General features: G+C 69.4%; 210 protein-coding genes, 4 tRNA genes, 1 other RNA gene and 1 pseudogene (1 of these 216 cut by a window edge). 73 read left to right on the forward strand and 143 right to left on the reverse strand.

What is annotated here, in order from left to right; genetic code table 11:
• Nucleotides 1-10: 10 nt before the first annotated feature.
• The 4 genes from rnpB to QRN27_RS00020 form a co-directional block, all read right to left on the reverse strand.
• Nucleotides 11-377: RNase P RNA component class A (gene rnpB, locus QRN27_RS00005), an RNA gene on the reverse strand.
• Nucleotides 378-449: 72 nt separating this feature from the next.
• The gene (locus QRN27_RS00010; RefSeq protein ID WP_285040134.1) at nt 450-1,187 is read right to left on the reverse strand and encodes a zinc ribbon domain-containing protein; all 738 of its coding nucleotides are present in this window, start codon (nt 1,185-1,187) and stop codon (nt 450-452) included.
• A gap of 23 nt (nt 1,188-1,210) precedes the next feature.
• Nucleotides 1,211-2,050 (reverse strand): Nif3-like dinuclear metal center hexameric protein, encoded by an 840-nt coding sequence (locus QRN27_RS00015; RefSeq protein WP_285040136.1) that lies wholly within the window; start codon nt 2,048-2,050, stop codon nt 1,211-1,213.
• 50 nt (nt 2,051-2,100) lie between these two features.
• Nucleotides 2,101-2,718 (reverse strand): LysE/ArgO family amino acid transporter, encoded by a 618-nt coding sequence (locus tag QRN27_RS00020; RefSeq protein ID WP_285040137.1) that lies wholly within the window; start codon nt 2,716-2,718, stop codon nt 2,101-2,103.
• Nucleotides 2,719-2,786: 68 nt separating this feature from the next.
• Here QRN27_RS00020 and QRN27_RS00025 point away from each other — a divergent pair, with 68 nt between their 5' ends.
• The 3 genes from QRN27_RS00025 to QRN27_RS00035 all read left to right on the forward strand — a co-directional run bounded on the left by QRN27_RS00025 (nt 2,787) and on the right by QRN27_RS00035 (nt 4,400).
• A complete protein-coding gene (locus tag QRN27_RS00025) occupies nt 2,787-3,686 on the forward strand; it encodes a LysR family transcriptional regulator ArgP (RefSeq protein ID WP_285040138.1) in 900 nt (299 codons plus the stop codon).
• Between the two features lie 63 nt (nt 3,687-3,749).
• A complete protein-coding gene (locus QRN27_RS00030) occupies nt 3,750-4,169 on the forward strand; it encodes an organic hydroperoxide resistance protein (protein ID WP_285040139.1) in 420 nt (139 codons plus the stop codon).
• Between the two features lie 81 nt (nt 4,170-4,250).
• Entirely contained in the window at nt 4,251-4,400 is a 150-nt protein-coding gene (locus QRN27_RS00035; protein WP_285040140.1) for a hypothetical protein, read from the forward strand.
• A gap of 46 nt (nt 4,401-4,446) precedes the next feature.
• Here the strand turns inward: QRN27_RS00035 and QRN27_RS00040 are convergent, their stop codons facing one another.
• The 3 genes from QRN27_RS00040 to QRN27_RS00050 form a co-directional block, all read right to left on the reverse strand.
• A complete protein-coding gene (locus QRN27_RS00040; RefSeq protein ID WP_285040141.1) occupies nt 4,447-4,686 on the reverse strand; it encodes a hypothetical protein in 240 nt (79 codons plus the stop codon).
• A gap of 148 nt (nt 4,687-4,834) precedes the next feature.
• Nucleotides 4,835-5,761, reverse strand: coding sequence for an aldose 1-epimerase family protein (locus QRN27_RS00045; RefSeq protein WP_285040143.1), 927 nt, complete (start codon nt 5,759-5,761; stop codon nt 4,835-4,837).
• Nucleotides 5,762-5,770: 9 nt separating this feature from the next.
• A complete protein-coding gene (locus tag QRN27_RS00050) occupies nt 5,771-7,069 on the reverse strand; it encodes a kynureninase (protein WP_285040144.1) in 1,299 nt (432 codons plus the stop codon).
• Between the two features lie 71 nt (nt 7,070-7,140).
• On the opposite strand from QRN27_RS00050, the gene QRN27_RS00055 reads away from it, so the two are divergent.
• Together QRN27_RS00055 and QRN27_RS00060 are read left to right on the forward strand one after the other, a co-directional pair.
• Nucleotides 7,141-7,785: an FMN-dependent NADH-azoreductase gene (locus tag QRN27_RS00055; protein ID WP_285040145.1), complete on the forward strand. Its 645-nt coding sequence runs from the start codon at nt 7,141-7,143 to the stop codon at nt 7,783-7,785.
• Nucleotides 7,786-7,875: 90 nt separating this feature from the next.
• Nucleotides 7,876-9,450: a molybdopterin-dependent oxidoreductase gene (locus tag QRN27_RS00060; RefSeq protein WP_285040147.1), complete on the forward strand. Its 1,575-nt coding sequence runs from the start codon at nt 7,876-7,878 to the stop codon at nt 9,448-9,450.
• 228 nt (nt 9,451-9,678) lie between these two features.
• On the opposite strand, the pseudogene QRN27_RS00065 reads toward QRN27_RS00060, so the two are convergent.
• From QRN27_RS00065 to arfB, 6 genes and pseudogenes are all read right to left on the reverse strand, one after another.
• Nucleotides 9,679-10,233, reverse strand: a pseudogene (locus tag QRN27_RS00065) (SGNH/GDSL hydrolase family protein); the annotation flags it as partial.
• A gap of 64 nt (nt 10,234-10,297) precedes the next feature.
• Complete coding sequence (locus tag QRN27_RS00070; RefSeq protein ID WP_285040149.1) at nt 10,298-11,341, reverse strand: LLM class flavin-dependent oxidoreductase; 1,044 nt, start codon at nt 11,339-11,341, stop codon at nt 10,298-10,300.
• A 49-nt stretch (nt 11,342-11,390) separates the two neighbouring features.
• On the reverse strand, nt 11,391-11,741 hold the full coding sequence (locus tag QRN27_RS00075) for a hypothetical protein (RefSeq protein WP_285040150.1): 351 nt from the start codon (nt 11,739-11,741) through the stop codon (nt 11,391-11,393).
• A gap of 176 nt (nt 11,742-11,917) precedes the next feature.
• Nucleotides 11,918-12,577, reverse strand: a complete 660-nt coding sequence (locus tag QRN27_RS00080; RefSeq protein ID WP_285040152.1) for a ThuA domain-containing protein — start codon at nt 12,575-12,577, stop codon at nt 11,918-11,920.
• A gap of 49 nt (nt 12,578-12,626) precedes the next feature.
• On the reverse strand, nt 12,627-13,589 hold the full coding sequence (locus tag QRN27_RS00085; protein WP_285040153.1) for an NAD-dependent epimerase/dehydratase family protein: 963 nt from the start codon (nt 13,587-13,589) through the stop codon (nt 12,627-12,629).
• Nucleotides 13,590-13,696: 107 nt separating this feature from the next.
• Nucleotides 13,697-14,119, reverse strand: a complete 423-nt coding sequence (gene arfB, locus QRN27_RS00090; RefSeq protein ID WP_056006046.1) for an alternative ribosome rescue aminoacyl-tRNA hydrolase ArfB — start codon at nt 14,117-14,119, stop codon at nt 13,697-13,699.
• A gap of 78 nt (nt 14,120-14,197) precedes the next feature.
• On the opposite strand from arfB, the gene QRN27_RS00095 reads away from it, so the two are divergent.
• A complete protein-coding gene (locus tag QRN27_RS00095; RefSeq protein WP_285040156.1) occupies nt 14,198-15,205 on the forward strand; it encodes a diacylglycerol/lipid kinase family protein in 1,008 nt (335 codons plus the stop codon).
• A 21-nt stretch (nt 15,206-15,226) separates the two neighbouring features.
• Here the strand turns inward: QRN27_RS00095 and QRN27_RS00100 are convergent, their stop codons facing one another.
• From QRN27_RS00100 to QRN27_RS00130, 7 genes are all read right to left on the reverse strand, one after another.
• Nucleotides 15,227-15,934, reverse strand: coding sequence for a cyclodeaminase/cyclohydrolase family protein (locus QRN27_RS00100; protein ID WP_285040158.1), 708 nt, complete (start codon nt 15,932-15,934; stop codon nt 15,227-15,229).
• A 66-nt stretch (nt 15,935-16,000) separates the two neighbouring features.
• Entirely contained in the window at nt 16,001-17,014 is a 1,014-nt protein-coding gene (locus tag QRN27_RS00105) for a LacI family DNA-binding transcriptional regulator (protein WP_056006055.1), read from the reverse strand.
• A 43-nt stretch (nt 17,015-17,057) separates the two neighbouring features.
• Nucleotides 17,058-19,310 carry a beta-L-arabinofuranosidase domain-containing protein gene (locus tag QRN27_RS00110; protein ID WP_285040160.1) on the reverse strand — a complete coding sequence of 751 codons (2,253 nt, stop codon included), beginning with the start codon at nt 19,308-19,310 and terminating at the stop codon, nt 17,058-17,060.
• A 3-nt stretch (nt 19,311-19,313) separates the two neighbouring features.
• Nucleotides 19,314-21,713 carry a beta-glucosidase family protein gene (locus QRN27_RS00115; RefSeq protein WP_285040162.1) on the reverse strand — a complete coding sequence of 800 codons (2,400 nt, stop codon included), beginning with the start codon at nt 21,711-21,713 and terminating at the stop codon, nt 19,314-19,316.
• A complete protein-coding gene (locus tag QRN27_RS00120; RefSeq protein WP_285040163.1) occupies nt 21,710-22,603 on the reverse strand; it encodes a carbohydrate ABC transporter permease in 894 nt (297 codons plus the stop codon). Before QRN27_RS00120 ends, QRN27_RS00115 begins: the two co-directional genes overlap by 4 nt.
• Nucleotides 22,603-23,562: a carbohydrate ABC transporter permease gene (locus tag QRN27_RS00125; RefSeq protein ID WP_285040164.1), complete on the reverse strand. Its 960-nt coding sequence runs from the start codon at nt 23,560-23,562 to the stop codon at nt 22,603-22,605. The genes QRN27_RS00120 and QRN27_RS00125 overlap by 1 nt, the downstream gene beginning before the upstream one ends.
• Before the next feature lie 80 nt (nt 23,563-23,642).
• Nucleotides 23,643-24,902, reverse strand: a complete 1,260-nt coding sequence (locus tag QRN27_RS00130; RefSeq protein WP_285040166.1) for an ABC transporter substrate-binding protein — start codon at nt 24,900-24,902, stop codon at nt 23,643-23,645.
• Between the two features lie 258 nt (nt 24,903-25,160).
• Here QRN27_RS00130 and QRN27_RS00135 point away from each other — a divergent pair, with 258 nt between their 5' ends.
• The 5 genes from QRN27_RS00135 to QRN27_RS00155 are packed head-to-tail and all read left to right on the forward strand — an operon-like array spanning nt 25,161 to nt 33,673.
• The gene (locus QRN27_RS00135; protein ID WP_285040167.1) at nt 25,161-26,159 is read left to right on the forward strand and encodes a LacI family DNA-binding transcriptional regulator; all 999 of its coding nucleotides are present in this window, start codon (nt 25,161-25,163) and stop codon (nt 26,157-26,159) included.
• Nucleotides 26,160-26,212: 53 nt separating this feature from the next.
• Entirely contained in the window at nt 26,213-28,423 is a 2,211-nt protein-coding gene (locus QRN27_RS00140; protein WP_285040169.1) for an alpha-galactosidase, read from the forward strand.
• Nucleotides 28,424-28,455: 32 nt separating this feature from the next.
• Nucleotides 28,456-29,988: an alpha-N-arabinofuranosidase gene (locus QRN27_RS00145; RefSeq protein ID WP_285040171.1), complete on the forward strand. Its 1,533-nt coding sequence runs from the start codon at nt 28,456-28,458 to the stop codon at nt 29,986-29,988.
• Nucleotides 29,985-31,283 (forward strand): glycoside hydrolase family 27 protein, encoded by a 1,299-nt coding sequence (locus QRN27_RS00150; protein ID WP_285040173.1) that lies wholly within the window; start codon nt 29,985-29,987, stop codon nt 31,281-31,283. The genes QRN27_RS00145 and QRN27_RS00150 overlap by 4 nt, the downstream gene beginning before the upstream one ends.
• Entirely contained in the window at nt 31,283-33,673 is a 2,391-nt protein-coding gene (locus QRN27_RS00155) for a glycosyl hydrolase family 95 catalytic domain-containing protein (RefSeq protein WP_285040175.1), read from the forward strand. The genes QRN27_RS00150 and QRN27_RS00155 overlap by 1 nt, the downstream gene beginning before the upstream one ends.
• A gap of 20 nt (nt 33,674-33,693) precedes the next feature.
• Here the strand turns inward: QRN27_RS00155 and trxA are convergent, their stop codons facing one another.
• On the reverse strand, nt 33,694-34,071 hold the full coding sequence (gene trxA, locus QRN27_RS00160) for a thioredoxin (RefSeq protein ID WP_056777642.1): 378 nt from the start codon (nt 34,069-34,071) through the stop codon (nt 33,694-33,696).
• 93 nt (nt 34,072-34,164) lie between these two features.
• The gene (locus tag QRN27_RS00165; protein WP_285040177.1) at nt 34,165-35,043 is read right to left on the reverse strand and encodes a DUF2510 domain-containing protein; all 879 of its coding nucleotides are present in this window, start codon (nt 35,041-35,043) and stop codon (nt 34,165-34,167) included.
• A 142-nt stretch (nt 35,044-35,185) separates the two neighbouring features.
• Between QRN27_RS00165 and QRN27_RS00170 the strand changes: the two genes are divergently transcribed.
• Nucleotides 35,186-35,560 (forward strand): hypothetical protein, encoded by a 375-nt coding sequence (locus QRN27_RS00170; protein ID WP_285040178.1) that lies wholly within the window; start codon nt 35,186-35,188, stop codon nt 35,558-35,560.
• Nucleotides 35,561-35,583: 23 nt separating this feature from the next.
• On the opposite strand, the gene QRN27_RS00175 is transcribed toward QRN27_RS00170, so the two are convergent.
• The gene (locus tag QRN27_RS00175; RefSeq protein WP_285040180.1) at nt 35,584-36,114 is read right to left on the reverse strand and encodes a hypothetical protein; all 531 of its coding nucleotides are present in this window, start codon (nt 36,112-36,114) and stop codon (nt 35,584-35,586) included.
• A 133-nt stretch (nt 36,115-36,247) separates the two neighbouring features.
• On the opposite strand from QRN27_RS00175, the gene QRN27_RS00180 reads away from it, so the two are divergent.
• The 9 genes from QRN27_RS00180 to QRN27_RS00220 all read left to right on the forward strand — a co-directional run bounded on the left by QRN27_RS00180 (nt 36,248) and on the right by QRN27_RS00220 (nt 47,455).
• Complete coding sequence (locus QRN27_RS00180) at nt 36,248-37,090, forward strand: helix-turn-helix transcriptional regulator (RefSeq protein ID WP_285040182.1); 843 nt, start codon at nt 36,248-36,250, stop codon at nt 37,088-37,090.
• Nucleotides 37,091-37,253: 163 nt separating this feature from the next.
• Entirely contained in the window at nt 37,254-38,315 is a 1,062-nt protein-coding gene (locus tag QRN27_RS00185; protein WP_285040183.1) for an ABC transporter substrate-binding protein, read from the forward strand.
• Between the two features lie 8 nt (nt 38,316-38,323).
• Nucleotides 38,324-39,421: a FecCD family ABC transporter permease gene (locus QRN27_RS00190; RefSeq protein ID WP_285040185.1), complete on the forward strand. Its 1,098-nt coding sequence runs from the start codon at nt 38,324-38,326 to the stop codon at nt 39,419-39,421.
• The gene (locus tag QRN27_RS00195; protein WP_285040186.1) at nt 39,418-40,464 is read left to right on the forward strand and encodes a FecCD family ABC transporter permease; all 1,047 of its coding nucleotides are present in this window, start codon (nt 39,418-39,420) and stop codon (nt 40,462-40,464) included. Before QRN27_RS00190 ends, QRN27_RS00195 begins: the two co-directional genes overlap by 4 nt.
• Before the next feature lie 10 nt (nt 40,465-40,474).
• Entirely contained in the window at nt 40,475-41,263 is a 789-nt protein-coding gene (locus QRN27_RS00200) for an ABC transporter ATP-binding protein (RefSeq protein WP_285040187.1), read from the forward strand.
• The gene (locus QRN27_RS00205) at nt 41,260-42,897 is read left to right on the forward strand and encodes an ABC transporter transmembrane domain-containing protein (RefSeq protein ID WP_285040188.1); all 1,638 of its coding nucleotides are present in this window, start codon (nt 41,260-41,262) and stop codon (nt 42,895-42,897) included. The genes QRN27_RS00200 and QRN27_RS00205 overlap by 4 nt, the downstream gene beginning before the upstream one ends.
• Nucleotides 42,890-44,722: an ABC transporter ATP-binding protein gene (locus tag QRN27_RS00210; protein ID WP_285040189.1), complete on the forward strand. Its 1,833-nt coding sequence runs from the start codon at nt 42,890-42,892 to the stop codon at nt 44,720-44,722. The genes QRN27_RS00205 and QRN27_RS00210 overlap by 8 nt, the downstream gene beginning before the upstream one ends.
• Nucleotides 44,719-45,609: a siderophore-interacting protein gene (locus QRN27_RS00215; RefSeq protein WP_285040191.1), complete on the forward strand. Its 891-nt coding sequence runs from the start codon at nt 44,719-44,721 to the stop codon at nt 45,607-45,609. The genes QRN27_RS00210 and QRN27_RS00215 overlap by 4 nt, the downstream gene beginning before the upstream one ends.
• 145 nt (nt 45,610-45,754) lie before the next feature.
• A complete protein-coding gene (locus QRN27_RS00220) occupies nt 45,755-47,455 on the forward strand; it encodes a sensor histidine kinase (protein ID WP_285040192.1) in 1,701 nt (566 codons plus the stop codon).
• A 6-nt stretch (nt 47,456-47,461) separates the two neighbouring features.
• Here QRN27_RS00220 and QRN27_RS00225 read toward each other — a convergent pair whose 3' ends face one another.
• The 5 genes from QRN27_RS00225 to QRN27_RS00245 all read right to left on the reverse strand — a co-directional run bounded on the left by QRN27_RS00225 (nt 47,462) and on the right by QRN27_RS00245 (nt 52,703).
• The gene (locus QRN27_RS00225) at nt 47,462-47,743 is read right to left on the reverse strand and encodes an ArsR/SmtB family transcription factor (protein WP_056006115.1); all 282 of its coding nucleotides are present in this window, start codon (nt 47,741-47,743) and stop codon (nt 47,462-47,464) included.
• 110 nt (nt 47,744-47,853) lie between these two features.
• Entirely contained in the window at nt 47,854-49,533 is a 1,680-nt protein-coding gene (locus QRN27_RS00230) for a glycoside hydrolase family 13 protein (RefSeq protein WP_285040194.1), read from the reverse strand.
• Between the two features lie 70 nt (nt 49,534-49,603).
• Nucleotides 49,604-50,497: a carbohydrate ABC transporter permease gene (locus tag QRN27_RS00235; protein ID WP_056006121.1), complete on the reverse strand. Its 894-nt coding sequence runs from the start codon at nt 50,495-50,497 to the stop codon at nt 49,604-49,606.
• Nucleotides 50,497-51,408: a carbohydrate ABC transporter permease gene (locus tag QRN27_RS00240; RefSeq protein WP_056006124.1), complete on the reverse strand. Its 912-nt coding sequence runs from the start codon at nt 51,406-51,408 to the stop codon at nt 50,497-50,499. Before QRN27_RS00240 ends, QRN27_RS00235 begins: the two co-directional genes overlap by 1 nt.
• On the reverse strand, nt 51,405-52,703 hold the full coding sequence (locus QRN27_RS00245; protein ID WP_285040196.1) for an ABC transporter substrate-binding protein: 1,299 nt from the start codon (nt 52,701-52,703) through the stop codon (nt 51,405-51,407). The genes QRN27_RS00240 and QRN27_RS00245 overlap by 4 nt, the downstream gene beginning before the upstream one ends.
• Nucleotides 52,704-52,914: 211 nt before the next feature.
• On the opposite strand from QRN27_RS00245, the gene QRN27_RS00250 reads away from it, so the two are divergent.
• Complete coding sequence (locus QRN27_RS00250; protein ID WP_285040198.1) at nt 52,915-54,114, forward strand: ROK family protein; 1,200 nt, start codon at nt 52,915-52,917, stop codon at nt 54,112-54,114.
• A 100-nt stretch (nt 54,115-54,214) separates the two neighbouring features.
• Here the strand turns inward: QRN27_RS00250 and QRN27_RS00255 are convergent, their stop codons facing one another.
• The 5 genes from QRN27_RS00255 to QRN27_RS00275 all read right to left on the reverse strand — a co-directional run bounded on the left by QRN27_RS00255 (nt 54,215) and on the right by QRN27_RS00275 (nt 62,706).
• On the reverse strand, nt 54,215-57,841 hold the full coding sequence (locus QRN27_RS00255) for a family 43 glycosylhydrolase (protein WP_285040200.1): 3,627 nt from the start codon (nt 57,839-57,841) through the stop codon (nt 54,215-54,217).
• Between the two features lie 81 nt (nt 57,842-57,922).
• Nucleotides 57,923-58,966: an ABC transporter permease gene (locus QRN27_RS00260; RefSeq protein WP_285040202.1), complete on the reverse strand. Its 1,044-nt coding sequence runs from the start codon at nt 58,964-58,966 to the stop codon at nt 57,923-57,925.
• Entirely contained in the window at nt 58,963-60,066 is a 1,104-nt protein-coding gene (locus tag QRN27_RS00265) for an ABC transporter permease (RefSeq protein WP_502929453.1), read from the reverse strand. Before QRN27_RS00265 ends, QRN27_RS00260 begins: the two co-directional genes overlap by 4 nt.
• Complete coding sequence (locus tag QRN27_RS00270) at nt 60,063-61,589, reverse strand: sugar ABC transporter ATP-binding protein (protein ID WP_194669906.1); 1,527 nt, start codon at nt 61,587-61,589, stop codon at nt 60,063-60,065. Before QRN27_RS00270 ends, QRN27_RS00265 begins: the two co-directional genes overlap by 4 nt.
• Before the next feature lie 118 nt (nt 61,590-61,707).
• Nucleotides 61,708-62,706: an ABC transporter substrate-binding protein gene (locus QRN27_RS00275; protein WP_056777685.1), complete on the reverse strand. Its 999-nt coding sequence runs from the start codon at nt 62,704-62,706 to the stop codon at nt 61,708-61,710.
• Nucleotides 62,707-62,970: 264 nt separating this feature from the next.
• On the opposite strand from QRN27_RS00275, the gene QRN27_RS00280 reads away from it, so the two are divergent.
• Together QRN27_RS00280 and QRN27_RS00285 are read left to right on the forward strand one after the other, a co-directional pair.
• Nucleotides 62,971-64,551 (forward strand): sugar ABC transporter ATP-binding protein, encoded by a 1,581-nt coding sequence (locus tag QRN27_RS00280; RefSeq protein ID WP_285040204.1) that lies wholly within the window; start codon nt 62,971-62,973, stop codon nt 64,549-64,551.
• On the forward strand, nt 64,544-65,590 hold the full coding sequence (locus tag QRN27_RS00285; RefSeq protein WP_285040205.1) for a LacI family DNA-binding transcriptional regulator: 1,047 nt from the start codon (nt 64,544-64,546) through the stop codon (nt 65,588-65,590). The genes QRN27_RS00280 and QRN27_RS00285 overlap by 8 nt, the downstream gene beginning before the upstream one ends.
• A gap of 18 nt (nt 65,591-65,608) precedes the next feature.
• On the opposite strand, the gene QRN27_RS00290 is transcribed toward QRN27_RS00285, so the two are convergent.
• The 6 genes from QRN27_RS00290 to QRN27_RS00315 form a co-directional block, all read right to left on the reverse strand.
• The gene (locus QRN27_RS00290) at nt 65,609-67,156 is read right to left on the reverse strand and encodes a GMC family oxidoreductase (RefSeq protein WP_285040207.1); all 1,548 of its coding nucleotides are present in this window, start codon (nt 67,154-67,156) and stop codon (nt 65,609-65,611) included.
• Nucleotides 67,153-68,544 (reverse strand): alpha/beta fold hydrolase, encoded by a 1,392-nt coding sequence (locus QRN27_RS00295; protein WP_285040208.1) that lies wholly within the window; start codon nt 68,542-68,544, stop codon nt 67,153-67,155. The genes QRN27_RS00290 and QRN27_RS00295 overlap by 4 nt, the downstream gene beginning before the upstream one ends.
• Complete coding sequence (locus QRN27_RS00300) at nt 68,541-69,440, reverse strand: SDR family oxidoreductase (protein ID WP_285040210.1); 900 nt, start codon at nt 69,438-69,440, stop codon at nt 68,541-68,543. Before QRN27_RS00300 ends, QRN27_RS00295 begins: the two co-directional genes overlap by 4 nt.
• Nucleotides 69,441-69,540: 100 nt before the next feature.
• Nucleotides 69,541-70,842 (reverse strand): glycosyltransferase family 2 protein, encoded by a 1,302-nt coding sequence (locus QRN27_RS00305; RefSeq protein ID WP_285040212.1) that lies wholly within the window; start codon nt 70,840-70,842, stop codon nt 69,541-69,543.
• Entirely contained in the window at nt 70,839-71,810 is a 972-nt protein-coding gene (locus QRN27_RS00310; protein ID WP_285040213.1) for a hypothetical protein, read from the reverse strand. Before QRN27_RS00310 ends, QRN27_RS00305 begins: the two co-directional genes overlap by 4 nt.
• The gene (locus tag QRN27_RS00315; RefSeq protein WP_285040214.1) at nt 71,810-72,739 is read right to left on the reverse strand and encodes a WcbI family polysaccharide biosynthesis putative acetyltransferase; all 930 of its coding nucleotides are present in this window, start codon (nt 72,737-72,739) and stop codon (nt 71,810-71,812) included. The genes QRN27_RS00310 and QRN27_RS00315 overlap by 1 nt, the downstream gene beginning before the upstream one ends.
• A gap of 226 nt (nt 72,740-72,965) precedes the next feature.
• On the opposite strand from QRN27_RS00315, the gene QRN27_RS00320 reads away from it, so the two are divergent.
• Nucleotides 72,966-73,262, forward strand: a complete 297-nt coding sequence (locus QRN27_RS00320; RefSeq protein ID WP_056006156.1) for a hypothetical protein — start codon at nt 72,966-72,968, stop codon at nt 73,260-73,262.
• A 109-nt stretch (nt 73,263-73,371) separates the two neighbouring features.
• On the opposite strand, the gene QRN27_RS00325 is transcribed toward QRN27_RS00320, so the two are convergent.
• The 5 genes from QRN27_RS00325 to QRN27_RS00345 form a co-directional block, all read right to left on the reverse strand.
• Nucleotides 73,372-75,192, reverse strand: coding sequence for a sensor histidine kinase (locus QRN27_RS00325; protein WP_285040215.1), 1,821 nt, complete (start codon nt 75,190-75,192; stop codon nt 73,372-73,374).
• A gap of 71 nt (nt 75,193-75,263) precedes the next feature.
• Nucleotides 75,264-76,451, reverse strand: coding sequence for an ABC transporter permease (locus tag QRN27_RS00330; RefSeq protein ID WP_285040216.1), 1,188 nt, complete (start codon nt 76,449-76,451; stop codon nt 75,264-75,266).
• Nucleotides 76,444-77,151, reverse strand: coding sequence for an ABC transporter ATP-binding protein (locus QRN27_RS00335; RefSeq protein WP_285040217.1), 708 nt, complete (start codon nt 77,149-77,151; stop codon nt 76,444-76,446). The genes QRN27_RS00330 and QRN27_RS00335 overlap by 8 nt, the downstream gene beginning before the upstream one ends.
• A complete protein-coding gene (locus QRN27_RS00340; protein WP_285040218.1) occupies nt 77,148-78,191 on the reverse strand; it encodes a peptidoglycan-binding protein in 1,044 nt (347 codons plus the stop codon). Before QRN27_RS00340 ends, QRN27_RS00335 begins: the two co-directional genes overlap by 4 nt.
• Complete coding sequence (locus QRN27_RS00345) at nt 78,188-78,802, reverse strand: hypothetical protein (RefSeq protein WP_285040219.1); 615 nt, start codon at nt 78,800-78,802, stop codon at nt 78,188-78,190. Before QRN27_RS00345 ends, QRN27_RS00340 begins: the two co-directional genes overlap by 4 nt.
• A 115-nt stretch (nt 78,803-78,917) precedes the next feature.
• On the opposite strand from QRN27_RS00345, the gene QRN27_RS00350 reads away from it, so the two are divergent.
• Complete coding sequence (locus QRN27_RS00350; RefSeq protein WP_285040220.1) at nt 78,918-79,601, forward strand: response regulator transcription factor; 684 nt, start codon at nt 78,918-78,920, stop codon at nt 79,599-79,601.
• A gap of 40 nt (nt 79,602-79,641) precedes the next feature.
• On the opposite strand, the gene QRN27_RS00355 is transcribed toward QRN27_RS00350, so the two are convergent.
• Nucleotides 79,642-80,070, reverse strand: coding sequence for a MarR family winged helix-turn-helix transcriptional regulator (locus QRN27_RS00355; protein WP_285040221.1), 429 nt, complete (start codon nt 80,068-80,070; stop codon nt 79,642-79,644).
• 95 nt (nt 80,071-80,165) lie between these two features.
• Here QRN27_RS00355 and QRN27_RS00360 point away from each other — a divergent pair, with 95 nt between their 5' ends.
• Nucleotides 80,166-81,083 (forward strand): SDR family NAD(P)-dependent oxidoreductase, encoded by a 918-nt coding sequence (locus QRN27_RS00360; protein ID WP_285040222.1) that lies wholly within the window; start codon nt 80,166-80,168, stop codon nt 81,081-81,083.
• A 140-nt stretch (nt 81,084-81,223) separates the two neighbouring features.
• On the opposite strand, the gene QRN27_RS00365 is transcribed toward QRN27_RS00360, so the two are convergent.
• The 4 genes from QRN27_RS00365 to QRN27_RS00380 form a co-directional block, all read right to left on the reverse strand.
• Nucleotides 81,224-82,189, reverse strand: coding sequence for a hypothetical protein (locus tag QRN27_RS00365; RefSeq protein WP_285040224.1), 966 nt, complete (start codon nt 82,187-82,189; stop codon nt 81,224-81,226).
• Nucleotides 82,190-82,318: 129 nt separating this feature from the next.
• Complete coding sequence (locus tag QRN27_RS00370) at nt 82,319-82,891, reverse strand: hypothetical protein (RefSeq protein ID WP_285040225.1); 573 nt, start codon at nt 82,889-82,891, stop codon at nt 82,319-82,321.
• Between the two features lie 11 nt (nt 82,892-82,902).
• Nucleotides 82,903-84,855: a primary-amine oxidase gene (locus QRN27_RS00375; protein WP_285040227.1), complete on the reverse strand. Its 1,953-nt coding sequence runs from the start codon at nt 84,853-84,855 to the stop codon at nt 82,903-82,905.
• A gap of 26 nt (nt 84,856-84,881) precedes the next feature.
• Complete coding sequence (locus QRN27_RS00380; RefSeq protein ID WP_285040228.1) at nt 84,882-86,372, reverse strand: APC family permease; 1,491 nt, start codon at nt 86,370-86,372, stop codon at nt 84,882-84,884.
• 149 nt (nt 86,373-86,521) lie between these two features.
• On the opposite strand from QRN27_RS00380, the gene QRN27_RS00385 reads away from it, so the two are divergent.
• The gene (locus tag QRN27_RS00385; protein WP_285040229.1) at nt 86,522-87,112 is read left to right on the forward strand and encodes a TetR/AcrR family transcriptional regulator; all 591 of its coding nucleotides are present in this window, start codon (nt 86,522-86,524) and stop codon (nt 87,110-87,112) included.
• Between the two features lie 49 nt (nt 87,113-87,161).
• On the opposite strand, the gene QRN27_RS00390 is transcribed toward QRN27_RS00385, so the two are convergent.
• The 5 genes from QRN27_RS00390 to QRN27_RS00410 form a co-directional block, all read right to left on the reverse strand.
• Nucleotides 87,162-88,034, reverse strand: a complete 873-nt coding sequence (locus QRN27_RS00390; RefSeq protein ID WP_285040231.1) for a MerR family transcriptional regulator — start codon at nt 88,032-88,034, stop codon at nt 87,162-87,164.
• Between the two features lie 111 nt (nt 88,035-88,145).
• A complete protein-coding gene (locus QRN27_RS00395; RefSeq protein ID WP_285040232.1) occupies nt 88,146-89,012 on the reverse strand; it encodes a putative endonuclease domain-containing protein in 867 nt (288 codons plus the stop codon).
• 83 nt (nt 89,013-89,095) lie between these two features.
• Complete coding sequence (locus tag QRN27_RS00400) at nt 89,096-90,076, reverse strand: ABC transporter substrate-binding protein (protein ID WP_285040233.1); 981 nt, start codon at nt 90,074-90,076, stop codon at nt 89,096-89,098.
• On the reverse strand, nt 90,073-90,900 hold the full coding sequence (locus QRN27_RS00405) for an ABC transporter ATP-binding protein (protein WP_285040235.1): 828 nt from the start codon (nt 90,898-90,900) through the stop codon (nt 90,073-90,075). Before QRN27_RS00405 ends, QRN27_RS00400 begins: the two co-directional genes overlap by 4 nt.
• Nucleotides 90,900-91,973 (reverse strand): FecCD family ABC transporter permease, encoded by a 1,074-nt coding sequence (locus QRN27_RS00410; protein ID WP_285040236.1) that lies wholly within the window; start codon nt 91,971-91,973, stop codon nt 90,900-90,902. Before QRN27_RS00410 ends, QRN27_RS00405 begins: the two co-directional genes overlap by 1 nt.
• Nucleotides 91,974-92,161: 188 nt before the next feature.
• Between QRN27_RS00410 and QRN27_RS00415 the strand changes: the two genes are divergently transcribed.
• Complete coding sequence (locus QRN27_RS00415; protein WP_285040237.1) at nt 92,162-93,403, forward strand: MFS transporter; 1,242 nt, start codon at nt 92,162-92,164, stop codon at nt 93,401-93,403.
• On the opposite strand, the gene QRN27_RS00420 is transcribed toward QRN27_RS00415, so the two are convergent.
• Nucleotides 93,393-93,935, reverse strand: a complete 543-nt coding sequence (locus QRN27_RS00420) for a GNAT family N-acetyltransferase (protein ID WP_285040239.1) — start codon at nt 93,933-93,935, stop codon at nt 93,393-93,395. The two genes, QRN27_RS00415 and QRN27_RS00420, sit on opposite strands and share 11 nt — an antisense overlap.
• Nucleotides 93,936-94,081: 146 nt before the next feature.
• Between QRN27_RS00420 and QRN27_RS00425 the strand changes: the two genes are divergently transcribed.
• Together QRN27_RS00425 and QRN27_RS00430 are read left to right on the forward strand one after the other, a co-directional pair.
• A complete protein-coding gene (locus QRN27_RS00425; protein WP_285040240.1) occupies nt 94,082-95,011 on the forward strand; it encodes a hypothetical protein in 930 nt (309 codons plus the stop codon).
• 105 nt (nt 95,012-95,116) lie between these two features.
• Nucleotides 95,117-96,034: a hypothetical protein gene (locus QRN27_RS00430; protein WP_285040242.1), complete on the forward strand. Its 918-nt coding sequence runs from the start codon at nt 95,117-95,119 to the stop codon at nt 96,032-96,034.
• On the opposite strand, the gene QRN27_RS00435 is transcribed toward QRN27_RS00430, so the two are convergent.
• Together QRN27_RS00435 and QRN27_RS00440 are read right to left on the reverse strand one after the other, a co-directional pair.
• Entirely contained in the window at nt 96,015-96,752 is a 738-nt protein-coding gene (locus QRN27_RS00435) for a hypothetical protein (RefSeq protein WP_285040243.1), read from the reverse strand. The two genes, QRN27_RS00430 and QRN27_RS00435, sit on opposite strands and share 20 nt — an antisense overlap.
• A 28-nt stretch (nt 96,753-96,780) precedes the next feature.
• A complete protein-coding gene (locus tag QRN27_RS00440; protein WP_285040244.1) occupies nt 96,781-97,134 on the reverse strand; it encodes a hypothetical protein in 354 nt (117 codons plus the stop codon).
• Nucleotides 97,135-97,393: 259 nt separating this feature from the next.
• Here QRN27_RS00440 and QRN27_RS00445 point away from each other — a divergent pair, with 259 nt between their 5' ends.
• On the forward strand, nt 97,394-97,666 hold the full coding sequence (locus QRN27_RS00445) for a hypothetical protein (RefSeq protein ID WP_285040245.1): 273 nt from the start codon (nt 97,394-97,396) through the stop codon (nt 97,664-97,666).
• A gap of 49 nt (nt 97,667-97,715) precedes the next feature.
• Here the strand turns inward: QRN27_RS00445 and QRN27_RS00450 are convergent, their stop codons facing one another.
• Nucleotides 97,716-98,291: a hypothetical protein gene (locus tag QRN27_RS00450; protein WP_285040246.1), complete on the reverse strand. Its 576-nt coding sequence runs from the start codon at nt 98,289-98,291 to the stop codon at nt 97,716-97,718.
• A 103-nt stretch (nt 98,292-98,394) separates the two neighbouring features.
• On the opposite strand from QRN27_RS00450, the gene QRN27_RS00455 reads away from it, so the two are divergent.
• Nucleotides 98,395-98,964: a hypothetical protein gene (locus QRN27_RS00455; RefSeq protein WP_285040247.1), complete on the forward strand. Its 570-nt coding sequence runs from the start codon at nt 98,395-98,397 to the stop codon at nt 98,962-98,964.
• A 32-nt stretch (nt 98,965-98,996) separates the two neighbouring features.
• Here the strand turns inward: QRN27_RS00455 and QRN27_RS00460 are convergent, their stop codons facing one another.
• Entirely contained in the window at nt 98,997-99,659 is a 663-nt protein-coding gene (locus tag QRN27_RS00460) for an FMN-dependent NADH-azoreductase (protein WP_285040249.1), read from the reverse strand.
• 143 nt (nt 99,660-99,802) lie between these two features.
• Between QRN27_RS00460 and QRN27_RS00465 the strand changes: the two genes are divergently transcribed.
• Genes QRN27_RS00465 through QRN27_RS00475 form a run of 3 tightly spaced genes read left to right on the forward strand, consistent with a single transcriptional unit; the run spans nt 99,803 to nt 101,463 of the window.
• Nucleotides 99,803-100,177: a winged helix-turn-helix transcriptional regulator gene (locus tag QRN27_RS00465; RefSeq protein WP_285040250.1), complete on the forward strand. Its 375-nt coding sequence runs from the start codon at nt 99,803-99,805 to the stop codon at nt 100,175-100,177.
• Nucleotides 100,178-100,237: 60 nt separating this feature from the next.
• Nucleotides 100,238-100,657: a hypothetical protein gene (locus tag QRN27_RS00470; protein WP_285040252.1), complete on the forward strand. Its 420-nt coding sequence runs from the start codon at nt 100,238-100,240 to the stop codon at nt 100,655-100,657.
• A 47-nt stretch (nt 100,658-100,704) separates the two neighbouring features.
• A complete protein-coding gene (locus QRN27_RS00475; protein ID WP_285040725.1) occupies nt 100,705-101,463 on the forward strand; it encodes a GntR family transcriptional regulator in 759 nt (252 codons plus the stop codon).
• Here the strand turns inward: QRN27_RS00475 and QRN27_RS00480 are convergent.
• The 7 genes from QRN27_RS00480 to QRN27_RS00510 all read right to left on the reverse strand — a co-directional run bounded on the left by QRN27_RS00480 (nt 101,460) and on the right by QRN27_RS00510 (nt 109,154).
• A complete protein-coding gene (locus QRN27_RS00480) occupies nt 101,460-102,641 on the reverse strand; it encodes a zinc-binding dehydrogenase (protein ID WP_285040254.1) in 1,182 nt (393 codons plus the stop codon). The genes QRN27_RS00475 and QRN27_RS00480 overlap by 4 nt on opposite strands.
• A complete protein-coding gene (locus tag QRN27_RS00485; protein WP_285040256.1) occupies nt 102,638-103,360 on the reverse strand; it encodes a phosphonatase-like hydrolase in 723 nt (240 codons plus the stop codon). The genes QRN27_RS00480 and QRN27_RS00485 overlap by 4 nt, the downstream gene beginning before the upstream one ends.
• Complete coding sequence (locus QRN27_RS00490; RefSeq protein WP_285040257.1) at nt 103,357-104,550, reverse strand: TIGR03364 family FAD-dependent oxidoreductase; 1,194 nt, start codon at nt 104,548-104,550, stop codon at nt 103,357-103,359. The genes QRN27_RS00485 and QRN27_RS00490 overlap by 4 nt, the downstream gene beginning before the upstream one ends.
• Entirely contained in the window at nt 104,547-106,304 is a 1,758-nt protein-coding gene (locus QRN27_RS00495) for a PhnE/PtxC family ABC transporter permease (protein ID WP_285040259.1), read from the reverse strand. The genes QRN27_RS00490 and QRN27_RS00495 overlap by 4 nt, the downstream gene beginning before the upstream one ends.
• Nucleotides 106,301-107,137 (reverse strand): phosphonate ABC transporter ATP-binding protein, encoded by an 837-nt coding sequence (phnC, locus tag QRN27_RS00500; protein ID WP_285040261.1) that lies wholly within the window; start codon nt 107,135-107,137, stop codon nt 106,301-106,303. The genes QRN27_RS00495 and phnC overlap by 4 nt, the downstream gene beginning before the upstream one ends.
• Nucleotides 107,138-107,192: 55 nt before the next feature.
• A complete protein-coding gene (locus QRN27_RS00505) occupies nt 107,193-108,134 on the reverse strand; it encodes a phosphate/phosphite/phosphonate ABC transporter substrate-binding protein (protein ID WP_285040263.1) in 942 nt (313 codons plus the stop codon).
• Between the two features lie 114 nt (nt 108,135-108,248).
• A complete protein-coding gene (locus QRN27_RS00510) occupies nt 108,249-109,154 on the reverse strand; it encodes an EamA family transporter (protein ID WP_285040265.1) in 906 nt (301 codons plus the stop codon).
• Nucleotides 109,155-109,421: 267 nt separating this feature from the next.
• Here QRN27_RS00510 and QRN27_RS00515 point away from each other — a divergent pair, with 267 nt between their 5' ends.
• Complete coding sequence (locus QRN27_RS00515) at nt 109,422-110,228, forward strand: alpha/beta fold hydrolase (protein WP_285040266.1); 807 nt, start codon at nt 109,422-109,424, stop codon at nt 110,226-110,228.
• 57 nt (nt 110,229-110,285) lie between these two features.
• Complete coding sequence (locus tag QRN27_RS00520) at nt 110,286-110,915, forward strand: maleylpyruvate isomerase family mycothiol-dependent enzyme (RefSeq protein ID WP_285040267.1); 630 nt, start codon at nt 110,286-110,288, stop codon at nt 110,913-110,915.
• 12 nt (nt 110,916-110,927) lie between these two features.
• On the opposite strand, the gene QRN27_RS00525 is transcribed toward QRN27_RS00520, so the two are convergent.
• Nucleotides 110,928-111,347 (reverse strand): VOC family protein, encoded by a 420-nt coding sequence (locus QRN27_RS00525; RefSeq protein ID WP_285040269.1) that lies wholly within the window; start codon nt 111,345-111,347, stop codon nt 110,928-110,930.
• 102 nt (nt 111,348-111,449) lie between these two features.
• Here QRN27_RS00525 and QRN27_RS00530 point away from each other — a divergent pair, with 102 nt between their 5' ends.
• Nucleotides 111,450-112,409, forward strand: coding sequence for a helix-turn-helix transcriptional regulator (locus QRN27_RS00530; RefSeq protein WP_285040271.1), 960 nt, complete (start codon nt 111,450-111,452; stop codon nt 112,407-112,409).
• 73 nt (nt 112,410-112,482) lie between these two features.
• Here QRN27_RS00530 and QRN27_RS00535 read toward each other — a convergent pair whose 3' ends face one another.
• Both QRN27_RS00535 and QRN27_RS00540 read right to left on the reverse strand, forming a co-directional pair.
• Nucleotides 112,483-112,893, reverse strand: a complete 411-nt coding sequence (locus QRN27_RS00535; protein WP_285040273.1) for a hypothetical protein — start codon at nt 112,891-112,893, stop codon at nt 112,483-112,485.
• 48 nt (nt 112,894-112,941) lie between these two features.
• Nucleotides 112,942-113,454, reverse strand: coding sequence for a PaaI family thioesterase (locus QRN27_RS00540; protein ID WP_285040275.1), 513 nt, complete (start codon nt 113,452-113,454; stop codon nt 112,942-112,944).
• Nucleotides 113,455-113,531: 77 nt separating this feature from the next.
• Here QRN27_RS00540 and QRN27_RS00545 point away from each other — a divergent pair, with 77 nt between their 5' ends.
• Nucleotides 113,532-114,323 carry an NAD-dependent epimerase/dehydratase family protein gene (locus tag QRN27_RS00545; protein ID WP_285040277.1) on the forward strand — a complete coding sequence of 264 codons (792 nt, stop codon included), beginning with the start codon at nt 113,532-113,534 and terminating at the stop codon, nt 114,321-114,323.
• A 21-nt stretch (nt 114,324-114,344) separates the two neighbouring features.
• Here the strand turns inward: QRN27_RS00545 and QRN27_RS00550 are convergent, their stop codons facing one another.
• Nucleotides 114,345-114,941 carry a GNAT family N-acetyltransferase gene (locus QRN27_RS00550; RefSeq protein ID WP_285040279.1) on the reverse strand — a complete coding sequence of 199 codons (597 nt, stop codon included), beginning with the start codon at nt 114,939-114,941 and terminating at the stop codon, nt 114,345-114,347.
• Between the two features lie 214 nt (nt 114,942-115,155).
• Between QRN27_RS00550 and QRN27_RS00555 the strand changes: the two genes are divergently transcribed.
• A complete protein-coding gene (locus QRN27_RS00555; RefSeq protein ID WP_285040280.1) occupies nt 115,156-116,046 on the forward strand; it encodes an alpha/beta hydrolase in 891 nt (296 codons plus the stop codon).
• A 73-nt stretch (nt 116,047-116,119) separates the two neighbouring features.
• On the opposite strand, the gene QRN27_RS00560 is transcribed toward QRN27_RS00555, so the two are convergent.
• From QRN27_RS00560 to QRN27_RS00585, 6 genes are all read right to left on the reverse strand, one after another.
• Nucleotides 116,120-116,812, reverse strand: coding sequence for a response regulator transcription factor (locus QRN27_RS00560; RefSeq protein WP_285040281.1), 693 nt, complete (start codon nt 116,810-116,812; stop codon nt 116,120-116,122).
• Nucleotides 116,809-118,026, reverse strand: a complete 1,218-nt coding sequence (locus tag QRN27_RS00565; protein ID WP_285040283.1) for a sensor histidine kinase — start codon at nt 118,024-118,026, stop codon at nt 116,809-116,811. The genes QRN27_RS00560 and QRN27_RS00565 overlap by 4 nt, the downstream gene beginning before the upstream one ends.
• Before the next feature lie 64 nt (nt 118,027-118,090).
• Nucleotides 118,091-118,915, reverse strand: a complete 825-nt coding sequence (locus tag QRN27_RS00570; protein ID WP_285040285.1) for an ABC transporter permease — start codon at nt 118,913-118,915, stop codon at nt 118,091-118,093.
• 28 nt (nt 118,916-118,943) lie between these two features.
• Complete coding sequence (locus QRN27_RS00575; protein WP_285040286.1) at nt 118,944-119,846, reverse strand: ATP-binding cassette domain-containing protein; 903 nt, start codon at nt 119,844-119,846, stop codon at nt 118,944-118,946.
• A 97-nt stretch (nt 119,847-119,943) separates the two neighbouring features.
• Entirely contained in the window at nt 119,944-121,311 is a 1,368-nt protein-coding gene (locus QRN27_RS00580) for an FtsX-like permease family protein (protein ID WP_285040288.1), read from the reverse strand.
• A complete protein-coding gene (locus tag QRN27_RS00585) occupies nt 121,308-121,967 on the reverse strand; it encodes an ABC transporter ATP-binding protein (protein ID WP_350224079.1) in 660 nt (219 codons plus the stop codon). Before QRN27_RS00585 ends, QRN27_RS00580 begins: the two co-directional genes overlap by 4 nt.
• 334 nt (nt 121,968-122,301) lie before the next feature.
• Here QRN27_RS00585 and QRN27_RS00590 point away from each other — a divergent pair, with 334 nt between their 5' ends.
• On the forward strand, nt 122,302-122,526 hold the full coding sequence (locus QRN27_RS00590) for a hypothetical protein (RefSeq protein ID WP_056777810.1): 225 nt from the start codon (nt 122,302-122,304) through the stop codon (nt 122,524-122,526).
• Nucleotides 122,527-122,634: 108 nt separating this feature from the next.
• Here QRN27_RS00590 and QRN27_RS00595 read toward each other — a convergent pair whose 3' ends face one another.
• Nucleotides 122,635-123,375: a hypothetical protein gene (locus tag QRN27_RS00595; protein ID WP_285040290.1), complete on the reverse strand. Its 741-nt coding sequence runs from the start codon at nt 123,373-123,375 to the stop codon at nt 122,635-122,637.
• 178 nt (nt 123,376-123,553) lie between these two features.
• On the opposite strand from QRN27_RS00595, the gene QRN27_RS00600 reads away from it, so the two are divergent.
• Entirely contained in the window at nt 123,554-125,293 is a 1,740-nt protein-coding gene (locus tag QRN27_RS00600; RefSeq protein ID WP_285040292.1) for a PHP domain-containing protein, read from the forward strand.
• A gap of 131 nt (nt 125,294-125,424) precedes the next feature.
• Here the strand turns inward: QRN27_RS00600 and QRN27_RS00605 are convergent, their stop codons facing one another.
• Together QRN27_RS00605 and QRN27_RS00610 are read right to left on the reverse strand one after the other, a co-directional pair.
• Complete coding sequence (locus QRN27_RS00605) at nt 125,425-126,396, reverse strand: zinc-binding alcohol dehydrogenase family protein (RefSeq protein WP_285040293.1); 972 nt, start codon at nt 126,394-126,396, stop codon at nt 125,425-125,427.
• An 8-nt stretch (nt 126,397-126,404) separates the two neighbouring features.
• Nucleotides 126,405-126,806: a MarR family winged helix-turn-helix transcriptional regulator gene (locus QRN27_RS00610; protein ID WP_285040294.1), complete on the reverse strand. Its 402-nt coding sequence runs from the start codon at nt 126,804-126,806 to the stop codon at nt 126,405-126,407.
• 160 nt (nt 126,807-126,966) lie between these two features.
• Here QRN27_RS00610 and QRN27_RS00615 point away from each other — a divergent pair, with 160 nt between their 5' ends.
• On the forward strand, nt 126,967-127,389 hold the full coding sequence (locus QRN27_RS00615) for an ester cyclase (protein ID WP_285040296.1): 423 nt from the start codon (nt 126,967-126,969) through the stop codon (nt 127,387-127,389).
• A 115-nt stretch (nt 127,390-127,504) separates the two neighbouring features.
• On the opposite strand, the gene dnaE is transcribed toward QRN27_RS00615, so the two are convergent.
• Nucleotides 127,505-130,792: a DNA polymerase III subunit alpha gene (gene dnaE / locus QRN27_RS00620; RefSeq protein WP_285040298.1), complete on the reverse strand. Its 3,288-nt coding sequence runs from the start codon at nt 130,790-130,792 to the stop codon at nt 127,505-127,507.
• Nucleotides 130,789-131,118: a hypothetical protein gene (locus QRN27_RS00625; protein ID WP_285040299.1), complete on the reverse strand. Its 330-nt coding sequence runs from the start codon at nt 131,116-131,118 to the stop codon at nt 130,789-130,791. The genes dnaE and QRN27_RS00625 overlap by 4 nt, the downstream gene beginning before the upstream one ends.
• A gap of 316 nt (nt 131,119-131,434) precedes the next feature.
• On the opposite strand from QRN27_RS00625, the gene QRN27_RS00630 reads away from it, so the two are divergent.
• The 4 genes from QRN27_RS00630 to QRN27_RS00645 are packed head-to-tail and all read left to right on the forward strand — an operon-like array spanning nt 131,435 to nt 136,172.
• Nucleotides 131,435-132,754: an O-acetylhomoserine aminocarboxypropyltransferase/cysteine synthase family protein gene (locus QRN27_RS00630; RefSeq protein ID WP_285040727.1), complete on the forward strand. Its 1,320-nt coding sequence runs from the start codon at nt 131,435-131,437 to the stop codon at nt 132,752-132,754.
• Nucleotides 132,751-134,061: an LLM class flavin-dependent oxidoreductase gene (locus QRN27_RS00635; protein WP_285040300.1), complete on the forward strand. Its 1,311-nt coding sequence runs from the start codon at nt 132,751-132,753 to the stop codon at nt 134,059-134,061. Before QRN27_RS00630 ends, QRN27_RS00635 begins: the two co-directional genes overlap by 4 nt.
• A gap of 60 nt (nt 134,062-134,121) precedes the next feature.
• Entirely contained in the window at nt 134,122-135,114 is a 993-nt protein-coding gene (locus QRN27_RS00640; protein WP_285040302.1) for a putative oxygenase MesX, read from the forward strand.
• A complete protein-coding gene (locus tag QRN27_RS00645; protein ID WP_285040304.1) occupies nt 135,111-136,172 on the forward strand; it encodes a methionine synthase in 1,062 nt (353 codons plus the stop codon). Before QRN27_RS00640 ends, QRN27_RS00645 begins: the two co-directional genes overlap by 4 nt.
• Nucleotides 136,173-136,370: 198 nt before the next feature.
• On the opposite strand, the gene QRN27_RS00650 is transcribed toward QRN27_RS00645, so the two are convergent.
• Together QRN27_RS00650 and QRN27_RS00655 are read right to left on the reverse strand one after the other, a co-directional pair.
• Nucleotides 136,371-136,446, reverse strand: a tRNA-Val gene (locus tag QRN27_RS00650).
• A 607-nt stretch (nt 136,447-137,053) separates the two neighbouring features.
• On the reverse strand, nt 137,054-137,401 hold the full coding sequence (locus QRN27_RS00655) for a YciI family protein (RefSeq protein WP_285040306.1): 348 nt from the start codon (nt 137,399-137,401) through the stop codon (nt 137,054-137,056).
• Nucleotides 137,402-138,647: 1,246 nt separating this feature from the next.
• Between QRN27_RS00655 and QRN27_RS00660 the strand changes: the two genes are divergently transcribed.
• Together QRN27_RS00660 and QRN27_RS00665 are read left to right on the forward strand one after the other, a co-directional pair.
• Entirely contained in the window at nt 138,648-139,457 is an 810-nt protein-coding gene (locus QRN27_RS00660) for a thymidylate synthase (RefSeq protein WP_285040308.1), read from the forward strand.
• Nucleotides 139,454-139,978, forward strand: coding sequence for a dihydrofolate reductase (locus tag QRN27_RS00665; RefSeq protein ID WP_285040310.1), 525 nt, complete (start codon nt 139,454-139,456; stop codon nt 139,976-139,978). The genes QRN27_RS00660 and QRN27_RS00665 overlap by 4 nt, the downstream gene beginning before the upstream one ends.
• A 39-nt stretch (nt 139,979-140,017) precedes the next feature.
• Here the strand turns inward: QRN27_RS00665 and QRN27_RS00670 are convergent, their stop codons facing one another.
• Nucleotides 140,018-140,488 (reverse strand): peroxiredoxin, encoded by a 471-nt coding sequence (locus tag QRN27_RS00670; RefSeq protein ID WP_056006442.1) that lies wholly within the window; start codon nt 140,486-140,488, stop codon nt 140,018-140,020.
• A gap of 241 nt (nt 140,489-140,729) precedes the next feature.
• On the opposite strand from QRN27_RS00670, the gene aceE reads away from it, so the two are divergent.
• The 6 genes from aceE to QRN27_RS00700 all read left to right on the forward strand — a co-directional run bounded on the left by aceE (nt 140,730) and on the right by QRN27_RS00700 (nt 148,461).
• Nucleotides 140,730-143,456, forward strand: a complete 2,727-nt coding sequence (aceE, locus tag QRN27_RS00675; protein WP_285040312.1) for a pyruvate dehydrogenase (acetyl-transferring), homodimeric type — start codon at nt 140,730-140,732, stop codon at nt 143,454-143,456.
• Nucleotides 143,457-143,472: 16 nt separating this feature from the next.
• On the forward strand, nt 143,473-144,717 hold the full coding sequence (locus tag QRN27_RS00680) for a PucR family transcriptional regulator (RefSeq protein ID WP_200921016.1): 1,245 nt from the start codon (nt 143,473-143,475) through the stop codon (nt 144,715-144,717).
• 109 nt (nt 144,718-144,826) lie between these two features.
• Nucleotides 144,827-145,750: an ACP S-malonyltransferase gene (locus QRN27_RS00685; protein WP_285040314.1), complete on the forward strand. Its 924-nt coding sequence runs from the start codon at nt 144,827-144,829 to the stop codon at nt 145,748-145,750.
• Between the two features lie 19 nt (nt 145,751-145,769).
• Nucleotides 145,770-146,774: a beta-ketoacyl-ACP synthase III gene (locus QRN27_RS00690; RefSeq protein ID WP_285040316.1), complete on the forward strand. Its 1,005-nt coding sequence runs from the start codon at nt 145,770-145,772 to the stop codon at nt 146,772-146,774.
• 59 nt (nt 146,775-146,833) lie between these two features.
• Entirely contained in the window at nt 146,834-147,082 is a 249-nt protein-coding gene (locus QRN27_RS00695) for an acyl carrier protein (RefSeq protein WP_056006457.1), read from the forward strand.
• Between the two features lie 140 nt (nt 147,083-147,222).
• Nucleotides 147,223-148,461, forward strand: coding sequence for a beta-ketoacyl-[acyl-carrier-protein] synthase family protein (locus QRN27_RS00700; RefSeq protein WP_056006459.1), 1,239 nt, complete (start codon nt 147,223-147,225; stop codon nt 148,459-148,461).
• A 186-nt stretch (nt 148,462-148,647) separates the two neighbouring features.
• Here QRN27_RS00700 and QRN27_RS00705 read toward each other — a convergent pair whose 3' ends face one another.
• The gene (locus QRN27_RS00705; protein WP_194669835.1) at nt 148,648-149,151 is read right to left on the reverse strand and encodes a DUF3145 domain-containing protein; all 504 of its coding nucleotides are present in this window, start codon (nt 149,149-149,151) and stop codon (nt 148,648-148,650) included.
• A 215-nt stretch (nt 149,152-149,366) separates the two neighbouring features.
• Here QRN27_RS00705 and QRN27_RS00710 point away from each other — a divergent pair, with 215 nt between their 5' ends.
• Nucleotides 149,367-150,269: an ROK family protein gene (locus QRN27_RS00710; RefSeq protein WP_285040728.1), complete on the forward strand. Its 903-nt coding sequence runs from the start codon at nt 149,367-149,369 to the stop codon at nt 150,267-150,269.
• A gap of 128 nt (nt 150,270-150,397) precedes the next feature.
• Here the strand turns inward: QRN27_RS00710 and QRN27_RS00715 are convergent.
• From QRN27_RS00715 to QRN27_RS00725, 3 genes are all read right to left on the reverse strand, one after another.
• Nucleotides 150,398-150,472 (reverse strand) — tRNA-Ile (locus tag QRN27_RS00715).
• A gap of 40 nt (nt 150,473-150,512) precedes the next feature.
• Entirely contained in the window at nt 150,513-151,793 is a 1,281-nt protein-coding gene (locus QRN27_RS00720) for a glycosyltransferase (protein WP_502929454.1), read from the reverse strand.
• A 121-nt stretch (nt 151,794-151,914) separates the two neighbouring features.
• Nucleotides 151,915-152,895, reverse strand: coding sequence for a DMT family transporter (locus tag QRN27_RS00725; RefSeq protein ID WP_285040319.1), 981 nt, complete (start codon nt 152,893-152,895; stop codon nt 151,915-151,917).
• Between the two features lie 70 nt (nt 152,896-152,965).
• Between QRN27_RS00725 and def the strand changes: the two genes are divergently transcribed.
• A complete protein-coding gene (gene def / locus QRN27_RS00730) occupies nt 152,966-153,532 on the forward strand; it encodes a peptide deformylase (protein ID WP_285040321.1) in 567 nt (188 codons plus the stop codon).
• A 192-nt stretch (nt 153,533-153,724) separates the two neighbouring features.
• Here the strand turns inward: def and QRN27_RS00735 are convergent.
• The 5 genes from QRN27_RS00735 to dusB all read right to left on the reverse strand — a co-directional run bounded on the left by QRN27_RS00735 (nt 153,725) and on the right by dusB (nt 159,226).
• A tRNA-Asn gene (locus QRN27_RS00735) sits at nt 153,725-153,797 on the reverse strand.
• Between the two features lie 93 nt (nt 153,798-153,890).
• On the reverse strand, nt 153,891-154,739 hold the full coding sequence (locus QRN27_RS00740; protein WP_056777873.1) for an ATP-binding cassette domain-containing protein: 849 nt from the start codon (nt 154,737-154,739) through the stop codon (nt 153,891-153,893).
• Nucleotides 154,740-154,841: 102 nt separating this feature from the next.
• A complete protein-coding gene (gene dnaG, locus QRN27_RS00745) occupies nt 154,842-156,704 on the reverse strand; it encodes a DNA primase (RefSeq protein ID WP_285040323.1) in 1,863 nt (620 codons plus the stop codon).
• Between the two features lie 88 nt (nt 156,705-156,792).
• On the reverse strand, nt 156,793-158,040 hold the full coding sequence (locus tag QRN27_RS00750; protein ID WP_285040324.1) for a deoxyguanosinetriphosphate triphosphohydrolase: 1,248 nt from the start codon (nt 158,038-158,040) through the stop codon (nt 156,793-156,795).
• Between the two features lie 25 nt (nt 158,041-158,065).
• Entirely contained in the window at nt 158,066-159,226 is a 1,161-nt protein-coding gene (dusB, locus tag QRN27_RS00755) for a tRNA dihydrouridine synthase DusB (protein WP_285040326.1), read from the reverse strand.
• Between the two features lie 51 nt (nt 159,227-159,277).
• Here dusB and QRN27_RS00760 point away from each other — a divergent pair, with 51 nt between their 5' ends.
• The gene (locus tag QRN27_RS00760) at nt 159,278-159,796 is read left to right on the forward strand and encodes an aminoacyl-tRNA deacylase (RefSeq protein WP_285040328.1); all 519 of its coding nucleotides are present in this window, start codon (nt 159,278-159,280) and stop codon (nt 159,794-159,796) included.
• On the opposite strand, the gene QRN27_RS00765 is transcribed toward QRN27_RS00760, so the two are convergent.
• From QRN27_RS00765 to recO, 4 genes are read right to left on the reverse strand one after another with little or no spacing between them, the layout of a single operon-like run.
• Complete coding sequence (locus QRN27_RS00765) at nt 159,787-159,936, reverse strand: hypothetical protein (RefSeq protein ID WP_285040330.1); 150 nt, start codon at nt 159,934-159,936, stop codon at nt 159,787-159,789. The two genes, QRN27_RS00760 and QRN27_RS00765, sit on opposite strands and share 10 nt — an antisense overlap.
• Entirely contained in the window at nt 159,933-160,613 is a 681-nt protein-coding gene (locus tag QRN27_RS00770) for a DsbA family oxidoreductase (RefSeq protein WP_285040332.1), read from the reverse strand. The genes QRN27_RS00765 and QRN27_RS00770 overlap by 4 nt, the downstream gene beginning before the upstream one ends.
• Before the next feature lie 28 nt (nt 160,614-160,641).
• Complete coding sequence (locus tag QRN27_RS00775) at nt 160,642-161,463, reverse strand: isoprenyl transferase (protein WP_285040334.1); 822 nt, start codon at nt 161,461-161,463, stop codon at nt 160,642-160,644.
• A complete protein-coding gene (gene recO, locus QRN27_RS00780; protein WP_194669825.1) occupies nt 161,460-162,197 on the reverse strand; it encodes a DNA repair protein RecO in 738 nt (245 codons plus the stop codon). The genes QRN27_RS00775 and recO overlap by 4 nt, the downstream gene beginning before the upstream one ends.
• An 83-nt stretch (nt 162,198-162,280) precedes the next feature.
• Here recO and QRN27_RS00785 point away from each other — a divergent pair, with 83 nt between their 5' ends.
• A complete protein-coding gene (locus tag QRN27_RS00785; protein ID WP_056006494.1) occupies nt 162,281-162,949 on the forward strand; it encodes a trimeric intracellular cation channel family protein in 669 nt (222 codons plus the stop codon).
• 7 nt (nt 162,950-162,956) lie between these two features.
• Here QRN27_RS00785 and QRN27_RS00790 read toward each other — a convergent pair whose 3' ends face one another.
• The 14 genes from QRN27_RS00790 to hrcA form a co-directional block, all read right to left on the reverse strand.
• The gene (locus tag QRN27_RS00790) at nt 162,957-164,369 is read right to left on the reverse strand and encodes an ABC transporter permease (RefSeq protein ID WP_285040336.1); all 1,413 of its coding nucleotides are present in this window, start codon (nt 164,367-164,369) and stop codon (nt 162,957-162,959) included.
• The gene (locus QRN27_RS00795) at nt 164,366-165,124 is read right to left on the reverse strand and encodes an ABC transporter ATP-binding protein (RefSeq protein WP_285040339.1); all 759 of its coding nucleotides are present in this window, start codon (nt 165,122-165,124) and stop codon (nt 164,366-164,368) included. The genes QRN27_RS00790 and QRN27_RS00795 overlap by 4 nt, the downstream gene beginning before the upstream one ends.
• 103 nt (nt 165,125-165,227) lie before the next feature.
• The gene (locus tag QRN27_RS00800) at nt 165,228-165,917 is read right to left on the reverse strand and encodes a response regulator (RefSeq protein WP_285040341.1); all 690 of its coding nucleotides are present in this window, start codon (nt 165,915-165,917) and stop codon (nt 165,228-165,230) included.
• The gene (locus tag QRN27_RS00805; RefSeq protein WP_285040343.1) at nt 165,914-167,098 is read right to left on the reverse strand and encodes a sensor histidine kinase; all 1,185 of its coding nucleotides are present in this window, start codon (nt 167,096-167,098) and stop codon (nt 165,914-165,916) included. Before QRN27_RS00805 ends, QRN27_RS00800 begins: the two co-directional genes overlap by 4 nt.
• Before the next feature lie 128 nt (nt 167,099-167,226).
• Nucleotides 167,227-168,987 (reverse strand): 2-isopropylmalate synthase, encoded by a 1,761-nt coding sequence (gene leuA / locus QRN27_RS00810; RefSeq protein ID WP_285040345.1) that lies wholly within the window; start codon nt 168,985-168,987, stop codon nt 167,227-167,229.
• 156 nt (nt 168,988-169,143) lie between these two features.
• The gene (locus QRN27_RS00815) at nt 169,144-170,415 is read right to left on the reverse strand and encodes an alpha/beta hydrolase (protein WP_285040347.1); all 1,272 of its coding nucleotides are present in this window, start codon (nt 170,413-170,415) and stop codon (nt 169,144-169,146) included.
• Nucleotides 170,416-170,542: 127 nt separating this feature from the next.
• The gene (gene era / locus QRN27_RS00820; protein WP_056006509.1) at nt 170,543-171,451 is read right to left on the reverse strand and encodes a GTPase Era; all 909 of its coding nucleotides are present in this window, start codon (nt 171,449-171,451) and stop codon (nt 170,543-170,545) included.
• Nucleotides 171,448-172,752 (reverse strand): hemolysin family protein, encoded by a 1,305-nt coding sequence (locus tag QRN27_RS00825; protein ID WP_285040349.1) that lies wholly within the window; start codon nt 172,750-172,752, stop codon nt 171,448-171,450. The genes era and QRN27_RS00825 overlap by 4 nt, the downstream gene beginning before the upstream one ends.
• The gene (gene ybeY / locus QRN27_RS00830) at nt 172,752-173,219 is read right to left on the reverse strand and encodes an rRNA maturation RNase YbeY (protein WP_056006516.1); all 468 of its coding nucleotides are present in this window, start codon (nt 173,217-173,219) and stop codon (nt 172,752-172,754) included. The genes QRN27_RS00825 and ybeY overlap by 1 nt, the downstream gene beginning before the upstream one ends.
• Nucleotides 173,216-174,229 carry a PhoH family protein gene (locus QRN27_RS00835; protein ID WP_285040730.1) on the reverse strand — a complete coding sequence of 338 codons (1,014 nt, stop codon included), beginning with the start codon at nt 174,227-174,229 and terminating at the stop codon, nt 173,216-173,218. The genes ybeY and QRN27_RS00835 overlap by 4 nt, the downstream gene beginning before the upstream one ends.
• Nucleotides 174,230-174,305: 76 nt before the next feature.
• On the reverse strand, nt 174,306-174,659 hold the full coding sequence (locus tag QRN27_RS00840; RefSeq protein WP_285040351.1) for an HIT domain-containing protein: 354 nt from the start codon (nt 174,657-174,659) through the stop codon (nt 174,306-174,308).
• Nucleotides 174,660-174,709: 50 nt separating this feature from the next.
• Nucleotides 174,710-175,447 (reverse strand): 16S rRNA (uracil(1498)-N(3))-methyltransferase, encoded by a 738-nt coding sequence (locus QRN27_RS00845; protein ID WP_285040353.1) that lies wholly within the window; start codon nt 175,445-175,447, stop codon nt 174,710-174,712.
• A 1-nt stretch (nt 175,448) separates the two neighbouring features.
• A complete protein-coding gene (dnaJ, locus tag QRN27_RS00850) occupies nt 175,449-176,570 on the reverse strand; it encodes a molecular chaperone DnaJ (protein WP_056006528.1) in 1,122 nt (373 codons plus the stop codon).
• Nucleotides 176,571-176,624: 54 nt separating this feature from the next.
• Nucleotides 176,625-177,647: a heat-inducible transcriptional repressor HrcA gene (gene hrcA / locus QRN27_RS00855; RefSeq protein WP_285040355.1), complete on the reverse strand. Its 1,023-nt coding sequence runs from the start codon at nt 177,645-177,647 to the stop codon at nt 176,625-176,627.
• A gap of 215 nt (nt 177,648-177,862) precedes the next feature.
• Between hrcA and QRN27_RS00860 the strand changes: the two genes are divergently transcribed.
• Nucleotides 177,863-178,420 (forward strand): DUF4870 domain-containing protein, encoded by a 558-nt coding sequence (locus QRN27_RS00860; RefSeq protein ID WP_235522547.1) that lies wholly within the window; start codon nt 177,863-177,865, stop codon nt 178,418-178,420.
• A 111-nt stretch (nt 178,421-178,531) separates the two neighbouring features.
• On the opposite strand, the gene hemW is transcribed toward QRN27_RS00860, so the two are convergent.
• Genes hemW through lepA form a run of 3 tightly spaced genes read right to left on the reverse strand, consistent with a single transcriptional unit; the run spans nt 178,532 to nt 182,260 of the window.
• Nucleotides 178,532-179,758 carry a radical SAM family heme chaperone HemW gene (gene hemW, locus QRN27_RS00865; protein ID WP_285040356.1) on the reverse strand — a complete coding sequence of 409 codons (1,227 nt, stop codon included), beginning with the start codon at nt 179,756-179,758 and terminating at the stop codon, nt 178,532-178,534.
• Between the two features lie 10 nt (nt 179,759-179,768).
• The gene (locus QRN27_RS00870; protein WP_285040358.1) at nt 179,769-180,413 is read right to left on the reverse strand and encodes a DUF1990 domain-containing protein; all 645 of its coding nucleotides are present in this window, start codon (nt 180,411-180,413) and stop codon (nt 179,769-179,771) included.
• On the reverse strand, nt 180,410-182,260 hold the full coding sequence (lepA, locus tag QRN27_RS00875; protein ID WP_056006543.1) for a translation elongation factor 4: 1,851 nt from the start codon (nt 182,258-182,260) through the stop codon (nt 180,410-180,412). The genes QRN27_RS00870 and lepA overlap by 4 nt, the downstream gene beginning before the upstream one ends.
• A 219-nt stretch (nt 182,261-182,479) precedes the next feature.
• On the opposite strand from lepA, the gene rpsT reads away from it, so the two are divergent.
• Nucleotides 182,480-182,740 carry a 30S ribosomal protein S20 gene (gene rpsT, locus QRN27_RS00880; RefSeq protein ID WP_056006546.1) on the forward strand — a complete coding sequence of 87 codons (261 nt, stop codon included), beginning with the start codon at nt 182,480-182,482 and terminating at the stop codon, nt 182,738-182,740.
• A gap of 157 nt (nt 182,741-182,897) precedes the next feature.
• Here the strand turns inward: rpsT and holA are convergent, their stop codons facing one another.
• The 9 genes from holA to QRN27_RS00925 form a co-directional block, all read right to left on the reverse strand.
• Nucleotides 182,898-183,953: a DNA polymerase III subunit delta gene (holA, locus tag QRN27_RS00885; protein WP_056006549.1), complete on the reverse strand. Its 1,056-nt coding sequence runs from the start codon at nt 183,951-183,953 to the stop codon at nt 182,898-182,900.
• Nucleotides 183,954-183,978: 25 nt separating this feature from the next.
• Nucleotides 183,979-186,315 (reverse strand): ComEC/Rec2 family competence protein, encoded by a 2,337-nt coding sequence (locus tag QRN27_RS00890; protein ID WP_285040359.1) that lies wholly within the window; start codon nt 186,313-186,315, stop codon nt 183,979-183,981.
• A gap of 112 nt (nt 186,316-186,427) precedes the next feature.
• Complete coding sequence (locus tag QRN27_RS00895) at nt 186,428-187,129, reverse strand: ComEA family DNA-binding protein (RefSeq protein WP_285040361.1); 702 nt, start codon at nt 187,127-187,129, stop codon at nt 186,428-186,430.
• Nucleotides 187,130-187,254: 125 nt separating this feature from the next.
• Nucleotides 187,255-189,816, reverse strand: coding sequence for a leucine--tRNA ligase (gene leuS, locus QRN27_RS00900; RefSeq protein ID WP_285040364.1), 2,562 nt, complete (start codon nt 189,814-189,816; stop codon nt 187,255-187,257).
• Between the two features lie 114 nt (nt 189,817-189,930).
• Nucleotides 189,931-191,292 carry an anthranilate synthase component I family protein gene (locus tag QRN27_RS00905; protein ID WP_285040366.1) on the reverse strand — a complete coding sequence of 454 codons (1,362 nt, stop codon included), beginning with the start codon at nt 191,290-191,292 and terminating at the stop codon, nt 189,931-189,933.
• Complete coding sequence (gene cydC, locus QRN27_RS00910; protein WP_350224080.1) at nt 191,292-192,950, reverse strand: thiol reductant ABC exporter subunit CydC; 1,659 nt, start codon at nt 192,948-192,950, stop codon at nt 191,292-191,294. The genes QRN27_RS00905 and cydC overlap by 1 nt, the downstream gene beginning before the upstream one ends.
• A 4-nt stretch (nt 192,951-192,954) precedes the next feature.
• Nucleotides 192,955-194,661, reverse strand: coding sequence for a thiol reductant ABC exporter subunit CydD (gene cydD / locus QRN27_RS00915; RefSeq protein WP_285040370.1), 1,707 nt, complete (start codon nt 194,659-194,661; stop codon nt 192,955-192,957).
• A 9-nt stretch (nt 194,662-194,670) separates the two neighbouring features.
• Nucleotides 194,671-195,675 carry a cytochrome d ubiquinol oxidase subunit II gene (cydB, locus tag QRN27_RS00920; RefSeq protein ID WP_285040373.1) on the reverse strand — a complete coding sequence of 335 codons (1,005 nt, stop codon included), beginning with the start codon at nt 195,673-195,675 and terminating at the stop codon, nt 194,671-194,673.
• A gap of 9 nt (nt 195,676-195,684) precedes the next feature.
• Complete coding sequence (locus QRN27_RS00925; RefSeq protein ID WP_285040375.1) at nt 195,685-197,106, reverse strand: cytochrome ubiquinol oxidase subunit I; 1,422 nt, start codon at nt 197,104-197,106, stop codon at nt 195,685-195,687.
• Between the two features lie 200 nt (nt 197,107-197,306).
• Here QRN27_RS00925 and QRN27_RS00930 point away from each other — a divergent pair, with 200 nt between their 5' ends.
• From QRN27_RS00930 to QRN27_RS00940, 3 genes are read left to right on the forward strand one after another with little or no spacing between them, the layout of a single operon-like run.
• Nucleotides 197,307-197,987 carry a DedA family protein gene (locus QRN27_RS00930; protein ID WP_194669803.1) on the forward strand — a complete coding sequence of 227 codons (681 nt, stop codon included), beginning with the start codon at nt 197,307-197,309 and terminating at the stop codon, nt 197,985-197,987.
• 52 nt (nt 197,988-198,039) lie between these two features.
• Nucleotides 198,040-199,077 carry an App1 family protein phosphatidate phosphatase gene (locus QRN27_RS00935; RefSeq protein ID WP_056006577.1) on the forward strand — a complete coding sequence of 346 codons (1,038 nt, stop codon included), beginning with the start codon at nt 198,040-198,042 and terminating at the stop codon, nt 199,075-199,077.
• 11 nt (nt 199,078-199,088) lie between these two features.
• Nucleotides 199,089-200,129 carry an FUSC family protein gene (locus QRN27_RS00940; RefSeq protein ID WP_285040378.1) on the forward strand — a complete coding sequence of 347 codons (1,041 nt, stop codon included), beginning with the start codon at nt 199,089-199,091 and terminating at the stop codon, nt 200,127-200,129.
• Between the two features lie 63 nt (nt 200,130-200,192).
• Here QRN27_RS00940 and QRN27_RS00945 read toward each other — a convergent pair whose 3' ends face one another.
• On the reverse strand, nt 200,193-200,747 hold the full coding sequence (locus tag QRN27_RS00945; protein WP_056006583.1) for a YceI family protein: 555 nt from the start codon (nt 200,745-200,747) through the stop codon (nt 200,193-200,195).
• A gap of 105 nt (nt 200,748-200,852) precedes the next feature.
• Nucleotides 200,853-202,025: a glycoside hydrolase family 3 N-terminal domain-containing protein gene (locus QRN27_RS00950; RefSeq protein ID WP_285040380.1), complete on the reverse strand. Its 1,173-nt coding sequence runs from the start codon at nt 202,023-202,025 to the stop codon at nt 200,853-200,855.
• Between the two features lie 116 nt (nt 202,026-202,141).
• Between QRN27_RS00950 and QRN27_RS00955 the strand changes: the two genes are divergently transcribed.
• The gene (locus QRN27_RS00955; protein WP_194669800.1) at nt 202,142-203,311 is read left to right on the forward strand and encodes an aggregation-promoting factor C-terminal-like domain-containing protein; all 1,170 of its coding nucleotides are present in this window, start codon (nt 202,142-202,144) and stop codon (nt 203,309-203,311) included.
• Here the strand turns inward: QRN27_RS00955 and QRN27_RS00960 are convergent.
• On the reverse strand, nt 203,298-204,164 hold the full coding sequence (locus QRN27_RS00960) for a UbiA family prenyltransferase (RefSeq protein ID WP_285040384.1): 867 nt from the start codon (nt 204,162-204,164) through the stop codon (nt 203,298-203,300). The two genes, QRN27_RS00955 and QRN27_RS00960, sit on opposite strands and share 14 nt — an antisense overlap.
• A 47-nt stretch (nt 204,165-204,211) precedes the next feature.
• On the opposite strand from QRN27_RS00960, the gene QRN27_RS00965 reads away from it, so the two are divergent.
• The 3 genes from QRN27_RS00965 to QRN27_RS00975 are packed head-to-tail and all read left to right on the forward strand — an operon-like array spanning nt 204,212 to nt 207,209.
• Nucleotides 204,212-205,339: a type III polyketide synthase gene (locus QRN27_RS00965; protein WP_285040385.1), complete on the forward strand. Its 1,128-nt coding sequence runs from the start codon at nt 204,212-204,214 to the stop codon at nt 205,337-205,339.
• Nucleotides 205,339-206,055: a class I SAM-dependent methyltransferase gene (locus QRN27_RS00970; RefSeq protein WP_285040386.1), complete on the forward strand. Its 717-nt coding sequence runs from the start codon at nt 205,339-205,341 to the stop codon at nt 206,053-206,055. The genes QRN27_RS00965 and QRN27_RS00970 overlap by 1 nt, the downstream gene beginning before the upstream one ends.
• Nucleotides 206,052-207,209: an FAD-dependent oxidoreductase gene (locus tag QRN27_RS00975; protein WP_285040387.1), complete on the forward strand. Its 1,158-nt coding sequence runs from the start codon at nt 206,052-206,054 to the stop codon at nt 207,207-207,209. Before QRN27_RS00970 ends, QRN27_RS00975 begins: the two co-directional genes overlap by 4 nt.
• Nucleotides 207,210-207,254: 45 nt before the next feature.
• Here the strand turns inward: QRN27_RS00975 and QRN27_RS00980 are convergent, their stop codons facing one another.
• Nucleotides 207,255-208,745, reverse strand: a complete 1,491-nt coding sequence (locus tag QRN27_RS00980; protein WP_285040388.1) for a DHA2 family efflux MFS transporter permease subunit — start codon at nt 208,743-208,745, stop codon at nt 207,255-207,257.
• Nucleotides 208,746-208,907: 162 nt separating this feature from the next.
• Here QRN27_RS00980 and QRN27_RS00985 point away from each other — a divergent pair, with 162 nt between their 5' ends.
• Nucleotides 208,908-209,735: an aldo/keto reductase gene (locus QRN27_RS00985; protein ID WP_285040389.1), complete on the forward strand. Its 828-nt coding sequence runs from the start codon at nt 208,908-208,910 to the stop codon at nt 209,733-209,735.
• Nucleotides 209,736-209,805: 70 nt separating this feature from the next.
• Here the strand turns inward: QRN27_RS00985 and QRN27_RS00990 are convergent.
• The 10 genes from QRN27_RS00990 to rplU all read right to left on the reverse strand — a co-directional run bounded on the left by QRN27_RS00990 (nt 209,806) and on the right by rplU (nt 216,919).
• Nucleotides 209,806-209,878, reverse strand: a tRNA-Ala gene (locus QRN27_RS00990).
• A 106-nt stretch (nt 209,879-209,984) separates the two neighbouring features.
• Nucleotides 209,985-210,362: a ribosome silencing factor gene (rsfS, locus tag QRN27_RS00995; RefSeq protein ID WP_056006609.1), complete on the reverse strand. Its 378-nt coding sequence runs from the start codon at nt 210,360-210,362 to the stop codon at nt 209,985-209,987.
• A gap of 55 nt (nt 210,363-210,417) precedes the next feature.
• Nucleotides 210,418-211,392, reverse strand: coding sequence for a hypothetical protein (locus QRN27_RS01000; protein ID WP_285040390.1), 975 nt, complete (start codon nt 211,390-211,392; stop codon nt 210,418-210,420).
• 305 nt (nt 211,393-211,697) lie between these two features.
• Nucleotides 211,698-212,315 (reverse strand): nicotinate-nucleotide adenylyltransferase, encoded by a 618-nt coding sequence (gene nadD, locus QRN27_RS01005; protein ID WP_255353616.1) that lies wholly within the window; start codon nt 212,313-212,315, stop codon nt 211,698-211,700.
• Nucleotides 212,316-212,325: 10 nt separating this feature from the next.
• The gene (locus QRN27_RS01010) at nt 212,326-212,535 is read right to left on the reverse strand and encodes a hypothetical protein (RefSeq protein WP_056006618.1); all 210 of its coding nucleotides are present in this window, start codon (nt 212,533-212,535) and stop codon (nt 212,326-212,328) included.
• 49 nt (nt 212,536-212,584) lie between these two features.
• Entirely contained in the window at nt 212,585-213,853 is a 1,269-nt protein-coding gene (locus QRN27_RS01015; protein ID WP_285040391.1) for a glutamate-5-semialdehyde dehydrogenase, read from the reverse strand.
• Nucleotides 213,854-213,889: 36 nt separating this feature from the next.
• Nucleotides 213,890-214,669, reverse strand: a complete 780-nt coding sequence (gene proB / locus QRN27_RS01020; RefSeq protein WP_285040392.1) for a glutamate 5-kinase — start codon at nt 214,667-214,669, stop codon at nt 213,890-213,892.
• Nucleotides 214,666-216,240, reverse strand: coding sequence for a GTPase ObgE (obgE, locus tag QRN27_RS01025; RefSeq protein ID WP_285040393.1), 1,575 nt, complete (start codon nt 216,238-216,240; stop codon nt 214,666-214,668). Before obgE ends, proB begins: the two co-directional genes overlap by 4 nt.
• A gap of 92 nt (nt 216,241-216,332) precedes the next feature.
• On the reverse strand, nt 216,333-216,590 hold the full coding sequence (gene rpmA, locus QRN27_RS01030; RefSeq protein WP_056006626.1) for a 50S ribosomal protein L27: 258 nt from the start codon (nt 216,588-216,590) through the stop codon (nt 216,333-216,335).
• Nucleotides 216,591-216,610: 20 nt separating this feature from the next.
• The gene (gene rplU / locus QRN27_RS01035) at nt 216,611-216,919 is read right to left on the reverse strand and encodes a 50S ribosomal protein L21 (RefSeq protein ID WP_082455812.1); all 309 of its coding nucleotides are present in this window, start codon (nt 216,917-216,919) and stop codon (nt 216,611-216,613) included.
• Nucleotides 216,920-217,249: 330 nt separating this feature from the next.
• On the opposite strand from rplU, the gene QRN27_RS01040 reads away from it, so the two are divergent.
• Nucleotides 217,250-217,540: a DUF4031 domain-containing protein gene (locus QRN27_RS01040; RefSeq protein ID WP_285040394.1), complete on the forward strand. Its 291-nt coding sequence runs from the start codon at nt 217,250-217,252 to the stop codon at nt 217,538-217,540.
• A gap of 10 nt (nt 217,541-217,550) precedes the next feature.
• Here QRN27_RS01040 and QRN27_RS01045 read toward each other — a convergent pair whose 3' ends face one another.
• The gene (locus QRN27_RS01045; protein WP_285040395.1) at nt 217,551-219,944 is read right to left on the reverse strand and encodes an Rne/Rng family ribonuclease; all 2,394 of its coding nucleotides are present in this window, start codon (nt 219,942-219,944) and stop codon (nt 217,551-217,553) included.
• Between the two features lie 320 nt (nt 219,945-220,264).
• Here QRN27_RS01045 and QRN27_RS01050 point away from each other — a divergent pair, with 320 nt between their 5' ends.
• Nucleotides 220,265-220,864 (forward strand): vitamin K epoxide reductase family protein, encoded by a 600-nt coding sequence (locus tag QRN27_RS01050; protein WP_285040396.1) that lies wholly within the window; start codon nt 220,265-220,267, stop codon nt 220,862-220,864.
• A gap of 75 nt (nt 220,865-220,939) precedes the next feature.
• Here the strand turns inward: QRN27_RS01050 and ndk are convergent, their stop codons facing one another.
• The 5 genes from ndk to QRN27_RS01075 form a co-directional block, all read right to left on the reverse strand.
• A complete protein-coding gene (ndk, locus tag QRN27_RS01055) occupies nt 220,940-221,356 on the reverse strand; it encodes a nucleoside-diphosphate kinase (protein ID WP_056006638.1) in 417 nt (138 codons plus the stop codon).
• 2 nt (nt 221,357-221,358) lie between these two features.
• Entirely contained in the window at nt 221,359-221,733 is a 375-nt protein-coding gene (locus QRN27_RS01060; RefSeq protein ID WP_056006641.1) for a DUF4233 domain-containing protein, read from the reverse strand.
• Nucleotides 221,730-223,109: a bifunctional folylpolyglutamate synthase/dihydrofolate synthase gene (locus tag QRN27_RS01065; RefSeq protein WP_285040397.1), complete on the reverse strand. Its 1,380-nt coding sequence runs from the start codon at nt 223,107-223,109 to the stop codon at nt 221,730-221,732. The genes QRN27_RS01060 and QRN27_RS01065 overlap by 4 nt, the downstream gene beginning before the upstream one ends.
• The gene (ileS, locus tag QRN27_RS01070; RefSeq protein ID WP_285040398.1) at nt 223,102-226,467 is read right to left on the reverse strand and encodes an isoleucine--tRNA ligase; all 3,366 of its coding nucleotides are present in this window, start codon (nt 226,465-226,467) and stop codon (nt 223,102-223,104) included. The genes QRN27_RS01065 and ileS overlap by 8 nt, the downstream gene beginning before the upstream one ends.
• 240 nt (nt 226,468-226,707) lie before the next feature.
• Nucleotides 226,708-227,352: a TetR/AcrR family transcriptional regulator gene (locus tag QRN27_RS01075; protein WP_285040399.1), complete on the reverse strand. Its 645-nt coding sequence runs from the start codon at nt 227,350-227,352 to the stop codon at nt 226,708-226,710.
• A 155-nt stretch (nt 227,353-227,507) separates the two neighbouring features.
• Here QRN27_RS01075 and QRN27_RS01080 point away from each other — a divergent pair, with 155 nt between their 5' ends.
• On the forward strand, nt 227,508-228,280 hold the beginning of the coding sequence (locus tag QRN27_RS01080) for an ABC transporter substrate-binding protein (RefSeq protein WP_502929455.1). Its footprint extends 904 nt past the window's final position; 773 of the gene's 1,677 nt are visible here — the first part of the coding sequence; its start codon is at nt 227,508-227,510; the stop codon falls past the right edge of the window.

Genomic DNA, 228,280 nt, shown 5'->3' on the forward strand with positions numbered 1-228,280 from the left:
GCCGGGGGTGTGAACGGGTCGACCGGTACGCCGGGTTCTGTCCCACGCTCTCGCGTTTGGACGGCCATCTCTCTCGGGACGACGTTGCCGCCGCCCTCTAGCGGTCTACCCGGGAACTTGGCGAGCAGCCTCAGCGTTCCCTGTTGACCTTGCTCCGGACGAGGTTTACCGAGCCGACCGGGTCACCCCGGTCGCTGGTGGGCTCTTACCCCACCGTTTCACCCTGACCGTGGTCGCCCACGGCGGTCTGTTCTCTGTGGCACTGTCTCGCGGGTCACCCCGGGTGGGTGTTACCCACCGCCCTGCTCTGTGGAGCCCGGACGTTCCTCGGCACCGTGACCCGGAGGTCGCGGTGACGCGACCGTCTAGCCGGCCCGTTCACGCAGACGAGTCTACCGGCCCACGGCCGGCACGATGGACCGGCGTGCTGCACGGCCCGACCCGACGGGTCAGATGAGGCCGGACTCGTCCGTCCGTACGACGATCGCGGCGCACTCGGGGCACTGCACGACGTCCTCGGACGGCGCGGCGCGGACGGCCTGCAGGTCGTTCCCGGTGAGGGACATCTTGCAGGCGCCGCAGGTGCCGGCGCGGAAGAGGGCCGCGCCGATGCCTCCGCGGGCACGACGCTGGTCGTAGAGCGCGAGGAGATCGGCGGGGATGCCCGGCGCGAGCGATTCACGGTCGGCGACGAGCCGCGCCCGTTCCGCTTCGAGTTCGACGAGCTGCGCGTCGCGCTTGGCGACGACCTCGTCGAGGAGCTCCTGGAGCCCGGCGCGCTCGGCGTCGACCTGGGCGACGGCTTCATCGGCCGTCTCCACCCGTTCCATGACGTTCAGCTGGATCTCTTCGAGGTTGTTCTGCCGGTTCTGCAAGGAGGCGATCTCGCTCTGCAGGGCCTCGACATCCTTGACGGAGGTGGACGACTGGAGGCGGTCGGCGTCGCGCTTCAGGCGGGCCTCGACGACGGCGACGTCGGACTCGATGCGTCCGAGCTCGGTCTGCGCGTCGTCGCGCACGCCGACGCGCTCCAACCGGCGGAGCCGAACGGTCTCGATCTCGGCCTGCAGCTGCGCGATGCGGGCGACCTCGGGGAGGTTCGACGCACGGTGGGCGGTGCGCTGCACGCCGGTGTCGATGCTCTGCAGGGTGAGCAACGTCTTCTGGTCTGCTGGGCTGGCTTTCACGTCTGTTCCAAACTCTCGACTCATCACCCTACCGGCCGCGTCGACTCCTGGGTGACGACGAAATCCCACGGGTCGGTGCGCTGTCCGCTGACCCGGATGTCGAGCTCCGGGAGCTCCCGTCGCAGCGCGACGGCCGCGACCTCCAGCCAGAGTGACTCGCTCGCCCAGTGCGAGACGTCGATGAGCGCGGGCCCGCCGGCGAGGATCGCCTGCTCTCGGGCCTCGGACGCCGGGTGGTGGCGCAGATCCGCCGTGACGTACAGGTCGGCTCCCCGGACGGTGTCGTGCGAGAGCAGCGAGTCACCCGCTCCCCCGCAGACCGCGATCCGCCGGACCGGCTGGTCGACGTCGCCCGCCACGCGCACTCCGGTCGCCGTCGCCGGGAGCACCTCGGCGAGGAGCCGGGCGATCCGCCCGAGGGTGGTCGGTTCGGCCAGGTCGCCCACGCGGCCGAGGCCGGTCACCCCGTCGGAGGCTGGGACGATCGGGACGGCGTCCAGCAGGCCGAGGCGGCGTGCGAGCACGTCCGAGGTGCCGTCGACCACCACGTCCGCATTCGTGTGGGCGGCGATGAGGGCCGCGTCGCCGCGGATGAGCCGTGCGATGAGCGCACCCTTGTAGCGGTCGCCCGCCACGGTCGTGACACCACGCATGAGCAGGGGGTGGTGCACGAGCAGGAGCCCGCCGGGCTCCTGCAGCAGCTCGTCGACCGTGGCCCCCACGGCGTCGACCGCCAGCAGGACCCGCGCGACCGGCTGGTCCGGGTCGCCGACCACGAGGCCGGGCGCATCCCAGTCCGACGCTCCGGACAGCGGCCACAGCCGCTCGACGACGGCATTGACTTCACGGAGTGTTCTCGTCACCCGGCAAGCCTAGCGACGATGGACGATCAGGCGGCGGTGGGCACCGATGGTCAGTGCCGCACGATCAGCAGGACGGCGAGGGTCACCATCACCACGGCGATGGCGGCGTCGAGCACCCGCCAGGCGATCGGCTTCGCGAAGAGGCCCTTCAGCAGACGGGCGCCGAAGCCGAGTGCGGTGAACCACACCACGCTCCCGAGCACGGCGCCGGCCGCGAACCACCACCTGCCCTGTTCGCCGTGTGTGTTCGCGATCGATCCGAGCAGGAGCACCGTGTCGAGGTACACGTGGGGGTTGAGCCAGGTGAGGGCGATCACCGTGAGCACGGCGGCCCGGAGCGAGGTCTTCGTCCCCGGCCCCTCGGCTGTGAGACCACTCGGTGAGATCGCTCGGCGGGCGGCGAGCAGCCCGTAGGCGACGAGGAAGGCGGCACCGGCCCAGCGGAGGATGTCGAGGACGAGGGGGAAACGCTCGATCACGAACCCGATCCCGCTGACGCCGGCCACGATCAGGACCGCGTCCGACAGGGCGCAGACGAGGACGACCGGGAGGACGTGCTCGCGGCGGATGCCCTGACGGAGCACGAACGCGTTCTGCGCACCGATGGCGACGATCAGCGAGAGGCCGAGCCCGAAACCGGCGAGGACGTCCTGGATGGCGGTGGTCATGAGGCGACCGTAGGACACATCCGAACATGAGACCAGTTCACGTTTCTCATGGACCATGAGAAACTCTGATGATGGACCTCCAGTTCGATCAGCTCCGCGCCTTCCTCGCCGCCGTCGACCGCGGCTCGTTCGACGCGGCGGCCCGCGAGCTCTCAGTGACCCCGTCGGCCGTGAGCCTGCGGATCAAAGCGCTCGAGCAGCACGTCGGCCGGGTCCTGCTCCTCCGGACGCGACCCATCACGACCACCGCATCCGGCGAGACCATCCTCCGCCTCGCGCGGGCGGTGCAGCTCCTCGAACGCGACGCCTCGAGGGAGCTGCACCCGGACGGGTCAGCCGACGGTGCCGCGCCCTCAGCCATCCCGATCGTCGTCAACGCCGACTCGCTCGCCACGTGGCTCCTCCCCGTGCTGGCCGAGCTGGCCGCCACGGAACCGGTCGCCTTCGACCTCTCGCGGGAGGATCAGGACCACTCCACGGCCCTGCTGCGGGACGGGACGGCCATGGCCGCGGTCACCTCGAGCTCGGAAGCCGTCCAAGGCTGTACCGTCCAGGCACTCGGCCGGATGCGGTACCGGCCTATGGCGTCGCCGCGCTTCGCAGCGCGGTGGTTCGCCGATGGAGTGACGGGAGCAGCCCTCGGCGACGCCCCGGTCGTCGTGTTCGATCGGAAGGACGACCTCCAGGACGCCTACCTCCGTCGACGCGGTGTCGACCCGGCCGGTCCGCCCCGACACCACGTCCCGGCGTCGGCGGACTTCGCGACCGCGGTCCTCCTCGGCCTCGGCTGGGGCATGCTTCCCGACGCGCAAGGGGCGGCACCGGCCGCGGCCGGTGATCTCGTGGCCCTCGACGACGACGGCGTGCTCGACGTGCCGCTGTACTGGCAGCAGTGGCGACTGGACTCGCCGCTCCTCCAGACCGTCGCGTCAGCGGTCATCGCCGGTGCTCGCGAAGCACTCCTCTGAACGCCAGCCGAGAGCTCGGGAGCAAGGTGCGCGGACCGGGCGCGACGGTGCCAGGATGGAGCAATGGATATCGCGTACACAGCAGTTGCCCATGCCACCGGAGGCGGACGAGACGGACACGTCCGCAGTGAGGACGACCTCCTCGACTTCGACACCCGGCCCCCCAAGGAACTCGGCGGGAGCGGCGAGGGCACCAACCCAGAACAGCTCTTCGCCGCCGGCTACGCCGCCTGCTTCCTGAGTGCCCTGCACTCCGTCGCACGGAGCTCCAAGCTCGACACGACCGACGCGGCGGTCTCCGCCAGCGTCGGCATCGGGTCGAACGGTGAAGGCGGATTCGGCCTCGCGGTCGAACTCGACGTCTACGTGCCCAACGTCTCGCACGAAGAGGCACAGCAGCTGGCCGACCAGGCGCACCAGGTGTGCCCGTACTCGAACGCCACGCGCGGCAACATCGAGGTCACCGTCTCCATCGTCGACTGACGACGCACCACTCCCGCAAGCCCTGTCGATCGTCGTGCCCGCTAGCTAGGCTGGCGCGCACGACGATCGAGAGGAACACCCGTGTCTGATTTCGGAGCAGTCGAAGGCATTCGCGACGAGGGCGCGGCAGCGATGCTGCCGGGTCTCCCCGATGATGCGGTGGAGGACGAGCAGCTCGAGGACGAGGCACCGGAATCGACGGCTGCAGACGACAGCACAACTGCGGACTGAATCGCTGCCTCCTCGCCGCTCCGGCGGGACGTTCCGCCGTCGATCGTCAGCGCACCATGGCCGCAGCGATCACGCCGATGATGGCGAGCTGCATGACGAGCACGAGCCCAACGGTGAGGAACAGGGTGCTCCAGAGCACGATGTTGCCGAGCAGTAGGCCCACGAAGGCGGCGACGCGACCTCGAGGTCGGTCCACCGGACGCGCCACGGCCACCCGTTCGGCGCGAGCGATCCGCGGCGTGGACATCGTGAACGTGATCGGGTTGGTGTCCAGGTGCGTGGTCATGGATCCAGTGTCCGTCGCGACACCCATGGTCGGCATCGGACGATGAGACGATCATCGCGACCGCGGGGTCATCCTCTGAGCTGACCCGCGTCCGCACCTGGGACCAGCGCACCCTCCCCCGTTCGGCGGTGAGGCGGGCACGCTCCGCTCAGGAGGCTGTGAGACGGATCCCCCACGACAGCGACCATTGCTCCTCAGGTTCCAGCCACCGCAGACCGGTCCCGCTGTTCAACGCGTCCGCCGGAGCCGTCATCGGCTCGACCGCGATCGCCTGCACTGGACCCTCGGACGTCGGGAAATCGCTCGGGGTGTAGACCTGGACGAACCGGAAGTCGTCGTCCGCCCAGAGCTCGACCCCATCGCCGTCCGGCGCGGTGAGCCGATGCCTGACGACTCCGTCGGTCGCGCGGACGTCGCCGAGTCCGACATCGATCGCGAGGTCGCCCACGCGGACGCCGGAACGCAGGTCGTGGTCCGTGCCGTCAACCGGGCGGGTGGCGACCGGGATGCGCTGCTCGTCGGTCTCGAACCAGGAGTCGGCGGCGATCGTGACGGTGAGGTCCGCCGTCGAGACGCCACCGAGCGCGAGATAGGGGTGCGCACCCACCGCGACCGGCGCCGGTCGCGTCGACCGGTTCACGATCGTGTGGGTGACCCGGAGGCCGTCATCGACGAGGGCGTAGGCCACCGAGGTGTCGAGGTGGAACGGATAGCCGTGCTGCGGGAACACCGAAGCCGTCAGCGTGACGCCGCCGTCCGTGCGTTCCCCCTCTCGATAGCCGGTATTGCGGAGCAGGCCGTGCGAAGCGTTCCCCGTGGCAGCCTCGGTGACGTCGAGCTGCTGCGGCTCGCCGTCGAGCGTCCACCTCGCGTCCCGCACCCGGTTCGGCCAGGGCACGAGGATCAGGCCGCAGCCCTTCGGCGCGACGACGTCCTCGCCGAAGGATTGGATGAGGGAGCGCCCGCCGACGGAGAGTTCGCGGAGTCCGGCGGCGAGCTCGGTGACGGTCGCCCGGACCTCCCCGTGTGGACCGAGGTGGCTGAGGCGGTACTGGATTCCGGAGACAGGCGACATGTCGTCAGCCTACGACGACTGCCCTCCACGCGGCGTGGAACCCTCGCGCTCCGTCCACTGCTCGATCGCGGCGGCGATGCGGAGGAGGCCGCGCTCGAGCTCCACGAAGCCGGAGCTCAACGGGGCGAGCCCGATGCGGAGCCCGTCCGGGTGCCGGAAGTCGGGGATGACGCCCACGTCCCACAGCTCCGGGGTGATCTCACGGAACGACGGATGCCCGAGGGTCACATGCCCGCCGCGGCGCTCCGGCTCCCGCGGGGTCATCACCCGGACGCCGAAGGCCGCGAGGTGCTCGTCGACCCACGAGATGGCGAAGGCGGTGAGTGCGAGGGACTTCTCGCGGATGGCCGCAACACCCGCGGTCTCGATGAGCGAGAGGGCGTCCTCGAGGGGCAGCATCCCGACGATCGGCGGGGTGCCGCTGAGGAATCGACGCATTCCCTTCCCCGGCCGGTACGTCTCGGACATCGCGAACACGTCGGAGGCACCCATCCAGCCCTGGACGGGCTGCAGGAGCCGATTCTGATGCCGTTTCGCGACGTAGGCGTACGCCGGAGCGCCGGGACCGCCGCCGAGGTACTTGTAGGAGCATCCGACCGCGAGGTCGACGCCCCAGGCGTCCAGCTCGACCGGGACCGCGCCGGCGGAGTGGCAGAGGTCCCACAGCACGAGGGCACCGGCGTCGTGCGCGACGGCCGTCAACCCCGCGACGTCGAGGAGCGCTCCCGACCGGTAGTCGACCTGGCTCAACACCACGAGGGCCGTCCGTCCGTCGACGACCTCCCGCAGCTGGTCCGCCGTGACGCCGTGGACCGGGTCGGCGTCGATCCACCGCACACGGAGACCGCGCTCGGCCGCGATCCCCTCGACCACGAAGCGATCCGTCGGGAAGTTCCCCACGTCGATGACGATGTCCTCGCGGACCGGTGCCGTCGTCGCGTCGGCGGTGCTCGCGTCGACCGCGGCGCGGATCAGCTTGTACAGGAGCACGGTGGTCGAGTCGGCGACGACGGTCTGACCGCCGGCCGCCCCGAGCACGGTGGCTCCGAGACGGTCGCCCAGGGTCAGCGGCATCGCGAACCACCGGTCGTCCCAGGAGCGGATGAGCCTCGTGCCCCACTCCTCGGTGATGAACGACTGCAGGCGATCCGCCGTGGCCCGGAGCGGCCGCCCCAGCGAGTTCCCGTCGAAGTACGCCGACACCCCGTTCGCGGGCACGAAGGCCGCGAGGTGCTCGGCGAGCGGATCGTCCGCGTCGAGCGCGAGCGCATCCGGACGGGCGGGCGTGACAGGGAGGGTGGCGCTCATGGTGCGACGCTAACCGGCCGCGATGAGTGCCGCAAGGAGGTGCGCACCGCTCGGCTTGCTAGCGTTGCCGCATGCCAACGCTCCTGCACCTCGACTCGTCCGCCGATCTGGCCACCTCCCGCTCCCGCCGCCTGTCGCAAGCGGTGGTCGACGCCTGGCGGGATGCCGATCCCACCGGCGTCGTCGTCCGACGGGACCTGCATCTGGACCCGGTCCCGCACCTCGCGGACGCGAGCCTGCACTGGTCCGCCGCCGATCGCCAGCCCGGCGCGAACCCGCCCGCCGAGGCGGAGGAGCTGCAACGCCTCCTGCTCGACGAGCTCCTTGGCGCCGACATCGTCGTGATCGGGGCACCGCTCTACAACTTCTCGATCCCGTCGTCGCTCAAGGCCTGGATCGACCACATCCACGTCCCCGGCGTGACGTCGGCGGACACCGGTGCCCTCACCGGCAGGCCGGTCGTGATCACCACCAGTCGCGGCATCGCGTACGACGCCGGCACGCCCACGGAAGGGTGGGACCACGAGGTACCGGCGCTCCGCACCCTGTTCGGTGGCGCGCTCGGCATGGACGTCCACGTCATCACGACGAGCCTCACCCTGGCCGACCGCGAGCCCGGCCTCGCCGGACAGCGTGAGCGCAGCGCGCAGGAGCTCGACGAGGCCCTGCGACTGGCGGCCGCGACCGGTACCCGACTGGCCGTCGCGACCGCCTGAACCTGCGATCCGTGCACCCGGCACGGATCGGACCAGCCTGATCCGCCCCGTGCTCCGAACTCCTGTCGAACCACGACCAGGGAGTTGCACATGCGATCGAAGCATCAGACCGGCACCAACCGAACGGGACGACGTCTCGTCGTCCTCGCTGCGGCCCTCGCCGGCATCGTCTCGGCCGCGGTGTTCCTCGCCGTCGCAGAGCTCGCCGCGCTGCTGTTCGCCCGCGGCAGCAGCCCACTGCTGACCGTCGGCTCCTTCGTCATCGACATCGTCCCGCGCTGGGCGAAGGAGTTCGCGATCGAGGCCTTCGGGAGCAACGACAAGATCTTCCTCCTCGTCAGCCTCGGCGTCGCCGTCGTGATCGCGGCAGCGGTCGCCGGGGTCCTCCAACAGGTCCGTCCGCCGCTCGGCGTCGTGATCCTCGTGGCGGCCGGCGTGTTCGCCGGAGCGACGACGGTCACCCGCGCCGGTGCGACGCCGCTCGCCGTGGTCCCGGTGATCCTCGGTCTCGCAGCCGGCGTCACCATCCTGATCCTGCTCGGCCGACGACTGCCGAACCGCCGTGCGGCCGGAGCCGAGGCCCGCGAACGCGACGGGTTCGACCGCCGCGGCTTCTTCCGCGTCGCCGGCATCGCCGCCGCCGGAGCCGTCGTTGTGGGGGTCGGTGCCCGGATCATCAACGTGACGACCTCGTCGATCACCGCGGTCCGTGACGCGCTGAAGCTCCCCACTCCGAAGTCGACCGTGACGATCCCGGACGGCGCCGAAGTGGACGTCGACGGCATCAGCCCGCTCTTCACCCCGAACGACAAGTTCTACCGCGTCGACACCGCGCTCACCGTGCCGACCATCGACCCCGGCACCTGGTCGCTCACGATCGACGGCATGGTCGGCGAGCAGGTCCAGATCTCGTTCGACGAGCTGCTGGCCATGGGGCTCGACGAATACGTCATCACGATGACCTGCGTCTCCAACGAGGTCGGCGGCAGCCTGCTCGGCAACGCGAAGTGGCTCGGCATCCCCGTGCGCGACGTGCTCAAGCGCGCGATGCCGGACTCGAAGGCCGACATGGTCCTCTCGACGAGCGTCGACGGCTTCACCGCCAGCACGCCGCTCGAATCGCTGACCGATCCGAACCTCGACGCGATCCTCGCGGTCGCGATGAACGGCGAACCCCTGCCCCTCGAGCACGGCTTCCCCGTCCGCATGGTCGTGCCAGGGCTGTACGGGTACGTCTCGGCGACCAAGTGGCTCACGAAGCTGACGGTGACCACGTTCGACAAGGACGAGGCCTACTGGACGCCCCGCGGCTACGACGCGAAGGCACCGATCAAGCTCTCCTCGCGCATCGACACCCCTCGCATCGACAAGCAGGTCACGCCGGGTCCAGCGAAGATCGCCGGTGTCGCCTGGGCGCAGACCGTCGGCGTCGCCAAGGTCGAGGTCAGCATCGACAACGGCGACTGGCAGAGCGTGAACCTCTCGACCGCCATCAACGACGACACCTGGGTGCAGTGGTGGATGGACTGGGAGGCGACCGCCGGGACGCACTACGTGGCCGTCCGCGCCACCGACAAGGCCGGGAACCTGCAGATCGAGGAGCAGGCGCCGATCGCGCCGAACGGTTCCTCCGGGTGGCAGCGGACGCTCGTCCGCGTCGGCTGAGCCGACCGGCCCGCGCGGGTCCACCGGCTGGAGCTCCGCGATCTTCGGCTCGCGACCGTCGCCGGAGGACCGCCCGGTCAACCGGCGTCCGATCCACGGCAGGACGTGCTCGCGGTAGTAGGCGGCCGTCCGGCGCTGGCGTGGGCCGGGCGGCGCGGCCGCGACGTCGTCGATGCCCCACTCCTCGGGCACCGGCACCCCGAGGGCCGTGAGCACGTTGCTCGCCACGCGGGCGTGGCCGAGCGCGTTGAGGTGCAGTCGGTCCACGGACCAGTAGCGGAGATCGCCCAGCGGCTCGTCGGCCCAGTTGTCGACGAAGGTGACGCCGTCGCGCGGGTACCGGACGCGGACCGCTCGGGCGAGCTGCTCACCGCGGCGCGCGAGGAGCGAGCCCATCGGGATGTGCGCGGACGGGTTCGCCCCGCTCAGGAGCAGGACGTGCGCTCCCCCGCTGCGCAGCCGCTCGACGGCACCGTCGAGTCGATCGGCGACGCCGTCGATCGACACCCGTGGGCGCATGATGTCGTTCCCGCCGCCGTTGAAGCTGACGAGGTCCGGCCCCATCCCGATGGCCCGATCGAGCTGCTCGTCGAGGATCGGGATGAGCTTGCGGCCACGGATGGCCAGGTTCGCGTAGGCGACGGGTTCGGAGCCCGACCGGGCGAGCCCGATCGCCACGAAATCGGCCCATCCGCGCAACGAGCCGTCGTCGCGGACGTCACCGTACCCCTCACTGAAGCTGTCGCCGATGGCCACGTACCGCTTGAACCCGTGCTGCGTCATACCTGCACCCTACGCGCGACCGGGCGCGGTCTCGGACGGGTCGTCCGGGCCGGACGTCCGCCGCTCAGGCGGGCCTGGTCTCGCCGTCAGCGGCCGGCAGCCAGCCGAGCGCCGGTCCGAGGGCGCCGGCGATGTCGGTGAGCAACTGCGTGTAGTCGTCGGGTTCGAGGGTGAACGGCAACGCGAACGCGACCTCGTCCACCTCCTGGAATCCGGCGTGCTCGTGCAGTCGCTCCGCGATCTCGGCACTCGTCCCCAGCAGGTCCTCGGCGAACAGCATGCGGCGCGGACCGTGCGCGACGCCGACGCGATGCCGCCTCGACTCGACGTAGTCGCGGTACCGGCTGCGTTGCGCGGACGTGGCGGAGTCGGTCGGCATGACGACGAGCCCCTGCGACACCCGGGCCCGCGCGCCGTCGGGATGCCGCTCGCGGAACAGCCTGACCTGCGCGGCCTGGTTCGCGGCGAAGTCGGTCGTGCCGTCCTCCGCGGCGATGACGCTGCTGGTGAGGAGGTTGAAGCCGTGCTCCCCGGCCCAGCCGGCCGAGCGGAGGCTGCCGGCGCCGTACCAGAGCCGCTCGGCGAGCCCGGCCGCGTGCGGCTCGACGCGCGAGGAGTAGTCCTCCTGCCCCTCGCGGCCAGCGGTGTCGCTCACCACGTCACCGCGGATGAAGGACCGCAACCGCAGGACGCGGTCGTACCCGAGGTCCTCCTGCTCGAGGGTGGTGGGATACAGGGCGTCCTTGAACGCGTCGAACCGCATCGGCTCACCCGTGCTGAAGCCTGGCAGCAGGCGTCCGCCGGCCAGCACGTCGACCGTGCCGAGGTCCTCGGCCAGTCGGAAGGGGTTCTCGGCACCGAGTGGGGTCACCGCCGTCCCGAGCGCGATGCGCGTGGTGCGTTGGCTGGCCGCGGCGAGGACGGCGACCGGGGACGAGATGCCGAACTGCAGGTGGCGGTGTCGCAACCAGGCGCTGTCGAACCCGAGGTGCTCACCGAGCTCGATGAGTCGCAGCGTGGACTCGTGCCCGCCCGCCGGATCCTCGGGGTCGAACAGGCCCATCGTGAGGAAGCCGAGTCTGCGGAGCGGTGCTGAGGATCGGGGCATACTCCGACCCTACGACGGCAGCGCGACAGGATGCGCCCTCGGCAGGACGTCAGCTCGGTGCGCCGAGCAGCACGGTGAACATCGCCCCGATGCTGCCGAGGATGAAGAGCATGGTGCCGAGCTGCATGGTGAGCGACTTGTTGCGGGACGCCGTCGGGACGTCCACCTCCAGGATCGGGCATCCGGACCAGCCCAGCAGCCCGATGCTCAAGCCGACGATGACGGAGCAGCACCACCACAGCACGCGGAGCCCCTCGGTGAGGATCGCGGGGCGCCAGCCGGAGGCGAGCAGCAGCCCCAGGGTGATCGCGGTACTCCCGACGGCGACACCGAACCAGACGGTTCCGGTACGCATGATGCGCTCGACGGTGCGCTCGGGTGACATGAGGTCGTGTGACACGTGGTGCGGCTTTCTCGGGGTCCCGGATCCTGACACGGGCCGCGGCCGGTGTTCCCGCTCTCTCGCAGCCCCGAACAGGATCCTAGACCCGCTCGAGCGGCGCGACGCCCTTTCCCCCGGGGCTTGCATCCGGAGCGGTCACCCGACACACGGTGTCCGTCGGGATCCGTTCCGCATCATGCCGACGGGGCCCGCGCCGCCCACCGGGCGAGCGACGCCACCAGGGCGCGATGCTCGGGAGCGGCGTAGGAGCGCTCATCGTGTCCGAGGGCGTCGACGGCGACACGGGCGGATCCGACCTCACGGACCCACACCGCGGGGAACCGGTCGCCGTCCACCTCGTGTTCGGCGACCGTCGTGCTCCGCCCGATCGCCTGCAACCGGAGGTACTGCTCGTCCTCGATCGGCACGTCGGCGACCCGCCCGCCGTCGGGCATCGTGAGCCCGCGGACGACGGAGTGGCCGATCGGCGGATGCCAGGACACCCCGGGCAGCCACATCGCACCGATCGCGGGCGCCCACTCGGGATAGTCGCGGAGCGAGGCGAGCGCCGCGTGCATCGCGAGGACGCCGACGCCTCGCCGGAGCGCCTCGGAGAGTCCCTCGACCGCGGCCTCGGGTGCTCGGCCGGACTCCTCCGACCGCCACGGATCGCCGGCGTTCACGATGAGCAGGTCGACGTCGGCGAGCCGGGTCATCGCGCGGTCGACGTCCTCATGGACCTCGACCGAGAAACCGGCGTCCCGCGCGATCTCCGCGAGGAGCGGACTCGTCCGCGTGTAGGGGTGCCAGGGGTCGCCGTACCGGCCGGTCCCCGAGGCGATCAATGCCTTCACCGCTACTCCGTTCCTCTGACGACGGTCGACGTCGCCGCGGCCTGACGGTTCACGGGCTCGGGACGTCCAGCTCGTCGTTGGCGACGAGCCAGCGGAGCGCGTCCCTGACCGCGTCCGTCGAGGTGTGCTTCGGCGCGTATCCGAGCAAGGAGCGGGCCTTCTCGATCGAGACGCAGTGACTGCGCACCAGGTGCTCCCACGAGGTGTCGGCGTGTTCCCGGCTCGTGGTCGAACGGAACTCCTCCCAGGTGACCGGGGCGAGATCGGCCGAGCGCCCGAACCAGGAGGCCGCCGCCTCGGCGAACCCCCGCACCGTGATCGCCGAAGCCGAGGTGACGTTGAGGTCCTCGCCGGCGACGCGGTCCCGATGCGCCACCGCGAGCTCGAACGCCTGGGCGACGTCGTCGGCGTGCACGTGGTGCAGCATCTCGGCGCCGAGCCCGGGAACTCGCAACGGTTCCCCGGCCGCGAGAATCCGCCAGACGTCGGGGTCGAAGTTGCCCAGGGGGTTCACCGGGGCCCAGCCGGGTCCGACGATGTGCCCGGGATGGAGCGACGTCGTGACCAGGCCGCCGTCGGCGGTCTCCTGCTGGAGCATCCGAGCGATGCGGTCCTTCTCGACGCCGTATTCCCCGAAGGGCGGCGTCCCACCACCCTCGACGATGGGTACGACGGCGCTCGGACCGTACCGCCAGATCGACCCGCAGTGCAACAGATGTCCGACGTGGCCGCGGAGGCCTTCGACGAGCGCCTCGGCGGACGGCAGGGTGAAGCAGACCAGGTCGATCACGACGTCGCAGCCGAGCGCGGCGATCCGTGCCGGGAACGTCCCCGCCTCGTCTTCGGCCTCGCGGTCGACGACGAGGCGCTCGACGTGCTCCCATTCCGTGGCCTCGGCGTAGGGCGCGCGCGTCCCACGGCTGACGCTGACGACCTCGTGGCCGGCCCGGACGAGTCTCGGGACGAGGAACGACCCGATGTGGCCCGTACCCCCGATGACGACGATTCGCATGATGATCCTCCGTTCGCGCACGCCGACGTCCTCGGGGCTGCGCCTGCACGGCAGGTTAGTCGAGTCGCGCGGGTGCCGCAGGCCCTTGCCGCGGAGGGCGACGGACGTCAGTCGTCGGCGGGGCGCCGCCGCTGTTGCTTCGTGGCCGAACGCTGCTGCTTCGCCGCGGTGTGGCGTCGAGCCGACCCACGGGTCGGGCGGGTGGGCCGACGAGGCGCGGCGGACGGCGCGAGCGCCGCGCGCAGGCGTCCGGCCAATGCGTCCAGGGCGAGCTCACGATTGCGCAGCTGGGACCGTTCCTGCGACACCGTCACCGTGATGGTGCCGGCGACGAGCCGGGCACCGAGCTGGGCGAGGAGCCGCTCACGCTGCGCCTCGGAGAGGACGACAGACTCGGCCACACTCCAGGACAACTGGACGCGACTGTCCGAGGTGTTGACGTGCTGCCCTCCGGGCCCCGAAGACCGCGAGAACCGCCACCGGAGTTCGGCGGCGGGGATCGTCAGCTGCGGCGACACCTCGAGGTCCATGGTGCAAGCGTCTCACGGGCCGACGGCACCCCGGCGTCCACGGCGGCTTCCGAGCGTGGGCCTCCTATCCTTGTGGCTGTGAACGATGCACCAGCCGGACCCGGCCCCCGACGGGCCGCCGTCGTCGTCAATCCCTCCAAGGTCGATGTCGCAGCACTCCGCGCCGCCGTCGGGGACGCAGAGGCGGTCCATGGACTGTCCCCCTCGACCTGGCACGACACGAGCGCCGACGACGACGGCCGTGCCGCGGCCGAGGCAGCCATCGCGACCACGCCGTCCGTCATCCTCGTCGCCGGCGGGGACGGGACGCTCCGGGTCGCCGCCGGGGTCGTCGCCTCCACCGGCATCCCCCTTGCGCTCGTGCCGGCGGGGACCGGCAACCTCTTCGCCCGAGCGCTCGGCCTGCCGCTGAACGACCTGCGTCGGTCGGTCGAGATCGCCTGTTCGGGTCGCGATCAGCCCGTCGACGTCGGTCGGGTGCGTCTCGGCCGTTCGGACGGCACGCACGGCGAGGAGGTCTTCCTCGTGATGGCGGGCATCGGACTCGACGCGCACATGGCCGGCCACACCAACGCGTGGCTGAAACGTCGGATCGGCTGGCTGGCCTACTCGGATCCCATCGCGCGGAGCATCTTCGGGAACCGGCAGTTCGACCTGCACTACCGTCTGGACGACCTCCCGGAGGCGACCGCGAGGGCGCACACGATCATCGTCGGCAACTCCGGGACACTCACCGGAGGCGTCCTGCTGCTCCCGGAGGCGGTCGTCGATGACGGCCTCCTCGACGCCGTCATGCTCCGGCCGGGACGCGGCCCGGGATGGACGAACATCGGCTACCGCCTGACCTTCAACCGGATGCTCCACCGCACGAGGTTCGGTCGGCTCGTCGGGCGGTTCTCGCCGAAGGTCCGCGCCATCAGCTACGCCCAGGCGACGTCGATGCGGGTGCGACTGGACGAGCCCCAGGAGATCCAACTGGACGGGGACTCTCACGGCGCCGTGACCTCGGTCGCCCTGACCAACCTCCACCACGCGTTGATCGTCCGCGTGCCGGACGGCGCTCGTCCGCGTCCGCTCGCGGGCTGACCCGCGACCGGGCGCAGCGGGTCACTCCGTCGGTGCCGCGTCGGCGTCGATGGAGGCCGCGAGCCGGTCGATCCGCTCGAGGGCTCGGTCGAACACCGGCACGAGGTCGAACAGTGCCGGCTCTGCCCGGCGGACCTCCTCGAGCGATTCGTGGGCGCTGCGCACCGAACCGAGGTCGAAACTGACGTTCGTGCGCGCACCGGTGATCGCGGCTCGGAGGGCGCCGATCGCGACCGCGACGTCGGCGATCAACGCCGGATTTCCGTGCGTGGCCAGCCAGGCGAGATCGTCTACGGCCTCGACGGCGTGCTCCCCGAGCCGTGCCGAAGCGGCGGCCGCCTCGATCGACGCCGCCCGGATCGCCTCATCGCGCTCCGGACCCCGTGGCCGCCGGAAGGCGCTGCCGAACGCGTGAGAGGCTTCCGCGTCAGCATCGGCCAGGCGGAGGGCGAGAGCTGAACGTGCTTCGGCCCTGGCGCGCAGGGCGGTGATCGTCGCCTCCGGATCGTCGCCTGATTCCGAGGTGCCTCCGCTCGTTCCGCCCGCCGACGCATGCTCCGGCTCCGTGTACCCCGCGACCATCGACGTGAGGCCGGCGGCGATCGACAGCATGAGACCGGACGCGGCACCACCCCCGGGGTTCCCCGTCGCCCGCCCCAAGGCCCGCATCCACTCGGAGACGCTGGAGCGCTCCGTCGACACCTCGTCCTGCTCCGGTGATCCCGTCATGGAGACCATTCTCGCTGCGGTCGAGCACCGGGCGGCAGGGCTTGCGGGGGTGCGTTACGGCCCGGCTCAGCTGGAGGCGCGGACGATGAGCTCCGTCGGGAACTCTGCACGGTCCCCCGGGTCGGCGCCCGGTTCCGCGTCGAGCACGAGCTGCACGGCTCGCGCCGCCATCGCCCGCATGGGCTGCCGGACCGTCGTCATCGGCGGGGGCATGAGCCGCGACTGCGGGAGATCGTCGAACCCGACCACCCGGACGTCGTCGGGGATGCGCAACTGCAGTTCCTCGACCGCTCGATAGACGCCATACGCCATCTCGTCGTTGCAGCTGAAGACGCCGATCGGCAACCCTCCCTGTCGCAGTAACCGACGGACGGAGACGAACGCGCTCTCGGAGGACCAGGGCGAGGAGACCTCCTCGACCGTCGCGCCCTCGGCGAACCGCTCGACCGCGGTGCGGAACCCCGCCTCGCGTGCGCGTCCGAACCGGTACTTCGGTCTCCCGGTGATGATCAGGAACCGCCGGGTCCCGCGACGGGCGAGGTGCCGACCCGCGTCGAAGCCGCCCTGCCAGTCCGTCGAACCGACGCTCGGCAGGCTTCGCGCGGGCTCGGCACGCGGGTCGAGCAACACGACCGGGATGTTCGCCGAAGCGAGGATGTCAAGCTGCGAGACATTGGGGCGGATCAGGCACACGACGACGCCGGCCGAGCCGCGTGCCCGCGCCCGGTTGGGCCAGTCGTCGACCATCGAGTCGCTCTCCGGCGTGAGCACGAGGTCGTAGTCGGCAGCGGCCGCCGCCCGCCGGACGCTCGTGACGACGGTGTTCGCCCAGGGATCGTCCCACTGGCTCATCGCCAGGTCGAGGAGCCGAGGCACGGACCGTGGCCGGCCGCGCCGCTGTGCCGATCGGTCGTACCCGAGTTCGAGCGCGACCGCCAGGATCCGGTCCCGGGTCTCGGGAGCCGCGTGGCGCTTGCCGGACAGCACGCGCGAGACGAGGGACACCGAGAAACCGGACCTCGCAGCGACGTCCGCGAGGGTCACCCCACGATCGTCCTCGTGATCGGGCGTCGTCGTCATGTCCCCATCGTCTCGCACGTGCGGCCCGCGCGCCCGCAGCCGCTCAGGCGTCGCTCGCCGTCAGCACCCTGAGTTCGGTCACCCGCGGGGTCTCCTCCCCAGACGGGGCGACGATGGTGAACCGTCTGACCCCCCAGCCGGCGGTCGTCGGGGGCAACGGAACCTCGATCCAGACCAGGTCTCCGTCGCGTCCGCCCAGTTGTTCCTCAGCGACCCTGCCGTCGATCTCGATCGCGAACCCCCGAGTGTCGTCGTCGGGCAGCCACGAGACCCTGACGACGCGCGCCAGCAGGTGCGGGTCCACGAGGGTGACCGACATCCGGTCCGAGGTGCTGCGCCACCGGACACCGCCCGCCGCTCCTGAGCGGGTCGACCCGCCTCGGAACCCGTGATCGGCCTCCGGTTGCTGCTCGCCCAGCGCGACGCGGTCGACCGTCCGTCCGTCGAGCGTCGCGGCGATCCGGTCCCGATCGGCCAGACGCGCTCGGCGCTCGTCGACGGACCGCTGGTCCGAGCCGGAGGCGACGGGGAAGATCACGGTGTATCGCGCGTCGTGGAGCCCGGCGAACGGCTCCAACCGGATCGGGCCCCGATCCGAGTCGACCAGGAACGAGCCGTCCGCATCGCGCCGGGGCACGGACGACCTCGGGAGGATCGGTGCCGTGGCGAGCGGGGTGAGCGGGCCGACCGCCGTGTGTGCGGCGTGCGGCCGGTCGGCCACGACCATCTCGGCGTCGAGCGCCACCCCGCGAGCGGCGAGCACGGACGGACCCCAGAGCAGTGCCGTCCAGTCGGACCCGTCCGGGAACGGCTCCGACCGTCCGGTCATCCCGAGCTCGAACGAGACGACGTCCCCGTCCTCCCACGCGCGGTCCAGGACGAGGTGCCCGCCGTCGACCGTCGCCTGGATCTCGATGCCGTTCACCCGCACGAGCGGCACCGAGGCGGTCCACCCCGGCACGCGGATGCGCACCGGGAACCGCCTGCCCCGCTCGAGCCGGACCGTCAGTGCCACCAGGCCGTCAGCCGGGAACGCGGTCTCCTGCTCGAGCACGAGGCCGAGCTCCGGGATACGGACGGTCGACGACGCGAAGAGCTCCACCGACACCGTCTCGCCGTCCAGTCGGTAGAGGGACTCGCCGTGTTTCGCATGGCTCTCGAGCCCCGTCCCGACGCAGCACCAGAAGCTGTGCTGCGGCGCCGAGTACACGCGGTAGTGGTCCGGCCGCATCGACGTGAAGTAGACGAGACCGCCGTGTCCGGGATGCTGCGCGGACACGAGGTGGTTGAAGAGGATCCGCTCGATCATGTCGGTGATGTCCGGATCGGCCGAGTCCGCCGACAGCCGCCTCCCCAGCTTGATCAGGTTGTAGCTGTTGCAGGTCTCGGGGCCTTCGCGGTCCTCCGTCATCGGCGTGAAGTCGTCGACGGCGTGGAAGTGCTCACGCACGCTGTTGCCGCCGATCGCCACCGACCGGCGCGTCACAATGGTCTGCCAGGCGAACCGCGCGGCCCGCCCGAGCGTGGGATCACCGTTGCGAGCGGCCAGCGCGGCGAAGCCGACGAACTGCGGGATGCGGGTGTTCGCGTGGAGACCGGTCAGTTCGTCGGAGGAGCGCGACAAGGGCCCGCTGAGGGCGGTTCCGGTGAAGCGTGCGGCCATGGCGAGGTGGCGCGGGTCTCCCGTCAGGTCGAACAGGTCGACGTAGGCCTCGTTCATCCCGCCGATCTCGGTCTCGAGCATCAGCTGGAAGTGCTCCTCGTCGATGTCGGACGCCAGTGCCTCCCACCAGTCCGCCAGACGCACGACGACGTCACGGGCCGTCTCGTTCCCGGTCAAGCGCGCGGCGTCGATGAGGCCCGCGTACAGCTTGTGCAGGTTGTACCAGGGCACCCAGCGGTCGCCGCCGAAGGTCGACGCCGTGATGCCCTCCGCCACCTCCGCCCAGAGTTCTGCACTCCTCGGGATGCCGCCGACGTATCCGGTGCCGAGGTGGGCCTGCGCACGTGAGAGCTCGGCGACGGTGTATGCGAGCCGGGATGCCAGCACCTCGTCGCCGGTCGACGCCACCATGAGGGAGCAGGCCGAGAGGTAGTGGCCCGCGGTGTGGCCATCGAGGCCGCGCCGCTCCCAGTCGTCGTAGGACGGGGCGCGCGTCGGCAGTCCGGCCTCGCGGAGGAACGGAGCGAGGAGCCGGTCCGGTTCGAGGGCGTGGAGATAGGCACGGTCGGCCTCCTGCGCCTGCAGGAGGGGGCCGCCGGTGAGCGTCACCTGAGAGAGAGGGATGAACGGCATGGTTCACCGACCTTCCGTCGGGACGACCGTACGGCCGTCGTCACGATCCCCTGGACCGAGGCGGTGCCAGTCCACCCGGAGGCTGCGTGGGCCGGTGAGGACACGCCGCACACCGGTCACCTCGACCGTTCGGGAGACGGGCCGTTCGCCGGCCGAGGGACCGGCGGACAGCACGGACGTGCCCGGCTCGACGACCCGCCGCCCGTCGACCCCGGTGAACGAGAGCCGGTCGGCGGACACGGTGAACCGCACCGTCGCCGTCGTCCCCGCCGGGAGGTCGATGCGCGCGAAGGCGAGCAGTTCGACGGCGGGCCGGACGACGGAGGCGACGAGGTCCGAGCCGTAGAGCTGGACGACCTCGACGGCGTCCGCGTCTGCGACGTTCTCGACCGTCACGTCCACCAGGAGCTCCCCGTCGACGGCGAGCTCGGGCGCCGCCTCGACTGAGCGGTAACGGACGTCGCCGCCGGTCAAGCCATGACCGAACGGGTAGAGCGGTGTGGGGTCGAGCACGCTGATCCCCCGCGACGCGAGGCCGAGTGGTGGTTGCAGCGACGTGCCCGACATGGCCGGTGACCGCGGGATCTGGACCGGGAGCCGTCCGCTCGGCGCGACGCGTCCGGAGAGGACGCCCGCGACGGCTGCGGCACCCTCCTGGCCGGGGAAGAACGCCTGGACCACCGCATCGGCGGTCCCGTACTCGCCCAGGGCATACGGGCGTCCGGACAACACGACGAGGACGACCGGTGTGCCCGTCGCGAGGACGGCGAGCGCGAGCTCGTGCTGTCCACCAGGGAGCCGGAGGTCCTCGGCGTCGCACCCTTCGCCCGAGGTGCCGTCGCCGAAGAGACCGGCGATGTCGCCCACGGCGAGCACGACGACGTCGGCCTCCGCCGCCGCCCTCACGGCCGCCGGGATGCCTGCGCGGTCGGTGGTGGTGATGCCGCAGCCCTCCTCCGACACGAGGTCGGCGCCCGGGAACTCCGTGCGCACCGCGTCCAGCAGGGTCGGGATCTCGATCCCGAGATCGTGGCCCGGATGCTTCGACAGGACGTGGTTCGGGAAGGCGTAACACCCGACGAGACTGCGGAACTGGTCGGCGGCCGGGCCGATCACGGCGATGCGCGACCGCGCGTCCAGCGGAAGCACGCCGCTGTTCCGGAGGAGCACGATCGACTCCTCGGCGAGACGGGTCGCGATGGCGCGGTTCCGCGGACCGTCGAGATCCGTCGCCGCGGCGTCCTCCGGCACCAGCGGGCCCCCGTCGAGCAGGCCGAGCTCGATCTTCTGCCGCAGATGCCGGAGGACGGCCCGGTCGACGAGCGCTTCGCTGACGGCACCGTCCCGGACCGAGCCGACCAGAGCGGCGCCGAAGCCGACCGTCTCGGGGAGCTCGACGTCGATCCCCGCGGTGAGGGCGAGGACGCCGGCCGCCGCTGCGCCCTCGGCGACCCGGTGCATCGTCGCGAGGAACGGGATCGCCCAGTAGTCGGCGACCACGGTGCCGTCGAAGCCCCACTCGTCGCGCAGGACGCCCGTGAGCAGCTCGACGCTCGCGCCAGCAGGGACGCCGTCGAGGTCGGTGTACGCGTTCATGACGCTCCGGGCGCCGCCGAGCCGGATGGCGGTCTCGAACGGAGGCAGCACGACGTCGACGAGTTCACGACGTCCGATGCTGACCGGGCCGTGGTTCTTCGCCCCGCGCGAGGCGGCGTAGCCCGCGAAGTGCTTGAGGGTCGCGACGACACCCGTACGCTCGAGCCCGCGGACGTACGCGGCGCCGAGCTGGCCGACGAGGTACGGGTCCTCCCCCAGGGTCTCCTCGACCCGGCCCCAGCGGTAGTCGCGCACGACGTCGAGGACCGGCGCGAGTCCCTGATGGACCCCGACCGAGCGGAGGTCGTCTCCGATCGACTCGGCCATCCGTTCCACGAGGCCCTCGTCGAAGGTGGCGGCCCAGGCGAGCGGCGTCGGGAACGCGGTCGCCCCGTACGCGGCGAAGCCCGTCAGACACTCCTCGTGCGCGATCGCCGGGATACCGAAGCGGTTCCCGTCGGCGACCTGCTGCTGCAGCTCGCGGAGTCGACGCACCCCGTCGGGCACGGTCACCGGCTCGGTCCCGAAGATCCGGGTGAGCTGCCCGAGCCCGCCGACGAAGCCGGTGTTGGGGGGAGACGACACCGTCTCAGCGGCTGCGGTGGTCTCGGTCGCGTCGACACTCGGGGCGAAGTCGCCTCCGGAGTCGGTGAACCACACCGAGCCGAGCTGTGCCACCTTCTCCTCGAGGGTCATCGCCTCCAGGAGCGCCTGCGCCCGCTCCACCGGAGCGAGACGGCGATCGTTCCAGCGACCCCGCTCGACCGGCTGCGTGGCCGACCGGGGGCCTTCGTGTTGCAGGGTCATCCCTTGAACGCTCCGTCCATGATCCCCGTCACCATGCGCTTGCCGACGAAGATGAACGCGATGAGCAGCGGGATGGTGGCGAGGAAGGACCCGGCCATCGCGAGACCGAGGTCGATCGACCGCTGCGACTGCAGTGCCTTGATCGCGATCTGGACGGTGTACATCTCGGGCGACTTCAGGACGATGAACGGCCAGAGGAAGTCGTTCCAGGACCCGACGAACCCGAGCAGCCCGAGCACGAACGCCGCGGGACGGATGACCGGGAAGACGATCCGCCAGAAGATCTGCCAGGTGTTGGCACCGTCGAGTCTGGCCGCCTGCAGCAGCTCGTCGCTGACGGAGCTCGAGATGTGCTGCCGCATCCAGAAGATGCCGAACGCACTCGCGAGCCCGGGGACGATGAGCGCCTGCAGGGTGTCCACCCAGTCGAGGGCGCTGATGATGAGGTACTGCGGGATCACGCTGAGCTGCGTCGGCACCGTCATCGTGAGGACCACGAGGATGAACAGCGCGTTCCGGCCCCGGAACTCCAGTTTCGCGAAGGCGAAACCGGCCAGCGCGCACAGCAGCGCCGAACCGACACCGATCGACAGCGCGACGATGAGGCTGTTGATCATCGACTGGACGAACGGCACCGTCTCGAGGACGAGTCCGACGAGGTGGAACAGGTTGTCGCCCGGGTACAACCGCGGCGGCAGGGTCGTCGCCGTCGCCGAATCCGTGGTGGCGACCACGAACATGAAGTACAGCGGGAACATGCTCACGATGACGGCGCAGACGAGCAGCACGTAGGTGTACCACGGGATGCGGCCGATCCGGCCGCTGTTCCGCTTCCGGCCGGCGGAGGTCGCGCTCGCCAGCAGCTGGGTGGAGTTGAGCGTCTCGGACATCAGCGTCCTCCTCGGGTTCGGGTGGACAGGAAGAAGTTCAGGAGGGCGACGAGCACGACGATCACGAACAGGGCGACGCCGATCGCCGACCCGTACCCGAACTCGAACTGGCCGAAGCCCTGCTCGTACAGGAAGAGCGTGAGGGTCTGACACTGTCGGGCCGCACCACAGGTGAGACCGGTGGCCGGGTTGACCAGCAGCGGCTCTGTGAACACCTGGAGCCCACCGATCGTCGAGGTGACGATCGTGAAGACGATGATCGGCCGGAGCGACGGGATGGTGATGTAGACGAACTGCTTCCAGCCACCTGCACCGTCGACCGCGGCGGCTTCGTACACGTCCCGCGGGATCGCCTGCAGGGCCGCCAGGTACAACAGGGTCGTGTACCCCGTCCATCGCCAGACGACCATCAGGGCGACGAGGAACCAGGAGCCGACCTTGTCGTTCAGGAAGTCGACGTGGTCGCCACCGAAGAAGCCGATCAGGTAGTTGAACAGACCGTAGTCACGGTCGAACAGCTGGGCGAACACGATGGTGGTCGCCGCGACCGAGGTGATGTACGGCACGAGCATGGCCATCCGGAAACCGGTCGCGAAGCGCAGCCGCACGTGGTTGAGCAGGTGCGCGAGCCCGAGGGCGATGACCAGTTGCGGCACCGTCGAGATGATGAAGATCGCGAAGGTGTTGAGCATCGCGTTCCAGAACCGGGGGTCGGCGGCGAGTCTCGTGAAGTTGTCGAAGCCGATGAACGTCTGTTGCCCGATCGGGTTCCAGTCGAACAAGGAGACCACGAAGGTGAACAGGAGCGGGATCAGGCCGAAGACGGCGAAGATCAGGAAGAACGGGGCGATGTAGATGTACGGGGCGAAGCGTTCCGGCAGGGTGTTGCGGATCCGCGTCCCGATACCGGGTGGCGACTGCTTCGGCAGCAGCCGGGGTGGGGCGATGAAAGAGGTCACGATGATCCTTCGGGGGCGTTCCGGCGTGCTGCTCGGCCGGAACGCCCCGGGTCGGAGCGGAGGTGTGGACGGGGGTGGGGTCAGCCGCCGAGGGCGTCCTTCACGGCCTTCATCGCGACGTCCCACGCCTTGTCCGGCGGGGTGTTGCCCGCCTCGACGTCGGTGACGGTGTTGATCATCGCCGAGCCGATCGTCGCGGTCTCCGGACCGTTGAAGAACGGCTTGAACTCCTGCAGGGACTTGCCGAGCACGTCACCGATCTTCGAGTCGCCGAAGAACGGGTCGGTGTAGTCGGCGATCGCTGTCGACTCGTACGCGGAGACGGTGCTTGGCAGGGCTCCGGTGTCGGTGAAGTTCTTCAGCTGCGACTCGGGTGACTGCATCTCCTTGATGTAGGCCCACGCGGCCTCCGGGTTCGCCGCGCGCTTCGGGATGGCGAGGTAGCTGCCACCCCAGTTGCCGGCGACCTTCGGCACCGTCGTCACACGCCACTGGCCCGAGGTGTCCGGCGCGTCCGTCTTGATGCTCTTCAGCATCCAGGAGGGAGCCGCCATCGCAGCGAAGGCGCCGTTGGTCTTGCCCGTGCTCCAGCCGGTGGAGAAGGCGGGGACGTTCGCGGTGATGCCGGCCTCGATCGCCTTGATCGAGATGTCGAACGCCTCCCTCACCTGCGGGTTCGTGTCGTACACGAGTTCGCCCTCCGGCGTGTAGTACTTCTCGTCGACCTGGTTCACGGTCTGGAAGAAGACCGAGGTGCCGGCGTTGTCGAGGAACGGCTTCCCGGTGGCGGCGACGTACTGCTGCCCGACGGAGATGAAGTCGTCCCAGGTGGGCCACAGCGCTGCGACCTCGTCCGGGTCCGACGGCAGGCCGGCGGCCTCGAAGAGGTCGGCGCGGTACGCCATCGACATGCCGCCCACATCGGTCGGCACCCCGACGACGGCGTCGTTCTGGGCCACAGCCTGGTTCCAGACCCATGGCAGGTAGTCCTTGGAGATGTCGTCGGCACCCATCGTGCTCAGGTCGACGAAGTTGTCGGGGTTGGCGACGAAGTTCGGCAGGTCGTCGCCCTGGATGAGCACCAGGTCGGGGACCTTGCCGCCGGCCAGCGCGGCGGTGAGCGCCTGGGCGGTCTCCTGCGTGCTGCCGACCTCGGTGAGCTTGACGGTGATGTCGGGGTGGGCTTCTTTGTACTTCTCGACATCGGCCTTCTGGTTGATGCCCGTGAAGGACCAGAACTGGAAGGTCTTGTCATCGCCGCCGCCGGACCCGGAACAACCGGTGACCAGGGCGCCGACCATGACGGCGACGGTTGCTGCTGCTGCAAGACGGAATTTCACTGGAAATCCCCCTCCTATGCGGGATCGTGTTCCGCGGTGTCGCGCTACGTTGCGGTCACCGGCCGGAGAGCGATCTCCGGCTCGCGCCGATGTCGACTGGATCGGGAAGCATCCGGACCGTTCGGGCGTGGTGATCACCATAGGCAGCGGGGTTCCGGGGCACCAGGTCAATATTGCGCAACTCGGAGACCGCTCTCTCGGACTCTGCGATGCTCGTCACCAGACCACCGGCAGGTGGACGATCGCAAAGGAGCGAGGATGCGCAAACCGACCCTGGTCGACGTCGCCCGAGAGGCCGGCGTCTCCCGAGCGACCGCCTCGCGGGTCCTCGCCGGTGCATCGACGGTCGACGCGTCGATGGTCGTCGCCGTCCGGGAGGCGGCCGTGAAACTCGCGTACCGGACGAACGTCGCGGCCCGATCGCTGGCCGGCGGCAGGACCGGCGCCGTCGCGATCGTCCTCGCGGCCGGTGAACTCGAACCGTTCTCCGGATCGTTCGTCGCGGCACCGCTCAAGGGCGCGACCGCAGCGCTCCTCTCGGCGGCCCAGCAACCCGCGCTCTTCCTTGCTGACCCGCACCAGCTCGACGCGCTCGTCGCCTACCTGGCGGCGCACTACGTGGACGGGGCGGTGGTGATCCTGCAGCACGAGATCAGCACGATCACCCAGGCGCTCGCTCCGGTCGACCTCCCGATCGTCTTCGTCGGCCGCCCGATGGGTGAGCACACGGAAGACGTCACCTTCGTCGACTCCGACAACTACGCGGGTGGCCGTCTCGCGGCCGAACACCTGATCGCCCTCGGCCGCACGCGGATCGGCGTCATCTCCGGCCCCGCCGACATGGCCGCCTCCAGCGACCGCGTCCGAGGGTGGCGGGACGTCCTCACCGAACGCGGGCTCGACACCCGGGCGATCGCCCGAGGCGACTTCACCATGCCGAGCGGGTCGTCGGCCATGGCACGGCTACTCTCCCGATACCCGGACCTCGACGCCGTCTTCGCGGGCTCGGACCTCATGGCGGTCGGGGCGATGCGCGTCCTCGAGGCCAGCGGTCGGACCGTCCCGGACGACATCGCGCTCGTCGGCTTCGACGACACGGTCGTCGCGGCCACGGCAGAACCGCCCCTGACCTCGGTCCGTCAACCGTTGGAGCAGATGGGCCGGGTCGCAGCGGAACTCGTCATGGAGCTCATCGCCGGCCGGCCGGCCGCTCCGCGCTGGCTCGACACCACCCTCGTCGTCCGCGACTCCGCCTGACCTTCGGCCCTTCCGGCCACCCGACCCACCTCATCGACCGGTTCGGAGGAACCATGTCCGATCTCCCAGCGACGCCAGAGCTCCGCGTCGTCCATCTGCAGTGCGACGGCGTCTCCGTCGTCCTCGTCCAACGCGGGACCCGTCTCCCGGTGATCGCGCACTGGGGAGCAGCCGTCCACGGCGACGACGTCGACTGGCTGACCTCGGCCGCGGCCAGCGTGCGCGGCGACCTCGTCGACGGTTCGGACGCACCGTACGAGCCGAGCCTCCTGCCCGAACACACGCTGGGCTGGTCGGGTCTCCCCGGCCTCCGTGCGCATCGGGCAGGGACCGCCTGGTCGTCGCGCTTCGACGTCGCCTCGGTCGAGGTCGACGGTCGAGCTCTGCGGGCCGGCGAGGTGCTGCAGTGCGGTGCCGCGCCGGTCGCGGTGACGGCGGTCGACGCACAGACCGGCACCGCGGTGCTTCTGGAGGTCGAACTGACGCCGAGCGGCCTGCTGCGCACCCGCACGACCGTCTCGAACCGCGGTGACGACCTCCTCGAGATCGAGGGCGTCGTCCCCGCCCTCGCGATCCCGACGTCTGCGCGCGAGATCCTCGACTTCGCCGGGCGGTGGGGCACCGAGAAGCTTCCGCAACGTCATCCCGTCGTGACGGGTACGCACCTCCGCGAATCACGGCACGGTCGACCCGGTCTCGACGCCACGGGGGTGACCGCGGTCGGGACGCCCGGGTTCGACAGTCGGCAGGGTGAGGTGTGGCTGTGCCACGTGGGGTGGAGCGGCAACCACACCATCGGTGTCGAACGCACCGACGGACACCTCGCATTCCGTGGCGGCGAGCTGCTCCTGCCCGGCGAGATCCGGCTCGGCCCGGGCGAGGACCACCGGACGCCATGGGTGTACGGCGCCTACGGTGTCGGCCTCGACGACGCGTCGTCGCGCTACCACCGGTGGCTCCGTTCGACCTCGCGGGCGGCTCGTCGTCCGCGCCCCGTCACCCTGAACGTCTGGGAGGCGGTCCTGTTCGATCACGACCTCGACGTGCTGACCGAACTGGCGACCCACGCTGCGGACCTCGGCGTCGAACGTTTCGTGCTCGACGACGGGTGGTTCCGCGGGCGACACGACGACACCCGTGGCCTCGGTGACTGGACCCCGGACCCCGAACGTTGGCCGGACGGTCTCGCACCACTCGCCGACCGGGTCCGGACACTCGGCCTGGAGTTCGGCCTCTGGTTCGAACCCGAGATGATCAACGAGGACTCCGACCTCGCCAGGGAGCACCCGGACTGGATCCTCCGGGCGCGAGACGAGCTCCCGCCGCCCGTCAGACACCAGCAGGTGCTCGATCTCACCAACCCGGCGGCCTTCGAGTACCTCCTCCGATCCATCGACATGCTGGTCACCGAGCTGGGGATCGCGTACCTCAAGTGGGACCACAACCGCGACCTCGTCGACGCCGGCCATCCGTCGTCCGGCCGCGCGGCCGTGCACGACCAGACCGAAGCCCTCTACCGTCTGCTCGACGAGCTCCGGTCGAGGCACCCGCAGCTCGAGATCGAGAGCTGTGCGTCGGGTGGAGGCCGCATCGACCTCGGCATCCTGGAACGGACCGATCGCGTCCACACCTCCGACAACCACGACCCGATCGAGCGCGCACGGATGCTCCGGTGGACAGGGCTCCTCGTGCCACCCGAGATGCTCGGATCCCACGTGGCCTCGGCACGATCGGCCACGACCGGACGCACGCACACGCTCCACACCCGGAGCGCGATCGCGCTGCTCGGGCATTTCGGTGTGGAGTGGGACCTGCGCGAGCTCGACGAGGACGAGCGCGCGGTCGCCGCCCGGTGGATCGGCGTGTTCAAGCGTCACCGGGCCCTCATCGCCTCCGGCCGCGTCGTCGGCGACGGCGAGTGGGACGACGATGCCCCGACGCTGCGCGGCGTGGTCGCCGAAGACGGTGGCAGCGCGCTGTACACCCTCGTGACTCCCCCGCGGTCGGCCGACTCCCGGCGTCGGGTCCGCCTCCCCGGACTCCACCCGAACCGCCACTACCGCCTCGCCGTCGCCCAGGACGACTCCCTCGGCCCTCGCTGGGTGATCCCCACCTGGCTTCGAGACGCACCGCCACTCGACGCCGACCCGGCCATGCTCGCCTCGGCACCCGTGCTGAGCGGTGGCCAGCTCTCCGTCATCGGCCTCGACCTCCCCACCTTCCAGCCCGACCGCGTGATCACGATCCTCGTGACCGCCGTCTGACCCGCGCCAAGCCGCACAGAACAGGACCACTCATGGACTCCACTGCGACCGTCACCGTCGACCTCGACCGACCAGGCCCCACCATCAGCCGACACGTCTACGGCCACTTCGCGGAACACCTCGGACGAGGCATCTACGACGGCTTCTGGGTCGGCGAGGACTCGCCCGTCCCGAACGTCGGCGGGATCCGGCTCGACGTCGTGGAGGCGCTCCGCGAACTGCGCATCCCGAACCTCCGGTGGCCGGGCGGTTGCTTCGCGGACCGCTACCACTGGACGAGCGGTGTCGGACCTCGCGAGGACCGCCCGAAGCTCATCAACACCCAGTGGGGCGGGACGAGCGAGACGAATGCGTTCGGCACCCACGAGTTCATGGAGCTGTGCGAACTCCTCGGTGCCGACGCCTACATCTCGGGCAATCTCGGTTCGGGCACGGTGCAGGAGATGGCCGACTGGATCGAGTACCTGACCGGCGCCGGTGAGACGCCGATGGCGGAGTTGCGCCGAGCGAACGGCCGCGACGAACCCTGGGACGTGCCGTTCTGGGGGCTGGGCAATGAACCGTGGGGGTGCGGCGGCAACCTGCGCGCCGGCGCCTACGCGGACCTGGCACGCCAGTTCGGCACGTTCTGCGAGAGCGGTGGGAAGGTCCCGCTCTACCGGATCGCGGCCGGTGCCGACGGCTTCGACGTCGCCTGGACGAAGACCCTGATGGAGGTCGTCGAGGACGTCGCCACCCACCCGTTCTCGGCGACGCCCTGGGAAGCCGTCTCGGTGCACTACTACACGATCGGCGGCAGCTGGAAAGCGAAGGGCAGCGCGACCGGGTTCGACGCCGCCGAGTACTGGAGCACGATCGCCGCGGCCCAGGGGGTCGAGCGACTCCTGTCGTCGCATGCCGCCGTCATGGACGTGTACGACCCGGAGGAACGGCTCGGCATGGTGCTCGACGAGTGGGGCACCTGGTGGGATGTCGAACCGGGTACGCATCCGGGTCACCTGTTCCAGCAGAACACCATCCGCGACGCCATGGTGGCGGCCTGGCACTTCGACGTGTTCCACCGGTTCGCCGGACGGCTGCGCATGGCGAACATCGCCCAGACGGTCAACGTCCTGCAGGCGATGCTCCTGACCGATCCCGACGGCGGTGAGATGGTCCGCACGCCGACCTTCCACGTCTTCGAGATGAACAGCCGGCACCAGGACGCCACCTCGCTCCCGACCCGCGTGGTCGGGCCGAGCCGGGTGGCCGACACCTCGGCGCCGGGGATCCCGACCGTCTCGGCCTCGGCGAGTGTCAAGGACGGCGTCCTGCACTGCTCGCTGACGAACGTCGACCTCGACACACCGCTCGTCGTCGAGATCGACCTCCGTGGCGGATCGGTGACGGCCCCGCACGGGCGACTGCTCACCGCCGCGCGGCCCGACGCCCACAACCGCCCAGGCGAGACCGACGCCGTGTCGCCACGATCGCTGTCCGACCTCCATGTCACCGCCACCGGTCTCCGGGTGACGCTGCCGCCGCATTCCTTCGCCACGATCACGGCTCAGGTCGTCGCCTCATGAGCTGGGTGGACGACGCGGACACCACCGTGCGCGCCGAACGTCGGTCGCAGGCCGCCCGTCCGCCGATGGGGTGGAACAGCTGGGACTGCTTCGGCGGGTCCGTCACGGAGGACGAGGTGCTCGCCAACGCGGCCTTCCTCGCCGAGCACCTGCTCCCTGTCGGCTGGGACACGGTGGTCGTGGACATCCAGTGGTACGAGGCGGCGCCGGGGGTCGACGACTACGAACGCGTCTCCCGCCCGACGCTGGACGCCTGGGGTCGGCCACAACCAGCGCCGAACCGGTTCCCGTCCGCGGCGTCCGGCGGGTTCCGCGCCCTCGCCGACCGGGTGCACGCGCTCGGACTCCGCTTCGGGGTGCACCTCATGCGTGGCGTCCCGCGCCTGGCCGTCGAACTCGACCTGCCGATCCTCGGCTCGACGGCCACCTGCGCCGAGGTCGCCGATCCGAGCAACGTGTGTCCGTGGAACCCGGACAACCTGGGCGTCGACATGAGCGCGCCTGGTGCTCAGGCCTACTACGACTCGGTCATGGCGCAGCTCGCCGACTGGGGCGTCGACTTCGTCAAACTCGACGACGTGCTGTACCCGCCCATCCAGACCGCGGAGATCGAGGCCATCTCGCGGGCGATCGACTCGAGCGGTCGCCCGATGGTGCTCAGCCTGTCCCCCGGCAAGCGGCTCTCCACCGAGCATCTGGACACCCTGCGATCGACCGCCCAGCTGTGGCGGATCTCCGACGACCTCTGGGACGACTGGTCGGCGGTGCACGAACAGTTCCAGCGACTCGCCCGCTGGGCACCCCAACAGCGCCCGGGGGCGTGGGCCGATGCGGACATGCTGCCGCTCGGGCGGATCGGCATCCGCGCCCACGTCGGTGCGGACCGGTTGAGCCGCCTCACCGCGGCCGAGCAGCAGACGCTCATGACGCTCTGGTGCGTCGCCAGATCACCGCTCTTCGTCGGGGGCCATCTCCCCGACACCCCGGCGCACACGCTCGCTCTCCTGACGAACCCGGACGTGCTCGCGCTGCTCGGCAGTGACGGCAGCCGGGAGATCATCCGCGACGGCGACCTCGTGGTGTGGGCGGCGGAGCTCGGTGAGACCCGATGGCGTGCGGTCTTCTGGCTCGGCGATGCGGACGTCGAGCTGCGGGTGCACCTGGCCGATCTCGGGTGCGCCGACCGGTCGTCCGTCACCGAGCTGTGGAGCGCCCAGCCGGTACCCGTCGCGGGTGGCGCTGTCGACCTGTCCCTGACCGCGCACGGCGCGGCCCTCCTCCGGATCGACGACTGATGGACCCGCGGCGGCAGCGGCTCGTCGCACGGCATCGGCTCGAGCTCGAGGAATCGGCCACGCGGTTCGTCGACCGGTTCCTCATCGGGAACGGCACCCTCGGCGCGGCGCTCGACGGCGTGCCGGGACGGGAGGGCATCGACCTGTCCCTCGACACCCTGTGGTCGGGAGGTCCGAGACGGCCGGACGGTGCGTCGCCACCGCGCTCGGCTCACACCGCCCTCGACTCGGTGCGCCGGGCGATCATCGACGACGACCCGCTGGCGGCCGACGCCCGCGCGGCCGCCCTCCGCGGGACGACGTTCACGGAGTCCTTCCAGCCGCTCGGCCGGCTCACCGTCGACTACGCACCACCTGACGATGGTGGGCGCTCGCGGCGGACCCACGATTCCGCGCGGGGTGTGGTGGAGACGCGGAGTACCTGGAGCGGGCGGGCGGACACGCTCACCGCGTTCGTGTCCGCACCCGATGAGGTGCTCGTCGTCGAGGTGGTGGGCGACGGGGTCCGCGAGCCGGTCATCGGCTTCGAGACACCGCACCCGTCGAGGATGCAGGAGCAGATCGTCGGCGACACCCGCTGGTGGTCGTCCGCGGGGCGCGCACCATCGGGTGTCCGGCCCTCGTATCTCGGCGTTGACGACCACGACGCCGTCCGGTACGCGACGGACCTGCCGGACCCGGACGGTCTCGTCGATGCGGGCATGGCGTGGGCGCTGATGTTCGCGGTGCAACCGATCCCTGGCGGGTTCCGCCTCGTCGCCGGGGCGCGTTCAGGACACCGCGGCTGGCGGGAACGGCCGCTCGGCGATCCGTCGTCGCTGCTCGCCCGGACGCGGACGACGGTCGCGCGTGCGCTGCGGCGACCCGCCGACGAGCTGCTCGCAAGACACCTGGCAGACCACCGGTCGCTCTTCGACCGGGTCGAGCTGGACCTCTCGGCATCGGCGTCCGCGTCGGCCGACGCTGCGGAGCGCTACTTCGACCTCGGACGCTCGCTCCTCATCGGCAGTTCCCGAGCCGGCGGCGAACCGGCGAACCTCCAGGGCGTCTGGAACGACCAGGTGCGGCCACCCTGGAGCGCGAACTTCACCACCAACATCAACCTCCAGATGGCCTACTGGCCGGCGGAGAGCACGGGACTCGGTGGACTGGTCGAGCCGCTCGCGCGCTTCATCGGCGAGCTGGTGACGGCCGGGCGGCGCACCGCTCGAGACGCCTACGGACTCGCCGGTGCGGCGGCCCACCACAACAGCGACCTCTGGCGACACACGGACGCCGTGCCGCTCGACGCCCATTGGGCGAACTGGCCGAGCGCACTCCCCTGGCTCGTCGCGCACCTCCACCGCCGTCTTGACGACGGCGCCGATCGTGCCGCTGAGGTGGCGGTCCTGCGCGTCGTGGAGCCGGTGGTCGAATTCGTCCTCGGCATGCTCGTCACCGATGCCGACGGATCACTCGTGGTGAGTCCGTCGACCTCCCCGGAGAACCGGTTCGTCGTCGGTGTAGGGACCTCGGCTGCGGTGAGCGCCGGGGCGACGATGGACCAGGAGCTGGTGCACGAGTGCCTGCGCGACTACCTCGCCCTCGCGGAGCGGGTCGGTGCCGGCATCGCGGACGTCGACCTCGTGGGTCGAGCGCAGGGGGCCTTCGACGCCCTCCGCCTCCCGCGGATCGGTCACGACGGCGCCCTTCTGGAGTGGGCGGCGGAACGCGAGGCGACCGAGCCCGGCCACCGGCACCTCTCCCACCTGTACGGCCTGTACCCGGGGACGCGGATCACCGAGACGGGGACGCCGGAGGACTTCGCCGCTGCCCGAGGTGCCCTGCGACAGCGACTCGAGCACGGTGGCGGTGGAACCGGATGGAGCATGGCGTGGGTGCTCTGCCTGGCCGCGCGACTCCGGGAGCCGGAACTCGCGTCGCACGCGCTCGACGCCCTGCTCGGACCGCTGTCATCGGCCTCGCTGCTCGATCTCCACCCCATGGGCGAACACGACGCCGTGTTCCAGATCGACGGCAATCTGGGCGGGACCGCCGGTGTCGTCGAGCTGCTCGTCCAGGGATACGGCGGCGTCGTGTCGCTCCTCCCGACCCTCCCGGCCGAGTGGTCGGCCGGGAGCTTCCGGGGGTTCCGAGTCCGTGGTGGACACCGCGTCGACGCGACGTGGAGTGATCACCGCATCTCCAGCGCACGACTCCGCCTCGCCGCAGCCGAGGTGATCGTCGAGCTGCCGGACGACGGATCGACGATCATCGTCACCGGCCCGCACGGACCGTGCGCGCCCCACTCCGCCGACGGCGCACCATCGGGGCGGCGGCGCGTCCTGCTGCCGTCGCCCGGTGTTCACGAGCTGGCGTTCGCCGTGCCAGGTGTCGGGGAACGCCCCTGACGTGCCCGGCGGGCCTCAGCTCACTCGGCCTGGGCTTCGGCCTTCGCCGCGGCGATGGCCGCGTGCACCTCGGACATGTCGAGACCGCGTACCTGCGAGATGAGGTCCTCGAGCGCGGGTGCCGGGAGGGCTCCGGCCTGGGAGAAGACGAGGACGCCGTCGCGGAACGCCATGAGCGTCGGGATCGACGTGATCTGCATGCCGCCAGCGAGCTCCTGGTTCGCCTCCGTGTCGACCTTGGCGAACACGACGTCACCGTGGGTCTCGCTCGACTGCTCGAAGACCGGCGCGAACGCCTTGCACGGGCCGCACCAGTCCGCCCAGAAGTCGACGAGGACGATGCCCTCGGCCGACACGGTGTCCTCGAAGTTCGAGATGGTCAGTTCCTGCGTGGTCATCGTGCGCCCTTCGGGTCGGTGGTCGGACGCGTCGCATCCGAGTGACGAGCCTACCCGCGGACGACGGGCCGTCCTCCCTTGAGCGCCTCCTGATCACCGTCCCGGCGGGAGCTCCGGGAGGAGCAGCAGGCGACGCTGCGTCCGTGACATGGCGAGGAGGACGCCCCCGAGTACCCCGAACAGCACCCCGCCGGCGATGACGACGATGCCGATGGCCGCACCGAGGAAGGCGTAGCTGTCGTCGGAGCTGTTGGTGACGAGCACGACACCGATGAGCAGCCCGAGTACGCCGATACCGAGGATCACCCAGCACAGGACGAGATACGTGCGGAACGCACGCGCCCCGTGGAACGTCGGTCGGACGCCGTACTGGGTGCCGACGTACTGGGCCCACCGTGAGCCGGTCCACCACCTCGTCGCCCGCGACGACACGTCATACCAGCCGGCACCGGGGCCGTCCTGCTCGCCGGGCAAGGGGCGGACCGCGTCGATGACCGTGGGCTCACCGGTGGGCCGAGGGATCCGGCGCACCGCGGTCGTCTTGGCGGCGATGCCGAACCAGAGGATCGACACGAGCGCCAAGGGAACACCGTTGGCCGACAGGTGGCTGGACAGGAGTCCCAGGCTGAACTGCAACAGCGCGAGGACGAGGAACACCGAGGCGAACACCCACGCCAGGGTGGGCTGCTCGGTGGTCGCCCAGTCCGTGCCCGGCTTGCCGTCCTTCACCCGCAGCCCCGTCCAGTGCGAGCCGTCCCACCACCGCAGCTGATCGGACCCGGCCGGATACCACCCAGGCTGCGGGCCGGATGGCGACCCGGTCGGCGAGGTCGACGGCGCAGGAGCCCGGTGCGGCGGCGTGGGCCCGACGTTCGGGCCGGCGGCAGCCACCTGCCCGGTCCACCGGGTTCCGTCCCACCAGCGCAATTCGCCCGGTGTCCCCGCGTCGTACCATCCCGGTGCAGCAGTCATCGCCGCTCCTTCCCCCGAAGATCCCGCTCATGACGACCATGCAGCGACCCCAGTGTTCCCGGTCGGGACCGACGGGGCAAGCCGCCGTTGTCGTCCGGACCCCTGACGGGTAGGTTGACGGCGACACGATGAAGGGACCACCGTGGCCAAGCGCAAGACGCCCGAGCAGCTCGCCGACGAGGAACGTCGGTACGAGCTCGCACGATCAGCGAGCACCTTCGACGACTTCGTCGTCCTCGCGAGCGACCCAAACCAGGCGATCCGCGCCGCCGCCGCGCACAACCCTGCAGCGGATGCGGCGGCGTTGGAACTGTTCCTGCAGGACCGGTTCTGGGGCGCCCGCATCGAGATCGCCCTGCACCCGAATGCCACCGATGAGCTGCTCCGCCGGCTCCTCGAGGCAGATCCGCGGAAACGCGGCGTCGTGCACAACGAGGCGAAGCGACGGCTCATCGAGCACGGCGTCGGCTTCGACGAGGACGGCCTCCCGGTCGAGGATCCGGCAGCTCCCCGCTGAGCCTCGAGGCAGGGCTTGCTCCCTCAGAGGTGCAGGTGGGTGCGAACCCAGCGTCGTCCGGTCGTGGCGGTGAGATGTTCGGCGAGCGCATCGGCCACCGCTGGACTGGCGGTGTCGAGGGCGACCGCCAGTTCGCCGATCGCCACGGAGTCGAGGAGGTTCCAGTCGCCGACGGACGCCTGGAGTCCGCAGTCCGGGCAGCGTGTGAGCTGCTCGTCGCCGTCCCACCACGCGGCGAGGACGGGCGTGGCGACCTCCGCGCTGAGGCGTGAGCCGCACGACGGGCAGGCCGGGTCGGTCGTGCCGTCGCCGACGCCGTAGGGCTCGCGTGCCGTCAGGATGACGAGCGAGTCCCGCGCGTGCACCGGGAACCGCGACGTGGCCGTCTGCCCGAGCAGGAACGCGACGCGATCCGGGTACAGCCAATCCGTGCCGGTGTCGCTGCGGGAGATCCAGCCGTCCGACGACAGCGACTGCTCCAGCTGCGCCAATGCGGACTCGACCTCGGACGCGCGCACATCGAGGTCGACGATCAGCTCGCGGTGGTCTCCCATGCACCGATCCTAGGCGCGTCGCCGTCGAGCGGAACGGAGGTCGTCGGAGCGGGGCGGCTACCATGACGGACATGGCAGGCTCAGCGACCCGACGTCTCGACGGCGTGGACGGTCGTCCGGCTCGGGGCGCCCGGTGAGCGCCTACGGGCAGGTGGACTGGGACGAGAGCCCTGAGCATCCGTCGTCGGTCGTTGAACCGTATCTCATGGGCACCGGTGTCGTCACCGACGAGGACACCGGGAGCCGCCCGCTCTCCCCGCCGCATCGGCACCCGGACGCCATGCTCGCCTGGTGTTACCGCGGCACGGTGTGGGTGCATCTCCCGAACGCGATGTGGCGTCTGGCCCCGGGCCAGGGCGTGTGGATCCCCGCGCACACACCACACACCGCGCATCATGAACGCGATTCGACGGGCTGCTACACGTACCTGCCGAGCGCCTCGTTGATCCTGCCGGTCGACGAGGTGCGGCAGGTGCTGGTGCCGCGCGCCGTCCAGGAGATGCTCCTCCACCTCGGAATGAACGACATGCCCACCGACCTCCGTGTCCGCGCGCAGGCCGTGCTCATCGAGATGCTGCAGCAGCCCGCGCCCGAAGCCACCGACGGATGGGGTGAGGTCCCGATGCCGTCCGATGAGCGCGTGCGCCCGCTCGTCCGTGCGGTCCTCGGCGATCCGGGTGATCCGCGGAGCGCGTTGGACCTGTTCGAGGCGCATGGACTGCACGAACGGACCGTCCTGCGGATCTTCCAGCACGACATCGGGATGAGCTTCGCACGGTGGCGGACGAGTGTCCGAATGACGCTCGCCGCACGCCTGATCGTCGACGGCACACCGATCGGTGCTGCGGCGCGACGCTGTGGCTACGCGTCCTCGAGCGCCTTCTCGGCGAGCTTCCGTACCCGCTTCGGGATGACGCCGCGGGAGTACGTGGCGCGGGTCCAGGCGGATCCGGCGCACCAGCGCTACTGGCGCTGATCGGCCGGAGCCGAGCGCAGGCTGGCGGATTCCCGACAAAAGTCGTCGGTTCGCCGACACCGCGCGCCGCCGGAGCGCCCTACGATCGTTCTGTTAGGACATGCTTACCTAACTTCCGGCCGCGCAGCAGCGGCCCTCTCCCCCACCACTCCGAAGGAGCTCAATGTCGCACGTTCTCGCGCGCCCGAACATCCGCCGCAGATCATCGCTCGTCGCGGTCGTCGTCGCCACCGCCCTCGCCCTCGTCGGGTGTTCCACCGCCGCCGGTGGCACCGGATCGACCACGGCCGCGGGCGACGGCGTCGTCATCGAACACGCACACGGCGAGACGGTCATCCCGGAGAAGCCGAAGCGGATCGTCGCCCTCGGCTGGATGACGCCCGACATCGTCGCGGCCCTCGGCACGAACCCCGTCGGCGTGGAAGCCGTCTGGGGCGCCGGCGAGAGCGGCTACCAGCCCTGGTTCGAAGACTACGTCACCGAGGCGTACAGCGAGCTGCCCGAGATCATCCCCTTCGTCGACGACGGCCCCAACTACGAGGCGATCAAGTCCCTGAAGCCCGACCTGATCCTCAGCCTGTACTCGGGGGTGACCGACATCGAGTACGAGCGACTCACCGAGATCGCCCCGACCGTCCCGTACATCGAGGGCCCGTGGAACCCCGGCACCTGGGAGGGCATGACGCGCACCGTCGGGAAGGCGATGTCGGAGGAGGCCAAGGCCGAAGAGCTCATCACCGAGACCGAGACCCTCATCACCTCGCTCGCCGACGCCCACCCGGAGTTCGACGACAAGACCTTCGTCTGGGGCCTGACCCTCAACGAGGGCGGGACCGACCTCGGCGTCTACCTCGAATACGACCCGCGGGTGCGCATCACCGAGGCACTCGGGTTCACCTCCACGTCGGCGATGGACAGCTTCCTGCAGAGCGCCGAGGGCGACAACTGGTACACCGGGGTGAGCCTCGAGCAGCTCTACGACGTCGACGCCGACCTCTTCGCCGCCTGGGGCGGCAGCGCTGCCGAGGGCACGTACACGGTCGAGAACGCCGTCGTCTCACGCTGGGCGCCGATCGCCGCAGGCTCCTACGTGATCTACGCCGACGCCGCGAAGGCCTCGGCGATCAGCGCCCCGACCGTGCTGTCCCTGCAGTACGTGCTGCCGGGCTACGTCGACGACCTCGCAGCCGCCCTCCAGGGCGAGCCCACCATCGACGGGAAGTGATCCCGACGATGTCTCAGCCGCCAGCTGCTCCAGCCACGCTGGACCCGGCCGACGGCACCGACGTCCCGACGTCCGGTGCGGGGAAGCGCTCGAGCGACTCCCCGCACCGGACCGCGGTGCTCGCGACCGGGCTCCTCGTCGCGACCCTGATCCTGGCCGCCGCCGCCATCGCCTCCCTCGCCGTCGGCAACCGCGCGATCGACCCGGTGACCGTCCTCCACGCCCTGTTCTCCTACGACCACGACAACCCGCTGCACCTGATGGTCGTCGAGCTGCGCGTGCCCCGCACCCTCCTCGGAGTGCTCGTCGGTGCCGCGCTCGCGGTGTGCGGCGGGCTCATCCAGGCCTTCACCCGTAACCCCCTCGCCGACCCGGGCATCCTCGGGGTGAACGCCGGAGCCTCCTTCGCCGTGACCTTCGCCGTCGGGGTGCTGGGATTGACGACGCCCGGCGCCTACGTGCCGTTCGCGCTCGCCGGCGCCTTCGTCCTCACGCTGCTCGTGTATGTCCTGGGATCGGTCGGCTCCTCTGGCGCGACGCCCATGAAGCTGACCCTCGCGGGGGTCGCACTCGGTGCGGCCTGCACCGGGTTCACGACGGCGATCGTGCTCCGCGACGAGGGCTCCCTCCAGGTCATGCGGTTCTGGAGCGTCGGGTCGATCGGCGGACGCACCCTCGACCAACTCGTGTGGGCTGCACCACTGATCGTCGTGGGGCTCCTGATCGGCCTCGCCTGCGCCCGGTCGTTGAACGCCCTGACCCTCGGCGACGACCTCGCGCAGGCGCTGGGGGCACGGGTCCGCAGCACGCGCGTGTGGGTGGTCGTCGCGGTCACGATCCTGGCCGGTACCGGGGTCGCGGCAGCGGGGCCCATCGCCTTCGTCGGCCTCATGATCCCCCACGTCGTCCGGTGGTTCACCGGACCGGACCAGCGCTGGGTGCTGAGCACCTCGATGGTGGTCGGCCCGGCCTTCCTCCTGCTCGCGGACGTGCTCGGCAGGATCGTGCTGCCCTCGGGCGAACTCCGGGTCGGGATCGTCACGGCCCTGCTCGGCGCGCCCATCCTGATCATGCTCGTGCGCCGCAAGCGGGTGAGCGGCCTGTGAGCGTCGTCGACCACGGGCGCCGCCAGATCCGCGTGGACACCGCGCATCTCGCGACGCTCGTCCCCGTCCGGTCCGTCGTCGTGTGCCTCGCGCTCGTCGCGGTGATCATCGGCGCCGGCCTCGCCGCGACGACGATCGGCGCATACGCGATCGGCTTCGACGCCGTGCTCCAGGCGATCGTCGACCCGGCGTCCGATCCCGACGTGCGCCAGGTCGTGTTCGAGTGGCGGCTCCCCCGCGTGCTGTTCGCGGTGCTCTGCGGAGCGGCGCTCGCCCTCTCGGGAGGCATCTTCCAATCGCTCACCCGCAACCCGCTCGGCTCGCCGGACATCATCGGGTTCGGCGTCGGAGCGCAGTTCGGCGTGACGCTGACGATGCTCGTCCTCGGGCTCAACACGTACCTGTTCAAGGCGGCCGGAGCACTCGTCGGCGGGCTGCTGACGGCCTTGCTCGTCGCGGTGCTCGCGAACCGGCACACGATGTCGTCCTTCCGCCTCATCATCGTCGGCATCGGCGTCTCGGCAGGACTCGGCTCACTCACGTCCTGGATCCTCATCTCGGTCAGTGTCGAGCAGGCGATGATGGCGGCGACCTGGGGCGCCGGATCGCTCGCCTCGCTCGGCTTCGACCAGCTGCTCCCGGCCGCGACCGCCTTCCTCGTCCTCGCGGTGCTCGCGCGCCCGCTCCGCCGCACCCTCCCGGTGCTCGAGATGGGCGACGACGCGGCCACCGCGCTCGGCGTCCGGCCCGGGCGCACCCGCCTCGGCGCCATGGTGATCGGCGTGGCTCTCGTGGCCCTCGTCACGGCCGCGGCCGGCCCCATCTCGTTCATCGCGCTCGCGGCCCCGCAGATCGCCCAACGGCTCACCCGCTCGAACACCCCGATGGGGCTCGCGCCGGTGATGCTGACCGGCGCGGCCCTCGTCGTCGTGTCCGACGTCGTCGCCCAGCTGGTCGCCGTGCCGGTCGGCGTGGTGACCGTCTCGGTCGGCGGCATCTACCTCACCTGCCTGCTGGCGGCGCAGTTCCTGCGCCGCACGTGAAAGGACCACCATGACCACGACGCTCCTCGCCCGCGACCTGAGCCTGGGCTACGGGGACACCCCCGTCGTCTCGGGGCTGTCGCTCGAGATCCCCGACGGCTCGTTCACCATCGTCATCGGGCCGAACGCCTGCGGGAAGTCGACCCTGTTGCGCGGGCTCGCCCGGCTCCTGCGACCCGCCACCGGAGCCGTGCTGCTCGACGGCGACGACATCCGCACCCTGAAGTCCAAGGACATCGCGCGCCGGCTCGGGCTGCTCCCCCAGTCGGCGATCGCCCCTGACGGCATCACCGTCGCCGATCTCGTGGGACGCGGACGGTTCCCGCACCAGAGCGCCATGCGGACCTGGAGCCGAGCCGACGAGCAGGCCGTCGCGGCGGCCATGGCCGCCACCGGGGTCACCGAGTTGTCCCGACGCCTGGTCGACGAACTGTCCGGCGGGCAACGACAACGGGTCTGGGTCGCGATGGCCCTCGCGCAGCAGACCGGACACCTCCTCCTCGACGAACCCACGACGTTCCTCGACATCGCACACCAGATCGAGCTGATGGAGCTGTTCACGGATCTTCACCGCGACGGGGCGACCCTCGTCGCCGTCCTGCACGACCTGAACCACGCGGCACGCTACGCGACCCATCTCGTGGCCATGCGCGACGGCGGGATCGTCGCCCAGGGCGACCCGCAGGAGATCATCACCGCCGAGCTCGTCGAAGCGGTCTACGACCTGCCGTGCCGGGTCATCACCGATCCCGTCTCCGGCACGCCGTTGGTGCTCCCGCTCGGGCGGCGGGACCGGTGACCGGCTCCCCCGCTCGGCTCGTCGGGATCGGCCTCGTCGCGGACGGGCGCGGGCCTGCACTCGCGGCCGCGACCGTCCTCCTCATCGTGCACGCCCTGTCGGAGGCGGCGATCCCCGTCATCATCGGTGCGACCGTCGATCAGGCGGTGGTCCCCTCGGATCCCGTCGCCCTCTCGGTCTGGATGGGCGTCCTGGTGGGCACGTTCCTCGTCCTCACCGTCAGCTACCAGTCCGCGTCCCGCCTCATGGTGTCGGTCTACGGTCGCGGCGAGCAGGCCCTCCGACACCTCACCCTCTCGCGGATGCTCCGGCCACGACTGTCCCGACGGATCCTGAGCCCGGGTGAGGCCCTGACGGTCGTCACCTCCGACACGTATCGCGTCGCCGGCGTCGCGTGGTCGGTCGCACAGCAGTGCGCCACGATCGCCGCGATCATCGGCGCGGCGCTCGCGATGTCGGTGATCTCCCCGGTCGCCACGGTCGTGGTGTTCGCCGCCACCATCGGCATGATGCTCGTGATGCGCCTCGTCTCCAACCCGCTGGAGCTGCGCGGGCTCGCGGAGCAGCGGGCCGCGACGGAGGCGGGCGCGGTCGCCGCCGACTTCATGAGCGGGTTCCGGGTCCTCGTCGGCATCGGCGGGCGAGGCGAGGCCGAGCGACGATACCGGGCCGCCAGCGACGTCTCGAGACAGGCGGCGACCGTGGCCGGTCGCTCCCTCGCCACCTCCGAAGCGGTGAGCGGCACCCTGGCGGCGCTGGTGACGGCCGCCCTCGTGGGACTGTCCGCCTGGTTCGCCGCTGCAGGCCGCATCAGCATCGGCGAGTTGGTGACCGTGCTCGGGCTGGCGCAGTTCATCAGCGGCTACCTCGCGCAGGTCGGGTCGTTCCCGTCCAACTGGATCCACAAGCTGGCCTCCGCCAAACGGCTGGCCGCGGTCGTCGACGCCGACGACCTCCTCGACGAGCCCGTGGAGCCGGCTGGATCGTCCGCCAGCCCCGCGGGGGACGTCGTCCTGTCCTTCCGGGCGGGCGACGCCGAGCCCCGGGTGCATGTGCGGGCCGGCGAGCTGCTCGCCGTCCGTCCCACGGACAGCGACGCGGCGCGCTCCCTCTCCCGCCTGCTGGGCATGCGGACCCCCGCCGCCCGCGGCAGCGTCTCGCTCGCCGTCGACGGCGTGCTCGTCGATCAACAGGACCTCGACCCGGTCGCCTACCGCCGGCGGGTGCTCGCCCCGCCGCACGAGCAGCGGGTCATGAGCGGCACTCTGGCCGACGCGGTGCGTGGACACGGCATGACCGGCGACCCCGACCCGGCGTTCGTCGCCATGGCCGCGCTCGACGACGCGGTGGTCCAGCTCGGCGGCTGGTCGTCGCCGGTCGGCGAGGCCGGCCGACGGCTCTCCGGCGGACAGCGCCAACGCGTCGGGATCGCGCGGGCACTGCACGCCGAGGCGAAGGTGCTCGTCCTCGACGAACCGACGTCAGCGGTCGACGTACTGACCGAGACCCGCATCGCGCGTGCCCTGGCGGAGCACGACGGCACCGTCGTGGTCATCACGACCTCCGCCGTCCTCCTCAACGCCTGCGACCGGGTCGTCGGGGTCGGTCGCGGAGAGGACGCCGACCGTGGCTGATGAAGACATGACCTCCGAGACCACCGCCCGGCTGCCGGTCGCCGAGGCGGCTCGGGTCCGCGCCGTCGTCGCCGCCCTGCTGCGCCGACACCGTGGGCGGACCGCTGCCGTGGTGGTCCTGTTCCTCGCGGCCTCCGCCCTCGGGGTCGTGCTGCCCTCCAGCCTCGGGCGGGTCGTGGACGCCATCACCTCGGAGGCCGGGCCGTCCGTCGTCGCGGGCTGGGTCGCCGGAGCCGCCGTCGGCGCGGTCGCCGCGGTCGTGGTCATGCTCTGGGCCGTGCGCGTCCTCACCGGCCTCGTGCAGGACCTGCTCGCCGAACTGCGCGAGGAGGTGTTCGCCTCGGCCATGCGACTCCCGGTGAGCACCATCGACGACGGCGAGAGTGCCGACCTGCTGTCCCGGGTGACCGGCGACGTGGACGCCGTCGCCGAGGCCGGCGGTGGTGTCGCCCCCACCCTGCTGTCCGCCGGGTTCGCCATCGGCGTGTCGGTGATCGCGCTGGCCGCCCTCGACCCCTGGCTCGCCCTCGCAGGCCTCGCCGCCGCGCCGTGCTACGTCATCGGGACCCGGGCGTTCCTCCGACGCTCCCGGATCGTGTTCCGGGAGGTCCGCACGCGCGAGGCGTCGCGCAGCCAGGCCGTGTTGGACGCGGTCCACGGCGCGGAGACGCTGACCGCGTTCGCCGCCGCCGACCACGCGATCGAGCGCGTCGGCGAACGCGCGGCAGCGTCCATCGACGCGCAGATCGAGGGCGTGCGGGTGGCGAACCGGCTCTTCCGGTGGATCAACGGCGGTGAACTCGTCGGGCTGTCGGCGATCCTGGCGACCGGATTCCTGCTCCACGCGCAGGGGGCGGTCACCGTCGGCCTCGTGACCACGGCCGCCCTCCTGTTCCACCGACTGTTCGGCCCGGTCGGCCAGGTGATCTTCGGGCTCGACGACATCCAGCGCGCCACCGTGGGGCTGGCACGCCTCGTCGGGGTCATCGACCTCGCATCGGCGAGCTCGCCGACGGCCGGCTCACCGACCGACGACGGCAGCGGCGACGCAGTGGCGATCCGGGTGCGCGACCTCACGTTCCGGTACCCGACCACCGGACGCGGGATCGTCGGGGTCACGCTCGACGTCCCGCGCGGCACGACCACGGCACTCGTCGGCACCTCCGGTTCCGGCAAGAGCACCCTGGCTCGGGTCGTCGCGGGGCACCATGCACCGACGTCTGGGAGTCTGCACGTCGCCGACACCCCGTATTCCCTGTCGCAGGAGCTCCATCACTTCCGCGGCTCGATCGCCGACAACCTCCGGCTCGGGGCGCCGGACGCGAGCCAGGAGGAGATGGTCGCCGCGGTGCACGCCGTCGGCGCGGCATGGGCGGTCGCCGGACTCGTGGACGGTCCGACTCCGGACCCGACCGATTCGGTCGACGCGCCCGTGCCGCTGGACGAGGGCCGGATCCAGCAACTCGCGCTCGCCAGAGCCCTCCTGGCGGACCCGGCCATCGTGATCCTGGACGAGGCGACCGCCGACGTCGGGCTGCACCATCGTGCAGCCGTCGAAGCGGCGATGCTGCGGCTCCGGGCCGACCGCACCACCCTCCTCATCGCGCATCGGCTGGAGCAGGCGGCGACCGCCGACCGGATCGCGGTCTTCGCGGACGGCCGGATCATCGCGCACGGCACCCATGACGAACTGCTCGCAGCCCCTGGCGCCTACCGCGACTCCTGGCTCGCCCACCGCCAGCACGTCGCCGAACCCGCCGAATCCACCGAACCCGCCGACCCCATCGAATCCACCGACCCCATCCCAGAGCCGGAGCACCCATGAACATCCACCACGGCATCGTCACCGAGACGACCACCTTGAGCCCGAATCTGATCCGCATCACGCTCGGTGGTCCGGGCGTCGCCGACTTCATCAGCACCGGGACGGGCGACGAGTACGTCCGCGTCTTCTTCCCCCACGCCGACGACCCGACGGATGTCTCGTTGCCCCTCCCCGTCGGCGACTGGTGGGAGTGGCCCGAGGGCACCCCGCAGGCGCCGATGCGGACCTACACGGTCGCCGGCGCCCGTCCGGAGCGCGGCGAGATCGACCTCGACTTCGTCGCACACGACGCGGGCGTCGCCGGCCCGTGGGCGGTTCGGGCTCGGCCAGGGCACGTGCTCGGGCTGAACTCGCCGACCGGGCTGTACGACCCTCCGGAGGACACCGAGTGGCAGGTGTTGGTGGCCGACCTCTCCGGCCTGCCCGCCGTCCGCCGGATCGTCGCGCAGATGCCACGCGGTCTGCGGACTCGGGTGGTGCTCGAGGTGCCGTCCGAGCAGGACCGGATCGCGTTCGAGACGGGCCCCGATGTGCTGGTCACCTGGGTGGTCGGCGGGAACGGGCACGGACCGAGCGCACTCGGACGACTGGTCCGGAGCGTCGTCGACGAGCGCCTCCCCCTCGATCAGGGCTACGTCTGGGTGGCGGGTGAGACGGTCGCCCTCCGGGACGCGCGGAAGTACCTGCGCCGGGAGCTCGGACTGCCGGCCACGCGGTTCAAGGTCGTCGGCTACTGGACGCCGATCGCCGCCTGGGACGAGAAGTTCGCCGCCCTCCCCACCGACGTCCAAGCCGAACTCGACGCGATCTGGACCGCGACCGACGACGCCGAGCCCGAGGACGTCCAGATCCGGTTCGAGGAGCAGCTCGACCGACTCGGACTCTGAACCGCCGCACTCCGTCGAGCGCTCGCAGCGGCGCGTTCGACCGACGCTGACGGCGCAGGTTCCGGGACCCGCCGCCCGCCCTCGGATGCGAGCGCCGCGACCACTGCAGACTGGGAGGCACCCGCGGCGAGCAGGAGGAGCGCAGATGCCACGTTGGATCGGTCAGGGCGAGCGCCACCCCCGGCTCGGACTGGTGAGCCGGAGCCAGGGTCCGCTGGCGCTGGGGGTGGTCGTGGTCACCGCGATCGTCGGAGCCACGACGCCGGCGTTCCTGAACGTCAGAGAGCTGCAGCTGTCCTGGGTCGTCATGGGCCTGGCGCTCATCGCCACCCTCGCGATCCCATGGGAACGGCTCGGACGCTCCTGGGCGCTCGTCCTGGTCAGTGCGGACCTCGCCGTCGTCGGGCTCGTGACCCATGCGGTGTCGCCGATCCTCGGCGCATCGATCGTCCTGCTCGCCTTCCCGGTGTTGTGGCTGGCCCACGGCTTCGGTCGTCTCGGCGCCGCCCTCGCGCTCATCGGCAGCGTGCTCGTCATCTGGTTGCCGAACGTCCTCTACGGCGAGTACCCCGGGAGCGTCCAGGCCTGGAGCGAGCTGATCGCGCTCACGGTCTTGCTGCTGCTCGTCATCGTCGTCGTGAGTCTGCAGTCCGGACGGTTCGAGCGCGCCCAGGCGAGCCTCCGCGCCGAGGCCGACGCGAAGGTCGAAGCCCTCGCCTCGCAGAACCGGCTCGCCGTGATGCTCCGTTCCGTGGTCGCGGAGGTGAACGTCGGACTCGTCTTCTTCGACGAACACGGCGAGCAGATCCTCAACAACCGGACCTCCATCGAGCTCGCCGCGCTGGCCGGCTACGACCCGGCGACCGGGAGTGCACGCTTCGTCTGGGCGGCGGACGGTGTCACGCCACTGGCCCGCGAGGAACAGCCGGTGATCCGGGTCCTCGGCGGTCAGGACGTCCGCGACTTCTTCTATCGCGTGGGGCCGCCGGGCAAGCAGCGGGCCCTCGTCGCCAACGGCCGGTCCGTCCGCGATGCGACCGGCGCACCGCACGGAGCGGTCCTCGTCGGACAGGACGTGACCGAACTCACCGAGGCGGTCCGGATGCGATCCGAGTCGCTCACGAGCCTCAGCCACGAGCTGCGGACGCCGCTCACGAGCATCCTCGGCTACCTCGACCTCCTCGGTGACGACGACGACCTCGCTCCGCAGGTGCGCTCGCAGCTCGCCGTCATCCGCCGGAGCGCCGACCACCTCGGGCGTCTCGCGGAGCAGTTCCTCGCCGCCAGCGCACCGGAGCTGGAGCTCTCCACCGAAGCCGTCGACCTCGGTGCGCTCGTCGTCGACGCGGTCGCGGAGCGGCGACGCGTCGGACTCCCCACCGGCGTCGAACTCCGACTGGGAGCCCGTCCCGAACTGCGCCTCGACGCCGATCGCCGTCGGATCGAGGAGCTGCTCGCCATCCTGCTCGACAACGCGGCGGCGTACACGAGGGAGGGTGAGATCTTCGTGAGCGCCCGGTCGGACGGACGCGAGGCGGTCATCCGGGTCTCGGACACGGGGATCGGCATCCCCGAGGACGAACTCGCCTCCGTCTTCGAGCGCTTCCACCGGGCGGCGAACGTGCGGGAGGAGACCATCCGAGGGTCGGGGCTCGGACTCACCATCGCCCGGTCGATCGTCCGCGCGCACGGCGGCACGATCGAGGCGTTCGCGACGGGGAACCCCGGGACGACGATCCTGGTGCGGCTGCCGCTCCAGCGGGCCGACCCTGCAGGGGCGCCCAAGGTCGCGGATCCACGCTCACGACGCGTCGGCCCGGCCCGCCGTGGTGCAGATCAGGGCTGACGCCGGCTATCCCTCGAGCGCGTGGAGGACCGCGTCGTCGACGATGTGCGAGACGTGGACGTCGGCGACCTCGTAGTGGGCCTCCCGTCCGACGCGCTCCACGGACACGAGGCCCGCCGAACGCAGCGTCCGGAGGTGCTGCGACACCAGCGGTTGGGACAGGCCGCTCGCGTCCGCGAGCTGACCGACCGTGGAGGTGCCGGCGGCGAGGATCCGCAGCAGTCGGAGCCGCGACACCGAGGAGAGGGCCTTGAACAGTTCGGCAGCCGGTTCCAGATCCTCAGTCATCCCCCCATATAAGCAGACACGAATGGATCGCGGGTCCCAGATCGTCAGTACCCCGCCCGGACGGTCCACAGCCGATCAGCCCGGTCCGACGTCCGCTCAGCCGCGGTCGCTCACCCGAGGAGCTGCGCCAGAGCGATCCAGACCGTCGACTCCCCGGGAACCGCGTCGTCGAGGAGCGCACCGAGCACCACCGCATCGGAGGGTGCGCCGAGCGGATACGGCTCCGTGCCGAAGTTCGCCACCACCTGCCAACCGTTCGGTCGGGTGAACCGCAGGACGTCCTCCCGGCCGGTCTCGATCCAGTCGAGCTGTTCCCCGGTCTGCAGCAGTCGTCGCAGCCGGAGCGCCTCGCGGTACAGCGAGAGGGTCGACGTGGGATCCTGCGCTTCGACCTCGACCGCGTGCTGCGCGAACCACCGTGGTTGCGGCAGGTGCGCGACGGCGTCACCGAAGCCGAACGAGGCTCCGTCCGCCGTCCACGGCAACGGGACCCGGCAGCCGTCCCGCCCGAGGCCGTCATACGCTCCCCCACGGAAGAACGCCGGGTCCTGGCGTTCCTCGTCGGTGATCTCGGCGACCTCGTGCAGGCCCAGCTCCTCGCCCTGGTACAGGTAGGTGCTGCCCGGGAGTCCGAGGATGAGGAGGGTGGCGGCCCTCGCACGGCGCGCTCCGCGGTCCAGGTCGACCCCGTCGGGAGGACCACCGGCAGCCACCCACTCCGTGCCCTGCTTCACCGGGCGCCCGGCCAGGGGCGGGAGCCCGTACCGCGTCGCGTGCCGGGTGACGTCGTGGTTCGAGAGCACCCATGTGGTGGATGATCCGGACGCCTGCGCCTGCGCGAGGTTGTCCGCGATGACGGTCCGGAACTCGGTCGCGTCGAAGTCGGCTTCGAGCAGGTCGAAGTTGAACGCCTGCCCGAGCCCAGCCGCCGACGCGTACTTCGCGCGCCGCTCGGGGGTGCTCACCCACGCCTCGGCGACGGCGGTGCGCGGCGGGTCGTACTCGTCGAACACCCGACGCCACTCGGCGTACACCTCGTGCACGTCATCGCGGTCGAGCAACGGGTGGGCGCCGTCCTGCGGGATCAGCTCCAGTTCCGCGCGACTCGGCAACGGCTCGGAGAAGTCCTTGGTGAGCATGTGCGCGACGTCGATCCGGAAGCCGTCCACGCCCCGATCCGACCAGAACCGCAGGGTCTTCAGGAAGTCCTCGCGCACCTCCGGGTGATCCCAATCGAGATCCGGCTGCTCGGTCGCGAAGTGGTGGAAGTACCACTGGCCGTCCGCCACCCGCTCCCAGGAGGAACCGCCGAAGACGGACTCCCAGTCGGTGGGCGGCTCCTCACCCGACTCGCCGGTGCCCTCCCGGAAGAGGTACCGCGCTCGCGCGGCCGAGCCGCGACCGGCCGCCAGCGCCTCCTGGAACCAGGCGTGCCGGTCGGAGGTGTGGTTCGGCACGATGTCGACGATGACCCGGATACCGCGCTCGTGCAGGGCGGCGATGAGCTCGTCGAAGTCCGCCAGGGTGCCGAGCCGCGGGTCGACGTCACGGTAGTCCGCGACGTCGTACCCGCCGTCCGCCAACGCCGAAGGGTAGAACGGGCTGAGCCAGATCGCGTCGATGCCGAGCGAGTCGAGGTAGTCGACCCGCGACCGGATGCCCGGCAGGTCCCCGAGTCCGTCGCCGTCCGCGTCGGCGAAGCTCCGCGGATAGATCTGGTAGACGGCGGCCTGGCGCCACCAGGTGGCGGCGGCCGTCTGCTGGTCGTCGACGAGGTCGGCATCGGTCATGGTGTGTTGTCCCTCGGTCGCTCGGGTCGTGTCGGCGGTGCGTGGTCGGGTCGGCGTGGAGACGCCGGCGTCATCCCTTGACCGCCCCCTGGGTCACGCCGGACATGACCCAGCGCTGCGCGAACAGGTAGGCGATGATGGCCGGCGCCATGGCCATGAGATAGGAGGCGAAGGCGACGTTGTAGTTGCTGCTGAACTGCGTCTGGAAGAGGTTCTGCCGCACCGGGAGGGTCTGCAGGCTCGCATCCGAGATGATCAGCGACGGCATCATGAAGTCGTTCCAGGCGTACAGGAACGCGAAGATGCCGACCGTCGCACTCATCGGTGCCAGGAGCGGGAAGATGAGCCGCCAGAACGTCTGCCAGGTGCTCGCGCCGTCGATCCGGGCGCTCTCCTCCAGCTCGATCGGGATCGACCGGAGGAAGGCCGTGAACAACAGCACGCTGAAGCTCAGCTGGAACATCGTCGCGAGGATGATCACGCCGAAGGGGTTGTCGAGTCCAACGCGGCCGGTGAGCTGGATCTGCGGGAGCGCCACCACCGGGAAGGGGATGAACATCGCCGCGAGCAGGTAGAAGAACGAGAAGCGGAACAGGCGCCGGTCCCAGTTGCGCACGATCGCGTACGCCGCGAAGGAGGCCAGGATGATCGTCGCCACCACGGTCCCGGCGGTCACGAGGAGGGACATCGCGAAGCCCACGGGGAACTTCGTGAGGGTCCACGCCTGGACGAACCCGTCGATGCTGAACGGTGCCGGCAGCGAGAAGGCGTTCCCGTCGACCGATTGGGTGTCGGTCTTGAACGCCATCGAGATGGTCACGTAGAGCGGAAGGAGCACCGTCACGGCGCAGAGCAGCAGGATGACCGTCGTCGACCAGCTGACGCGCTCCCCCTTCGTGCGTTGCTTCGTGCTGGCGTTCGCCGTCGTGATGGATCGGGTGCTGAGTGCGGTCGGGGTGGCCATCAGAGTGCGTTCCTTCCGCGCGTCGCCGACAGTTGCACGAGGGCGATGATGATCGTGATGATGAAGAAGAGGGTCGCCGTGGCCATCTGGTAGGCGTAGTCACCGGTCTGGAACCCACGGATGATGGTCATCGAGATGCTCCGCGTGGAGGTACCCGGACCACCGTTCGTCAGGCCGACGATGATGTCGTAGGCGTTCAGGTAGTTCTTGAAGCCGAGGATCACGTTGATGACGACGTACCCCATCACCAGCGGCAGCGTGATCCGCAGCAGCTGCTGACGCTTGTTCGCGCCGTCCAGAGACGCCGCCTCGTACACGTCGCCGGGCACCGCGAGCAGGCCGGCGATGTAGATGAGCAGCGTGCCGGGGATCGACTGCCAGGCCGTGACGATGACGATGCCGAGCCAGGCGAGGTCCGGGTTGGAGAGGATGCTCGTCTCGAGGAAGGGGATCCCCAGCGCGGAACCGGCGGAGGGCACCGAGTTCATGAACAGGAACTGGAACACGTAGGCGATGATGATGCCCGAGATCACCATCGGGATGACGAAGACCCCGCGGAGTCCCATCTTGAACTTGATCTTCGAGGTCAGTCCGACGGCGAGCAGGAACGCGATGACGTTCACCACGATCACGGTCACGAGCGAGAACCCGAAGGTGAAGAGGAAGCTGGTGAGGATCGCGGGGTCGCTGAACGCGGCGATGTAGTTCGTGAACCCGATGAACTCGTAATCGCCGATGCCGATGGAGTCGGTGAAGCTGAAGACGATGCCGACGACACCGGGGACGGTGATCGCGAGCGTGAACAGGACGACGGCCGGGAAGAGGAAGAGGTAGTAGATCGGTTCGACGCGCTTGCGGCTGCGGCGGACCTTCGGGTCTCCCCCGGTCACGATAGCGGTGGTGGCGCTCATTCGGATCCCTCCTTGGCCGACACGGGCGGCTGTCTGAACGCGAGTCGGGCCCAGTCCGCGTCCATGGTGCGGAGCATCGACGCCGCGTTGGTGCCGAGGACCAGCGATTGCGCGTAGTTCTCGGTCGGGATGGCCCGCGGGTTCAGCACACCGGGGCCCTGGTAGAACGCACCGGCGTCGTAGTACGGGATCATGCCGGCCACACGCGGGTCGTCAGGAGCCGTGCCGTCGTCCGTCGGGACGAAGCCGAGCTGCGACTCGTTGTACGCCTGGATGACCTCCGGCTGGTACAGGTACTCGAGGAAGTCGCGGGCACCCTCCGGGTTCTTCGCCTCCTCGGGGATGATCGTCACGAGGTCGAGGTTCACGCGGACCTTCAGGTCCTTCGGGTCCTCCGTCATCGGCAGGGGGAAGGTGCCGAGGTCCAGGTCGGGTGCGGTGAGTTCGATCTGGCTGAACGCCCACGGCCCCTGCAGGTACATGGCGCCCTGGCCTTCGGCGAACGCGACGTTGCCGGCGTCGTAGGTGCGACTCGGCGCATCAGGCTGCGTGTACTCCTTGGCCAGCAACTGCATCTTCTCGATGGGCTCGAGGAAGTCCTTCTCGAAGGAGACCGGCGCGTCCGGCCCCACCTCGGTGCCCTCCTCCGCGAGCCGGTCGTAGAACTCGGGGATGTCGACGGCCCCGCCGACCGCGTAGTCGAACCAGCCCTGGTTGGCGGTCCAGGCGTCGGCGAACGTCGCGTAGAACGGCGCCACCCCGGCGGCCTTGAGGGCGTCGGAGACGGCGATGAGTTCACTCCACGTGGTCGGCACCTCCAGACCGTTCTCGGCGAAGATCGTCTTGTTGTAGATGACGGAGGCGGCCATCACCGAGTAGGGCAGCGCACTCGTGCGGCCCTCGCAGACGCCGTACTGGTCGAGCAACGGCTGGAGGTCGTCCCGGATGGTGGCCGCGGCCGCCGTGTCGGACAGGTCGGAGAGCGCACACCGCTCCACGAAGCGGGAGACCTCGTGGTTGTAGTTCGAGAGCATGAGGTCCGGCGGGTTGCCTCGGACGAAGCTCGCGGCCAGCGGATCAGGCCCCGAGGTGTCCATCACGACCTCGTACTGCTGCTGCGAGGCGTTGTAGTCGGCGACGGCCTGGTTCATGAAGGTGAACGCCTCGCGCTTGCTGAAGGTGAAGTGGACGGTCTCCCGGCCGTCGCTCGAGCAGGCGACGAGGGTGCTCGCGACCAGGAGTCCGGTCGCCACCCCCGCCGTGACGCGTAACGCGCGTTTCAGTTGGGTCGACATCATTGTCCTTCCACGCGATCCGACCGGACCGCTGACTAAATACGGAGAGCAAATCAACTCATGTCGGACACTCTGCCATCCGCGTGCGGCAGGGTCAAGCATCGGTTCGATCACGCCGATCCGAGCTGTGCGGACGTGATCGTTCACGGTCGAGCGCGCCGGGCGGGCCGGTGCCGTCCGGCTGCGCCCCGGACCGATATCGTTGACGCTCATGGACGCGACGACGAGCCTCACCGGACCTCCGGTGCTACGAGCCACGAACCTCGCCGCCGTCCTGGCCCACGCCTGGGCCGAGTCGGCGTTCACCGCCGCCGACGTCATGGCGGCGACCGGCCTGTCCCGATCAACGGCGATCGCCCTCTGCGACGACCTGATCGACCTCGGCTGGTTCACCGAACTCGACGACGCACGGCAGGCGGGCGTCGCGTATCGCAAGGGACGTCCCGCGCGACGCTACGAACTGCACGATGCGGCCGGGGTCGTCGTCGGAGTCGACGCGGGCGCCCACTCCATCACGACGATCGCCGCGGACCTCCGCGGGCGGGAACTGGCGCGCTCGCACCGGGCCATCGACCCGGCCGCCGACGCGGAGGAACGCGTCTCCGTGGTCGACGCGGCGATCGCCGAGGTCCTGCAGTCCGACGGCGCCGGGAGACCGCTCTGCATCACCCTGGGCGTACCGGCCCCGATCGACGCGCTCGGGCGCTCCCCCGAAGGCAACGTGTTCTGGGAGCGCATGAACCCTCGGCTGGGCGAACGCCTCCGCGACCACGGGTGCGTGGTGCTCACGGACAACGACGCCAACCTCGCCGCTGTGGCGGAGGGCGCGCTCGGCGCGGGTGCGGGCCTCGACTCGTACATCACCGTGATGACGGGAGAACGGCTCGGGGCCGGCTACGTCCTCGACGGGCGTCTCGTGCGCGGCCGAGGGCGGGCGGGCGAACTGCATCTCCTCGACCTTGTCGACGGTGTCGGTTCTGCGCGGGGCTTCGCCGCGGTGCTCCGCGACTGGGGTCGTGCCCATCGCGAGAGTGGCGGCCTGCCCGAGAGCAGCCCGCTGAGCCGGCTCCCCGTCGAGCGGGTCGATGCGTCGTCGGTCCTGGCGGCGGCCGATGACGGCGACGAGGCGGCGCTCGACCTGGTCCGGCGGTTGGCAGATCGGGTCGCGCGGATGAGCGCCGTCCTGGGCGGACTCCTGGACGTGGAACGGATCGTGTTCGCCGGGGCGATCGCGCCCTCCATGTCCTTGCTGCTCGGGATCGCCTCGGAGCGCATCCCCGTGTACATGAGCGCGGAACCGCCGCTGCTCGTGGCGTCGACACTCAGCGCGGACATCGTGGCGCAGGGGGCGGTTGTCACCGCCGTCGACCATGTCCGGCGCAACGCGCTGCGCATCGACCTCGCCCGCTAGGTTCCGCGCTCAGTCGCCCGGCGTTTGTCGCAGCACCGGCTGACCGTCCGAACCGCGGGGCGGTGGAACACCCCGGCCGGACGGTCATCCGGTGCCGCGATCAGCGCGCCTCGGCCGCTCGACGGCGGCGGACGACCAGCCAGGCGCCTGCCGCGAGGAGCAGGCCTGCCAGACCCAGGAACCCGACGACCGAGACACCGGTGGTCGAGAGCGAGCCCGGCCCGGTCCCGCCCGCGGCCGGCGTTCCGGCGGTCGGACTCCCGTCGGCAGCCAGGACGGTCAGCGCCGCCTCCGCCATGATCCCGGAGTCCGCGCCCAGTGCCTGCAGCGTGTGGGCACCGGGGTCCACCGAAGCGGGAACCCGCAACGTGGTCGTGAACGCACCCGACGCGTCCGCGACGACCGTCCCGAGCTCCGTCGGGGTGGAGAAGAGGGTGAGCCGCACCTGCTCCCCCGCGGTGAAGCCGGAGCCGGACACCGAGAACGACGCTCCGACCCGCACCGACGCCGCATCGATCGTCAGCGTGCCCTCGGCACCGGGCACCGCGATCCGCTGCGGGCCCACACTCTCGAGCGTCGGGACGACCGGGTTCATCAGGCCGGTCTCCGGGTCGAACGTCAGCCGGTCGATCGTCGTCTCGCGGTGCTGACCATCGCCGCCAGGGATGGCGAACCGGTGGTAGACGATGTACCAGTCGTCAGTGCCCGGCACGTTCAGGATCGAGCTGTGCCCGGTGGCGAGGATGCCGAGTTCCGGTCGTTTCTGCAGAATCACGCCGTGGGCGGTCCACGGCCCGTCGACGCTCGTCGCCGTCGCGTAGCCGACCCGGTAGTTCTCCGAACCGGTGTCGTCGATCGAGTACGTCAGGTGGTACAGGCCGTCCCGGTAGTTGACGAAGGCCCCTTCGCGGAAGTCGGTCAAGCCGTCGATCCGCTTGAGCGTGTCCGCCTTGATGGACAGCATGTCGTCCGACAGCTCCGCGTACACGGGCGAACCGTTGCCCCAGAACAGGTAGCTCTTCCCCGTCACCGGGTCCGTGAAGGTGGCCGGGTCGATCGCCTGTCCCGAGGTCACCGCCTCGTCGTTCAGGATCATCGCGTCCGGCTGCGCGGTGAACGGGCCAGTGGGGCTGTCCGCGACGGCGACACCGATGGTCTTGCGGTCGACGGAGGCGTTGTGGCCGCTGAAGTAGAAGAAGAACTTGCCGTCCTTCTCCCCGATCGTCGGCGCCCAGGCGTTGCCCGAGGCCCACGGCACGTTCCCGTTCGCGCCGTCGAGGGTCAGGATCGGCTCCGCCGAACGCTCCCAGTCGACGAGGTCCTTGGACGACCAGACGAAGAACTCCTTGCCACCCCAGCCGGCGAAACCGTCCGAGGTCGCGTAGAGATAATACGTGTCGCCCCAGGCGAAGATGTTCGGATCGGCATACAGGCCTGGAATGACCGGGCTCTTCATCTCGACCGCGCGCATCGTCCAGGTGACCGGGTCACCGGAGGTCGGCGTGAGCGTCACGGTGGCTGGACTGCTCAGGTCGACGGCGGTTCCCGAGGCGGGGCTCGCCGTGACACCGGCCACGGTCGTGAAGGTCGGGCTGAGCGCCGTGCGGTCGGTTCCAGGCCGCACCGGGAAGACGACCTCGTGGCGGTCGTTGTCGATGATCGGGGCGGTCTTCAGCACGTCCTCCTCGAGACCGATGTCGGTGAGTGCGGCGCTGTTCCCTGAGCCGGCCAGCACCTCGTCCGCCGAGAGCGCCCGGTTGTAGATCGCGAACTCGCGGAACGCGCCCTTCAGTCGGTTGTCGCCGTCGTAGTTGGAGCGACCGAGGTAGTTGGCGCTCGTCCATCCGGCGCCGATGTCACCCGGATCGGACGTGACGGTCCCGGTCCCGACGGCGATCCCGTCGAGGTAGATCGTCGCCGTCGTGCCCTGCAGCGTGTAGGTCAACGTGGCCCAGCGTCCGCGCGTGAGGTCCTTGCCCTGCGACACGGTCTGCTCGGTGCTCCAGTTGCCGGTCGCGAGACTCGTCCGGTACGCGTTCCCGGTGCTGAACAGATAGCCGTTCCCGGAACCGTCCGTGGTGTTCCCGAGTCCGTAGATGAAGTACGGGTTGGCCTGCGTCGGGTCGATCCAGACCTGGGCCTCCACGGTGACGTCGGTCACGCCGGCGAGCAGGTTGTCGGGCAGTTTGACGTAGTCGTCTTCGCCGTCGAGCTGCAGTGCGCCGTCGGAGAAGGAGGCGCCACCCTCGACCGTGGCGTCGAGGCCGTTACCGGACACGTCGTTCAGGGTCGATCCCGCGGATCCTGTGAAGTCGTAGCGGACGATCTCGCCGTCCTCGTTCGCGGGCACCGGTTCGGCCACACCGCCGAGGCTGTCCTGGAGCTTTTGCAGTTCGGCTGCCGTCACGGGGAGCACCGTGCCGTGCCGCGGGCTCGCGGGGAGGTCGTAGTCCTTCGCCACTTGCCAGTCCGGGTTCGCGATGTCCTCGGTCTCGAGCGGGATGTAGCCGCGTCCGCCGTACTCGTCGACGAAGAGGTAGAACTTGTCGCCGTTGACGTCGCCGGGGTTGGCGGCGAACGCCGTCGGCCCCTCGACCGCGCTCGTGCCGGCGTCGCGACCGATGCAGCTGTCGAGCACCGTCCAGGACTCGAGCGTGGCCCGCAGGTCCGTCGAGGACTCCTGGATGATGTCGGCGCACCCGGTGCCACCGGCACCCTCGTCCTTGGTGAAGCGGTAATAGGTGTCGCTCGACTTGATGACCGTGGAGTCGATCCGCGAGACGCGCTGGTCCTGCCAGACCTGCGGGTCGCTGAAGGTCGTGAAGTCGCGCGTGGTCGCGTACATCATGCGGTGGTAGCTGTTCCCGGTGTGGTCCGGGTCGTCGGCCCCGTAGAGCGACGAGGCCCAGAACACGACGTACGCACCGATGGTGTCGTCGTAGTAGGCCTCGGGTGCCCAGGTGTTGCCGGCGTTCTCGGGGGCGACCTCGATGTGCCGCTGGTCGGACCAGGTCACGAGGTCGTGGGACTCCCACACCTCGAGGTAGTGGCTACCCTGACGGACCGAGTCACCCCAGGACGTGCCACTGCCGATCGAGAGGTCGGTGGCGATGAGGTAGAAGGTGTCGCCCTCGGGAGAACGGATGAGGAACGGGTCGCGGAGGCCCTTCGTCCCCTCGTCGGAGGTGAGGACCGGGCGTCCGGCGTTGAGCTCGTTCCAGTCGAGCGCGTTGTTGCCCTCACTCGCGGCGAAGTAGATGTTCTCGCCGGCGAGGGAGTTGCCGGTGAAGTAGGCGAAGGCGTAGCCCTCGTAGTCGGGCGTCGCGATCGCGGCGCGGACGGTCGCCGTGAACTCGCGCGTCGCGGTGGCCTCGCCCTGCCGCAGGGTGGCGGTCAGGGTGACGGTGGTGTCGGTGGCGGGGCGCGAGACCACGCCGTCCGTGGCGATCACGGCGGGGTCGGAGGACGTCCACTCGATCGTGATCCCCTCCGGTGCGCCCGGCAGCGTCAGGTTGCCGCGGACGTCGTCGACGTTGGCGATCGAGAGGGAGGCGGCAGCGGCGTCCAGCACCTCCTGCGCCGTGGGGGCGGCTCGGAGACCCGTCTGGGACGTGGACGTCAGGGAGGTCCCCGGCGCCGCGGCGGCAGCGCCGGAGACGCCGACGAGCGGCAGGATCAGGGTCGCGACGCAGGTCGCGACGACCGTTTTGAGGCGCAGTCGAGGCATGGGGGTTGGTTCTCCTGGTTCGGCTTCGTTGTCGAGCGGGGATGGAACGGTGGTGCTGCGGTCGCGGGGGCGACCGGGGTGTCAGGTCTTGCGCTTGCGCGAGACGACGAGTCGCTGGAGGAGGACGAAGACGAGCAGGATGCCGCCGGTGATGATCGTCGTCGCTTCCGGTGGGATGCTGCCGTCACGGGTGATGAGGACGTTCATGAGTCCGAGGACGAGCGCGCCGACGACGGACCCGAGGACGAACCCCGCGCCACCGGTGAGCAGCGTGCCACCGATGATGACCGCGGCGATCGCGTCGAGCTCCCACCCGACACCGGTGATGTTCTGGGCGATGCCGAGCTTCGAGGTGTAGACGACGGCGGCGAGGCCGGCCAGGGTGCCGCTGATGATGTAGACCATGAGCTTCGTCCGGACGACGGGCAGACCCATGAGGAGGGCCGACTGCTCCGAGCCGCCGATCGCGTACACGGTGCGACCGAGGCGGGTCTTGTGCAGGACGACGAAGGCCGCGGCGACGACGATGAGCGCGATCACGACGTTCGGGGTGGTGATGAGGTCGTTGATCTTCGGGCCGTCGATCACCTTCCACTCGGTCGAGAGCGAACGGATCGGCGAGCCGTCGTCGAGGCGCTCGGGGGTCGTGCTGAGCATCGACGCCAGGCCGCGTCCGAGGAACATCATCGCGAGGGTGGCGATGAAGGGTTGCACGTTGAAGTACTGCACGAGCACGCCTGAGAAGACCCCGAAGGCGGACCCGATGAGGACCATGATCACCATCACGGCGATCGGGTTCCAGCCCGAGTTCGCGAGCATCACCCCGACGAGACTGCTGATGGCGATGATCGCGCCGACGGAGAGGTCCACGCCCCCGGTGAGGATCACGAAGGTGAGCCCGACGGCGAGGATGATCAGGTAGGCGTTGTTGATCAGCAGGTTCGAGATGGTGCTCGCCTGGACGATGCGCCCGTAGGCGACCTCGCCGTACACGACCATCCCGATGAAGATGACGACGGCCGCCAGCGTGGGCAGCGTCTCGAGGTTCGGCGTCAGACGCGCCAGCAGCGTCCGCCTCGGGGGCGCCGACGCGTCGAGCGTCGGTCGTTCGCTGAGGGTGCTCATGCGGACACCGTTTCCTTTCGCGTGGGGACGGACGCGGGTGGCGTCGTCCGGGAGTTCCGACGGGCGAACAGGGCTCGCACCCGCTGGGACTGGAGGAGGCAGATGATCACGATGACGACCGCCTTGAAGGCCGGCGTCGCCGACGAGGGGATGGACAGGAACACGATCGTCTTGTCGAGCGTGGCGATGAGGAGTGCCCCGATGACGCTGCCGGTCAAGGAGAACTTGCCGCCGGCGAGCGAGGTGCCGCCGATGACGACGGCGAGGATCGCGTCCATCTCCGCGTTCAGGCCGGTCTTCGCGACCTCGACGGTCATGACGCTGGCCGTGCTGAAGATGCCGGCGACACCCGCCAGGACCGCGCTCACGATGTAGACCGCGATGAGGATGCCGATCGGCCGGATCCCCGCCATCCGCGCGGCCCGCGGGTTGATGCCGATGGACTCGATCATGAGCCCGAGCGCGGTGCGCCGCACGAGGACGGCGACGATCGCGACGATGACCCCGGCGATGATGAAGACCACTGGGAACCCGAACACCGTGCCGTTCGCGAGCCACCGGAAGGGCTCGTTCGTCGCCGAGGTGTTCTGACCGGAGGTGATGACCTTCGCGAGGCCTCGGCCGGCGAGCATCGTGATCAGGGTGGTGATGAACGGCTGCAGGCCGACGATCGAGACGAGGACGCCGTTCACCGTTCCGAGGAAGGCGCTGATGGCGAGCGCGAGCAGGGCCGCGACGATCGCCGTCCCGGCGTCACCACCGCTCTGGTTGCTCATGAACTCCATCGACACGGCGCCGGAGACGGCCATCACGGATCCGACCGAGAGGTCGATACCGCGGGTGGCGATGACGAGGGTCATGCCGACCGCGATCATCATGATCGGGGCGCTCGCGCGGAGGATGTCGATCGGGTTGCCCGACAGGTTGCCGGTCGTGCCGTTGACGGAGACACCGAGGTAGCCGGGGTCCTTCACGAGGTTGATGACGAGGAGCAGCAGCAGCGTCACGATTGCCCAGATGTAGGGCTGGTGGACGATGGTGCTGACGATGCCGCGGGCGGAGGAGCCGGAACGCGCCCGACCCTGACTGGTGGCGCTCACGTGGCGCTCCCTTCGGTGGCGATCAGGTCGACGATGGTGTCTGCGGTGACCTCGGGTCCGTTGACGATCTCGCCGATCTTACGATGATCCTTCAGCACGACGATGCGCTCGCTCAAGCGCACGACCTCCTCGAGCTCGGAGGAGATGAAGACGACCGACATGCCGTCCTCGGCGAGAGCGGCGATGGCCTCCTGGATCTCGGCCTTCGCGCCGACGTCGATGCCGCGGGTGGGTTCGTCGAGCACGATGAGCTGCGGCTTCGTCGCGAGCCACCGGCCGAGGAGCACCTTCTGCTGGTTGCCGCCGGACAGGTTCTTGATGGGACGTTCGGGGTCGGACGGGCGCACGTTGAGTTCGAGCAGGTACTTGTCGCACAGCTCGTTCTGCTCCCGACGGGAGAGCGGGCGGGCCCACCCTCGGCGGGCCTGCACGGCCAGGATGAGGTTCTCGCGCACGGTGAGGTCGCCGATGATGCCCTCGTCGCGACGGTTCTCCGTCGAGAAGGCGATCTTCTTGGACAGCCCGGCCATGGGGGTGTGCACCTCGGCCGGGGATCCGTCGATGGTGACGGAACCGGAGTCTGGTCGGTCGGCCCCGTAGATGAGGCGGCCGAGTTCGGTGCGTCCTGAGCCGAGGAGTCCGGCGAGGCCGACGACCTCGCCGGCGTGCACCTCGATGTCGACGGGGTCGATCGAGCCCTTCCGGCCGAGCTCGGTGGCGCGGTAGAACGCTGGGGCGTCCGCAGCGCCGGTGCGCCCGCGGTTGGAGCCGAGGGCGGCGAGCGTGCCGTAGTCCTTCCCGATCATCTTCGAGATGAGTTCGGTCCGATTCAGTTCCGACGTCAGGTACTCACCGACGAACTCGCCGTTGCGGAGCACCGTGAGCCGGTCGCTGATCGCGTAGACCTGATCGAGGAAGTGGGAGACGAAGAGGATCGCGACGCCCTGGTCGCGCAGTCGGCGCATGACCTGGAAGAGGCCCTCGACCTCGTTGGCGTCGAGGCTGGAGGTCGGTTCGTCGAGGATGAGCACCTTCGACTTGGTGACCATGGCCCGGCTGATCGCGACGAGCTGTTGCAGCGCGAGCGAGATGCTCGAAAGCGGCTGCTTGGGGTCGATGTGGCCGAGACCGAGGCCGACGAGCGCTTCGTGCGCCGCCTCGTGGGTCTTGCGCCAGTTGATGCCGAACGGTCCGCGGACCTCGTGGCCGAGCATCACGTTCTCTCCGACGGTGAGGTTGTCGCAGAGGTTCACCTCTTGGTAGACGGTGGAGATGCCGGCGCTCTGGGCGTCGGCCGTCCCGGAGAAGGAGCGCGGCCCGCCCGCGACGAGGATCGAACCGGAGTCGATCTTGTACACGCCGGTGAGGGCCTTGATGAGCGTCGACTTGCCGGCGCCGTTCTCACCCATGAGGGTGTGGACCTCGCCGGGGAAGAGGCGGAAGTCCACGTCTTGCAGGGCTTTGACGCCCGGGAACTCGATGGAGATGTGCTGCATCTCGACGATCGGCTCGGTGATTGCCATGTCTGCCTGGTCGTTCTGCCGGGTCGTCCGGCGTCGTCGCTGGGGAGCGTGAGCCCCGAGAGGTGTGGGCCGGTCGCCCGGCAGCGATGGGGGTGCGCTGCCGGACGACCGGGGTTCATCAGTACGCGCGGGTGGGAAGCGCTTCCTTGGCCGCGTCGGGCGAGTCGAACGTCACGCTCGGCACGACGATCTCGGACTCGACCGAGTCGCCGGCGAGTGCCTTCTTGACCACGTCGATGGCGGTGTCACCGAACAGCGGGTTGTACTCCGCGACGAAGCTCAGACGACCGGCCTCGAGGGCCTCGAGAGCCGCCTTCGTGCCGTCGATCGTGATGATCTTGACGTCGGTGCCGGGCTTCAGGCCGGCCTCCTCCACGGCGAGGGCTGCGCCGAGGCCCATCTCGTCGTTCTGTGCGAACACGAGCTGCACGTCGTTGTTGTTCGCCTTGAGGATCGTCTCGAAGACGCTCTTCGCCTCTTCGGTGGACCAGTTGGCCGACTGCGACTCGAGCTTCGTGAAGTTCGGGTCGATGGTCTCGTCCCAGCCCTTGTTGCGGTCGTTCACGACGGAGAGGCCGGGAGGGCCCTCGAGCACGACGTACTTCGCGCCGTCGGGGAACTGACCGTTCGCCCACTCGGCGGCGGAGCCCGAGATACCGACGTTGTCTGGGGCGATCCGGCTCGTGTAGAGCTCGGTGTCGTTCGGCTCGATGCCGCGGTCGAGGAGGACTACGGGGATCTCGGCCTCCTTCGCGCGCTTCAGGACGCTCTCCCAGCCGGTCGCCTCGGTGGCGGACAGCAGGATGGCGTCGACGCCCTCGTCGATGAACGAGGTGAAGGCGGTGATCTGCGAGTTCTGGTCGCCGTTCGTCGCCGGTGCGTACTTGAGGTCGAAGCCGTTCTCCTTCGAGAACGAGTCCTGGATGTTCTTCTCGTTCGCGGTACGCCATCCGCCCTCGGGCCCGACGGCCACGAAACCGATGGTGGTGAGTTCGCCGTCTCCACCGGCGTCGCCGCCAGCGCTTCCGGAACCACCGGAGCAGGCGGTCGCGCTGATCGCGATGGCACCGACGAGAGCGAGGCCCGCGATGGCGCGGACACGTGCTGTTCTGAACATTGATCTCCTCCTTGAGACCCGCGGTCCCGACATCGGGACGCGGTGTGAATGCGATGTGTGCTGCTGGTGCAACGCCGGTGTGCACTGATTGTTAGCGATCACAATTGCGTTGTGCTGAACATTAGCCAGGGCCTCGACACCATGTCAACAGGCAATGTGAGCCCTCACATTCCTCCGCGATGCACTCCCCCGACAGCTGTCGCTCGCGCTAGAGTCGGGGTCGTCGGCGTCCACCCGACCACCCGCCTCGATGGAGAGTCACCCATGACCACACCCGCGCCGCTCGTGCACCTGCGCGGCGTCTCCGTGCGGTTCCCGGGTGTGCAGGCCCTCGACGACGTCGAGCTCCGCCTCTTCCCGGGCGAGGTCCACGCCCTCATGGGCGAGAACGGTGCCGGCAAGTCCACGCTGGTCAAGGTGCTGACGGGTGTCCACCACCTCGACGCCGGCCGCATCGGGTTCGACGGCCGTGACGTGTCCTTCTCGAGCGTCGCCGATGCCCAAGCGCACGGGATCAGCACGGTGTACCAGGAGGTCAACCTCCTCCCCAACCTCACCGTCGCGGAGAACATCCTGCTGGGTCGTGAGCCACGGCACGCCTGGGGCGGGATCTCAGGGCGACGCATGCGCGAGCGTGCCAGGGAGCTGCTGGCGTCCGTCGGCCTCGACATCGACCCGGCGTCACAGCTGTCGACCCATCCGCCGGCCGTCCAGCAACTCGTCGCGATCGTGCGCGCGATCGCGGTGCGCACCCGGGTGCTCGTCCTCGACGAACCGACCTCGAGCCTCGACACCGACGAGGTCACCGAACTCTTCCGGATCATCTCGATCCTCAAGGCCGAGGGGGTCGCGATCCTCTTCATCTCCCATTTCCTCGACCAGGTCTACGAGATCTCCGATCGTCTCACCGTGCTGCGGGAGGGCCGCCTCGTCGGTGAGTACCTCCCCCACGAACTGCTGCGCATCGACCTCGTCCACAAGATGATCGGCAAGGAGCTCGCGACCTTCGACGAGATCCGTCGCGGGCTCGACACCTCCGACGAGGGCGACTCGCTCGACGGCGAGGAACCGTTCGTCGCCGCGATCGGCCTCGGGCGTCAGGGAGGCGTCGAACCGATCGACCTGAAGGTCTACGAGGGCGAGATCGTGGGGATCGCCGGCCTGCTCGGGTCCGGCCGGACCGAACTCGCCAGGCTCCTCACCGGGGTCGACCGGGCGGACACCGGGTCCGTGGAGGTGGCCGGCACACCGACCCGCCTCGGGACCCCGCGACGGGCGCTCAAACAGCGGATCGTCTACGCCTCCGAGAACCGGCGGACGGAGGGTATCATCGGCGAGCTCAGCCTCCGCGACAACATCGCCCTGGCCCTGCAGGCCGACCTCGGCTGGTTCCGCCGGATCCCCCTGCGGCGGCAGAACGAACTGGCCGAGAGCTACATCCAGGCGATGGGGATCCGACCCGCGAACCCCGATGCGCTCATGAAGGAGCTCTCGGGTGGCAATCAGCAGAAGGTGCTCCTGGCGCGGTGGTTGGCGCTCGCCCCGCGGCTCCTCGTGCTCGACGAACCGACACGCGGGATCGACATCGGCGCGAAGGCGGAGATCCAGAAGCTCGTCAGTCGCCTCGCCGAGAACGGACTCTCGGTCGTGTTCATCTCCGCGGAACTCGAAGAGGTGCTGCGCATCAGCCATCGCATCGCGGTGCTTCGCGACCGACGGAAGGTCGCGGACCTGCCGAACCACGATCTGACCGTGTCGAAGTTGCTCGCCGCGATGTCCGAGGCGCCGGACGAACAGGTCCCGGACGCGCGTCCGAGCCCTGAACCGGACGGACCCCGTGGCTGAGGCGTCCCGCCATGCGACGATCTTCGACGTCGCTCGGCTGGCTGGGGTGTCCCACCAGACGGTGTCACGGGTGCTCAACGACCTGCCGAACGTCCGACCGGCGACGAAAGCCCGCGTCGAGGAGGCGATCATGCAGCTGCGGTACGTGCCCTCCCCTGCAGCCCGCACCCTGGTCACCAAGCGGTCGCGCACCATCGGGCTCATCGCCACCGGAGGGACCGAGTTCGGTCCGTCGTCATCCGTCCTCCACTTCAACGCGGCCGCTCGGGACGCCCGGTGGTCGGTGTTCACGGCGAACATGGTCGACAGCGATCCCGGATCGGCACGCGCGGCCGTCGAAGGGTTCCTCCGCCAGAACGTCGAGGGCATCGCGGTCATCAGCGCCCGGGAGGGCGTCACCGACATCGTCGCCGGCATGGAGCTGAGCGTGCCCCTCGTCGCCCTGCACGCGACGCCTCGAGCGGGCCTGGTGACGGTCGGTGTCGACCAGTACGCGGGCGCTCGCGCCGCCACCGCGCACCTCATCCGGCTCGGACACCGGCGCATCGGCCATCTCGCCGGGCCCGCCGACGCCGTCGACGCGCGGGAGCGTGAACGCGGCTGGCGGGACGAACTCGCCGGGGCGGGCCTCGTCGCGCAGCTCATCGGCACCGGCGACTGGACGCCGACGTCGGGCTACGTGATCGGTCGGCGCCTCGACGAGGAGGTGACGGCGGTGTTCGCCGCGAACGACCAGATGGCGCTCGGGCTGATCCACGCCCTGACCGAGCAGGGCGTCCGCGTCCCACTCGACTTCAGCGTCGTCGGATTCGACGACATCCCCGAGGCGGAGCATCTCTCGCCGCCGCTGACGACGGTCCGCCAGGACTTCGAGCTGGTCGGCCGGACCATGCTCGCCACGCTCCTCGACCACGTCAACGGCGAACCGGTCCGGACGACGGCACCCTCGGTCCCGCTCCTCCAGGAGCGGGACTCGACGGCGGCGGCCCCGACGAACGGGCGTGTCGGCCAGGACCTCGCCCGAGCCCGGGTCGACTGAACCGGTCCTGCCTCCAGGTCAGCGAGCCGCGAGCATCCGGTCTGCGGTCCGCACGGACAACGCCATCTGGGCGAGGCCGGGGTTCGCGGCCAGAGCGCTCGGGAAGGTGGAGTTGTCGCAGATCCACAGGTTGTCGATGTCGTGCGAGCGACCGTCGCCGTCGACGACGCCCTCGGAAGGATCGGTGCTCATCCGGCACGTCCCCAGCGTGTGCGCGGTGCGTGCGAGCACCCGGGTACTGCGTGCGCCTGCCGCCGTGAGGATGTCCGTCATCGTCCGGATGGCGTGGCGGTCGATGGCCTCCTCGTTGGCTCCGGGTGAGAAGGTGATCGAGGCACGCGGCAGACCCCACTCGTCCTCCTCGGAGGCCAGCTCGACGCGGTTGCCGTCGGCGGGGAGGCACTCGGCGTTCATGCCGATACCGGCGCTGTGGCGTGACAGCTCGAGTTCGTCCATCAGCTCCGAACCCCAGAGGCCACCGCCTCGCACGAGTGTCGTGGCGTAGTTGAAGGGCATGACGCCGAGACTCTGCAGCAGGTAGCCGCCGATGAAGTCGGCATCCTTCGGACGCAGGAAGTCCTCGGTGATGAGTGCCGACGGGTAGCCGCGGTATCCGCGGATCTGCTCGTCGAACCGACCCCACACCTGGACGGCACCGTGGGCGAGGAAGTTGCGTCCCACCTGGCCACTGGAGTTGGCGATGTCGTTGTGGAGCAGGAGGCGGGGCGTCTCGATCCCACCGCCGGCGAGCACGAGCGCCTCGCACCGCTGCCGGTGGTCTGCACCGTCCTGCCGGTACACCACACCGGTGACCCGACCGCGGGCGTCGCGCTCGATGGTGTGGACGACTGCGTCCGGACGGATCTCGGCGCCAGCAGCGACGGCGGCCGGCAGGTAGGTGATGGCCGTCGTCGCCTTCGCACCGTGGCGTTCGCCCTGGTGGATCGATCCGACGTTCGTCGTCGCGCGTCGAAGGCCGTGGTGGGGCTGGTCGCGGTCGCGGGTGATGATCGCGGCGGGTGCGTCCGTCGCCCGGATCCCGAGGGCGTCGGCACCCTTCGCCATGAGGTCCGCCGGGGCGTTGCGCTGCGGCGGTGCGTACAGGTACGTGCGTGCCGGGTCCCACGGGTAGGGCGTCGGACCGGAGACGCCGATGAACGCCTCGACCTCTTCGACGTAGCGGGTCAGCTCCGCGTGGTCGACGGGCCAGTCCATTCCTTGCCCGGTGTCGCTGCGCAGACGCAGGTCGCGGGCATCGGGACGTGGGGTGAACGCGCCCCAATGCACCGTGCCACCACCGACGCCGAATCCGCTGTTGTTCGGACCGAACGCGGTCGGGGCGTCGCCGCCGCTGAACCGGCTGGACATCCAGTTGATCGTGGTCGCATCGACCTCGTCCGGCGTGGATTCGGCGGGATCGTGGTTCGGCCCGGCTTCGAGGGCGACGACACGGAGGCCCTGCGCGGCGAGGCGTGCGAGCAACGGCGCACCTCCCGCTCCGGTCCCGACCACGACGACGTCGACGCTGTCCTCGAGCTCGTACGTCTGCATGGAATCGAGGTTCACGCGGTGTCCTTCTGCGTCTGGTCGAGCGGGGCGACGCCGAGGTCGGAGGGCTCCCACTCGTCTCGGGTGTCTGCGGCGAGTTGCTGGTAGCCGGCGAAGTCGACGTCCTCGGCTCCGGTCGCGAAGCCGTCGTAGCCGACCCGCGCGAGGGACGCCGGGTGGATGAGCCATTCCCGCACGAGGTCGACGCGCAGGTCCTCGAACCAGCGACGCAGCTCGTCTCCCGCCACGGTCCCGCCGGGCACGCCCTTCCCATCGATGACGTCGCGGATCATCGCGTCCTGGCCGTCGGGTGAGGTCGGCCAAACCGGCAGGAGCTCGTCCAGGCCGACGCGGTAGGCCTCATCGTCCGTCAAGGCCCCCATCGGCCGCCAGCCGTCGCCGCCGCCTGCTGCGAGGTCGGTGTCGACGCGCGCGGCGAGGTCGATCGCCCCGCCGACCGGCTGCGGCACGAGCCGCGCGGCGATCTGTCGGAGCAGGTCGAGCTGCTCCGGCTCCAACACACGCGATCGGTATGCGGCAGCGTCGGGCAACGCCCGTCGTGCAAGGGCACTCCGGACGCGCGTCGTGGTCCGTGGTGAGGCGATGACGCGCCCCCACTCGGCGGGCACCACCGCGCTGTGGACGATGATCTCGTCCCACAGCTCCGTGATCGCGTGGGCGACCTCGATCGGGCGTTCGAGCGGGAGCAGGTGTCCTGCTCCGGCGAGGGGGACGAATCGTGCACGCGGGTAGACACCGGACAGCAGGTCCGGCTGCACGGCGGCTCCGAGCGCGTCCTCCTGGTCGCCCGCGAGGACGGTGCACGGGAGGTCCAGGACGCCGACGGACGAGGTGGTGTCCTCCAGACTGCCCTGCTCCAGCCAGCGTCGCCACGCCACTGGCGACATGGCCTGCACGGACGCGACGGTCGGCTGCTGGAGCTCGGCCGGCAGCGGTGCACCCACGTTGTCGTCGACGAAGGTCTGCGCATCGGCTTCGGCGATGGGGCCGTCCTCGACCCAGGCGAGCATCTGGCTGCGCTTCTCGTCGGGCATCGGTTCGGGTGTCGGTGGCGACGGTGCGAGGAGGACCACCCCGAGGAGACCGAAGACGGGCACGTCGCCGTCCCGGACCCGGGACGCGATGCCGGCAGCGATCTTCCCGCCCATGCTGTGCGCGCACAGCAACCACGGGCCGCCGTCGGCTTCGTCCGCGATCACCGCGAGGGCGGCGTCGATCTGGGCGGACACCGAACCGTCGGGCGCGTCGGCCGATCCGCCCTGACCTGGGAGGGTCACGGGGACGACCCGGAAGCGGTCACCGAGCTCATGTGCGAGGGGCTGCGCCGCCGCCGCGTCCAGGCCGAGCCCGGGAAGGAAGAAGACCGTGCACTCGGCCGCGGTCACGGAGTGACCATGCCACCGTTGACGTTCAGCGTGGCACCGGAGACGTACCCGGATTCCGCTGAGGCCAGGTAGACGTAGGCCGGCGCGAGCTCGGCAGGCTGCCCCGCCCGCTGGTAGGTGTTCTCGTCGTCGAAGTTCGTCATCTGCTCGTCCGACACGCCGTCGGACACCTGCAGCGCGGTCCAGACGGGGCCAGGGGCGACCACGTTGACGCGGATCCCTCGGTCGGCGAGCTGTAGGGCGAGACCCTTCGACAGGTTGTTGATCGCGGCTTTCGTCGCGGCGTAGTCGAGCCGGTCGGGCGACGGCTTGTAGGCCTCCAGCGAGGCCGTGTTGACGATGCTCGCGCCGGCGCCGAGGTGCGCGAGCGCCGCCTTGGTGATCCAGAAGTTCGCGAAGACGTTGGTCCGGAAGGTCTCCTCGAACTGTTCGTCGCTGAGGTCCTCCACCCGGTCGACGGCGATCTGCTTGCCGGCGTTGTTGACGAGGATGTCCAGACCGCCGAGGAAGTCGGCGGCCTCCGACACGAGTCGGCGGCATTCGGCGGCGTGCGAGACGTCGGCGGTGATCGCCAGGCCGCGTCGCCCGGCTTCGTCGATGAGTCCGAGCACGTGCTCGGCGTCCTCCTCCTCACCCGGAAGATGCGCGATGACGACGTCGGCACCCTCCCTGGCGAACGCGATCGCCGTCGCGGCGCCGATGCCGGAGTCGCCTCCGGTGATGAGGGCTTTGCGACCTTCGAGTCGTCCGCTCCCCCGGTAGCTCGATTCGCCGAGGTCGGGAACCGGCGTCATCCGGGCCTGGACGCCGGGCTCGGGCTGGTGCTGCAGGGGCGGTTCGACCCGGGCGTATCGGGTCACAGGATTGGTCAGCTCGTACTGGTCATGCGGGGACATGACGACCACGCTAGACGAGTGACCGGTCGACCTCGGTGGGGTTGCGCTCGGGCCGTCAGCCGGTCATGAGACCGGGCGGACGACTCGTGTCGGGGACCCGTCAGCAGAACGACGAGGGTCCGCCCCAGCCGCCGACCCAGGCCTCGAGGCGAGGGTCGGACCGCAGCGGGAACACGCCCTCGGCGACGAGCCGTTCCGTCGTGAACGCGGCAGGGCCGCCCCAGCGCTGCGCTCGACGCGTGGCGCGCCGTGACCGCAGGGTGCCGAGCGGGATGCCTTCGTCGTCGACGAGCTCGATGGTGCCCACCTCGCCCGTTCCGAGGCGTCCGACAGCGTCCGTGATCCACGCCGGGTCGAGGACGACGACGGGTCGCTCGAGGTCCCACGTCACGCGCGCGTCGGTCTGATCCGATCCGATGACGACGCGCGGGTCGTCCCGGAGCTCCGGCGCTCCGTCGTCCTCGAGGACCAACCTGGCCTGCGGGAAGGCGGCGAGGAACGAGTCGGCCGCGATGAACCGGGCGGCCCTGCTGTGCGCACCCCGCAACCGCATCACGACGTCGGCCGTGTTTGACCACAGAGCCCTCGGTGCTGAGCCAGGGACGGGGATCGCCGAGAGCAACCGCATCGTCTGGGCGTTCGCGCGGTCCAAGCCGGAGTCGGCGCGCCCGGCCCACTCCGGGCCGTCGTGCCAGGCCACTGCAGTGGAGACGTGGGCGAGCACGGCACCGGCCTGCCACATCCGGTGCGCCCACTCCCAGTCCTCCCCGCCGTACGACGTGAAGGACTCGTCGAAGCCGCCGACCTCGTCGAACATCGTGCGCGAACACGCGATGACCGCGCCGATGACGAACCGGTAGGACCGGTCGTCGGCCTCGAGCAGGTCGTGCGACCTGGCATACGCCTCGGCGAGCCAGGCGGGTTCGGCGAGTTCACGACTGGCCGCAGCTTCGACGACGGGCACGTCCGGGTCGATGCCCGAGAAGTCGGCGTGCCGACGACGGCCCACGGTGACGGCCTCGGGCAGCAGGGCCGGCAGCCGGGTCAGCGCACGGACGTAGCCCGGCTCCGGGACAGTGTCGGCATCGAGGAAGCACAGCACCTCACCGCTGCTCGCCCGCACACCGAGGTTGCGGACCGCCGCCAGGCGGAAACCCTGGTCCTCCTGCCGGACGAGGATCACGTCGTCGGGCACGTCGACCACACCCGGTGAACCGTCGTCGGCGACGACGATCTCCAACAGCTCGCGCGGGTAGTCCTGCGCGGTGAGGGCGTGCAGCGTGCGCCTCAGCTCGCCGGGCTGGTCGTAGTGCGCGACGATCACCGACACCCGAGGGAGCAGATCGGGCTGGATCCCGTCGAGTGTGTCCCAACGGTTGCCGACGACCCAGGGCCGCCTCATGCGTCCAGCCCGTTCCACCAGCGCAGGTAGGAGTCCGTCGCCTCCGTCCACGACATCGGCAGCCGCCGCAAGCCGTGCCAGGTCCGCTGCGGCTGTTCGGCGGCGCTGCGGACAGCGACCGCGAGGTCCGATTCGTCGACGGACGTCAACGCACCCGGGCGCAGGGCCGCCATCTCGTCGATGTACCGGTTGCGCATGGCCACCGGCCGCCGACCCCAGCCGATCCAGGACGCGAGCGATCCGGATGCGGAGACGTGTCGGTGCGCGATCACGGGCACGGCGACGGCTCTCCCCCGCCGGGCGATCTCCGCGTCGTCGAGCCAGCCGGTGACCTCGACGCCGACACCGACGGCACCGGCACGACGGATGAACGCCTCGAGGTCCGCGGCGTGTCCGTCGGAGGCACGACCGAGGACCGTCAGCCGGGTCATCCCGGCGGCCGCTGCGGCCGCGGCCGCCTCGTCGTGCCCCTTGCCGGGGTAGAAGAAGCCCAGGACGCCGACGGATCCGTCGGACTGCTGTCGCTGCTCGCCGCCCTGGAGTTCGACGGGCAACGGGATGCGGGCGACCGGTCCAGACCAGACGCCCTCCTCGCGGAGCAGTTCCCGCTCGTGGTCACTGTTGATGACCACACCCCGCGCGGCCGCCGCGACTCGGGCGTAGGCGGCCCGCCGTCGTGGGAGGTTGTGCGCCCCGTCGGAGGCCTGCGGGACGTCGTGCAGGGTGACGCTCACTCGCAACCGTGCTGCGAGCTGGACGAAGCCGTCGGCGGCCTGCTCCGGTGACCCGCCCCAGAGGCGGTCGGTGAAGTGCGCGTGGACCGCGGTGCCGTCGGCGAGGCGGTCCAGGCGTGCCGTGTCGACCCTGCGTATGGTCGGATGCCTCGCGGCGACCTCGCCGGCCAGCTCCCGCGCGTAGACGGCGACGCCGTGGTTGCCGTCGTGGACGAGGAGGAGTGGTGCCACCATCACGCGTCACGCCAGACGGCGAGGAGGTCCGTCAACCTGCCCACGGCCGCTGTGACGAGGCCGGGGTGGGACGCGTACCAGTCGGTGTGGGCTGCGCGAACCTCGGCGTCGTCGATCTCGGCTCCGCCCACGATCCAGTGGTCACGAGGCTGGTCGGCGAGGGACCACGCGTCGACGACCTCGGGAAGGAGGGGTGCGTGCACGGCGTTCAGCAGGGGCCGACCCGGATCGGTGACGGCCCCGTCGAGGCCCAGTGCTTCGAGCACCCTCACGCCGAGGGGCAGCCAGATCGCGTTCCCGGGGTGGTTGACGGTGCGGACGTGATCGGCGGTGACCTCGTCGAACAGGTCGGAGACCGCCACGTCGGTGAGCGCTTCGCGGGCGCGGAGCACCTCGAGCGAGGACTGACCGATCGCCCGCACGGCGTCCGGCGGCAACGCCGACGCGATAGGGATGCCGGCAGTAGCGGCAAGCGTCCGGACGTCGTGGTAGTCGACGATCGGCAGGCTCTCCTCGAACGCCGGGATCCGGATGGAGGCCTGGAACGGGTGCAGTCCACCGAACCGCACCGGCGGCAGGGTCAGGACCCGACCACCGGTGGCGGCTGCCACCTGCCGGGTTCCGAGGGGCAGCCCGTGGTAGTCGTCGCGCACCGGCTGCGTCACGACACTATGGGCGCTCCGCACGACCTCGTGGAGGCGCTCGGCGTCCTCGGCCGTCATCTCGTGCACGGCGGGCACGCGCACGAACCGTCGTTCCTCGGCGTCCATCACCGTGCGGAGCGACTCGGCCTGACAGTTGCCGAGCACCACCCCGAAGTCGGCCGGAAGCGGTGCGAGCCCGTAGAACTCCGCGTAGTGCCGTCGACGCGCCGACACAGACGTCTCGGTGGGCGCGCTGGTGGTGCCCGGGTCGGCGGTGAGGCTCATGCTCCGACCGTATACCGTCGCCGGAGACGGGAGGATCCTGCGGTCATGAGGTTGCGCGGGGCACTTCCGTCTGCCAGGCGGTGGGCAGACGCCCCGCCGGCTTGGAGTCCGAGCGACGAGGATTATCGGCGATGACAACCGTTATCGATTACATGAAGACATTGCAATCCGTTTATGTATGTGGTGCGATGGATCCATCGCCGGACCTGAACCTGAAGGAGCACCCATGAGCACCACCGAGATCCACGCCGAGCACACCCTCGCCGACCACACCCACGGAGCCGACTGCGGCCACGAGGCCGTCGCGCACGAGGACCACACCGACTACGTGCACGGCACGCACCACCACGCCGAGCACGGCGACCACTACGACGAGCACGAGAGCGTCGCCGAGCACACCGTCACCGACCACGCCCACGGCGACGACTGCGGCCACGAGGCCGTCCAGCACGGGGACCACGTCGACTTCGTCCACGAGGGCCACAAGCACGCCGCCCACGGCGAGCACTACGACGAGCACTGAGCCCGTTCCAGCTGAACGGCTGAAGGCCCCGACCAGACGGTCGGGGCCTTCAGGCGTTCCCGGGCCGCCCTCTGACCGGGCAAGCCGGGCGGGGCCAGGATCCGACGTCCTACTCCCCCGCGCGCGACGCCCCACGTCGGTGAGCCTCCGCGGCCGGGAGGACAACCTCGAAACGGCTGCCCTCGCCGAGGGTGCTGCGCGCGGTGAGCCGGCCCCCCAGCGCCTCGGCGAGGCCGCGGGCGATCGACAGGCCGAGACCGGTGCTCCGTCCGGCGCGGACCCGCGACGGCTCGCCACGCCACAGCCGGTCGAAGATCCGTGGCAGATCCGCCGCGGGGATGCCCTCACCGGTGTCGACCACCGCGATCCGCACCGTGCCGTCGACGAGCTCCGCGTCGAGGTCGATCCGCCCGCCCGCCGGGGTGTGCCGCAAGGCGTTCGACAGCAGGTTGTCGAGGATCTGCCGCAATCGGGCTGGATCGGTCTCGAGGCGCAACGGCCCGGCGATCTGGACGTGCAGCGCGACCTCGGAGGTCGCCGCGCGCACCCGGTACGCCTCGGCGAGGTCCCGCACGACCACCGCCGCATCGCACCTCCGCAGGTCCAACACGAGGTCCCCGGACTCCGCCAACGCGAGCAGCTGCAGGTCGCCGGTGATCCGCTCCATCCGCCCCGCCTCATCCAGCACGAGCCGGCGGAGGGCCGCGTCGTCGAGTCCCAGTCCGTCGTCCGCAGCCTCGACCCAGCCACGGATGTTCGTCAGCGGGCTGCGCAGTTCGTGGGCGATGTCGCCGAGCAGGCGACGGCGGGAGGCCTCGTGTCCGGCGACCTCACTCGACATGCGGTCGAACGCCGCTCCGACGCCGGCGAGGTCGTCGCCCGCGGGGAGCTCCGCGCGGGCATCCCGATCGCCGGCGCTGAACCGCTCGACAGCAGCCTCGAGCCGGCGTGCACTCCGCAGGGTCGGGACGATGATGAGTGCCGCCGCCGCCGACAGGAGCGCCAGCAGCACCACGATGAACCCGGCGACGCGGGCGATCGATCCGGGACTCGCGTCGAGCGGGCCGCGAACGTCGCCGCGTTCGTCGGTGAGCACCAGGGTGACGGGGGGCGCCGTCGTGGCCTTCGCCTGATCGATACGCGCCTGGAGCAGGCACGCCGCTGCGGTGTCGTCGCCGGTCGGTACGGTGCGCAGCGCGAGTCCCGTGGGGGCGATCGAGGGCGACAGCGCGAGTTCGACGCTGGTGATCAGCGGGGCGTCCGCCGCGAGCAGGCACGTGTTCGTCCGATCACGGAGATCGTCGAGGGCGATCTGCTCACTCGGTAACGGGGCATCGAGCGCGGCGCGGCCGCAATCCGGGGCATCCTCGTCACCCGAGACGACCGGTCGGCCGGTCGTCCACACCGCCGTCTCGCCGACCGCCTCGCCCAGACACCTCACCACCGCGTCCGCCTGCCGGGCGAGCTCCGCACGCTGCGTCCCATCGAGCAGGAACGGCCCGGTGATCCCGTCGGGCAGCCCCACCTCGGACGTCACCGGATCGGCTCGGAGCGCGAGCGGGTCGAGCAGCCGGGTGGCCCGCGCCGGGCGAGGCAGCTCGGGTGCGGTGTCCGCGATCACCGTCCCGTCGCCGTCGAGCACGGCGATGCGGCGTCCCGTCTCCTGACCGAGGACCAACAGCGTCGACCCGACGTCGTTCCAATCCGTGTGATGCCCGGCCCAGACCGTCAGCGCGTCCATCACCTGCTCGTCCCGCATGAGATCGGCGCCGGACGCCTGCTCGTCGTACCGGTACTCCGACGTCTGCGCGAGCCAGATCGTGCCGCCCACCGAAGCCAGCACGAGCAAGAGGCCGGCCGCGAGATAGCGGGCGAGGAGCCGCGGTACGCGTCGGCGCCCCACCGTTGCCGCTCCGCCGCTGTCAGTCATGTCGTCAGCCATGCTCTCATCGCTTCCCGTCCCGGTTCGCATCCGTGCCCCCTCATCGTCACGTCACGCGATCAGGTCGCGGCGAGGGCCGCAGTCGGCGACTGCCGGGCGGCACGGATGGACGGGGCGAGCCCGGCGACGGCACCGGTCACCAGCGCAGCGGCCATCCCAGACAGGATCGTCTCCACTGGGACGACCAGCGGCCAGTCCTGCAGACCACTCCACGCCCAGGTGCCGAGCAGACCGAGCACCACACCCGTCGCACCACCCAGCGCGCAGAGCGTGATCGCCTCCACGAGGAACTGCGCCTGGATCTGACCCCGGTGTGCGCCGAGCGCTCGCCGCAATCCGATCTCCCGGCGACGTTCGAGCACGGAGACGAACATCGTGTTCGCGACGCCGATGCCACCGATGACGAGCGCGACGGCGGCGAGTGCGAGGAACAGGCCGTCGAAGCTCGACCGGGCAGCGGCCTTGGCGGCGAGCACGGCCGAGGGCTGACTCACCTGCACGAGTCCGCCCGCCCCCGGCGAGAGCGTGGCGGCGACGACGGGACGGAGGGCGTCGATGGACGCCTCGACACCGGTGACGTAGGCGACCGTCGGTGCGCCGTCGAAGCCCAGCCAGCGTCGTGCGGCAGCGTCATCGACGAGCACTGCGGACTGCACGTCGGCGGACAGCGGCGTCTCCGCAAGCACGCCGACGACGGTGAACGCGACGCCGCCGACATCGATCGTGACCGGCCGATCGGGCAGCCGCGACAGGCCCAACCGCTCGGCTGCGTCGACGCCGAGCACCGCCGTCGGCAGGTCGGTCCGGTCGAGCCAGCGACCGGAGGTCACCTGGGTCCGCAGCACCCCACGGAGGTCGCCGCGAACGGCGAGCGTGGTCAAGCCGGTCTCCGGGTACCCGCGGAACACGTTGCTGCGAACGGGGGCGTGGGTGTTGCCGACCGTCGCGGCGTCGGTCACGGTTCCGATGCGCTGCAGCATGCCGAGGGCCTCATCGGGCAGCGGGACGGGCGCTCCGTCGGCGCCGGCACGGGGATCGGCCCGCAACAGGTCCGCCCCGAGTGCCGTGAGCTGCTCGTCGAGTGCGGCCTGCGAGGACGCGGGCACGGCGGTGACGGTCACGAGGGTCGCGATGCCGATGGCGATGCCGATCGTCGAGAGCACGGCACGCAGGGGTCTGGTTCGGAGCCCGACCGTGCCGACCTCCAGGAGATCTCGGACGTCGAGACGTCTGCGGGGCTCACGCATGGGCCATCCTCTCGGTGTGTGCATCGATCTCGGTGTCGGCGATGATGCGACCGTCGCGCAGCTCGATACGACGCGGCAGCTGTGTGGCCAGCTCGACGTCGTGGGTGATGACGACGACGGTGGTCCCCTCGTCGTGCAACCGTTCGAGCAGGCTGAGCACGCGCTCGCCGTTCGCGGTGTCGAGGGCGCCGGTCGGTTCGTCCGCGAGGACGACGAGCGGGTCGGCCACGATCGCCCTGGCGATGGCGACCCGCTGCCGTTCACCGCCGGAGAGGTCCTGCGCCGCATGCCCGATCCGGTGCCCGAGCCCTACTCGCTCGAGTGCCGCGCACGCGAGGTCACGGCGTTCCCGTCTCGGAACGCCGCTGTAGAGCAGTGCCGTCACGACGTTCTGTTCGGCGGTCACGCCGTCCGTCAGGTGGAAGCCCTGGAAGACGAACCCGATCGAGCTCCCCCGCACGTCGGACAGCGCCCGATCCGTGAGCTCACGGGTGTCGACCCCGCCGATCCGGACCACGCCGGAGGTGGGCCGGTCGAGCGTGCCCAGCACGTTGAGCAACGTCGATTTGCCAGCGCCGGATCGCCCGACGATCGCGGCGAGCTCACCGGCGTCGATCCGCAGGGAGACGTCGTCGAGCGCGGCGACCCCGCCGGGGTGGATGCGACTGACGTGCTCGAGTTCGAGGGCCGGCGTCGTCATCGTGCCGACACCACGGTCATCCCGGCGTCGATCCCAGCACCGCTGACCTCGACGCGGTCGTCCGCGATCAGCCCGACCTCGACCCCGTGGAGTCGACCGCGTTCGTCCTGCAGGGCGTACCCGCCTTCCGCGAGCGCGACGAGGGCCGCCACAGGAACGATCAGCACGTCCTGCACGGATCGGGTGGCGACGCGGACGGTCACCGCGGCCGCGTCGACACCGTCGAGCGCGGCCTGATCGTCGATCGCGACGACCGCACGGACCTTCGCCTCGGCTCCTTCACCGGTCGTGGTCACCGTGACGATGGATCCGCCGACGGCGCGCCCGTCGGGCAGCTCGATCGTGGCCTTCGCGCCGGCGCCGATGACGCCCGCGTCCTTGGTCGGGACCGACGCCTCGACGACGCGCGTCGTGGGCGTGACCGTCAACGGTTGTCCACCCGCCGGGTCGCCGAGGCGTGCGGTCACGGCGGCGATACGACTCGGCGCACTCAAGACGATCGCGTCGGCGGGTCCCAGCGAGCCGGTGCATTCCAGGCCGAGCGATTCCTGCCAGTCCCGCACGGCTTCGCCGAACGCCTCCCCGGTCTCGAAGTCCGCCGGATCACTCCGGCTGAGGTATCCGAGCTCCATGAGGTTCGACGCGACCATGCTCACGTCCGCCCCCTCCATCCCGGAGCCGTCGATCGCGCGATAGAGCGGCAGCTCGCCGATCAGCACCGCGACCGGTCGCTCGTTCGCGCGGAGGGCCACGGATCCGCGGTCGAGGACACCGCCGACCGGGGGCAGGCCGGTGATGACGCCGTCGGCCTTCGTCGTCACGGGCACCGCGGTACCGAACCCGACGGCGCCGTCGAGGCGGGCGGTCTGGACGAGCTCTCCCCGCTCGACGACCACGGTGGCCGGCGCGGCCGTCGGCTCGACCGGAGCCGCATCGGCCGCGGGGCGGAGCAGCAGGGTGGCTCCCCCGGCCCACGTCACGAGGACGGCACAGAGGACGAGCGAACCGATGAGTACGGTGCGCCGTCGCGGCCGCGTCATTCGGCGCTCCCGTCCGAGGTGGAGGCCATGCAGGCGTCCACGTACTGCATCCCGAGCGAGATCGAGGTGGCGTCGTTCGATTCGCCGCCGAAGGCGAGGTTGATCCGGCCGAACGTATCCGCTTCGGTGATCTCGACCTCTCGCACGCCGCGGTCGCGCAGGCAGTCCACCACGCGCTGCACGAACCGCAGCGCATCGGGGTTCTGCGCGTCGAGCTCCCACGGGGGCAACGGCGCCACGCGCAGACAGAGCGCCTCGGCCTCGGCGACCCCCACGAGATCCTCGGCGACGCCGCCGCTGACCGAGCCGCCGTCACCGCCCGTCGGAGCGTCCGGCATCGCCGGGCCGTGATCCGCGAGACAGCGGTCGCGCGGCTTCCAAGCCTCCGCCTCCTCCTCGTCCGACATGTCGAGGCGCAGGCGCACGGGCTCGCCATACTCCGCGAAGAGCGGGTCGACGGCCTCGGTCGGGGTCGGTGCGGCGGTCTCCAGGGTCGCGATACCGCCGTCGGCCCCCTGGTCGGCGGCGGGCGCAGAGCAGGCGGTGAGTCCCGCCAGGAGCGCCAAGGCGCCCGCTGCGGCGGTCAGGGTTCGATGGATGGTGCGTGGCACGGTTCCTCCTCAGGTATGGACGGCTGCGACCCACCCTCGTCACCGGATGTGAGCGACTTGTGAGCGAACCGTGCCGAGCCCGACCGCATGCCGGGCTCGTGCCTAGGATCGGAACGTGACCAGGGTCTTGATCGTCGAGGACGATGCACTGCAGTCGGAGCTCGTGCGCCGCTACCTCGAACGCGAGGGGCACGACGTGACGGTGCTCGCGGACGGTGCCGAGGCGCTCGCGGAGGTGCGCCGCTCGCCACCGGATCTGCTCGTTCTCGACGTGATGCTCCCCGGCGCCGACGGCCTCACGGTCTGCCGGACGCTGCGCGAGGAGGAGTTCGACCTCCCGATCCTCCTGCTCACCGCCCGCTCGACGGAGAACGACCTGCTGCTCGGGCTCGAGCTCGGCGCCGACGACTACCTCGCCAAGCCGTACAGCCCCCGCGAGCTCGTCGCACGGGTCCGCGCGCTCCTGAGACGCGCGCGCCGCACCGTGACCGCGTCGACGGTCATCGCGGTCGGCGACCTCGAGATCGACCCGGACCGGCATCGGGCCACCCTCGGGGAGCGACCGCTGGACCTCACGCGTGCCGAGTTCGACCTCCTGGAGGAGTTCGCCCTGCATCCCGGTATCGTCCTCAGCCGTGCCCGCCTGCTGGACCGGCTCCACGGCACGGACCGCTGGATCGGCGACCGCACCATCGACACCCACGTGAAGAACCTCCGGGCGAAGATCGAGACCGATCCGCGGCGTCCGGCCAGGCTGGTCACCGTCTACGGCGTCGGGTACACCCTCCACGCCGGCTGAACGAGGCGCGGACTCCGTCCACGTTGCCGTCGCAATCGCGCTACGAGTCCGAGCGCGCAGCCTTCGCGAGGAGGCGACCGACCACCGCGAGTTCCGGCTGGGTGAGGCCGTTGAGTGGACTGTGCTGGAGCACCGCCTCGATCATCGACGCCCTGACGGTGGTCCCGCGCGCCGTCAGGGAGACCACGCGCTGCCGGCGATCCGAGACGTCCGGGAGCCGCGCCACGAGCCCGCGCTGCTCGAGCTGCCCGTAGAGGAACGTCGCGTTCTGCGGGGTGCAGTGCACGCGTGCGGCGAGTTCCTTCATCGGCAGCGCATCCGCTTCGGGATCGACCATCCACAACGCATACGCGGTGTTCATGGTGAGGCCCAACTCGTCGAGCGCTGGCGTCACCGACTCCGTCGTTCGGGCCGTGACGTCGTACGCCGCCAGCAGGGCGGAAGCCGTATCCGCGGTCCTCAGGTCCATGGGGAAACCGTAGCAGCTCCTTCGAGACTTGAAGTGTTATGGTCGGCAGGTGATTCAAGACTCGAAGCATATTCCCAACCGAAGGGCGTCCTCCCATGACCACTGAACGACTGGACTCCCGCGTCATCGCGGTCACCGGAGCCACCTCGGGCGTGGGGTACTTCATCGCCGAACAGCTGGCCGCGCTCGGGGCCGAGGTCATCGTGATCGGACGCTCCCCGGCTCGAGCACGCACGGTGATCGAGCTGCTCCCCCGACCGCACCGCCATCGTGCTCTGACGGCCGACCTCGACGACGTCGACACCGTCCGGTCGGCGGGTGCGCACCTGGCCGAGCTCGACCGGCTCGACGGACTCGTGCTGAACGCCGGTGTGGTGGGCCCGAGCCGGACGCGTCGGGTCGGGCCGTTCGGCGTCGAGCACACCATGGGCGTCAACCACCTCGCTCACACGGAGCTCCTCCGCCACGCCCTGCCCGCGCTCGAGCGGACGGTCGGCGCCCGGGTCGTCCACCAGGGCAGCCTCGTCACGGCGACCCATCCCTTCGACCGGTCGGACTGGCTCTCCGAGCGCGACTACCGACCTCGCATCGCGTACACCAACTCCAAACACGCCGTGCAGCTGTTCGGATTCGAGCTGGCCCGTCGGCTCGAAGCCCAGGGCCACTCGACGCGGTCGATCGTCGTGCACCCCGGAGCCGCCATCGACGCCCTCACCCTCGACCGGTCCGGCGTCCACCGGCGCAGCGCACTCCTCAGGGCCGCAGCGGCCGTGATCGGGCCGCTCTTCTCCCGGATCGTCGCCGGCAAACACGAGGCGGCCCGCTCGGCGGTCCTCGCCGCGAGCACTCCCGAGCTCCCGTCGCTGGCGTACATCGGTCCGGAACGGCGCGAGGTCGGAGCCCCTCGGGTGGTCCCCGCGCCGCCCATCAGCCTCGATCCGGCACTTGGGGCCTTCATCTGGGAGGAGACCGAGCGGCTCATCGGAGCCCCGATCCTCTCCGCGAGCTCCTGAGCCCGGGCATCGAAGCCGCCATGTCGAGGCGGTGGCGATGGAGCTGACCGCCCCCAGGCCGGGGTCGGTCTCGGACAGACCGCGTGACCGTGCTCTCGTGCGCCAGACAAGGACGGGCCGGACGGCACCGCGCTGCGAGCCTATGGCGCCTGGGTCGGCTGCGAACTGCTCGTCGGCTCGGGGGTGAAGGCGATCGCGCCGGCCGGATCGCGGGTCAGCACGCCGGTGTAGGAGACGGTCGTGGTCCGGAGCGCATCGTCGGAGAACCGGACACGGAAGGACGACGTCGCGTGGTACTCGCCGTCGATCAGCGTGATCTCCGGCCCAGGCTCACGGAACCACTGCGCGGTCACGGACTCCGCCAGCGGTCCCGGCAGCGAAGCGGTCAGTTCCGTCGGACAAGATGGCCCGACGAACCGCTCGGCCGCGCATGCCGCCTGCAGCCCTTCGACCGCGGCGGCGAGTGCCGGCTCGACATCCGCCGTGAATGCCGGCGAGAAGCTGAAGTCGGCCTCGCTCTCGTCTCCTCCGAGGTTCGGGACGTAAGCGGTGAACGCGTCGTCCGTGCCGAGCAGTCTCGTCAGGCCGGTCGGATCGTCGTACCTCACCCCGTAGGCGCCGGGAAGGAGTCGGAGCTCGGTGCCATCCTCGACGAGCGGGTACTCCAGCTGGTCGTTCACCGTCACCGTCGCGGCCGACTCGATGCCGCCGATCGTGATCGGGGCGTCGCCCCGCCAGCCGGTGATCCGGAGCTCCCCGTCCTCGCGCGACACCGAGAGTTCGAGCGTGCCAGGTGCTTCGGCACCGTCGAACGTGTACTCGACGGTCGCCCTGAATCCTCCGGAGTCATAGCCCCTGGTCTCGACGATGCGTGCGTCGGCCGGCAAGGCGTCGGATGCGCGGTAGAAGTCGTCGTCGATGAACTCCTCGGGGAAGTCGATCGTGGTCAACGCCGCGGCCTTCGTCGCTTCACCCGCTTCGAGGTGTGCGAAGAACTCCTCGACGAGAGCGGTGCTCCCGGAATCGTCCGTGTCGATCCCCCGTGCACATCCCGTGAGCGAGACGGCGATGGCGAGCACGCCGACGAGCGCTGTGCGTTTCCTCATGGCCACACGCTACTGGTCCTGCACCGTCGGACGGATGGGGACCGCTCCCCATCCGCCGTGCCGACCGCACTCCGGCAGGACTGGTCACCAGCGCCAGCCTCGCTGGGTCCGGCCCCACGAGACACCGGGTCACCTGCCCGCAGGAACGACCACCATGACGGACATCAGCACCGTCGCCACCGTCATCGCCGCGATGTCGAGCGAACCGTCCCGCACCCACCGATGTCGCGTGCGGCCGCCCTCCGGCCCACCGTGCAGACGGCGGGCGATGGCGACCGCGGCGAACCCCGCGTAGGCGAGCGTGGAACCGCCGAGCACGAGTGCGAGCATCGGTCCGGTCGCCGCATGGGTGTGCGCTGCGGTCGCGACCGTGCCACCGCTCGGTCCGGTGAGGACCAGTGCCGCCGCCATGAGCACGAGCCCGAGACCGCGATGGGCGGCCATGACGAGGGTTCCCGCCGACGGCCGGGCGCGGTGCTGCACGGACGCATGCGCGCTGACCACCAGCGCCAGCAGCACCAGGATCGCGCCCCACACGACCGCCGGGAGCACTTCGGAACGAACGGCGATGTCGGCCATCGCGAGGAGCATCGCCAGCCCGACGACCACGCCCATGACTCGATCACGCCGCGCCGAGCCGAACGCGCAGCACAGGCTCACCGAGGTGGGGACGAGCATGCCGCCATGCAGGATCTCGATCACGATCGCCGCGGTCAGCCGTGGTGCGCGCAGTGATCGCCGGCAGGCGCGTCCTCGCCGCGTCCCCCGTGTCCGCCGATCGACGCCGGGACGTCGAGCGTCGGGTTGCGATCGAAGAAGCCGTGCGGCTTGAGCGTGAAGCCGGCGTAGTCCACGGGCATGATCGGCCAGTCCTCGAGGCGCGGGAAGTGGGTGAGACCGAAGGTGTGCCAGACGACGATGTCGGTCCCGTCGATGTCCCGGTCGCCCTGAACGTACCGTCCGATACCGCTGCCACCGGGGTGCTGGTTGACGAGCGGGCCGGCCGCCCAGAGTTCGCCGGGCTCGAAGCGGCTCACCCACAGGTGCTTCGTCGCGAAGGCGGCGCGCTTGGCGATGGACGAGTCGTCCGCGGCGAGGAGCGTCGGCTGCCCCTCGGGGTACAGCACATACGCAGGGTGGTCGCCCATCCGGTTGGTCTTCTCCGTGTTGACGATCGTCCAGACCCGCGCCTTGTCCGTAGCGGCGAGACGCTGCGCCTCGCTCTCGGTGCGCAGCCGGGTCACCTTCCGGGTGAAGGCGTTCCCCACCGGGTTGCCCGGCCCCATCGGGACGCGCTCGGCATCGAGCTCCTCGACGGCGTTGGCCTGTCCGTCGACCGCCATGTCGAGCCGCGCCGAGAAGAGGTGCTGATGGAACGGCGCTCCGAGGCCAGGGGCGATCTCGCTGGCGTACGGGTAGTCGCCACCCGGGTGCCCAGAGGTGAACACGATGCCGGTGGCCTTGGCCTCGAGCTGGATGGTGCCGTCGAGGTACAGGTACCAGTAGAAGCCGTAGTCGTAGTTGCCGACGGTGACGAAGAACGAGATGACGATGCGGCGCTGGCGGCGGGTCTCGCTCGTGTTCGCGAACGCATCCGTGTGCTTCCACAGGATGCCGTAGTCCTCCTCATGGATGCAGATGGCGTTCCTGACCGTGGTCGGCTGGCCGAAATCGTCGGCGACCACCGCGTCGAGGTAGGTGATGTCCCCGACGCAATCGCAGCCGAGCTCGAGCGAGTTGGCGAGCCGGCCGAACTGGTACTCGCCGACGTCGAAGTAGTTCTGCCAGTTGTGCGTCGGCGTGGGGTCGCCATAGGGCACCACCATCTCGGAGATCGACGCCCGGTCGATGATGCTGCGCTCGGTGCCGTCGTCCGCGTAGCTGAGGTGGTGCAGGGTGAGTCCCTCACGGCCGTTGAACCCGAGCCGCACGCTCCAGTTCTCCCACGACAGCACGTCGTCGGCGATGCTGAAACTCACGCCCTCGGGTTGGGTGATCTCGATCGGTTTGAGCGTCGTGCGCTCCGGTCCGCGGACCGCGGGGTCGCGGTAGTCGCCGGATTCGGACGGGACATGGGTCACCTCCGTCTCCATGACGCGCAACACCCGTTGGTTCGTGAGGTCGACGTGCGCGACCACACCGTCGATCGGGTGCGCCCAGACCGAGTCGGACGGGTACTGCGAGTGGAACGCGAGCACACGCGTCGCCCGGATGCCGACCTCGTCCGGGTAGCCGAAGGAGCCCGCCGAGAGCGAGACGGTGCGCACGTTCTCGAGGTCCGTGATCCCCCGCTTCGCGAGCGCGGCCAGCCAGCCCGCATCCGACTTCACGATGGCGTCACCGAGGGCGAAGTCCTCGTCGAAGGTGGGACCGTGACCGTCGACGGCCGCGATGACCCGGTCGACGACGATCGCCGCGGATTCGAGATCGACCACCACCTCGCGGGTCTGCGCGGTCGAGAGCTGGACGAGCAGCGCGGAGACCCGTCGCCCGACCGGGACGCCGGAGCGCAACAGCTTCTTGTCCGGTTCGACCAGGGTGACGTAGGCGAAGCGTGTGCTGTCGTCCACGAGCCCGGCCGCTGTGAGGGTGCTGCGGAAGGAGTCGATCTCGACGGCGGCGAGTGGGCTCAGCGGGTGGCGGATGGCCGTGGCGGTAGTGGTCATGAGGCGTCTTTCTGTCGGGGCATGGATCAGGAGAGGTCGGTCGTGGTCGTTTCGAGCGCCTCGACGGAGACACCGCGGTGCGTGCGGACACGCATGACGACGGCTCGCGTGACGCCACCGACGAACACTGCCGCCACCGTCAGGATGAGGACGGTCACGAGGTCGCCTCCTCCCCCGACGAGGGTCCCGAAGTTGGACACGATGACGACGAGCGCACCACCGAGTCCCAGGACCGACAGCGCCGGTGCGACGAGGGAGTTCCACAGGGTGGCGTCGGACTGCTCGGTGCGACGGAAGTGGACGATGACGGAGACCGAGACGAGAAGGTAGGCGACGACGAGCGCCACGACCGCGATGCCACCGCCCCAGTTGAAGACCGTCGCGATCGGGTCGGCGCCGAGCGCCGCGAAGATCACGATGATGGCGACGGCTCCGATGCTCTGCGAGACGGACGCGACGTACGGCGCTCCGGTCTTCGGGTGCACCCTGCCCAAGGCCGATGGCAGCACGCGGCCTCGGCCGAGGGTGAACAGGTAGCGGGCGATCCCGTTGTGGAAGGCGAGGGCGGCGGCGAAGATCGACGTGACGATGAAGACCCCCATGACGGCCGGAGCCCACGGCCCGAGGTAGCGGCTGCCCAGCGCGTAGATGAACGAGGCGGTGTCGCGGCTCTCGAGCGCTCTCCCGGCCTCGGCGAGGACGTTGGAGGGGCCGTAGCCGACGGTGATCATCCACGTGGTGATCGCGAAGAAGCCGGCGATGAGGATGACGGACAGGTACGTGGCGCGCGGGACCGCCCGGCGCGGGTTCGCCACCTCCTCGCCGAACACGGCGGCGGCCTCGAACCCCAGGCTCGACGCGAAAGCGAACGTGAGGGCGACACCGGGGGCGCCGACGAGCAGCGACTGCACGGAGAAGACCTGGTCGACGGCGAACCCTTCACCCGCCCCGCCCTGGATCCCGATCGAGACGGCCATGGCGAGCATGACGCCCCACTCGCCGAGCAGCAGCACGCCGAGGACCTTCGCGCCCAGCTCGAGTCTGAGGTAGCCGAAGACCTGCACGACGACGACGAGCGCGAGCGAGCCCACCCACCAGGGCAATGCCACACCGACGGCTGCGTCGAGCAGCGCCACGACCGTGGCACCGAAGAAGGCGTAGATCGCGGCCTGCACCGCGGTGTAGGCGTACACGGCGAGTCCGGCGACGCCGATGCTCACCTCCGAGCCGAGGCCCTTGCCGACGTAGGCGTACAACGCGCCGGCGTCGGTGACGTGGCGTGACATCAGCACGAATTCGACCGAGAAGAGGAGCAGGAGGGCGCCGATGATCAGGTAGGACATCGTCACGCCGAGACCGTTCCCGATGACCATGGTGACGGGCACGGCGCCGGTGAGCCCGATGATGGGGCTGGCCGCCGCGAGCACGAGGAACACGATGCCGGCGACGGTGATCGAGTTGCGTTGCAGGGTCTGAGCTGGAGCGGTGGTGCCGGGTGAGACGGTGCTGGATGTCATGAGTACTCCGTCGGCAAGTCAACGAGTGGGGGTGAGAAGAAGTATTCTGTACAGCCGTACAGAATAGATTTCACGCGTGTAACGAGCTGGTTTCGTGCTGACGCACGGGCCTCCGCCGATGCGGCCGGTACGCTGAACACCGAGGAGCCATGCCGAAAGTCGTCGATCGAGAAACCCGCCGAGAAGAGATCATCGCCGCCGCGTGGCAGTTGATCGCGACAGAAGGTATCGCCGCGGTGACCACCCGCCGCATCGCCGAGGTGACCGGCTACTCCAACGGGGTGCTGCGCTACTACTTCTCCGGCAAGGACGCCGTGGTCGACGCGGCCTTCACCGGCGTCTTCGACGCCACCAATGAACGCGCTCGGGCAGCCGACCCCTCGCCTCGCGGCCTCACCGGCCTGCGGGAACTCGCGTTGCAGATCATGCCGCTGGACGAGCAACGCCTGATTGAGGCGCGGATCGCGATCAACTTCTGGCAGCAGGCGCTCAGCTCACCCGGGAAGGCCGCACTGCACGCCGACATGATCCATCAGTGGCGCACCGAGATGGTGGAGCGGTTCCAGGAGGCGCTCGACGACGGCGAACTCGTCCATGGCGTCGACGTCTCCGAGGTCGCCGACGAGCTGCTTGCGATGCTCACGGGCCTGCAGATCCTCGCGGTCCTCACCCCGGCCGAGACCTCGCCTGAACGAGAGGTCACCCAGTACGACGCGTTCATCCGCCGGCTGCGCGCCTGAAAAGCGACTCAGTCGGCGCAGCCCGGAAGACGATCGAAAGCGCTGCGCCTCACGCCGAGCCGAGGACGTCGAGCTCCAGCGCCAGTTCCATGCTCCGCAGGCGTGCACGGGAGAAGTCGTACGGCATCATTCGCACCGCCTCGGTGAGGCTCGTCGTCCCGCATGTCGCTCCGGCACCGTCGTCGGGGACGGGGTGTGCTTCGTCCCATTCCTCGAACCGCTCGTCGTCCGCCTGCGCCAGGCCGGAGTCCTCGATCACCGTGTTGAGAGCGGTCTCGAAGGCATGCCGCTCAGCCGCCACCTCCGCCACGCGTGGGTCGTCGACGGCGACCGTGTCGTCGAGCGCCTGTTCGGCGGCGTCGACCCGGTCGGCCTCCTCGCGCAACTCGGGGTGGGTGGCCAGGGCGATGAAGCGCGACGCCTGGACGGACGCGCTGAGTTCGCCGAAGATCCGCTCGGTCACGAGCAGCGTGTCGAGGTCGTCCTGCCGGAGGGCCCCTTCGGGCAGATCGGCGAGGCGGTCGCTCACCAGGTCGGAGAGCAGACCCAGCCGGCTTCCCTGCTGGCGCATGCGCTGGACTGCGGTGCGCTGCAGCTCGAGTTCGGCCTGCTTGGCGACGAGCGACGCCTCGAGCCGATCCAGGGTCTGCGTGACGTCGCCATCCCCATCGGCGGGGTCGGACGCGGCGGCGAAGGCGTCTCGGATGTCGTCGAGGGCGATGCCGGCGTCGGCCATCCGGCGGATCCACAGCAGCTGGACCATCTCCTCGTAGCCGTAGCGGCGGCGGTCGTCACTCCCCCGCTCGGGCTCCGGGAGCAGACCGATCTGGTGGTAGTGACGGATCGCCCGCGGCGTGGTGCCGACGAAGGCGGCGGCACCGCCGATGGTGACCTGGCGGGGTGGGGTGAATGACGAGAACATGGTGGTCCTTCCTCGGTGGGCGGGATATGACCACTGCACCACATGACGCTACGGCAGGTGCAACTCCGTGCCTGATCCGTCCGTGCGCCGCTCCGGTCGGGCCTCCACGGTTCAGCGCAGATACGCGTCGACCAGCAGTGGGCCCCGGATGGTTCTGAGCGTCTCGACCAGCCGGTCGAGGGCCCGGCCGTTCCATGAGGGTAGCTGCAGGTCGTAGGGCCCGAGGGCTTCGAGCTTCCCGGTGCGGAGGCGGACGACCTCCCAGCCGGCGGACCGCAGTGCGCGGTCCTTCCGTCGGTCGGCCTCTTCGCGGCGACCGACGTGCTCGACACCGTGCCTGCCGACGCTGTCGTACTCGATCGCGATGCGGAGTTCCGGGAACACCAGGTCGGGCCACACCTCGACGTGGTTGAAGAACGGGCGTTGGACGCGTACGGCGTTCATGCCGGTGGTCAGGGCCAGACGCTCTTGGACGTCCGCGCGGAGCCGGTCCTCGACAGCAGAGGCCGGCTTCGGTGCACACGCAGAGGCGAACGCTTCCCCTACCGGCAGGTCCGGCGTCTTGTCGCACAGCGACGCCTGGCGGCGACCGCGACGCTCCCGGACGACACCGGTGCCTGCGAGCACCGGGTCGATCACCGACTCCCGCATCGGCAGGGCGACGACCCTCGACGGGTTCGCTTCATCGGCGCACTCCGGGCACCAGGCGCTCCGACGGCGCTCCCTCCCGGGCCGCGAGCGCTGCTCCGCCGGGGTCGCGACGAAGCGGTGTCCGCGGTCGCACTGCCACTGCAGCAGGACGTCGGCCGCCGGCGGCACCTGGCTGAGGACGATCCCCGCGTTGAGGTCGGCGTGGTACTGGCGCCACAGCGCGGGGAACGGCGCCCACGCGTGCCGATAGGCGCCCACCGGATAGGGCGTCTCGAGGCCCTTCGACCATTGGCGGCGGGCCCACCACGATTCCACACGTTCCGACACGTTCCGAAGCTATGACGGACCGCCGACACCGGTGAAGCCGCAGCGCCCGTGACCGTGCCGACGCCGAGTCGACGACCAGCGACTCAGCCGGAGAACGCGTCCTTCGCCGCCTGTTCGATGACTCCGATGATCCGGACGCCTCCGGCTTGGAACGCGTTCTCGTCCTGGCCGAAGACACGCCCGTCGTCGACGGCCGCGGAACCGGCGAACATCGTCTTCGCCGATGCGACCGCCGCGGCCTCCTGACCGTCTCCGGCATACGTGACGAAAATGATGTCGGGGTCGGCGGTGATGACGTCCTCCCGGCTGATCTGGGTGAAGTTCGCGCCCGCATCCGAGAACACGTTGGAGAGGTCGAGCGCGTCGAGCACGGCCTGGTAGCCGGCGCCGGTGAGCGCGTAGACCGTTCCGTCGACGATGGTCACCGAGGCGGCCGTGAGCTGCTGGTCGCCGCGGAGGGCAGCCGCGGTGGCGACCCGAGCACGGAGTTGGTCGTTCAACGTCTTCGCACGCTCTGGGACGTCGAAGATGGCTCCGAGCGCATCGATGTCGTCGTACACCGCGTCGACGGAGGGTGTCGCCGTACTGTCCACGCAGTAGTCGCCGAGGACGTAGAGGCCCGACCCGAGCGACCGCAGGTCGTCCAGACCGGCAGCGCCGTCGCCGGAGAACTGCTGTTCGTCGTTCGCGATGAAGAGGTCCGGGGCCGCACCGGCCAGGTACTCCTTGCCCGGGGTCCAGTCGGTGGTGTTCTCGGTGAGCTGGGGATGCGCAGCCCGCTCTCCGTGATCGAGATCGGCCAGGGCGTACCCGATCGCGCTGTCGCCGACACCGAGAGCATCGAGCGTGTCGACGACGCCCGGTGCGCCCAGCAGTACCCGTTGGGGTGCGCGGTCGTAGGTGTAATCAACCCCGCAGCTTGCGACGGTCACCGGGTAGCCACCGCCGGAGGTGGCGGCGGCGGTCGACACGGCTGCGTTCCGGCTCGAACAACCAGTGGAGACGAGCAGGGCCGCGGTGATGACGGCCGCTCCGATGACGGTGCGGATCGGGTGATGACTCATGGGTGACTGGTTTCCTTTCGCACCGCGGGCCGGGCCGCGGGACTGGTGATGGATCGAGGGATGGTCGACCCGAGGTGCACGGCGAGCCGCTTGGTCAACGGGTTCACGCCGATCTCGGCGTGCACGCCGTACACCTCCGCGATGAGCTCCGCCGTCACCACGGTTTCCGGAGGACCGGACGCCACGACGCGCCCCTGGTCGAGGACGACGACGTGATCGCAGTGGGCGGCCGCGAGACCGAGGTCGTGGAGCGCGACGATCGTCGTCGTCGGGAGTCGGGTGACGAGCTCGAGGAGTTCGATCTGCGCGAGGACGTCGAGGTGGTTGGTCGGTTCGTCCAGCACGAGCACCGGGGTGTCCTGCGCGATCGCCCGAGCCACGGCGACCCGCTGCCGCTCGCCGCCCGACAGGGAACCGAGCGGCCGGTGCGCGTACCCACCGATGCCACACGATTCGATCGCCCGGTCGACGGCCTCCTCGTCCGCGGCGGCCGTGCCGCGCCGGGCACTCCGGTGCGGGATCCGCCCGAGCTCGACGGTCTCCCTGGCGGAGAACTCGAACTCCCGCTGATCCTCCTGCAGGACGACGGCGGTGCGATGCGCGGCCTCACGGGCGCTCAGCAGCCAGACGTCCTCACCACCGATCTCGATCGTGCCGGACGTGGGCCGCCGGGCCCGGTACACGGTCCGCAGGAGGGTGGACTTGCCGGAGCCGTTCGGCCCCAGGAGCCCCACGGTCGCTCCGGCGGGTGCGACGAGCGAGACCTCGTCCACGAGCCTTGAACCGACGACGTCGACACTGACCTGCTGCATCTCGACACGCATCAGCGCAGCACCTTCCGGTTCACGGGCGCGCGGCCTCGGGCGCGGCTCCCAGACGTCAGCAACCAGAGGAAGAACGGCGCACCGACGGCGGCCGTGATGACGCCGATCGGGAGTTCAGCCGGGGCCCGCACGGTCCGGGCGACGAGGTCCGCGAGCAGCAGGAAGATCGACCCCAGGACGGCTGCGACCGGGAGCATGCGGCGGTGATCGGCACCGACGAGGAGGCGGGCGATGTGCGGGATGACGAGCCCGACGAACGCGATCCCGCCGGCGACCGCCACGAGCGACCCGGTCATCGCCGCCACCAGCACCAGCAGCGTGACCTGCAGCCTCGGCACGTCGATGCCGAGCGACGCCGCGAGGTCGTCCCCGCCCACGAGCGCGTTGAGCGAGACGGAGGTGAGGAGGATCCAGGCGGTTCCGAGGACGACGACGATCACCGGGATCGGCAAGACACCCCAGTCCGCGCCGCCGACGCTGCCGAGGCTCCAGAACAGGACGCGCTGCACCTGGTTGGGTGTGGCGATGGTTTGGAGGAAGTAGGTCATCGAGGACACGAGGTAGCCAATGGCGACCCCGGCGAGGATGAGGCGGGTCGGCGGCATCCGACCTGCGGTGCGTCCCAGGAGAAACACCACGGCGAACGTCGCGAGGGCTCCGAGGAAGGCGGCGAGGGCGAGTGGCAGACCACCGAACGCCCCACCACCCAGGACGATGACCACCACGGCGCCGAGCGATGCGCCCGGAGTGACGCCGATGAGCGACGGATCGCCGAGGGGGTTCCGCACGACGGCCTGGATCACGGCGCCGGCGATCGCGAGCCCCGCCCCGCAGACCGTCGCCAGGATGGTGCGCGGCGCCCGGACCTCCCAGACGATCTGATCGACAGACCACGAGGTTTCCGGACTTCCGCCGAGATGGGCCAGGACCACGTCGATCACGTCTGGGAACGCGATCGCCACGGACCCCACCGCCATCGACACCACCCCCAGCAGGAGGAGGCAGACGACGAGAGCCACGAGCAGGGCTCGAGTGCGGGACGGGGTCGCGAACGGTACCGGTCGCTCGAGCATGTCCTGCCCTTCCCTGCGGCACGATGCCGCTATTGAGAACCATACTCATTAAGTGGATCAGGTGTAAGTCGATGTCGATTTGCCGCCTCGATGCACGCCACCTACCATCCCCTTATGAGAACAATTCTCAACAAGACCGATGATGGCGTGCCGAACGTCCGCACCCGATCGCAGGAGGCCCACCGCTGATGTTGCGCCGCTACCTCTGGTCGCGTGGCATCTCGTGGACGGGGAACGCCCTCACCGCCGTCGCGCTCCCGCTCATGCTGTTCCAGCTCACCGGGAGCGCGGCGCTCGCCGGCCTGTTGGCAGCGGTCGAGGCGCTGCCGTACCTCGTCCTGGGGCTCCCGGTCGGCGCACTTGTCGACCGGTGGAGCGCACGCTCGACGCTGACGGTGTCGAGCCTCGTCAGTGCAGCCGCGGCCGTGAGCATCCCGATCGCGGCCGCCGTCGACGCCCTCACCTCCGCCCACCTCATCCTCGTCGGCCTCACGACGTCGATCGCGTTCGTCTGCTTCGACGCCGCGAGCTTCGGAGCGATTCCGAGGATCGTCGGACGCGACGGGATCGCGTCCGCGACCGCCCGGATGATGACGATCAGCACGCTGATCGGGATCGCCGGTCCACCGCTCGGAGGCCTCCTCGCCGCGACGGCCGGAGGTCCGGTGGTCCTCCTGATCGACGCGATCTCCTACGGCATCGGTGCGCTCATCCTCGCCGGCATCCCGACCCTGGACGCGGCACCCCACACGGCGGTTCCACGACGGATGCGGCTCCGCGACAGCATCCTGGAGGGCCTCTCCTACATCCGCTCCGTCCCGATCATCCGCGATCTGACCCTGCTCGGCATCGGCAACAGTCTGGCCGGCGGCGCCGTGTCGGGTCTCCTCATCGTGACGGCTGTGCGGTCCCTCGGTCTCGCATCGGATTCCGCGGCGATCGGCGTCCTCTTCGGTGCGGCTGCGGTCGGAGCACTCGTCTCATCCTGGGTCATCGGGCCGCTGCAACGCCGACTGCCCGTCGGTGCGATCACGATCGGCGCACTGGTGGCGTCCGGCACACTCCTGGTGGGGTGGGCCGTGACGACTTCATTGCTCGGCGGGGTGATCGTCCTCGCGCTGTGGCAGGCGGCCGCGACGACCGTCTCGCTGAACGGGATCATCGTCCGGCAGAGCATCACGCCCGACCCCCTACAAGGACGCGTCAACACGACGGCCCGCATGATCGCCTGGGGCGGCCAACCGTTCGGAGCCGGTCTCGGAGGCCTCCTGGCGGACTCGATCGGCGTTCGCCCGGCGCTGCTGGCCGCGGCAGCTGTGACGCTGCTCACCGCTCTCGGCGCCGCGTTCCTCCCCGGCCTGCGCGCAGGGCTCCTCACCGCGCTCCGCGCTGACCGCCAAGATCAGCCGCCTCGACCCACTACGTCGTGAGGATACGTTGGAACAGGCGATGGTCCTGCCACCGGCCCGCGATGCGCAGGTACTCCGGGGCGAGCCCGAACTCGACGAACCCACATCGTTTGAGGACCGTCTGCGATGCGACGTTGTGCGGCAGGGTGCCCGCCTGGATCCGATGCAGCCGCAGGTCGTCGCGAGCCAGGTCGACGGCGAAACCGACGGCGGCCGTCATCAATCCTCGACCTGCGTGGTCGGCGTCGATCCAATACCCCAGGTTCGCGCTCTGGAAGGCGCCCCGCACGATACCCGTGAGGTTGACCCGCCCGACGATGCGCGACGCCTCCGCGAGTACCAGCGGCAGTGCCGTCCTGGCCGCCTGATCGAGCAGAAGCTGCCGGGTGGCGGCCTCCTGACCACCCTCGGTGTAGAACACCTCGGATCGCTCCGGATCCCACGGGGCCAGATGATCTCGATTCTTGCGGTAGGCCTCGGCGAGCGCGGCCGAGTCGTCGATCGTCACGGCGCGGAGCATCACTCCGCGGCCCAGGTCCACGTCGGAAGTCATTCCGAGATGCTAACGCGCGAACCGCCGCGCACGACGAGTGACGATGACCTCCGATCCGCCGGATGTCGACCGCATGGGGCCTCACCGTGCACAATGGCGGTGCGTACACCGGCTCTCCTGTCGTCCCACCTGCTGCGAGGAACCCCATGATCACGAACATCGAGATACTCGGCACGGAAGAGCTCATCCTGGAACGGAATCCGCGTGCTGCGGCCGTGCATGAGGCGATCATGGCCACCGGCCGCGAGGCAGTGATCGCCCTGAACGAACGGTTCGACGACCCCTCGGACGACGCGGCGATGAAGCGATTCGACGCGGAGCTCGAGACGATCGTCGAGCGGAGCATCAGTGAGTACGTCCGTCAGGCCAGTGGACTGTTCAGTGCCGAGGACGTCGATCTGTGGACCGCGAAGATCACCCGGGTGGCCGGCAGCTACGTCGCGCGAACAGCGGCCGTCGGCGTGCCCGGGGCCCTGTTCCTGATCGAGGCCATCGAAGAGGCCGAGTCGGACGAGAACAGCACCTTCGTCTCACTCGACGACACCCTCGCGAACATCGCCGAGTATTGCCAGTGTGGCTACGCCTCGAGCCGCATCGTGCCCGAACAGTTGTGCCGCCTGTGTTCGGGCGGGGTCCTGGTCGCGTGGAAGACCGAGGAGGATCGCATCGTCGCCACATCGCCCAAGGTCCGTTCCGAACTGCGCGCGGTGTTCGACGAGTTGCTCGACGAACTTGCCACCATCCACCTCGCAGCGGGTGACGGCTCGTCCGAGACCCCGGCGCGCCGGCGCGCGGGCAACGCAGGAATCATCCGGGTGAACGAGACGTACGCCGAGGAGATCGCGCTGCTCGACCTCACGCGATGGCGGGAACTCAGCGAGCTGAACCAGCTCAGCCAGATCGAGGCCGTGAACGCGCACGGCAAGCACTGGTCGCGATGGGGTCTCGGATCGGCCCGGTTGGCGACATTGGCGATGCAGAGCAATCCCGAGATCCAGGCGCGGATGCGCAGAATCGCCGGCAGTCGGCCTCTTCCAAAGCCCACGCTGTTCGAGCGGCTCTTCGCCCGACGATGAGGCGCATCGGGTCGGGCTTCGAACGCTGTGACGACACCGTGATCACCGGACAGCACGCGTCCATCGCGGTGGTCCAAGCCTGTGCTGCCATCGTCGGCGCCGTTCGTGTCCGCAATCTCACGTCGGCACGCCGAGCAGTGGTGTGAGATGTTCTTCCAACCGGCCGTTCGCGCACCCCGACCCAAGCCCCCGCGCACCCGACGCGGCAGAGCCGGTCGCATCACCGCGCTCGTCCTCCTCGTCGCCATGGTCTGCCTTGCAGCACTGATCCTGTACTCCTGCTCGACGATGAGGATCGCTTCCTGGCGGGTGACGCCGGCCCTCCAGGAAGTCGTCGGCGACCACGGCACCGTCTCGGCGTACGCGCAGGAATTCAACTTCAGCTCCGGCTCGAGCTGCACCCTGTCGGTGGACCTCGACGAGGACATCACGGTCGCTCAGACGGCGACGGTCCTGCAGTCACTCACCCCCACCGACCGCTTCGCGCCCTGCGACATCAGCACCGTCCAGACGGCCACCCGTTCGACAGTGTTCGCCGAGAACTGGAACACCATCTCAGACGATGGCTGGGCGTCGGTCGCCGAACACCTGACCGAACCGGGGCCGATCACGTTGTACTTATCCACCGACGCCCCCGCCCATCTGGACGCTTCCGAGCGGGGACGATACACCGACTTCATCGATCTCCTCCGCCAGCACACGACCGGCGACCGCCTCGAGGACTCCCTCGGTCCCGTCCGGTGGACCTTGGACTGGGACAGCGGCGTCGGTGCTTTCAAGGCAGTGCGCATCACCACCGACGAGACGCCGCCCGCTGCGCTCGCTGATTTCCTCGACGCGCTCACGATCGCGTTTCAGGGATCAACGGGCCTGGACAGCATCATCTACACCGTCACCGACGGCGAAGCCACCGTGAACGCGAACCTCAGCAAGACCGACGACCAGGTCATCAACACGATCCAGTCGGCGTTCGCGGCCTCAGGACTGAGCGGCACCCTCGCGATCAACCTGCCGACCGAGTAGCTGGGCCGTGACCGGTGAAGTACCGATCGAGGGCATCGGCGTACCGGGAGGCGACCACCTCAGCCGTCTGCTCAGGAGTCGGTCTCACGATGGATCGGCCCGACGCGTCGAGTGCACGCCGCTCTGCCTCGACGGCATCGATCGTCCCGAGATCGGCGTTGGCGAACCAGTCGCACACGGCTGATCCGTACCTCGTCTGCTGCTGGGAACCGGCCTTGCGATACTCACGCTGCTCCCAGGTGAACAGCGAGATCAACGACCAGGGGGTGAAGCCGGGCACATTCTGCTCGCCGTCGCCGTTCGAAGACCGAGCCCAGGCGGCGACCGCGACACCGAGCCAGACATCCCGGTCGCTCCGGATCAAGCGCGCCGAGGTCATCCCGCGCTCAGCATCGAACAACACCTGCGTCCCGTCACGCTCGAGGAGCAACCCCGCGCACGCCATCTGCACCGGGCCCCAGGCCTCGATCACGGCGAACCCCGCTGCGAGCAGTTCTCGGGCGAGGGGCTGCAGCTCGGCCTCGATGGTCGGGATGACCAGTTCGGGGTCGTTGTGGTGGGGCGCCGGGCCCACCGGCTCGGGGAATCCGGTCGGAGCGGCCCGAGGAAGCGTCACCCTCGTGCCTCCGCTACCGGCCCGCGTGGAAGATGCTGCCGACAGGCCGACCCAGGCGGCGATCCGTTGGCCCAGGCTCAGCGGACGGTTCGTCTCGTTCATCGATGACCTCTCAGACCTCGGCCGACGTTCACGGGCGCATCGGTCGAAGTCGATCGTCACTCACGGGGAAGGCGACGTCGTAGAACAGCTGCGTCGCGCGCATGTCGCCCCAGTCGTCCTTCTTCACGCGGATCCCGGTCGGTGAGACCTCCGCTATACGGACCCGCAACCATGATCCGTCGTCCAGCCGGAGCTCATGAGGCTCGGCGAGATAACTCAACCCGATCTCGTCGAGCGTCTCCTCGGCCTCCATCCAGTCCACCGCCCCGGTTCTCCGGCGCCCCAAGAGGTCGATCACGATGAACCCTTCACCGTCGGGCAGCATCCAGCCCAACCGTTCGCCGTCGCCCGAGCGTCGATGTTCGATCCAGTCCGCTTCCATGAGCCGAGGGTAACGCGGCGACTCGAAGGCTCACCTGACGACGTTCCGGTCTGCCGGGACGTGAGAGGCGTCGACCGGCTCGGGATCCGCTTCGATCACCGTTGCCCTCCGCGCGGAGTGCCACGACCCGCTGAGAGTGTCGAACGCTGACGGATCCGGGGTAGCGATCTAGCCTGGTGGCATCACCGGGACGCCTCCGTCTTCACCGGGCCGTTTCCCGGCCCGGCCCTCCCGTGACGCCCCGACGACAGGACCGACGATGACCGACGACGCCACCATCGACCGTCTCACCGCAGTGGGTACCCGGTACTTCGGGCAGCTCACCCCGGATGCCGCACTGCGCCCGATCCCGCTCGACGACGATGCCGGGGTGTGCGTCGTGCACACCGTCCGCGGCGGCGGCATGATCTACGTCGCGCCGGATGAGAGCGTGCTCTTCGTGGGTTCATCGATGGACTTCGGCGCGGGCCTCACGGAGTTCCTCGCCGGCAGCCGCACGCCACCGGAGCGGTTCGTCCGCCCGCCGTCCTGAGTCGCCCAGCCTCGGAGCTCTGGAGTGCCGTGGAGCGGTGGGCTCTCCCCTATCGCCGGGACGAGGAAGCTCGACGTGACCGTGTCCCGACGCCGGCTCGCTGGAGCGCCCGTGCGATCATCCCCGAGACCACGGCGGCGACGACCTCACCGACGATGCGTCCGAGGAGCGTCCCCAGGATGATCGGTGCGGTGAGGTGCTCCGGCGAGAAGACCGCGAGCGAGACGCCGAACAGCGCAGCACCGAGGATGACCGCGGCGAGCAGGTATCTGGCCTGCACCGTCCGCGGACCCCGGTCTCCGTGGTCCACCTTCCAGACGACGAGGTCGATGACGATACCGGTGAGGAGGAACGGCACCAGGATGATGACGCCCGAGGGGCTGGTCGCCGCGATGAGGAGTCCTGCGATGCCCGCGGTGATCGTCGCGCTGCCGACGGCACCCGTGTACCGGCGAGCCACGAACGGGAGCACACCGTGGACGCCCGCGCCGAGCGCGTACAACGGCGGGGACGTCGGTGCCAACACCGCCAGGAACGTCCCCGTCGCGAGGTGGAGCAACAGGTGCACGGCGGCGAACGCAGCGCAGACGAGCAGCACCCTCGTGGACAGGCCGAGCTGCTTCACCGTGTTCTCCAATCAGATGGTCCCGCCACCGGCTCGTCCCGGTTCTCCCAGCATGCGGTACTGGCTCTGAACCCCTGTCCGACACGCGCGACATACTGTCCTCATGACTGGTGCACCGACCGCTTTCCCACCCCTCGTCGTCGGCTCCGACCCGGTTCGCACCGAGCGGGCGACCCGCCCCGCGTTCGTGATGGCTCTCGTGTGCGCCGGCCTGATACCGATCATGGGCGCGCTGCTGGCCGCCCTCACTGCCTCGTCCGGCGGGTTCGCGCTGGGTGCGCTGTCCGCGCTGCTGTTCGGCGTCATCTCGTGGTTCATGCTGTTCCTCGCACTGCAGCTGGCGACCGTGCGGGGTGCACAGTCCGTGAGGCGCACGGTGATGACCCTCGACGCGGCAGGCCTCAGCGGCAGCATCCAGCAGGGCGAGGTCTTCCTCCCCTGGGGTGCGGTCGAGCGCGTCTCGATCCGCTCGCGCGGCCGGTGGCGAATCCTCACCTTCCACCTCCTGCCCGGCCTGACGGTGCAGTCCCCCGGCGTCACCACCACCCTCTCGCAGTCGGCCTTCGCGCGACTCGCCAAGCTGGGCTTCCAGGTCGGCGAGGTGGCGATCGACACGCCTCTCGACACGCTCCTCGCCGCGTCCGGCGCGTTCACCGGTGGCCGCCTGCGCTGAACGGCGCTCGAACGATCCCGACCGGTCGCAGGTCAGCGGGTCGCGGCTTCGAGCTGGCGCTCGGCGAGTTCACGGCCGGCGCGATGGGCACGCTGTTCTGCATTGGCCTTGAGGTCCGCGGCCAGGTCGGTGAAGGCGTCCAGGGCTGGGTTGACTCCGACGAGGGTGAACTCTCGGGTCACGACCTCCAGGTCGATCTGCCACACGTCTTCGAGAATGCGGCGCATCCAGGCGGTCGCATGGTCCCAGCCTTCCTTCGGCGTGCCCGGCGAGTAGTTCCCGCCCTGCACGGTCACCAGCACGCCGGGCTTGCCTGCCGTCGCCGGGGTGAGTCCGGGCGACATGCGCGGATCTGCGATGACGAGGTCGGCGTAGATCTTGAAATGCTGCGAAGCCCCGAAATTGTAGAGCGGCACGGCGAACAGGTATGCGTCGGCCTCGGCGAGCTCGTCGACCAGCGTGGTGACCAGACCGTGGGCGCTTCGCTGTTCGGGCGTGCGATCGTCTTCCGGGGTCGCGCCCGCAGCCAGGGCGTGTGCCCAGGCATCGCTGGGCAGTGGGGTGGTGCCGATGTCGCGGCGGACCACCCGAGCATCGCTCGTCGTGTCGAGCCACTGGGCTTCGGCGATGTCCGCGAGGGCGCGGCTGGTGGAGCCGTCATGGCGGATGGATGCGTCGATGCGAAGCAGGGACATAGGGGTCAACTCCTGGTGTCGGTGGTGTGTTCATGGACTGCGCGTTCGGCCGGCGAGCCGTGGGACGCCGAACGGGCATGCATCCAGCATCGAGGTACGCGACGTCCTCGACAAACAACGCGTAAGCGGCTTACGTTAGGTACGTGCCTCCAGACAAGACCCTCCCATCGCGACGCCCGCTGCGCATCGACGACGAGGAATGCCGTCGTCTCGCCGGTGTCATGGAGATCGTCGGCAAGCGCTGGTCGAGCGGGATCCTCCTCGCCCTGGGCATGGGTGCCGAGCGATTCACCGAGATCGAACGCCGCGTCGACGGGCTCTCCGGACGCATGCTCAGCGTCAGGCTCCGTGATCTCGAGTCGGCCGGTCTCCTCGAACGACTCGTCGAGCCGACGACGCCGGTGAGCATCCGCTACCGGCTCTCCGAACGCGGCATGGAGCTCATCCGGTCGTTGCAGCCGATGGCGCGGTACGCGCGCCGTTGGGAACCGCCGTTGCAAGAGGAATCCGCTTCGTAGCCTCCGCTGCGACGGATGGTGTTCGACTTGCCGTGACCGCCGACTCAGTACGATGAGCGCATGCCCGCTCTCCCCGCACCAGCACGAGCGCTCAGGGTGTTCCAGATCCTGTGGGTGATCGGCTTCCTCGTCGGGACGACCACGCACACGGCGGATCTGATCTTCGGCGGACTGGACGTCTACGGCGGCTTCCCTGCCGGTGTCCGGCTGTTCTGGGTGTCGCTCACGATCCTCGATCCACTGACCGTGGTGCTGATCATCCTGCGCCGGCGCTCCGGCATCGTGCTCGGGAGCGCCGTGATCATCGCCGACATCGCGGTCAACTGGACCGTCTTTTTGACCATCGGCGGGCTCTCGGTCTTCGGAATCGCCAACCAGAGCCTGTTCGCGGTGATCATCGCCGTCACGGCTCGTCCGCTCTGGATCTGGTTCGGACGATCATCCACACGAAGACGCGGCGACGTGGACGGCACGGCCTGACCACCCTGCACCTCGAAGGCGGCAACTAGTATGCCTATGTGTCCGCCATGCTGTACGTCCAGATAGCCGATGACCTCCGTCGCAAGATCGTGAGCGGCGAGCTGTCGCCGGGCGACGACGTGCCGAGCGAGGGCGAGCTGGCCGAGTTGTGGCGGAGTTCCCGCGGGCCGATCCGGAACGCCTTGGCGGCGCTGCGCAACGAGGGCCTCATCGAGACCCGGCGCGGCAGGCCAGCCCGGGTCGCGGAGCGGAAGGCACAGCAGGCCGCCGACGTGTCCATTCCGTTCACCCGCTGGGCGGAGTCGATGGGCACGACACCGGGCGCGCTCACCCAGGAAGTGTCGTTGCGTCGCGCCGACGAGGAGAAGGCTGCCGCCCTCGGCATCGCGGTCGGCGACCCGATCGTCGAGGTCGTCCGGCTGCGCCTGCTCGACGGGCGCCCCACCATGCTCGAGCGACTCACCTTCATCGAGGAGGTCGGCCGGGCGCTGTTCGACGTCGACCTCGACACGGTCTCGATCACCGAGTATCTGAACGGGCGGGGCTACGGCTACCAGGACGTCGACCACGAGATCGACGCCGTGGCGGCCGACGAGCTCGACAGCCGGCTGCTCGACGTCGAGCCGGGCACCCCGATCCTCCGCCTCCACCGGGTCACGAGGGGACCGGACGGCCGCATCTTCGAGGCCTCCGACGACCGATATCGCAGCGACATCATCCGGTTCACCGTCTCAGCGTCGGGCCGGGCGCGTGAGGGCGGACACTTCATCCGGGCGATCGGCGCGATCGGCGCCGAACCAACCTAGGCCCGGGGCGTCCCGGCCCTGACGGTCGCACTGGCGGGCGCAAGCGGGGCTAGGCCAGGGGCCACGCCGATGCGCACGGCACGTCCACCCATGGCGGCCTCGAGACCGTCGTCGAGGTCACCGAGCGCCACCGTCGCCCCGACGAGTTCCGCGAACGGGTGGGCATCATGGCGTTCGGCGAGATAGCGGACGGCACGCTCCAGGTGGGCCGGTGCGTAGTTGTGCACGCCCCTGATGGTGACGAGCCGTCGCACGATACTCTCCGGGTCGACGGGAACCAGTTCGCTGGGCGACACGCTGCCGACCAGCACCACCACGCCACCGACACCCAACACCTCGATCGACGCCGCGACGGCGAGCGGGGACCCGGACGCCTCGATCGCGACCAGGGGCCGAGCACCGACGAGGTCCAGTGCGGCGGCGAGCGATCCTGCTTCGGCCGGGTCGACCGTGGCCACGGCCCCGAACCGGCTCGCCAACCGGCGACGCCGCTTGGCGGGGTCCACGACGATGACCCTCGCTCCCGCGTCGCTCGCCATCGCGCAGGCGGTGAGACCGATCAGCCCGGCACCGTGCACGATCACGACCACGCCGTCCAGCGCGACGATGGCCGAGGCGGCGTCGAGGGCGGCGACCGCCGTGGCGGTGCCGCACGAGACGGGTGCGAGCACCTCGGCGGGGAGATCGCCGTCGGGTACCGGCACGATCGCGGTGCCGCGTTTCAAGTGCACGTGCGATGCGAATCCCCCGCTGAGCTCCCAACCGGTCTCGAGCCGCTCGTGGCCGTATTTGCGCACGGTCTGGCACTTCTGCGGGAGCCCGCGAACGCAGGTGGAGCAGTCTCCGCATCCGACGGTGAGCGCCCACACCACGCGCTGCCCCACCCGCAGCAGTTCTCCGGAGGAGGTGACGGCACCGTCGCCGACGGCCTGGACGTGGCCGACCTGCTCGTGGCCGAGCACCAGCGGCGTGGGCGCATCGCGGTGCCCCAGCACGGTGTGCACGTCGGAGCCGCAGATGGTCGCCAGCTCGATCGCGACGAGGGCTTCACCGGGTGCCAGCGAGACCGACGGCACCGCGATGCGCTCGTGACGCCGCCCTGGCTGCACCCACACCATCGCGGTCGGTGCCGGGTCGAGTTCGATCCGCACCGTCGTCGCCTCCTGTGTGAGCGTCACCGCGCGGCCAGTTGCGGAAGGGCGGTCAGCTCCCGGACGCTGTCCAGCACCACATCGGCCCCGGCCTCGGTCAGCTGGTCCCTGGTGTGCGCACCGGTGGTGACGCCCACGACGAGCCCGGCACCCGCGTTCCGACCGGAGCGCATGTCGCTGGTGGTGTCACCGACCACGATCACGGAGCCCACCGAGGTCGCTCCGGTGGCGATGAGTGCGGCGAGCACGAGGTCGGGCGCCGGGCGGCCTCTGCCGGCGTCGGCGGGCGAGAGGGCGACGTCGACCTCCCAGCCGAGGCGCGCGAGCACGGCGTCGCGGGTGGCGGGCGAGAACCCGGTCGTCAGTGCGACCTTGAGCCCCGACGCGCGGAGTCCGGCGATCACATCGGACGCGCCGGGGATCGGGTCGACCCCGACCTCGTCGATGAGTTCGGCGTAGGCGGCTTCGAAGGCCTCGTTGCCGGCCTGAGCGGCGTCCTCGTCCCCGCCGGTGAGGTGGCGGAAGACCTCGATCTTCGACTGCCCCATCGTGTCGCGGACGTATTGCAGCGACTCGTCGAGCGGGCGCCGGGTGTCGAGACCGGTGCGGCGTGCGGCACGCTCGAAGGCGCGCTCGACGATGCCGTCGTCGACGACGGTGGTGCCGGCCATGTCGAGCACGACGAGTTCGACGGGGACGCCCGTGGGGCTGTCGGGGATCGTGGTGGTCGTGGTCGTGATGGTCATGGTCTCGTGCTTTCTGTCAGCGGACGGGAGTGAGTGTCGAGATGGCCGCCGACGACGTGTTCGGCGAGCCCGAGGCCGGTCGTCATGCCGATGCCGGTCGTCACGACGGTGACCAGCACGCCCGGCTCGACCTCCTCGATGAGGAACTCCTCGGGCCCGGTGGCGTAGACACCCTGCCACCGTTCGACCACGGCCGGGTCGCGGTCGAAGAGCGTCCGGAACTCCGCGAGGAACGCCTCCGGGGCGGCCTCCGGCTGGAACGGCGGGATGGTCTCCCCCTTCCAGTGACTGTCGCCCACGATGAGCGACCCGTCGGGCCGTTGCGTGTACATCTGGTTCAGGTCGAGGGCGGCCAGCTCGGGCCGCTCCCTCGTGAGGCGGTCGCGCACAGCGGCGGAGCCCGGGAGCCCGGCGAACGCGCTGTACCGGATGAGCGACCAACCGGTCAGCAGGGGACCACCCAACGGACGCGGGAGGTCGGCGGTCACCCGCAGCATGTCCAGGCCACACCGGATGACGCCGCGCCGTTCGGCGAGCTCGGGATAGAGCTGGTCGATGTCGTGGTTGACGGCGACGACCACGAGGCCTGCGTCGACCGGGCCGCGGCTGGTGTCGACGCGTCCGCCGGCGATCCGCCCGGCTGCGGTGCGCATCCGGAAGACGACCCCGCGCGCGACCAGATGGTCGCGGATGGCGTCGGCGGCGAACCGGGGGTCGACCTGCAGGTCGCGGGGCAGCCTCGCGCCGCCGACCGCAGTTCCGGCGGGCAACGCGGCCAGTGCCTCGATCTCGGAAGCGGTGAGCAGCTCGACCTCGGGCACCTCACCGTCGTGCTGGGGTCGTCGTCGCTCAGCCAGGTCGCGGAGCAGCGCGAGTTCGTCCTCGCGGCGGGCGACGACGAGGGTTCCGGCCTGGTCGATCCAGAAGCCGGCGTCGCGGGCCAGCCGCAGCCAGAGCTTCCGCGACGTCGCGGCGTAGTCCCGGGCGACGCCCGACTGCGGGGTGAAGCAGAGGTGACCGAAGTTCCGGATGCTCGCCCCCGCGATCTCGGACGCGCGGTCGACCACCAGCACGGAGCGGCCGCGGTCGACGGCCGCGAGGGCCGCGCCCAGCCCCACGATGCCCGCACCCACGACGACGACGTCGAAGCGTTCCGGAGCTGCGGAGACTCCCCCCGCGGCGCCGCTCATCGGAACACCCGTCGCATCCAGATGGCAATGCCCTCGACGACGAGCACCGTGACGAGGATCATCAGCACGATAGCGGTGACGACTCCGTAGTTCGAGCCCTGGCTGGCGTTGAGGAGGTAGTAGCCGACTCCCCCGGCGCCGACGATGCCCAGCAGGGTCGCCGCGCGGATGTTGGTGTCGAGCATGTAGAAGGTGTGACCGATCAGGGCGCGGACACCCTGTGGGACGGTGGCGCCGGCGTAGACCTGGAGCCGGGACGCACCGGCGGCGGTGAGTGCCCGTTCGGGGCCGGCCTTGACCTCCTCGAAGGAGTCCGCGATGAGCTTGCCGAGCAGTCCGACGCCACCGATCGCGAGGGCGATGGTGCCGGCCTGGGTGCCGAGCCCGGAGATGACGATGAGCACGATGGCGAGGATGATCTCGGGGATGCCGCGGACGGCGACGAGCAGGAACCGCATCCCGCCGCGCACCCCCCGGCTCGGTGCGACGTTCCTCGCCGCGAGCGACCCGACCACGATCGAGACCACGAGCGTCAGGAGGGTGGCGGCGAGGGCGATGGCGATCGTCTCGACCATCGCGTCGGTCATGGTCGACAGCTCGTAGCTGCCGAACGACGGCGGCCAGAACTGCACCGCGACGGCCGGGACCTTCGCCCACACGGTGAGGAGGTCGCGCCACTGGATGTCGCAGATCAGGACACTGCCGACCACCACGGCGACGGCGAGCCAGCCCCAGGTGGTGTTCCGCACGCGAGTCGCCGTCCAGGGACGCCGCAGTGCGTCGTCGGCCGTCGCGACGGGTGCCCAACCGCGTGAGGCGCCCGGCCGAGAGGCGTCGCGGCCACGGCGGATGCCGCGCAGCACCCGGTCGCCGAGGCCCCGGCCGGTGGGCGCGATGCCGAGCATGGCGGCGCGCACCGCGCTCGAGACGATCTCCATTACGACGCAGAGCACGAAGATGACGACGGCGTACCCGAGGCCCAGGCCGTAGTCGAGGGACTTGAAGGCGAACGACATCTGCATGCCGAGCCCGACGACGCCGACGTAGCCGAGGATCACCGAGCCGCGCAGGTTGATGTCGTTGCGATGGAGCACGGTGGCCACCCACGAGGGCATGACCTGGGGCAGCACCCCGGCGGTGAACTCCTGCATCCGGCTGCCGCCGGCGGCGCGGATGGCGAGGCGGGGACCTTCGTCGATCTGCTCGATCGCATCGGCGAACATCTTCGAGATCATGCCGATGGAGTGGATGCCGATGGCCAGGATCCCGGGCAGCGTCCCGAGCGAGAAGACCAGCACGAAGACCATGGCGAACACGACGTCCGGGATCGCCCGGGTCAGCACGCCGAAGAATCGGGCGAACGCACGCCACCCGGTGCCGGGGGTGGTGTTGGACGCGGCCAGGTAGGCGATCGGCACCGAGATGACCGCGGCGAGGAGGGTGCCGCAGATCACGAGCCCGAGCGTCAAGCCGGTGAGGTACAGCAACTCGCCTGGGTCGGGGAAGGAGATGGCGCCGACCCGGCCGAAGAACCGTTCGGCGTTCGACCAGCTCTGGGCCATCCGGGCCGGATCGATCCCGATGCTGTTCAGCGCCACGATCGACGCGGCCAGCAGAGCGAGCAGCGTCAGGACGGCGGCGATGCGCTCGGGCGAGACGGCGCGGCGTGGGGCGCGGCCGACCGGATCCCCCGTACCCGTTGCGGTCCGGAGACCCGTCCGAATGCCGGGGCGAGTGCGCGTGTCAGCGCTCATCGCGGGGTCTCGCTGACGGCGTCGACGAGGAGCTCGGTCTCGATGGCGTGCAGCTCGCTGGTGGTGGTGGCGACTCGACCGTAGATCTCCATCACCTGGGCCTTGCTGAGTCCCTCGGTCGGCGTGTCGAGTACGACGCTGCCGTGACGGAGACCGACGATGCGATCGGCCCAGCTGAGCGCCAGATCGACCTGATGCAGACTGCACACCACGGTCAGGCCGCGGTCGACGGCGATCTCACGGATAAGCGCCATCACCTGGTCGCTCGACTCGGGGTCGAGTGAGGCGACCGGTTCGTCGGCGAGGAGGATCTCCGGGTCCTGCATCAGGGCGCGCGCGATGGCGACACGCTGCTGCTGGCCGCCGGAGAGGGTGTCGGCCCGCTGGTAGGCGCGGTCGAGCAGGCCCACGCGGTCGAGGTGCCCGAGCGCGGCGAGCTTGCCGGCACGGCCGTACGACCAGAGTCCGAGGCGCGGACCGCGGACGGTGGCGAGCGACCCGGTGAGCACGTTCTCGAGCACGGTGAGCGAGGGGACGAGTTCGAACTGCTGGAAGATGAAGCCGACTCGGCTGCGCAGGGTGCGGAGTCGTCGGCCGGTGAGGTCAGGCACCAGCTGGCCCAGCACCTCGACGGTGCCGGCGCTCGGTTGCTCGAGCCCGTCGAGGTGGCGGAGCAGGGTCGACTTGCCCGACCCGGAGAGTCCCAGGAGGACGACGATCTCGCCTCGTTGCACCTCGAGCGATGCGCCGTCGAGTGCGAGGGTCGCGCCGAAACGCTTCGTGACGTCGGACAGTCGCACCACGGTCTCGGTCGCTGTGGCGGGATTCGTCATGGGAGTCTCCGGATCGGGTTCGTCAGTGGGTGGAGGGCTCAGCGGCCGGGCCGGGTCAGCTCTTGCACTGGGTGGCGTTCGTCTTCTTACAGATGTCGCGGATCGTGTCGTAGTACGTGTCGTCGACCGGCTTGGTCTCGTAGAAGACACTGCGGAAGCCGTCGGAGTCGGCCGACGTGACCCCAGCCTTGATGATCTGGTCGATGGTGACGTCGGACAGGACGTCGGTCAGCTTCGACTGCACCTCGGTGGGCAGGGTGCTCGACATCACGATGGGCGCGCCGGGGACCATGGTCTCGGCGATGACCGTGACCTTGTCGGACTTGGCGACCTCGCTGTCCTCGGCGAAGCCCGCCTCGCACTCCACTCCCTCGCCGACCTTGGTGACGCTGACGTCGTGCTTGCCGGCGAAGACCGGGGTGATGTCCTTCTCGGGGTCGACGCCGGCCTCGAGCAGGTTGTAGCTGGGGAAGAGGTAGCCCGAGGTGGAGGACGGGTCGACGAAGCAGACCTTCTTGCCCTTGAAGCCGGCGAGATCGGTGATGTCGCTGCCCTTCGGGACGATGGCCTGGGAGTAGTAACCGGGCTCCTGGCCCTCCTTGGTGACGATCGAGGAGATCGGGGTGAGCTTGGCCCCGTTGTTCGCGGCGGTGACGTAGGTGAAGCCCGAGAAGGAGGCGACATCTATCTGACCCGCGATCGAGGCCTCGATCAGCGCCGCGTAGTCGGTGGATTCGTGGTACTCGACCTTCTTGCCGGTCTCCTTGGCGATGTAGTCCATGAGCGGCTGGTAGTTGGTCTCGGTCTCGACCGAGTCCGGCACGACACCGAACACGAGCGTGTTCTCGTCGACGGCGTAGGTTCCGGCCCCCGCGCCCGCTGCGGAGGCTGAGCCGGTGGAGGTGGAGGCCGCGGAGGCGGAACATCCGGAGAGGACGGTGGCGAGCAGCGCTGCACCTGCGAGTGCGGTGACGAGCTGCGAACGGCGGAGGGTCATGACGGCCTTTCGGTGTGAAGGGGACGTCAGCATCGTGACACGCAGCAACAAACAAATATACCTATGTTGCTTCAGTTCAGGCGAAGTTCATCTCTTGTATGCCTATCTCGACGGTCAGAGCGCGAGCAGCAATACGCCGACGACCACGATCAGCGACGCGGCGATCCGCCACCCGGGTCTCCCCTCGTGCAGGACGACGACGCCGAACAGGGCCACGAGCACCACGCTGATCTCGCGCATGGGCGCGACGAGCGCGACCGGCGCCATCGTGATGGCGATGAGCACGAGGATGTAGGACAGGGGCGAGAGCACGCCGAAGGCGAGCAGTCGGGGCCAGTGCCGTCGCAGCACGCCGGACAGCTCACGATGTCGGCGGCCAAGGGCGATCGAGTAGATCGGGATCTCGATGAGCGTGCAGCCGACCATGAACGCCACCGGCGAGAGCCCCCAGGTGCGCACGGCGTGGGCGTCCCAGATCGTGTAGGTGGCGATGGCGACGCCGGTGAGGAGACCCCACAGGACGCCCGGGTCGATGCGCCGCCGGTGTCCAGCCATCCGCACATCGGGTCCTCCGGGTGTCCCCCGGTCGGCGAGTCCGACGGCGACCACGCCGGCGAGGATCGCCACCACGCCGATCAGCGCGATGCCCGACGGGCGTTCGCCGAGCAGGAGCACGGCGACCACCACGCTGATCGTCGGCCCGGTCCCCCGGGCGGTCGTGTACACGGTCGAGAGGCGGCCGGTGGCGTAGCCCTTCTGCAGCACGAGCATGTAGCCCACGTGGATGACCCCGGACATGCCGGCGCCGAGGAGGAAACCGGCGAGATCACCCGAGCCGTCCGGCCCGCCGGATCCGATTCCCCCGGTGAACGGGATGACGCCGGCCCACAGCACGGTACTGACCACGGCACCCCACCAGAGGAATGGCAGCCCGATGCGACTCACCCCGTGGGCGAGGACGTTCCAAGCCGCGTGGGCGACCGCGGCGGAGAGGACGATGAGGACAGCGAGCGAGGACACGACGACCCTTCTCCTGGTCGCGGGCGCGACGAAGGAGGGTCCTCCGGGCTTTTGTCCTGTCAGATGACGGCCGGCGCATGGGCTTCGACCGTGGCGCCGCTCGGACCAGCCGAGCACTGCTGCTCCGGAACCCTAGGCGCTATCGCGGACGACGCTAGCAGACGAGTGTGACGAGCGAGGTGAACAGTTGGGTCACGGCCGTCTGGCGCACTGCGGCCACGGGCACGGTTCGACCGGCGCATCGGCGGGAGTCGTTAGATTCAAGACATGGTGAATCTGAACGCGATGCTGCCGCTGGACGGATGCTCCGTGGCCTTCCGGGACTCGGGGCCCGGCGGGCGCGCGGTGCTGTTTCTGCATGGCGCTGGAGCAGACCATGTGTCGTTCGAGGAGCAAGCCAGCGCCGTGGCGAACTCGGGTCGCCGAGCAGTCGTCTGGGACATGCGGGCCCACGGGCTGTCGAGGCCCAACCGCTCGCGAATCACGGCAGACCGGTTCGTCGCAGATGCAGAAGCGCTCATATCCGAGCTCGGCCTGGACCATCCCGTGCTGGTCGGTCACTCCCTCGGCGGGAACATCGCCCAGGAGATGGTCAGACGAGAACCGGAGGCGTACTCGGGTCTCGTCGTCATCGACGCGACCTGGAACTCCGGACCATTGGGGTGGATGGAGCGGCGACTGCTCCACCTGGCAGCTCCTACGCTCAGCCTCATCCCCGCGCGCACACTTCCAGGCCTCATGGCCCGAGCCTCGGCCGTCACGGACGCGGCACAGCAGGACTTGATGCGCGCCTTCTCACAGGTGCCGAAGCGAGACTTCCTCGCGATCTGGCAAGCGACCGCCTCATTCGTCCGACCCGCACCTCACTACCGCACGCCGATCCCCTTGTGCCTCATCAGAGGCGCGCAAGATCGAACCGGCAACATCGCGAAGGCGATGCCCGCTTGGGCTGAGCACGAGGGGAACGGCGAGGTGGTGATCCCTGACGCTGGGCACGTGCCGTCGCAGGATGCTCCCGAGGCCGTGACGACAGCACTCCTGCGTTTCCTGGACACGCTGGACGAAGCCCGATGATCGAGAACGAGAACGTCGACGGACAGTCCCGCACTCGAGGTACGAGAGGATGACGGCATGGAGCGGAACGCAGCCTGGCTGAGCATCGATGCTGAACGGCAAGAGCTCGCACGCGACCTCGCACCGCTGGGCGAGACGTCCTGGTCGACGCCGTCGCTCTGCGCCGGCATGACCGTCCGTGAGGTCCTCGCCCACCTGACGGTGAGCGGGGCCGTGTCGGGGCCGCGTTGGTTCGCTGGGGTCGTGCGTGCGCGTTTCGACTTCGACAAGCAGGTGGATGATCGTCTGCGCGAGCAGCTTGGTTCCTCGCCGGCGGAGACGCTCAGCCGTTTCCGTTCGACGATCGGCAGCCGGATCTCGCCGCCTCTCCCGAGAATGGCGCTCCTCGGCGAGATGGTCGTTCACGGCGAGGATATTCGCCGCCCGCTGGGTCTCGTCCGGGAGTATCCGGAGGCGACGCTGACTGCTCTCCTGAGGTACTACGCAAGCACCGATCAGGTCGTCGTCGCGAAGAAGCGAGTACGAGGTCTGCGACTGGAAGCGGTCGACACGGCCACCACCATCGGGGAGGGCGATGTCGTGCGGGGCAGCACCCTGGCGCTCATCATGGCGATGACGGGTCGCACCGCGTACTGCGCCGAGCTGACAGGCCCAGGAGTCGCCGACCTGCTCGCCCGCTCGAGCTGATCCTTGGTCGGGCTAGCTGCCGCTCGAGCTCGCTGCGTCGACGTGTCTTCCCGCCCAATGGGGGCTCTGAATGAGCCCGAGCAGGTTCCCGAACGGGTCGACCACGGACGCCGACCACCAGCCTTCACCGCGTCGCGTCACAGCGTCGATCTCGTCAGCGCCGAGTTCTCGAACCCTGTCGAAGGCTGCCTGAATGTCGTCGACATGCAACGACACGAGCGCACCGCCGGGCCGTTCGAGGACCGGACGGTAGGCGCTCGACATGAGCGCGAGTTCATCCTCGTCGTCCCCGAAACGCCACTCCGCATACTCGGCCGGCCCCGACACGGGACGCACGAAGTAGGGACGCCGACCCAAGAGCGACGAGTACCAGTCGACCGCTTTCGGAACATCGTCCGCTACGAGGTTGACGTTGGCAATTCCACGGAACACGAGGGATCTCCTTCACCTGTCGCGCCGCATCTCGGCCCAACACGTCAAGCCTGACGATGAAAGTGATCAACTTGTGATCACATTTGTTGTCAGAATGAGGCAATGCGGGCAGATCGACTCATTCAGGTGCTGCTCCTGCTGCAGTCTCGTCCCCAGGTGACCGCTGCGGAGGTCGCAGCCGAGCTGGAAGTGTCGATCCCGACCGCGCGCCGCGACTTGGAGGCCCTCTCGTCGGCCGGGATACCGGTGTACCCGGTTCGAGGCCGAAACGGCGGATGGCGGCTGCTCGACGGCGCAAGGACCAACCTGACCGGGTTGACGGAACCGGAAGTCACTGCGCTGTTCGCACTGCTCGGGAGCAACGAAGCCCTGCCACCTGCAGCCACCCGGGCGATCGCGAAACTCGTGCGATCGGTCCCGAGCACTTTCCGTTCTGGAGCCGAACGCGTGGCGACGGCCACCATCAGAAGTGCCGCCTGGGGACACCTCGAACCAGGCAAGGTGCCCGACAGCGTCACGGTCCTGCACCATGCCATCGCCACCCAACGCCGGATCTCCTTCACCTATCGAGTCGGGGCACCTCGTGAGGTGGTGCCGCTCGTCGTCGCAAGCAAGGGCGGCATCTGGTACCTGGTCGGCGCCCGTGTCCTCGACGGCAAGGACACAGCGGACCCGGCGAGCCTTCGCCTCTTTCGCGTTGACCGCATCAGGGACGCGGAGGTGACCGCCGACCGCGGGTACGTGTTCGAGGGTTTCGACGCTGCGGCGGTCTGGGACGCGATGACCGACCACGTCGAAGCACTCCGTGGCAGCGTCCAAGCGGCGCTTCTCGTTGATGCGGCGGCGGTTCGACCGCTGCTGCAAGCGTTCGGCGTCCACGCTGCAGTGACCGGTGAGCAGCCTGACGGCCGATCGCTGATCACCGTTCGCGCTCACTCCGTCACCGGGCTCGCCGAGCAACTCGTCGGCTGGACCAGTGCCGCGCAGGTGCTCGAGCCAGCGGAGGTCCGAACGGCCCTCGCCGCGATCGGACGACGAATCATCGACACCTACCGTGACTGAAGCGCCCCGATAGCCACCGGTTTCGGGCTTCGAAGTCACTCCACCGATGTGTTCGCTGCTCGACTCCCGTAGCTCAGCGCTTCTCGCGTCGGAAGCGGGCCTCGCGGCTCGCGATGTGCACACCGAAGCCCGTTGTCCCCGCAGCGAACGCGGAGATCAGTACGAAGAACGCGAGATCGTCTCCCGCGCGGAAGGCGAAGGCGGCGACGACGAGTGCGATCGAGGCCGCGACCACGAGCAGCACGCCGACGACCTCGCCCCGGCTCCCCAACATCTCCCGCATGCCCCCAGCGTGCAGCAGGAGCCACACAACCGCAATGCCCGATCGTCGGCGCGTGGTCCCTGCTGTTTCCGTCTCGGAACACCACCCGAGGCGCTCCACGAGTTCCTCGAAGTCCCCGCGGCCGAGGAGTTGCGACACCGCGGCGAGAGCTTCGCAGACGACCTCGCTCTGCGCGTCCGTCGCTCTGGCGAGTGCGGTCATCCAAGGTGACCCGATATTCGCCTGGAGCTCAGGAGTGCGCAGACCGGTTCACGCCGGGATCGGGAAGACGAGCAGCGTGCTGGACGCCGTGGCCACCACCCGGCCGTCCGCATCGGTGATCACCGCTTCGGCGAACGCGACCCGAGACCCCGGTTTGATGACGGTTCCCACGGCGGTCAGCTGCCCCGATGTGGCACTCACGGCCCGCAGGTAGTTCACCTTGATCTCCAGCGAGGTGTACCCGACCCCGGCGGGCAGCGTGGTCTGGACCGCGCACCCCGCAGCCGAATCCAGCACCGTGCACATGAACCCGCCGTGCACGGCACCGATCGGGTTGTAGTGGGACTCGTTCGGCTCACAGGTGAACGTAGCGGTCCCACGCGAGACCGAGCTCAGGGTCATGTCCATGAGCGAGATGATCGGCGGCGGCGGCAGGACCCCGTCGATCATGGCCTGGAGGTAGTCGATACCTGCCATCTCGGCGACCCGCGCGGCACCGATCATCGGGTCCTGCCATTCGATCGTCCGTCGGCGGACTGGAGGTGCTTCGTCGCTCTGCATGCCCCATTGTCACCTGTTGCGCTGCGGCAGCCCCGGAGACACTCAGCTTGCTGGATGTCGTCTTGTACGCTCACACGATGACAGACATCGCTGGAACCCGCTGGGTCATCACCGGAGCCGCCGGGAACATCGGATCGGCGCTCCGCTCCGCACTGCTCGACCGCGAGGCGGTGCTCGTCTCCACCGACGTCCGCTCGATGACTCCGCTCAGTCCGCAGGAAGTCGTCACCAGCACCGACCTCGCCGACCTTGCCGCGCTGGTCGAGCTGTTCGATGGGGCGCACGGGGTGATCCACCTCGGCGGGATACCCGACGAGGCCGACTTCCACGACTTGGCCGAGGTGAACATCGTCGGGACCTACCACGTCCTCGAAGCCGCCCGGCGGGCCGGCGTCGCCCGGGTCGTCTACGCGAGCAGTAACCGTCTGACGGGCTTCTACCCGTCGGGCGCTCACATCGCACCGGATGTTCCGCCCCGTCCGGACGGGTTCTACGGGGTGTCGAAGGTCGCTGGAGAAGCGCTGTGTCGGCTCTACGCGGACAAGTTCGGAATCAGCACCATCTCGCTCCGCATCGGCAGCTACGAGCAGCAGCCAGGTTCCCTGCGCGAGCAGCGGACCTGGCTCAGCCCCGCTGACGCCGTGCGCGCGTTCATCGCGGCGATGACCACCACCGAACACACGGCCGTGTTCTATGCGGTGTCCGCGAACACTGCTGGATGGTGGGATCTCGACGCCGGAACGGCGGTCGGTTTCACCCCGCAAGACGACGCCGCCCAGTGGGGCGAACCCCAGCACATCGATCCCCACATGCCGCAGGGCGGGGTGTACGCGACGCCGGCCTATTCGACCGATCGGATGCGACAGTGACGGACCATCCGAGGTGCAGGACTACCTCTTCAGATCGACTCGCCGTGACAACACCTGGCCCGGCCACGCGTCGATACCGTCTCCGACCGTGAACGTCACGTCACGCTCGAAGCCTGCGGCCTCGTAGAAGCGGACGAGATCCCCCGACCCTCCCGCGTAGCAGTCGACCCGCAGGCGACCGACCCCGGCGGCCTGCGCGCGCTCCTGGGCGAGTGCCAGCAAGCGGCGACCGGTGCCCTTCACCCGCGGGTCGCGCGAGCCGATCAGCACGCGGACGTAGACCTCCGGTTCGGTGGCGGCCGGCACGTACTCGAGCGCCTCGCCGAGCACGAGTGCTCCGCAGACGCCGACCGCGGGATGCTCAGCGACCCAGGTGTCGGATGAGGCACACCACTGCTGGACACGAGTAATCCAGCGTTCCTGCCCGGAGGCCGGCTCTGTACCCCATTGCCGGGTGTTACCGATCCGGACGAACCAGGCGATCGCTTCATCGAAAAGCGCCAGCACTGCAGCTGCGTCCGCCGGCACGGCCCGACGGAACCTCACCGGCACGAGGTCGCCGACGATCGACGCAGGCTCCAGCTCGACGCCCTCACCGCGCTCCAACTCACCCGTCACCGTGCTTCTCCAGATCGCTTCGACATGCCGTCTGTCCTCCCCCGCTCATGCCAGGTTGGCACGCGTCACCCTTGGGACGCCAACACCTGCAGGGATCAACCTTGCGGAGGGACCGCTCGCCTGCACTCCCCCTCCCGGCGGAGGCGGCCGGACCCGTGCTTTGGAAGAGTAGGGGGTACACGAAAGCGCGCCGTGGCGGCGGGAGGGGAACGACATGAGCACGATCCTGAACGGGAGTCTGCCGGACACGGAGTACATCGAGATCACCGCACGATCGGGGCATCGATACGCCGTCTGGGTGACCACCCCTCCTGGGTACGCAGGTTCCGCCGAACCGCTGCCACTGATCTACGTGGTCGACGGAAACTGGGCCGTCGGGCTCACGGCGCCCCTCATCGTCACGCAGACGGATCCGTTTCTGCAGATCGCCCCGTACATCCAGGTCAGCATCGGGTATGCCGGTGAGGAGGCTGCGGCGTGGGCGCACCTTCGCAACCGCGACCTCGTGCCCCCGGGCGAGCCGGTCAGTGGGGAGATGGTGGCAACCGTGAAGGCCGCCCGGGAAGCGGGCGCGATGACGGATGAGCAGGCGGACGTCTACCTCGCGGAGCTCGCCGACACCCACGCGGACGTCTTCCTCGACTTCCTGACAGCCGAGCTCCATCCACATCTGCAGTCGAAGTGGCGTGTCAGCGACTCCGGACACGGCCTGTTCGGCTACTCGTACGGAGGCCTCTTCGCCCTCTACGCGTGGCTGTGCGAGGCAACACCCTTCACGTCCTTCGGTGCTGGTACGCCGGGGGTCGCCAGCACCGACAGCCAGGTGTTCGAACTGATCACGGCCATGCCCGATCGCAGCTCCGACTCGACGCCCCAGCGCTTGCACATCACCGTGAACGAGCTCGAACTGCTCGGGGACCTGCCGATCTACCGATCCATCGCGCAGAACGTGCTCGCAGCCGTCGATCGACTCCACGAGAAGGGACGAGCTGCAGAGATGTCGAGCCAGCTCTTGTCCGAGACACACGTGACCGGACTGCAAGCCTCCTTCCTGAGCTACCTGAAGACCTGCCACAGCCGGACCCGAGCAGACGCAGCACGCTGACCCGGGCGGCCGCGGTCCTCCGTCGGCTGTCCCGATCGGTCCTGCGGCGCGACGCCTTTCCGCCGACGCCGCGTCACCGAGTTCCGCGGGTGAACCGCAGTTCATGCCCGAGGATCACCGCATGCACTCGGTCGCGCAGGTGCAGCTTGGCGAAGATGCGGTTCACGTGGGTCTTCACGGTGGCGAGCGAGAGGTGGAGCGTCTCGCCGATCTCTGCGTTGGACTGCCCTGCGACGATGCACGCGAACACGTCACGCTCGCGCGGACTGAGCTGGTCGAGCGGGTCGACGTTCGCGACGGCGCTCGGGCGGTCCCGTGGCGCCCCACTGGATGCGTAGTGGTCGATCAGCTGTCTGGTGATCCGCGGCTCGACGACGGCGTCTCCGGCGTGCACCGTTCGCACGGCCGCCCGCAAGCGGTCTGGCGGGGTGCTCTTGAGCAGAAACGCGCTCGCGCCGGCGTCGAGACCGCCGAAGGCGTATTCATCGGTGTCGAACGTGGTGAGCACGAGCACGCGTGTTGTCGGGTCGACCGTGGTGATGATCTTGGTCGCTTCGATGCCGCCCATTCCGGGCATCCGCACGTCCATGAGCACGACGTCGGGGTTCAGCTCCCGGGTGAGCCGGATCGCCTCCTCCCCCGTGGCTGCCTCGCCGACGACCTCGATGTCGTCTGCCGAGTCCAGCGTCAGCGCGTTGCCCATGCGGACGAGTTCCTGATCGTCCACCACGAGCACCCTGATCGTCGACGTCGTGGTCGCCGTCATGCAGGTACTCCTTCGTCGATGAACAAGGTGGCCCTCGTCGACCAGCCACCGTCTGGACGCGGACCCGCCGCGCTCGTGCCGCCGTAGGTCGCAGCACGCTCGGCGATACCGAGCAGCCCCTGGCCGCTTCCCTGGCTCGAGCTGTGGTCGACGTGGGTACCGGTGGGCCCGTCGTCGGTGACCTGCACAGCCACGGTGCCGCCCGCGACGTCGATGCTCACCTCCACCCGAGTAGCTTCCCCGGCATACCGCAGCACGTTGGTGAGCGACTCTTGGACGATCCGGTACACCGTCGTCGCCAGCGCGGGATCCTCGGGCAGCGCCCCGCCGGAGCGGGTGAGCCTGACGGGCATGCCGGTGCTGCGGAAGAACTCGACCACCTCCTCCACATCGGGGACGTTGTGTCCCGAGCGGTGCAGGTGCCGGTCCAGCACTGCGTCTCCCTCTCGGAGCACCTGCAGGATACGGTTCATGTCGCCGAGCGCGCTGCGGCCGACGTCACCCAGCTTGGTCAGCGCCAGCGCAGATCGCTCGGGGTGCTTCTGCCAGCCGCTCGACGCGCCGTCGGCGAGCGAGATCATCGTCGAAAGCGAGTGGGCGACGATGTCGTGCATCTCGGTGGCGATCCGTTGCCGCTCCGCCACCTGGGCCATGGTGAGCCGTTGATTCACCAGCTGCGTGAGAGCTTCTCGGCGCTGTGTCGCACCGCGGACGGCGAGACCTGCACCGAGAGCGAGGAGCACGACCGGATCCAGCACCGAGGGCGCCTGGGTCGCTCCCGTCGTCAGCACGAGGATCAGGACTCCGAGGGCGGGCACACCCACGAGGATCGCGTAGCCCAGCAACGCGGTCCCGAGCGGCAGCATGGAGGCCACGGTGTAGAGCATGACGGCGGCGGGCAGCGCCAGCATCGCGACCGGGGGCGAAAGGACCATGCCTGCCGTGCTCGTGAGCGCCATTGCGACGAGGATCGCCCGCGGATACCGACGTCGGAAGAGCAGGAGCACCCCCGATACGGTCACGAGGAGCAGCCCCGGCCAGAGCGGTTGCGCACCCGGCAGCACGAGCACGATCGTTTGAACCGCGAGACACATCACGGCGACGAGCGTGTCGACCACCTGCTGATGGGCGTTGAGCCATCGCAGCAGCCGCGTGCCGAGGACGTGGTCGATCTCGGCGGCATCCACGATCGGCTGGGCAGCATGAGCCCTCATACGCTTGCGACCTCCATCCCGAACGGTGCTCTCATTCTCCCCCGCGCCCCGTTCTGGGGCTCGTTCAGGCGTCGCGACGCTTCACGGTGATGGCTGCGACGACGAACAGCACCAGCGTCCAGGCCAGCAGCACGGCAGAGCCGATCCACGGGCCCATCGGGTCCGTGCCAGCGGGAGCCAGCAACAGGGATCCGGCCTGGATCGGGAAGAACCGGGTGATCTCGGTGCCGTACTCGGAGAACATCTGTGGGATCACCGGCACGATGACGAGGAACACGATCGTCGCCAGCACTGCGGCGACGACGTTGCGGATGATGGTCCCGAGAGCGAGACCGATGATGCCGATGGCTGTCAGGTACAGCCCGGAACCGAGGACCAGCCGCATGAGTTCGGGCGTTTCCAGGACGTAGCCGTACCCGCCGCCCGCGAGGATCGCCGGCGCGACGGCGAACCCGACCGCTGAGCTGACGACACCGATGACGACGGAGACGCCGGCGATGATCACGGCCTTCGCGACCACCACCGGCGTCCTGCGCGGAACCGACAGCAGCGTGGTGCTGATCTGCCCGGAGCGGTACTCGTTCGTGATCATCAGGACCGCGAGCACGGCGAGGACGATGCCGACGTAACCGGTCTTGTCGACGATCATCTCGGGGTAGGCGTCGTAATCGGCCTTGGGTGAGCTGCGGTCGCGGAAGACGTATGCCCACGGCATGGCGATTCCGTTGGCGATCAAGAGCAGGAGCGTGAATCCTGCGAGGACGTTGTTCGACGCCAGCCCGCGGAATTTGATCCACTCGGAGACGATCGCGCCGCCGAGACTGACATCGCGCACGGCGAAGTGACGTGAGACGTCCGCTGGGGTCGAACCGGGAATCGTGGTGCTCATGAGAAGTCCTTTCGTGGGAGAGGCGAGATCAGGCCGAGACGTACTCGACGGCGTCGCGGGCGAGTCGGCTGTAGGCCTCTTCGAGGGTCTGGCGCACGGGCGTCAGCTCGGTGAGGAGCACGCCCACCTCGTGGGCGGCGCGGGCGATCTGTTCGGCCGTGAGTCCTTCCACGTCCAGCAGGCCCATTTCGCTCGAGGCGATGGTCACCCCCGGGGCTGTGATCCGACGAGTGAGGGCGGGTGCGTCCGGCGTGCGCACGCGGACGCGACTGCCCCCGTGTTCGGTGAGGGTGCTGATCGGCGAGTCCGCGATGACCTCGCCGCGGCCGATGATGATCACATGGTCGGCGATGAGCGCGAGCTCGGTCAGCACGTGCGAGGAGAGGAACACCGTTCTCCCCTCGGCCGCAAGCCGGGCGAGGAGCTCGCGGACCCACGTCACGCCCTGCGGGTCCAGACCGTTGATCGGCTCGTCGAGGATGAGCGTTCCAGGGTCTCCCAGCAGTGCTGCGGCGATGCCCAGGCGCTGACCCATCCCGAGGGAGAACCCGCCCACCTGCTTCCGGGCGACCGCGCTGAGGCCCGTCGCCTCGAGGACTTCGTCGACGCGAGAGCGCGGGATCCGATGCGTCGCCGCGATCGAGGCGAGATGGTTCACCGCCGTGCGGGACTTGTGCGCTGCCTTCGCGTCGAGCAGAGCACCTACCTCGCGCAGCGGCGCAGCGAACGCTCGGTACTCGGTGCCGTCGATGAGCGCGCGGCCGGAGGTGGGGCGGTCGAGCCCGACGATCGAACGCATCGTCGTCGACTTGCCTGCCCCGTTCGGCCCCAGGAATCCGGTGACCTTGCCCGGCTGGACCGTGAAGCTCACGTCTCGCACCGCGTGTTTGTCGCTGTAGGTCTTGGTGAGACCCTCGACTCGGATCGTCATGTCTTCTTGCTCCTTGGTCATAGCGGTTGCCTCGTGCACTCGACGCTACGGACGAGCGGTGCGGGCGGATGCCAACCAGGGGTTGAACCACCGTTCGTCAGAGTGCGCGATCCGGTTGCGACAGCACGCGCCGCAGGACGGGGGTGGTCGCGACGACGCCGAGCTGGACCAGGACGACGCCGGAGGCGATGCACACGACGACCGTCACGAGGAACAGCGGGGCGGTGACCACCGAGATCCCTACGACAGGAATCACGAGCAGCGCTGCGAGCAGGGCCGGCACCACGGCCGCCACCAGCAGCGGAGTGCTCACCGACCGACGCCGCGAGCGGATCATCACGGCGAACGGCATGCCCAGCCGGTCGAGGCTCACGTACAGGGCTCGCCGTTCCATCACCGCGGCCGCCTGCGTGACGCCCACCGAGCAGGCGACCAGCAGATAGGAGGCCGCGACGGCAGCGACGACGACGAGCCGGATATCGCCGAAGAACAGGATCTGTTCGGGCGTCACCGCGTCCGAGAGCCGCTGCACGGTGTCGAGAAAGCCCAAGGCGGAGCCGGCGGGCACCGCGATGAAACTGGCCAACGCCACCCCGGAGACCTGCCGCCAGGCCGCCTGCGGCGATTCGAGCACACCGCGCATGGCGATCAGCGTCCCGGCATCGCCCGAGCGCGTGAGCCTGCGCGTGGCCAGTCGGCTCACAAGATATGGCCCCAGGAGGTTCAGCACGGCCATGACCGCGACCAGCACCACGACGAGTGCCGCCGTGATACCCGCGGCTCCCCAGCTCACCGACGTCAGCTGCAGGATGAGCACTCCTCCGCCCATGACGAGCACCGCGACGACGACACGCAGCCAGTGCATCCGGGGCGCGTTCTGGCGCATGCGCACGCCGAGCGGGGAGACCAAGACAAGTCGCAGACTCACACCGGCGCTCACGATCGCGACCACCACGACGCCGAGCAGGAGCGCCGCGACCACCGGGGACGACAGCCAGGCGCCTTCCGCACCCAGCGGAGTACCGACGACCTGGATGAGCGACAGGAGTGGCTGCAGAGGGATCGACAGCAGGAGCCCGAGAAGGCCGCCCGCGGCCGCGACGAGTCCGGTCTCACCGAGCGCGACGCTCCGCACCCAGGAGGAAGAGGCACCGATCAACCGCAGTGTTGCGAGCCGGTCTTCGCGACGACGCGCGGACAGGCGGGCCGCGGCGCCGCCGAGGGTGCCGATGGGCACCACGAGCACCGCCAGCATCCCGACGGCGAGGATCCGGTATTGCCCGAAGCCCTCGGGGTCCGGGGCGTTCCAGTACGCCCGCGCCAGCGCGAACACGCCCACGACCACCGTGGAGATCACGGCGAACGCGACGATCGGCAATGCCGTGCTCGAAAGGTCGCCCCGAGCGGGCTTCACCAGCACCCACAGCGCCGCCAGCCGGCTGCTCGCCCCGCCCCGCAGGCTCATCGTGCTGCGGTTTCGACGATGCGGCCGTCGCTCAACCGAATGACTCGAGAGCACCGGCTCGCCACGGCCTCGTCGTGCGTCACCACCACGAGCGCCCGCCCCTGCGCCGCGGTCTCCGCCAGGAGCACACCCATGACTTCGGAGGCGGTCCGCGAATCCAGCGCGCCGGTCGGCTCGTCGGCGAACACGACGCGGGCGTCCATGGCGCGGGCACGGGCGATCGCCACACGCTGTGCCTGGCCCCCGGAGAGTTGGCCGATCCTTCGGCCCTCCAGACCCGCCAGGCCGAGTTCACGCAACAGTGATGCTGCGCGCGCCATCGCCGTACGCTTCCTCACACCCGTCAGGAGCAGCGGCATCGCCACGTTCTCCGCCGCCGTCAGCTCGGGGATCAGCATGCCCTGCTGAAACACGAAGCCGTATTCCCGGAGGCGCAGTGCGGACCGCGCCGCGTCCGACAGCCCGCCAAGCTCTCGAGCTCCGTCGGGAGTGAGCAGCGTCACCGTTCCCTCATCAGGGCTGATGATGCCCGCCAGCACCTGGAGCAGCGTGCTCTTGCCAGATCCCGACGGTCCCATGATCGCCACCGACTCACCATCACCGACTGTCAGATCCACGCCGTCCAACGCCACCGACTCGTCGTAGCGGACGCGCACCTCTCTGGCCGACAGTCTGGCTGGTTCCGGGACGGAGAGCCGGGGACGCCTCGTCGGGAGAGCTGAGCAACGCGGATCCACATGCATGCTTCGACGCTATGTGCCGGCACCTTCCGGCGATGCCACCCCAGGGTTGAGCCGGTGTGGCTCGGGCTCGAGCGGCGTTTCGGACACCACCACCCCCCTTGCGCTGGCCTCGCGGTGGGACTGTCTGACTCACCGGCGGGCCTCGCCGCACGGCCCCGGGGAAACCCCCTCGCCGCGTCGACCGGACGCCCTCTACCCTGATGCGGATGAGCCGACGCAGCCGACGCGACGGCGGAAACGAGACACGATGTCGCTCCCTCCCGCTCCCGATCCCACCCGAACCGCCAAGCGCTTCGTCCTCGCGGCGTTCAGCTTCGTCGGCCTGATGGCGTCCGGTGTCGGTGTGGTCGCCTGCTCGATCGGCCTCGCCGACACCGGCCACCCCGCCATGATCGTCGGGCTCGCGGGTAGCGTGCTCGGCATCGCTGCCGCGTTCGTCGTGATGTGGACGGCCCTGCGCGCCGAACGCTGACGGCAGGGACAAGGGCGCTGCCGGCGACAGCCTCCCGCCCAGCGTGACAGCATCGTCAAGCAGTCCTTCGAGCGGTGGTCGCCCTGTCAGAGCCCGTATGGCGAACGCCTAACGCACACGCCGGCGCAGCATCAGGGCAGCGCCGCCCGCGAGCAGGCCTGCGGCGACGACGACGGCTCCGCCGAGCTGCCAGCCCGTCAGCGCCAGGTCTCCGTCAGCGGAGGGTCGTGCTGTGGCCGAGGGCCGCGGTGTCGCGATCGCCCCTGCTCCAGGGCCTTCCGCGGGTGGGGCAGCAGTCGGCGTGTCCGTCGGAGGGACCGGCTCGACCTGAGCGCCGGGAACCGACCAGACACCTGCGGCGAACGCCACCGGCAGGGTCGCCGCCGTGACCACCGACGACGGGATGCCTGACTCGAGGACCAGGCACTCGAGCGCGAGGGTCGCGTCGCCCTGTTCGACACCGCCGTCCACGACCTCCTGGAACGAGATGGCCATCGGCACCTCGATCGGCTGCCCGGCGGTCACCGCGACGGTCGGAGACGTGACGACGGTGACCCCTCCCGCCGTCACGGAGAGTCGGGCGCCGTCGTCCGCGTCGGCGGGGCAGCCCGCGGCGAGCACCGCGGAGCCGAACGACGGGACGGCGCGCGCGTCACCTGACGTGACCGCGGCGCCGGCGGTGTCGTACAGCGTGAGCGGTGCCGGTTCGGCCAGCGTTGTGGCGGCGGAGGCAGCACCGGCGCCGACGAGGCAGAGGACCGCACTGGCGCTGAGAGCTGCCGAGACCAGCAGGGCGCGCTTTGCGGCGCGGAACGGAGAACGGTGGATGACGCGAGCGGTGGAAGACATCGGGACCTTTGGTGGGTGCGGTGGGCCTCCGGGATGGCTGTACCCGGCGACGCCAGGACTCTCGCTGAAGCGGATGAATAGGGCGTAAACGCCGGGCGACGCGCATGGCACCGTCCGTTGGGCTGCGCTTCACCTCCGCTGCCTACGATCGGGCCGTCCGTCCGATGAAAGTGATGCCATGCCCTTCGATCCCCGCCCCGAGCAGCCCGCGCCGACCGGTGGCGCATCCTCCGTGCCCGAGGCGGACCGGGGCGCATCGGCTCGGTCCGGCCTCTCCCGCCGGTCCTTCCTGGGTGCCTCCGTCGCCGCAACGGTCGCCGTGGGAACGACCGCCCACGGGCTCGGGAGCGCGACCTCTGCCAACGCCGCGCCGCTGCCATCAGCGTCGGCGGTCGTCGATCCGGACGCGCTCTCCTGGCTGGTGTTCGACCACCACGTGCACTCGGTCTACTCGCACGACGCCAAGTATCCGATGACGACGATCCTCGATCAGGCGCAGCGCTTCGCGGTCGATGCGATCGCCTTCACCGAGCACAGCAACAAGGGGCATGCCAACGTCGGCGGGGTGTTCAACGCGGCTCGCGAGATCGACACCGCGCGGGCGGCGCGCCCCGACATGCTCGTCCTCCAGGGCCTCGAGTGGTACATCCCGGGAGCCGAGCACGCGACCGTCCTGATCGCCCCCGGGCCCCGCACCACCCTCGTGCTGCGCCGCTTCGAACTCGACCACGACGGCAAGCTCAACGGCTGGGAGAAGCCGCGCCCTGGTACCGAAGACGCCGCCGAGTGGCTCGTGCACGCGACCGACGGGATCGCCTGGCTCGGCGCCCAGAAGCGTGCGGGCGTCATCGACGACGTGATCGTCCTGGCGAACCACCCGAGCCGCCTCGGCATCGACTCACCCGGAGAGCTCCGTGCCTGGCAGGATGCCGACCCCGAGGTGTTCGTCGGCATGGAGGGCGCTCCTGGCGCCCAGGCCGGAGCGATCGCCGCGAACGCCACCGAACGCTCACGGCGCGGCGAGTACGAGAACGCTCCCAGCGAGTTCTCGTTCGCCGGCTACCCCGCGGAGGCGTACCTGACGCATGGCGGCTTCGATTGGACGACGGCCGTCGTCGGCGGCATGTGGGACTCGCTGCTGAGCGAGGGACGGCGCTGGTGGATCACCACGAACAGCGATCTGCACCTCAAGGAGTCCGACGCCACACGCGTCGGCGACTTCCCGACCGGGCCGGGCTGGGAGGCCGGGGCGACGCTCGCGAACTTCAACCGCGCCGGACGTCGTCCCGACCCGATCGCCACGGACACGCCCCAGAACGGCGCCGACTTCTGGCCGGGCGAGTTCAGTCGCACGCACGTCGGGGCCGTCGAGCGGTCGTCCGCCTCCCTGCTCGAGGCGATCCGCGCCGGCCGGCTCTGGGTCGACCACGGGCACCTCGTCGCTGGGCTCTCCGTCGTGCTCCGCGCTACCGACCAGCCGGAGAACGGCGTCACCTTGGGCGGGACCCTCACCGTCGAGCGCGGCACCGCCCTCGAGCTCGTGATCGACGTCACGCCCACGACGACGCCGACCTCGCGCGGCACGACACCGAGACTGGCGCACCTCGACCTGATCCGCGGGCGCGTCACCGGGCCCGCAGTCGACCGTGACGAACAGCACGCACCCGGCACCCGAGTCGTCGAGATGCTCGACGTCACCGACCGCAGCGACTCCCCGTTCCGTGTCGTGGTGCCGCTCGAGCCTGCCGCCGAGGACGGCTACGTCCGCCTTCGCGGCAGCGACGGCCAGGTGCACGGGGTCGGTCCCCTCGGCGCCGAGGTCGACCCGCGGGCACCTCAGCCGTACCCGACCTCCCCAGCCGACCCCTGGGCCGACACCTGGCTGTACACGAATCCGATCTTCATCAGCGTGCTCTGATCGGGGCCGGCTCTGCCTGCTCTCCAACTCAGGTGGCGGGGGCGAGCGACCTTCCCAGCGGTTCATGAGCGTGAGGCGCTGCCACACCGCCCCGGCCCTACTTCCGCGTCGTTCGGGACGCCTCGCGGTGGTCAGCGCGTCGTGACGACGAGCTTGCCTGACCGTGCCCCGTCTTCCATGTCGACGTGGGCCTGCACGATGTCCTCGAGGCGGTAGACCTTCGCGATCGGCACGCTCGCCGTGCCCGCAGCCACGGCATCGAGGAACGCCTGCAGCACCGGTGCCGGCAGGTCGCTTGCCTCACCGGAGTACGCGGTGAGTCGGACGCCGTTGGGGATCACGGCCATCGGATAGAAGTCCGGGATCGTCCAGACGTCAGCGAGCATCCCACTGAACGAGACGGTGCCATGCACGGCGGTCGCCCTGAGCGTGTCAGGAAGAGTGTCGGTGCCGATGAGTTCCACAGCACCGTTGACGCCGCCCGGCGCAATCACGCGGACACTGTCAGCGATGCTGCCGGTGTCGATCACGACCTCGTCGGCGCCGACGCTTCGGAGATGCTCGGCCCGGCTCGGGTTGCGGGTCGTGGCAATGACGGTGATGCCCTGCTGCTTCGCCAGGACGATGCACGCGAGACCGACCGATGACGTACCCCCGCGGATCAGGAGCGTGTCGCCACGGCGTGCGTCGACGCCGACGGTGAGCGAACCGTGTGCGGTCTGCAGCATCTCAGGGACGGCACCGAGCACCGACCACTCGAGGTCGCTGCGGAACGGGACAACGCTGCTCGCTGGAACGACGGTGTATTCGGCATACCCTCCGTCGATGTCGCGGCCCATCCCGCCCATGAGGGCGGCGACCTGCGTCCCGGCGACGAACTCCCCACCGGGGGCTCTCTCCACGGTCCCGACGGCCTCGATCCCGGGCACCCGCGGGAAGCTCCCGGAGTGGCCCATGCCACGGAGGAAGTGCAACTCGGACCGGTTCAGCCCGAACGCCTCCACCCGGATCAACACCTGCCCCGGCATGGGTACCGGCACCGGTAGCTCGCGGATGTGCAGAACGTCGGGGCCGCCGGGCGCGTCGATGACGACAGCCCGCATTGTCGGCGTCATCGTCCTGCCTCCAGGGCCGCCTGCAGACGATCGAGCACCGCAAGACCGGATGCGATCGTCTCAGAGTCGGCCTCTGCGAGCACCTCGTCGAGCACTCGCCCGAATCGTTCGTCAGCGACATCGACAGCGTCCCGCCCCAGGGGCGAGAGCTTGCTGCGCACACTTCGGCGGTCGTCGGGGTCCGGTGCCCGCTCGAGGAGACCGTCGGAGGCAAGTCGATCGAGGATCCGGCTGGCCGCAGCGATCGACGTCCCAACCCCGGTCGCGACGTCCTGCACCCTGGCGCCCGCAGGCGCGGCCTCGACGACACGCAGCACCTCCAAGCGCGCGAGGCTCAGCACTCCGTCGCCCCGCATCCGCTTCTCGACCGAGTTCCAGAAGTCGGTCTCGTGCCGCACCAGGGCAGCAAAATACTCCCGGGCCCGAGCACTTCGGCCGGCGGCATCTCCGCGAGAGACAGAAGCCTCGGACAGGGTTGTCGATTTCGCACTCATGGCCCGATTCTACGCGCATTACTTGCCATGTAAAGTAGACCCCTGACTCAGAGTGAGGAACTCCATGACCACTGACCCCCGCACATCCTTCCTGCGATTCGTCACGTTCATCAACACCGGCGACGCCTCCGTCGGCGAGACGGTGATCTCGCCGGATGCGGTGTTCAAGACGCCGTTCTCTCCCCAGCCTCTCCGCGGCCTGGCGGGATACCTGCAGATCCTGACGATCATGCGAGGCGCCTTTTCCGACATCCAGTGGAGCGTTGACCAGCTCGTTGTCGAGGGCGACACCGTCGCTGCTCGCTTCGAGCTTCGCGGCACTCACGACGGCGAGTTCCTCGGGATTCCCGCCACGGGCAGAACCGTGACGGCGAGCGCCAGCAACTTCTACAGGTTTGACGAAGGTCTGATCGTCGACGAAGTCGGCCAGCCGGACCTGCCGGGCATCCTCGGCCAGATCGGAGCCCGCCCGCCGTCGAACGACTGAACCGCTGCCCCAGTATCGGCAATCATTCGTGTTCCAGGAGTCGACGGCTCGACCAGCCGACTCGTCTCACCGGATGGTCACTGCCGCTCGCCCGTCGGTTCTCGAATGCACGGTTTCACACGGCATTCCGTCGCAACGGTGTGATGTCCACAAGATCGGACCCACTCGCCAGCCACTCTTGCTGCGCGGCGAACAAGTCCCATGCCGCCGCTCCGGTGACCGAGACGCCTCGTGCACCTGAGCGCCTCGTCGTGCCGCGCACGAGCAGGTAGTGCGTCTGGAAGACGCCCGATCCGATCTGCTCTTGGACGTCGTGGAAGAACACGACGTTGGAGACCGGTCCGGTGCCGTCGTCGAGGGAGACGAAGACGACGCGCTTACCGCCGCGCATCGGCGGGGTGTTGGTCGCTCGTCGGACGCCGGCGATGAGGACCTCGGTTCCACCCGGGAGGTCCATGAGGTCGCGTGCCGGGGTGACGCCGAGTTCTCGGAACAGTGGGTAGAAGCGTTCCATCTGGTGGCGGTTCACCGCCAGGCGCATCTCTTGGAGTTCGAGGTCGGTCTGGGTCCGACCTCGGAGCTCGAGCGAGGTGATCGTGCTGCGCTCGGGCACGGGGAGGTCGAGTTCGAAGGCGAGTTGCTCGTCGGCGATGAGCTGGGCGCTCGTGGTGACACCGGCGAGGTGGGCGAGGAGTTCGTGGCGTCGTCTGGGGATGTAGTCGATGAACGCGTCGAGTGCACCGACGCGGGCCAGTGCCTCGAAGGTGCGGCGGCGGGGCCGCACTCGGTCTCTGAAGTCCTGGAGGGAGGAGAACGGTTGGTGCCTCGCGATGCGGGCCCGTTCCTTCTCGGTGCTCCCCTGCATCTCGACCAACGACATGCGCACACCGAGTCGCCCGTCGGGTGCGATCTCGACGACGTACTCCAGCCCCGAGCGCTGCACGTCGATCGGGAGCACCGGCACGTCGAGGTGGCGGGCTTCCGCGAGGATGAGGTCTTTGGGCCACATGCCCGGGTCGTGGGTGAGCAGGCCGGCCATGAACTCGGCCGGATGATGGCGCTTCAGCCAGGCCGACTGGAACGTCGGCAGCGCGAAGGCTGCCCCGTGGGCCTTGGCGAAGCCGAAGGACCCGAAGCCGGCGAGGATCGTCCAGGCCTTGTCGATCACGGCGGGCCAGAACCCGCGCGCCGTAGCGCGGTCGCGCACGAACGCCTCGATGCCGGCGAGGCGGCCGCGGTCGGCGAGCTGTCGGCGGATGACGTCGGCGGGTCCGAGGCCGCAGCCGGTGAGTTCGTCGATGATCCGCATGACCTGCTCGTGGAACACGACCACGCCGCGCGTCTCGCGCAGGATCGGGCGGAGCCGCGGGTCGATGTAGTCGGGCATGGTCTCGCCGTGTCGCACCTGCAGGTATTGCAGCGGCATGTTGTTCTGCATCGGCCCCGGGCGGAAGAGCGAGATCTCGACGGTGAGGTCGTTGAACAGCTCCGGCTGCAGCTTGCCGACGAGTTCCATCTGCCCTGGAGACTCGAGCTGGAAGACCCCGAGGGTGCGGGTGGAACGGAGGAGTTCGTAGGTGGGTTCGTCGTCGAGCGGCAGGGCGTCGAGTTCGATGGTCTCGCCGGTCAATCGTTCGTGCTCGCTGACGGCATGCGCCATCGCGGATTGCATGCGCACGCCGAGGATGTCGAGCTTGATGAGCCCCATGTTGTCCATGTCATGTTTGTCGTACTGCGACATCGGCAGCCCCATACCCGACAACTGCGTCGGGGTGCGGTGCAAGAGCGAGGTGTCGGAGAGGATGACGCCGCAGGGGTGGACGCTGATGTGCCGCGGGAGCCGGTCGAGTCGTTCCGTGACGTCGACGAGCAGGTCGAGCTCCCGTGATTCGCGGACCGCTTCGGCCAGGTCGGCGAGCTCGGGCTTGTCGCGGAGGGCGTCGCGGAACTCGCGGGCGTTGAACCGCCACATCTGCTTGGCGATCATGTCGATCATCGACTCATCCATGCCGAGAGCGAGGCCGGCGTCTCGGACGGCTCCGCGTGACCGGTAGGCGTTGGTCATCGACATCAGCGTGACCCGGTCGGATCCGAAGCGGGCAAAGATCTCCCGGTAGACGTCGTGGCGGCGCGCGGACTCGACGTCGAGGTCGATGTCCGGGAGGTTGGTGCGCTCGGGCGAGAGGAACCGCTCGAAGATGAGTCCGTTGCTGATCGGCTCCACCGAAGACGTGTGGAGGGCGTAGTTCAGGACGGACCCAACACCGGAACCTCGCGCCTGAATGCGGATGCCCATCTCGCGGATGATGTCGGCGACCTTCGCGACCGTGAGGAAGTACGACGGCATCCCGAGCTGCTCCACGATCCGCATCTCGTGCTCGAGCGCGCGGTGCGCGTCCTCCAGCGACGGCATCCCGGGCCGTTCATACCGCTCGTCCACACCAGCCCGGGCACGCGCCCACAGCGCCCGGTGGGGATCACCGCTGATGCCGATCACCGATGCTTCCGGCATGCGAGGCTGCTTCCAACCCACATCGGACACCGGATCCAGGGAGCATCGCTCGGCGAGCCGCTCCGTCTCCCCCAGCAGCCGTTGCACGGCGCCGTCGTCGTGGGTGCCGGCGCCGACGATCATCCGCGCGATCTGCCGCATCTGCTTCGCCGGCTTCAACCACGCCTGCCCGTTCACCTGCAGCTCGTTCTGATCGTCGAGCTCAGCCAGCGGGCGAAGCAATCGTGCCGCGTCAGCGAGGTCTGCTGTCGCCGCCTCGTCCGGGAGCCCGTAGCGGACCGCGTTGGTCAGCACGGCGGGGACACCAGCCGACTCGGCAAGACGCAGCAACCGGGTCGCCGCCGCGACGTTCCCGCGAACGCCCTGGTCGGTGAGATGACAGACGACTTCGATCACCAGATGCCCGGCCGGGATCCACTCGCGCCACCGGTCGAGCGCGACCCGCGCTGCGGCATGATCGCGACGCTCGATCGCCTGCCCGACGTCGGACGACGGCCCGAGCAGCACCGTCAGCGCCGGCTCATCCTCCAGCACCGCCGCGAGGTCCTCCCGGAGGATCGCAGGCCCATCACGGCGGCCGTGCGCCGCGCTCACCACGCGACAGAGTTGCGCGAATCCGGCTCCCTGGTTCTGACCGTGGGCGAGGACGACCACACGGCCGATGGGTTCCAGGTGTTCGTCCAGCGCAGCGAGATCCACCCCGAGCCCCGGTGCAATACCAGCAGCAAGACAGGCACCGACGTGCTTCGGGCCGCCATAGAGACCGTCACGGTCCGTCAGCGCCAGGAACGACGCGCCATCCTCGGCGGCGAGACCGGCGAGCGCCGCACTCGAGGTGACGCCGTAGTGCGCAGACAGGTGCGACGCGACGTGGAGGTGTGGGAAGCTCACGTCCAGGCGACCGCGAGCGTCCATCTGCCGGTCGTGTCGCGGCGGAGGTCGTAGCGCGTCGGCTCCTCATCACCGCGAGCCGCGTCGACCCGCCACGTCTCGATGTCGATGCGAGCAGGCGACGCATCACCCCGCCACCACGGCTGGCGAGAGAACAACGCTTGAGGCTGACCCACGACACGGTGCTCGAACCGCTTCCAGACGAACGCCGTCGGATCCCCATCCGCCGCCAGATCGACGTCCACTGCCTCATCAACGATCGTCGCCATGTCACACCTTCCAGATTCGAACACATGTTCGATGAAGTGAGTGTACGTCACTGCCACGACACGACGTGACGCGCACCGTGACAGGGCAGCCGGCACGAGAGCCTGCAGGCGCTCGGCATCTCATTGCAGGACGCCTCAGGACCCAGAGGGCGGCCAAGGCTGCACGATGAGGGCGTACGTCACCCAGAGACCGGTGAGACCGCTGATGTCCGCGTTGCAGGTCGTGCTCTGCGGTCATAGTCCGTCATGTCCCGGCGCGGACCCTCCGCGACCTGGCAGGCTCACGGAATCAGCCTCCCAGGCGCCCGGACAGGAGCATCCCGTGACCATCACCGCCCCGGCAGCCGCCGCGACCTCGCGATCGGCGCCCGCACTGCAGCCCTCCGCGGCTGCTGGCTTCGCGACACGTCAGGTGCACGCGGGTGCCGTGCCCGACGGTGCGCACGGGGCGCGGGTCACTCCTGTCCACCTCAGCGCCGGCTTCGTGTTCGACAGTTTCGAGCATGCACGGGAGCGGTTCGCCGGCGAGGACGAGGGGTACCTCTACACCCGTAACGGCAACCCGACCACCGAGGAGGTCGAGCGGCGGATCGCCGACCTCGAGGGCGGGGCAGAGGCGATCCTGGTGGCGAGTGGGCAGGCGGCTACCGCCTCCGCGCTCCTGGGGATCGTGCAGGCCGGCGACCGGGTGCTCTCGTCGCGTCGGCTGTACGAGGGCAATCGCGGGCTGCTGGTGCAGAACTTCGGACGCCTCGGGATCGGTGTGGACTTCGTCGACGACGCCGGCGATCTCGAGGAGTGGGAGCGCCGGATCGGATCCGACACCCGCGTGCTCTTCGGTGAGCCCATCCCGAATCCCAAGAACGACCTGCTCGATCTCCCGGCGCTGGCGGCGATCGCCCACCGGCACGGGCTCCCCTTCGTCGTCGACAACACGCTCGCCACCCCGTACCTCCTGCGGCCGATCGAGCACGGGGCCGACGTGGTCGTGCACTCGACCAGCAAGTTCCTGGCCGGGCACGGCGCCGCCCTCGGTGGCGTGATCGTCGACGCCGGCACCTTCGACTGGGCTGCGCGACCGGCGTTTTTCCCGCACCTGAACCAGGCGGAGCGCGCGTTCGACGGGCGCAGCTGGGCCGAGCAGCGAGGCAGGAACGCGTTCGTCTCCTACACCCGGGACATCGTGGTGTCGCGCCTCGGCCCGACGCCGTCGCCGCTGAACTCGTTCCTGCTTCGGCAGGGCATCGAGACGCTGTCGCTGCGGGTGGAGCGGCACTCGAGCAACGCCCTCGCCGTCGCCCGCTTCCTCGAACGACAGTCCGAGGTCGTCTCGGTGGACTACTCCGGTCTGGAGTCGAGCCCGTCGTTCGCGCTCGCGCAGCGGCTGCTCCCCCGCGGTCAGGGCTCCGTCTTCTCGTTCACCGTGGCCGGAGGCGAAGCAGGTGCGGCCGCCTTCATCGACGCCGTCGAGCTCTTCAGCCACATGACCCACCTCGGCGACGTGCGCTCCCTGGTGCTGCACCCGGCGTCGACCACGCACGCCGGGCGCACTCCGGCCGAGCGGGCCGCCGCCGGCATCCATCCGGGTCTTCTCCGGCTGTCGATCGGCATCGAGGACGTCGACGACCTCCTTCGGGATCTGGACCGCGGGCTGGCTGCCGTGCGCGCCCTGACCGAAAAGGCGCGAGCGTGACGCGTCGTCAGCACTTCGGCTGGTTCTTCTCTCGCGGATTCGGGCCGCAGGGCTGGGGGCACCCGTACCAGGAGTGGAACCACGACTGGACCAGGCCGGAGCTCTACCAGCAGTCGGCTCGCGAGCTGGAGCAGGCCGGCTTCGAGCTGATCGTCATGGAGGACGCCGTCTCGCTCGGCTCTCCGGACACGCTCGACCTGCGCGTGCGGGGAGCGTACGGCGGACCCAAGCACGATCCACTCCTCCTGGCGCCCTACTTGTTCGCCGCGACCACTCGGATCGGGTTGGCGCCGACGATCAACGCCGGGATCACGCCGCCGTACCTGGCCGCGCGGCAGGCCGCGACGCTGCAGCACCTCAGCTCAGACCGTTTCGGTATCAACCTCGTCACCGACGTCGGCAGCGCCCGCCATGTCGGCCTGGAACCGCTGTCGCACGACGCGGCCTACGACCGGGCCGACGAGTGGATGGCGATCGTCCGCCAGCTCTGGCACAGCTGGAGCCAGGGCGCACTGGTCGCCGACACCGGATCTGGTCGATACGCCGACGGGGCGCGCATCGACGCGTTCCAGCATCGCGGTGAGCATTTCCGCGTGGACGGCCCGCTGAACGCCGTCCCGTTCGCGAACGGCGACCCGATCGTGGTCTCGCCCGGCGGCTCCCCCCGAGGTCTGGCCTTCGCCGGCACACAATCGGACGTCCAGCTCGCGCTCGCCCCGCTGGAGGCGCATGCGGTCCGTGCCTATCGTGCGAGAGTCCTCGCCGCGGCTCAGCTGCAGGGTAGAAGCGCCGACGACCTGCGGGTCCTCTTCGTCGTGAAGCCCGAGATCGTCTCGAGCCCCGAAGAAGCGGTGCGCGTCGTCGAGGCGTCGCGGCACCCCGATGAGAGCACGCTGCGGCAGATCGCGCTCGGCTGGTCCAGCGACCTGGAGACCGATCTGACGGGCCTGGATCTGGATCGCCCTGTCGAGCGGTCGGTCTTCGGCGAGCATGTCTCGCACGGCACGATCGCGGGCCTGTACGGCGACACCGAGGACGCACCGCTGCGTGAGCTGCTCATCCGGAAGGCGCGCAAGGGCCTCGTCGCCGACCGCGCCGGCTTCGTGGGCACCGCGGAGCAGTTCGCCGACTTCGTCGAGGACCTCGGCGACGACGGGGATAACGACGGTCTCCTCTTCTCCGGGGACCTGCATCCGGTCACCCTGCATCGGATGCTCGACGACCTCGTCCCCGTTCTGAGGCGGCGCGGGGTGCTCCGCGACGAGCTTGTGTCCGGCGGGACGCGCGCGAACTTGTTCGGGACGTAGGTGCACCCGCACATCCAGCGAGTCGAACCCCGCTCTGCCTCTCCTATCGAACGGCCGATCATGACGAACGAGTTCACCTTCAGTACGACCATCACCTCCTTCGACGAGGACTACTCGCCGGCGGAAAGCTCACGGATCACCACCAACTTCGCCAATCTGGCCCGGGGTGAGCGCCGCAAGGAGAACCTTCGCACGGCGCTGGCGATGATCGACGACCGGTTCAACGACCTCGTGCGCGGCGACGATCCGAGCCGGGGCCGCTACACCGTCGGACTCGACATCGTCTCCGTGGGTCTGCACCTGTTTGCGGACGGCGAGGACCGGGAGTTCCCGCTCCTCGAGATCCTACGCACGACGATCATCGACCGCCGCACCGGTCGATGTCTGCCCGGAACCCTGGGGAACAACTTCTCGTCATACCTCCGCGACCACGACTTCAGCGTGCGGCTGCCGGCGGTCAACGCCTCGCGGACGGAATTCACCGTCCCCGACGACTTCGGCGTTCTGCACGGAGCGCTCTTCAAGCACTTCCTCGCCTCCGCGCAGTACGCGGAGCTCGCGCCGACGCCGCCCGTCATCTGCATCAGCGTCTCGACGAGTCGGACGTACCGGCGCACCGGGAGCCGCCATCCGATCCTCGGCGTCGAGTACCGGCAGGACGAACTCTCGCTGACCGACCGGTACTTCGCGCAGATGGGCCTGCGGGCCCGTTTCTTCATGCCGCCCGGCAGCGCGGCACCGCTCGCGTTCTACTTGGGCGGCGACCTGCTCGAGGACTACTCGGACCTTCAGCTCATCGCCACCATCAGCACCATGGAGACGTTCCAGAAGATCTACCGGCCGGAGATCTACGCCGCGCGCTCGGCCGCCGCCGACGTCTACCGGCCGAACCTGGAGGAGCAGGACTACGTGCGGCCAGCAGTCGCCTACGACCGAGAGGAGCGAGGCCGGCTCGCGATCGAGCAGGGGACGTTCGCGGACGAGCACCTGATGAAGCCTCACGGGGAACGGCTGCGGCAGTGGGCCGCCGGGCACACGGAGGCGGTCCGATGACCGCCCGCGGAGCCTCGACGCCCCTCCCGCTCCTGCCCACCTCGATCGTCGGCAGCCTGCCGAAGCCGTCCTGGCTCGCACAGCCCGAGACCCTGTGGTCGCCGTGGAGGCTGACCGGCGACGCCCTGGTCGAGGGGAAGCAGGACGCCCTCCGCGCAGCTGTCCACGAGCAGCTCCACCGAGGCCTGGACATCGTCAGCGATGGGGAGCAGACCCGTCAGCACTTCGTCACGACGTTCATCGAGCACCTCACGGGTGTCGACTTCGAGCGGCGCGAGACGGTGCGCATCCGCGACAGGTACGACGCGAGTGTGCCGACCGTCGTCGGTGCCGTGGGCGTCGAGAAGCCGGTGTTCGCAGACGACGCCCGGTTCCTGCGAGAGCAGACCGATCAGCCGATCAAGTGGGCGCTGCCCGGCCCGATGACGATGATCGACACCCTCTCCGACCATCACTACGGGAGCCGGGAGCAGCTGGCCTGGGAGTTCGCGACGATCCTCAACGAGGAGGCACGAGCTCTTCAGGCTGCGGGAGTCGACATCATCCAGTTCGACGAGCCCGCCTTCACCGTCTTCTTCGACGAGGTGCAGGACTGGGGAGTGGCCGCTCTGGAACGGGCGGCGGAAGGACTCCGAGTGGAGACCGCCGTGCACATCTGCTACGGCTACGGAATCCAGGCGAACACCGACTGGAAGGCGACCCTCGGGTCGGAGTGGCGGCAGTACGAGAAGTCGTTCCCGCTCCTCCAGCGGTCCTCGCTCGACATCGTCTCGCTGGAATGCCACCACTCCCGTGTCCCGATGGAGCTCATCGAGCTCGTCCGCGGGAAGAAGGTCATGCTCGGAGCCATCGACGTGGCGAGCGAGACCGTCGAGACGCCCGAGGAGGTCGCCGACACGCTGCGAAGCGCCCTCCGGTTCGTCGACGCGGAACTGCTCCTCCCGAGCACGAACTGCGGCATGGCGCCGCTGCCGCGAGACCTCGCCTGGAAGAAGCTGAGTGCACTGAGTGCGGGGACATCCATCATCCGCGAGGAGCTCGCCGCCTCGACGCCCTGACCATGCGGCAGTCCACCTGGCAGCCGACGGTCGCATCGACGATCTGCTCGGCGCATCGGCGCCATCGCGCCACCGGAACACGGCCCACATCTGCCAGGCCAGTTTCGTCTACCCCAAACCTGCAACGAGCTTCGGTCCGGACGGCCAGACACACTGCTCGCAACAGACATCCGCATGATCGCGGGACTTCTTCCTCTGTGGTGGGCCCTGCCGGGATCGAACCGACGACATCCACGGTGTAAACGTGGCGCTCTACCAGCTGAGCTAAAGGCCCGCGACGGGGTTGAGACACCCGAAGCAACCCGTCAAGTCTACCCGGAGTCGCCGTTGAGATCAGAACGTGCTCCAGCCGCTCCGGCATGCGCAACTCGATTTTGCTCGCGCGGCAAACGCGGCCGAGTTCGGAGGACTTCGTGCCTGCACGGCGGCCGGCCTTCGCATCGCCTCGAGCGGTTCCTGCCGGGCGTCGAGGTTTAGGCACCACCACCACCATGTGGGTGCTCACGCTGGCGCTTGCGATCACCGCGCGCCGCCGCACGAGCCAGCGAATATTCAAGGCCACAACGCTCACGTCCGCGAACATGTTGCGTTTCTGGAAGCCGGCCTCGAGGAGTGCGTCGAGTTGCAGCTGCGCGTCCTGACCCGCGGTGGAGACCCTGGTCTATCCGATCCGGCTCATGGAATCGGCATGTCTCAAGAAGCCGAGTGAAGCCGACTGAGACACGCCGTACCGTGCGACGAGTCTTCGAGAAGGATGGTTGGTACAAGATCTGCGGACTTCCGGGCCCGGAGCGGCATGGGTCGTCGAGTCGGCACGTGTCCACTACATCTCTTGTTCTACAAGACGGAACCCGCGTTGCAGCTGGGTGACCTCCAGACCGTCACATCTCGACTGTGCCACCACTGTGAATCAGCCGGACCTCGACCCCTCCTCCCCGCTGAACCTCCGGGTTCGTAGCAGCGATGGCGAGCGCCTCCTCTACTGTCGAGGCTTCGATGATGTAGACACCCACGACCACTTCTCGAGAGTCGACGAAAGGACCGATGGTCACTCCAGACGCGCGAATCGATCGCGCAAGATCACGCGGGGTGAACGCGTACGCGGCCCGCAGCGCACCAGACTCGGTGAGTGCTCGTCCGTGGGCGTCCGGAACCGCGAGGTCCTCCTCGGTCGCATGCACGGCGTGGACGGAGTCCTCGGTGTAGATCAGGACGGCGAAGTGGGGCATGGTCTTTCCTCTTTCGATTGGTAGCTACGGAAGCGCTGAACATCAGGAACGTACGCATGGCGGTCAACAGCGGCCCCTCAGGTGAGCGTTGAGACTTCGGAGGACCGAGATATGCCCACCCTTCGGGTGGATGACGGCGTTGCTCGCCGGAAGCGACGCTGAAAGCGCGTCAGCGTGGCGCTCAGCGCAGGACACTGCGGTGACGAGCATGATCATTGGCACGAAGACGGGAGGCGCGACCGTGTCCGCTCGAACAGTAGAGGTGTCCAGGTGCATACCCGGAGTAGGTCAGGCGACGTCGCCTCCCTCGGCTAGGGATCGCTCCGCCCGCCTCGAGCGTGATCTCCAGGACGGGCATAGTGGTTCCGGTATTGACGGACCTCATACCGCCACCCTATTCGCTGGACATCTCTGAGGAACGAGCTGCGGAGACGCTTTGGAATCCCTCCAACGTCTTGAGCCCGACCCATCTTGATCGTTTCCAGCGATCCTGTCCTACCTCGTGCAATAGGCAAGGGCGACCCAATACCGAAGCCGAGGGAGGCCGACGAGGAGCGGGGCAGTACGTGAGGGGCGCGGCATGCGACGATCCAGCCACCGAAACTGCGCACGGATCATGTCTCTTGCCGTGTGCGACCTGCCCTGGAGCGTCAGCGGGTTCGCGTCGTGATGCTGGCCTTGCGTCTGTAGAGCGTTGCTTCGCTCCAGCCGACTGGCGTCGGCAGCGATGGCGAGCTTCGGCGCGATGATTTCGGAGTTTACGGGCGGGCACCCGAAGCGGGTTCCCGATTGACCGTCGGCGAACGTGTCTTCGTTCGCGACGTTCGGATGCCAGCAACGCGCGACTGATATGACGATATTCGGCGGCCCCTGGCCTGGAAGTTCCCTGATCAACGGGCTACGGCGGATAGCCACAGACCCCATCGCCCTCACTCGTAATGAGCAGGTCAGCCAACGGCCTCATCGAGCCCTCTATTTGGATCTGCAGCTCGTCCCCGAGGCGTCCCCTCATGGCGCAATGTAGGTGGTCAGGCGCGCGTCTCAGCAACGCGAGGCGCCCCACAAGACGCGGAAGTGCTGGGTCAGCGAGTGTTCACACCGTGGATGTCGTCGGTTCGATCTCGGCAGGACCCACCACATAGACAACGCCGGGATCATGCCGATCGTTGGGCGCCTGGTCGAAAGTCCCCCGACACTGGACGATCGGTCGAGCGCGGTGACGGCGGCTGCCCGTACGATCGAAGGGATGGACACGACGATCCCCACCCCGTACGAAGACCTCCTGCGCGACACGCTCGAGCACGGCGCCGTCAAAGGCGACCGCACCGGAACCGGAACCCGCAGCGTCTTTGGTCGCCAGCTCCGGTTCGACCTCTCCGAGGGCTTCCCGCTCATCACCACCAAGCGGGTGCACTGGAAGTCCATCGCCTACGAACTCCTCTGGTTCCTGCGAGGCGACGGCAACGTGCGGTGGCTGCAGGAGCACGGGGTGTCCATCTGGGACGAATGGGCCGACGCCGACGGCGAACTCGGTCCCGTCTACGGCGTCCAGTGGCGCTCCTGGCCGACGCCCGACGGCTCGCACATCGATCAGATCTCGCAGGTCATCGAGCAGCTGCGCACCGATCCGAACTCGCGTCGCATCATCGTCTCCGCCTGGAACGTCGCCGACATCCCCAACATGGCACTCGCGCCGTGCCACGCGTTCTTCCAGTTCTACGTGGCCGACGGCAAACTCTCCTGCCAGCTCTACCAGCGCAGCGCGGACCTCTTCCTCGGCGTCCCCTTCAACATCGCCAGCTACGCCCTCCTGACCCACCTCGTCGCGGAGCAGGTCGGCCTGGAGGTCGGTGACTTCGTGTGGACGGGCGGCGACTGCCACATCTACGACAACCACATCGAGCAGGTGACGGAGCAACTCACGCGCGCACCGTTCTCCTCCCCGCAGCTGCGCATCACGACCAAGCGCGAGAGCATCTTCGAGGTCGAGTACGACGACCTCGAGATCGTCGACTACCAGCACCACCCCGCCATCCGCGCGGCCGTCGCCGTATGAGCCTGGCGCTCATCTGGGCCCAGGCCCACGACGGCGTCATCGGCGCCGACGGCGACATGCCCTGGCACGTCCCCGAGGACCTCGCTCACTTCAAGACGCTCACCGGGTCGGACGCAGTGATCATGGGACGCCGCACCTGGGATTCGCTCCCCCCACGGTTCCGTCCGCTCCCGGGACGCCCGAACATCGTCGTCACCCGCGATCACGCGTGGTCCGCCGACGGCGCGGTCGTCGCGCACTCGCTGGAGGACGCGTTCGAAGCGGCACAGCTCGCCGGCAACGGCCAGGCCTGGGTCACCGGCGGCGCGGGTCTCTTCGCCGAGGCGCTCCCACTCGCCGACCGCCTGGAGGTGACCGAACTCGACCTCGACGTCGCGGGCGACACCTTCGCGCCGATCATCGGCGAGGAATGGGTGCCCGTCACGATCGATCCGGCGCACGGCTGGTCGGAATCACGAACAGGCGTCCCGTATCGGTTCATCCGCTACGAGCGCGCACCCGAGATCATCCTCACCGGCTGACACGTCCGGCGAACCGGATCGACCTCAGCGGGCCGCGGCTCAGGCCGGCTGCCGCAGCTCTTCGAGCGCGGCGCGATAGGCGGCGAGCGAACGGGCCTCGCCAGGCGCGGTGATGAAACTCTCACGGATGATGCCCTGCTGGTCGATGAGGAACGTCGCCCGGTTCGCGAAGCCCTTCTCCTGCAGGAAGACGCCGTACTCCTTGGCGACCTGACCATGCGGCCAGAAATCGGCCAGCAGCTGGAAGCCGTACTGCTCCTGCTCGGCCCAGGCCCGCAGGGTGTGCTTCGAGTCGACGGAGATTCCGACGAGCGTCACCTGGTCGTCGGTGAAGAGGCTCAGGTTGTCGCGCAGTTCGCACAACTCCCCCGTGCACGTCCCGGAGAACGCCAGCGGGAAGAAGACGAGTGCGACGGCGGACTGGCCTCGGAACTGACTCAACCTGACGAGTTCACCGAACTGGTTCGCCAGTTCGAAGTCGGGTGCCAGGGTGTCGTTCTCGAGTGCCATGAGGGTCCTTTCAGGCGGGTGCGCCTGCTCCGGATCGCCCGAGCGGTGGACGGGTCCGATCCGGTCACACATCCTAGCCCCGCACCGCAGCTGGGCAAACCCGGAGCCCTGCTGCGCTCGGTCACCGTTCCCTGGGGTGACCGGATAGGGTGAAAGGTGGCGCCCGCGTCCATACCCATCAGGACGCATGGAGTTCACCATCACAACCCAGGCACGATCTGCCACGAGAGAAAGGTCGACGGTGACTGTTCACGACCAGGATCCATACTCGTCCAACCACGTAGACGCCGATCCTGAGGAGACGTCCGAGTGGAATGAGTCCCTCGACGCCCTCGTCGACGAACGTGGCCGCGGTCGCGGCCGCGACATCATGCTGAGCCTCCTCAAGCGCTCGAAGGAGCTGCACCTCGGCGTGCCGATGGTGCCGACCACCGACTACATCAACACCATCGCCTCGGAGAACGAGCCCGACTTCCCGGGCGACGAGGACATCGAACGCCGGTACCGTGCCTGGATCCGCTGGAACGCGGCCATGACCGTGCACCGCGCGCAGCGCCCCGGCATCGGTGTCGGCGGACACATCTCCACCTACGCGTCCTCCGCGGCGCTGTACGAGGTCGGCTTCAACCACTTCTTCCGCGGCCAGGACGCCCCGGGCGGTGGCGACCAGATCTACATCCAGGGCCACGCCTCCCCCGGCACCTACGCCCGCGCCTTCCTCGAAGGACGCCTCAGCACCGACCAGCTCGACGGCTTCCGCCAGGAGAAGTCGCACGCGCCGCACGGACTCTCCTCCTACCCGCACCCGCGGCTCATGCCTGACTTCTGGCAGTTCCCGACGGTGTCGATGGGTCTCGGTCCGATCAACGCGATCTACCAGGCGCACCTCGCCAAGTACGTCACGAACCGTGGCATCAAGGACGCGAGCGACCAGCAGGTCTGGGCGTTCCTCGGCGACGGCGAGATGGACGAGGTCGAGAGCCGCGGTCAGCTCCAGGTCGCCGCGAACGAGGGTCTCGACAACCTCAACTTCGTCATCAACTGCAACCTGCAGCGCCTCGACGGCCCGGTCCGCGGTAACGGCAAGATCATCCAGGAGCTCGAGAGCTTCTTCCGCGGTGCCGGCTGGAACGTCATCAAGGTCATCTGGGGCCGCGAGTGGGACGACCTCCTCAACCGCGACACCGACGGCGCACTGCTCAACCTCATGAACGTCACGCCCGACGGCGACTTCCAGACGTACAAGACGGAAGACGGCGCCTACGTCCGCGAGAACTTCTTCGGCCGCGACGAGCGTGCCCTGAAGCTCGTCGAGGGCTACAGCGACGACGAGGTCTGGAACCTCAAGCGCGGTGGCCACGACTACCGCAAGGTCTACGCGGCGTTCAAGGCGGCCAGCGAGCACAAGGGCCAGCCGACGGTCATCCTCGCGCACACGATCAAGGGCTACGGCCTCGGCCCGAGCTTCGAGGGCCGCAACGCGACCCACCAGATGAAGAAGATGACGCTCGACAACCTGAAGACCTTCAGGGACACGATGCGCATCCCGATCACGGACTCGCAGCTCGAGGAGAACCCCTACCTCCCGCCGTACTACCACCCGGGCGAGGACGACGAGGCGATCCAGTACCTGCACGAGCGTCGTCGCGCGCTCGGCGGCTACGTGCCGGAGCGTCGCAGCAAGTACACGCAGCTGAACCTGCCCGACGACTCCGCCTACAAGGCGGCGAAGAAGGGTTCCGGTACGCAGGAGATCGCCACCACCATGGCGTTCGTCCGACTGCTGAAGGACCTGCTCCGCGCGAAGGACTTCGGCAACCGCATCGTCCCGATCATCCCCGACGAGGCCCGCACCTTCGGCATGGACGCGTTCTTCCCGAGCGCGAAGATCTACAACCCGAACGGTCAGCACTACACCTCGGTGGACCGCGAACTGCTGCTCGCCTACAAGGAGAGCCCGCAGGGTCAGATCGTCCACGTCGGCATCAACGAGGCGGGCGCGGTCGCGGCCTTCTCCGCGATCGGCACCTCGTACTCGGTGCAGGGCGAGCCGCTCATCCCGGTCTACGTCTTCTACTCGATGTTCGGATTCCAGCGCACCGCCGACGCCATCTGGGCGGCGGGCGACCAGATGACCCGTGGGTTCATGATCGGCGCCACCGCCGGCCGCACCACCCTCACCGGTGAAGGCCTGCAGCACGCCGACGGCCACTCGCTGCTGCTGTCGTCGTCGAACCCCGCGGTCGTCAGCTACGACCCGGCCTACGGCTACGAGATCGCGCACATCGTGCGCAGTGGTCTCGAGCGCATGTACGGCGGCGAGCACCAGGACCCGAACGTCATGTACTACCTGACCGTCTACAACGAGCCGATGATCATGCCCGTCGAGCCCGAGGGTGTGGACGTCGACGGCATCGTGCGCGGCATCCACCGCATCAGCACCAGCGACAAGCAGGGCCCCAAGGCTCAGCTCATGGCGTCCGGTGTCGCGGTGCCGTGGGCGATCGAGGCGCAGCAGCTGCTCGCCGACGACTGGGGCGTCTCTGCCGACGTCTGGAGCGTCACGAGCTGGACCGAGCTCCGTCGTGACGGTCTCGCGGCCGATCAGCACAACTTCCTGCACCCGCAGGAGGAGCGTCGCGTGCCGTACGTCACGAGCAAGCTCGAGGGCGCGTCCGGTCCGTTCGTGGCCGTGACCGACCACATGCACGCCGTGCCGGACCAGATCCGTCAGTTCGTCCCGGGTGACTTCGCGACGCTCGGTGCCGACGACTTCGGCTTCTCCGACACGCGTGCAGCTGCCCGTCGATTCTTCAAGATCGACGGCCCGTCGCTCGTCGTCCGGACCCTCCAGCAGCTCGCTGCTCGGGGCGAGGTCGATGCGAGCCTCCCGCAGCAGGCGATCGACCGCTACCGCCTCCACGACGTGAACGCCGGCAACACCGGCAACGCGGGTGGCGAGAGCTGATTCCATCGCTACCACGGTGACGAAGACCAAGACGAAGGCCGAGACACTCGACTGGCTCCGCCGGATCTCGGGTGAGCTCGCGACCGCGACGCTGAAACGCCTCGAGGACACCCTTCCCTGGTACGCCGAGATGCCACCGGGCCGCCGCTCTGCGGTCGGCCTGGTGGCTCAGGCGGGCATCAGTTCGTTCATCTCGTGGTTCGACGATCCTCGGTCGACCCCGTGGATCGCCGCCGACGTGTTCGGAGCAGCTCCTCGCGAGCTGCTCCGATCCGTCAGCCTGCAGCAGACCCTGCAACTCATCAAGGTCACCGTCGAGGTCGTCGAGGAGCGCGTCGCCTCCGGCAGCGTCGACCTCCGCGAGGCGATCCTCCTCTACTCCCGCGACATCGCGTTCGCGTCGGCCGACGTCTACGCCCGCGCGGCCGAAGCCCGCGGACTCTGGGACGCGCGCCTCGAGGCCCTCGTGGTCGACTCCATCCTGAGTGGCGAAGCCGACGACGAACTTCCGAGCCGGATCGCCGCCCTGGGCTGGCACGGCCATGGCGAGGCCTGTGTCCTCGTCGGGACCACACCGCGGGTCCTCGACGTCGACATGCTCCGACGCACCGCCCGGCATCTCGACGCTGACGTCCTCATCGGCGTGCAGGGCAATCGCCTCGTCCTCGTCCTCGGGCGGGCCGAGCTCCCGAGCACCGACGCCGGTGACGCCGAGCCGATCGACGAAGCGGAACAGGCCGCGGCCGACGCACGCGCGAGCGCCCAGCTCAGCTTCCTCGACATCGCCGCCAGACTCGAGCACGGGTTCGGGCCGGGTCACCTCGTCCTCGGACACGCCGTGCCGTCGCTCATCGAAGCGTCGCGCAGCGCGAAGGCAGCCCTCGCCGGGTTCGCCGTCGCGAAGTCCTGGCGTCACGCACCACGTCCGGTCTCGGCCGATGATCTGCTTCCCGAACGGGCGCTGGCGGGTGACAACCTCGCGAAGACCACGCTCATCGAGCGGGTCTACCGTCCGCTGAAGGACTACTCCGGCGAGCTGGTGACGACGCTCTGGTGCTACCTCGACAACGGTCGCTCGCTCGAGGCCACCGCGCGGGAGCTGTTCGTGCACCCGAACACCGTCCGGTACCGCCTGAAGCGCGTATCCGAGGTCATCGGCTGGGACGCCACCGGTGCGCGCGAGTCGCTGATCCTCCAGGCGGCGCTCATCCTCGGCGCCATCGCCGAACCGGAACCGTCCCGCCGCCGCCTGTCCTCCTGATCCAGCAGACCTCGACAGCAGGCCTATTGTGGAACAAGCACAACACTTTCCCGAAAGGTTCGTGGCGTTGCTCCACTGCTGAGGCTCGTTCCATTGGCAGACTGGACCGGTGATCGTCATCGCCTGCCCTGGACAGGGCTCCCAGACCCCCGGCTTCCTCGACCCCTGGTTGCAGGACGCCTCCGCGAGGGAAGCGCTCGGCCGCTTCTCCGACGAAGCCGGACTCGACCTCGTCAAGCACGGCACCGTCTCCGACGCCGACACCATCCGTGACACCGCCGTCGCGCAGCCGCTCATCGTCTCCGCCGGCATCGTCGCGCTCGACGCGCTCCGCAAGGCACTCCCCGCAGACGCGGCACCGTTCGGCGGCATCGCCGGTCACTCCGTCGGCGAGATCACCGCGGCCTACGGCGCTGGCATCCTGTCCGACAGCGACGCCATGAGCTTCGTGAGCGAGCGCGCCGTCGCCATGGCCGAAGCCGCAGCGATCACGCCCACGGGTATGAGCGCGGTGCTGGGTGGCGACCAGGACGCGGTCGTCCAGCACGTCCGTTCCTTCGGCCTCGAGCCGGCCAACTACAACGGTGGTGGCCAGATCGTCGTGGCCGGGGCCCACGACGCACTGGCACGCCTCGCCGACGAACCGCTCAAGGGCACCCGGGTGATCCCCCTGCAGGTCGCCGGGGCGTTCCACACGAGCTACATGCAGTCGGCCCGCGACTGGCTGGCCGGCGCGAGCCGCACGGTCGAACCACAGGACCCGTCGCTGCGGATCTGGACGAACCACGACGGTTCCGAGGTCACCTCGGGTGCCGCGTTCTTCGACCTCCTCATCGGCCAGGTCGCCTCCCCGGTACGCTGGGACCTGTGCATGGACGCGTTCAGCGCCGCAGGGATCACCGGACTCGTCGAGCTCGCCCCCGCCGGGGCGCTCACCGGACTCGCACGTCGCGGCCTCAAGGGCGTGCCGACCGTCGCCATCAAGACTCCCGACGACCTGCCGGCAGCCCTCGACCTCATCGCCCAGCAGTAGCGCAGACGGAGAACCAGCAATGACCACCCCCACCCTCAAGCAGTCGCGCGGTCCCGAGTTCACCCGGATCCTCGGTCTCGGCGCCGCCCGCGGCGACCTCAGCGTCCCGAACGACGACCTCGTCGGTCCGATCAACTCCTCCGACGAGTGGATCCAGCAGCGCACCGGCATCGTCACCCGCACCCGGGCCTCGGCCGATGTCAGCGCCGTCGACCTCGCCGCCGAAGCCGGCGCCGAAGCGATCCAGGCAGCCGGCATCGCGCCAGAGCAGATCGACCTCGTCCTCATCGCGACGATCAGCAACGTGCAGCAGTCCCCGTCGATGGCCGCAGTCGTCGCCGACCGCGTCGGTGCGAACCCGGCCGCGGCCTACGATCTCAACGCCGCCTGCGCCGGCTACGCCTACGCGATCGCCCAGGCCGACGCTCTCATCCGCTCGGGGGCGGCGCACTACGCGCTCGTCATCGGTGCAGAGAAGCTCTCCGACATCGTCGACCCGACCGACCGCTCCATCTCGTTCCTCCTCGGTGACGGCGCGGGTGCCGCGGTCGTCGGCCCGAGCGACTTCCCCGGCATCTCCCCCACGGTGTGGGGTTCCGACGGCTCGAAGGCCGATGCGGTCGGCATGAGCGGCACCCTCACCGAGTTCCGCGACGGCACCGCCGCCTGGCCGACGCTGCGACAGGAGGGCCAGACGGTCTTCCGCTGGGCGGTCTGGGAGATGGCCAAGGTCGCCAAGCAGGCGCTTGAGGTCGCCGGTGTCGAGGCGTCCGACCTGTCGGCATTCATCCCCCACCAAGCCAACATGCGCATCGTCGACGAGTTCGCCAAGCAGCTGAAGCTGCCGGAGAGCGTCGTCATCGCCCGCGACATCGAGACCACCGGCAACACCTCGGCGGCGTCCATCCCCCTCGCCACCCACCGGCTCCTCCAGGGCCACCCCGAGCTCAGTGGCGGTCTCGCCCTGCAGATCGGGTTCGGAGCCGGACTCGTCTTCGGCGCCCAGGTCGTCGTCCTGCCGTAGCAGGACGCCCGACGCGACTACACTCGACTACGGTCAAACCTCACCCAAGGAGTAGAACAATGGCATTGTCCACCGAAGAAGTCCTCGCCGGCCTGGCCGAGCTCATCAACGACGAGACCGGCATCGCGACCGACACCGTCGAGCTGGACAAGTCCTTCACCGACGACCTCGACATCGACTCGATCTCCATGATGACCATCGTCGTCAACGCGGAGGAGAAGTTCGACGTGAAGATCCCGGACGAAGAAGTCAAGAACCTGAAGACCGTCGGCGACGCCGTCGACTTCATCGTCAAGGCTCAGGGCTAGTCCCAGCGCAGTGCTGAAGGGTCGGCCGGCATCTGGCCGACCGGCCCTTCAGCGTTCGAGACGGCTGCTCCGTCCGAACACGGACTCGACCGCCGCAGGGTTCGGGATCCCCTCGTCATCTCCACAGAAGGTTTGACTCAATGACCACCAAACGCATCGTCATCACCGGCATCGGTGCCACCACCCCGCTCGGTGGCAACGCCACCGACTCCTGGGACAACCTCCTCGCAGGCAAGAGCGGTGCGAGCCGTCTCGAGCAGCCGTGGGCCGAGGAACTCGAACTGCCGGTGCGCTTCGCCGCGCAGGCCGCCGTCCCCACCGCGGACGTCCTCGACCGCCGCGAGGTCAAGCGACTCGACCCGTCGAGCCAGTTCGCGCTCATCGCCGCTCGCGAGGCCTGGCAGGACGCCGGAGCGCCCGAGGTCGACCCCGAGCGACTCCTCGTCGACTGGGCCACCGGCATCGGTGGCGTCTGGACGCTCCTCGACGCCTGGGACACCCTGCGCGAGAAGGGCCCGCGCCGGGTCCTCCCGATGACGGTCCCGATGCTCATGCCGAACGGCCCGGCGGCAGCGATCGGCATGGACCTCGGCGCCCGCGGCGGAGAGCGGACCGTCGTCTCGGCCTGCGCCTCCAGCACCGAGTCCCTGGCCAACGCCTACGACCACCTCCAGGCCGGCCTGGCGGACATCGTCGTCGCCGGCGGGTCCGAGGCAGCGATCCACCCGCTCCCCCTCGCCTCCTTCGCCGCCATGCAGGCGCTGTCGAAGCGGAACGACGACCCCGCCATCGCCTCGCGTCCCTACGACGTCGACCGCGACGGCTTCGTCCTCGGCGAGGGCGCAGCCGCCCTCATCGTCGAGACCGAGGAGCACGCCAAGGCCCGTGGTGCCCGCATCTACGCCGAGCTCCTCGGCGGGGCGGTCACGAGCGACGCGTACCACATCACCGCTCCCGACCCCGAGGGGTCCGCTGCTGCCCGCGCGATGCGCGCCGCCGTGGAGAACGGTGGAGCGTCGCTCGACGAGGTGGTGCACGTCAACGCGCACGCCACGAGCACGCCGGTCGGCGACATCGCCGAGTACAACGCGCTCCGTCGCGTCTTCGGAGCCCAACTCGACCAGATCGCCGTGACCGCCACCAAGGCCTCCACCGGACACCTGCTCGGCGGTGCCGGCGCGATCGAGGCGGCGTACACGGCCCTGGCCCTGCACCACCGGGTCATCCCGCCGACCATCAACCTCGACAACCAGGACCCGGAGATCCCGCTCGACGTCGTGACGTCTCCGCGCGAACTCGGCTCGGGTGACCTCCTGGCGATCAGCAACTCCTTCGGCTTCGGCGGGCACAACGCCGTCGTCGCCTTCCGGAGCTACTAGCCGACGACGACGAAGGGCCGTGGTGCACTGCACCACGGCCCTCCGTCGTTCCGTGAGCAGGGTGCCTCGTTTCGTCACCTCGTGTCTGCCGGGACGGATCACCGACCTCGCACGGTCCACGCCACGGGGACACCCTGTCGTCAGTGTTGAATTGTCTGCGCGGCGTCGCCGCGCAGGTGGGCCGGTTCAGCCCACGTTGTGCAGCCAGATGACGGAGGATCCGTCGCCGGCGTGGCGGAAGGGCTCGAGTTCGTCGTCCCACGGCTGGCCGAGGGCGACGCGGAGCTCCCGCTGCAATTCCGATGCGTTCCCCGACGCGACCTCCATCGCGTAGCGGATGCGGTCCTCCGGCACGACCACGTTGCCGATGCTGTCGGTCTGCGCGTAGAAGATGCCGAGATCGGGGGTGTGCATCCAGCGCGCGCCGTCGAAGCCTTGGGCGGGGTCTTCACTCACCTCGTAGCGGAGGTGCTCCCAGCCGCGCAGCGCGGATGCGAGAGCGGCACCGGTTCCGTGCGGGCCCTCCCAGAAGACCTCGGCGCGCTGGGCTCCACGGAGGATCGGCTGATCTTCCCAGTCGAAGCTGATGGCACGACCAAGAGCGCGACCTGCCGCCCATTCGAGGTGCGGGCAGAGCGCGCGAGGCGACGAGTGCACGAACAGCACACCCTTCGTCATCGGTGTCGACATGGTTCCTCCACTGCGTCCGGGTGCGTCTTCCCCAACGACCCATGCAGTGTGATCCGTGTCGGTGTCCGGCGGACCGGACCTCCGTGTATGCAGTTGTTCGGCTCTCGCCGATACGAGCATTATGCCCCAAGACCTGGAGAAATGACAAGCGTGTCGTTCCCAGTACGCTGGTTCCGGAGCGGAGTCGGCGCGCGCCGGACCAGGATGGAGCGGTGATGCACGAGGCCCTCGCGATCGACATCGGCGGGACAAAGGTCGAAGCGGCGGTGGTCGACACCGACGGCCGGATCGTGCCTGGCACCCGGTTCCGTGGGGCGACCGGTCCACTCGCGACACGCGCAGACCTCGAGGCGACGATCATCGCGACCGCTGGGCAGAGCGTGGCCGCGCACGGAGGATCCGTGTCCGGGATCGGCATCGGCTCCGCGGGGCCGATCGGCACGACCGACGGCACCATCTCGCCGATCAACCTGCCGCGGCTGGCGGCCTTCCGGGTGGTCGAGGCCGTTCGCCGATTCACGACCGGCGCGGTGGAGCTCCGCCTCGACGGCACCTGCATCGCCCTGGCCGAGCACTGGCAGGGCGCCCTCCGCGGCACCGAGAACGGCATGGGCATCGTGGTCTCGACCGGCATCGGAGGTGGGATCATCCTCGGATCGCGGCTCATCGCCGGTGCCTCCGGCAACGCCGGGCACCTCGGCCAGATGCAGCTCCGTCGTCGGGAGCCGGATGCGACCGGCGCACCGTGGACACTCGAAGGCATCGCGTCCGGCACGGCGACGGTCGCTTGGGCGCGCGCCCAAGGGTGGACCGGATCGACCGGTGAGGAGCTCGGCGCCGACGCGGCCGCGGGATCGGACATCGCGGTCCGGGCGATCCGCCGCTCGGCGGAAGCGGTGGGCGAAGCGCTCTGCAGCATCACCACGCTGCTCGACCTGGAGCGCGTCGCCGTCGGCGGCGGGTTCTCCCGCGTCTCCCCCGACTACCTCGACCTCGTCCAGGCGTCGGCGACCGCGTCGGCACTGCACGACTATGCCCGGAACCTCCGCGTCGTCCGGTCCGGACTCGACGCCGACGGTCCCCTGATCGGTGCCGCCGCCCTCGTCCTCAGACCCTGAGCCGCTTGGACCTGGTCCTCGAACTCATCCTCCCCGGCCCTCGAGCGCATTCCCACGGTCCCTGAGCCTGTCGAAGGGCACCCTCCGACAGACCCCGGACCGAGCAGCGCTCAGCGACCGATTCACGGTAGGGCGGGTGGGACTTGAACCCACGCATCGTTCGGTTATGAGCCGAATGCCTTCACCAGCTTGGCTACCGCCCCGTGCGGAACCCAGTGTACCGAGAGACCGGGGCGGCGGGCTTCAGTCCTGGGCGTCTTCGCGCTCGGCGCCGGCGGTGTGACGCTCGGTGGTGGGATCGACGATCTGCTCACCGCGGTACAGGGCCTCGAAGGTGTCGAGGGTGCGTTCGATGTCGTGTGCGGAGACGAGCTCGAGCGAGGCGTCCTGCATCCGGCGGTACTCCTCGTCCGATGCACGAAGTACCGTCGTCAGTCGCTCCGCCAGCTGGTCGACGTTACCGGGCTCGAACAGGTAACCGTTGACCTGGTCGTGCACGAGGTGCGGCAGCGCCATCGCGTCCGCCGCGACGACGGGCAAGCCGGAAGCCATGGCCTCCATCGTCGCGATGCTCTGCAGCTCCGCGATGGACGGCATCGCGAAGACCGTCGCGTTGGTGTACGCGCGCTTCACGTCGTCGTCGGACACCTTGCCGAGGAACCGGACGCGATCGCCGAGACCGAGCTGCTGCGTCAGCTGCTCGAGGTTCTTCGCCTGGTCACCGCCGCCGATCACGTCGACGAAGGCGTCGAGTTCCTTCGGGATCTTCGTGAGCGCCCGAAGGAGCACGTCGATCTGCTTCTCGCTCGTGATACGGCCGACGAAGAGGATGGTGTTGCGCTTTCGCGGTTCGAACGACGGCGTGTACTGCCCCGCCTCGATGCCGCAGGAGATCGCGTGCACCCCGGTGAGCCCGCTGAACTGTTCGAGGAAGTCGGCCGCCTTGCGGGTCGGCGTCGTCACTGCGAAGGCACGGTCGAACACGCGACGAGCGGCAGCCCACTGCGTGCGGATGAGCCACTCCTGGGTGCGCTCGGGGATGACGGTGAAGTCGAGGATGTTGTCGGGCATGATGTGGTTGGTCGCCACCATGCGGATCCCGCGCTGTTCCGCCTCGATCGACAGGCCGCGACCCACGACGACGTGCGACTGCAGGTGCACCACGTCCGGCTTCACCCGGTCGAGGATCTTCCGGGCGTTCCGTCGCGAGGTCCACGGCATCGCGAAGCGCAGCCAGTCGTGCGGGTACCAGCGGAGGCTGAAGAGCCGGTGCGCGGTCATCGTCTGACCCTCGTGGGTCTCCTTCCACGTGCCGAACCGGCGCGAACCGGCGGGGGCGACGATGTGGACGTCGTGCCCACGGCGGACGAGACCGGCGGCGAGCCGCTCGGCGAAGCGTGCCGCGCCGTTGACGTCGGGCGAGAAGGTGTCGGCTCCGATGACGACCTTCAACGGCCGCCGGGTGTCGGAGGGCGTCGTCGCGTCGGACGTCGTCACGAGGTGCTGGTCGTCTGGAGAAGTCAAGGTGTCGGTGATTCCTCTGTGCTTGGCCAGTGGTGTGCGGGGCGCGGGCGGTGCTCACGACCCGGTTGCGGCGCGGAACGCCATGGCCCAGCATACCTGCCGCCTGTTCCGCCTCCGGGGCTCAGGCTGGCGCGTCGCCGGTCGCGAGCGCCTTCGCTGCGGCTGCCGCGGCCGGCGTCTGGCTGACCTGCGGGTGGTGGCGGGCCAGCTGGAACACGCCCCAGACGGCGATCGCGCCGGCCACGACGAAGCCGAACCCGGCCCAGAACGGGGCGTTGCTCGCCTCCCCCAACACGATGATGCCGATGCCCACGGCGATCATCGGGTCGATCACGGTGAGCCCGGCGATGACGAGGTCGGGCGGGCCCGAGGAGTACGCGGTCTGCACGAAGTACCCGCCGAGCGCACTGGCTGCGGCGAGGCCCAGCCCGCAGAGGACTGTGAGCCAGTCGAACTCGCCCTGCTGCAGGCGGCCGATGATGACCTTCGCGAGGGTCGCGACGAACCCGTAGAGCACGCCGGTCCCGACGATGTAGAAGATGGCGGTGAAGCGGGTGCGGAACAGCACGAAGCCGAGACCGAAGGCGAGCAACACCACGCCCAGCATGACGAGGATAGTGATGAGTTCGGACTCCGTGATCCGATGCTCGCCGGTGAAGATCGCCGCGATGGTGACGAACAGTCCGACACCGCCGACGCAGGCGACGATCGCGACCACGGAGCGGCGGTTCAGCCGCACCCCGCTGATGCGGCTGTTGACGACCGCCGTGATCACGAGGGCGACCGCCCCGAGCGGTTGGACGAGCGTGATCGGTGCGAGCGACAGGCTCCCGAGCTGCAGCACGATCGCGAGCCCGAGCATGACGGTCCCGGTCACCCACGAGGGTCGGCCGAGGAGCGCGAGGAGCTGGGCCAGGTTGAGACCGGAGGTGGCGTCGGTGCCGCTCGACGACTCGACCTTGGCGACGCCCCGGTGCTGGAGCTGCGCGCCGAGGGAGAGGAAGACGGCTCCCAAGAGGGCGAAGGGGATGCCGAGCAACTGGGAGGGGTTGCGGGTGAAGTCGTCCGCGAGGTCGGCGATGTCGATGGCGGAAGAGAACACGCGTCGAGGTTACCCCGTCGTTCCGCCGATCCCGGCGCGGCTGGCCGAGCCCAGCGGATAGGCTCGAGCAATGGCAATTCTCGAGATCTGCGTGACCGGCGACCCGGTTCTCCACACCGCCGCCCGGCCGGTCATCGCCGTGGACGACGAGCTGCGTCAGCTCGTCTCCGACATGTACGAGACGATGGATCTGGCACCCGGGGTGGGGCTCGCAGCGCCGCAGGTCGGCGTGCCACTGCGGCTCTTCGTCTACAGCTACGAGGACGACGACGGCCTCCCCTGGCGTGGCGTGGCGATCAACCCGGTGCTGTGGATCAGTCCCCCACCGATCGGTGAACTCGACGAGGAGGAGGAATCGGAGGGGTGCCTCTCGGTTCCGGGCGAGCGCCACCCGCTCAGACGGTCGGAGGCGGCGATGCTCATCGGCACCGACCTGGAGGGCGAGCCGGTCGAGTTGCGCGTCGTCGGGTGGCGCGCACGCATCCTGCAGCATGAGTTCGACCACCTCAACGGGATCCTCTACGTCGACCGGCTGGAGCTCCCGCACTCGCGGCGCGCGGCGAAGGCCATCCGGAAGTCCGGTTGGGGCGTGCCCGGCATCACCTGGCTCCCGGGACGCGACGACCTCGAGGGCTGAGCGGGGTTCCTCCGGCGGCACGGGCTCTTCCCGGGGCCTGGCGCTTCCGACGACACCCCCCGGGCATGCAACGAGGCCCGAAGAGTGGAGTCTTCGGGCCTCGTTTTCAAGTGTACGGCGTCGGAGCGGATTCGTGAAACCGCCCACAACGACGCATCCCCCGGTCCTGACGGACCGGGGGATGCAGTGCAGCTCCTCGAGTTGGACTCGAACCAACAACCTATCGATTAACAGTCGATTGCTCTGCCAATTGAGCTATCGAGGAATACGAGCTCCGACTGGCCGGGGATTCCGGCCCCTGCGTTGCAGCGCGTATCTACTGTAGCAAAGGATTCGTAGACTCCAAATCGACACGCGATCAATCGATGCCGACGGCCTCGGGAGTCTCGTACTGGGTCTCGGTGCCGCCCGACTGGGCGAGCGCAGCGAGGAAATCGTGCGGCGGATCGGCGAGCATGGCGTCGATCGGTCCGTAGCCCACCACCCGCGACTGGTGCAGCGCGAGCACGTCGTCCGTGAGCTCCCGCAGCATGGCGAGGTCGTGCGTCACGACGATGACGGTGCCGCCGTCCTGCCGGAAGCCGTTGAGCAACTCGGTCACCGTGTGTCGCACGGTGATGTCGATGCCGGCGGTGGGTTCGTCGGCGATGAAGAGTCGCGGGCCGAGCACGAGCGCCCGCGCGATCGCGATCCGCTGGCGCTGCCCGCCGCTCAGCTCGTACGGGTACTTGTCGAGACTCGAGAGCGGCATCTGTACGGCGTCCAGGAGCGTGGCCACCCGGACCCCGAGCGCCTGCTCGCTGAACTTCTTGTCGCGCGCGAGGACGGGCTCGGAGATGAGTTCCGTGACGGTGAGCTCGGGCTTCAGGTGAGCGCCCGCCTCCTGCTCGAGCAGCGAGACCTCGAAGGTGAGCTTCGTGAGCTCGCGGCGTCCGACCTTGCGCATCGACCGGCCGAGGGTCGTCGCATCTCCGCCGGAGACGAACGGGCGCGAGTCTCCACCGGTGAGGTGCCGACCGGAGAGGACCCGGAGCAGCGTGCTCTTCCCTGAACCCGAACTGCCGATCACCCCGAGGGACCCGCCGACGGGCAGTTCGAAGCTGATGCCGTCCAGTGCCCGATTGCTCGGGCTGACGCCGTGGGCTGCGTAGTCGACGCTCAGATCACTCGTCCGGACAGCCGGTCCGTCCTGCTCTGGGTGCTTCATGAGACCTCTCCTGCCGGTGCACGGGGCGCCACCGGATCGCCATCGAGTGTATCCGGCCATCCCATCGCGTCCACGTGCCACGCTCGACGGCTGAACCCCGGGTCAGGCTTCGGCGCGCAACGCCCGACGCTCCGCCTCGACGGCCGCGAGCCGCCGGGTGATCTCGCGGTGGGCCTCGTCGCGCGGGTCGGTGCGTCGGAGCGAACCGAGCAGCGCGGCCTTCTGTCCGAGCAGATCGCGGTCGATCAGCGCCCGAGCGATGTCGCGGACGTAGCTCGGGAGTTTCTCCTCGTTCGTCTCGGGGAGCGGGGACACGCCGAGTTCGCGCACCAAGCCGTCGAAGCCCGGCGGGACCTGGGCGATGACGGTCTCGAGCCAGGCGTTCGAGCCGAGCTGGTCGAGACTCACGCTCATCGCATCGCGGACCACGGCCAGGGAACTGTTGGCGACGGAGCTCTGCACGGCCCGCTCGAGCATGGGTCGCTCGAGGTGCTGCGGCAACTGCAGGATGGCCCGGAGCGCGTCCTGTTCGAGGCGCGTCGACGGGTCTTTCGGCAGATCGGCGAGCGATGCCTGACGCTCACGCGGCGGCGCTGCAGCGGGATCGCCCGGACCCTGCTGCCTGGCGTCGCGCGAGGCCGACGAGGCGTTGCCCACCGCCCCTCGCACCGCGCGCGCCACCTCGTCGAGCTCCATGCCGAGCTGCTTCGCGAGCACGCGCGTGTACCCGGGCCTAAGCGAGGGGTCGCGGATGTCGGCGACGACCGGTGCGGCCGCACGGAGGGCACCGACGCGACCTTCGACCGTCTCGAGGTCGAACCCGGCGAGCGTGCGCCGGATGATGAACTCGAACATGGGCTCGCGTCCGTCGACGAGCTTCCGGATGGCGCCGTCGCCGCGGTTGAGCCGGAGGTCGCACGGGTCCAGCCCGTCCGCGGACACCGCGACGTACGTCTGGGCCGCGAACCGTTTCTCCTCGCCGAACGCGCGGATGGCCGCCTTCTGGCCAGCCTCGTCCGGGTCGAAGGTGAAGATGACCTCGCCGGTCGCCGAGTCGTCCCCCATCACCCGTCGGATCATCTTGATGTGATCGACGCCGAAGGAGGTCCCACAGGTCGCCACCGCGGTCGTCTCACCGGCCAGGTGGCACGCCATCACATCGGTGTAGCCCTCGACGACGACCACGCGCTTGCCCCGGGAGATGTCGCGCTTGGCGAGGTCGAGCCCGTACAGGACCTGGGCCTTGTGGTAGATCGCGGTCTCGGGGGTGTTCAGATACTTCGGGCCCTTGTCGTCCTCGCGGAGGCGTCGCGCGCCGAATCCGAGCACCTGGCCGGTCGTGTCGCGGATGGGCCAGATCAGCCGGCCACGGAACCGGTCGTACGCGCCCCGGTCGCCGCTCGACACGAGTCCGGCGGCGAGCATCTCCTCGTCGGTGAACCCGCGCGCACGCATGGCCTTCATCAGGTGGTCCCAGCCTGCGGGAGCGAAGCCGATGCCGAAGTGGTCGGCCGCGGCCGCGTCGAACCCGCGTTCCCCGAGGAACCGGCGCCCGAGGTCCGCGTCGCCGTCGTGGAGCTGTTGTTGGAAGAACTCGGCCGCCGCCTGGTTGGCCGCGAACAGCCTGGCGCGGTTGCCGTGGTCGACCTTGCCGCCGCCTTCCTCGTAGCTGAGTGGGTAGCCGATCCGTTGCGCGAGCCGCTCCACCGACTCCGCGAACGTCACGTGGTCCATCTTCTGCAGGAAGCTGTAGACGTCGCCGCTCTCGCCGCAGCCGAAGCAGTGGTATAGGCCGACCGTCGGGCGCACGTGGAAGCTCGGGCTGCGCTCGTCGTGGAAGGGGCAGAGCCCCTTCAGCGAGCCGACACCGGCGGACTTCAGCGAGACGTAGTCACCGACGACATCGCCGATGTTCGTGCGGGCTTTGACCTCTTCAACATCGCTCTGTCGAATCCGTCCGGCCATGCTTCGATCCTAGTCTCGTGCGTCTCTGGTCCCTCCCTGACGACGGTCTCCTGACGGAGGCGGTCACCGGGGGCGGTGGGGAGCGGGGTCAGGCGCCGGTGTGACGCTCGTGCCAGGACAGCGCGCTCTGGTCCGTCAAGCTCGCGATCTGGTCGACGACGACGCGTCGGCGCTCGTCGTCCGATCCGGCTGCACGCCAGTCGGCGGCGAACCCCACGTCCAGTGCCGACTCCCCCGACGCGTACACCGCGTCGGAGAGCTCGACGAGGATCTCCCGCTGCCGCACGTAGAGCGGTTGACGCGAGTCGCTGTACATCACGAACGCCGCGACGATCCCCTTGAGCAGGGCGATCTCCGCCTGGATGCCGTGCGGCACCACCACGTCCGCGCCGAATCGCACGAGGCTGGCCTGCGGGAAGGCCTCCCTGGTCGCCGCCGTCGCCGCACCGGCGAACCGGCCGATCATCTGGCTGGTGAAGTTCTTCAGACGCCCCAGATCCCGACGGGAACCGTCCCACGCCGTGATCCAGGTGTGCGACGACTGCAGCCGGTCGAAGGCCGCGGCGAGGTCGTCGTGGGTGAAGTCGTCTCCCGCCCACGAGAGCGCGGTGCCGATGAGGCCGTCGTGACCGGCGCGCGCGTTCAGGAAGGCCGGGTCGATGTACTCCCCCACGACGGCGTCCTCGAAGTCGTGCACGGAGTAGGCGATGTCGTCGGCGAGGTCCATGACCTGGGCCTCGACGCACCGGACCCGCTCGGGGGCTCCGGCACGCAACCATCGGAAGGCCGCCGAGTCCTCGTCGAAGAACCCGAACTTGGCGCGGCCCCCCGGGTCCGGGATCGACTGCGCCGCCGGCCACGGGTACTTGCAGCTGGCGTCGAGGCTCGCGCGGGTGAGGTTCAGCCCGTACGGCTCCCCGTCCGGCCCGAAGACCTTGGACTCGAGGCGGGTGAGGATGCGCAGGGTCTGCGCGTTGCCCTCGAAACCGCCGATGCCCGCCGACCAGTCGTTCAGCGCCCGCTCGCCGTTGTGGCCGAAGGGCGGGTGGCCGAGGTCGTGTGCGAGGCACGCCGTGTCGACGACGTCCGGAGCGAGGTCGAGACTGGCCGCGAGCTCACGCCCGACCTGCGCCACCTCGAGGGAGTGCGTCAGGCGGTTGCGCGCGAAGTCCACGCCGCTCGTCGGGCTGAGGACCTGGGTCTTCGCCGCCAGACGGCGGAGCGCGCTCGAGTGCAGCAGACGCGCCCGGTCGCGGGCGAAGTCGGAGCGTCGGGTGGAGTGGTGCTCGGGGAGCCAGCGCTCTTCGTCGTGCAGGGTGTAGCCGTCCTGGTCCATGGACGTTCTCCCCTGCTCGGTGGTGCTATCCGCCACTGTGGTCCAGTTCCGCGCCCGCGATCTCGGTCTGCTCGTCGGCGCCGAGCGACTGCGAGTCGAGCCAGCCGTAGGGCAACGCCGGTCGTTTCGGCGTGCCGGCTCGTCCGCGCTGCCCCTCGGCGGCGGCGCCCGGGTATGGAGCCGTCCAGTCGAGGGTCGCCAGGAGCTCGTCGAGCTGCTCGAGTGACTCCACCGTGGCGAGACTGGCCCGCAGGTCGCCACCGACGGGGTAGCCCTTGAAGTACCACGCGACGTGCTTGCGGATGTCGCGGCACCCGCGTTCCTCGCTCTCGAAGAACTCGGCCAGCAGTTCGGCATGACGCCGGAACGCGGCAGCGACGTCGCCGAGGGACGGCTCCGCCTTCGTGCCCTCGCCGGCGAACGCCGAGCTGAGGTCGCCGAAGAGCCAGGGGCGCCCGAGGCAGCCACGGCCCACGACGACGCCGTCGCAGCCGGTCTCGTCGACCATCCTGAGGGCGCCCTCGCCTGACCAGATGTCGCCGTTCCCGAGCACCGGCACCGAGGTGACCGTCTCCTTGAGCTTGGTGATCGCCGTCCAATCGGCGTGCCCGGAGTAGAACTCGGCCGCCGTCCTGGCGTGCAGGGCGATCGAGGCGACACCGGCGCCCTCGGCGATCCGGCCGGCCTCGAGGTAGGTGAGGTGGTCGGAGTCGATGCCCTTGCGCATCTTGATCGTCAGCGGGACGTCACCAGCGGCGCGCACGGCGCCCTCGACGATGTCGCGGAACAGACCGGTCTTCCACGGCAACGCCGCGCCACCGCCCTTACGGGTCACCTTCGGGACCGGGCAGCCGAAGTTGAGGTCGATGTGATCGGCCCGGTCCTCGGCGACGAGCATGGTGACGGCCTCGGCGACCGTCTTCGGGTCCACCCCGTACAACTGGATCGAGCGCAGCGTCTCGCTCTCGTGGTGCTGGATGAGCCGCATCGTCTCGGGCGTGCGTTCGACGAGCGCCCTGGAGGTGATCATCTCGCTCACGTACAAGCCGGCGCCGTACTCACGGCAGAGGCGGCGGAACGCGGTGTTGGTGATCCCGGCCATGGGCGCGAGCACGACCGGCGAGTCGAGCACGATGGGCCCGATCGCGAGGCTCGGGCGCTGCGGGAGCGTGGTAGGAAGAGACATCACCCTCGATTCTCCCAGATGATCGGCGCTTCGGCGCCCAGTGAGGACCACATGTCAGACGCCGCCACGCCAGCCGTTCCAGAACCCGTCGGCCGCGAACGCGTCGCGGCTGCGGCGGCCTCCCTCGGCATCGACGTCGAGCTGGTCCAGCGCCCGCCCGCGCGCAGTCTGCACGAGGCTGCGGAACTCCTCGGGATCGACCCGGCCGAGATCGTCAAGACGATCGTCGTGAAGCGTCGCAGCGGCGACTACCTCTTCGCGCTCGTCCCAGGCGGGCGCAAGATCTCGTGGCCGCCCTTCCGCACCTTGCTGGGCGTCAACAAGCTCGCGATGCCCGACGCGGAGACGGCGTTCCGCGCGACCGGCTACGAGCGCGGCACGATCACCGTCCTCGGCGCGACGAGCGCACTGCCTGTCTACGCCGACGAACGGATCCTCAGCCGCGGCGGCAGAATCTCGATCGGGGCCGGCGAGCACGGTTGGAGCGCGTTCGTCGACGCAGCGGCCTACCTCGCCGCGATCGGGGCCGTCACGGCCGACCTCACGGAACCGGAGGACCCTCAGTCCTGAGCCGCAGCGCCCGTCGGGACGAGGCAGCTGTCGCCCTCGCAGACGACGGCGTCCGCGCCGAGGAGCCGCAGCGGCGGTCTGGTCGTCGCGCTCTGGGTGCTCGTCGTCGGCTCGGCGGGTGCGGTGGCTTCGGACGTCATGCCTGCACCGGCTCGGTGCTCGCGCGTTCCGTCCAGACCTGCTCGAGCACCTGCGCGAACGCTGCGGGCTCCTGTGCACCGGAGACGCCGTATGCACCGTCGATGACGAAGAACGGGACACCCTGGATGCCGTAGCTCTGAGCGGTCGCCTGGTCCTCACGGACCGCCTGCGTGTACCGACCGGACTCGAGCGCCGACACGACGGCCGCACGATCGAGTCCCACCTCGGCGGCGAGGTCGGCGAGGTCCTCGACCCGTCCGACGTGGCGGCCCTCGGTGAAGTAGGCCTTGAGGAGACGCTCGGTCATCTGCAGCTGCTTGCCCTCGGCCTTGGCGAAGTGGAGCAGCTCGTGCGCCTTCACCGTGTTGGTGTGCTGGAGGATGCCGAAGTCGTACGCGAGGCCGGTCTCGGCGGCGATGCCCGTCACGCGATCGAGCATCTGCTGGACCTGATCGGCCGGCATCCCCTTGTGCTTGACGAGGAAGTCGATCTCCGTCCCGTCGAAGTCGACCGGGGTGTCGGGTGCGAGCTCGAAGGAGTGGTACTCGACCTCCACCTCGCGTCCGTCGCCGAGCTGCGCGAACTCCGCCGAACCGCGCTCGAACTTGCGCTTGCCGATGTAGCACCACGGGCACGCGATGTCGGACCAGATGTCGATCTTGATGGGTTCGCTCATGTCAGGGCCAACCACGGAGGACCGCCGGTCATTCCCCCGCCGACTCGGCGGCGTCGGGGACGTCTCGTGCGCCGCCGAAGCGCCGATCGCGTCCGGCGTACCGCTCCACGGCGTCCCACAGCTGACGCCGACCGAAGTCGGGCCAGAGGGTGTCGAGGAAGACCATCTCCGCGTAGGCGGACTGCCACAGCTGGAAGTTGCTCGTGCGCTGCTCCCCCGAGCTTCGCACGAAGAGGTCGACGTCGGGGAGGTCGGGCAGGTACAGCCGACTCTGGATGAGCCGTTCCGACACCGCGGACGGCTTGAGCCGCCCGGCGGCCACGTCGTCGGCGATGGTGCGCACCGCGTCGACGATCTCGTTGCGCCCGCCGTAGTTGACGCACATGGTGAGGGTCAGGCGGTCGTTGTCGCGGGTGAGTTGCTCAGCCGTCTGCAGTTCCTTGATGACCGACGCCCAGAGGCGTGGTCGGCGGCCGGACCAGCGGACGCGGACGCCCCACTCGTTGAGCTGGTCGCGCCGGCGGTGCAGCACCTCACGGTTGAACCCCATGAGGAAGCGGACCTCGTCGGGCGAGCGCTTCCAGTTCTCGGTCGAGAACGCGTAGACCGACAGGTGCTTGATGCCGAGCTGCAGTGCACCGGCGACGACGTCCAGGAGCGCGGCTTCGCCGGCCTTGTGCCCCTCGACCCTGGTGAGCCCTCGTCGATTCGCCCACCGGCCGTTGCCGTCCATGACGATGGCGACGTGCGCCGGCACCTCGCCCCGCTTGAACTCCGGCGGATACTCCCCCGTCCAGTCGATCGGTTTGAAGGGCACCGCATCGCGGTGGGTGTAGGGCTTCGGGGTCACCCGCGGCTCCGATCCTGTTCGAGGTGCGCGAGCGACCGCAGCCCGCGCTCCAGATGCCATTGCGCGTAGGCCGCGGTGAACCCGCTCGCCCGCGAAGCCGTCTGTTCGGCCGCCGCCTCCGCGTACTCCCAGTCGCCCGACAGCAGGGCACCGAGGAGCGAGAGGGTCTCGGCGTCGAGCCGGGGGCTCCCCGACGGCGCACAGTCGTCGCAGACGACGCCGCCCAATTGCACGACCACGTGCGAGTAGTCGCCCTCCGTGCCGCAACGTGAGCAGGCGCCGAAGCTCGGTGCCCACCCCGCGAGCGAGAACGCGCGCAACAGGTACGAGTCGAGGGTGAGCCGCGGACCGTGCTCGTGCTTCGAGAGCGAGCGCAGCGCGCCGACGAGGAGCAGGTACTGCTGGAGGGAGCCCTCCGACTCCGTCAGCCGGTCGGCCGCCTCGACCATCGCGCTCGCGGCGGTGTAGCTGCCGTAGTCGGCGCTGATCTCGGCCCCGTAGGAGCCGAGCGACTCGGCCTGGGTGATGGTGTCGAGGCTACGGCCCTCGTAGAACTGGACGTCGGCGACCATGAACGGCTCGAGGCGGGAGCCGAACTTCGACCCGGTGCGACGGACACCCTTGGCGACCGCCCGGATCTTGCCCCTCGTGCGTGAGAGCATGGTGACGATGCGATCGGCCTCGCCGAGCTTGTGGGTCCGCAACACCACCACTTCGTCTCGATATACCGGCACGCATCGATTATCCCGCTTCGCACCGACATCGTGCCCCGGGAACCGCCGTCCGGGATCGAAGGAGCGCCGCGAGAGATGCAACCGTGAACGAGGTCCTCTTCGTCGTCCCACTCTGGGTCGACCTCTCGGCGGTCGCGATCGGCGCCGTCCAGGGCGCGATGTTCGCGGCCAGGTTCCAGGATCGTCAGCTCGACTGGCTCGGCGTCGCGATCATCGGCGTCGTCGTCGGGCTCGGCGGCGGTCTCATCCGCGACATCCTGCTCGGACAGGTCCCGGCGTCGCTGCAGAACAACTGGTACCTCCCCGTCGCCTCAGGGGCGGCCCTGCTCGGCATGCTCCTCCTCAGGACGGTCACACGGCTCGGACCGGTCATCATCGGACTCGACGCCCTGACGATCGGCATGTTCGGGGCGATCGGTTCCACGAAGGCACTCGCGGCGGGCCTCCCGGTCATCCCGGCCATCTTCGTCGGCACCGTGTCGGCCGTCGGCGGGTCGGTGCTCCGGGACGTCATGCTCGGCGTCCCCGTCGCGCTCATGCACGTCGGATCGCTGTACGCCGTCGCCGCCGCGGTCGGGACGGCCCTGCTCGTCCTCGCCGTCACGTTCGGCGCTCCGCTCGGGATCGCCGCGATCGTGGGCGTCTCGTCGACCGCGGTGATCCGGCTCCTGGCGGTGCGCTTCGGATGGACGCTACCCGAGCAGCGCCAGATCGGCGGATGGCGGATCTGGCGCCGCTCGACGCGAGGCTGACCGGGGCTCAGTCGACCGCGAGTGCGGCGACCGGGGCGATGCGGGTCGCCCGTCGTGAGGGAGCCACCGACGCCGCAGCGGTGAGCAGCGCGGCGAGCACCACGATCACGAGCACGATGCCCCAGGGGATGACCGGCACGATCAGTCCCGGCGATCCGTTGATCGCGCCGAACATCGACTGCGCCCCCGCCCATCCGTAGAAGGTGCCGAGTACGAGTCCGACAGCCACGGCGGCGATCGTCAGTTGGGCCGACTCGATGACGATCATCCGGCGGATCTGTCGGGCGGAGAACCCGAGCGCCCGCAGCAGCCCGAGTTCCCGGGTGCGCTGCAGCACGCTGAGGGACAGGTTGTTCACCATGCCGACGGCGGCGATGAGCGCACTCAGCCCGATGAGGGCCGAGAACACGGCGACGGTGGTCGCGACAACGGCCTGGGTCCCCTCGTAGACGTCCGGCTGCATCGCCTGCGCGTTCATGACGAACTCCTGGAAGTTCGCCGCCGCGACGGCGAACATCGTCACGAGGGTGACACCGATCACGAGACCGATCGTGGTGCGGGAACTGCGCTCCGGGTAGCGGACGGCGTTCTCGGCCGCGAGCCTGGCCGTGGCGGATCCGCCGAACAGCCGGCCGACGAGGCGCAGCGCCGGCGGCATCACGAGGTGCGCGCCGAGGATGAGGCCTGAGAAGGACACGATCCCGCCGACGATGCCGATGAGCACCCCGAGCGGCGACACGAGCCCCACGCCCACCCCGGCGAGGAGGAGCAGGACACCGACGACGAACAGGCCGATCGCGACCGCGTTCCGAGCGGGTCGTGCGACGGTTTCCTCCCGGCTCAGCTCCTGGGATCCCCCGATCGCCTGCATGGGCGTGACCGACAGGACCCGACGGGCGCCGATCCACGATGCGAGCCAGGTCGTCAGGACGACGGCGGCGACCGGGAGGAGGACCGCCGGCTCGACGATCGGGTACGGCAGCTCCGGCAACACACCGGTGGCCACGCCGACGCGGACGAGTCCGAAGGCGGCGAGAAGGCCGACGACGAGGCCGGCCCCACCGCCGAGCAGACCGACGACGACCCCTTCCCGCGCGACGGCGCGACGCTGCGACCTCGCGGTCGATCCGATGAGCCGGAGGAGCGCGATCGTCCTCGTCCGGCCGGCGACGATGGTCGCGAAGGTGTTGGCCGTGACGATCGCCCCCACGTACACCGCGAGCGACACGAAGACGGCTGCGGCCAGCACGAGCATGATCACGACGGTCCCGCTGGACCCCGTGACGTCGTCCGCGAGGATGAACGTCGACATGATGCTGGTGACCATCAGCAGCAGGACGCCGAACGACGCGCTCAGCGTCGCGACGAGCAGGCTCGCCCGATGTTCGCTCGCTCGTGGGCCGAGCGCCGAGCCGCTCACGCCGCACGCTCCATTCCGAGCATCAGTGCGGAGATCTGCTCGGGCGTCGACCGCGGACGGTCGTCGACGACCTTGCCGTCGGCGAGGAACACGATCCGGTCCGCATAGCTCGCGGCGATGGGGTCGTGGGTGACCATCGCGATGCTCTGCCCGTACTCCGTGCTCGCGGCTGCGAGGAGCGCCAACACGCTCCGGCCGGTACGTGAGTCGAGGTTGCCGGTCGGCTCGTCGGCGAAGAGCAACTCGGGCCGGGTCGCCAGGGCACGTGCGATCGCGACCCGCTGCTGCTGGCCGCCCGAGAGCTCATGAGGCCGGTGCCCCAGCCGCGACGCGAGTCCGAGCGTGCTCACGAGGACGTCGATCCAGCTCTGCTCCTCGCCCGTCGGTCGTCTGGCGTCGAGCTCGAACGGCAGCCGGATGTTCGCCGCGACGTCGAGGGTCGGGACGAGGTTGAACGCCTGGAAGACGAACCCCACCCGACGCCGGCGCAGGATCGTGAGCTGCCCGTCGTCGAGGTCGGTGATGTCTTGGTCGCCGAGCCGGACACGGCCCTCGGTGGCCTGATCGAGTCCGGCCATGATGTGCATGAGCGTCGACTTGCCTGATCCGCTCGGCCCCATAATGGCCGTGAACCGACCGCGCTGGATCTCGAGGTCGACGCCGTCGAGCGCGATCACCTGGTTGCCCGACGGGCCGTAGCTCTTGCGCAGTCCGCGGACGCTGGCGACGACGGCTGGTTGTGTTGAATTCTCCATGCTTCGACGCTACGGAGGGCTCCCCCTCGTCCGCGTCGTGCGCCCGAGCGATCCCCCTACATCGGACGGATGATCCTCGGACCACCGGCGATGGAGCGGTCGGTCAGACCAGCCCGTGCTCGAAGGCGAAGACGACGAGCTGCACGCGATCGCGCACCTCGAGCTTGCCGAAGATCCGGCTGATGTGCGTCTTCACCGTCGCCTCACTGAGGAACTCGGCCGCCGCGATCTCCGAGTTGCTCAGCCCGCGCGCCGCGAGGAGGAAGATCTCCCGCTCCCGAGCGGTGAGTTCGGCGTAGCGCTGGGGTGCGACGGGCGGCGTGGGCGCCTGCCGGAAGTGTTCGAACAGCTCGCGCGTCGCGGACGCCGCGATGACGGCGTTCCCCGCGTGCACGGTGCGGATCGCTGCGAGGAGGAACTCCGGTTCGGCGTCCTTCAGCACGAAGCCGCTCGCACCGGCTCGAATCGCCGTCGCGGCCGCCTCGTCGAGGTCGAAGGTGGTCAGCACGATGATGCGGGGCGGTTCCGTCCCGCGCGCGTCCGCTTCGGCCAGGATCGCCTTGGTCGCCTCGATACCGTCCATGACCGGCATCCGGACGTCCATGAGGATGACCTGCGGGCGGGTCCGGGCGGCGAGCTCCACCGCCTGGCGTCCGTCTGACGCCTCGCCGACGACCCGCAGGTCCGGCTGGGAGCCGATGAGCATGCGGATGCCGCCGCGGAACAGGGCCTGGTCGTCCACCAGGGCGATGGTGATCGCCTCCGCTGCCGCGCTGCCGCCTGGGTCGGTCATCTCGTCACTCCTGCCGTCGTGAACGGGATCGATGCGTACACGGTGAAGAGACCGTCCACCAGGGTCGTCCCGAACCTGCCGCCTGCCAGCGTAGCGCGCTCGTTCATCCCGGCGAGTCCGTGACCGGTTCCGGGCTTGGGCGGTTCCGACTTCGCGCGATTGACGATCCACACCTGCAGCTCCGGGCCGGTCCAGTCGAGGTGGACGTCGATCGGAGCACGGTGGTCGCCGTGGCGGAGGGCGTTCGTGAGCGCCTCCTGGATGATCCGGTACACCGCGAGCTGCGAACCGGTCGCCACCTGGCGCTCCGCTCCGTGGTTCTCGACCACGACGTCGACGCCCGCCCCGCGCAGCTGCTCGTACAGGCGGTCGAGGTCGGCCAAGACCGGCTGTGGACCCTCGCTCTGCTGGAACCGCAACTGCCCGAGCAGCACCCGCACGTCGGCCAAGGCCTCCCGGGAGATGCTCGAGATCGTCCGGAGCGCCTGGTCAGCCGAATCGGGGTCCGCGGCAAGGGCGTATCTGGCACCGTCGGCCTGCGCGATCACGACCGCCAGCGAGTGCGCGACGACGTCGTGCATGTCGCGGGCGATCCGGTTGCGCTCCTGCTCGACGGCGACGTCGCGTTCGGCCAGCAACTGCGCCTGGCGACTCTCCCTGGCACGACGCCAGGTCCGCATGAGGACACCGGCCGTCCAGGCGAGCCCGAAGAACGCCGCGAAGGCGAGGAACATGAAGAGCCCGATCGTCACCTTCGCGACCGGGGTCATGTCGGTGGCCAGGCCGAAGGAGTTGATCTCGGCGTTCACACCCGTCGTCCAGCTCGGGACGACGATCACGTAGACCACGATGAGCGCGGCCCCGAGGAAGGCGGAGGCGAAGGAGATCCACCGCGCCACCTTGCCGCCATACGTCGCCGCCGCGTACAGCACGACGGGGATCGCGAAGTTCGCGGGGTCCGGCGCGAGGAGCAACAGCATCTGCACGATGGCCGTCACCCAGGCGATGGCGAGCGAGATCCCCGGGGCGAGCCGGCGCACGGCGAGGGCGGCGCACATGCCGAGGAGCACGATCACGTACTGCTGCGGCCTCGTCGCGTACAGCACGAAGGTGAGGATGAACAGCACGGACGGCAGTGCGATGTCGACGGCCAGTTGGCCGGGCCGGAGCGTGCGGAGCATCCTCCAACCGTACGACCTGCCCACCGGAGGGGCGGCACCCGCGGCGCAAGATCATCCTTCGGGTGTACGTCTCCGGAACGCCGCAACGCCGGGTCTTCCCGAAGGACGACCCGGCGTTACGGATGATCTCAGATCGCCGCCAGCTCCCGAGCCTCGACACCGGACCGCACGGCGCGGTTGACGGCCGACACGACAGCCTTCAAGGATGCGGTCGCGATATCACCGTCGATGCCCACGCCCCACAGTCGCTGATCGTTCACCTGCAGCTCCACGTAGGCGGCGGCCTCGGCGTCGCCGCCGGCGCTCAGCGTGTGCTCGACGTAGTCGTAGAGCGTGACCTCGATGCCGCGGTCGGAGAGCATGTTGAGGAAGGCTGCGATCGGACCGTTCCCGGTCGATGTGCGCTCCTCCACGGCCTCGCCGTCGCGGAGGGCGACCTCGAGCACCACGGTGCCCGCGAGGTCGCTCGACGTCTTGGTGGACTGCAGTTCGAACCGGCCCCACTTCGCGTCGGCCACGGCCGCCGGGAGGTACTCGTCCTGGAAGACCGCCCAGATCTGGCCGCTCGTCACCTCGCCGCCCTCGGCGTCGGTCTTGGCCTGCACGACTCCGGAGAACTCGATCTGCAGACGACGCGGCAGGTCCAGTGCGTGGTCGTTCTTCAGCAGGTAGGCGACGCCGCCCTTGCCGGACTGCGAGTTGACGCGGATGACCGCTTCGTAGCTCCGGCCCAGGTCCTGCGGGTCGACGGGGAGGTACGGGACCGCCCACTCCAGGTCGGCGACGTCCTTGCCCTGCGACGCCGCTTCGACCGACATCGCCTCGAAGCCCTTCTTGATCGCGTCCTGGTGCGAGCCGCTGAACGCCGTGAAGACGAGGTCGCCTGCCCAGGGGCTCCGCTCGTGCACCGGCAATTGGTTGCAGTGCTCGGCGGTCCGCTTGACCTGGTCGATGTCGCTGAAGTCGATCTGCGGGTCGACACCCTGCGTGAACATGTTGATGCCGAGTGCGACGAGGTCGACGTTGCCGGTCCGCTCACCGTTCCCGAAGAGGCAGCCCTCGATGCGGTCGGCGCCAGCCTGGTAGCCGAGCTCGGCAGCGGCGATCGCCGTACCGCGGTCGTTGTGCGGGTGCAGCGAGATGATGATGTTCTCGCGATTGGCGAGGTTGCGGCTCATCCACTCGATCGAATCCGCGTAGACGTTCGGCGTGGCCATCTCGACGGTGGCCGGGAGGTTGATGATGACCTTGCGGTCCGGCGTCGCCTCGAGCACCTCGACCACCTGGTTGCAGATGTCGACGGCGAACTCGAGCTCGGTCCCCGTGTAGCTCTCCGGCGAGTACTCGTAGTAGATCTGCGTCCCCGGGACGGTGGACTCCATCTCCCGGCACTTCCGGGCCCCGTGCAGAGCCAGGTCGATGATGCCCTGCTTGTCGCTCCGGAACACCACGTCCCGCTGCAGGACGCTGGTGGAGTTGTAGAGGTGCACGATCGCCTGCTTCGCGCCGTGCAACGACTCGTAGGTGCGCTCGATGAGGTGGTCCCGTGCCTGGGTCAGCACCTGGATGGTGACGTCGTCGGGGATCGCACCCTCTTCGATGAGGCTGCGCACGAAGTCGAAGTCGGTCTGGCTCGCGCTCGGGAACCCGACCTCGATCTCCTTGTAGCCCATCTTCACCAGGAGGTCGAACATGATGCGCTTGCGTTCGGGGCTCATGGGGTCGATGAGCGCCTGGTTGCCGTCACGCAGGTCGACGGCGCACCAGCGCGGCGCCTCGGTGATGCGGCGGTCGGGCCAGGTGCGATCGGGCAGCGATACGGCGAACTGGTCCTGGTAGGCGCGGTAGCGATGGACCGGCATGCCTGAAGGCTTCTGGGTGTTCTTCATGATCCTGGGATCTCCTCGTGGGATTGGGGGTGAGCCAATGACGAACTCCGCGACGAGGGAGGCCTGGAACTAGGACTCGTCGCGGCAGCTAAGGAGGAGCAGACCGGTGAACACGTCGCCAGCATAGCACTGACCCACGGCTCCGTCCGAGTGGCGTCAGCCGAGGCCGAACCGCGACGCGACCGCCGGTAGCGCCCGTTCGAGGACCGTGTGGACGGTGTGCCAGTCGTGCGCGGTCCCCTGCGACACGAAGGTGCTCGTGCGCATGCCGGCAGCAGCCGCGGCCGCTTGGATCCGCTCGACGCCGGGCCCGTAGCGCGCGTCGGCGCTGCCGTACCCGAAGATCGCGACGGTGTCCGCGTAGGGCGCCCGCTCGGCCATGATCGCGGACGGGGCGGCTGCGGCATAGGCCGCCTCCGACCCGCCGAACCCCTTCGCGACCGTCGACGGACCGATGGTGGGGACCACCTCTCCCGAGATGTCGAGGATGCCGCCGAAGCGCTCGGGATGAGCGGCGCCGAGCTGGATGGAACAGGTGCCGCCCTGCGAGAAGCCAGCGATGAACCAGTCCGTCCGAGCGGAGGAGACGGGCAGGTGCGCCGTGATCCAGGCCGGGACGTCGACGGTGAGATAGCTCGCGGAGTTCCCGAGCGGGCCGTCGACGCACATCGGGTTGGCGTCCGGAGCCCCCAGCTGGTCCGGCACCACCACGATCGGCGCCAGACCGTGGTGTGACGCCGCGAACCGGTCGAGGAGACCAGCGAATCCGGCCGACGCGAACAGGTCGGCCGGCTGGCCCGGCTGACCACTGAACGCCTCGATCACGGGCAGCGCCGGCGGGTGGGCGGTCAGTGCCGCTGGCGGCAGGTAGACGAGTGCTTCCCGGTGTCGGAACCCGGATGTCGTGGCCGGGATGTCGACCCGCTCGACGCGGCCGTCAGCGGGGAGGCCGGTCGGGGCTCGCCAGTCCGCGGTCGTCTCGTGCGCCGCAGCCACCGAAGTGAACGCCCCGTACGGACTGATCCCGAGCGCCGAGCGCACGGTCGGGAACTGACCGAAGTCCTGGTTGATGCCGAGGGCACCGATGAGCAGGAACACGGGCACCGCGACGACGGCCGTGACGACGCGCCACGCCCTGGCCCGCGGGATGCTGACGATCGCGAGCGCGGCACCGGCGCATGCGACGGCCGCCCACGCACGTGTGGTCGGAGTCAGCCCGATCCCGAAGACGTCGAGGACGTCACCGAGGACCCAGGCGAGCACGTACGCAAAGACGGCGCCGCATACCGCCGCCAGCACCTTCGTGATCACGGATCGGAACGATCGACGACCGGTGATCAGGATCACGGCGAGCAGTGCGGCGACGACCGCCGCCCAGACGAGCAGCATCGGCTGATCCAGCCGGAATCCCAACAATCCGTCGAACACGTGGACACCCTCTCCCGACCCCGGGATCAGTATGTCCGCGCCCAGGGGCGCATGCCTTGCTCGATCACTGTCCCACAGCAAGCGCTCAGTCGGCGCTCAACGGTCATTCAGCTAGCTGGTGCGCCGGTCAGAATCCGAGACGGCCCAACAGCTTCGGGTCGCGCTGCCAGTCCTTCGCGACCTTCACGCGGATCGAGAGGAACACGCGTGACCCCACGAGCGGTTCGATGCCGGCCCGGGCGCGGGCGCCGACGTCGCGCAGCCGTGAGCCGCCCTTGCCGATGATGATGGCCTTCTGGCTGTCCCGCTCCACGAACACGTTGGCGTAGATGTCGAGCAGGTCGGTTCCCTCACGAGGGATCATGTCGTCGATGGTCACCGCGAGCGAGTGCGGCAGCTCGTCCTGGACACCCTCGAGGGCGGCCTCACGGATGAGCTCGGACACCCGGTCGACGACGGTCTCGTCGGTCGTCGCCTCCGCCGGGTAGAGACGCTCCGAGAGCGGCATGAGCTTCGTCACCTCGGTGACCAGGATGTCGAGCTGGTCGTCCGTCACGGCGGACAGCGGGATGACCGCGTCCCAGTCGCGGAGTTCGGAGATCGCGAGCAGCTGCTCGGCGATGGTGGTGCGGCTCGCGGTGTCGGTCTTCGTGACGATCGCGACCTTCTTCGCCCGCGGGAAGCCGTCGAGCGACTCGTTGATGAAGCGGTCGCCGGGACCGAGCTTCTCGTTGGCCGGGATGCAGAAGCCGATCACGTCGACGTCCGAGAGCGTCGACTGCACGAGGTCGTTGAGCCGCTGTCCGAGCAGCGTCCGCGGACGGTGGATGCCCGGGGTGTCGACGACGATGAGCTGGCCGTGCTCGCGGTGCACGACGCCGCGGATGGCGCGTCGCGTGGTCTGGGGCTTCGAACTCGTGATCGCGACCTTCTCCCCCACGAGGGCGTTGGTCAACGTGGACTTGCCGACGTTCGGGCGTCCGACGAAGGACACGAACCCCGCGCGGAAGTCGGACGGAGGGGTGGTGTCGCTCATGGGTGCTCCCGGTGTTCGGTGGACGCCTGCTGGGCGTCCTGCAGCTGGTCGTCGCGCTGGACGATGACGGTGAGGATGCGTCCCCGCCGCCCCTCGACCCGCTCGGCGGTGAGTTCGAGTCCGTTGGTCGAGACGGTGGATCCGACGACGGGCAGACGCCCGAGCGCCTTGGCGAGCAGACCACCGACGGAGTCCACGTCGTCGTCGTCGAGTTCGAGACCGAACAACTCTCCCAGCTCGTCGACGGCGAGACGGGCGTCGACCCGGAACCGACCGTCGTGGAGGTCGGTGACCTCGGGGGTGTCGGTGTCGTACTCGTCGGAGATGTCGCCGACGAGCTCCTCGATGAGGTCTTCGAGGGTGACGAGACCGGAGATGCCGCCGTACTCGTCGACGACCATCGCGATGTGGTTCGAGTCCTTCTGCATCTGCTGTAGGAGCGAGTCGGCCTTCTTGGACTCCGGGACGAAGCTCGCCGGCCGCAGCAGCGGCTCGATGGATCCGACCTCGGCAGCACCCTCTCCGCCGAACATGGCCTTCACGAGGTCCTTCAGGTACAGGATGCCGACGAGGTCGTCGATGTCGCCGTCGCTCACCGGTGCCCGCGATATGCCCGTCTCCAGGAACACCTCGAGCGCCTCGCGGACGCTGAGGTCTCGTTGCAGGCCCACGAGGTCGGTGCGCGGCACCATCACCTCTCGGACGAGCGTCTCGTTGAACTCGAAGATCGAGTGGATGAGCTCGCGGTCGTCCTCTTCGAGGACCGAGTGCGCCGTCGCCTCATCGACCATGCTGAGCAGCTGCTCCTCGGAGGTGAAGGAGACCGAACGCGGGAGGCCTGGGGTGACCCGGTTGCCCAGGGAGACCAGGACGTTGGCGACCGGACCGAGGACGACCCGTGCGGTGCGGATCGCGGGAGCGCTGAACCGCAGTACCCCGCTGGCATGGGTTCGTCCGACCCCTCGCGGGCTCGCGCCGACGAGGACGAAGGAGGTCCCCGTCATGATGATGACGGCCAGGACGAGGACCAGCCACAGTTCCTCGATCGAGGAGGCGAGCGCGAGTGTCACGAGAACGGCGGCCGTCGTCTCCGCCAGGATCCGGATGAAGTTTATGGCGTTGACGTGCGCGCCGGGGTCCGCGGCGATCGCCCGGAGCGCCGATGCCGACCGCGCGCCCTCGGCGAGATCGAGGATGTCGGCGCCGGATTGGACGCCGATCGCCGCATCGGCCGCGGCCATGAGACCGGCGAAGGCGACGAGGAGGAATGCGACGATGACGAAGACGGCGACGAGGGACATCAGCTGGTGCGTCGTCTCTCCTGCAGCGCGAAGGCGAGGAGGATGTCGCGCTGGATGCCGAACATCTCCTTCTCCTCGTCGGGCTCGGCGTGGTCGTAGCCGAGCAGGTGCAGGACGCCGTGGCAGGTCAGGAGCTGGAGCTCCTCCATCGTGGAGTGCTTCGCGGCGGTCGCCTGCGTCTCGGCGACCTGCGGGCAGAGGACGATGTCGCCCAGGAGACCGGGTGGTGTCGGGTTCTCCTCCGTCCCAGGACGCAGCTCGTCCATGGGAAAGCTCAGGACGTCCGTCGGGCCGGGCTCGTCCATCCACTGGACGTGCAGCTGTTCCATGGCGCCCTCGTCGACGAGGACGATGGCGAGCTCGGCGTCGGGGCTGACATGCATGGCGTCGAGCGCGAAGGACGCGAGTGCCAGGATCCGCGACTCGTCGACCGCGACGCCGGACTCGTTGTTGATCTCGATGGTCATGAACGTCCTCGTTTCGGCTGGTGGTCTCGCGCTGCGCCACGACGCTCGGCGCGGTTGGCGAACTCGGCCGCCTGCTCACGTTCGAAGCGCTGTGCCTGGCGGACGGCGTCGTATTCGCCGTAAGCGTCGACGATGCGGCCGACGAGCGTGTGACGGACGACGTCGTCGCTCGTCAGGTTGGCGAAGTGGATGTCGTCGATGTCCTTCAGGACCCGGGTGACGAGACGGAGTCCCGACGCACCCGTCGGGAGGTCGATCTGCGTGACGTCACCGGTGACGACGATCTTGGAACCGAAGCCGAGCCGCGTGAGGAACATCTTCATCTGCTCCGGCGTGGTGTTCTGCGCCTCGTCGAGGACGATGAAGGAGTCGTTCAGGGTGCGTCCGCGCATGTAGGCGAGCGGGGCGACCTCGATCGTGCCGGCTGCGAGCAGCTTCGGGACGATCTCAGGGTCCATCATCTCGTTGAGCGCGTCGTAGAGCGGACGGAGGTACGGGTCGATCTTGTCCGTGAGGGTGCCGGGCAGGTAGCCGAGCCGTTCGCCGGCCTCGACCGCCGGACGCGTCAGGATGATCCGGTTGACCTCCTTGCGCTGGAGCGCCTGGACCGCCTTCGCCATGGCGAGGTACGTCTTGCCCGTGCCGGCCGGACCGATGCCGAAGACGATCGTGTTCTCGTCGATGGCGTCCACATAGGCTCGCTGACCGACGGTCTTCGGCTTGATCGTCTTGCCGCGGGAGGTCAGGATCACCTGACCCAGGACCTCGGACGGCGAGGCCGTGCCGTCCTGGCCGAGGATCCGGGCCGAGGTGCTGACCTCCGCCGGGCCAGGGTCGTGTCCTTCTCGGACCATGGTGATGAGTTCCTCTACGAGTCGTCTGGCCGCATCGGCTTGCGCCGAGGGTCCGGTGATGGTGATCTCGTTCCCGCGCACGTGCACGGAGACGCCGGGGTGTTCGCGCTCGACGGTGGTGAGCAGGCGATCCTGCGGGCCGAGCAGCCGGACCATCGCGATGCCGTCGACATGGAGCACATGCTCCACGTCCTCCTCCCGTCGACCGGCGGGGACGTCGGGGGTCGTTGCCTCAGGCTCCGCCAAGGGAGCCCTCCTGGAGGGAACCGCCGAGGACGTGCGCGTGCACGTGGAAGACCGTCTGACCCGCGGTCTCACCCGTGTTGAAGACCAGGCGGAAGTCGCCGCCCGTGTGTTCCTGTGCGAGCGATGAGGCGACCTCGACCATCTCGGCCAGCAGCGAGGGGTCGCCGGCTGCCAACGCCACGACGTCGCGGTACTCGCCGGTCTTCGGGACGACCAGGAGGTGCACCGGCGCCTGGGGGTTGATGTCGGCGAAGGCGATCACCCGATCGGTCTCGGCGAGGAGGGTCGTGGGGATCTCCCCGGACACGATGCGGCTGAAAACGGACGGTGCTTCACTCATGCCCACCAGTCTAAGGTTCGCAGCGGCGTCGTGCGCGGGCTGAACCCGGGTCACCAGCGGCCGAGCAGCACGTTCACCGCTGCGATCGCCGCCGGCCCCGCCGTCGAGGTGCGCAGCACGCCGGAGCCGATCCGCACGGCCACCGCACCGGCGTCGACGAGTCGCTCGTGCTCGGCGGCCGAGATCCCGCCCTCGGGGCCGACGACGAGCACCACCTCGTCGGCGTCGAAGGTCGACGGGTCGAGGTCCGTCAGGCTGAGCGCAACCGTGGGCTCCAGGACGAGTACGGTCCGTCCGTCGGCATGGGCGGCGAGGCCGCGCGTGTCGACGACCTCGGACACCTCGGGCACCCGGGCGCGGATGGACTGCTTCGCCGCTTCGCGCACGATGAGCTGCCAGCGGGCTCGGCCCTTGCTCGCCTTGTCGCCCTGCCAGCGGGAGATGCTGCGCTCAGCGCCCCAGGGGATGATCCGGTCGACACCCAGCTCGGTCGCCGCCTGGATGGCGAGTTCGTCGCGATCGCCCTTCGCCAGCGCCTGCACGAGCACGAGCGCCGGACGGTTCTCGGGATGCACGACCACCGACTCGACGCGCATCTCGAGCTCGCCCGGTTCGCTCCGGACGACGGTTCCGGTCGCGATCAGTCCGCGTCCGTTGCCGATCGACGTCGTCTCCCCCACCCGCAGCCGGCTGACCGACACGGCGTGCTTCGCCTCCGGCCCCCGGAGGGTGACCGAGTCGCCGACGCCGGTCGATTCGAGGTCCTCGCGGACGTACAGCGAGCTCATCTCAACCGACGCCGTGGAAACGGTCGCGGATCTTCGCGAACAGGCCCTGCTGGAACTGCGCGAGCGCAGGAGGCCCCTGACGCCGGCCCGAGGCGAAGCTCTTGATGAGTTCCCGCTCGCGGTGGTCGAGCTTGGTCGGGGTGACGACCTGGACGCCGATCTTGAGGTCCCCTCGGCTGTTCCCGCGGAGCCGGGTCACGCCGCGGTCCTTCACGGTGATGACCTCAGAGCTCTGGACGCCCGGACGAAGTTCGACCTCGACGTCGCCGTCGAGTGCGTGGACCGTGACGTGGCGCCCGAAGATGGCGTCCGTCATCGGGACCTCCAGCGTGCACAGCAGGTCGTCGCCGTCGCGGCTGAAGACGTCGTGGTGCTTGACCTTCATCTCGAGGTAGAGGTCGCCGTTCGGGCCTCCGGCCGGTCCGACCTCGCCGCTGCCCGGCATCTGCAGCCGCAGGCCGGTGTCGACACCGGCCGGGATGTCGACCGAAACGGTGCGACGGGCGCGGAGGCGTCCCTGACCCTGGCAGGTGACACACGGGGTCGCGATGATCGTCCCGTAGCCACGGCAGGTGCCGCACGGTGCCGAGGTCATGACGTTCCCGAGCAGCGAGCGGACGGCGCGCTGGATGGAACCGGTGCCGTGGCAGATGTCGCAGGTGACCGGCGAGGTGCCTGGCTGGCAGCAGGAGCCGTTGCAGGTGCCGCAGAGCACCGCGGTGTCGACCTCGAGGTCGCGGTGGGTGCCGAAGATGACCTCGTCGAGGTCGAGCTCGACCCGGAGCAGCGCGTCCTCGCCGCGCGAACGACGTGACTTCGGGCCGCGCTGCTGGCCGCCGCCGCCGAAGAAGGTGTCGAAGATGTCACCGAAGCCGCTGAAGCCGGCGTCGCCGCCACCGAAGCCGCCCGCCTGCGGACCCAGGTCGTACTGCTGGCGCTGTTTGGGATCACTGAGCACGTCGTAGGCGTGCGTGACCTCCTTGAATCGCTCCGAGGCGTCGGAACCCGGGTTGACGTCCGGGTGCAGCTCGCGGGCGAGGCGGCGGTAGGCCTTCTTGATCTCTTCGGGCGTCGCCTCCTTGGCGACGCCGAGGGCTGCGTAGTGGTCGGGGTAGTCAGCCACTGAGGGCCTTTCGTTCGAGGTGCGGAAGGTGTTGGTGGACGCGACGAGGAGGCGTCACTCGGCGTCGAGGATGCGCGAGAGGTATCTGGCGACGGCTCGGACCGCCGCCATGTTGCTCGCGTAGTCCATTCTCGTCGGGCCGAGGACGCCGAGACGGGCGATTTCGCCACCAGAGGAACGGTAGTTCCCCGCGACGACACTCGTCGTCTCGAGGCCGAAGGACGCGTTCTCCCGCCCGATGCTGGCGACGACGCCGTCCCGCTCCGACTCCATCTCGCCGAACAGCCTGAGGAGGACCACCTGCTGCTCGATCGCGTCGAGCACCGGGTAGATGCTCCCCGGGAAGTCGTCCTCTGTGCGAGCGAGGTTCGCTGCGCCCGCCATCACGAGGCGGTCCTGGCGCTGGGCCGAGAGCTGCTCGCGCACGGCGTCGACGATCCGGACCGCCGCGGACCGGTCGAGTTCGGCGATCGTGTCGGGGACGTCACCGAGGGCGTCGTGGGCGTCGAGGAGCGGACGGCCTGCGACCGCCTCGTTGCACGCACCGCGGAGGCGCGCGATGAGGTCGTCGTCGACCGGCCGCTCCGTCTCGATGAGACGCTGCTCCACCCGGCCGTTGTCGAGGATGATGACGGCGAGCACCCGGTTCGGCGTGACGCTCACGAGCTCGAGGTGCCGGACGCGGGCACGGGAGAACATGGGGTACTGGACGAGCGCGACCTGGTTCGTGAGTTGCGACAGAAGCCTCACCGTGCGGTGGAGCACTTCGTCGAGGTCGCCGGATGCGCCGAGGAACGTCTCGATCGCCGTCCGTTGCGCGTTGTTCAGTGGGCGTCGGTCGGCCAGGTGGTCGACGAACATGCGGTAGCCCTTGTCCGTCGGGACGCGCCCCGAGGAGGTGTGGGGTGCGGCGATGAGCTCTTCGTCCTCGAGCTGCGCCATGTCGTTCCGGATGGTGGCCGCCGAGACCCCGAAGGAGTGACGATCCACGATCGTCTTCGACCCGACCGGCTCACGCGACGCGACGTAGTCCTGGACGATGACCCGGAGGACCTCGAGACCGCGATCCGACACCATGGCGAACCCCTCTCCTCGTCTCCGCCGAACACCGATCGTCAGCACTCGAACACCCTGACTGCCAATCATATCGCGGCCCACCGGAAGCCATCCCTTGCGCGCCGTGGCGGCCCAGGAATACCGTTGGCGACAGGCGTGGGTCCCGTTTCCGCGACACCTGGTGCGATACGCTCTGCTGGACCAATTGAATATCACTCTCCGTGAAAGGTGCGAAGATGTCCGATCCGAACGCTCAACCGCCCGTCGACCCTGCCAAGGGCGGGTCGGTTCCGCCTGCAGGAGACGGCGCGACGCCCCCGCCCGCAGCTCCTCACCAGCCGCCGGCAGGCTCCTACCCGCCGCCGCCCGCCGGTGGCTACGCGCCGCCGCCGCCCGGTGCCGGCTCCTACCCGCCGCCGCCCGCCGGCGCCCCGCAGTACCAGCAGCCCTACCCCGTCGCCCAGCCGATGAGCCCGTCCGACGAGAAGCTGTGGTCGACCCTCATCCACATCGGTGGGATCTTCTTCGGGTTCATCCCGCCACTGATCGGCTACCTGGCGCTCAAGGACCGCGGTCCGTTCATCAAGGCCCACACGCTCACGGCACTCAACTTCCAGTTGACCATGCTCATCGCGCTCGTGGTCGGGTCGATCCTCACGATCGTCGTGGTCGGCATCCTCGTCATCATCGCCGTGTACATCGTCGTGATCGTGTTCAGCATCATCGCCGCGATCAAGGCGAACAAGGGCGAGCTGTACAGCTACCCGCTCACGATCCAGTTCATCAAGGCCTGATCCTCCGAGCCGCACACGACAGCCCCGTCCGGTCCGCCGGTCGGGGCTGTCGGCGTTCCGGCGGCCTGACGTCGTTCGACGGCCTGATGAACGGGACGCGCCCGGACCGCGTCAGTCGCCGACGAGCCGCCGCACGACGGCATCGGCGAGGAGTCGACCGCGTCGCGTGAGCTCCAGACGGCCGAGGAGCGCCTGCCGTGCATCGACGAGCTCCTCGGCGATGAGCCCGGCGACGGCGGTGCGCGCCTCGGGGGCGAGGGTGCGGATCGGGATGCCGTCGCGCGTCCGGGTCAGCAGCAGGATGCGCTCGAGTTCGCGGGTCTCGTCGTCGAGGGTCTCGCGGCCGGCCGCGGGTGACTCGCCTGCCGCCATGCGCTGCGCGTAGGCCGCAGGATGTTTGACGTTCCACCAGCGCACCCCGCCGACATGGCTGTGGGAGCCGGGACCGACACCCCACCAGTCCTCACCGGTCCAGTAGGACAGGTTGTGCCGGGAGCGGTGATCGTCGGACGTCGCCCAGTTGCTGACCTCGTACCAGCCGTATCCGGCCGCGGTCAGGAGGTCGTCGGCGAGCTCGTACATGTCGGCCTGCAGATCCTCGTCGGGCGTTCCGACCACGCCGGAACGGATCTGGCGGGCGAGCTTCGTGCCGGGCTCGACGATGAGCGAATAGGCCGACACATGGTCGGGGGCGCAGGCGATGGCCGTCTCGAGTGAGACACGCCAGTCGGCGAGCGTCTCCCCCGGTGTCCCGTAGATGAGGTCGAGGCTGACGCCGAGACCGGCGTCGCGCGCCCACTGCACCACGAGCGGCACCCGCGCCGGGTCGTGCGTGCGTTCGAGGGTCGCCAGGACGCTCGGCACCGCCGACTGCATGCCGAACGAGACACGGGTGAAGCCGGCGTCCGCCAGGGTCTGCAGGTACGCGGCGTCCACGGAGTCCGGGTTCGCCTCCGTCGTCACCTCGGCGCCGGGCGCGAGGACGAAGGAGTCGGTCACGCCACGCAGCATGCGGACCAGGTCGTCCGCCGGCAGCAGGGTCGGTGTGCCACCGCCGAAGAAGACTGTGGAGACCTGGCGGTCGGGGACGCCGGACGCCTCCAGCACACCGCGGCCGAAGCGGATCTCGGCGACCGCCTCGTCGGCGTAGTCCGACTGTTTCGCGCCGCGGAGTTCCGTCGACGTGTAGGTGTTGAAGTCGCAGTACCCGCAGCGCACCCGGCAGAACGGCACGTGCAGGTAGACCCCGAAGGCGCGCTGGTGGGCACCGACGGCCGCCGTCTCCGGGAGCAGCCCGTCGGACGGCGCCGGGTCGGCGAGGGGAAGCGCGCTCGGCACGATCCGTCGCTCAGAGGCCGCGCGACGGCAGGAGTGCGCGCAGGTAGGCGTCGTTCATGGTCTTCCGACGGCGCTTCGAGCCGACGAGCTTCGCAGCCCCCTTCGTCGGGCGGAAGAAGGAGCGCACCACGATCCAGACGGAGTCGTCCTCCCGCTGTTCGATCGTGAAGGACTGCTCACCGCTCTCGGGGTCGCCGTCCATCGTGCCGATGGCCAGGCTGACGTGCCCCGGTTCCTCCGTCACGGAGATCACGCGATGCGGGCCGACGAGCGGTTCTCCGCCGACGGAGCCCGCGAACACGACCGTCGTACCCGGCGTGATGAACGGCGTGCCGTCCTCGGCGAACCGCTGCTCCTCGTGCGTCTCGATCGGCTCCAGCGGGGTGCCGTCCTCCGCGAAGGCGATGCCGCCGTACTGCACACCCGTCCCCGGGTGCACGTCGGTGATCTCGACACCGCTCGACCGGTGGAGTCCCCAGGTGAGCAGCGCGCTGGTCGCCAGAGCGAACCGCTCCTCACCGCTGCCGAGCCGGAACTCGTCCTCCGAGGGGACGTAGCCCTCCGGCGGGTATTGCATGAGGTCACTGCGCTGGGTCGCGCCGACCGCCGCGTAATCGACGGCCTCGTCCTCGAACGAGCTGCGTCGCGCGGTCACTTCTTGTCCTTCGTCTCGACATCACCGGAGAGCGCCGCGATGAACGCCTCCTGGGGCACCTCGACCTTGCCGACCATCTTCATGCGCTTCTTGCCCTCCTTCTGCTTCTCGAGGAGCTTCCGCTTGCGGGTGATGTCACCGCCGTAGCACTTGGCCAACACGTCCTTGCGCATCGCACGGACGGACTCACGGGCGATGATGCGCGCACCGATGGCCGCCTGGATCGGGACCTCGAACTGCTGCCGAGGGATCAGCTTCTTCAGCCGCTCGGTCATGAGCACGCCGTAGGCGTAGGCCTTCTCGCGGTGCACGATGGCACTGAAGGCGTCGACCTGGTCACCCTGGAGGAGGATGTCGACCTTCACGAGATCAGCGGCCTGCTGGCCCGAAGGCTCGTAGTCGAGCGAGGCGTAGCCCTGCGTGCGGCTCTTCAGGTGGTCGAAGAAGTCGAAGACGATCTCGCCGAGCGGCATCGTGTACCGGAGTTCGACGCGGTCCTCGCCCAGGTACTCCATGCCGAGGAGCGCGCCACGGCGGCTCTGGCAGAGCTCCATGATCGTGCCGACGTAGTCCTTCGGCGCGAGGATGCCGACCTTCACCATGGGCTCGGAGACCTCGAGAATCTTGCCCGACGGGAACTCGCTCGGGTTCGTGACCGTGACGACCTGCTTGTCCTCGGTCTTCACCTCGTAGGTGACCGACGGGGCCGTGGCGATGAGGTCGAGGTCGAACTCGCGCTGGAGCCGCTCGGTGACGATCTCGAGGTGCAGCAGCCCGAGGAAGCCGACGCGGAAGCCGAAGCCGAGGGCGACGGAGGTCTCCGGCTCGTAGTTCAGTGAGGCGTCGGAGAGCTTCAACTTGTCGAGCGCGTCGCGCAGGATCGGGTAGTCGCTGCCGTCGATGGGGTACAGGCCGGAGAACACCATCGGCTTCGGATCCGTGTAGCCGGGCAGGGCGTCCGTCGCCGGCTTGACCGCCGTCGTGACGGTGTCTCCGACCTTCGACTGCCGCACGTCCTTCACACCCGTGATGAGGTAGCCGACCTCGCCGACCCCGAGCCCCTTCGTGGGCGTCGGCTCCGGTGAGCTGACGCCGATCTCGAGGAGGTCGTGCACGGCGCGGGTCGACATCATCTGGATGCGCTCACGCGGGCTCAGCTGGCCGTCGATCATCCGGACGTAGGTCACGACGCCGCGGTAGGTGTCGTAGACGGAGTCGAAGATCATCGCGCGCGTCGGTGCGTCCGGGTCGCCGGTGGGGTTCGGGATGCGGCCGACCACCCGGTCGAGGAGTTCTTCGACGCCCATGCCCGTCTTGCCGGAGACACGCAACACGTCTTCTGGCCGACCACCGATGAGGCTGGCGAGTTCCTTGGCGTACTTGTCGGGGTCGGCGGCCGGCAGGTCGATCTTGTTGAGCACCGGGATGATCTCGAGGTCGTTCTCGAGCGCGAGATAGAGGTTCGCGAGCGTCTGCGCCTCGATACCCTGTGCGGCGTCGACGAGGAGGATCGCGCCCTCGCATGCGGCGAGCGACCGGGAGACCTCGTAGGTGAAGTCGACGTGGCCGGGGGTGTCGATCATGTTGAGCGCGAAGGTCTCGCCGTTCAACGACCACGGCATCCGGACGGCCTGGCTCTTGATCGTGATGCCGCGCTCGCGCTCGATGTCCATGCGGTCGAGGTACTGCGCCCGCATGTCGCGGTCCGACACCACACCCGTGATCTGCAACATGCGGTCCGCCAGCGTCGACTTACCGTGGTCGATGTGGGCGATGATGCAGAAGTTCCGGATGAACGCCGGGTCGGTCGATGCCGGCTCGAGGGCCTTCACTGCTTGGGGGCTCACGCGTTCCTCGGGGTCAGGGGTGGAATCGGGCAACCCTCATTGTCCCACGGCGGGGAGCACCCGCGCTGCGGTACCCTGGATTGCCAGAACTCGGCCTGACTGGTAATGTTGCCTGTTGGCTTGCGTGTGAGTTGAGACCACACGAGAACTCGCTTGAAGACGCCCTCTTCCGTCCGACGGCACCGAACATCATTTCCTCGAACCGAAAGTTGACCCAACGTGGCAAACATCAAGTCGCAGATCAAGCGCATCGGCACCAACAAGAAGGCCAACGAGCGCAACAAGGCCGTCAAGAGCCAGCTGAAGACCGCCATCCGCGCCACGCGCGAGGCCGTCGTCGCCGGTGACAAGGCTCAGGCCGAGTCCGCTCTCAAGCTCGCCGCGAAGAAGCTCGACAAGGCCGTGAGCAAGGGCGTCATCCACCAGAACCAGGCAGCGAACCGCAAGTCGGCCATCGCCAAGCAGGTCAACGCGCTCTAAGCGACACCAGCTGCAAGGCCCCGGCGTTCTTCGGAACGTGCGGGGCCTTTCGCGTTCCCGGCCGCACAGCGAACCAGCCGCGGCCCATGAAGCCCGCCCCGCTCCCCGAGCTTCTCGGCGGCCGCGGCCCGATCGGCGGCGCGCCGAGAGTGACCGGCTACCGCGCGGCCGGATCGACGCCGCGCGCTGCGATGACACCGACGAGGCGCTCGAGCGCGAACACCGGGTCGCGGGTCGCGCCCTTCACTCCGGCATCGGTCTCGGCGAGCATCTGCACGACGCGGCCGATTCCCGCGTCCGTCCACCCGGACAGGTCGCGGCGGGCTCGGTCGACCTGCCAGGGAGCCAGGCCGAACTGCTGTGCGATCTGACCGGAGCCACCGCGGGCCGACGACACCTTGGCCATCGTGCGGATCTTCATCGCGAAGGCGGCCACGATCGGAACGGGGTCGGCGCCGGAGTCGAGGGCCTGCCGGAGCGCGAGCAAGGCTTCACCGTGGCGCCCGCCGATCGCGGCGTCCGCAACGTCGAAGGCGCTCGTCTCCACGCGGCCGCCGTAGTACTTGTCCACCGTCTGCTCGGTGATCTCCGCCGACGCGTCTGCCATGAGTTGGCTGCACGCCGCGGCGAGCTCGGCGAGGTCGTCGGAGAACGCTCCGACGAGCGCGCGCAACGCCTGTGGGGTGATCCGTCGGCCCGCCGCCTTGAACTCGGCCGCGGCGAAGTCCGCTTTGTCGCTGTCGCGCTTGAGCTCGGTGCAGACGATCTCCACACCGCCTCCGGTACCGGAACGGATCGCGTCGAGCAGCTTCTTGCCGCGCACCCCGCCGTTGTGCCGCAGCACCAGGTACGCGCCCTCCGGCGGTGCCTCGAGGTAGCGGATGGCCTCGGTGAGGAACTGGTCGGAGCACTTCTCGACCTGACTGACGCGGACGAGCCGCGGCTCGCCGAACAAGGAGGGACTCGCGACCGTGAGGAGTTCCCCCGGCGCATAGCTGTCGGCGGCGACGTCGTTCACCTCCAGCGAGGGGTCCTCGGAGACGAGGAAGTCGCGCAGGCGGCGGATGGCGCGTTCGGCCAGGAAGGACTCGGTGCCGGAGACGAGCACGATCGGGGCCGGACGGATCTCCGACCACCCGAGCTGCGGGATCGCCGCGGAGGCCTTGGCGGCCGTCTTGGCCTTGCCGCGACCGGCGGAACGTGGTGCAGCCACAACGGCTCCTCTCGACCGTCCGAGTCTACCGGCGGCCGCCGACGCCGGTCGGGTCGGCGGCTCCGGAGCGTTCCGACCAGACCCGGAACCCTCCGGCCTCCCCCGGTCCGAGCAGGATCGTGCCCGACTCGTCCGTCCGCAGGATCTCGGCGCCCGTGCCCGCGTAGAGGTCCAGGGCGGAACGCGTCGGGTGCCCGTAGCCGTTGTCGGCACCGACCGACACGAGCGCGACCCCCGCAGTGACTGCGCGGGCGAGGCGCTCGCTCTGATCGGCCGACCCGTGGTGGGACACCTTGACGACGTCGATCGGCTGCCCCAGGGTGTGTCGACCGAGGAGACGGTCCTGTGCCTCGGCACCGAGATCGCCCAGCAGCAGGACGGTAGCGGCCGAGAGGTCGAACCGGACGACCACACTCGCGTCGTTGCCCGGCTCGATGCCACCGGCCGCGGGGTCCGGCCACAGCACCCGCCACGGTGCGCCGGTCTGCGGATCGCCGAGGAGTCCCTGGTCGCCGGCCGCGGCCTGCCGTACGTCCGCGCCGGCGTCTCGCAGGACCCGTCCGATGCGTTCGTCGGCGGAATCGCCCACCGGCCCGACGAGGGCGTGGTCGACCAGACCGACGACGGCGTCGAGCCCGCCGACGTGGTCGAGGTCGTAGTGCGTGAGGACGAGCAGATCGATCCGAGTGACGCCCAGTCCTTCGAGGCAGGACCGGAGCGGCTCCGGGTCCGGTCCCACGTCGACCAGCGCGGTGGAACCGCCCTGTCGGAGCAGCACGGCGTCGCCCTGTCCGACGTCGCAGGCCGCGATCGTCCAGTCACCTGGGCGGTGCAAGGCGGTGCCGAGACCGACCCCCACCGTTCGACCGCACAACACGACCAGTGACAGCACCACCACCACGGCGATCGTCTTCCTCCATCCGGCCGGAAGCTCGCGCCCCCGCAGGAGGAGGAGGGCGATGAGCAGCGTCGGGATCGCGACGAGCACGACGCCCAGGGGTCCCTCCGGCCACGGGACACGGGCCGCGGGGATCCCCGCGAACCACCGCGCGACCGCGGCGATCCAGCTCGCCGGTACCCACCCGAGCCAGGCGACCGACAGCGCGAGCGGCGTCGACACCGGGGTGAGGAGGCAAGCGAGGAGCCCGAGCAGCGTGGCGGGTGCCGCAGCCGGACCGGCCAACAGGTTGGCCGGCACACCGCCGAGTTGGATGCTCGGATCCAGCAGGACGAGCATCGGTTGGCAGGCGAGTTGCGCAGCCGCCGGGATCGCGATCAGGGCCGCGATCCGTCGCGGCAACCAGCGGGCGAGGAGGTCCGTGAGTGGACCGCTGAGCAGCAGGAGTCCGCCGGTCGCGAGCACCGACAGGCCGAACCCGTACTGCCCTGCCAACCACGGATCGTTCACGAGCAGCACGATCACGGCGAGGGCCAGTGCGGCGAGGCCTCTGAGCGGTCGTCCGAAGCCGCCCATGAGCAGGACGAACGCGGCCATGAGCGCCGCCCGCTGCACGCTCGGCTGCGGCGTGACGAGGACCACGAACGCCGTGAGCGCGAGGAGCGCGCAGGTGATCCTGAGCGCCCGTCCCCCGCCGACCGCCGCGACCGCTGAGCTGATCAACCAGACGATGACGGCACAGTTCGCGCCGGACACGGCCGTCAGATGTGACAGGGAACTCTGCTGCATCCAGCCGGTCACCTCGTCGCCGACCTGGCTGACGTCGCCGATGGCGAGACCGGGTAGGAGTTCGCCACCCGGCCCGGGAAGCGAGCCGGCGAGCTCGATGAGCCCGGACCGGAGCGACGTCGACCAGCCGAGGGCGGCGGGGGTCTCCTCCAGTCGCGTCGGCGGTTCGCGCACGAACACCAACGCAGCGCGCGCATCGCCGGGAGCGTTCCATCGCAGTGCTCCCGTGATCCGCCACCGCTCCCCGACCCGCGGGGACCGTTCCGCCTCAGCTGGCGCAAACACCAGGACGGGCACCGAGAACCCCCGCAACACCCGTCCGTGCGACACCGAAACGAGGTCGGCGGCGAACCGGACCTGTGATCCCGAGGCGGAGGAACCCGATGGGACCGCGTCAGCGGTCACCACGACCTCGGCGCTCACCTGGGCGGACCCAAGCGCCTGCAACGCCGTCGGCTGTCGGTCGGGCGCGTGCGCGGCGACGGAGGCGGCGACGAGGCCGAGCGTCGCCGCGCAACACGCTCCCAGCAGGAGCATCGTCGCTCTGGTCGTCCCCGGGCCGTCGGCACGAGTTGCGGCCTCGGCTCCACGTCGCTGGATCCACACGGCGCAGACGAGGCAGAGCGTCGCAGTGATGAAGGCGAAAAGTGCCGTGCCCCATGCCGCGTCGGGCATCCCACAGCAGATCGCGGCCCCGATCCACGTGACCACCGCGGGGACGAGCATCCGCGGCCACGGCGACGCGGCACCGTTCCGCTCACCCACGGATCAGTGACCGCGGGTCGCGTCAGACGGTGGCCGCAGCACGCAACCCCTCCAGCGTCTTCGTCCCGATGCCCTCCACCGCACTCAGATCGTCGAGTGTCGCGAACGGACCATTGGCCTCACGCCACGCCACGATCCGCTCCGCCAGTGCTTCGCCGATGCGCGGAAGCGCGGTCAGCTCCGAGGCCGAGGCGGAGTTCACATTGACGAGTTGCCCTCCGGACGGGCCCTCAGCGCCGGCACCGTTCACGGCTCCCCCGGCCGGCGCCTCGCCGACGACGGGCACGTACAACTGTTCGCCGTCGTTCACGAACCTCGCGAGGTTGACCGCGGTCGTGTCGGCGTCCGGCAAGAGCCCACCGGCGGACGCCACGGCGTCGAACGCACGAGAACCACCCGGAAGCCGATAGACCCCGGGAGCGGCGACGGCTCCGAGCACGTGGACGTAGAGTTCACTGGCGGTGGTCGTCGACCCAGCCGTCACGCCGGGCGAGGACGCGGGCGCCGAGCCGGTATCGGCCGAGAGCTCCGCGTCGCCGATGGTCCGGACCGCGCCACCCGAACTGAGCGTCGACACCACGATCGCGACGACGAGGGCCGCGATCACCAGGACCACGGCGGCTCCGGCTCGGAACTCGGGCCGTGGTCGTCGTCGGAGGCGCGCGGGCGCCGATGGACGCACGGACGGCATCTGCGGGGATGCGGGAGCCTGATCGCTGGTCATCCCCGAACGCTACGAGTCGGGGCGCACCTCCCCCCTCGCTCACCATCACTCCGGGCCTGGAGCGCACCGTCGAGGTCCTTGTGGAGCGGGCTCGGGGCGAGCCGAGAGACCCGCCCCGAACCGCGTCAGCCCTTCGTGGCGATGCTCACCACGCGCGGGGCACGCACCACGACGTTGACGATCTCGCGGTCGCCCACGGAACGCTGCACGGCCGCGCTCGCGCGAGCCAGCTGCTCGAGCTCCTCGCCGGAGATCTTCGGCGACACCTCAAGCCGGTCGCGGACCTTGCCGTCGACCTGGACGACAGCCGTCACCTGATCCTCGACGAGCAGCGACCGGTCGGCCTTGCGCCACGGAACCAGCGAGACGGACGGCTGGTACCCGAGCTTCGCCCACATGTCCTCAGCCGTGAACGGTGCGAAGAGGTCGAGCGCCATGGCGGTCACCTCGGCGGATTCGCGCACGGCAGGGTCGCCGGCACCGGGACCGCCGTCGATCGCCTTGCGGGTCGCGTTCACGAGCTCCATGAGCCGAGCGACGACGACGTTGAACTTGCCCGCCTCGATGAGCCCGGGAGCCTCGGCCAGGAAGTGGTGCGTCAGCTTGCGCAGCTTCTCGTCGCCGTCCTTCCAGGCGACGTCGGGTGAGCTGGTGACGTCGTGCGCCACGCGCCAGGCACGTGCCAGGAACTTCGCCGATCCCGCCGGCGAGACGTCGGCCCAGTCGATGTCGTCCTCCGGAGGTCCGGCGAACGCCATCGTGACCCGTAGTGCGTCGGCTCCGTAGGACCGCAGCTCCTGCGCGAACTCCACAAGGTTGCCCTTGCTCTTGCTCATCTTGGAGCCGTCGAGGATGACCATGCCCTGATTCAGCAGGGCGCTGAACGGCTCGGTGAAGCCCACCTTGCCGAGGTCGAAGAGGACCTTCGTGATGAACCGCGAGTACAGCAGGTGGAGGATGGCGTGCTCGACACCGCCGACGTACTGGTCGACCGGAGCCCACTTGTCGGCCTCCTTCGGGTCGAACGCGATCTCGTCCGAGGTCGGGTTCAGGAACCGCAGGAAGTACCAGGAGCTGTCGACGAAGGTGTCCATCGTGTCGGAGTCCCGCTTCGCAGGCTTCCCGCACGACGGGCAGTCCACGTTGATCCAGTCCTCCGCCGCGGCCAGCGGGCTCATGCCCTTCGGACGCAGGTCGAGCCCGGCGGCATCCGGCAGACGCACCGGCAGCTGGTCCTCGGGCACCGGCACCTCACCGCAGGCCTCGCAGTGGATGATCGGGATCGGTGTCCCCCAGTAGCGCTGCCGGGAGATCAACCAGTCGCGCAGACGGTAGTTCTTGGTCTTCGCGCCGAGACCGCTCGACGCGAGCGCGGCCGTGACCTTCGGGATCGCGTTCGACTTGCTCAGGCCGTCGAAGGGGCCGGAGTTCGTCAGGCGTCCCTCGCCGGTGAGGGCGACACCCGTCTTCGCGGGGTCGATCGACGGCAGGTCCTCCGGCAGTTCACCGTCGACGATGATCGGGATGGCACCCGTCACCGGCTGGGTGGTGTCCACCACGACGCGCACGGGCAGGTCGAAGGCGCGGGCGAAGTCGAGGTCGCGCTGGTCGTGCGCGGGAACCGCCATGATCGCCCCGTGCCCGTAGTCGGCCAGGACGTAGTCGGCGGCCCAGATCGGCAGACGCTCCCCGCTCAGCGGATTGACGGCGTACCGCTCGAGGAAGACGCCGGTCTTCTGCCGATCGGTCGCCAGGCGGGCGATCTCGCTCTCACCCTTGACGCTGTCGAGGTAGGACTGGAACCGTCCCTTGACCTCGTCGGAGGCGTCGGCGACCAGCTCGGCGGCCAGCTCCGAGTCGGGCGCGACGACCATGAACGTCACGCCGTACAGGGTGTCGGGACGCGTCGTGTACACGGACACCGGTTCGTCACGGCCTTCGATGCTGAACGCGACGTCGGCACCGTTCGACCGGCCGATCCAGTTCCGCTGCATGCTGAGGACCTTGGCCGGCCAGGTGCCCTCGAGCTGGTTGAGGTCGTCGATCAGGCGGTCGGCGTAGTCGGTGATGCGGAAGTACCACTGGGTGAGCTTCTTCTTCGTCACCTCGGCACCGCAACGCTCGCAGTGGCCGTCGACGACCTGCTCGTTGGCGAGCACGGTCTGGTCGTTCGGGCACCAGTTGACCGGGCTCGCCTTGCGGTAGGCGAGGCCCTTCTCGAACAGCTGGAGGAACAGCCACTGGTTCCAGCGGTAGTACTCCGGGTCGCTGGTGTGCAGCTCACGGTCCCAATCGAACGACGGGCCGTACTGGCGGAAACTCGCCTTCTGCTGAGCGATGTTCGCGTAGGTCCACTCGCGCGGGTCGACCCCGCGCTGGATCGCCGCGTTCTCGGCGGGGAGCCCGAAGGAGTCCCAACCGATCGGGTGCAGCACGTTGAAGCCCTGGTGACGCCAGTAGCGCGCCACGATGTCGCCGAAGCCGAAGGCCTCCGCGTGGCCCATGTGGAGGTCGCCGGAGGGGTAGGGGAACATGTCGAGGACGTACTTCCGGGGACGCTTGTCGGCCGGATCGGCTGTGGCGAAGGGCTTCAGCTCGTCCCAGACGGGAAGCCACTTCTCCTGGATCGCCTGGAAGTCGTACCGCTCGCCGTCGCGGCGGTCGTCGGGGTTGCGCTCGTCTGACACGTCACTCTCAATCACTGCAGGTGCTGGGGTGGAACCCGTGGGTCGCTCGCACGGCGCTCGGCCGCAGGATGGTCGGGTTGGAGCGCGCGGCGGCGCTCCGTCCAACGGTCAAGCCTACCGGGATTCCGGCCCCGGCCGCCCGACGCCGAGGGCGCGCAACGGAGCAGCCGCCTTGGTCCAGGTCTCCTCGAGCTCCTCCTCGGGGACGGACAGCGCCGTGATGCCGCCACCCGTGCCGACCGATGCGCCGTACGGATCGATGACGATGGAGCGGATGACCATCGCCAGATCCAGCGATCCGTCCGCGGCCAGCAGCCCGAAGGCTCCTGCGTACACGCCACGTGGTCCCGCTTCGAGCTCGTACAGCAGTTCCATCGCGCGCCGCTTGGGCGCGCCCGTCATGGAGCCGGCCGGGAACGCGACCTCGACGACGTCGAGCGCGTCGAGCCCAGCCCGGAGTCGGCCCTCGACGGTGCTCACCAGCTGATGCACCTGGGGGTAGCTCTCCACCTGATGGAGGGCGGTGACGGCGACCGAACCGAGCTCGCACACCCGGGAGAGGTCGTTGCGCATCAGGTCGACGATCATGAGGTTCTCCGCCCGCTCCTTCGGACTGGCGAGGAGCTCCGCGCGTTGCCGAGCGTCGGCCACGGGGTCCGCCTCGCGCGGACGTGTCCCCTTGATCGGTCTGGTCCGCACCCGGCCGTCCGCGGAGACGTCGAGGAACTGCTCCGGCGAGGAACTCGCGAGGGACAGCTGTCCAAAGCGGAGGAGACCGCCGTGATGGCTCGGGCTCATCGCCCGGAGACGGAGGTAGGTGGCGAGCGGATCGTGGACGCCGTGGACCCGGAGGGTGTTCGTCAGGCAGAGCTGATAGGCGTCGCCACGCCTGATGTGCTCCTGGCAGGCCTCGACGAGCCGGATGTACGCGCGGTCCGCATGGCGTGGGAGGCAGACTCCGCCGGCCTCGGGCACCATCCGCGGCAGCGGCGACCGGTCCTGTACGCGCTCCGCCACCCATGCGAGCCACTCGGGATCCGCCGAGGAGACGGTCACCGTCCGGGCCGCATGGTCGAACCGCACCTGGTCGTCGACACGCAGCATCAGTGCGGCGGGGAGGGAGGCCTCACGAGCCGGTGCGCCGACGAGCCCGGCCCCGAACTCGTATCCGAACCACCCCACCCAGTCGCCCGGATCCCCTGGCACGCCTGCACGGAGCGCGCGCAGGGACTCGAGCAGCGAGCCGCGACGGACGGTCGATCGCGATGCGACGCTCACGTGCTCCACCGTGCCGAGGACCGCATCGGCGACGAGCCGCTCCGTGCCTCTGCCCATCAGGCTGACGCCGGTCTCTGCCCCCTGCCCGGAGTCCAACCAGCACGCCCACGGGTCGTCGGCGAACACCCGGCGGAAGACGTCCTCCGGTTCACACCAGCTCGGCAGCACGAGCTGTCGGCGCTCGCGGGACGTCGGCATCAGCCGAACGTCGCCAGCGGCGGGGCGACGATCCGGAGTCGGTCGGTCACCAGCGCTGCCGGCACCGGGGTGTGGGAGATCACGATGACGGCGCGGCCGTCCGAACCCGCGGCGCCGAGCAGGTCCTCCAGGAGCGCGTTCGCCCGTTCGGGATCGACGTTGGCCGTCGGCTCGTCGAGGACGAGCACGGGGAACTCACGGAGGAGCGCCCGAGCGAGGGCGATCCGTTGCGCCTGTCCCCCGGACACGAGCGCTCCGTGTTCCCCGACCGGTCGGTCGAGTCCGCCGCGCTCCGCCAGCCAGGACGAGAGCCCGACCCGCTCCAACACCGCTTCGAGCGCTGCGTCGTCCGCTGTGTCGCGGGCGAAGAGCAGGTTCTGACGGATGTCCGCGTCGAACAGGAACGGTCGTTGTTCGACGAGCCCGACCGTCTCACGGAGCGTGTCCGCCCGGATCTCGCGGGCCTCCACACCGCCGACGCGATACCGGCCCTCGTACTCGAGGAAGCGGACGAGCACGTGAGCGAGCGTGGTCTTCCCCGCGCCGCTGTCGCCCTCGACGAGCAGGCGGTCCCCTGCCGACAGCCGGAAACTGATCGGGGCGAGGGCGGGCCGCGCATCGCCTGGCCAGCGCGCGCTCAGGTGCTCGACCTCGAGCAGTACCCCGTCGGACACCGGCAGCTCGGCGACGCCGGCGCCCTCGTCCGGGATCTCCGCGGGGCGGGTGCTCGGGACCGCGTCCGCCACCCGTTCAGCGCTCGCGACCGCCTCGCGCCAGGCGCCGAACGCGAGGGGCACCATCGAACAGACCTCGAACACGGCGAGCGGGACGAGCACGACCACCGTGAGCGCGGGTCCGCCGATCGCGCCGAGGGCCGGCATGCCCGCCCACAGCGCCGCGACGACGGCCGAGCCCGAGGCGAGCGCCAGCACCGCTCCGGCCACGCCGGCTCCGGCCGCCCGCCGGACCATGGCCCGCGTCAGCGCCGCGTCCGCCCGCTCGATCCTGGCTCGAGCAGCACCGACGGCACCGTACGCCGTCAGGACGTCCAAGCCGGTGACGAGGTCCAGGAGCGCTTCCGAGAGCGCGCCGCGCAGTGGGGCGAGGTCACGTTCGGCTCGTGCGGCCACACGACTGACCAGGAGCCACGACACGAGGAACGCGACGATGAGGCACACCGCCAGGGCGATCCCCGCTGCCGGGAGCAGCGCGGTCGTCAGGATGACCGCGGCGCCCGCGATGACCCCCGACACCACCAGCGGCTGGACGACGCGCAACGGCACGTTCTGCAACTCGTCGACGTCGGTCACGAGTCGTGTGAGGAGATCGCCTCGCCCGGTGAGCTGCAGGCCGTCCGGAGCCACGGGGATGACCCGTTCGATCATCCCGGCGCGCAACTGTGACAACTGGCGGAAGGCCGCGTCGTGGCTGAGCAGTCGTTCGAGGTACCGGAACGACGCCCTCGCGAGGGCGAACGCACGGACGCCGACGACGGCGACGCCGAGCTCGACGATCGACGGTTGCTCGGCGGCCTTGGTGATGAGGAACGCACTGGAGGCGAGCAGGGCGACGGCCGCTCCGGCTGAGAGGATGCCGGCGAGGAGCCCTGGGAGGAAGCTTCGCGCGGGCGGTTGCGCCAGGCGGATGATCTGCTTCACGCGGTCATCCATGGAGCACCGCCGGCTCATCATGGGTGCGCGAGGCCCGCATGGCGATCTCCAACACGGCGTCGGCGCGTTCGCTGATCATGGGGCGGTGGGTGATGACGATGACCACCGCTCCAGCGTCGGCGGCCTCACGCGCCGCGTCGATCACGAGCGCCTCGGACGCGGAGTCGAGCGCCGAGCTCGGCTCGTCGAGGAGCAGGACAGGCGTCCCGGCGTCGGCCGGGGTGCGCGCCAGGCGATACAGCGCCCGCGCGATCGCGATCCGCTGCGCCTGCCCACCGCTGACCCCGTCGCCGACCGCGCCGATCGGGTGCTCGAGCGGGAGCGCGGCCAGTCCGACCTTCGAGAGCGACCCGGCGATGAGCGTGTCGTCGGGCGTCTCGTCGCCGAGCGCCACGTTGTCGCCGACGGTTCCCGCGATGAGGGCGGGGCGTTGACCTGCCCAGGACAACCAACGTCGGCCTGCGGGCATCGGCGCCACCTCGACGCCGTCATGCCGGATCGTTCCGCCGACCTCGACGAAGCCGAGGATCGCCGAAGCCATGCTCGTCTTCCCCGCGCCGCTGGGCCCGACGACCGCGGTCATCGTCCCGGCGGGGAAGGAGGCGTCGAGTGCGTCGAGCACCACCTGGTCGCCGTACCGGACGCCCAGCCCGTGGAGCTCGAGGCCCGGGGCCGACTCTGTCCGGTGGCCCGCCGTCGACACCGCGCTCGCCGACCCGCCCGGGGTGGCCTGCGTGGACAGCACCGCCGCCTCGTCGAGGATCTCGAAGACCTCTTCGGCTGCGGTGACCCCCTCCGCCGCGGCATGGTAGTTCGCGCCGACGTTCCGCAGCGGCAGGAAGGCCTCCGGGGCGAGGATGAGGACGAAGAGCCCGGTGCCGAGCAGCAGCGAGCCGTCGAGGAGCCTGAGCCCGATGCCGACGGCCACGACAGCGACGGCGAGACTGGAGAGCAGTTCGAGGGCGAATCCGCTCATGAACGAGAACCGCAGCACCTTCATGGTCTCGACGCGGTACTCCTCCGTCACCGATCGGACCCGCGCCACCTGTCGATGCTGCCGACCGAAGAGCTTCAGGGTCGCCATGCCCGCGACGAGTTCGAGGAATCCGCGCGACAGGTGCGCCAGGGTGTCCCACTGGCGTCGTTGCACCGCCTGTGTCGCGAACCCGATGAGGATCATGAAGACGGGGATGAGCGGAAGGGTCACGACGACCGTGATCCCGCTGATCGGATCCTGCAGGAAGATGACCGCTGCGATGATCGGCATCGCGATGGCGGTGAGGATGAGCTGCGGCACGTATCGGCCGAAGTACGCGTCCAGCGCGTCCAAGCCACGGCCCGCCACCGTGGTGAGCGCCGCTGAGCTGCGCCGGGAGACCCAGCCGGGACCGAGCGTCTCGAACGCTCCGACGAGCGCGCGCCGCAACTCACTCCGGACCACCGCGGAACCGCGGGCGTTCACGGCGTCCGCGGCCAGGACCGCTGCCGAACGGAGGACCACGATGCCGATCAGCAGCCACAGGGACGGCAGCAGCTCGTCGATCGGATCGCCGGCGATCGAGCGGGACACCAGCTGGGCGACGAACCAGGCGAAGCCGAGCGTGCACGCGGTCTGCACCAGGGCGATGACCGCGCCGAGGGCCAGGACCGACCTGGCTCCCCGGGCATAGCGGAGCAGTCGCGGATCGAGGGGGCGCACGATGACAGGTTAGTGCGCGGCCGCTTCGATGTGCTGACGGGTGATGCGCTTCCGGAACACCCAGTAGGTCCACCCCTGGTAGGCGAGGATGAGCGGGAGGAAGATCAGGGCCGTCCACGACATCACCGTGAGGGTGTACTCCGTGGAGGACGCGTTCGCGATCGTCAGGCTGTTCGCGGGGTCGTTGCTCGCCGGCATGACCGCCGGGAACAGCGCGGTGAAGAGGGTCAGGACCGCAGCGGCGACCGTCACCGCCATGAGCGCGAAGGCTCGTCCCTCGAGCCCGCGGCTGTTCGCGAACCAGGCGCTGATGAGCGACACCGCCGCGATCGCCGCGAGGATGAGGACCGGCAGCGAGAAGTGCGCGAGGACGGTCCACCCGAGGAACGAAGCGGCCAACACGATCGCGACGAGCCCCGCATGGCTTGCGAGGCGACGAGCGCGCTCGCGGATCTCGCCCTCGGTCTTCAGCGAGGCGAAGACGGCCCCGTGTGCGAAGAAGAGCACCAGCGTGGTGAGCCCACCGAGGATCCCGTACGGGTTCAGGAGGGTGAAGAGGGTGCCGGTGAAGTTGTGGTCGGCGTCGAGCGGCACGCCCTGGATGATGTTCGCGAACGCGACGCCCCAGAGGAACGCCGGGAGCGCCGACCCCACGATGATCATGAGGTCGAACCGCCGTTTCCAGGACGCCTCGGGACGCTGATGCCGGTATTCGAACGACACCCCGCGGACGATGAGGGCGAGGAGGATGAACAGCAACGGGAGGTAGAACCCGCTGAACAGGGTCGCGTACCACTCCGGGAAGGCCGCGAACAGGCTCGCGCCGGCGACGATCAGCCAGGTCTCGTTCAGATCCCAGACCGGCCCGATCGTGTTGATGAGCATCCGGCGGTCGGTCTCGTCCTTCCCGAGGAAGGGGATCGTCATCCCGACGCCGAAGTCGAACCCGTCGAGCACGAAGTATCCGACGAACAGTGCGGCGATGATCCAGAACCAGAGAATCGTGAGGTCCATGATGCGCTCCTAGTAGACCGTGGTTGCCGGGGCAGCGGGCTTCTGCACGCCGTCGTCGTCGGGTGGCGACATCTCGATGGGATCCGGCCCGGCGATGATGGTCTTCTTCAACAGGCCGAACTCGACGACCAGCAGGGTGCCGTAGACGACGGTGAAGGCGATGAGCGAGATCAGCACGTCGAGGCCGGTGGTGTTCGGCGAGACGGCGTCCTCGGTCTTCAGCAGGCTGAAGACGATCCAGGGCTGACGGCCCATCTCGGTGAAGACCCAGCCCATCGTCATCGCGAGGAACGGCATCGGCACGGCCCAGACGGCGACCCGCCACATCCAGCGCTTCGGCTCGCGGCCCTTCCGGGTGAACCAGAGGCCGGCGGCCGCCACGAGCATCGAGGCGAGCCCGAGGCCGATCATCCAGCGGAAGGCCCAGTAGGTGACCCAGATGACCGGTGAGTAGTCGCCGGGGCCGTAGAGCTGCGTGTACTGCGCCTGCAGGTCGTTGATGCCTTCCACGGTGCCGTCGAAGGTGTGGGTCGAGAGGAACGAGAGCAGGTACGGGATCCGGATCGAGAAGAGCTCGTGGACGCCGTCCGGGGTGCCGAGGGTGAAGATCGAGAACGAGGCGTCCGCGCCGGTCGAGGTGTTGTACATCGCCTCCGCCGCCGCCATCTTCATCGGCTGCGTCTCGACCATCGCCAGGCTGAGCTGGTCTCCCGCGAGCAAGGTGGCCCCGCCGGCGATGAGCATGCTCCAGGCGCCGACCTTCAGCGCGGGACGCATCATCTCGACATGCTGACCACGGGCCAGGTGCCAAGCGGCTGCGGTGATGATGACGGCGGCCGAGACCATGAAGCAGGCGAAGATCGTGTGCGGGAAGGCGGCGAGGGCGACCTTGTTGGTCAGCAGCTCCCAGATGTTGGTGAGTTCGGCTCGACCGCGCTCCTCGTTGATCCGGTAGGCGACCGGATTCTGCATGAAGGCGTTCGCGGCGATGATGAAGTAGGCCGAGAGCACGGTGCCGAGGGCGACGATCCAGATGGTCGCGAGGTGGAGCTTCGGTGAGAGTTTGTCCCAACCGAAGATCCAGAGCCCGATGAACGTGGCTTCGAGGAAGAACGCGAGCAGGCCTTCCAGTGCCAGCGGCGCACCGAAGACGTCGCCGACGAACCGCGAGTAGGTGGACCAGTTCATGCCGAACTGGAACTCCTGCACGATCCCGGTCACGACGCCCATGGCGAAGTTGATGAGGAAGATCTTGCCGAAGAAGCGGGTCAACTGCAGGTAGTGCAGCTTGCCCGTCCGGACCCAGGCGGTCTGGAACCCGGCGACCGTCACCGCCATGCCGATGGTGAGCGGCACGAAGATGAAGTGGTAGACGGTGGTGAGGCCGAACTGCCAACGGGACAGCAGTAGCGGGTCGAGAAGATCGTTCACGATGAACACTCCATGTTCGCGGCATCCAGGGACGGCGGCGCAGGTGCGGCCCGATCGGGGTGGTCATCCCCGTGGCTTCGATCCGTGTCGTCGAACCCCATGGTACACGAAAATCCGCCTGTGGTCAGACCACACATGTCGCCTGTCGTGCACAGGGCTTTCAGAGTCTCAGGCGCCGGTCGAGAGCTAGGCTCTGACCCGTGAACGACGTGCTCGGCTGGCTCCTCGACCTGGTGCAGAGCGTCGACCCCGTCACCCGCACGCTCCTCGCCGGACTCGGCATCATGCTCGAGACCTCCGTGCTCGTGGGCCTCGTCGTCCCGGGCGACACCGTCGTGATCGTCGCCAGCACCGCCGTGGCCGGTCCGGTGCAGTGGATCTCGATGATCCTCGTCGTGATCGCGGGTGCACTCATCGGCGAATCCGTCGGCTTCGCCCTCGGCCGTTGGTTCGGCCCGCGCATCCGCGCGAGTCGGCTCGGCCGCAGGATCGGGGAACGACACTGGGCGAGGGCAGAGCGATACCTCGACCGGCGAGGCGGTATCGCGGTGTTCGTCTCGCGGTTCCTCCCCGTGCTCCACTCGCTCATCCCCCTGACCGTGGGTATGAGCACCATGACGTACCGTCGCTTCATCTCGTGGACCCTGCCGGCCTGCGTCATCTGGGCCTCCGCATACGTCTCGGTCGGCGCGGTGGCGGCCGGGAGCTATCGTGAGCTCTCCGAGCGACTCCACTGGGCCGGATACGTCTTCGTCGGCATCATCGTGCTCTTCGCCGTCGTCGTCCTCGTCGTCAAGCGACTCCTCCAGCGGAGCGAGGAACGGCACATGCTCGACCAGGAGGATCCGGCGTCCCCGGGCGGAGCGTCCACGCCGGAGTGACCCCGCGGGCCTCGACGGCGGACCGGACGCACCGGCATGACAGACTGAACGGGTGAAGGCACCCGACGATCGTCCAACGGCCTCCTCCGACGCCGCCCAGCAGATCCGGCACTTCGCCGCTCGGATGGAGGACGCCATCCAGTTGCGCCGGCAGCGGCGCGCACGGCGGCACGGGCGCGAGGCGGCGATCATCCCCTTCACCGGCTACGGCTCGACGTCGTGGATCCGTGTCCTCGCGCGAGTCGTCCTGGCCGAACCCGGCAAGACCACGGTGAAACCGCAGCAGAAGGTGCGCGGCTGGAAGAGCTTCTTCGCCTTGAGCATCGCGGACCCCACGGTCGAGGTCGAGATCGACGGAAGACGCCACACGGTCACGGGCGATCGCGGCGGCGTGGTGGATGCGGTGGTCCAGGTCTCGCTGACCCCGGGATGGCACACCCTCCGTCTGAGCTCCGAGGGCAGCGACCCCGTCGAGGCCCCCGTCTTCATCGTGGGCGACGACATCGAGTTCGGCATCGTGTCCGACATCGACGACACCGTGATGGTCACGGCGCTCCCCCGCCCCCTGGTCGCGGCATGGAACACCTTCGTCCTCGACGAGCACGCGCGCACCCCGGTCCCGGGGATGGCCGTGTTCCTGGAGCGGACCGCTCGCGAGCACCCGGGCTCGCCGATCATCTACCTCTCGACAGGTGCCTGGAACGTCGCCCCGACGCTCACCCGGTTCCTGTCGCGCAACCTCTACCCCGCAGGGGCCCTGCTCCTCACCGACTGGGGCCCGACCCACGACCGCTTCTTCCGGAGCGGACGCGAGCACAAGCGGACCAACCTCGACCGGTTCGCCGAGGACTTCCCGCGGCTGCGCTGGCTCCTCGTCGGTGACGACGGGCAGCACGACGAATCGCTGTACCGCAGTTTCGAGGAGCGTCACCCCGACCGCGTCGCCGCCGTCGCGATCCGTCAGCTCTCCCCCGGCGAGGCGGTGCTGGCCGGCGGTCGCTCGAAGGTCGGTGGACAGCACGAGGGGGCGCCCTGGGTGTACGCCGGGAACGGCGCGGAACTGCTCGACCAGCTCCACGGCAAGCTCTGACGGCGCTCCACATGTCCGTCGTCCCCGTCCTGCGCACCCGGTCGCGGCTCCCGCTGCTCCAGGTGCTGAAGACGGCGCTGGCCGCCATCGCCGCCTGGATCGTCGCGATCACGATCATCCCGGGCCAACTGCCGGTCTTCGCCTCCATCGCCGCCATCCTCGTGGTGCAGCCGAGCGTCAACCAGTCGTTCGGCAAGGCACTCGAACGCAGCCTCGGGGTGATCACCGGCGTGGTCCTCGCGACCGCGATCGGGAGCATCTTCGGACACTCCGCCTGGATCGTGCTCCTGGCCATCGTCGTCGCCATCCTGCTCGGCTGGGTGCTCCGCCTCGGGCCGGGTTCCGCGAACCAGATCCCGATCAGCGCGATGCTGGTCCTCTCGATCGGCGCCGCCACGCCGGACTACGCCGTCGCTCGTATCATCGAGACCGTCCTCGGCGCCGGGATCGGGCTGCTCGTCAACGTCGTCCTCGTCGCCCCCGTCCTGCTCGCGCCGGCCAGAGCAGCGGTCAGTGGACTCGCGCTCGCCTGCGCCGACACCTTGGACCACCTCGCGACCGCGCTCACCCGGGCCAACACGGACGCCGAGCTGGCCGCGCTCCTCACGGAAGCCCGCGCGCTCAAGCCGCTGCGGGAACGCGCGATCGCCGCGGTGAAGGAAGGCGACGACAGTCTGCTGCTCAACCCGCGCCGGTCACGGCACCGTGACGAGCTGGACCGTCAACGACTCCTGCTGCGTCGACTCGAGCCGGTGGTCACGCGGACGCTGGGCATGGCGCGCTCGGTGCACGACCACGACGACCCGACCCTGCACGAGGAGCCGACGGTGGCCGACATCGCCGTCGAACTCGGCCGCGCGGCGCACGACCTCCGACTGCTCGTGAACGACCGCGCAGCCTCCCGCGAACCCCCGACCGAGACCGCCGAGCTCCCCGCGCTGACCGCACCCCTGGTGATCCACCGACCGCACCCGCAGCACTGGATCCTCATCGGATCACTCATGGAGGACCTCCGCCGGGTCCGTGACGAGATCGTCGGCGAGCCGACCTGAGCCGACCGGAAACCACGAAGGGCCGATGGAGCGACGCTCCACCGGCCCTTCGACGTCCTGGGACTACGCCTGGTGCGCAGCCTGCAGTTCGATGGTGATCGTGACGTCGTTGCCGAGCAGCACGCCGCCGGTCTCGAGCGCCGCGTTGTAGGTGAGGCCGAAGTCCTCGCGGTTGATCTTGGTGGTCGCGGTCGCGCCGAACTTGTAGTTGCCGTAGGGGTCGGTCGCGAAGCCGCCGAACTCGACGGTGAAGGTGACGGGCTTGGTCACACCCTTGATCGTGAGGTCGCCGTCGACGAGGAAGTCGTCGCCCTTGGCGCGGGCGCCGGTCGAGACGAAGTCGATCGTCGGGTAGGACTCGGCGTCGAAGAAGTCGCCGGTGCGGAGGTGACCGTCGCGGTCGGGCTGGTTCGTGTTGATCGAAGCGACCTCGGCGGACGCGGTGACCTTCGTCTCGAGGGGGTTCTCCGGCGTGACGAACGTCGCGTTGAAGCGCTCGAACTTGCCCTTGACCTTCGAGACCATGATGTGGCGGATGCTGAAGCCGACCTCGCTGTGCGTGGTGTCGACCTCCCAGGTGCCAACCTTGTAGCCGGGAATCGTCAGGGTGTCGGTCATGCGGTACTCCTTGCGTCGATGTGCGGCGCGCTCGCGCCACGTTCTATTCAAACGCAAGGACATCGTGGCTATTCCCACGTGTCCGAGAAATTCTCCTCGACGTCATCAGGACGACATCGGCCGCATCGCGGGAAGGCCCAGCCGGACACGCAACAGGTGGTGTGCTGCTTCGGCGACCACGCCCTCCGGGATCCTCCCCGAGCGCACCGCAGCCGCGATGTCGGCGATGAGCACATCGGGGTCGACACCCGTCGAAGAAGGGTCCGCGCCCAGGACGTAGAGCAGCATCGTGTTGCCGGCAGCCACCGCACGGATCGCGTTCTCCGACGGGTTCTGGTACTCCGGGAGACCGGTGTGCTGCAACATGAGCATGTCGTCGGTGATCGTCATACCGGAGAAGCCGAGATCGTCGTGGAGCTTCGCGTGCCAGGCGGACGAGAGCGTCGCCGGTGCCGGATCGACCGCCGAGTAGACGAGATGGCCGAACATGACGACCTCGGCTCCGGCGTCGATGCCGGCCGCGAACGGGACGGCGTCGCTCGCCCTCCACTCCTCGAGCCCCAGCGTCGTGGTGGGGACCGTCGAGTGGGAGTCTCCAGGGGCCTGACCATGGCCGGGGAAGTGCTTGAGCGTACTGAGAACCGCTCCGCGCTCTCCTCGGACCGCCGCGGCGACCCGCGCTGCAGCGGCGTCGGGGGTGGTCCCGAGCGCACGGTCGTAGATGAACGACGTCGGATCGGCCGTCTCATCGGCGACGATGCCGAAGTTGACCGAACATCCCGCGGCGGCGAGCATGGTCGCGCGCGCCGTGAACGCCGTCTCCGTCGCCTCCGGCGGTTCGGACTTCAGGGTGTCCGCCGCGGCCGCGACGTCCTCGTCGATGCGACGGACGTCGCCACCCTCCTGGTCGATGCCGATGAGCAGGGGCAAGGTGGGGTCGGGGCTGAGGGCGTCCGTGACCGCAGGCAGACCGGCGAGTCCAGGCACGTTGTCGCCCATGAGGATGAAGCCGCCCGGTCGGTAGCGCTCGACGAAGGCACGGAGCGCAGCGGGATCGGTGCCCGGGGTGTGCAGCATCAACATGGATGCGATGCGCTGCTCGAGCGTCATCGAGGCCAGTTCCGCCGCCGCACGCAGTTCCCCGGCGCCTGGCCCGGTGGCCAGCGGGCGTCCGGATCGCTCAGGCGCAGGCGGGCCGGTGCACGCGGACAGGCCGAGCATCGCACCGACCGCCACCGAGGCGCCGGTGACGAGGAAGCGTCGCCGTCCCACCTGCACCGGGCGAGTCTAGGCTCGGATCATCCATGGCGGCTGGACGTCGTCGTCGGTGTGGCACGAGTGACGGATGTGACTTCGGCGGCTACACTTACGTGGGTGACAGCCAGGATGGACGCATGCGCAAGCCGCTGACGAACCGATCGCCTCGTTCGAGGGGCGTCTCGCGAGCCGCCGCCCTCGGCGCCGCGGTCATCATCGCGGTGTCGTGTGCCGGCCCGGCGGCCGCAGTCAGCCCGACGGCGGTCCGCACCGCCGACTACCCGAGCTGGGACGACGTCCAAGCTGCGAAGTCGAACGAATCGACCGCCCAGGCCGAGGCCGACCGCATCGTGTCCCTCCTCGACGGGCTGCGCGACGAGTCCGCCAGGCTCGGCGACGAAGCCGTCCGCCAGGGTGCAGCAGCAGGCGAGGCCAAAGCCGCGTTCGACGCGCAGGCCGCCGTCGCCGACACGATCAGTGCGCAGGCGACGGCCGCAGCGACGGCAGCGGCGTCGAGCAAACGTCAGGCCGGGGCGGTCATCGCGCAGATGACCCGCACCGGAGGCGTCGATCCGACGCTGTCGCTCGTCCTGTCCGGCGTCGCCGACGACGACCTGCTCTCGAAACTCAGCGCGATCAGCAAGCTGAGCGAGACCTCGGCTCAAGACCTCGCCTCCGCCACCGCCGCGAGCAACACGGCGTCCGCGCTCGCTGAGCAGGCCACTGCCGCGGAAGCGGAACGTCAGCGACTCTCGGAAGCCGCTGACGCCAGCTATGAGACCGCGCAGTCGGCGAGCGACGCTGCCGACGCCGCGGTCGCGGAGCAGCAGGCGAACCGGGATCGGCTCTACCAGCAGCTCGCCGTCCTGAAGAACACGACCGCCGCGGTCGAGCAGGCTTACGCCCAGAGCCAGGAGGCGATCGCCGCCGAGGAGCAGCGACGCAACGAGGCCACCGGAGGAGAGGGCGCCACGAGTGCACCGCCGCCGGACCTCTCGGCCGACCCGGCGGGCGCGAAGGCGTACGCCCAGTCGGCGATCGGCGCGTACGGCTGGGGTAGCGGCGAGTTCCAGTGTCTCCTCCAGCTGTGGACGCGCGAATCCAGCTGGCGGGTCAACGCCTACAACGAATCCAGTGGGGCCTACGGGATCCCGCAATCGCTCCCGGGCAGCAAGATGGCCAGTGTCGGTGACGACTGGCGTACCAACGCGGCGACGCAGATCACCTGGGGCCTGAACTACATCGACAGCCGGTACGGCTCGCCGTGTGGCGCATGGGCCCACTCCGAAGCCGTCAACTGGTACTGACGACTCCGAGGTTGGTGCCCGCAACGGCCAGGACCACCGTGACGAGCAGTGCCGCACCGATGATGAGCCGGAAAAGGGTCCGGTCCGGCTGACGGCTGCCGACCAGCACGAGCCCCCAGATCACCAGCCCGAGGACTCCGGCGGCTCCGATGACGCCGACGAGCGGTGGTGCGGTCAGGCGCCCGGAGAAGACACCGCTCTGGCCGAGCACGGCGACGACTCCCGCCACCCCGAGCGCCCCGAACGCCGCCCGGCCGGCCGTCCGTGCTCCAAGGCGGTGCGGCAGCCCGCGGACGCCGGTCCGGAGATCGTCGTCGAGGTCCGGCAGCGCGTTGGTGAAGTGGATCGCGATGCCGAACAGGCCGCCGACGGCCAGGGTCCAACCGGCGGGCGGGATGGGTGGGACCGCCGCGAACGTGACGACGGCGGGCAGCGCACCGAACCCGATGATGAACGGGACCACCGACCACGCGGTCGATTTGAGATGGAGGTTGTAGGCCCAGCCGCACGCGAGGAAGAGGAGGTGCGCCGCCGCCGCGGCCCAGCCGAGGGTGAACGAGAGCGGGACGCTCGCGGCTCCGGCCAGGAGCGCCGCCAGACGGACCGCCCCGACGCTGAGTTCACCACGCGCGACCGGCTTGTCCAGTCGCCCCGATCGGCGGTCACGACGCGCGTCGAGCCAGTCGTTCGACCATCCGATCGAGAGCTGACCGACGAAGACCACCAGCGCCAGGAGCAGCGTCCGGAGCGGCGCGACCCCGACGGCGGAGGCCAGGACGACGGCCAGGACCGTGACCGCGACGGTGGGTCCGGGGTGGGAGGACGCGAACAGACGACGGGCGGTGGAGAACACTGCCTCAGCTTAGGGTGGCCGCCCGGACGACGGCGATACACTGAAGCATGACCGTCTCCGTGAGGGCGATCGGCGTGGCCGTTCCTCAGACCATCCTCCATCAAGACGAGATCAGAGACGTCTTCCGTGATCAGCCGGGCAGGACGCGCCTCGCGCAACGGCTGATCGGCGCCGCCTTCGACGCCTCCGCGATCGACACGAGGCACACCGTCATCGACGCGTTCGACGACGAGGTCCCGACGACCACGGCCGCGTTCTACGACGCCGAACAGCGTCTGGTCCGTTCACCCCCGACCGGCCTGAGGAACGACGCCTACATCGAACACGCTCCCCCACTCCTGCTGGAGGCGGCGAGGCGAGCGCTCGACGAGGCGCCCGGGCTGTCGGCAGCTGACGTCACCCACGTCGTGACCGCCTCCTGTACCGGCTTCTTCGCACCGGGACCGGAGTACCTGCTCGTCCGGGACCTCGGCCTCGATCCGGGCACCGAGCGCTACCACCTGGGTTTCCAAGGATGTTTCGCCGCGTTCCCCGCCCTCCGCGCCGCTGCTGCGTTCTGCGCCGCCGAGCCGGACGCCGTCGTGCTCGTGGTGTGCATCGAGCTCTGCTCTATCCATCTCCGTTCCTCAGACGACCCCGACGTGATCCTCGGATCCTCGGTCTTCGCCGATGGAGCCGCCGCGGCCGTCGTCACCGGGCGCGACACCGGCTCGTCGGCACCCGTCTTGGAGTTCGACGGTTGGTCCACAGCGCTCGTCCCCGACGGCGAGACCGAGATGGCCTGGACGATCGGCGACCACGGTTTCGAGATGGTCCTGAGCGGAGCCGTCCCGAAACTCATCGGCGAACACCTCGAGATCGCACTGCGCCCACTCCTCGCGGCGGCGGACGACGCCGACGTGTCATCGATCGACCGGTGGGCGATCCACCCCGGTGGTCGCAGCATCCTCGACCGCGTCCAGCGCGGCTTCGCCCTCGGCGACGAGCTGCTGGAACCGTCGCGAGGCGTGCTGCGCGAATTCGGCAACATGTCGAGCGCCACCGTGCTGTTCATCCTGAAGCGCCTCCTCGACGGCGCGGGACCCGGGGTCGACGAGCGCGTCTGCGCACTGGCGTTCGGTCCCGGCCTGACGATCGAGAGCGCGTTGCTCCGGCTGCGCGCCGACGGAGCCTGATGCGGATCGATCTCGCGCGGCGTGCGACAGAGCTCGTCGAGCTCATGGACGACCCCGGGTGCGACCCCGTGCTCCTCGACGCGACTTATGCCCGGTTCGCGACCGTGAACCGGCTCGTCTCGGGCTGGCGCGGGCTCTACCGTTCGCACATCCGGCCTCGTCTGGACCCGTCGCGCACGACGACGATCCTCGACATCGGGTTCGGCGGCGGTGACGTCCCCTCGGCCATCGCCTCCTGGGCACGAGCCGACGGGCTGCCCGTCCGGGTCACGGCGATCGACCCCGATGAGCGTTCGGTCGCCTTCGCGCGCCGCAGGTACGCCGACGGGCCGGTCGACTTCCGATCGGCCCACAGCAGCGACCTGGTCGGCAGGGGCGATCAGGTCGACATCGTGCTGTCCAACCATGTCCTGCACCACCTCGACGCGGCCCAGCTCGCAGGCCTCTTGTCCGACAGCGCCTCCATCGCCCGAGGCCTCGTGCTGCACAGCGACCTGGAGCGGGACCGGCTGGCGTACGCGGCGTACGGACTCGTCACCCTTCCAGGACGGCGGCGTTCCTTCCTCCACGTCGACGGGCTCCGCTCCATCCGCCGCAGCTACCGGCAACCGGAACTCCAGGAGGTCGTCCCCGACGGATGGCTCGTCGAGCGTCGATTCCCCATGCGGCTGCTGCTGTCGAGGCGATTCGACGCGACGGCGGACGAACGCCGATGACCGGGGTGCTCGTCATCGGCGGTGGACCGGTCGGACTGGTGGCGGCGATCCTGCTCGCCCAGGACGGCGTCGACGTCACGGTCTGGGAGCGACGGGTGGACCCTCCGTCGGGAACGCGGGCGATCGGGATCCACCCGCCCTCCCTCGAGCTGTTCGACGACCTCGGCGTCCTCGACGACATCCGCGTCGACGCCGTCCGAATCGACCAGGGTGAGGCGTGGAGCGGCGGTCGGCGACTCGGCACCGTCGTGTTCCGTGATCGTCCGGTCGCCCACCCGTATGTCGCCGCACTCGAGCAGTGGCGGACCGAGCGGATCCTCCGTGCGCGCCTGGAGTCCATCGCCCCGGGGTCCTTGTCGACGGGAACCGCGTGCACGAGTGTCCGCACCGTCGGGGACGAGGTCGTCGTCGAGGGCACCGACGCCTCCGGCCCCGTGAGCGCTCGCGCAACCATGGTCATCGTCGCAGCCGGTGGGCGAGCCGGGTTCCCCGGAGGCGAGGATCCCGGGCCGGTCCACCGGTACCGCGACCGCTATCTCATGGGCGACGTCGCGGACCGGAGTGGTGCCGGGCCCATCGCGCGGGTCCACCTGCATCGTGACGGCGTCGTCGAGTCGTTCCCACTCCCCCGCGGCATGCGGCGGTACGTCGTCCACACCGGGTACACGTCCCCTCGCGACGGGGCGGGCCGGCAGCCGACTGCCGACGATCTCACGACCCTCGTCGCGGATCGCACCGGCGAGGAGGCCGCTGCGGCGACGAACACGATGCTCAGCGCGTTCGGGGTGCGGAGTCGTCGTCGGAGCCGTGTACTCGACGGACGGATCGTGCACGTGGGCGACGCCGCGCACGAGATCAGCCCGATCGGCGGCCAGGGCATGAATCTCGGCTGGGCGGACGCCCGCGTGTTCGCGCCACTGGTCGCGCGCGCGGTCACCGGGCGAGGGACGCTCGGGCGCGAGTTCGCGGCCGCCGCCGAACAGCAGCGGCGCGCGGTCAGACGAGCATCCTGGCAGGCGGCGCTCAACATGCGCCTGGGCCGCCCGATCCCCGCGCCCCTCGTCGGCGTCCGCGACCTCGGCCTGCGGGTCGCCCTCAACGGCCCGATGATGCCGGTGCTCGCCGACGCCTACACGATGCGCTGGTTGCGCTGAACCGACGGCGTCGTCCGGCATCCGCGGCCCGCCGCCGTTGACGCATCAGTGACCGACGTGCACGCCCGAGGGGGTCTGGTCGGTCCGCCGGATGAGGAACGACACGCCCACCGCGAGCAGCGAGAGGACGGCTCCGCACACGAACGCCGCCTGCACACCCGCGGCCGTCGCGTCGACCGCGGAACTCCCGGCCGCCGCCCGAGCGGCAGCCGTCGTGGACATCATCGTGATGAACACCGCGGTCCCGGCTGCGCCGGCGAGCTGCTGGACCGTACCGACGATCGCGCTGCCGTGCGGGTACAGCTCAGCTCGGAGGGAACCGAGGGCCGAGGTGAGGAGCGGGGTGAACATGAACGCCAGACCGGCGCTCAGCAGCATGTGGACCGCGATGATCATCACGATCGCACTGTCGACGCCGAGCATCGTCAGGAGCCAGAGGGCGGCACTCACGGCGAAGGCGCCGGGGATCACCAGCGGACGAGGCCCGAAGCGGTCGAACAACGACCCCACGAGCGGTGCGAGCGCGGCCATGGTCAGCCCACCGGGGAGCAGCATGAGTCCCGTGGTCAACGTGTCGACCTGCAGCACGCTCTGCAGATAGATGGGCAGGATGATCAACGATCCGAACAGCGCCATCATGACGATCACGACGAGGATGATCGACACGGTGAACGAGCGGTTCGCGAAGGTGCGCAGATCCATGAACGGCCGGTTCTCGCGGACGAGCCCGCGCTGACGCAACACGAACGCCAGGAGCGCGAGGACGCCGACGGCCAGCGGGATCCACACCGGCATGAGCGCATGGCCCTCTGCCGACTCCCCGATACTGCTCAGCCCGAAGATCAGGCCGCCGAAGGCGAGTGCGGACAGCACGAGCGAGAGCGCGTCGAACCGCACCTTCCTCGGCTCGGTCACGTTGCGCACCAGCAGAGCACCGAGGATCAGCGAGGCCACCGCGATCGGGAGCACGATCCAGAACATCCAGCGCCAGTCGAGCACGCTGAGGATCAGGCCCGACACCGTGGGTCCGACCGCCGGGGCGACCGAGATGACGATCGAGATCGCGCCCATCGTCCGGCCGCGAGCCGAGACCGGCACGATGTTCAGCACCGTCGTCATCAGCAGGGGCATCATGATGGCGGTTCCGCTGGCCTGCACCACACGGCCGAGCAGCAGGGTGCCGAAGCCCGGCGACAGCGCAGCGATGAGCGTGCCGAGGCTGAAGAGGACCATCGCCGTGATGAACATGGCGCGAAGGGAGAAGCGCTCCAACAGGAACCCGGTGGCGGGGATGACCACGGCCATCGTGAGCATGAATCCGGTCGTCAGCCACTGCGCCGAGCTCGCCGTGATGTCGAGGTCCTCCATGAGCCGCGGCAGGGCGACGCTCATGATCGTCTCGTTGAGGATGACGACGAACGCCGACACGAGCAGCAGTCCGATGAGGAGTTTCGACCCGGGCGGGAGGCGGTCTGCTGAAGGCTTCCCGGTGGTCGGGACCGAACCTGTCGGATTGGGCACGGTGTCAGTCGTCATAGCGGTGTCATCCTTCTCAGGCCTCGGCCGTCGTCAGGGCAGACGCCTGCCCTGTGGAAGGACAAGCACAGGATCGCCGCGGGTATTCCCAGGCGTGTCGACCGGTTACGCGCAGGGCGAAGACCCGTTCCGGATGAACGGTTCCGGTGCCACCATGAAGCCATGACTGTTCCCACCATCACGCTCAATGACGGCCACACCATCCCCCAGCTCGGTTTCGGCGTCTTCCTCGTCGACCCGCAGGAGGCGGAGCGCATCGTCTCCGATGCACTCGAGGTCGGCTACCGCCACATCGACACCGCCGCGATCTACAAGAACGAGGAGGGCGTCGGCGCCGCCATCGCGAAGTCCGGCATCCCCCGCGACGAACTCTTCATCACCACGAAGCTCTGGAACGACCGACACCAGAAGGCGTCCGCGCACGCGGCGATCGACGAGAGCCTCGACAAGCTCGGTCTCGACCACGTCGACCTGTACCTCACCCACTGGCCCACCCCCGGCAAGGACGACTACCTCGAGGCGTGGTTGGCACTGGAGGAGATCAAGGCCGCCGGCAAGACGCGCTCGATCGGCGTCTCCAACCACCAGGTGAAGCACCTCGAGAAGCTCCTCGCGAACTCCGACACCGTCCCGGCGGTCAACCAGATCGAGTTGCACCCGGCCTTCGCGCAGCGCGAGTTGCGGACGTTCGGTGCCGAGCACGGGATCCACATCGAGTCGTGGGGCCCCCTCGGTCAGGGCAAGTACGACCTCTTCGGTGAGCAGGCGGTCGCGGCTGCTGCCGAGGCCCACGGTGTGACGCCCGCACAGGTCGTCATCCGCTGGCACCTCCAGAACGGCCTGATCGTCTTCCCGAAGTCGAACTCGCGCGAGCGCATCGCACAGAACTTCGACGTGTTCGGCTTCGAGCTGTCGGCCGACGAGATCGCCGCGATCGACGCCCTGGACTCGGGAAAGCGCGTCGGCAGCCACCCGGACGAGGTGAACTGACCTCGGGCTTCCGCCCAACGAAGAAGTCCCCGTCAGCTGTTCGGCTGACGGGGACTTCTTGGTGTTCGAGTGGATCTGAGGGGACTCGAACCCCTGACCCCCTGCATGCCATGCAGGTGCGCTACCAGCTGCGCCACAGACCCATATTCACGTTGCTTGCCCCTGCTGTTTCAGCGGAAGCAACTTGAATAGGTTACTACATCTTGAGAGCGGTTGTGACCACTTTCGATGCCGGCACCGACGAGGTGATCAGCTCGCAGGCTGCGGAGCCGAGGACACCAGCGGAATCACCGGGCAGTCCTTCCACAGACGCTCCAGCGAGTAGTACATCCGCTCCTCCTCATGGAAGACGTGGACGACGACCTCGCCGAAGTCGAGCAGGATCCAGCGACCCTCGGACTTGCCCTCGCGACGCAGCGTCTTCACGCCGCTGGCGTTCAGGCGGTCCTCGACTTCACCGGCGATGGCGACGACGTTGCGCTCGCTCCGCCCGGTGACAAGCAGGAAGGCGTCGACGAACGGCAGCGGTCCGGAGACGTCGAGCGCGACGAGATCCTCGCCGCCCTTCGACTCGGCTGCGGTCGATGCGAGCTGGACGGCGTCCAGCGTGGTGTCGGACAGGGTCATGTGGTGTACTCCTCTGACGACCGCGGGGGATGCGGTCGGGTGAATGGCGGAAGGGCTAGAACGCCCCGCCGAAGAATCCGATGATGAGCACTGCGATGACACCCGCCGCGAGCACCGCGGCGGCGATCGCGAGGGTCATCAGCAGCTTGTTGCTCTGGTTGGTGGTGGCCGGGACGACGTCGCGCGTCGATCCGTGGCTACTGACCGCGCGGCTCGCCGCGACGGGCGAAGCGGCGGTGACGGAGGCCGGGAGTTCGTCCCCCTCGACGAGGCGGTCGATGCCCGCGCCGTCGAAGTGGTTCGGGTCCTGGCCGGCGGAACCGAGCCCCCGAGGGAGGTCGATCGTCCCGGTGATGAGGATCTCGCCCGTGGAGTTCGACGTCGCACCGGCCTCCGCCTGCGCGGGGGCCACGGGGATGATGAGCGAACTCGTGGTGATCTGGCCCGTCGTCGTCATGCTGCTGCCGAGCAGGTCTTCGAAAGCGACCTCGTTGTCGACCTGCGAAGCCCGCTCGGCCTCGAGTGCCGCCACGAGCATGGAGTCGCGCCCGAACCCCTTCGAGAGCGTGGACGCCGGGTCCTCGGAGATGTCGTCACGATCGGAGACGTCGAACAGCGAGCCGGACGCGACAGGCTTGTCGCTCGCCGGCGTCACCTGGGGTGCCGGAGCCTCGGACGCACGAGCCTTGGTGGCCCGCTCCTCCGCGGCGGCGCGCTCGGCTGCCTTGCGCTCGGCGGCCTTGCGTTCCTCGGCCTTGCGCTCGGCGGCCTTGCGTTCCTCGGCCTGCTGCTTCCGGGCAGCGGCCTCACGGCGTTCGGTCTCCGCAGCGGCTTCAGCCTCGGCGGCGGCCGTCTGCTGGGCGAGCTTCGCGGCCTGCTGCCGGGCGGCCTTGTTCTGCTTCTGGGGAGGAGCGACGACCTGATCCGGCGTGCGCGGCGGCAGAGCCACCGAGGGCACGGGCTGCTCCACCGGTGGTGCGACCGGCGCGGTTGCCGCCGGGATCTGCTCGATCGAGCCGGTCCGCTCCAACTCGCGGAGTTGACGACGAGTGAGCCCACCGGTGGGAGCCGGGCTCGGCGCACTGGACGACGGCGTCGAGCTGGGGCTCGAGGCGGGCGAAGCTGACGCGGGTGACGCCGGCTCGACACGTGGGGCGCCGGCGGTCTCCGACACTGCCGGCTCGGGGATCGCTCCCCCGGCGACCGGCTCCGACGTCGATGCGCGACGGCTCCGCGGTGCAGCCGTTTCGGGCGCTGCGTCGTCGGCGGGCGTCAACGACTGCTGGCTCGCTCGAGCCTGTCGCCTGGTCAAGGGCGCGTCTTCTGGCAACGCGGTCATGTGGCTTCACTCCGATACAGGTGGTGCTTGGTGATGTACTGCACGACACCGTCGGGAACCAGATACCAGACTGGAAAGCCTTTGCTCACCCGGCTCCGGCAATCCGTCGACGATATCGCAAGGGCCGGAACTTCCAACAAGCTTACGTCGTGCTGTGGTAATCCGGAAACGTTCAAATCGTGTCCCGGACGACTCACAGCAACGAAATGCGCGAGATCCCAGACCTCCCTGACGTCTTTCCAGCTGAGGATCTGGGCGATCGCGTCCGCGCCGGTGATGAAGAACAGCTCGGCGTCCGGCCGTTTGCGTCGCAGGTCGCGAAGGGTGTCGATCGTGTAGGTGGGGCCCGCGCGGTCGATGTCGACCCGGCTGACGGTGAAGCGGGGGTTCGCCGCGGTGGCGATGACCGTCATGAGGTACCGGTGCTCGCTGTCGCTCACGCCCGACTTGCGATACGGCATGCCGGTCGGGACGAACACGACCTCATCGAGGTCGAAGTGCTGCGCGACTTCGGAAGCGGCGACGAGGTGCCCGTGGTGGATGGGATCGAACGTTCCACCCATCACGCCGATCCGAGGACGACGTGTCGTCGTCTCGGCGACGGGCGCGCTCACGCCGGACAGCTCAGTGACCGTGCTCGCCGTGCGCCAGCGTCGGCTCGTCCTTGCCACCGTGGCGGTTGGCGACGTCGCGATAGCTGAACGTCACAGCACCCAGGATGGCGAACAGCACGAGTGCGACGGCGCCGAAGACCCAGGTCGGAGCGGCGAGTTCGACGGCGTGCTCCGACTCGGCCAGAACGGTGGCAGCCAATACGGACGCGGCAATCGACATGATCTCTCCTTCTGTGCGACGCCTGGTGACGCCCATCTCAGTCTAGCGACTACCGACGGGTGTGGCCCGTACCACGCACGAGCCACTTCGTGCTCGTGAGTTCCGGGAGGCCCATCGGCCCCCGGGCGTGCAGTTTCTGGGTGGAGATGCCCACTTCGGCGCCGAACCCGAACTCCGCCCCGTCGGTGAACCGCGTCGACGCGTTGACCATGACCACCGCCGAGTCCACCTCCGCGAGGAAGCGATCGGCGTTGACGACGTCGTTCGTGACGATCGCGTCCGTATGCCCCGTCGAGTAGCGGTCGATGTGCTCGAGCGCGGCATCGAGGTCGTCGACGACGCGCACCGACACCTCGAGCGACATGTGTTCGGTCGACCAGTCCTCCTCGACGACCGCCACCGAATCGGGGAAGATCTCGCGGGCCTGCTCGTCCGCGTGGATGAGCACGCCATGCTCCCGGAGGTCGCCGAGCACGGCGGGAAGCAGGCGGCGAGCGGCGTCCCGGTGGACGAGCACGGTCTCGAGCGCGTTGCAGACCGAGGGGCGCTGGACCTTCGCGTTACGGACGATGTCCACCGCCCAGTCGCGGTCCGCGCTCGCGTCCAGGAACACGTGCACCACACCGGCACCGGTCTCGATCACCGGCACCGTGGACTCCCGGACCACCGTCTCGATGAGCGAGGCGCTCCCCCGCGGGATGAGGACGTCGATGAGGCCCCTGGCGTTCATGAGCTGCTTCGCGCCGTCCCGGCCGAACTCGTCGATCGTCTGCACCGCATCACCGGGCAAGCCGACGGACTCCAGCGCTGATCGGAGCAGAGCGACGAGGACCGCGTTGGTGTGCTCCGCCGCGGAACCACCGCGGAGGACGACCGCGTTACCGCTCTTGATCGCGAGGGCGGCGATGTCCACGGTGACGTTCGGTCTGGCCTCGTAGATCGCGCCGACCACGCCGAACGGGACGCGGACCTGCTCGAGCTTCACGCCGTCCGGTGTGTTGCTGCCCCGGACGACCTGACCGACGGGGTCGACGATCGCGATGACGTCGCGCACCGCGACCGCCAGCCCCTCGATCCGTCCGCGGTCGAGGCGGAGACGGTCCTGCAGGCCGACCGCCATCCCCTGCTCCCGCCCGCTGGCGAGGTCGAGCTCGTTGGCGGCGATCACCGCGTCGGCGCCCTCCACGATCGCCGCGGCGATCGCTTCCAGCGCCCGGTTCTTCTGCGCAGTGGTCGTCTGAGCGAGCATCCGGGACGCACGCTTCGCAGCGGCGAGACGATCCATGAGCGGGAGCGCGGTGGTGAGAGACGACGACATGCGTCGATTGTACTCAGCGACCCCCGCGGAGCCGGCTCAAGCCGGCTGGAACCAGGTCCCGAGCTGCTCGCCCCGGAGCGCGGCGGCGACGTTCGCCGTCGAGGTCACCAGGACGGAGGTCCCTGCCTCAGCAGCCAACCGGGCCGCGGACACCTTCGTGCCTGCACCGCCCGTTCCAACTCCCGCTGACCCGATGTCGCCGAACGTCACGCCGGTGAGCGGGTCGCCGAACGGCACCTCGTCGATGCGCTCGGCACCGGGCTCCTCGGGAGGACGCGTGTACAGCGCGTCGACGTCGCTCAGCAGGATCAGGACGTCCGCCGCGACCAGCACCGAGACGAGCGCAGCGAGCCGGTCGTTGTCGCCGAACCGGATCTCATGTGTCGCCACGGTGTCGTTCTCGTTCACGATCGGGAGGATGCGCAGCCCCAGCAGCCGTTCCATCGCCCGTTGGGCGTTGCTCCGGTGGCTCGGGTTCTCGAGATCGCCCGCCGTCAGGAGCACCTGACCGGCGACGATGCCGAAGCGGTCGAGGCTGTCCTGGTACCGGTAGATGAGGACGTTCTGCCCGACGGCCGCAGCCGCCTGTTGCGTCGCCAGGTCGCTTGGTCGTGCATCGAGGCGCAGGTACGGCATCCCGGTCGCGATGGCGCCGGAGGACACGAGGACGACCTCGGTCCCCCTGTCGTGCGCTCCGGCGAGAGCCTCGACCAGCGCAGTGATCTGCCCGGCGTTCTCACCGCTGATCGAGGAGGAACCGACCTTCACGACGATGCGGCGGGCACCAGGGATCGCACTGCGCTGGCTGACGGTCACCGTTCGTCGTCCTCCGACGCGCCACCCTCGTCCTGCTGGGCGTCAGCCGGCACGGAGCCCACTTCGAAGCCCTCGTCGTCGTTCCAGAGACCGGCCGCGCGTTCGCGCAGCAGCTCCGCGCGCGCCTCCGCCTTGGCGTCCATGCGCTCGAAGTACTCGTCGCGACGCTGGTTGCGCGTCGGGCGGTGGCTCGCGTCGAGTCGGGGGTCCGTACCACGAGGCTGGGTCAGGAGCTCCGCGGTGCTCGTCAGCGTCGGCTCCCAGTCGAAGACGACGCCTCCGCCCGCGCCGATCATGACGGTGGCACCGGCGACGGCACCGGCCTTGAACAGCGCCTCTTCGACGCCGAGCTTCGCCAGGCGGTCCGCGAGGAACCCGACGGCCTCCTCGTTGTTGAAGTCCGTCTGCTGCACCCAGCGCTCCGGCTTCGCACCGAGGATGCGGTAGAGGTTGCCGTAGGTGCCACCCTCGACCGTGACGGTGAACTTGGAGTCGTCGACCGGCTTCGGGCGGAGCACGATCCGAGGCTTGGCGGCTTCGAGGGCTGCGCGGGCGCGGCTCTCCTCGACGAGCTCGCTCAACGCGAACGAGAGCTGTCGGAGGCCTTCGCGCGAGACCGTCGAGATCTCGAAGACCTTGTAGCCGCGTGCCTCGAGGTCGGGGCGCAGGAATTCGGCCAGCTCCCGCGCCTCAGGCACGTCGATCTTGTTCAGGGCGATGATCTGGGGACGCTCGACGAGCGGCGTCTGCCCCTCCGGGACGGGATAGGCGGCGAGCTCGGCGAGGATGATGTCGAGGTCGCTGATCGGGTCGCGGCCCGGCTCGAGCGTCGCGCAGTCGAGGACGTGCAACAACGCGGAGCACCGCTCGACATGGCGGAGGAACTCCAGGCCGAGTCCCTTGCCCTCGCTCGCGCCCTCGATCAGTCCGGGGACGTCCGCCATCGTGTAACGGACCTCGCCCGCCTCGACGACGCCGAGGTTCGGGTGCAGTGTGGTGAAGGGGTAGTCGGCGATCTTCGGCTTGGCAGCGGACATCGCGGCGATGAGGCTCGACTTGCCGGCCGACGGGTAGCCGACGAGTGCGACGTCGGCCACGGTCTTCAGCTCGAGGAGGACATCGCCCTCCCAGCCGGGCGTGCCGAGGAGCGCGAAGCCCGGGGCCTTGCGCTTGGTCGAGGAGAGGGCCGCGTTCCCGAGGCCGCCCTGACCACCGGGGGCGACGACGAACTCCATACCGGGCTCGACGAAGTCGACCAGTTCGACGCCGTCGACGTCCTTCACGACGGTTCCGACCGGCACCGGCAGGATGAGCGTCTCGCCTTGGAAGCCGTTCCGGTGGTCGCCCATACCGAAGCCGCCGGTGTCGGAGCTGCGGTGCGGTGACCGGTGGTACCCGAGGAGGGTCGTGATCTGAGGGTCGGACACGAGCACGATGTCGCCACCGTGTCCGCCGTTGCCGCCATCGGGGCCGGCCAGCGGCTTGAACTTCTCGCGCTTCACGGAGACGCAGCCGTTGCCGCCGCCGCCCGCTCGCAGGTGCAGTGTGACCCGGTCGACGAATGTGACCATGGACGCTCAGCCCCTCTCTGGATCATGTAACTCGGTTGTACGACAGCAGGGGGCGGGCCGAAGCCCGCCCCCTGCTGGAAAGATCGGTGTTGCTACTCTGCAGCAGCGACGATGTTGACGACCTTGCGGCCGCCCTTGTTGCCGAACTGGACGGAGCCAGCTTCGAGAGCGAACAGCGTGTCGTCGCCGCCACGGCCGACGTTGGCGCCGGGGTGGAAGTGCGTGCCGCGCTGACGGACGAGGATCTCGCCCGCGAGGACGACCTGGCCGCCGAAGCGCTTCACACCGAGACGCTGTGCGTTGGAGTCACGACCGTTGCGAGTGGAACTCGCACCCTTCTTGTGTGCCATCTCTTCTTCTCCTCGATGCCTTACTTGATGCCGGTGATCTTGACGCGCGTGAGCTCCTGACGGTGCCCCTGACGCTTCTTGTACCCGGTCTTGTTCTTGAACTTCTGGATGATGATCTTCGGACCGCGGAGGTTCTCGAGCACCTCGGCCGTCACCGTGATCTTCGCGAGCGACTTCGCGTCGGAGATGATGTTCTCACCGTCGACGTGGAGCACCGCGGGAAGCTCGATGTTGCCATCCTTGTCGGCCTTGACCCGGTCCATCGTGACGATGGTTCCGATCTCGACCTTCTCCTGCCGTCCTCCGGCGCGCACAACTGCGTAAACCACTACGTACCCGTTCTTTGGGGAGCGAAACGCTCCGACTGACTGTTGCTGGAAGTTACTGCTCGGAAAGGCTCGAACACGTGGGACACCTTGATGGCAGAAAACCGTGGGTGGCAATGAAAACTCAATGCACACCAACGGTCGAGTTTACTTCATCGTGCAGTCCAGGTCAAACCAGCGGGACAGACGATCGAGATCGAGGCTGTTCCTCACGGCTCCCACACCGGATGCACTCGATCAGTGTACCCCGAGGCCTCCTGAACGAAGGCCGGGTGCCCGGCGCGTCCGGACCCGACGGGAATCCGCCGGCGGCGACGGTGGTTGGATGGGGGCATGACCGTGCTCATCGACCCACCGCTCTGGCCGGCACACGGCACCCTGTGGTCGCACGTCGTGAGCGACAGCTCCCTCGAGGAGCTGCACGCGTTCGCCGAGCGCACCGGCCTGCCGCCGCGCTCGTTCGATCTCGACCACTACGACGTGCCCGCCGAACGGCATGAGACCCTCGTCGCCGCCGGGGCGGTGGCCGTCACCGGTGGCGAACTCGTCCGCCGGTTGATCGCCAGCGGCCTGCGCATCACCGCACGCGAACGGCGCGCCTCCACCGGAGACGCGCCGTCCTGATCGATCGGGACTACTCGGCCTGACGCTGCGACGCGTCCGATCCGACAGCCTGCCCACCGGCGAGCGAAGCCGTCGACACGCGTCGGCTCCGGCCTCGACCCTGACCGGGCTGCTTCGGCTCGGGAAGCGCGTCGAGGACGGACTCCAGCAGGTGCTCCGGATCGACCACGGCAGTACGCCGCGGCTTGTCGGCAACCGGGGCGATCGGCAGGTCGAGCAACGCCAGCGTGGGCGCCGCGGAGTCCGTCGTGGTGTCGGCGGAACGGTCCTCGGTGGCGCCACGACGGGCATCGTCGCCGCCTCGACGGCGCGGCTCCCGCTTCTCGCGGCGGCTGCGGCGACCCTCGTGCTGCTGCCCGGCGGACGCGGCCGACCGGTCATCCTGCTGAGGCGTCGACTCCTCGGTGGTCCGGTCCTCGGCGCTTGCCGCCTCTGCGACGACCGCGTCGGCGACCGCCTCGGCCGCGGCGAGTTCCTCGTGGTGCAGCGTGCGAGCGGCGATGAGCGCGAGCGCGTTCTTCGCGTCGTCCGTGATCCCGTGCGTCTGGCCGGCCGGCTTCTGCTGCGCGTTCTGGCCACCCGACGGCTGGCCGCCCTGCGCTCCGCCCTTGCCGCGACGACGCTGCTGCTCCGGCTGCGGGGTCTGGCGGTGGCGGACGACGGGGTCGTGGTGCACGACGACGCCACGCCCGGCGCAGACCTCACACGGTTCGCTGAACGTCTCGAGGAGCCCGAGACCGAGCTTCTTGCGCGTCATCTGGACGAGTCCGAGCGAGGTCACCTCGGCGACCTGGTGCTTGGTCCGGTCGCGGCTGAGGCACTCGACGAGACGTCGGAGGACCAGGTCGCGGTTCGTCTCGAGGACCATGTCGATGAAGTCGACGACGATGATGCCGCCGATGTCGCGGAGTCGCAGCTGACGCACGACCTCCTCGGCGGCCTCGAGGTTGTTCTTCGTGACCGTCTCCTCCAGGTTGCCGCCTGAACCGACGAACTTGCCCGTGTTGACGTCGACGACCGTCATCGCCTCGGTACGGTCGATGACGAGCGAACCGCCGGACGGGAGCCAGACCTTGCGGTCGAGCGCCTTCTCGATCTGCTCCGCGATGCGATAGTCGACGAAGGCGTCACCGGTGCCGTCGTAGGCCTCGACGCGCTCGAGCAGGTCGGGCGCGACGCCGCGGAGGTAGCTCTGGATGTCCTGGAGGGCGTCCGAGCCCTGGATGACGAGCTTCTGGAAGTCCTCGTTGAAGACGTCGCGGATGATCTTGATGAGGAGGTCGGGCTCGCTGTGCAGCAGTGCCGGCGACTGGACGGTCTCGATCTGACGCGAGATCTCCGCCCACTGCGACTTCAACCGCGTGACGTCGAGGGTGAGCTGCTCCTCGGTGGCGCCCTCGGCGGCCGTGCGCACGATGACGCCGACGTTCTCCGGCAGGACCTCCTTGAGGATCTTCTTCAGGCGTGCGCGCTCCGTGTCGGGCAACTTGCGTGAGATGCCGTTCATCGAGCCGTTCGGCACGTAGACGAGGTAGCGACCGGGCAGCGAGACCTGGCTGGTCAGGCGGGCGCCCTTGTGGCCCACGGGGTCCTTCGTGACCTGCACGAGGACGGTGTCGCCGCCCTTCAACGCGAGCTCGATCCGGCGGGGCTGGTTGCCCGTCTCGACGGAGTCCCAGTCGACCTCACCGGAGTACAGCACGGCGTTGCGGCCACGGCCGATGTCGACGAAGGCCGCCTCCATGCTCGGGAGCACGTTCTGGACGCGACCGAGGTAGACGTTGCCGATGAGCGAGGCCTCCTGGCTCCTGGCGACGTAGTGCTCGACGAGGACGCCGTCCTCGAGGACACCGATCTGCGTCTTGCCGTTCTTGGAACGGACGACCATGACGCGGTCGACGGACTCGCGGCGCGCGAGGAACTCGGCTTCGGTGACGACCGGGCGGCGACGGCCCGCGTCGCGCCCGTCGCGACGACGCTGCTTCTTGGCCTCGAGCCGGGTGGAGCCGCGCACCTTCTGCGGCTCGGTGATGAGCTCCGGCTCGCGAGGCGTGCGGACCTTGACGACGTTGCGGCTCTCGGAGCGCGAATCGCCGCGCTCGGCCTGCTCCGGTCCGTCCTCACCGGCACGACGACGGGTGCGTCGCCTGGACGAGCTGAGTTCGGCTTCGAGCGGCTCGTCGTCGCGGTGCACGATCGGCGGGAGGTCCGGTGCCTGGAACAGCAGCATGGTCGTCGGCGGACGCACCGGTGCGACGGGGGCCGATTCCTCCTGCACCGTCGGCTGCTGGGACGATTCGGTCTCGGTGGACCCGTCGGCGGCGTCAGGTGTCGTGAGCTGCTGGTCGGTCGGTTCGTGCTCGGTCTCCGGCGTGGCCGGGTCCTCGGTGTGCTCTTTCACCATTCCTGGTGTACTCCCCTATGCCGGGTCGGTGGCCGCGCCACCATCCGGTTCTTCATCTCGTGCGAGCGTCTGCGGGTGCAGCCGTTCGCAAATCCTGTGTGATCGCTGGCTCTCGGAGCTCTCACGATCGTGCCGGCACGTGCCGGCGGGTCCTGGGCTCTCATTGCCCAACAAGCCTGTTGTGTCGTGCGGTCGAGCGCGGCTCGGGCACAACCCCTCGATTATCGCACGAACGGGGCCGGCACTCTTGAGCGCCACCTGCCCGGGCATGTCCTGGACCGTCCGAGCCGGCGCGCAGCTCCGCGTGCGACAATCGGAGCGTGTCAGTTCCGGTCATCGACGCGCGCCCCAAGGGCCTCGCGATCTTCCTCATCCTCGCAGGCGCCATCGGGTGGATCGCGGCGTTCGCGCTCACGCTCGACAAGTTCCAGCTCCTGCAGGATCCCGACGCACAACTGGGCTGCAACCTGAGCATCCTGGTGCAGTGCGGCGTCAACCTGAACTCCTGGCAGGGCGCGATCCTCGGGTTCCCGAACCCGCTCATCGGCCTCTCCGCCTGGATCGCGCCGATCGCCGTCGGGATCGCGATCCTGGCCGGCGCCCGCTTCGCGCGATGGTTCTGGATCGCCTTCAACATCGGACTCCTCGGCGCCCTCGGGTTCGTCATCTGGCTGATCTCCCAGAGCATCTTCGTCCTCGGCACGCTCTGCCCGTGGTGCATGGTCACCTGGTCGGTGACGATCCCCTCGTTCATCGCCGTGACGGCGTTCACGCTCAAGAACGGGATCATCCCGGCCTCGCCCGCCGTCCGCCGCGTCGCCGGCGTCGTCTCCTCCTGGATCGTCGTCGTGACCCTCGGTTGCTACCTCGTCGTCGCGATCATCGCGCAACTGCGGCTCGACGTCCTCTCCTACCTCTGACACCTGCCCCGCAGATCGACGAAGCCCGCCCCCGGAGACCGAGGGCGGGCTTCGTCGTCAGATGACGGACGGGCGTCAGGCGAACCAGAGCGCGAGCTCGCGCGAGGCGGACTCGACGCTGTCCGAGCCGTGCACGAGGTTCTGCTGCACCTTGAGTCCCCAGTCACGACCGAAGTCGCCACGGATGGTGCCGGGGGCCGCCGTCGTCGGGTCGGTCGTGCCGGCGAGCGAACGGAACCCCTCGATGACCCGGTTGCCGGCAACGCGGATCGCGACGACCGGGCCGCTCAGCATGAACTCGACGAGCGGCTCGTAGAACGGCTTGCCCTCGTGCTCGGCGTAGTGCGCGGCGAGGAGCTCGCGGTCGGGTTCGACCATGCGGAGGTCCACGAGGGAGTAGCCCTTCGCCTCGATCCGGCGGAGGATCTCGCCGGTCAGGTTGCGTGCGACGCCGTCGGGCTTCACGAGTACCAGGGTTTCTTCAACAGCCACGGTCAATCCTTCGCTTCTCGGTAGAACGCCTGCTGACGCTCGATCTTGTCGCCTTGGACCATCGCATAGGTCCAGACGGCTGCGGCCATGCCACCGACGAGGAACATCATCGGCACGAGCAGACCGGTAGCCACGATAGCGGCTTGCACCGCCCAGCCCAGCCAATACCCCCAGCGGAATCGCAGGAGCGGGATCGTCGCGACGATGATCAGGCAGAGCACGGCGCCACCGATCAGCGCGACCGGCGCCGGCAGGGCCTTCAACCCGAAGATGACGAGCGAACCGAGGAACATGACGACCATCTCGAATCCGAGGATGATCGACCCGAGCGTCTGCTTGATGCTCCGCGGACCACGCCGAGCCGACATCCCGCTCATGCCTTCACCTTCCATTCGCGATCGTCGGCGACCTCGATCGCCTCACCGACCAGGGTGATGGAACCGGTGATCACGACGAGGCGACGAGGCGCCTCCTCCGCCCAGCGACGGGCGTCCTCGGCGGCCTCGTCGAGGGTGTCGGCGAACGTCGAGGCCGGCAGCTCGAGCGAGGCTGCGAGCCGCGAGAGCTCCTCGGCGGGGATCGCGCGCTCCGACTCGGACTGGGTGAAGAAGAACCCGGACGCCGCAGGCGCCAGGGTCGTCAGAATGCCAGCGGCGTCCTTGTCCTGCAGGATCCCGACGACGAAGGCGATCTCGTCGACGTCGAAGTACGTCCCGAGCGCTGCGACGAGCGACGCAGCACCGTGTGGGTTGTGCGCAGCGTCGACGAGCACGGTGGGATCCGTGCCGACGAGCTGCAGGCGCCCCGGTGAAGCGACCTCCGTGAGCCCTTCGGCGAGGACGTCTTCGGCGATGGCCTGCGTCGCACCGCCGAGGAACGCTTCGACGGCGGCGATCGCGAGCGTGGCGTTCCGTCCCTGGTGGTCGCCGTACAGCGGGAGGTAGAGCTCCGGGTACGTCCCCGCGCGGCCTCGGACGGTGATGAGCTGTCCGCCGACTGCGACCGCGTCCTGCTCCAGGGCGAACTCGTCGCCCTCGAACACGATGGGGTCGGATGCGGCGGCGGCCGCCTCCGTGAGCGCGCGTCTCGCGTCCGGGTGCTGCGCGGCCGACACGACCTGAGCGCCGGGCTTGATGATCCCGGCCTTGGTGCGTGCGATCTCGGCGATCGTCTTCCCGAGACGCTGCACATGGTCGAGGTCGATGGGCGTGAAGACGGCGACCTCGGCATCGGCGGCGTTCGTCGAGTCCCAGGCACCGCCCATCCCCACCTCGACGACGGCGACATCGACGGGGGCGTCGCCGAAGCAGGCGAATCCCAGGACGGTGAGCGCCTCGAAGAAGGTCAGCGCGGGCTCACCGGCCGCCGTGAGCTCGGCGTCGACCATCGCCAGATACGGCTTGATGTCGTCCCAGTTCCTGGCGACGGCCTCGTCCGAGATCCGCTCGCCGTCGACCCCGATGCGCTCGGTGAACCGGACGAGGTGTGGGCTCGTGAAGAGACCCGTCCTGAGCCCGTGGGCGCGGAGGATGCTCTCGATCATGCGTGCCGTGCTCGTCTTCCCGTTCGTGCCCGCGATCTGGATGATCGCGAACGACGACTCGGGGTTGCCGAGCAGCTCGAGCGCACGCTTGGTGGCACCGATTCGGGGCTGCGGCTGGGCCTCTCCAAGACGCTCGAGCAGCTCGCGGTACACGGCGTCCGCCGCGTCGGCCGCCGAACGGTCGTCAGGCTCGTTCAGCTCATCAGACATCTGCGGTCTCCTCTGCGCGCTCGACGGTGACGGTGAAGGCGCCGGTGTTGCCGAACTTCGCCGCCGGGAAGGTCTGCGAGAACCCGGACGGCTCCGACGGTGCGTCAGAGCCCGTCCAGCGCAGCGAGGACGCGAGCGTGTCGCCGGCGAGGTCGACCACGTCGAGGACGCTCCGTACCGCGCGCTCGTCGGCTTCCTCGTCGAACCGGAGTCCGAGGGCGATGCGGTCGCTCACCTGGAGATCCGCGGCCTTCCGGGTGTCCTGGACGGCGCGGATGACGTCGCGGGCGAGACCTTCGGCCTCGAGTTCCGGCGTCAGCGTCGTCTCGAGCAGGGCGAACCCACCCGAGGGCAGCAACGCGAGCGCCACACCACCGGCGGCATCCGAGGAGGCCTCCATGACGAGCTCGTACTCGCCCTCGACGAGTTCGATGCCACCGGCCGTGACCGTCCCGTCGACCTCGGACCAGTCTCCGCTCCTGGCACCCTTGATCGCCTGCTGCACCGTCTTCCCGAGTCGAGGCCCGGCTGCGCGGGCGTTGACCGAGAGCCGGGAGGTGACCCCGTACTCGGCACCGCTCGTGTCGGTCAGTTCGGCGAACACGACGGCCTTGAGGTTGAGCTCCTCGCGGAGGATCGCCTCGAAGGGCGCCAACGACGCCGGATCGGGCGTCACGACGGTGAGCGACGCGAGGGGCAGTCTGACCCGGAGACCGGCCTGCTTCCGCAGCGCGAGGGTCACGCCGGAGATCTCGCGGACCCGGTCCATCGCCGCGACCAGGGCGGCGTCCTCGGGGAAGGCCTGTGGTTCCGGCCAGTCCGTGAGGTGGACGCTGCGCTCCCCCGTCAGCCCGGTCCAGATCTGCTCGGAGATGAGGGGAAGCAGCGGCGCGGCGACCCGGGTGAAGGTCTCGAGGACCGTGTACATGGTGTCGAAGGCGTCGCGGTCGAGCTCACCGCCGTCGCTCGCCCAGAACCGGTCGCGCGAACGACGCACGTACCAGTTGGTGAGGACGTCGGCGAAGTCCCGCAGCGAGGCGGCGGCGAGCGTCGCGTCGAACGCCTCGAGGTGGTCGGTGACGGTCACGACGAGTTCGCGCGTCTTGGCGAGGATGTAGCGGTCCAGCACGTCGCTCGAATCCGTCCGCCAGACGGCGTCGTATCCACCGGGCACCGCCGTGTTGGCGTACAGCGAGAAGAAGTACCAGCTGTTCCACAGCGGCAGCATCACCTGACGGACACCCTCGCGGATGCCCTCCTCGGTCACGACCAGGTTGCCGCCGCGGAGGACCGAGCTCGACATGAGGAACCAACGCATCGCATCGGAACCGTCGCGGTCGAACACCTCGTTGACGTCCGGGTAGTTGCGCAGCGACTTCGACATCTTCTGGCCGTCGCTGCCGAGGACGATGCCGTGGCTCACGACGCTCGTGAACGCCGGCCGGTCGAAGAGCGCGGTGGAGAGGACGTGGAGGAGGTAGAACCAGCCACGCGTCTGCCCGATGTACTCGACGATGAAATCGGCAGGGCTGTGCGAATCGAACCACTCACGGTTCTCGAACGGGTAGTGCACCTGCGCGAACGGCATCGACCCGGAGTCGAACCAGACGTCGAGGACGTCCGTGATGCGACGCATGGTCGAGCGACCGGTCGGATCGTCGGGGTTCGGCCGGGTGAGTTCGTCGATGTACGGGCGGTGCAGATCCGTGGGACGCACACCGAAGTCGGCCTCGAGCTCGTCGAGCGAGCCGTACACGTCGATGCGCGGGTACGCCGGGTCGTCGCTCTTCCACACGGGGATGGGTGATCCCCAGTACCGGTTGCGGCTGATGGACCAGTCGCGGGCCCCGGCGAGCCACTTGCCGAACTGCCCGTCCTTCACGTTCTCCGGCACCCAGGTGATCTCCTGGTTGAGCTCCTCCATGCGGTCGCGGAACTCCGGCACGCGCACGAACCAGCTCGAGACCGCCTTGTAGATGAGGGGCTGCTTGCAGCGCCAGCAGTGCGGGTACGAGTGCTCGTAGCTCGCCTGACGGAGGAGGCGTCCCTGCGCCTTCAGCAGCTGCGTGAGCGGCTTGTTCGCGTCGAAGACCTGCAGGCCCACGACGTCGGACACCTCGGGGAGGAACTTGCCACCGTCGTCGACGGACACGATCACCGGGATACCCGCGGCCTCGCAGACCTTCTGGTCCTCCTCACCGTAGGCGGGAGCCTGGTGGACGATGCCCGTGCCGTCCTCGGTCGACACGTAGTCGGCGACGAGGATGCGCCAGGCGTGCTCCATGCCCCACTCGGCATCGGCGTAGTAGTCCCACAGGCGGTCGTAGGAGACGTCCTCGAGGTCGCGGCCGACGACCGTGCGCGAGACGGCGGCATGTGCATCGGCCGCCGAGTCGTACCCGAGGTCCTTGGCGTAGTTGCCGAGCAGCGCTGACGCGATCAGGTACTCCCCCGCGAGCACCTCCGTGTCGGCGTGGGCAGCGCCCTCCTCGCGGAGCACGGTCGCGTCCGGGGTGCCGTTCGGGCCGGCCGGGACGACCGAGTACTCGATGTCGGGACCCACGGCGAGCGCGGCGTTCGTGGGCAGGGTCCAGGGGGTCGTCGTCCAGGCGAGTGCACGCACCGCGGTGAGTCCGAGGCTCTCGGCCTTGGGGCCGACGAGCGGGAAGGTGACGGTGACGGTCTGGTCCTGGCGGGACCGGTAGACGTCGTCGTCCATGCGCAGTTCGTGGTTGGAGAGCGGGGTCTGGTCGCGCCAGCAGTAGGGCAGCACGCGGTAGCCCTCGTAGGCGAGGCCCTTGTCGTGCAACTGCTTGAACGCCCAGATGACCGATTCCATGTAGGTCACGTCGAGCGTCTTGTAGTCGTGCTCGAAGTCGACCCAGCGCGCCTGGCGCGTCACGTAGTCCTGCCACTCCTCGGTGTACCGGAGCACGGAGTCGCGGGCGACCTGGTTGAAGGCGGCGAGACCCATCTCGTCGATCTGGCGCTTGTCGGTGATGCCGAGCTGGCGCTCCGCCTCGAGCTCGGCCGGGAGCCCGTGGGTGTCCCAGCCGAAGCGGCGGTGCACCTGCTTGCCGCGCATCGTCTGGAACCGCGGGAAGAGGTCCTTGGCATAGCCGGTGAGGAGGTGGCCGTAGTGCGGGAGGCCGTTGGCGAAGGGAGGTCCGTCGTAGAACACCCACTCGGGTGCTCCTTCACGCTGGTCGATCGACGCCTGGAAGGTCCCGTCGGCGGCCCACCGTGCGAGCACGCCTTCTTCGATGGCGGGGAAGCTGGGCGACGGTGTCACGCCGAAGGCCGCACCGTTCGAGGCGGACTCGGAAGCGTTCGGTTCCTGGGACTTCGGGTAGCTCATCGTTCTCCTGGCAGGTCTCGTGGGTCCTGCGAGGACGCCGGCTCGCCGACGCGGTACCACCCCGCTTGCCGTCCACGCGTGACGGCCGCTCTGCACCGGCTGTGACGGGCCTGCCCCGCTCGGCTCTACTGGGCGGCCGACTGGCGGTCGCTGTTCTTCCGAGGACTCCCCGGTGATGGCCGGATCGATGTCGTTGCTCCCATGGTACAGCCTGGAGAACCGGTTCGCGGAGGTGAGCGCTTAGGTGGGGACGGGGCCACCGGCCCGAGCCAGCGTACGGCCGAACCCGTCGATGACCGGTGCGATCGCGCTTCGGAGGTAGGCACCGAGTTCGCCGCGGTTCACGCCCGCGCCGGCCCAGGCGCCGGCTCCCGCGACGACGGCCCCGGCGGTCGCGGCCGCTGCGGCGCGGATCGTCAGCTCGTCGACCCCGGGAGCCAACCGAGCGAGGTACACCCGCAGCACGGCTTGCAGCCTGAGCAGCCGCTCGAGCCCGGACGCTTGCAGCTCCCAAGCGGTGTCCATGAGGTCGATCTGCGTCAGGGCCCACGGCACGGCCCCGTTCGAACGCTCCTCGGCGATGCCGAGCAGCGCGTCCTGCAGCGAGGGCATCGCCTCGTCGGCCGTGGACGCGGGGCCCCCTGCGGCGAGCGCCCGCTCGAGTCCTGCGAGCGCCGCGTCGACGTCCACCCAGAGGACGTCGCTCTTGGAGCCGAAGTAGTTGAAGAAGGTGTTGCGGCTGACGCCGGCGCGGCTGGCGATCTGGTCGACGGTCGTGCCCGGGTAGCCCTGCTCGAGGAAGAGTTCCGCCGCGGCCTCCTCGAGGATGCGCCGCGACGATCGACGGGGGCGCCCGACGGCGTTCCGTGCCGGTGGTCGTGTCATGTGCGCTCCTTCCGCCGCCTGCGAGCCTAGCCGTCGTCCGAGGGGCGGGCGGGCTCACCGGAGCCCGTATGCTGGTTCCGAGACTGCGTCCAATAATTCGTCCGACGTGGTCGCCGGGCCGACAGCACCCGGTCGTCACGCTTCCTGGAGTCCCCGTGCCTGCATCCCTCTCCCCCGTCACTCCCCGTCGGGCCCCGTCGGGCCGCCGGACGGCGCGTGTCGTCGCGGCGTTCGTCCCCCTCGCGGTCCTGCTCGCGGCGTGCGCTCCCGGCGCACCGTCCGCGTCCAGCACTCCGAAAGCCGGCGGCACGCTGGTCTACGCCAGTGGGGATGCGGAGCCGACCTGCCTCGACCCGCACGTCGGTGGCAACTATCCGCAGGCCCTGCTCAGCGCGCAGGTCCTCGAGCCGCTCGTCTCGCGCGACGCGAAGGGTGCGATCATCCCGTGGCTCGCCGAGTCGTGGACCACCTCGCAGGACGGCCTGACGTGGGAGTTCACCCTCCGCCCGGACGTGACGTTCACCGACGGGACGGCGTTCGATGCCGCAGCGGTCAAGACGAACATCGAACACCTGCAGGATCCGGCGACGAAGTCGTCGACGGGATACCTCGCGGTCGGCAAGGTCGCCTCGGTCGAGGCGGTCGACGCCACGACGGCCCGCTTCACCCTCTCCGCTCCCGACAGTGCTCTGCTCGAGTCCCTGTCGCAGCCGTGGACGGCCATGGAGTCGCCGACAGGGATCGCCCGTGGTGAAGCCGCGAACTGCGATGCGCCGGTCGGCACCGGTCCCTTCGTCGTCGACGAGTGGGTCAAGCAGGACCATGTGTCGCTCGTGCGCAACGAGGACTACGACTCCGCTCCCGGGGACGCCGCTCACGACGGGCCCGCATACCTCGACGGCATCACCTGGCGGTTCATCCCCGACTC

This window comes from Plantibacter sp. LMC-P-059a (assembly GCF_030209505.1).
Taxonomy (GTDB): Bacteria; Actinomycetota; Actinomycetes; order Actinomycetales; family Microbacteriaceae; genus Plantibacter.

What these genes read in the sequence shown, in the direction of transcription:
- cydB (WP_285040373.1), bottom strand. Translation starts at nt 195,675, where the DNA reads ATGGACCTCACGATTCTCTGGTTCTGGATCATCGCCGCACTGTTCGTC.
- QRN27_RS00050 (WP_285040144.1), bottom strand. Translation starts at nt 7,069, where the DNA reads ATGAGCGCCACCCTCCCTGTCACGCCCGCCCGTCCGGATGCGCTCGCG.
- QRN27_RS00765 (WP_285040330.1), bottom strand. Translation starts at nt 159,936, where the DNA reads ATGACGTCCGAAGCCACCGCACCCGCCGAGCCGACGACGAGCACCCAG.
- QRN27_RS00040 (WP_285040141.1), bottom strand. Translation starts at nt 4,686, where the DNA reads ATGACCACGCACCTGGACACCAACCCGATCACGTTCACGATGTCCACG.
- QRN27_RS00405 (WP_285040235.1), bottom strand. Translation starts at nt 90,900, where the DNA reads ATGCGTGTCGAGATGCAGCAGGTCAGTGTCGACGTCGTCGGTTCAAGG.
- QRN27_RS00380 (WP_285040228.1), bottom strand. Translation starts at nt 86,372, where the DNA reads ATGACATCCAGCACCGTCTCACCCGGCACCACCGCTCCAGCTCAGACC.
- QRN27_RS00825 (WP_285040349.1), bottom strand. Translation starts at nt 172,752, where the DNA reads ATGTCCCTCGTCGCCGTCTTCGTCATCGTCGCATTCCTCCTCGTCGCC.
- QRN27_RS00355 (WP_285040221.1), bottom strand. Translation starts at nt 80,070, where the DNA reads ATGGACCTGAGGACCGCGGATACGGCTTCCGCCCTGCTGGCGGCGTAC.
- QRN27_RS00070 (WP_285040149.1), bottom strand. Translation starts at nt 11,341, where the DNA reads ATGCCCCGATCCTCAGCACCGCTCCGCAGACTCGGCTTCCTCACGATG.
- QRN27_RS00535 (WP_285040273.1), bottom strand. Translation starts at nt 112,893, where the DNA reads ATGACCGCACTCGCCAGAGCGACGGACGCGCAGAGCGAGGTCGTCTGC.
- QRN27_RS00425 (WP_285040240.1), top strand. Translation starts at nt 94,082, where the DNA reads ATGATCACGAACATCGAGATACTCGGCACGGAAGAGCTCATCCTGGAA.
- QRN27_RS00245 (WP_285040196.1), bottom strand. Translation starts at nt 52,703, where the DNA reads ATGTCGACCCAACTGAAACGCGCGTTACGCGTCACGGCGGGGGTGGCG.
- QRN27_RS00645 (WP_285040304.1), top strand. Translation starts at nt 135,111, where the DNA reads ATGACCGCCCGCGGAGCCTCGACGCCCCTCCCGCTCCTGCCCACCTCG.
- QRN27_RS00980 (WP_285040388.1), bottom strand. Translation starts at nt 208,745, where the DNA reads ATGACGACTGACACCGTGCCCAATCCGACAGGTTCGGTCCCGACCACC.
- QRN27_RS00750 (WP_285040324.1), bottom strand. Translation starts at nt 158,040, where the DNA reads ATGGACCAGGACGGCTACACCCTGCACGACGAAGAGCGCTGGCTCCCC.
- QRN27_RS00515 (WP_285040266.1), top strand. Translation starts at nt 109,422, where the DNA reads ATGGTGAATCTGAACGCGATGCTGCCGCTGGACGGATGCTCCGTGGCC.
- QRN27_RS00940 (WP_285040378.1), top strand. Translation starts at nt 199,089, where the DNA reads ATGTCCGTCGTCCCCGTCCTGCGCACCCGGTCGCGGCTCCCGCTGCTC.
- QRN27_RS00595 (WP_285040290.1), bottom strand. Translation starts at nt 123,375, where the DNA reads ATGTCTTCCACCGCTCGCGTCATCCACCGTTCTCCGTTCCGCGCCGCA.
- QRN27_RS00890 (WP_285040359.1), bottom strand. Translation starts at nt 186,315, where the DNA reads ATGCCCGACGCGGCATGGGGCACGGCACTTTTCGCCTTCATCACTGCG.
- ileS (WP_285040398.1), bottom strand. Translation starts at nt 226,467, where the DNA reads ATGAGCTACCCGAAGTCCCAGGAACCGAACGCTTCCGAGTCCGCCTCG.
- QRN27_RS00965 (WP_285040385.1), top strand. Translation starts at nt 204,212, where the DNA reads ATGACCGTCTCCGTGAGGGCGATCGGCGTGGCCGTTCCTCAGACCATC.
- QRN27_RS00045 (WP_285040143.1), bottom strand. Translation starts at nt 5,761, where the DNA reads ATGTCGCCTGTCTCCGGAATCCAGTACCGCCTCAGCCACCTCGGTCCA.
- QRN27_RS00275 (WP_056777685.1), bottom strand. Translation starts at nt 62,706, where the DNA reads ATGTTCAGAACAGCACGTGTCCGCGCCATCGCGGGCCTCGCTCTCGTC.
- QRN27_RS00895 (WP_285040361.1), bottom strand. Translation starts at nt 187,129, where the DNA reads ATGACCAGCGATCAGGCTCCCGCATCCCCGCAGATGCCGTCCGTGCGT.
- QRN27_RS00175 (WP_285040180.1), bottom strand. Translation starts at nt 36,114, where the DNA reads ATGGGAGACCACCGCGAGCTGATCGTCGACCTCGATGTGCGCGCGTCC.
- def (WP_285040321.1), top strand. Translation starts at nt 152,966, where the DNA reads ATGGCAATTCTCGAGATCTGCGTGACCGGCGACCCGGTTCTCCACACC.
- QRN27_RS00305 (WP_285040212.1), bottom strand. Translation starts at nt 70,842, where the DNA reads ATGAGGCGGCCCTGGGTCGTCGGCAACCGTTGGGACACACTCGACGGG.
- QRN27_RS00505 (WP_285040263.1), bottom strand. Translation starts at nt 108,134, where the DNA reads ATGACCCTCCGCCGTTCGCAGCTCGTCACCGCACTCGCAGGTGCAGCG.
- QRN27_RS00695 (WP_056006457.1), top strand. Translation starts at nt 146,834, where the DNA reads ATGGCATTGTCCACCGAAGAAGTCCTCGCCGGCCTGGCCGAGCTCATC.
- QRN27_RS00260 (WP_285040202.1), bottom strand. Translation starts at nt 58,966, where the DNA reads ATGAGCACCCTCAGCGAACGACCGACGCTCGACGCGTCGGCGCCCCCG.
- QRN27_RS00100 (WP_285040158.1), bottom strand. Translation starts at nt 15,934, where the DNA reads ATGACGGGATCACCGGAGCAGGACGAGGTGTCGACGGAGCGCTCCAGC.
- QRN27_RS00485 (WP_285040256.1), bottom strand. Translation starts at nt 103,360, where the DNA reads ATGACCATCACGACCACGACCACCACGATCCCCGACAGCCCCACGGGC.
- QRN27_RS00565 (WP_285040283.1), bottom strand. Translation starts at nt 118,026, where the DNA reads ATGAGGGCTCATGCTGCCCAGCCGATCGTGGATGCCGCCGAGATCGAC.
- QRN27_RS00800 (WP_285040341.1), bottom strand. Translation starts at nt 165,917, where the DNA reads ATGACCGACCCAGGCGGCAGCGCGGCAGCGGAGGCGATCACCATCGCC.
- QRN27_RS00705 (WP_194669835.1), bottom strand. Translation starts at nt 149,151, where the DNA reads ATGTCGACACCGATGACGAAGGGTGTGCTGTTCGTGCACTCGTCGCCT.
- QRN27_RS01065 (WP_285040397.1), bottom strand. Translation starts at nt 223,109, where the DNA reads ATGTCTGATGAGCTGAACGAGCCTGACGACCGTTCGGCGGCCGACGCG.
- QRN27_RS00340 (WP_285040218.1), bottom strand. Translation starts at nt 78,191, where the DNA reads ATGACGCGGCCGCGACGGCGCACCGTACTCATCGGTTCGCTCGTCCTC.
- QRN27_RS00165 (WP_285040177.1), bottom strand. Translation starts at nt 35,043, where the DNA reads ATGACTGCTGCACCGGGATGGTACGACGCGGGGACACCGGGCGAATTG.
- QRN27_RS00360 (WP_285040222.1), top strand. Translation starts at nt 80,166, where the DNA reads ATGACCACTGAACGACTGGACTCCCGCGTCATCGCGGTCACCGGAGCC.
- QRN27_RS01010 (WP_056006618.1), bottom strand. Translation starts at nt 212,535, where the DNA reads ATGTCGATTGCCGCGTCCGTATTGGCTGCCACCGTTCTGGCCGAGTCG.
- QRN27_RS00690 (WP_285040316.1), top strand. Translation starts at nt 145,770, where the DNA reads ATGACCACCCCCACCCTCAAGCAGTCGCGCGGTCCCGAGTTCACCCGG.
- QRN27_RS00235 (WP_056006121.1), bottom strand. Translation starts at nt 50,497, where the DNA reads ATGGCCACCCCGACCGCACTCAGCACCCGATCCATCACGACGGCGAAC.
- QRN27_RS00605 (WP_285040293.1), bottom strand. Translation starts at nt 126,396, where the DNA reads ATGCGGGCTGTCGTCATCGACGCGCCCGGCGGCCCCGACGTTCTGCAC.
- QRN27_RS00030 (WP_285040139.1), top strand. Translation starts at nt 3,750, where the DNA reads ATGGATATCGCGTACACAGCAGTTGCCCATGCCACCGGAGGCGGACGA.
- QRN27_RS00060 (WP_285040147.1), top strand. Translation starts at nt 7,876, where the DNA reads ATGCGATCGAAGCATCAGACCGGCACCAACCGAACGGGACGACGTCTC.
- QRN27_RS00110 (WP_285040160.1), bottom strand. Translation starts at nt 19,310, where the DNA reads ATGCCGTTCATCCCTCTCTCTCAGGTGACGCTCACCGGCGGCCCCCTC.
- arfB (WP_056006046.1), bottom strand. Translation starts at nt 14,119, where the DNA reads ATGGACCTCGAGGTGTCGCCGCAGCTGACGATCCCCGCCGCCGAACTC.
- QRN27_RS00390 (WP_285040231.1), bottom strand. Translation starts at nt 88,034, where the DNA reads ATGTTCTCGTCATTCACCCCACCCCGCCAGGTCACCATCGGCGGTGCC.
- QRN27_RS00575 (WP_285040286.1), bottom strand. Translation starts at nt 119,846, where the DNA reads ATGACGATCCGAGTCGAGGGTCTCACCAAGACCTACAGCGACAAACAC.
- QRN27_RS00435 (WP_285040243.1), bottom strand. Translation starts at nt 96,752, where the DNA reads ATGAACGAGACGAACCGTCCGCTGAGCCTGGGCCAACGGATCGCCGCC.
- QRN27_RS00805 (WP_285040343.1), bottom strand. Translation starts at nt 167,098, where the DNA reads ATGCTCCGCACGCTCCGGCCCGGCCAACTGGCCGTCGACATCGCACTG.
- QRN27_RS00440 (WP_285040244.1), bottom strand. Translation starts at nt 97,134, where the DNA reads ATGGAAGCGGACTGGATCGAACATCGACGCTCGGGCGACGGCGAACGG.
- QRN27_RS00250 (WP_285040198.1), top strand. Translation starts at nt 52,915, where the DNA reads ATGGACGCGACGACGAGCCTCACCGGACCTCCGGTGCTACGAGCCACG.
- QRN27_RS00470 (WP_285040252.1), top strand. Translation starts at nt 100,238, where the DNA reads ATGCCCGCTCTCCCCGCACCAGCACGAGCGCTCAGGGTGTTCCAGATC.
- QRN27_RS00445 (WP_285040245.1), top strand. Translation starts at nt 97,394, where the DNA reads ATGACCGACGACGCCACCATCGACCGTCTCACCGCAGTGGGTACCCGG.
- QRN27_RS00115 (WP_285040162.1), bottom strand. Translation starts at nt 21,713, where the DNA reads ATGACCCTGCAACACGAAGGCCCCCGGTCGGCCACGCAGCCGGTCGAG.
- QRN27_RS00150 (WP_285040173.1), top strand. Translation starts at nt 29,985, where the DNA reads ATGAGCTGGGTGGACGACGCGGACACCACCGTGCGCGCCGAACGTCGG.
- QRN27_RS00530 (WP_285040271.1), top strand. Translation starts at nt 111,450, where the DNA reads ATGCGGGCAGATCGACTCATTCAGGTGCTGCTCCTGCTGCAGTCTCGT.
- QRN27_RS00375 (WP_285040227.1), bottom strand. Translation starts at nt 84,855, where the DNA reads ATGACCACTACCGCCACGGCCATCCGCCACCCGCTGAGCCCACTCGCC.
- QRN27_RS00415 (WP_285040237.1), top strand. Translation starts at nt 92,162, where the DNA reads ATGTTGCGCCGCTACCTCTGGTCGCGTGGCATCTCGTGGACGGGGAAC.
- QRN27_RS00310 (WP_285040213.1), bottom strand. Translation starts at nt 71,810, where the DNA reads ATGGTGGCACCACTCCTCCTCGTCCACGACGGCAACCACGGCGTCGCC.
- QRN27_RS00200 (WP_285040187.1), top strand. Translation starts at nt 40,475, where the DNA reads ATGACCACGACGCTCCTCGCCCGCGACCTGAGCCTGGGCTACGGGGAC.
- QRN27_RS00490 (WP_285040257.1), bottom strand. Translation starts at nt 104,550, where the DNA reads ATGAGCGGCGCCGCGGGGGGAGTCTCCGCAGCTCCGGAACGCTTCGAC.
- dnaG (WP_285040323.1), bottom strand. Translation starts at nt 156,704, where the DNA reads ATGGCCGGACGGATTCGACAGAGCGATGTTGAAGAGGTCAAAGCCCGC.
- QRN27_RS00085 (WP_285040153.1), bottom strand. Translation starts at nt 13,589, where the DNA reads ATGCGAATCGTCGTCATCGGGGGTACGGGCCACATCGGGTCGTTCCTC.
- QRN27_RS00155 (WP_285040175.1), top strand. Translation starts at nt 31,283, where the DNA reads ATGGACCCGCGGCGGCAGCGGCTCGTCGCACGGCATCGGCTCGAGCTC.
- QRN27_RS00320 (WP_056006156.1), top strand. Translation starts at nt 72,966, where the DNA reads ATGAGCACCACCGAGATCCACGCCGAGCACACCCTCGCCGACCACACC.
- QRN27_RS00300 (WP_285040210.1), bottom strand. Translation starts at nt 69,440, where the DNA reads ATGTCCCCGCATGACCAGTACGAGCTGACCAATCCTGTGACCCGATAC.
- QRN27_RS00840 (WP_285040351.1), bottom strand. Translation starts at nt 174,659, where the DNA reads ATGAGTGAAGCACCGTCCGTTTTCAGCCGCATCGTGTCCGGGGAGATC.
- QRN27_RS00670 (WP_056006442.1), bottom strand. Translation starts at nt 140,488, where the DNA reads ATGGCACTCGAGAACGACACCCTGGCACCCGACTTCGAACTGGCGAAC.
- QRN27_RS00385 (WP_285040229.1), top strand. Translation starts at nt 86,522, where the DNA reads ATGCCGAAAGTCGTCGATCGAGAAACCCGCCGAGAAGAGATCATCGCC.
- QRN27_RS00400 (WP_285040233.1), bottom strand. Translation starts at nt 90,076, where the DNA reads ATGAGTCATCACCCGATCCGCACCGTCATCGGAGCGGCCGTCATCACC.
- QRN27_RS00770 (WP_285040332.1), bottom strand. Translation starts at nt 160,613, where the DNA reads ATGAGCGAACCCATCAAGATCGACATCTGGTCCGACATCGCGTGCCCG.
- phnC (WP_285040261.1), bottom strand. Translation starts at nt 107,137, where the DNA reads ATGACGAATCCCGCCACAGCGACCGAGACCGTGGTGCGACTGTCCGAC.
- QRN27_RS00240 (WP_056006124.1), bottom strand. Translation starts at nt 51,408, where the DNA reads ATGAGCGCCACCACCGCTATCGTGACCGGGGGAGACCCGAAGGTCCGC.
- QRN27_RS00760 (WP_285040328.1), top strand. Translation starts at nt 159,278, where the DNA reads ATGTCAGACGCCGCCACGCCAGCCGTTCCAGAACCCGTCGGCCGCGAA.
- QRN27_RS00655 (WP_285040306.1), bottom strand. Translation starts at nt 137,401, where the DNA reads ATGCCCCACTTCGCCGTCCTGATCTACACCGAGGACTCCGTCCACGCC.
- QRN27_RS00460 (WP_285040249.1), bottom strand. Translation starts at nt 99,659, where the DNA reads ATGTCCCTGCTTCGCATCGACGCATCCATCCGCCATGACGGCTCCACC.
- QRN27_RS00475 (WP_285040725.1), top strand. Translation starts at nt 100,705, where the DNA reads ATGCTGTACGTCCAGATAGCCGATGACCTCCGTCGCAAGATCGTGAGC.
- QRN27_RS00970 (WP_285040386.1), top strand. Translation starts at nt 205,339, where the DNA reads ATGCGGATCGATCTCGCGCGGCGTGCGACAGAGCTCGTCGAGCTCATG.
- QRN27_RS00410 (WP_285040236.1), bottom strand. Translation starts at nt 91,973, where the DNA reads ATGCTCGAGCGACCGGTACCGTTCGCGACCCCGTCCCGCACTCGAGCC.
- QRN27_RS00230 (WP_285040194.1), bottom strand. Translation starts at nt 49,533, where the DNA reads ATGACCGATGCCGACCTCGTCGACGACCAGCAGACGGCCGCCGCCACC.
- QRN27_RS00025 (WP_285040138.1), top strand. Translation starts at nt 2,787, where the DNA reads ATGATGGACCTCCAGTTCGATCAGCTCCGCGCCTTCCTCGCCGCCGTC.
- QRN27_RS00330 (WP_285040216.1), bottom strand. Translation starts at nt 76,451, where the DNA reads ATGCGTGAGCCCCGCAGACGTCTCGACGTCCGAGATCTCCTGGAGGTC.
- QRN27_RS00020 (WP_285040137.1), bottom strand. Translation starts at nt 2,718, where the DNA reads ATGACCACCGCCATCCAGGACGTCCTCGCCGGTTTCGGGCTCGGCCTC.
- QRN27_RS00190 (WP_285040185.1), top strand. Translation starts at nt 38,324, where the DNA reads ATGTCTCAGCCGCCAGCTGCTCCAGCCACGCTGGACCCGGCCGACGGC.
- QRN27_RS01060 (WP_056006641.1), bottom strand. Translation starts at nt 221,733, where the DNA reads ATGAGCGGGATGTCGGCTCGGCGTGGTCCGCGGAGCATCAAGCAGACG.
- QRN27_RS00545 (WP_285040277.1), top strand. Translation starts at nt 113,532, where the DNA reads ATGACAGACATCGCTGGAACCCGCTGGGTCATCACCGGAGCCGCCGGG.
- QRN27_RS00255 (WP_285040200.1), bottom strand. Translation starts at nt 57,841, where the DNA reads ATGCCTCGACTGCGCCTCAAAACGGTCGTCGCGACCTGCGTCGCGACC.
- QRN27_RS01075 (WP_285040399.1), bottom strand. Translation starts at nt 227,352, where the DNA reads ATGACACGACCACCGGCACGGAACGCCGTCGGGCGCCCCCGTCGATCG.
- QRN27_RS00105 (WP_056006055.1), bottom strand. Translation starts at nt 17,014, where the DNA reads ATGACGACGACGCCCGATCACGAGGACGATCGTGGGGTGACCCTCGCG.
- QRN27_RS00570 (WP_285040285.1), bottom strand. Translation starts at nt 118,915, where the DNA reads ATGAGCACCACGATTCCCGGTTCGACCCCAGCGGACGTCTCACGTCAC.
- QRN27_RS00145 (WP_285040171.1), top strand. Translation starts at nt 28,456, where the DNA reads ATGGACTCCACTGCGACCGTCACCGTCGACCTCGACCGACCAGGCCCC.
- QRN27_RS00590 (WP_056777810.1), top strand. Translation starts at nt 122,302, where the DNA reads ATGTCGCTCCCTCCCGCTCCCGATCCCACCCGAACCGCCAAGCGCTTC.
- QRN27_RS00560 (WP_285040281.1), bottom strand. Translation starts at nt 116,812, where the DNA reads ATGACGGCGACCACGACGTCGACGATCAGGGTGCTCGTGGTGGACGAT.
- QRN27_RS00860 (WP_235522547.1), top strand. Translation starts at nt 177,863, where the DNA reads ATGTCCGATCCGAACGCTCAACCGCCCGTCGACCCTGCCAAGGGCGGG.
- QRN27_RS00955 (WP_194669800.1), top strand. Translation starts at nt 202,142, where the DNA reads ATGCGCAAGCCGCTGACGAACCGATCGCCTCGTTCGAGGGGCGTCTCG.
- QRN27_RS00185 (WP_285040183.1), top strand. Translation starts at nt 37,254, where the DNA reads ATGTCGCACGTTCTCGCGCGCCCGAACATCCGCCGCAGATCATCGCTC.
- QRN27_RS01045 (WP_285040395.1), bottom strand. Translation starts at nt 219,944, where the DNA reads ATGGTGAAAGAGCACACCGAGGACCCGGCCACGCCGGAGACCGAGCAC.
- QRN27_RS00140 (WP_285040169.1), top strand. Translation starts at nt 26,213, where the DNA reads ATGTCCGATCTCCCAGCGACGCCAGAGCTCCGCGTCGTCCATCTGCAG.
- QRN27_RS00835 (WP_285040730.1), bottom strand. Translation starts at nt 174,229, where the DNA reads ATGGTCCGGCTGCTCGGCCCGCAGGATCGCCTGCTCACCACCGTCGAG.
- hrcA (WP_285040355.1), bottom strand. Translation starts at nt 177,647, where the DNA reads ATGGTGTCGGATCGCGGTCTCGAGGTCCTCCGGGTCATCGTCCAGGAC.
- rpmA (WP_056006626.1), bottom strand. Translation starts at nt 216,590, where the DNA reads ATGGCACACAAGAAGGGTGCGAGTTCCACTCGCAACGGTCGTGACTCC.
- QRN27_RS00455 (WP_285040247.1), top strand. Translation starts at nt 98,395, where the DNA reads ATGACTGGTGCACCGACCGCTTTCCCACCCCTCGTCGTCGGCTCCGAC.
- QRN27_RS00945 (WP_056006583.1), bottom strand. Translation starts at nt 200,747, where the DNA reads ATGACCGACACCCTGACGATTCCCGGCTACAAGGTTGGCACCTGGGAG.
- QRN27_RS00975 (WP_285040387.1), top strand. Translation starts at nt 206,052, where the DNA reads ATGACCGGGGTGCTCGTCATCGGCGGTGGACCGGTCGGACTGGTGGCG.
- QRN27_RS00740 (WP_056777873.1), bottom strand. Translation starts at nt 154,739, where the DNA reads ATGAAGCACCCAGAGCAGGACGGACCGGCTGTCCGGACGAGTGATCTG.
- QRN27_RS00280 (WP_285040204.1), top strand. Translation starts at nt 62,971, where the DNA reads ATGACCACACCCGCGCCGCTCGTGCACCTGCGCGGCGTCTCCGTGCGG.
- dusB (WP_285040326.1), bottom strand. Translation starts at nt 159,226, where the DNA reads ATGTCTCTTCCTACCACGCTCCCGCAGCGCCCGAGCCTCGCGATCGGG.
- ybeY (WP_056006516.1), bottom strand. Translation starts at nt 173,219, where the DNA reads ATGACCATCGAGATCAACAACGAGTCCGGCGTCGCGGTCGACGAGTCG.
- QRN27_RS00580 (WP_285040288.1), bottom strand. Translation starts at nt 121,311, where the DNA reads ATGAGCCTGCGGGGCGGGGCGAGCAGCCGGCTGGCGGCGCTGTGGGTG.
- QRN27_RS00135 (WP_285040167.1), top strand. Translation starts at nt 25,161, where the DNA reads ATGCGCAAACCGACCCTGGTCGACGTCGCCCGAGAGGCCGGCGTCTCC.
- QRN27_RS00795 (WP_285040339.1), bottom strand. Translation starts at nt 165,124, where the DNA reads ATGGAGAATTCAACACAACCAGCCGTCGTCGCCAGCGTCCGCGGACTG.
- QRN27_RS01040 (WP_285040394.1), top strand. Translation starts at nt 217,250, where the DNA reads ATGACCGTGCTCATCGACCCACCGCTCTGGCCGGCACACGGCACCCTG.
- QRN27_RS00845 (WP_285040353.1), bottom strand. Translation starts at nt 175,447, where the DNA reads ATGAGCTCGCTGTACGTCCGCGAGGACCTCGAATCGACCGGCGTCGGC.
- QRN27_RS00985 (WP_285040389.1), top strand. Translation starts at nt 208,908, where the DNA reads ATGACTGTTCCCACCATCACGCTCAATGACGGCCACACCATCCCCCAG.
- QRN27_RS00335 (WP_285040217.1), bottom strand. Translation starts at nt 77,151, where the DNA reads ATGACGACGCCGGCCCTCGAACTCGAGCACGTCAGTCGCATCCACCCC.
- QRN27_RS00120 (WP_285040163.1), bottom strand. Translation starts at nt 22,603, where the DNA reads ATGTCCGAGACGCTCAACTCCACCCAGCTGCTGGCGAGCGCGACCTCC.
- QRN27_RS00660 (WP_285040308.1), top strand. Translation starts at nt 138,648, where the DNA reads ATGGACACGACGATCCCCACCCCGTACGAAGACCTCCTGCGCGACACG.
- rsfS (WP_056006609.1), bottom strand. Translation starts at nt 210,362, where the DNA reads ATGACCCTGTCCGACACCACGCTGGACGCCGTCCAGCTCGCATCGACC.
- QRN27_RS00270 (WP_194669906.1), bottom strand. Translation starts at nt 61,589, where the DNA reads ATGGCAATCACCGAGCCGATCGTCGAGATGCAGCACATCTCCATCGAG.
- trxA (WP_056777642.1), bottom strand. Translation starts at nt 34,071, where the DNA reads ATGACCACGCAGGAACTGACCATCTCGAACTTCGAGGACACCGTGTCG.
- QRN27_RS00315 (WP_285040214.1), bottom strand. Translation starts at nt 72,739, where the DNA reads ATGAGCCTCACCGCCGACCCGGGCACCACCAGCGCGCCCACCGAGACG.
- QRN27_RS00365 (WP_285040224.1), bottom strand. Translation starts at nt 82,189, where the DNA reads ATGAGGAAACGCACAGCGCTCGTCGGCGTGCTCGCCATCGCCGTCTCG.
- QRN27_RS00215 (WP_285040191.1), top strand. Translation starts at nt 44,719, where the DNA reads ATGAACATCCACCACGGCATCGTCACCGAGACGACCACCTTGAGCCCG.
- QRN27_RS00495 (WP_285040259.1), bottom strand. Translation starts at nt 106,304, where the DNA reads ATGAGCGCTGACACGCGCACTCGCCCCGGCATTCGGACGGGTCTCCGG.
- QRN27_RS00420 (WP_285040239.1), bottom strand. Translation starts at nt 93,935, where the DNA reads ATGACTTCCGACGTGGACCTGGGCCGCGGAGTGATGCTCCGCGCCGTG.
- QRN27_RS00055 (WP_285040145.1), top strand. Translation starts at nt 7,141, where the DNA reads ATGCCAACGCTCCTGCACCTCGACTCGTCCGCCGATCTGGCCACCTCC.
- QRN27_RS00540 (WP_285040275.1), bottom strand. Translation starts at nt 113,454, where the DNA reads ATGCAGAGCGACGAAGCACCTCCAGTCCGCCGACGGACGATCGAATGG.
- QRN27_RS00520 (WP_285040267.1), top strand. Translation starts at nt 110,286, where the DNA reads ATGGAGCGGAACGCAGCCTGGCTGAGCATCGATGCTGAACGGCAAGAG.
- QRN27_RS00905 (WP_285040366.1), bottom strand. Translation starts at nt 191,292, where the DNA reads ATGCCGACGTCCCGCGAGCGCCGACAGCTCGTGCTGCCGAGCTGGTGT.
- QRN27_RS00615 (WP_285040296.1), top strand. Translation starts at nt 126,967, where the DNA reads ATGACCACTGACCCCCGCACATCCTTCCTGCGATTCGTCACGTTCATC.
- QRN27_RS00600 (WP_285040292.1), top strand. Translation starts at nt 123,554, where the DNA reads ATGCCCTTCGATCCCCGCCCCGAGCAGCCCGCGCCGACCGGTGGCGCA.
- obgE (WP_285040393.1), bottom strand. Translation starts at nt 216,240, where the DNA reads ATGGTCACATTCGTCGACCGGGTCACACTGCACCTGCGAGCGGGCGGC.
- QRN27_RS00555 (WP_285040280.1), top strand. Translation starts at nt 115,156, where the DNA reads ATGAGCACGATCCTGAACGGGAGTCTGCCGGACACGGAGTACATCGAG.
- QRN27_RS00710 (WP_285040728.1), top strand. Translation starts at nt 149,367, where the DNA reads ATGCACGAGGCCCTCGCGATCGACATCGGCGGGACAAAGGTCGAAGCG.
- QRN27_RS00220 (WP_285040192.1), top strand. Translation starts at nt 45,755, where the DNA reads ATGCCACGTTGGATCGGTCAGGGCGAGCGCCACCCCCGGCTCGGACTG.
- QRN27_RS01015 (WP_285040391.1), bottom strand. Translation starts at nt 213,853, where the DNA reads ATGTCGTCGTCTCTCACCACCGCGCTCCCGCTCATGGATCGTCTCGCC.
- QRN27_RS00225 (WP_056006115.1), bottom strand. Translation starts at nt 47,743, where the DNA reads ATGACTGAGGATCTGGAACCGGCTGCCGAACTGTTCAAGGCCCTCTCC.
- QRN27_RS00640 (WP_285040302.1), top strand. Translation starts at nt 134,122, where the DNA reads ATGACGAACGAGTTCACCTTCAGTACGACCATCACCTCCTTCGACGAG.
- QRN27_RS00325 (WP_285040215.1), bottom strand. Translation starts at nt 75,192, where the DNA reads ATGACTGACAGCGGCGGAGCGGCAACGGTGGGGCGCCGACGCGTACCG.
- leuA (WP_285040345.1), bottom strand. Translation starts at nt 168,987, where the DNA reads ATGAAGAACACCCAGAAGCCTTCAGGCATGCCGGTCCATCGCTACCGC.
- QRN27_RS00700 (WP_056006459.1), top strand. Translation starts at nt 147,223, where the DNA reads ATGACCACCAAACGCATCGTCATCACCGGCATCGGTGCCACCACCCCG.
- era (WP_056006509.1), bottom strand. Translation starts at nt 171,451, where the DNA reads ATGAGCGACACCACCCCTCCGTCCGACTTCCGCGCGGGGTTCGTGTCC.
- QRN27_RS00665 (WP_285040310.1), top strand. Translation starts at nt 139,454, where the DNA reads ATGAGCCTGGCGCTCATCTGGGCCCAGGCCCACGACGGCGTCATCGGC.